Consider the following 165,102-nt stretch of genomic DNA (forward strand, 5'->3'; position numbering starts at 1 on the left):
TGCCATTCTCTGCCCAGACAATGGGCATGCAGCATGAATTTGTGCAGTGCACACATAAGAAACGGACAGGAAGGCGCGATCGGCAAACCGGCTCGGACACACCCAATCCGAACCCAGTGTCGCGCCGGCGGAGGAACAGGGGCATGACATCACACGCCGATGCCGCTGTTGCATCGCCCATGCCGGACGTCGTCGACCCGGCGGGCGGCGCGAACCTGACGCGCGTCCGCGCCCACAATGAGCGACTGGTCATGTCGCTGGTGCGCCGCCATGGCAGCCTGTCGAAAGCCGACATCGCCCGGCGTTCCGGCCTGTCGGCGCAAACGGTGACCGTGATCATGCGGGTCCTCGAAAAGGACGATCTCCTGACGCGCGGCGAGCCGGTGCGCGGCAAGGTCGGCCAGCCGTCAATCCCGATGCGGCTCAATCCGGATGCGGTTTATTCCTACGGCGTCAAGATCGGCCGGCGCAGCTGCGACCTGGTGCTGATGGATTTCGTCGGCACCATCCGGCTGCAGCTGCACCGGATCCATGCCTATCCGATGCCGGATGAAATCCTGACCTTCATCACCGAGGGCATGCCGAAGCTTGAACGGATGCTGACCGAAGAGCAGAGAGGGCGGATTGCCGGCGTCGGCATCGCCACGCCCTTCCAGCTGTGGAGCTGGGCTGGCGAAACCGGCGCACCTGTCGAAAAGATGGAGCGCTGGCGCGATTTCGATCTGCGCGAAGCGGTCGCCGCCCGCACCCATCATCCCGTCTTGATGCAGAACGATGCGACCAGCGCCTGCGGCGCGGAGCTGATCTTCGGCGTCGGCGCCAACTATCCGGACTTCATCTATTTCTACATCGGCTCCTTCATCGGCGGCGGTATCGTCCTGAATTCCTCGCTGTTTTCCGGACGGACAGGCACGGCCGGCGCCGTTGGCCCGCTGCAGGTCTCCGACAGGAACGGCAAGCCGCAGCAACTCCTGAAGATCGCCTCGATCTTCGTTCTGGAAAATCTTCTGCGCGACAAGGGCATCGATCCGAAACCGCTCTGGTATTCGGCCGACGAATGGATCGATTTCGGCGAACCGCTGGACAGCTGGATCCAGCTGACCGCCGAAGCCCTAGCCCAGGCCGTCGTCTCCTCCGCCTCGATCATCGATTTCAATGCGGCGGTCATCGATGGTGGCTTTCCCGCCTGGGTCCGCGAGCGCGTCGTCACGGCAACGCGCGAGGCGGTCGGCAGGCTGGATCTCGAAGGCGTGGTCATGCCCGACATCATCGAAGGCACGGTCGGCGCGCAGGCCCGTGCCATCGGCGCGGCCAGCCTGCCCTTGTTTGCCCGTTATCTCATCAACACGAACGTTCTCTTCAAGGAAACTGCCTGATGCTGAAAGGTTTGAACCCGCTCCTGAGCCCGGAACTGCTGGCGACGCTGCGGGCCATGGGCCATGGTGACGAGATCGCCCTGGTGGATGGCAACTATCCCGGTCTCGAGCATGGCCGGCGGCTGATCCGGATGGATGGCCATGCCCTGATCCCGGTGCTCGACGCCATTCTCAGCGTCATGCCGATCGATGATTTCGTGCCGGAGGCGATTTTTCGCGCGACCGTGAAACAGGACCGGGAGGCGCTGGATCCCGTGCACCGAGAGATCATCGCCTGCTGCGCCCGCCACGAACCCGACCGCGCCGTCGTGCCGCTTCTTGGTCCGGATTTTTATCCGCGTGTGCGGGCCGCCCATACGGTCGTTCAGACCAGCGAGCCGCGGCTCTACGGCAATGTCATCCTGCGCAAGGGCGTGATCTACCCCTGAACCGGCTATGCTCGAAAACACAAAAGCCCACCGGCTTGCACCGGTGGGCTTTTGTGCTCAAGGCGAAACGGATCAGGCGCGGCGGGCGTCGACCGAAAGCGCGCCAGGGCCGAAAGCGGCGAGCACGAGAAGGCCGCCGGCAATGGCCAGGTTCTTCATGAAGTGGATGTCATTGCCAGCAACCGAGAAGTCGCCATGGCCGATGACTGCCGAGCCGAGGCAGAAGGCGGCGACGACGTAGGCCGCCGGACGCGTGAAGAAGCCGGCGAGGATTGCCAGACCGCCGAGCAGTTCGATGGCGATGACAAGGGCGGTGGTCAGCGTCGGAACCGGCAGGCCGAGGCTGGTGAAATAACCCACCGTGCCGGCAAAGCCGGTCAGCTTGCCGTAGCCGGCAACGATGAAGATGATGGAGAGAAGGATGCGTCCGATGAGGACGACGAGGTTCTGCGGCATGGAGGATGGCTCCTGTTTGGGTTCACTCTGGAAAGAGCTTTATCAGCAATCTCAAAATCAACTAGCCAGCGCCGGGAAGACAGATTGTTCACAAATATCGAACGTGTCGCCACCGTCGTCAATCATGCCCACGCCTGTCGCCCTTGGCTTTTCTCCGCGGCTGTTCGCCGGCAGACGGCCGGCGGACGTTCTGATTTGCCGCCGTGAGCCGCATGCAAACGTCTTTTTTGTTGCAACGCCTTGAAGACTGCGAGAAGAATTTGCAGCGGCACGCGGGAAAACCTGCGGACCTCGACCGGGGCGGGCGAAAATCTCATGAGCGAAATCAACAAGAGTCCGGCCTTCTGGCGCTCCTTTCCGATTTTCGAGGATTTCGACAAGGAGACGATTGGCGCGCTGGCAGCGCTTGCGATCTATCGGAAATGGACGCCGGGCACCGTGATCTTCCAGCGCGGCGACGAAGGCAATTACATGATTGCCGTCGTGTCCGGCCGCATCAAGCTGTCGCTGATCACGCCGCAGGGCCGCGAACTGCTGTTGCGCCACATCGAGGCCGGCGCGCTGTTCGGCGAAATGGCCATCCTCGACGACCAGCCGCGATCGGCCGATGCAACGGCGATCACGGTGACCGAAGGTTATGTGATCAGCAAGAAGGCTTTCCTCGACTTCATCACCCATACGCCGGACGCTGCTGGATCGATCATCCGCTATCTCTGCACGCAGTTGCGCGACACCACCGACAAGCTGGAAACCATCGCGCTTTACGACCTGAATGCCCGCGTTGCGCGCTTTTTCCTGACGACACTGAAACAGATCCACGGCACCGACCTGCCGGAAAGCGCCAATCTGCGGCTGACGCTCAGCCAGTCGGACATTGCCGGCATCCTCGGTGCCAGCCGGCCGAAGGTCAACCGCGCCATTCTCGCGCTCGAGGAAGCCTCTGCGATCAAGCGGGCCGACGGTGTGATCAGCTGCCATATCGGCCGGCTGCAGAAACTGGCGGATCCGGAAGAGGACTAGCGGTGTGAAAACCCTCCGGCTGCCCCGCGTCCGGCCCCTCCCCGCAGGCATCCTGGCAAGCCTCGCCTGTGCCATGCTGCTCTATGCCTATGCGGAGGCCATTTTCGAGACCCAGAGGGAACAGTTTTTCGACGCCCTGACCCAATGGGTGCCGGCGCCGCAATCGCCTGAGATCATCGTCGTTGATATCGACCGCAAATCCTTTCTCGCGGCGCCGGACCGGAGCTGGGACCGCGCCCGGACCGGCGACCTGGTTTCGCGGCTGACAGATGCCGGTGCCAGGGTGATTGCCGTCGACTTCATCTTCAGTACGGCCTGCGATGCGGCGGAAGCCTCGAACGCGGCCCTGGAAAAAGCCATCAGCGGCGCGCCCGTGGTGCTCGGTTTCCTGATTGCCGATACTGCGGCGGAGCGTCCTGTGCCGGTGCCTCCGCTGGCCCTGCGCAAGCCGGTCGCCATCCCGGACCTCTGGTTCATCGACGGCGCCGAGACATCCTGCGCCTTTCTGATGAAGGCATCCCGTTCGGCGGCGGCCGCCTTCCTCGTCGGCGACGAGGACAGCCGGATCCGCCGGGTGCAGGCCTTTTCAATCATCGGCAACGACGCCTATCCCGCGCTCGGGGTCGAGGCTGCCCGGCTTGCCGACGCCGTGCGGACACCGATCCTTGGCGGTGAGCCGGCCTGGCTGCGGCTCGACGGGCAGATCATCGAACTGGACGAGGATGGCAGCCTGCGCTTTGCAGCAAGCCCCGCCGATGCCATCGAAAAACGCACGCTTTCGGCCGGCGATGTGTTGAGTGGCGCCGTCGATGCGGCGCGTTTTGCCGACAAGCTCGTCTTCATCGGCAGCAGCCTGCCCAATCTCGGGGGGCTGCGGGCAACCGCGTCGATGCCGCTCGAACCGTCTGTGCAGATCCATGCCGATATCGCCAATGCCATCCTGACCGATTTCATCCCGCGCCGGGACGCGCGGCTGCCCTTGTTCGAAGCCATGTTCATGCTGCTTGGCGGCGTCCTGACCGCACTCGTCGCAACCCGGCTGCGGCCGGTGACGTCAGCGGCGCTCGGCGTGCTGGCGATCGGGTTGACCACGGCCACGGCAGCGGGCGTCTATGCCACCACCGCCTGGCTGCTCGATGCCGTCAGCATCAGCGTCATGCTGCTGGTCGTGCTGGTCGCCACCAGCACGCTGCAGTTTGCCCGGGTGAAACGGGCCGAAACGGCGGCGCGCAGCAAGTTTTCTCAATATCTGCCGCAATCGGTGGTGGCGCGCTATATCGACGACCCTGACGCCGACCACGCAACCGGCGAAGAGCGGCCGGTGACGGCATTGTTTACCGACATCGAGAGCTTCTCAACCCTGTCGCAACGGCTGTCGCCGCGAGAGCTCGTGACCCTGCTCGACATCTACTACGAGGAGGTCAACGGCCTCGTTGCCAGCCATGGCGGCATGGTGGACAAGGTGGTGGGCGATGCCGTGCACGCCTTCTTCAACGCGCCGGAAGACCTCCACGACCATGTCAACAAGGCGATCGACTGCGCCCGGGCAATGCGCAGCCTGACGGAGGAAATGCGAACACGGCCGCTGTTTGCAAAGAACGATTTCGGCCGCACGCGGATCGGCATCGAGACCGGCATGGCTGTGCTCGGCGAGGTCGGAGCCGGCGGCAAGCTCGACTATACCGCCCATGGCGACGCCATCAATCTGGCCGCCCGGCTCCAGGAGGCCAACAAGTTTCTGGGAACGTCGATCTGCATCGGCCCGGAAGCAGCCATCCAGAGCGGCCGGTCGCTGCGCTCGCTGGATATGCAGGAGATCCGCGGCTTCGGCACGATGGAACTGTTCACCGTCGATAGCTAGCTTGGCATGCCCCTCGTTTGCCCTGTCTTCGTCTCAAAATGACAAACGCCTTCCCCGCAAACGGGAAAAGGGACAAGCGGCAAATTCGGTAATCCCCGTTCCCCGCTCGCGGGGAGAGGGTGAGAGCCGGACGGGTTTGATCGACTAGGGCCGGATACCGACGCTAGCATAGGCTTCGGCGATGCGGGCGGCCCCCCAGACGACCGGATCCTTTGGCGCATCGCCCGGATTGGCAATGTCGACACCCTGCCCGGCTGCGACCATTTTGGTCACCCCGCCGCCATCGACCGAGACCAGGCCGTGCTCGACGAACACGGCGAAGACGCCGCGATTGTGACCGCAGAAGAATTTCGTGCCGCGCACGCCGATCATGCCGAAGGTGGTTCTGAGCGCCAGATCGATCTTCGGCAGTCCTTCCGGCCGATCGAAGACCATCTGCCCCATGCCGAGTTCCAGCGTTCCGCCCTGTCCGGCAATGAAGCTGTCGACCAGAAGTTCGGTTTCGCTGCCGAGAAGGATGCGGGTATCGCCGCCGAGTTGCAGGTCTGCGAAGCTCTCGGCCCCGGTCAGGACCGTGTCGTTGTCCAGGATCGAACCGCCGGCCGCCAGGCCCTCCTGCAATTCGGCCTGCTTGCGATCGACCTTGCCACGAATGTCGTTGGCCTTGCCGATCACCGTATTGGCCCGCGTCGAGACGCCCGCAAGGGCGACCGCCGCAAAGCTGCATCCCGCCATGAACAGTCGGCGGCCGATCAGTCCGCGCCGTGCCGGCATCGTTTCGAGAACCATGTCCTTACTCCTTTTGAACACCCGGCGACCGGCCAGAAAGGCCACCCGTCTGCGCAATCCCGTTTTGCCTTGAAACACTCTCTATCACTGTTTCCGACGGAACAGGCGGTTGCGAAGACGAAACGTATGGTCGGGACAAATTAAAGGAGAGCATCATGAGAAACGCAAGAAGCAAACGCATGCCCCTCATCAATGTGTCGATGATCAACGTGGCGCTGCTTGCCGCCATCAGCGCCCTGTCCGTCGCCGCCATCGCCCTGCCGTCCGCCAGCCACGCATCCGACCTGATGCCATCGGATCTCTGCGACCGGGAAGCCGGGAGCGAACACGACCTGCAGCGCAATATGGGTTTCAAGCCGGTCGCCACTGACGACATCAAGATCGGCATTGCCCTTTCGGCCTGCCGCGAGGCCTACAATCAGGGTGCCGGTCCGCGCCAGACCTTCCAGCTCGCCCGCGTGCTGCACAAGGCCGGCCAGAAGCTGCAGGCCATGACGCTGCTCGCCGAGGCCGCAGAGGCCGGCCATGCGCTGGCCATGGTCAATTATGCTGTCATGCTCGGCGAAAAAGGCGATACGACCAAGGAATTCGGCCTCTACCAGAAGGCCGCCGCGACCGGCAACATTCTTGCCGCCTACAATCTCGGCGTTGCGTATCGCGACGGCGTCGGAACCGCCGTCAACGGTGCGCTTGCAGCCCAATGGTTCGGCCGCGCCGCGGCGGCCCGCGACGCTGTCGCAAGCTTCAATCTCGCCGTTTTGTTCGACGAGGGAACACTGCTGCCGGAAGACAATGACAAGGCGGCCTGGCTTTACCAGATCGCTGCGGAGCGCGGCAATATCGATGCCATGATCAATCTCGGCCTGATGCTGGAAACCGGCGAAGGTGTGACCCGTGATCTCGCGGCGGCCCAGGATCTCTATGCCGCAGCCGCCCGCCGGGGCGATGCCTTCGGCCGCCAGAAACTTCAGGACCTGGCGCGGACAGAGAACGACACCACGCGGGCGCCGCCAACCGAAGAGGCGCTGCTCATCCTTCCCAAAGGTGGCCGCGTCAGATGAGACGCGGACCCCTTGTCGCTTGTATCAGCGGATCTCGCCCGCCTGCGGACCCCAGGTATCGGTCAGCGCAAACCCGTCGGCCAGCGGATCGAAGGGATCGAGCGAGACCTGATGCAGGCCAAACGTCCAGCCCCGGCCGGAAATCGTCGGGATGATCGCCGGGCGGCCTGCGACCGTGGTCACGCTTTCGAGGCAGGCCTCGAATTCCGAGCCGATGATCGAACGCGACGTGAAGACATCGCCGACCTTGGCGAGACCGCGCGCATGCAGGGTCGCCAGATTGGCCGAGCTTCCCGTGCCGCAGGGCGAACGGTCGACGCGGCCGGGCCACATGGTGGTGCAGGTGCGCACCGCGCCATCGGCCTCGGTGTCGCGGAACATGACATAGGCGACGCCGCGGATTTCGGGAATTTCCGGATGCACGACCGGGATCGTCTTGTTGACCAGGTCCTTCAGGAACATGCCGGCCTCGACGAGGCGCCGGGCATTGGCCTTTTCGATCGTCGTGCCCATCTGGGCGACGTCGACGAGTGCGTAGAACACCCCGCCATAGCAGATGTCGAGCTTGATGCGGCCCCAGTCCGGCGTGTCGATCTCGACGTCGAGGTCCTGCACGAAGGACGGCACCATGGTCAGCTTGACGCGCTCGCAACGGCCGTCGCGGCAGGTGGCAGTCGCCTTGACGAGACCGGCCGCGGTGTCGAGCATGACGATTGTTTCCGGCTCCTTCATCTCGACCATGCCGCTTTCGAGCAGGGCCGTCGTGACGCAGATCGAATTGGATCCGGACATCGCATGGGCCTGGTCGGCCTGCAGGATGATGAAGCCGAAATCGGCTTCCGGGCGCTTGGCCGGGACGAGCAGGTTGACCGAGCCGATCGAGGCCGCGCGCGGCTCCAGGCACAGAAAGCGGCGCAGGCTGTCATCCACCGTATTGATGTGGTTCAACTGCTCGGCAATCGTGTTTCCGGGGATTTTCGGCACGCCGCCGATGGCGACCTTGCCGATCTCGCCTTCGCAATGCACATCCAGCAATTGCATCGTCCGCTTCCATCTCATCCCGTCACTCCAGATCGAAACTGTTCACGGCATCCGCGCCTTTCCGTCATCTGATATACCAGAGGCCCGCCCTTGCCTAGGGTGCCGGCGGTTGCTGCGCCGCTTTGCGCTCCTGCCGTCATTGGCCCAGATATGTTGCTTGACGCAAGGTCATCCTGGCGACAGCGTGGTGCCTTTCCGAAGCAGCGTTTGCCGACGCATCCTTTCCCGCACCATCTTGCCCAACGGACCCTCATGACCAAGCTGATTATTTTCACCGACCTGCACATGGTGCCCGAGGGCACGACAATTATCGGGCTCGACCCCTACGAGCGGCTGGCGGCCGGCATCGCCCATGTCAATACGCACCATGCCGACGCGACCTGCGTGATCTTCACCGGCGACCTGACCCACCGGGGTGACCGGCCATCCTATGAGCGGCTGAAGGGCCTGCTCGACACGCTGACCCCGCCCAGGGCCATCACCATCGGCAATCATGACCGCCGCGAGGTCTTTCGCGACGTCTTCGCCGATTGTCCGACCGATGAAAACGGCTTTGTCCAGCAGGTGATCGATCTTGCGGATTGCCGGCTGCTCGTTCTCGACACGCTGCTTGCGCCGCCCTACGACTATCCCACCAGCCATGCCGGCCTGCTCTGCGAAGCGCGCATGGACTGGCTCGACCGGCAACTGGCCAGCGCCGGCGACAGGCCGGTGATGCTGTTCATGCACCATCCGCCGCATGCGACCGGCTTTACCGGCATGGACATGATCCGTCTGGTCAACGAGGCGGCATTCTACGATCTGGTCAAGCGCCACGGCAATGTGCTGCATATCTTTGCCGGCCATGTGCACCGGACGATCTCCGGCTCGAGCCGCGGCATTCCCTTCTCGGTGTTCAAGAGCCCCGTGCACCAGCAGCCCATGCCCTTCGACGCCCCCGACCCCTCGCTGTCCGTCGACGAGCCCGCCGCCTACGGCATTGCCGTGATGACGGATACGGGCGTGCTGGTGCATACGGAGGATTACGAGATTGCGGTGAGAGAGGCAGCGGTGGCTTAACCTTCCTCTTCTCCCCAGCGGGAGAAGAGCCGAGCGCAGGCGAGGCGATGAGGGGATTTTACCGCAAACCTCAGAGCCCGCCCCCTCATCCGGCGCTTTGCGCCACCTTCTCCCGCTTCGGAGAAGAGGGAGCCAAGGCATTTCACCCTCCCCTGTCTCATGCTACCCTTCCCCCATGACCCTTGCCGTTCCCACCGAAGACTTCGATTGCCAGACCTGCGGCGCCTGCTGCAGCTATTCTGAGGACTGGCCGCGTTTTTCGCTGGAAACGGACGAGGAACTGGACCAGATCCCGGCGGAATACGTTTCTGCCGATCTCGGCGGCATGCGTTGTCCGGACAATCGTTGCTCGGCATTGTCAGGCACGCTCGGCGTCCATGTCGGCTGCAAGATTTACGCGGTCCGACCGATCGTCTGCCGCACCTGCATGCCCGGCGACGACGAGTGCCTGATGGCGCGGCAGAAACTGTCACAGACTGTTCTGCTCTGACTTTTCATCGTCCGGACATATTTCTGATGTGCCGGATATTTGACTATCAATGCCATCATAAACCGTGAATACGCCTGTCATCGGATCAAAATACCGGATGGAGATTCGGAGACGTCAAGGCTAATTTCTGCCCATTCCTGTCCGGGCCATTTCGGGTGCGCCGGCACGCTTATAAAGGGACGAATGCGATGAGCCAGCCACATCAGAAACAGACTGCCGAATCGACGTCCCTCCCTGCGCCCTTTGCCGATTTTGCGCCGCCGATAGCCGCACCGACCGCGCTTCGTCGCGCGATCACCGATGCCTATCGCCGGCCGGAGACGGACTGCCTGCCGCCGCTGCTCGAAGCTGCCACCCTGCCGGAAACGACCCGCACAAAAGCCAAGGCGACCGCCCGCAAGCTCATCCTTGCGCTGCGCGCCAAGCATAAGGGATCCGGCGTCGAGGGCCTCGTGCATGAATATTCGCTGTCAAGCCAGGAAGGCGTGGCGCTGATGTGCCTGGCCGAAGCACTGCTGCGCATTCCTGATACCGCCACCCGCGATGCGCTGATCCGCGACAAGATCGCCGATGGCGACTGGCGCTCGCATATCGGCGGTGGCCGCTCGCTGTTCGTCAATGCCGCGACCTGGGGCCTCGTCGTCACCGGCAAGCTGACGGCGACCGTCAATGATCGCAGCCTGTCGGCAGCCCTCACCCGGCTGATCGCGCGGGCCGGCGAGCCTGTCATCCGCCGCGGTGTCGACATGGCCATGCGCATGATGGGCGAGCAGTTCGTCACCGGCGAAACCATCGACGAGGCGCTGAAGCGCTCCCGCGCCTTGGAGGCCAGGGGCTTTCGCTATTCCTACGACATGCTCGGCGAGGCCGCGACCACGGCTTCCGACGCGACGCGCTATTTTGCCGATTATGAAAACGCCATCCATGCGATCGGCAAGGCCTCGGCCGGCCGTGGCATCTATGACGGGCCGGGCATCTCGATCAAGCTCTCGGCGCTGCACCCGCGTTATGTCCGGGCCCAGGCGGCCCGGGTGATGACCGAATTGCTGCCGAGAGTGAAGGCGCTGGCGCTGATTGCCAAGGGCTATGACATCGGCCTCAACATCGATGCCGAGGAGGCCGACCGGCTGGAGCTGTCGCTCGATCTCTTGGAAGCGCTGCGCCTCGATCCGGATCTGTCCGGCTGGAACGGCATGGGCTTCGTCGTCCAGGCCTATGGCAAGCGCTGCCCCTTCGTGCTCGATTTCATCATCGATCTCGCCCGCCGCTCCGGTCACCGCATCATGGTGCGCCTCGTCAAGGGCGCCTATTGGGACGCCGAGATCAAGCGCGCCCAGATCGACGGCATGACCGGTTTTCCGGTCTACACCCGTAAGATCTACACCGACATTTCCTACATCGCCTGCGCTGCCAAGCTGCTCAAAGCCGCCGACGTGGTCTTTCCGCAATTTGCGACCCACAATGCACAATCGCTGGCGACCATTTATGAAATGGCAGGATCCGATTTCAAGGTCGGCGATTACGAGTTCCAGTGCCTGCACGGCATGGGCGAGCCGCTCTATGACGAGGTGGTCGGCAAGACCAATCTTGATCGCCCCTGCCGCATCTACGCGCCTGTCGGCACCCATGAGACGCTGCTTGCCTATCTCGTCCGCCGCCTGCTCGAAAACGGTGCGAACTCCTCCTTCGTCAACCGCATCGCCGATCCGGCGGTTTCCGTCGACGAACTGATCGCCGATCCCGTCGATGTTGTCAGCGCCATGCCTGTGCCGGGCGCCCAGCACGACCAGATCAAGCTGCCCGCCCATCTCTATGGCGGACGCAGCAATTCCGCGGGTCTCGACCTCTCCAACGAGGAGACGCTGTCGTCGCTGTCGGATGCGCTGAAGGAAAGCGCTGCGGCCGAATGGACGGCAGCGCCGCTTCTCGGCCTGTCGCCGGCTGAGGGCGAGACACGGACGGTGCTCAATCCCGGTGACCATCGCGACGTCGTTGGCTCGGTAACGGAAACCATGCCCGAGGATGCCAGCCGCGCCGTAAACGTCGCTGTGTCGGCCGGCGCCGCCTGGAGCGCCGTTTCGCCGGTCGAGCGGGCCGCCTGCCTGATGCGTGCCGCCGATATCATGCAGGACCGTATGCCGACACTGCTCGGCCTGATCGTCCGCGAAGCGGGAAAATCGCTGCCGAATGCGATTGCCGAAGTCCGCGAGGCGATCGACTTCCTGCGCTATTATGCCGAACAGGCAGCCCGCACGCTGGGTCCGGCCCATCAGGCACTGGGGCCGATCGTCTGCATCAGCCCGTGGAATTTTCCGCTCGCCATCTTCTCCGGCCAGATCGCCGCAGCTCTCGTTGCCGGCAATCCCGTGCTGGCAAAGCCTGCCGAGGAAACGCCGCTGATCGCGGCGGAAGGCGTGCGCATCCTGCATGCAGCGGGCATCCCGAAAGAAGCGCTGCAGCTGCTTCCCGGCGATGGTCGCATTGGTGCGGCTTTGGTTGCCTCGCCGGGCATTGCCGGCGTTATGTTTACCGGCTCGACCGAGGTGGCGCGGCTGATCCAGGCGCAACTGGCAGACCGGCTGTCTGCCGATGGCCGGCCGATCCCGCTGATCGCCGAAACCGGTGGCCAGAACGCGATGATCGTCGACTCGTCCGCGCTTGCCGAACAGGTCGTCGGCGACGTCATCGCATCCGCCTTCGACAGCGCCGGCCAGCGTTGCTCGGCGCTGCGCGTGCTCTGCCTGCAGGCGGATGTCGCCGATCGCGTGCTGTCGATGCTGAAGGGCGCGCTGGACGAACTCGATATCGGCCCGACCGACCGGCTCGCCGTCGATGTCGGCCCGGTCATATCCGCCGAAGCCAAGGGCATCATCGAGAAACACATTGCAACGATGCGTGGCATCGGCGCCAGGGTCGAGCAGATCGCCACCGGCAACGCCACATCGAACGGCACCTTCGTGCCACCGACGATCATTGAACTGAAACACCTGTCGGACCTGAAGCGCGAGGTTTTTGGCCCGGTGCTGCATGTGCTGCGCTATGAGCGCGACGATCTCGACCGGCTGATCGACGACATCAACGATACCGGCTATGGCCTGACCTTCGGCCTGCACACGCGGCTGGACGAAACCATCGCCCATGTCACCTCGCGGGTGAAGGCCGGCAATCTCTACGTCAACCGCAACATCATCGGCGCCGTCGTTGGCGTCCAGCCATTTGGCGGGCGCGGTCTCTCGGGAACAGGCCCAAAGGCCGGCGGGCCGCTCTATCTTGGTCGGCTGGTGACAACGCCGCCGATCCCGCCGCAGCACAGCTCCGTGCACACCGATCCGGTGCTGCTCGATTTCGCCAAATGGCTTGACGGCAAGGGCCTGAAGGCACAGGCGCAGGCCACGCGCGAGACCGGCAGCCAGTCGGCGCTGGGGCTGACCACGGAACTGGCCGGCCCGGTCGGCGAGCGCAATCTCTACGCGCTTCATCCGCGCGGCCGCATCCTGCTCGTCGCCGAGACAGAGGACGGGCTCTACCGGCAGCTTGCCGCTGTTCTCGCCACCGGCAACAGTGCCGTGATCGACACGACATCCGGCCTGACAGGCGCCCTCTCGACGCTTCCGGCGACCGTTGCCGCCCGCACCGCCTTTACGACCACGTGGAAGGCGGACGCCCCCTTTGCCGGCGCCCTGATCGAAGGCGGGCCGGAGCGGATCCGGGCGGCCAACCTAGAGATCGCCGACCTGCCCGGGCCGCTCGTCCTCGTTCAGGCGGCCTCGACGGAAGAACTGTCGCGCAATCCGGATGCCTACAGCCTGCAATGGCTTCTCGAGGAAGTCTCGACCAGCGTCAACACGGCGGCGGCCGGCGGCAATGCCAGCCTGATGTCGATCGGATAGCCAGGGAAACATGCGGCGTGCTCCCTTTTCTCCCCAGTAGGGAGAAGTGCCGAGCGTCGCGAGGCGATGAGGGGGTGGCAGATGTCGGATTTGCCGCCCCCCTCATCCGTCCCCTCGGGCCACCTTGTCCCGGCTGGGGAGAAGAGGAAAGAAAACGGATAGCCGCACAGTGCTTTCCTGTTCCCCGCTTCCCTGCGATAACGCAGCCATGTTCTTCCTCAAGACCACGGAAACCCTCACGCAGGATATCAAGAAGAGCCGCTTCCTGGCGATCTGCGGACCCGTGGCCAGTGAACAGGCGGCAAAGGACTTCATCGCTGCGCACTCCGACCCCTCCGCCACCCACAATTGCTGGGCCTGGCGGATCGGCCAAGCCTATCGTTTCAATGATGACGGCGAGCCGAGCGGCACGGCGGGCAAACCGATCCTGCAGGCGATCGACGGCCAGTCTCTGGACGGCACGGTGGCGCTGGTCATCCGCTGGTTCGGCGGCATCCTTCTTGGCAGCGGCGGGCTGATGCGCGCCTATGGCGGCACGGCGGCCGGCTGCCTGCGCGCCATGGACAAGACCGAGCTGATCGAAACCCTGCGCCTCACCATCACCTGCGACTTTGCCGATCTGGCTCTGGTGAAGGCACGCATCACCGGGCTGGGCGCCAGGATCGACAGCGAGACCTTCATCGACACCGGCGCCGTGCTGAGCGTCGATGTGCCCGCCGACATCAGCGAGACGACCGTGAAAACCGCGACCGACATCACGCGCGGCCGCGCCGTGATCGTGGCCGAAGACGACTAGGCGCTTTCTTCGCTGCACTTTTCAGGAGGGGCATGACGCGCGTCCGACGGGAATAACTGCGGCCGATTGCGCACTGTCATGCGCACTTTGTCCTTGGGAAGGGAGGTCCCATGGGCCGGAAGATTCGCGGATGGATCCTCGGGTCAAGGCCGAGCGTGACGGGAGTGGGGGGCTGGACAAAACCAACGACCCGACAGAGCCCGTCGTTCTACTGCAGCCTTGCCCCACGGCCTATTCCCCGCGCGCCTCCGGCATCCTCAGGCCCCACGCCGCCACCCTCGCGGCCGCCCTCGGCCGTCCTTTTCCCACTCGACCATCTCGGCCAGTCGGTCGTCCGCATCCCCACTCGGTCATCCTCCCCACGTGGTCATCCCCCCCACTTGGTCATCCTCGGGCCTGACCCGAGGATCCACGATCGCGCCTCCAGACGTCGCCAGCATCCGCTGTGCCTAGAATGGCCTCGTCCCGCCACCGGATGAGCGTTGCCGGCGAGGCGGGACCGGGTGGCCCGGGGGAATGGCGGAACGCCCGCCTGAAGCCGGGGGCTGGGTGAAAGGTGGTTCTCCTCCGGACATTGGGATGGTCCGGGCGTTCCGGACTTGCCCCACCTCATTGAAAGGCCGGGCGGGTAAGAGCTCGGGCCGAGGCATTGGAGGCTTTTGTTCCAAAGGCCAAAAGCGCAGAAGAACCTGAGAAGCGCGGCAAAAGACACCGAGCGGGGCACAGCGCGTGTCAATTTACCTACAAATCCCTGAGGCACGTGTCGTGCCCCGGCCGAACGCAGCCTTGATGCCCGGCCGAACCGAACTCGGAGCCCACGGCGAAATCCCGCGCGTGGACAGAAGGCGCTCAGACAATTGACTTTACCCCTTGCCCCTGTCGATAAAAGGCACAGATGAACGATGCATTGCGACGGTCCGATGGGGAGATGTCGCACGGGAGAGATCCATCATGAAAAACAGAACACTGGGACGCACCGGCGCCTCCATTTCAGAAATCGGCTTCGGCGCCTGGCAGATCGGCGGCTCCTGGGGCGATGTCAGCGAAGAGGACGGCAAGAAGGCATTAAATGCAGCACTGGATTCGGGCGTCACGTTCATCGACACGGCCGATGTCTATGGCGACGGCCGTTCGGAAAAGATCATCGCCGCGGTTCTCCGCGAGCGCGGCGGCGACAAGCCGTTCGTTGCCACCAAGGCCGGACGACGGCTGAACCCGCATGTGGCGGAGGGTTACACCGCTGAAAACATCGAAGGCTTCATCGACCGGAGCCTCACAAACCTCGGCGTCGAGACGCTCGATCTCGTGCAGTTGCATTGCCCGCCGACTGATGTCTTCTACCGGCCTGAGATGTTCGGAGCGCTCGACGCGCTCACGGTCAAAGGCAAGATCCGCAATTACGGCGTCTCGGTCTCGACGGTCGAGGAAGGCCTGAAGGCGATCGAATATCCCGGCGTCGCGACCATCCAGATCATCTACAACATCTTCCGCCAGCGTCCACACGACCTGTTCTTTGCCCAGGCGCAGAAGAAGAATGTCGGCGTCATCGTCCGCGTGCCGCTGGCGTCCGGCCTGCTGTCGGGCAAGATCACCACGCAGACCGCCTTTGCCGCCGACGATCACCGCCTGTTCAACCGCAATGGCGAATTCTTCGACGTCGGCGAGACCTTTGCCGGCGTGCCGTTCGAGGTTGCGCTTGAAGCCGTCGAGCAGTTGCGTCCGCTGGTGCCCAAGGGCGTCGCCATGGCGCCGTTTGCCTTGCGCTGGATTCTCGAGAGTCAGGCCGTCTCCGTCGTCATCCCCGGCGCCCGCAACGAGGCGCAGGCGCAATCCAACGCATCCGCCAGCAGCCTGCCGGCGATCCCTGCCGAAACCATGGCGGCCATCGCCGAGATCTACGACCGCCTGATCAAGGTCCACGTCCACCAGAAATGGTAGGATCTCGGATCCACGCTCTGAAGCCTGCAAGCCACGCCAGCCCCTGCCTTTAAGGAAGCCGCATGAAACCGCCGATCTTCCGCAATGAGTTAATCGCAGGAAACACATTCCTCAATGAAGGGGCGGCAGCGCTCAAGGGGCGGGTTTTTGGCAAGACGGGAACCGGCAATGTGCTGTCGATCGGCAAGGGCACGAAATTCAGCGGGACGGTCGAGTTCCAGGGCAACAACAACAAGGTTCTGATCGGCGACACCTGCCACTTCCGCGGCGAGATTATCGTCAAGGGTGAAGGCCAGACTGTGACCTTCGGTGATCAGTCGACGACGGTCGATGTCTACCTGCTGTGCCAGGAGAACTGTGACGTGCATATCGGTAAATGGTGCATGTTTTCGCGCGAAATAGAAATCCGCACGACGGATGCCCATTCCGTCATCGACCGCGTGACGCGCAAGCGGATCAACCCGGCGCAATCCATCCGGATCGGCGACCATGTCTGGGTCGGGGTGGGCGCGATCATCAACAAGGGGGCGGTGGTGCCATCCGATTGCATCGTCGGGGCAATGGCCTTCGTCAATGGTCAGTTCGACGAGGAAGGAACCATCCTTGCCGGCACACCCGCGAGGGTCGTCAAACGCGGCATCACCTGGAACAGGTCACGCCGCGATCAGTTTTCAAGGGCACAGATGAACCAGTGGAAAGACTGAAGCCGATGCTTCAGGTCCCGGGTCGTTCAGCCGCCCGAAGCTTTCAAGGGCCACCGCTTTGCCTTGGGAGGCGCTTTTGGCTTCAACGGTAGTTTCGGTTTGCGCGGCGGATCGAGGACGTCGAGAAGCTGGCGTATCGTATCGATCTTCTCCTTCGAGGCACCGGCAAGCAGCGGCCTCAGCAACGCGCGGCTTGATCCCGCAGGAACGGCCGGCGTCACGCCGCTCGCCTTGCCCGCGACCGCTCTGTTTTCCTTCATCCATTGCAGAAGTGCCAGCGCCTCCTCGAACGAAATCTCCTTGCGCAGGATGGGATCGAAATATTTCGGATAAAGCAGGTAGGCAGCTGCGAAAATCTCCTCGACCGACCGACGGGCGGTCCGTCGTTCACAAAGCTGCCGGTCGTCGGTCGCTCCCCACCCTGCATAAAAGGGCATGCCCAGGCAGGTAACCTTGATGCCCCTGATCAGCGCCTCGAAACCGGATAGCGAGGTGATTGTGTAGACATGGTCCACGGTCTTGAAGGCGTCTGCCAGCGTGATATCCTGATCGAGCACAAGCGCAAAGCTGCGGACGAGGTCGGGATTGGACTGCGGCGGATCCTTGCGTGTGCCGTGCAGGACTTCCGGGTGCGGCTTGTAGATGATCTGCGCATCGGGATTTTCGCGTGCGGCGATCCTGACCAGATCATTGTTGTCGATCTTGAGATTGCACCCCTTGATAATCGACATATCGCCTTCGACCTGCCCGACCACCAGCACCCTGCGCCGGGTTTTCGGGCCATAGATCGTTTCGACATCCACATCCTCGGATGTGTTGTATTTGCTGAGGCGCGTGCTGAGCAGAAGGTCGATCCCGCGCCGCGCACGGTTCACAAGCTCCGGATCGCCGGCGAAATCACGGGTGTCGATGATTTCTTCCAGGTCGCTCCGGCCCGTCGGGTCGAAATAGAGGACCGACGAATCAAAACACAAAGAGAGCGGCGGTGCCTTGGTCGCGCCGAGCGCAACAGAGCGAATGAAGCCGTCCTCGATGCGGATCAAAGGGACGTTGAAGCGCTTGCAGAAGGTCTCGACGTAATCCGGATGTTTGTATCCCCAGACATACATCTTGCTCTGCCTGTCCGCCAGCACCCAGGGCACGATCGACAGGTAGAATTCAAATCGGGTGAAAGACTTGTCGCGCCGGTGAATGGCTTCGTTGGGCAGCCAATCCTGGATGAAGTCCTTCCAGGGGCTGAGACCGAGCACAAACGCCGTCGGCTTGCCTGTGCTGCTCCAACGCCGAAACGGAATGCGACCGTATCGATACATCGCCTTGAATATCTGCAACGGACTGTTTGGCTTCATGTCATTTCCCTGTCTGCAGCAATTTCATTCGCTTAAGCTCGAGCACAGTCCCCGAGAGGTTGCCGACCCGATCCGGACGGTTTCGCTGAGCGACGGCGGCCATCTCGGAAGTTGGCCTGGCGGCGACGCAGCCACCCTCACCGAGCGGGCCGCATCGGCAAACCCGACAATGCCCGATCAGCATATCGCAGGATCAGCTAGTATTAAGGTCATGTGACAGGTTCATGACAGTGCGGCGCGCGCAGATCGCCGCGTCCGTGGAAAACCATTGTCAAGCGACGGGAAGTCCCGTTGCGTCAAAGCATGGACACGGCCGTCAAAAGACAGGACGGACCGATGAAGCCGCTATGCGTCGATGTAGGAAATGAGAAATGGTGCACCCGGAACGATTCGAACGTCCGACCCTCAGATTCGTAGTCTGATGCTCTATCCAGCTGAGCTACGGGTGCTTTTCGCTGCGGCCTGAACCGCTTGCGTGGCGATCCTCTAAAACGTCCGCGGGGGGATTGCAAGCGAATTTCCGCGAAAAAATCATTTTTAGAAAGGAAGCCTGTCCTGCCCTGTGGAGGAAGCCCGGATATGCCGGCTTTCCGCGACGCGGAGACGGGTTGGCAGCGATCTCAATGCCTTGCCTTCGTGCGGAAGGCGTCGAGAGGCACCGGGCGATCCGGCAATTCGATCCGGAACAGGGTGCCGGGTGTCGCCTTCTCGACCAGGGCGATCGTTCCGCCATGGGCCAGCACCAGCTCCCGGGCGATCGCGAGCCCAAGTCCGGTACCACCGGAACGCACCGACCCTCGAAACGCCGAAAACAGGTTTTCCCGCGCCCTGGGCGGCATGCCGGGGCCGTTGTCGTCGATGGATATGCTGACCACGCTGCCGGTGCGCAGGGCGGTGACGCTGACCAGCCGCCGGCCGGCCGCGCCCGACGCATCGTTCATCAGCGCCTGCACCGCGTTGCGGCAGATATTGTGGACGACGCGGAACAGCTGTTCGCTATCAGCATCGACCTGAAGGTCATCGGCGATCTGGATGCTGAACTCGATATCGGATTTCGGATCGATGGCCAGCATTTCAGACACGTCGGTGACCAGGGGGCGCAGCGCAACGAAACGGCGGTGGGGCTCCGGCTCCGTCGTTCGCCCATAGGACAGGACCTCGGTCGTATAGCCCACGGCCCTGTCGATGCTGCGCAGCAAAGTGGGTGCGAAGCGCTTGACGATCGGATCGTCGACGCTGGCAAGGCGATCGGAAATCAGCTGTGCCGAGGACAGGATGTTGCGCATGTCATGATTGATCTTGGAAACGGCGAGGCCGAGATCGGCAAGGTTCTTCTGCTGCTTCAGCGTTTTCTGCAGATGCCGCTGCATGCTGGCAAGATGCTGGCCGGCGACCGAGAGTTCGTCCGTGCCCTGCGAGGCCGCAAGCACACGGGCCGGATCGGACGGATCGGCGGAAAAGGCGCGCATGCTTGTCGTCATGCGGCGGATCGGGCGAATCATCAGCCGGTTGATCGACAGGAAGATCAGCGCGGCGGTGATCAGCGATATGACCAGCGAGAGAAAAAAGACGTTGCGGGCATAGGCGAGCATCGCCTTGCGCAGGCTCGAATCCTCGATGACCAGTTCGATGGTCGCGTCGCTGTCGCCGACCGGCCCGAACACCCGCAGGATCCGGTCGCCGCCAAAAATAAGGGTGTCGAAAGCATCGCGTATGGCCGTCAGCGGCGTCATTGCGGCGAGATCATACTGGTCATCGACCTCGGGCGGCATGTTGACGGCGGCGACCAGCCGCGATTCCGTGCTGCGGCGCAGCACGATGGCCTTGGTCCCTGTCGCCATCAGCGTGTCTTCCTGAACCGTGCGGGACAGTTCGACATTGTCCATGCCATCCACCACGACAGCAGCGGCGGCGGCCGTGTTCAGCCTGTCCTCCAGCCAGCGAAGCCGCATATTGGCAACGGACGGCACGAAGATCAGGACTTCGGCGAGCATGACGAAAATAATGGTGAGCAGCAGAAGCCGTCCGGAAAGGCCGCGGAGGAACCATGCCCGAACCGGTGGTTCTTCAGGCGCCGCGTCCCGCTCGGTGTCGTCCATCATCATGCGCTCTTCCCGAGGCTTCCGCCAAGGCACGCCGCAGGAAGGGGGATTGCGCGGACGGCGGCTGGAATGCCGGAGACCCATGATAGGCGATCGCCGCGCGTTTTCCAATCTCCGTCATCACCGGTCACCCGCGCTATCTTGGCGCGGTATCCTGGCCGTCTGGGCAACGTCTCCAAACAAAGAGTCTGAGCGCGGTCTCCGGGCACGCAACCTTAAACAGGACGCTGCCGTAAAACGGAAGCGTCCGCGCCAGCTTTTCGGCTGACGCGGACGCTTGATTTCGATGGTCTGGTTTCAGAACTCTTCCCACGTATCCTTGGAGACCGCGGCATTTGTCGACCCGCCACCAAAGGCACGGGCAACAGTGCCCATCATCCGACGGGCGGGAGAGGCGACCGGACGGGCCGTCTCATGGACGGGAGCGGGAGCTGCACTGCGCCCATTGCTCTGTGCGTGTCCCTGTCCCTGATCCACCTTGAACTGGGAGACAAGACGGGCCAGGCTGCCGGCTTCGGCAGACAGCTTGTGCGTGGCGGCATTGGCCTCCTCGACCATGGCAGCGTTCTGCTGGGTGACCTGATCCATCTGGTTGATGGCGGTGCTGACTTCGCTCAGCCCCGTCGACTGCTCGCGCGCGGCAACGGCGATCGAATGGATGTGATCGTTGATCTGGAGAACACGATTCTCGATCTGGCCGAGGACGACGCCGGTTTCCTGAACAAGCTTGACGCCGGTCGCGACTTCCGAGCCCGATTTCGAAATCAGGCCCTTGATGTCCTTGGCAGCACTCGCAGCCCGCTGGGCCAGTTCACGGACTTCCTGGGCGACGACCGCGAAGCCCTTGCCCGCATCGCCGGCACGGGCCGCTTCGACGCCGGCATTCAGCGCCAGCAGGTTGGTCTGGAAGGCGATCTCGTCGATCACATTGGTAATCTGGCCGATCTCATTGGCGGCCTGCTCGATGCGACCCATCGCGCTGACGGTGTTGCGCACGACTTCGCCCGACTGGGCTGCACTCTGCTTGGCCTCGTTGACCATGACGGTCGCTTCCTGGGCGCGCTCCGTGGAATTGCGCACGGCAACCGTGATCTCATCGAGCGCTGCGGAGGTTTCTTCGAGGGCTGCGGCCTGCTGTTCGGTGCGGCGCGACAGATCGTCGGTGGCGGAGCGCAGTTCCGAGGAATTGCCATTGATCGAATCCGTGGTGGTGCGGACTTCGCGCATCGTCTTCTGCAGCGTGAACAGCGTGTCGTTGACGTTCGTCTGCAGTTCGGCAAAGGCGCCCTGGAACTGGCCATCCATATTCTGCGTCAGGTCGCCGTTTGCCAGGCTGGCGATCACGCGGCGCGTCTCGTTGATGCCCGTGTCGACGCTGCTGACGAGTTCGTTGACGCTGCCGGAAAACCGGTTGAGGTCCTCGTTCTGATAGTCCTTCTCGATACGCTTGCGGAAATCGCCGGCCGCGGCAGCGGCCACGACGACGGCGATGCTGGACTGCAGATCCGCGCTCTTTTCACGCAGCGCCGCTTCCTGGCTGTTCAGTTCGCGAACGGCAAGGCCATTGCGCTTGAAGACTTCGACAGCCTCGGCCATTTCGCCGATTTCGTCCTTGCGGCCGGCAAAGGGCACGATGACATCCAGATTGCCACCGGCAAGCTGCTTCATTTTTTCGGTCAGATCCAGAATCGGGCGGCTGAGCTGATTGGTAGCGATATACGCCGCCGTGCCGATACCGGCGGAGAGACCGAGCCCTGCCATGGCGAGGATGAGCGTGATCATCGAGCTTTCGAACGAACTGATGTCCGCCTTGATCGCGTCAAGCGCGGTCTTGTCGGTTTCGACAACCGCGTCAATTTCCGCCTGGAAAGCCTTGCGGTTGGCGCGGTTCAGCTCGTTGTTGCCCTGCTCGTTGGCCGCCTTGGGATCAACCTCCTGGCTGAGGCGGGCCGTCTCGGTGCGGAACGTCCGGAATTCGGCTGCACGGGTGACCACCGCTTCGAACGCCGGAAGCTGTTCGGCCGGGACCTGCGGGCGCCATTCCGTCAGCAGCGCATCCATCTTGTCGAGATTCTTCGTCAGCCCGTCGGCAAAGTTCTTCGCCTTTTCGGCTGTTGGCGCTGCGTAAATTCCGCGCGCTTCCATGACGACAGCCGTGACGATGCGGTTGAGGTGCTCACCGTTGAAGGCGCGATCGGATGCGTTGTCGAACCGGGCGAGTTTGGAATTGTATTCGGTCGCGACGATCAACGCCACTCCGGTAATCGCCAGCGCCACAAAGCTCATGACCCCGACCATCAAATAGATCTTGCCGCGAATTTTCATTTCCTACGTCTCCTTCAAGCCAAAACGCCGGAAATGCAGGATTGGCTTCACTGAATGTGCGAACACTCTAAATCACGAATGATTAACGATTCGCATCAGAAGCCCTCTAGAATTTAGGGGGCTTGTATTAATAATCCGGTAAGTCAAATAGGTTAGCGTTTACTGACGCTTCAACCTCCGGATGCACATCGACCGACAACTCCCTGCTCGCGGAGCGCCAACTCATGGCATACGGCGCTTCAACGATCCGACGGGACATCCGGGACGGGAATTGACTCCGCAAGGCGTTTCCCCTTATAAGCCGCGCACGTCCGGTCAACCTGCGTTGCCCTGTGGCCGTGCCATGTCCGGAACGTAACGCTCCTTGCTACGAAGCAAACCCAAGAAGGGCCGCACACCGCGGTATTAAAATAAATGACGAAGCGTACCTACCAACCGTCCAAGCTTGTCCGCAAGCGCCGGCACGGTTTTCGTTCCCGTATCGCCACCAAGGGCGGCCGTAAGGTCATCACCGCTCGCCGCGCCCGTGGCCGCAAGCGTCTGTCGGCGTAAAGCCGGCATTGCCCGATGACAGATCGCGGGCGATTGACGTCAAGCACTGAAGAAATAACTGCCGGGCGGCTGAAAAGTCGCCCGCAGTTTCTTGCTGTTCGCGCTGGTGAACAGAGGAAGGGGCCTCTCTTCCTTCTCGAGGTCCTCGACCGGAACATGCCGGAGGAACCCGCTCGCGCCGGTTTCACTGTGACCAAGAAACACGGCAACGCCGTGGAACGCAACCGGATGAGACGACGCCTCAAGGAGGCCGTGCGGCTCACTGCCGGATTTGCAATGAGGCCGGGACACGACTATGTGATTGTCGCCCGGCGCGACCTTCTGACTGCCCCCTTCGAGCGGATCACCAGGAGCCTGCGCGAACGCATCGAAAACAAGCCGAAACATAAGCGGCCCGAACAGGCCGGCTCCAGGAAAGAATGATGGAAAAAAACCGCAATTACTTCGTGGCAATTGCCCTGTCCGTGCTCATCCTGATTGCCTGGCAGTTCCTCTACGTCAATCCGAAGATCGAGAAGGATCGCCTGGCCGCCGAAGCCCAGCAGGCGCAGACGCAAGCGGCCGGTTCTGGCACCGCGGCCTCGCAGGCAACACCGGGCCAGGCGCTGCCGGCCAATGGCGCTGTTCCCGGCGCCAGCGAAAATCGCGACCAGGCGATCGCCAAATCCGCCCGTGTCGCGATCGATACGCCGGCACTGAGCGGCTCGATCAACCTGACCGGCGCCCGCTTTGACGACCTGAAGCTCAAGGAATACCACGAGACGGTCGACGACAAGAGCCCGTTGATCACGCTCTTCAGCCCGGCCGATACGGCACAGGGCTATTTCACCGAACTTGGCTATATCGGCAATGACGCGAGCGGAACCGTTCCAGGACCATCAACGGTCTGGACCCTTGCCGGTGGCGACAAGCTGACAGCGTCAACACCGGTGACGCTGTCCTTCACCAATGAAAAAGGCGTGGTCTTCACCCGCACGATCTCGATCGACGATCATTTCATGTTCCAGGTGACGGATGCCATCAACAATGGCAGCACCGCGCCGATTTCCGTATCGTCCTACGGCCGCGTGACCCGCTTCAACAAGCCGATCGAGCCGAGCGTCTATGTTCTGCATGAAGGCTTTATCGGGGTGATCGGCGAACACGGCCTGACCGAAGTCGCCTATGGCAAGGTCGAGGACGACGCGCCGATCCAGCCCGGCAAGACGACGACCGGCTGGCTCGGCATTACCGACAAATACTGGGCTGCAACGATCGTTCCACCGCAGGCGACACCCTATGAGGCCAAGTTCGCGCATTTCCCGGACGGTCGCCCGCGCTACCAGGCGGACTACAAGCAGGACGCAATCACGATTGCGCCCGGCCAGTCCAGCGAACTGAAGAACCTCGTCTTTGCCGGAGCCAAGCAGGTACCGCTCGTCGATGGGTATGAACAGAGCTACGCGATCCCGCAGTTCGACCTGCTGATCGACTGGGGCTGGTTCTACTTCATCACCAAGCCGATGTTCAAAATGATGGACTTCTTCTTCCGCTATTTCGGAAACTTCGGCGTCGCCATCCTGATGACCACCGTTGTCGTCAAGCTTCTCTTCTTCCCGCTGGCCAGCAAGCAGTATGCTTCCATGGCCAATATGAAGAAGGTTCAGCCGAAGATGGAGGAACTGAAGAAGAAACACGGCGACGACCGCATGGCCCTGCAGCAGGGCATGATGGCGCTCTACAAGGAAGAGAAGATCAACCCGATCGCCGGCTGCTGGCCGATCCTGTTGCAGATCCCGGTGTTCTTCGCGCTTTACAAGGTGATCTACGTCACCATCGAAATGCGCCACGCGCCGTTCTTCGGCTGGATCCAGGATCTTTCAGCACCGGATCCGACCTCGCTGTTCAACCTGTTCGGCCTGCTGCCCTTCGAGGTTCCTGCAATGCTGATGATCGGCGTCTGGCCGCTGATCATGGGTATCACCATGTTCCTGCAGATGCGCATGAACCCGACGCCGCCGGATCCGACCCAGGCGATGCTGTTCACCTGGATGCCCGTCGTCTTCACCTTCATGCTGGCCACCTTCCCGGCCGGTCTGGTGATCTACTGGGCCTGGAACAACACGCTCTCGATCACCCAGCAGGCCTTCATCATGAAACGCCAAGGCGTCAAGGTCGAACTGTTCGACAATCTCAAGGGATTGTTCAGCAAGAAACCAAAGCCGGCCGAATAGCCGGTCCAAACCTGCCGCTTGAAAAACCCCGGATCGATATCCGGGGTTTTTTCTTGCCGGACACCGACGCATCAAGCTTGCGACAGGCCTGTGTCGCGATTGTCGGCGTGTATCTGGTGATTTGGCCATAGATTGCCTTCACTGCCAACGGATTGAAGCCCATGTCCCAGCCGACCGCGTTTCAGAAGCCTGCCACGGTTGCGCAGCCGGGCCATGCGAACGGCATGGCTCTGGTTCTCGGTTCGGCTGTCGTCTGGAGCTTTGGCGGCACGCTGGCGCGCTTCCTTGACATCGATGACAGCTGGACGGTGGTGTTCTGGCGCTCGGTTTTTGCAGCGCTGTTCCTGGTCGGCTTCATGCTGATGCGTGACGGCCCGCGCATGACCGTAACGCTGTTTCGGACGATGGGCCTGCCCGGCATCGCCGTTGGGCTGTGTTTCGCCATCGCTTCGACCTCCTTCATCCTGGCGCTGGCCTATACGACTGTGGCGAATGTCGTGCTGATCCAGGCCGGCGTGCCGCTGATTGCGGCGCTGATCGCCTGGGTGCTGTTTCGCGAACGCATCTCGCTGCTCACCTGGCTGGCAATCGCCGCCGTCATCTTCGGCGTTTCGATCATGGTTTCGGATTCGATCGGCGGCACGGCTTCGCCGATCGGCGATGCGCTGGCCGTTCTGATCGCCCTGGTATTTGCCACGGCAACCGTCATCACGCGCCGCTACGCCCATGTCCGCATGACGCCGGCCGCCTGCCTCGGAACCATCATTGCGGGCAGCGTCGCGGCGACCCAGGCGAGCGGTTTTGCCGTGACCCTGCCGGAACTCGGTGTGCTTGTTTGCTTCGGCGCGCTGAATTTCGGCCTTGGGCTGGCGCTGTTCGTCACCGGTGCGCGCCTTGTCCCTTCCGCGCTTGCCGCTCTGCTCGGTACGACCGAGACTGTGCTGGGGCCGCTCTGGGTGGCGCTGATCCATGGCGAGATCCCGACCGTCAACACGATCTTTGGCGGCGCCATCGTTCTTGCAGCCCTCCTGTCCTATCTGAGCGTCGAAATGTGGCGTCAGCGGCGGCTTGATCGCCGCGTTTCGACCAAAGACCGCCATCTGCCTTGACAAGGACGGCCAAAACCTTGAAGCCCTGCAGTGTATCAAGGATGAGCCAGACATGACCGAAACAAAGCCGCAGCAGGACCTTCCCGTCTTCGGACGCCCGTGGATCTTCATTCGCGGTGTCCCGTCGATGGAGTTCCTGCCACCCGAGGGCCCGATGGAAATCGCCTTTGCCGGCCGCTCCAATGTCGGCAAGTCCTCGCTGATCAATGCGCTGGTCGGGCATCATGGCCTTGCCCGCACGTCGAACACGCCGGGTCGAACCCAGGAACTCAACTATTTCGTGCCGGCCGGCTATACCGGCGAAGGCAAGGACCTGCCGCCGATGGCGCTGGTCGACATGCCGGGCTACGGCTATGCGAAGGCACCGAAGGAAAACGTCGATGCCTGGACGAAGCTGGTTTTCGACTATCTGCGCGGCCGCTCGACGCTGAAACGCGTCTATGTGCTGATCGACAGTCGGCACGGCGTCAAGCCGAACGACGAGGAAGCGCTCGCTCTCCTCGACAAGGCCGCCGTATCCTACCAGATCGTCCTGACGAAGACCGACAAGATCAAGGACCCGGCCGTGCCGAGGGTGATTGCCGAAACGCAGGAAAAGATCAAAAAAAGACCCGCCGCCTTCCCCGTGGTCCTGTCGACCTCATCGGAAAAGGGAACGGGCCTCGACGACCTGCGCAGCGCGATCTATACCGCAATCGGCCGCTGATCCTCAGGATAACACCCGGTCGCTGGCGCTAGGGTTGGAAAACGGTCGCTGGCGCTCAGGCTAGCAATAGATCGCTGGCGCTCAGGCTGCCGTTGCCGGAACGAATGTCAGGGCCATGCCATTGATGCAATGCCGCATTCCGGTCGGCTGCGGACCATCATCGAAGATATGACCGAAATGACCACCGCATCGGCGGCAGTGGCACTCGACGCGGGTCATGAAAAACGACGTGTCTTCGCGCCGACCGATGCCGCCCTCGATCGCATCCCAGAAGCTGGGCCAGCCCGTGCCGCTGTCGAATTTCGTTTCGGAGGAATAGACCGGAAGGTCGCAGCCGGCACATTGGAAGATGCCCTTGCGCTTTTCGGTGTCGAGCGCGCTGGTAAATGGTCGCTCGGTGTCTTCCTGTCGCAGGATGCGGAACTGGTCCTCTGTCAGGATTGCCTTCCACTCGGCTTCCGTCCGAGTGATCTCGAACGTCTCCGTTGAGGCCGCAACGCTGTCACGTGCGAAACGCCCGAGGGCTGCGGTCGCAAGCAGGGCTGTACCGGAAAAGAGAAAGAAGCGGCGCGTCGTCATCATGGTTTCCTGCCTGCTGGAAGCGTTTTCAGGGCTGAGCCCTGCTTTTAAGGTACCTTATGCGCGGTTTGCGGCCTCGGCAAAACAAATGGGATCAAACCCCCGTGAATACCGTGATGGTCAGCCGTCTTTACCCCCTGCGTTGACGTAAAAAGGCCGCTGGCGAGTGAAAACCAGCGGCCCTGCAGCCGGGAGCGGGATTGATACCCCCGGCCTGGAGCCGAAATGCGATCAGGGACCGCATGCGGCTCTAAAACATCAGGCCTTCGGCAGAAGAACCTTGTCGATCACGTGGATGACGCCATTCGACTGCTTGACGTCGGCGATCGTTACCGTGGCAACGCCGCCAGTTTCGTCGGTCAGCGTGACCTTGCCGCCTTCAGCCTTGGCCTGCAGCACGCAGCCGCCAACGGTCGTCACGGCGTGTGTGCCGCCATCATCGGCGATCATCTTAGCGAGTGCTTCCGACATGACATCGGCCGCAACCACATGGCAGGTCAGGACCTTGGTCAGCGCGTCCTTGCTTTCAGGCTTCAGAAGTGTGTCGACAGTGCCAGCCGGAAGGGCTGCAAAGGCTTCGTTGGTTGGAGCAAAAACGGTGAAAGGACCGGCGCCCGAGAGGGTCTCGACAAGACCGGCTGCCTTAACGGCTGCAACCAATGTGGTGTGGTCCTTCGAATTGACGGCGTTCTCGACGATATTCTTGTCTTCGTACATTGCGGCACCGCCGACCATCGGATTTTCGGCATGGGCGGCAAGCGTGCCGGCGCCGAGAACGGTAGCAATCGTCAGCGTACGGATCATGGACTTGAACATAAATCTTCTCCTGTTTATCTCGCAAACCCGGGACCCGGGCCTCTCCCGACATCCCCTGGGGATGCCTGCGATCCCTCTCTGCGGGGAACAGGATGACTAACGGGAGGGCTGCAAAAAGAGTTTCAGGAAAATTCATCTTTTCGCAATTTATTGATTTTTAATGATTTTTTGAATCTTCGCCGAATTCATTAAAAAACGGCACTCCTGAAGTGGCCCGCCATGAAATCCGGATCAGTAACCATTGACTTACATTTTTTTGCGATTGCGGGCCTCGCCTTAGCGATTGCGCGCCTTGCCCGCGGCAATGACCGGACCGGTGGCCGAGCCTGTCGGTGATCCGCCGAACGGTTCGACGCTGACGGCCAACGTCGTGCCCTCGCCGATCTTCGCGCGCAACTCGGGCGCGATGACGATTTCGCCATTTCCGGTCTGCGGTAGCACACCCAGGGATTGCGGCGGCGTATCGCCAACGATCAGCCAGAGTTCCAGCGACTTCTCCTCGGTCTGGCGTGCGGCAACCGGGGTGACGCGCAGCGTGCCGTTTTCACCATCATACTGGGCGAACAGGTTCATCGAGGCGCTGCCATCGCCTGAAAGTTCGGCCACCAGCGGCGATGCGATCTTGGGATCGGACAGGAGTGCGCTGTTGATCGTGCCGAGCCCAGCCATGCCGATCACGGCGGCGAGCGTCAACCCGCGCCAGAGCGCCAGGGAATTCCAGAACCCGCCAGAGGCTGCGCCAGCGGGGGTGCCCTGCACGGCTTCGGCAAACAACCTGCGTTCTATCGTCGACAGAACCCGCGTCGGCGGCGCAATCGGTTCGACTTCGTCCTCGAAGGAGGAGAGATTGTCCTGCCAGCGGCCAACCATGGCGGCAAAGGAGCGGTCAAGCACCATGCGCGCCTCGACCCGGCGACGGTCATCGACCGACAGAACGCCGAGCACGTATTCTCCCGCGATCACTTCATCGCGCCGGAAATCTCCGCTTTCGGGTTTCTGTGGGGTCATTGATCCATGCACTCTCTCAGTTTCAGCAGGCTGCGCCGCAGCCAGGTCCGCATCGTGTTCAGCGGCACGTTGAAAAGCTCTGCCAGTTCCTGATAGCTCAATCCCTCGACATAGGCCTTGCGCACGGCGTCGGCGCGGTCGCTGTCGAGTTGTTGCATGCAGGTGTCGATCCGTCGTCCTTCCGCGCTGTTCAGCGCCGATTTTTCGGGATCGGGCGAAGAATCGGCCAGATCATAAGCCTCGTCAATCGTGTTTGCCACCGGCTTTCGAGCCCGGATCATGTCGATCGCATGGTTTCTGGCAATCGCCGACAGCCAGGCCATCGGGCTCGTCTCGCCGGTCGCATAGCGATCGGACCTCTGCCAGACCTTGATGTAGATTTCCTGCAAAGCCTCTTCCGCCTCGTTCCTGTCCCGCAAGATACGAATGCAGATGGCGAAAAGTTTCGGAGAGGTGTTTTTATAGAGTTCTGAAAAAGCGGCGCGATCCCTCAGCGAAACGCGGCCAATGAGCGTGGAAATATCGTCAATGGTCATTGAGAATTCCGGTCTCCATCCCGTTACGGCAAATATAGGGCACAATCTGCTGGATAGAAGGGCAGGCGGACCCGATAGCGTGCGCCATATCGCGACCAGACGTCATTACGGTTTTATCTCTTGCGTGGATCATCTCAATCGGTACTGACCTGCATTGGGAACTTGCATTGAAGCGTGATGCCGTTAAAGGAAACGTGCAGATTTCACGAGGCCGCAACGCCGCTTCCGACACGCCACCTGTTATTCGAGGGTTCATCATGTCCTTATCCGAAAGCGAAACCCAGGCGCGCCTCCTCGCGCAGGCCCTGCCCTACATGCAGCGCTACGAGAACAAGACGATCGTCGTCAAATATGGTGGCCATGCCATGGGCGATCCGGAACTGGGCAAGGCATTCGCCGCTGACGTGGCGCTTCTGAAGCAATCCGGCGTCAACCCGATCGTCGTGCATGGCGGCGGTCCGCAGATCGGCGCCATGCTGACCAAGATGGGCATCGAATCAAAATTCGAGGGCGGCCTGCGCGTCACCGATCAAAAAACCGTCGAGATCGTCGAAATGGTCCTTGCCGGTTCGATCAACAAGGAAATCGTTGCGCTGATCAACCAGACCGGCGAATGGGCAATTGGCCTTTGCGGCAAGGACGGCAACATGGTTTTTGCCGAAAAGGCGCGCAAGACCGTCATCGACCCGGACAGCAACATCGAGCGGGTGCTTGATCTCGGTTTTGTCGGCGAGGTGGTCGAGGTCGACCGCACGCTGCTCGACCTTCTGGCGAAGTCCGAAATGATCCCGGTGATTGCGCCTGTGGCCCCCGGCCGCGACGGACACACCTACAACATCAATGCCGATACGTTTGCCGGCGCCATTGCCGGCGCGCTGAACGCCACGCGCCTTCTGTTCCTCACCGACGTGCCCGGCGTGCTCGACAAGAACAAGGAACTGATCAAGGAGCTTTCGGTCGCCGAGGCACGTGCACTGATCAAGGACGGCACGATCTCCGGCGGCATGATCCCCAAGGTCGAGACCTGCATCGAGGCGATCAATGCCGGCGTCCAGGGCGTCGTCATCCTCAACGGCAAGACCGCGCATTCGGTGCTGCTCGAAATTTTCACGGAGCATGGTGCGGGAACACTGATCGTTCCCTGATCCAAGTGCTACTCTTGGCAGGTCTAAGACTTGTAGATGCCCTGCGCCTGTTCCTTCAGCCACGCGATCATAGCGCGGTAGGGGAACGGGCCATGGCTGATGCGGGCGACGCCCAGGGCAGCGAGTGTTGCGACATCGGGGCTACCGGGCTTCATCATGACGTTGACCGGCAGAGATACCGCCTTGCAGATACGGGCGATCAAGGCGGGATCTGACAGGCCGGGCACAAAGAAGCCTCTGGCGCCGGCCTTTTCGTAGGCATAGCCACGCTGGATGGCTTCATCCAGCAGATCGGCGTGTTTTGCGCCATCCGGCTCCTTCAGGAACACATCGGTGCGGGCGTTGACGAAGAACGGCAGGTCGCGGGCATCGGCCATGGCGCGGATCGCGGCAAGGCGCTCCGCCTGCGCCTCGATGCCGTGCAGCCCCTCGCCGCCGACGACCTGGTCTTCGATGTTGACGCCGACGGCACCGGCATTGACAATATGCGCGACATTGATCGCGATTTCACCCGGTGTTTCCGCATAACCACCCTCAAAATCGATCGACACCGGCAGGTCGGTGGCGCCGACGATGCCGCGGGCGATGTCGCACAGAAGCAAAAGCGGAATTTTCTGCCCGTCACCAAAACCGCCGGTGGCCGCCACCGACCAGCTGCCGGTGGCCAGCGCCCTGGCACCGGATTCGGCGACGGCAACGGCGCTGCCGACATCCCAGATGTTATAGAGCACCACCGGCTCGCCCTTGCGGTGCAAGGCTGCAAAGGCTCTGGCCTTTTCGATCTGGTTCATAACGTCCTCCCGACAGCGATCGGGGACTGTTCTATCAAAATACCAGAAGCATGACGACACCCAGTACGATCAGCAGGCAACCGATCACCTCGAGCCGGTTGATCCATTCGCGGAAAATGAATACGGCGGAGGCAAAGGTGAAGAGCATCTCGACCTGCGCCACGACCTTGACGATCGCGGCCTGCTGCAGCGTCATCGCCATGAACCAGCCGAAAGAGGCGGAAGCACCGGCAAAGCCGACCAGCAGCCCCGGTTTCCAGGCCGCCGCAACACGCTTCAGTTCGTCGGGCTCGCGGGCGAGGATCCAGCCGAGCATGATGAGCGTCTGCAGCAGGATGACGAAGCCGAGCGTAAAGCTCGCCTGCATGACAAAATCCGGCTGCGGCAGGCTGGGCGCCAGTGCCAGGGAGGCCGACCGGTAGGAAACGGCGGACAGGCCGAAGAAGGTACCCGACAAAAGCCCGATGCCGGCCGTCCGCGTGAAAACCGAGGTGACCAGGGATTTGACGCTGAGCGGCGTGCGGGCCACCGAGATGATCATCACGCCGACGACGGAAATGGCGATCGCGATCACCGTGCCCTGACTTGCCGCCTCGCCCAGAAACAGCAGCGCAAACAGCGCGGCCTGCGCGGGTTCCGTGCGTGAATAGGCTGTTCCGACCGCAAAATTGCGGAAGGAGAAGAGGTGCACGAGCAGGAAGGTCGCCGCGATCTGGCCAAGGCCGCCGATGACGGCCCAGAGGAAGAAGATCCCATCCGGCACCGGCAGCGGATGACCAAACCCGCGCCACAGGACCAGGAGGTAGAACAGCGCGAACGGCACCCCGAAGCCGAAGCGCACGAAGGTGGCGCCTGTCGTCCCCATCACGCCCTTCAGATGCTTCTGCATCGCCGAGCGAATGTTCTGGAGAAAGGCGGCTGCGAAGGTGATGATGACCCAGGTTTCCATGCAGCCCGCTAGCATGCGCGCCCACCGGAATCCATCACCATGGCCGCACAGAAATGCAAACCGTCGCCTTTCGGACACAGACCCTGGCGTTTCGGCGCGATACAAAGGACGGACGGAACGCGGCTTGTGCCTTGCGGTCCGTGATCCAACGTCGCACTTGATTTGCACCGGAGCGGCCGCATGCCCGATCTGCACTACGAAGAGCCCCTGCTGGCAGACCTCTACGACCTCGACAGCGGCTGGTCGATCGATCGCGATTTCTATCTGTCGCTGGCGGGCAAGCCACCCCAGCGTATACTTGACCTCGGCTGCGGCACGGGGCTGCTGTGCCATGCCTATGCTGGTCTGGGACATGCGGTGACCGGGGTCGATCCGGCCAAGGCGATGCTCGACGTGGCGCGCAGGAAGCCCAACGGCGAGCGGATCGAATGGATCCGGTCGGACGCCCAGAGTTTCCGCTCAGCCGAACGGTTCGACCTGATTATCATGACCGGCAATGCCTTTCAGGTGTTTCTCGAAGACCGGGATATATTGGCGACCTTTGCAACCATGCGCGACCATCTTGCCGAAAACGGCAGGATCGCCTTCGAAAGCCGCAACCCCGCCCTCGACTGGCCATCGCGCTGGAACAGGGATGCCGATCTTGACGCCGGCGGATGCATCATTCGCCAATCCCGTCGGGTTCTGGCGATGACGGACAAGCGCATTGCGTTCGACACCATCTATGCGCTGGGCGATCGGACGCTCGTCTCAAGCAGCGCACTGCTTTTTCTGTCGCGAGACGAGATCGAGGCGCGGCTGACCGCATCCGGTCTTCAGGTGGAGGCCGTCTATGGCGACTGGGCATGCCAGCCGTTCGATGCCGCAACGGCGGAGGAAATGGTCTTTATCGCAAGGGCTGCCTGAGCATGATTTTTCTTTTGCGTCTGTCGCGCCGCATGGCATAAGTCGGGCATGAAAAACCGCGAACTCCTGCCGACCAAAGCCGATTTCACCCATGTCACCGACTGGGTCTTCGATCTCGACAACACGCTGTATCCGCACCACGTCAATCTGTTCTCGCAGATCGACCGCAACATGACGGCCTATGTGTCGGCGCTGCTGACGCTTGATCCTGTCGCGGCCAGGACGCTGCAGAAACAGTATTACCGCGACCACGGCACCACGCTCCAGGGGCTGATGCTGCACCACGGCGTTGATCCCAACGATTTTCTCGAAAAGGCCCATGCGATCGACTACGAGGTCGTTCCGGCCGACCCGGAACTCGGTGACGCGATCAAGGCGCTGCCCGGCCGCAAGTTCATCTTTACCAATGGCAGCGTCCGCCATGCCGAGATGACCGCACGGCGCCTGGGTATCCTCGATCATTTCGACGACATCTTCGACATCGTGGCTGCGGATTTCGTGCCGAAGCCGGCCGGCGATACCTATGACAAGTTCATGAGCCTGCACCGCGTGGATACCAAACGCGCCGCGATGTTTGAGGACCTGCCGCGCAACCTTGTCGTACCGAAGGCGCTGGGCATGAAGACGGTGCTGCTGGTGCCGCGCAATTTCGAATATGAATTTGCCGAAGCCTGGGAAAAAAGCGCGGATACCGACGAGCAGGCAGACTTCGTCACGGAAGACCTGGCCGGCTTCCTGAACCGCCTGCTTTCGGACATGTAGCGCAATGTCCGGACATGCCCGGCACAGTTTCGCCATCAAAAAATCGCTTTAAGGTCAAAGGGTTAAATTACCAAAGTTTAACTGGTCGATGGGGCCGGTTCGCGTATGCTTTCGGTCAGGGACAAGGATCACTGAAAGGAAACACCATGCAGAAACAGGCTCTCCTCCTCGGCTTCATCGCCGCCAGCATTGCCGTTACAGGTTTCGCCGCCTCCTCCTATGCCGCACGCGAAAAGCGGGCGCCGGAACAGCGCGCCGAAATGATGATCAAGCGAATGGACACCAACAAGGACAACAAAGTTTCGCTCGACGAGATGCAGGCGCGCGTCTCGACCGTCTTCACAACCTTCGACGCAGACAAGAATGGCCAAGTGTCGCGCGATGAAATCAAGGTTCGCCGCGAGGCCTTCCGCGATGCCCGCAAGGCTTGGCGCGAAGCCAAGAACGAAGCGGGCGCCGACAAGGACAAGGCGATGGAAAATTTGCACGAGGCACGACCGGGCATGTTCCCCGGACTGCGCGGTAAAGGCTTCGCGCGTGCGGATGCCGACAAGAACGGTTCGCTCAGCCTTCAAGAGGTCTCCACCGTGACCGAGACGATGTTCAAGCGCCGCGACAAGAATGGCGACGGCTTCATCGACGCGTCCGATTTCACCAAAAAGATCTGACCCGCAACAGTCCCCGTCCTGCCCCGCAGCGGGGACTGTTTGCCGATTTCAGCCGCGCGTTCAAAACATATTCACTCGCCAAAATTTCGGGACTTGCAAAACAGTCGCTCTTGATAGATCGAATGCTTTGACGTTCAAAAACGAAGGCGATATTTTGACGACCGACCCGACAGCAGCCGTCCAGATCATTTCCGAGATCAGCGTCGTGCCGACGATTCTCGACGTCATCTGCCGCACGACCGGAATGGGCTTTGCGGCGGTGGCGCGGGTCACGGAAGATCGGTGGATCGCCTGCTGCGTCAAGGACGATATCGCGTTCGGCCTTCTCCCCGGCGGAGAACTCAAGATCGAAACGACGATCTGCAACGAGATCCGGCAACATCATCAGGTCGTGGTCATCGATCACGCCGATGAAGATCCGGTCTATGCCAAACATCACACGCCGACAATGTATGGCCTGCAGAGCTACATATCGATGCCGATCCTGCTCAAGGACGGCTCCTTCTTCGGGACGCTGTGTGCGATCGATACCAAGCCGAACAAATTGAACACGCCGGAAACCCTTGGCATGTTCAAGCTGTTTGCCGATCTGATCGCCTTTCATATCGACGCATTACAGCGCCTGGACCAGGAGCGGCAGGGCAGCGAGCTTCGGGAGCAGTTCATCGCCGTGCTCGGCCACGACCTGCGCAATCCGCTGGCCTCGCTCGATGCCGGCACGCGCATGCTGCAGCGTTCGTTTGAGGACGACAAGACACAGTCGGTGCTGCGCCTGATGCGCAACAGCATTTCGCGCATGTCCGGACTGATCGACAATGTGCTGGACTTCGCCCGGGGCCGCATGGGTGGTGGCTTTGCTGTCCAGCATGCCGACCGCGTGCCGCTGCGGCCGGTGATGGAGCATGTGATCGCGGAACTGCGCATGGCGAACCCGGAGCGGCGGATCAACGCTAATCTCAGCGATGCCATGGTGCGCTGCGACGAGGGGCGCATCGGCCAGCTCCTCTCCAACCTGCTCTCCAACGCCATTGCACATGGCGCAGAAGACGGCGAGATCCGGGTTGATTCAGAGGCGGTCGATGATGCGTATGTGCTTTCGGTCTGCAATTCCGGCGAACCGATCCCGCAGGCAAAAATCAGCGAGCTTTTCAAACCCTTTTTCCGAGGAGAGCCGAATTCCGGCCAGCAGGGCCTTGGCCTTGGCCTCTATATCGTCGCGGAGATCGTCAAGGCGCACAACGGCACCCTATCCGTGACCTCGACGCCGGACGAAACCTGCTTCACGGTGCGCATCCCGCTTCAGTAGGCAAAATCGCTCTTTCCGCGATCGTCAGCCGGCAGTGCCGCCGGGCGGACTGCCGAATGCGTTGCGCTCGGCCATTCCGGGCCACAGGCACAGCGCGAGAAACATGACCGGGCTGATGACCGGGATGAACAAGCACAGCACGAATTTTCCGGGATAGCCGACGTCATGAAGGCGTTTGACGGTCAGAAGTACAGTGGACACCGTCGATGCCAGCACACAGACAAGCAGCGCCAGCGTCCAGGATGCCAGCGCCAGTTCGGCGCCCTGGTTGGCAACCAGTCGGCTGATGACGAAACCTGTCAGACACGCCCAGTACAGCCAGGACAGGAGGTAGAGCCTGCGGCCAATGCGGCCGGAGGGGCTGAAGAACAACCAGATCATGGTTGATTGCGACCCCTCCTGTGCCATGCCTGTCAATCCCGCAGCAGTTCGTTGATGCCGGTCTTGGAGCGCGTCTTTTCATCGACGCGCTTGACGATGACGGCGCAATAGAGGTTTGGCGCGACAACGCCGTTCGGCATGACGGCACCGGAGCCCATGGAGCCAGCGACGACGACCGAATAGGGCGGCACTTCGCCATAGGTGACTTCGCCCGTGGCGCGGTCGACGATCTTGGTCGACTTGCCGATGAAGACCCCCATGCCGAGCACCGAGCCTTCACGCACGATGCAGCCCTCGACGACTTCTGAGCGGGCGCCGATGAAGCAATTGTCCTCGATGATCGTCGGGCCGGCCTGCATCGGCTCCAGCACGCCGCCAATGCCGACGCCGCCCGACAGGTGAACATGCTTGCCGATCTGGGCACAGGATCCGACCGTGGCCCAGGTATCGACCATGGTGCCTTCGCCGACATAGGCGCCGAGATTGACGAAGGACGGCATCAGGATGGCGTTCGGGGCGATATAGGCCGAGCGGCGCACGATGGCATTGGGCACGGCGCGGAAGCCGGCCTCGCGGAACTGGTTTTCGCCCCAGCCTTCGAACTTCGAGGGAACCTTGTCCCACCAGGTCGACTGGCCCGAACCGCCCTTGACGACTTCCATGTCGTTCAGGCGGAAGGACAGGAGAACGGCTTTTTTCAGCCACTGATTGACGGTCCAGTTGCCGTCCGCCCCCTTTTCGGCGACGCGGACCTTGCCGCCATCCAAGAGCGTCAGCGCTGTTTCCACCGCGTCGCGAATTTCGCCCTTGGTGTTGATGGTCACGGTGTCGCGATTGTCGAAAGCTGCGTCGATGGTCTGCGAAAGAGAGGCTAGATCGTGGGTCGTCATCGGAATTCCTTAAACTTCGGCGTTTATCGTCAAATGCTCTAGAGCATGATCCCGAAAAATTGAAGAGATTTTCGGTTCCGGTCAGCCGCTCGGGCACGGTCGTGGACAGGCTGCCGGAAGATGATGGCCTCTGTTGCGTCCTGGGATGAGGAAAACAGCATTCGGCAGCGATGAACAGCCGCCGGCTTGCGTCAGGGAAATGAAATATGACACGAATGAAGAAGCGGAATCTGCGGCGCAAGGACGGGGTCTGGGATCCGCTGGTCGACAGCGGACAGGCCCGGAACCGGGCAGCCGGCGTGCCGCAAACCCCACAATCCATGGCGCCGGCCTATCGGCTCGCCTATGCCGACGACGACTTCCTGACCCGCGAAGAACTGCGCCCGGTGCGGCTGCAGCTCGAGCTGCTCAAGACCGAGATGATCCTCGCGGAGCGTGGTATCAAATCCACCGTTGTCCTGTTCGGCGGTGCGCGCATTCCCGAACCAGGCGGCGATGCCTGGGCGGCCATGAACGAGACGCAAAGCCGCAACCTGACGGCCGCTTCCGTCTATTACGAGGAAGCCCGCAAATTCGCGCAACTCTGCTCCCTGCATTCGGCCCAGTCCGACTACAAGGAATATGTGGTGACGACGGGCGGCGGGCCAGGCGTGATGGAGGCCGGCAATCGCGGCGCCTTCGAGGTTGATGCGCCGTCGATCGGGCTCAACATCGTGCTTCCGCACGAGCAGGCGCCGAACCGCTACGTGACACCCGAGCTTTCGTTCAACTTCCACTATTTCGCGATCCGCAAGATGCACTTCCTGCTGCGCGCCAAGGCGGTGGTGGTTTTTCCGGGCGGCTTCGGAACGCTGGACGAGCTGTTTGAAACCATGACCCTGATGCAGACCGGGCGTATGGCGCTGGTGCCGCTGATCCTGTTTGGCGAAAAATTCTGGCGCTCGATCGTCAATTTCGAGGCGCTGGCCGATTTCGGCACGATCGCACCTGAGGACGTCAATCTCGTCCGGTTCGTCGAAACCGCAGACCAGGCCTGGGACATCATCTCGACATTCTACGAGACCGTCGATCCCGCCGGCATGCCGGTGGCGTCGGGCGAACGCTAGACCATTTTGCGACCTGGCAGGCAAGATCCGCCTGCCCGGTCGTTTCGCCGGCCGCCCCGGTGACAGCCCCGTGCGGATCGGCTAAACCATGCGCCGAAGACAAACATGGCATCCGCTTTCATGACCCCCACCGATCCGATCGCCACGCTCGCCACGCTGATCCGCTGCCCCTCAGTCACCCCTGCCGAAGGCGGCGCGCTTTCGGCACTGGACGCCCTGCTGACGCCACTCGGCTTTGCCTGCACGCATGTCACATCAACGGAAGCCGGCACGCCCGACATCGAAAACCTCTATGCCCGGCTTGGCACAGAAGGGCCGCACCTGATGTTTGCCGGCCATACCGACGTGGTGCCCGTCGGTGACGCGGCCGCATGGACGCATGGCCCCTTTTCGGCCGATATTGCCGATGGCCAGATGTATGGTCGCGGCGCCGTCGACATGAAGGGGGGGATCGCCTGCTTTGCGGCGGCCGTTGCCCGCCATATCGAAAAGCATGGTCCGCCGAAGGGCTCGATTTCGTTTCTCATCACCGGCGACGAGGAAGGCCCGGCGATCAACGGCACCGTCAAGCTGCTCGAGTGGGCGGCGGCCAAGGGCGAGCGCTGGGACGCCTGCCTGGTCGGCGAACCGACCAATCCGGAGCACCTCGGCGACATGATCAAGATCGGTCGGCGCGGCTCGCTGTCGGGCACGATCACGGTCCATGGCACACAGGGCCACGCCGCCTATCCGCATCTGGCCGACAGCCCGGTGCGCGGCATCCTGCAACTGACGCAGGCGCTGATGGATCCGCCCTTCGATGCCGGTACTGCCGATTTCCAGCCGTCCAATCTCGAAGTGACGACGATCGACGTCGGCAACCCGGCAGTCAACGTCATCCCGGCACGGGCGACCGCCAGCTTCAACATCCGCTTCAACGACAACTGGACCGCTGACAACCTGAAGGCCGAGATCATTACCCGCCTGGAGCGTGCCGCAGAAGACGGCGTCTTGCGGCGCGGGCGCCCGCCTGTGGCATACGACGTTGTCTGGAACGAGCGGCCGAGCCATGTTTTCCTGACCCGCAACAACGGGTTGATCGCCTCGCTTTCAGGGGCGATTTCTGTCGTCACCGGCCGCGAGCCGAAACTGTCGACGACGGGCGGGACTTCGGATGCGCGGTTCATCAAGGATCATTGCCCTGTTGTCGAATTCGGACTGGTCGGGCAGACCATGCACATGGTCGACGAGCGCGTTGCTGTCGCCGATCTGGAGACGCTGACCGCGATCTACGAAACCTTCCTCGAACGCTGGTTCGACAATGCCGCAGCTTGAGGAAATCAGCATCTACCTGAAGGGGCTATGGCTGCTCGTTTCGGGAAAGCCGGAAGGCTTGCAATGGCTCGATGTCAGCGCCACAGGCGTCTGGCGATCCTTCGCCGCGATCCTCTGGTGCCTGCCGGCCATGGCTGTCAGCTGGGGCGCATGGCGTCTCTTCTATCTGGCCAACATGCCGCCGGGAACCGAGACCGGCATGCTGTTCATCGTCAAGTTGTTCATCATCGACCTTGTCGCCTGGATCTTTCCGCTGATGCTGATGGCGATCCTGGCAAAGCCGCTGAACTATGACGGTGAACTGGCCGCCATCATCGTTTCGAGCAACTGGCTGTCCGTACCAATCTTCTACGCCATGGCCGTGCCGGCAGCGATCCGGCTCGTCGTGCCTGAAAGCGATGGACTGATCGGGCTTTTGTCGCTGATCCTGCTGATCGTCGTCTTCGCGGTGATCTTCCGGCTGATGAAGACGGTCACCGGCAACCAGACGCTGCTGGCTTCGGCCCTGACGCTGCTGTTCGTCCTGCCATCCTTCATGATCGGCGACAGGCTGCAGACCTATTTCGGCCTTATACCAGGCTGAACCGGATCTCTCAGTAGTCGACCTGCATGAAATAGAGCCCTTCGGGCGGCGCCACCGGACCGCAAGCCTTTCGGTCCCGGGCCTCCAGTGCGGCAGTGACGTCGTCCGGCGACCACCGGCCATCGCCCACCATTTTCAGCGTGCCGGCAAAAGAGCGGATCTGGTTGTGCAGGAAACTCTGCGCCGTGGCGCGGATCTCGATCAGGTCGTCTGTCCGGGTCACATCCAGCCTGTCGAGCGTGCGCACCGGGCTGTTGGCCTGACAATGGACCGAGCGGAAGGTGGTGAAATCATGCTTGCCGAGCAGCCTCTGGGCGGCGTCATGCATGGCCGCGTGATCCAGCGGCTTGGACACCCACCAGGCCTGCTTCGCCTCGATGGCGAGCGGCGCCGGACGGGAGATGATGCGGTAGAGATAATGCCGCCGCAGGGCGGAGAACCGCGCATCAAACGCATCGGAGACCGCGCTGACATCCAGCACCGAAATCCGCTCGCGCGCCTGCCCGAGATAGGCGTTCAGCGCATTGCGCAAGGTGTGCGGCGGCCACGCCCGTGTCAGATCGACATGGGCGACCTGACCGCGCGCATGCACGCCCGAATCGGTTCGCCCTGCCCCGCGGATAAGGGCCGCTTCGCGGGTGAGCTTGAGGATCGCCTGCTCGACAGCACCCTGGACGGAGTGGCCATTGGTTTGACGCTGCCAGCCGACATAATTGGAACCGTCATATTCGATCGACATGCGAAAGCGTGGCATCAGGCGAGCCTCGTACCGGCGGCAACAGGCGTGCCGCGCAGAAACTCGACGGCCGGCAGGGGCTTTCCGCCCGCCTTCTGCAGCCGGGTCAGTTGCACCGCCCCTTCCCCGCAGGCAACCGTCAGATCATCCGAGAGCACGGTGCCGGCCGGGCCAGATCTCTCGGCAAGCGCGCTCTGCAGCACTTTGACGCGTTCGAGCTTGCCACCGATCTCGACTTCGAGCCACGCGCCGGGAAAGGGCGAAAGGCCGCGAACATGGTTGTGCACATCGACCGCCGGCTTGGTAAAATCGATGCGGGTTTCCGCCTTGCTGATCTTGGCGGCATAGAGCACGCCATTTTCCGACTGCGGGACAAGCGGCAGATTGCCGCCATCGAGCTTTTCCATCGCCTCGGTCATCAGGCCAGCGCCCGCCAGCATCAAGCGGTCATGCAGGTCGCCGGCGGTCATGTCGGGTGCAATCGCGACGATTTTCGTCAAGGCAACAGGGCCGGTGTCGAGCCCCTTGTCCATGCGCATCACCATCATGCCCGTCTCGCGATCGCCGGCCATGATGGCGCGCTGGATGGGGGCTGCACCCCGCCAGCGCGGCAGAAGCGAGGCATGGCCGTTGTAGCAACCCTGCCGTGTTCCATTCAGGATTGCCTCCGGCAACAGCAGGCCATAGGCGACGACAACGGCGACATCCGCATCAAAATCCTTGAAAGCCTGACGGTCTGCGGCATCCTTGAAATTCGGCGGGGTCAGGACCGGAAAACCGAGAAGCTCAGCGGCCTGGTGGACCGGCGACTTCTGCAGTTCCAGGCCACGCCTGCCGCCGGGACGCGGCGGCTGCGAATAGACGGCGACAATCTTGTGGCCCGTCTGCGCCAGCGCCGAAAGCGTCGGCACGGAGAACTCCGGCGTTCCCATGAAGATGATGCGCAGCGACACGGCGGCCTCCGGTTTTTTTCAGTCAGGCGTCTTCAAACGGGTTTACGAGCGCCAAATCAAGCCCCTCGAGGTCTTTTGTGTTGCGCGTCGCCAATGTCGCACCATGAAAAAGGCATATGGCGGCGATCATGGCATCCGCGACGGAAATTGGTCGACCGGGGCTTTCGCGCTTGGCGCGAAGGCGACCGGTCCGGGCGGAGGCCTCTATTGTAAAGCCGAGTATTCGCCCGGCGAAGCGCCGATCGAATGTGTCCTCCATCATCGCAATGAAGACTTTTTCACCACCGTAGGCAAGCTCCCTCCGGGTTGCCACTGAAACGAAAAGTTCCGACATGCTTCTGTGTCTGAGCCATGTTCCGACGGTCGGATGAATTGTGACTTTTGCGCTTGCAGACACGACATTGGTGTCATGAACGATCATCCGAACTCAAAGCCCGGTCGCTCGAAAATTCTCTTCCGGCTTTCTTCTATAACAGTCGTGAACTCATCGTTGTCTTCGTCGGTCATCAGACAATCACCGAAGGCAGCGCGAAGCGCGTCGTAGGCAGACAGTTCTGCCGCTGCCTTGACATCGCTCTCCATCATCAAAGCTTTGCGCAAAAGCTCTTTTGCCTGATCAGACAGGCTTCGGCCATGAAGATCCGCAGCGGCCGCAATGTCGTGTTTCAAAGCCTCGGAAATGGTCCTGATCAACAGGTCGCCCATGCGCACCCCACTATGATATCGCTGATATCATGCGCGCAACGGCCGGACTTTTCAGCGGAGGCTCAAATGGCCTTGCTGCCGCGCATCTTCGCGGTCTTGGTGAATTTACGGATCACCATTTCGCGCTTCAGCTTGGAGATATGGTCGATGAACAGCGTGCCGTTGAGATGGTCGATCTCGTGCTGCAGGCAGGTTGCCAGCAGTCCGTCGGCTTCGGTCGTCTGCTGTTTGCCATCGCGGTCAATGTAGCGGATGGTGACGGCTGCGGGGCGTTCGACCTCGGCATAATAATCGGGGATCGACAGGCAGCCTTCCTCATAGACGGAAAGTTCGCTGCCCGAGGCCAGGATTTCGGGGTTGATGAAGACCAGCGGCTGCTTTTCCTCGCCTTCCTTGGCAACGTCGATCACCAGCACGCGGCGTGCGACGCCGATCTGGATGGCGGCAAGCCCGATGCCCGGCGCGTCATACATCGTGTCGAGCATGTCGTCGGCAAGGCGAAGGACGTCCGCATCAACAGTTTCCACCGGTCGGGAAATCTGGCGCAGCACGGAATCGGGCAGGATGATGAGCGGCTTTATGGTCATTTCGACCCCATAACCGATCTTTCAGCCGGATGGAATTCTCGCATCGCATTTTTTTGCACCAGTGGGGGATCATCGCAGGCAGATCCATCATCCGAATGCGCGCGGCGCCCCTCTTGTTCCTGTTTTGATCTGGTTTTCCGACAAAAACCTGCTAGGCTTGCGCCATGCAGCCCATCGACCTTTCACTCGACCGCACACTTTTCATTTTCGGCAACCAGACGCTGTCGCTCGGGCATGTCCTGCTTGCCGCTGGCCTGTTTTTCGGGATCGTGTTGCTTGTGTTCATCTCAGGCCTACGCAGGGCGGGCCGCCGCGCGGAAGAAGCGGACGCGCGGATGATGGCGCTGATTGCAGCTCAGACCGAAATGAAGGGGCGTATTGCCACGCTCGCCGATGTCTTCGGCACACGGCAGTCGGAACTCAACCAGTCGATCAACCAGCGCATCGACGGCATGACACACCGGATCGGCACCTCGATCACCGAACAAACCAAGGCGACCCACGAGAACCTGCGCCGGCTCCAGGAGCGGCTGGCGGTGATCGATACGGCCCAGAGCAATATTCAATCGCTTGCCAAGGACATGGCCGGCCTGCAGAGCATTCTCTCCAACAAGCAGACCCGCGGTGCCTTTGGCCAGTCGCGTATGGAAACGATCATTGCCGACGGCCTGCCGATGGGCGCCTATGCCTTCCAGACGACGCTCTCCAACGGGTCGCGCCCGGACTGCACCATCCGCATGCCCAATGACCAGCCGGTGCTGGTGATCGATGCCAAGTTTCCGCTCGAGGGCTGGAATGCCATTCGCGCCGCCGCCGATCCGGAGAAAGCCAAGCTCGCCTCGCAGCAATTCCGGCGCGATATGGAGGTGCATATCCGCGATATCGCCGGAAAATATCTGATCCCCGGCGAAACGCAGGAAACCGCCTTTCTCTTCGTTCCCTCCGAATCGATCTTTGCGGAAATCCACGAGCATTTCGAAGCGATCGTGCAGCGCGCCCATCGTGCCCGCATCGTCATCGTCTCGCCGTCACTGCTGATGCTGTCGATCCAGGTGATCCAGGCGATCCTGCGCGATGCACGGATGCGCGAGCAGGCGCATCTGATCCAGGGCGAGGTCGTGCGGCTGATGGAGGACCTGACGCGGCTGGACGAACGCGTCCGCAAGCTGCATGGGCATTTCCTGACGACGCAGAAGGATGTCGACGACATCCTGATTTCCTCGGATAAACTCAAGCGGCGCGGCAGCCGTATCGAGGCGCTCGACCTTGCTGCGGCCGGACCAGAACCTGCCAAGGAAACAAAGCCTTTCGACAACCGCCTGGGGCAATTGAAACTGCGGGTGGTTGACGAGGACTGAGGGTCTCGGGCACTGTCCCGAAAAATCGACATTCGGGCGGGACATCTCACATGATCACAGTTTTCGGCTCCATCAACATGGACCTGATTGCCACCACGGAACGCCTGCCCAAGCCTGGCGAAACGCTGGCGGGTACGGGGTTCAGCACCGCCGCCGGCGGCAAGGGCGCCAACCAGGCGCTGGCTGCCCGCCGGGCCGGCGCAACCGTCAGGATGGCCGGTGCCGTCGGTTCCGACAGCTTTGCCGATGGTGCACTGGAATTGCTGAGATCTGCGGGCGCCGACCTGTCTCTCGTCAAGACGGCGGCTCTGCCGACCGGAACGGCGCACATCACTGTTGCTGGCGACGGCGAAAACGTCATCATCGTCGTTGCCAGCGCGAACGGCACGGTCAGCACAAGCGATGCAGAGACTGCCATCGGTTCGATGGCTGCCGGCGACATGCTGATGCTGCAGCTGGAAATTCCGGCCGAAGCGGTCGAGGCAGCGCTTGATGCCGCCAAGCGGAAGGGCGTGACCTCGATCATCAACATTGCGCCGCTCACCCCGGAGGCGGCAAGGCTCGGTCGCAAGGCCGACATCGTGGTTGCCAACGAAACCGAATTCGAACTGCTCGCCGGCGCGCAGGATCTGACGGACGCACAGCGCGAGGATGCCGTCCGCCGCCTGCATCAGGAAACCGGCCAGACGATCATCGTGACGCTGGGCGCCGACGGCGTGATGGCTATCCGCGCTGGTACCGTCTACCGCGCCAAGGGGCTGAAGATCGAACCCGTCGACACGGTAGGCGCGGGCGATACGTTTTGCGGCTACCTCGCGGCCAGTCTCGATGCAGGCCTTGCCTTCCCCGACGCCCTGCGGCGCGCGGCGGTTGCCGGCTCGCTTGCCTGCCTGAAGGCCGGCGCTCAACCCGCCATACCGGTGGCGGCGGACGTCGACGCCAAGACCCAGCCCTGATTGAACAAAGGCTTGCTGTCGCCAGGACAGGAGGCAGCAGGCGTGTCTGCAAGAACGAGCGGGAGAGCTCGACCACCCCTGCATGCGGCAACACGCCACACCCTGCAGCAATCCGTGCGGACGGTGTCTTTCGCAATCGGAACACCGGACGTCGTTGTCGCGGCAGGCCAGAGTGATCCTGCCCGCTGGTCATCAGATTTGCCATTCGCTCATTGGCCGTATTTTAATAAATCTTCACTAATATTGACGCTGAACGGCCTGCGGCTCGCTTTCCGAACGCGGCTTTCCGATGTCGGTCGACATCTGGCGCTCCATGATGGGGCAAATCCCACACTCAGACAGCGACACTCCGCGACAGCGGAGACCACATCAATTCGGGGACCATCATGTTCAAGTTACAGGCCAGATCGCTTGCGACCAAACTCATCACCGTCACGGGCGGCACCATCGCGCTCGTCCTCCTGGCCTCAAACTTCGTGCTGATTTCGCAAACGCAGGAACGGGTTTCGGAGCTGGTTTATGCCGACGCAAACTCGCAGGCCAAGGCCATCGCTTCGGACATTGCCGGCAGTGTCGGCGAACTCGCAGGTGCGGCCCGCTCGATGGCCGGGGTCATCGGCCTTGCCCATGAAAACAACCGTCTCGACCGCAAGGGCGTGATCGACATTCTGAGATCCAACGTCGAGCACAATGCCTTCGCATTCGGCAGCTGGTTTGGCGAGGAGCCAAACGCATTTGACGGCAAGTCCGCCGAGATGAAGGGACAGGCCGAATTTGGCGCCTCGAAGGACGGCAGCTTCAATCCCTACTGGACAAAGAGCAAGACGGATGGCGGCATCAGCTTCTCCGCCTTTGATTCCGACTACGTGGCCGAATGGTACTCTCTTGCGGCCAAGAGCGGCAAGGGAGCCATGACCCAGCCCTATTCGGAAACCACGACGGGCACGGCGACATCGATGGCGTCGATTGCCTATCCGGTTCTTTCCAAGGGCAAGATGATCGGCGTCAGCGGTGTCGATATTTCCCTGAAGACCCTGTCGGACAAACTTGCGCAGTTGCATCCATTCGGTTCGGGCCGCGTGACCCTGCTTTCACAGGCGCGAAAATGGCTGGTTGCCCCGGCGCCGGATCTGTTGATGAAGGAATATGAAGGCGCCGGTGCCGACGTCGTCAAGGATGCGCTGGCATCCGGCAAGCTTGGCCGCATCGAAAATCTCTCATTCGACGAAATGGGCTCGTTCGATCGCGTGGTCTATCCCTTCGCGCTGCCGGATATCAACACGTCCTGGATCGTGCTTGTCGACGTGCCCCGCTCCGCCATCCAGGCACCGGTGCTCGACCAGACCTACATGATGATCATCGGCGGGCTGATTGTTCTCGGCGCTGTTCTGCTCGGCCTCTACTTCGCCGTGCGCGGCTTCGTCCAGCGGCCGCTTGCCGGCCTCGTCAAGGATGTCGAAAATCTCAGCAACGGCCTCTATGCCTCGCCGGTCTCGGGCCAGCAGCGCACCGATGAAACCGGTTCGGTTGCCAAGGCACTCGAAGGGTTCCGCCATCAGTTGGCGGATGCAAAACGCCTCGAAGTCGAGACGAAAAGCGAGCGCGAGCAATCGGAACGGCAGCGTAGCCAGTCGGAAACCGAGCGCGCCGAAAGCAATGCCCTGCAGCGCGATATCGTCGCACGCCTCGGCATGGGTCTCTCGCACCTGTCCTCGGGCGATCTCAGCTTCCGCATCACGGATGAATTTCCCGGAGACTATGCGCAGTTGAAGAGCGACTTCAATTCGGCAATGGACAGCCTGGAAGAGACGATCCAGACCGTCAATACATCTGTCGTCAATATCGGCAACGGCACCAGCGAAATCAGCAATGCGGCCAACGACCTGTCGCACCGCACCGAACAGCAGGCCGCAAGCCTTGAGGAAACGGCAGCGGCACTGGACGAACTGACCTCACAGGTCAACGCCAGCGCCGACAATGCCAAGATTGCCGCCAAGTCGGTCGAAACCGCCAGCAACGATGCCGAGCAGTCCGGCGAAGTCGTCCAGAAGGCGATTTCCGCGATGAAGGGCATCGAGCAATCATCCGGTGAAGTCAGCCGCATCATCGGCGTCATCGACGAGATCGCCTTCCAGACCAACCTGCTGGCGCTGAATGCCGGCGTGGAAGCGGCCCGGGCCGGCGATGCCGGCAAGGGTTTTGCGGTCGTCGCACAGGAAGTGCGCGAACTGGCGCAACGCTCGGCCAATGCCGCCAAGGAGATCAAGACGCTGATCAACACCTCGGCCGGTCAGGTCCGCGACGGCGTGGATCTTGTCGGCCAGGCAGGTGGCGCCTTGCACAAGATCGCCGACCAGGTCGTCCAGATCAATGGCCTCATCCGGCAGATTGCCGGCTCGGCCTCCGAACAGGCCGTTGGCCTCAAGGAGATCAACACCGCCGTCAACCAGATGGACCAGGTGACACAGCAGAACGCGGCCATGGTCGAGGAGACGACCGCCGCCAGCATGACGCTGAACGAAGAGGCGCGGGCCTTGAGCACGCTTGTCTCCCGTTTCAAGGTCGCCCGGCAGGGTCATTCATCGGCAGACATGCTGCGCAGCACCGCTGCCAGCATGCGCGCGCCTGCAAAGGCACCGAGCTACAGCGCGCCGGCCCATGCCGCACCGGCAAAGCCGGGGACGGCGCGGTCTGTCGCTGCGCCCGTCAGGGCTGCGCCGAAGGTTTCCGGCAACACGGCCCTGGCCCAGGACAGCTGGGAAGAATTCTGACGCATAAAGGCCTTGGAACCAGAGAGGAAGACGGCGCTTACGGGCGCCGTTTTCACGTTGGCAGCCTTGTCGGTCAGAGACGTGCAAGGCGCTCCGTCAAGAGATCAAAAAAGCCCTGGTCGTCGATGAAACGCATGACCTTTGCATTGTGTTTGCGGCCGGTCACCTGCCACCAGTCGACCACCGTCATGCCGAGGGTCAACTCGGACTTCGTCTCGATTTCGACGTTGCAATCGCGACCGGTGAAGAGTTCGGGCCGAATCAGATAGGCGATCACAGTCGGATCGTGCAGGGGGCCGCCATCGGTGCCGTATTTCTCGATGTCGAAGCGCTCGAAGAATTCCAGCATCTGCGCCATCGCAATCGCCGCAGGGGTGCCGATATCGGAGATCCTGCGGACCCGCGCCTTGTGGGTGAGAACGCGGTGCGTCACGTCGAGTGGCATCATGACCACCGGAATGCCGGACTTCAGCACAATGTCGGCCGCTTCCGGATCGACATAGATGTTGAACTCGGCGGCCGGGGTGATGTTGCCACCTTCGAAGAAGCCGCCACCCATCATCACCAGTTCGCGGACCCTAGGCGCAATCTCCGGCGCCTTCTGCAGCGCGAGCGCGATATTGGTCAGCGCCCCGAGCGTGCAGAGCGTCACGGTGCCTGACGGCTCCGACAGAAGCGTCTCGATGATGAAGTCGACGGCATGCTGCGACTGCAGCGGCATCGTCGGCTCATCCAGTTGCGGACCGTCGAGCCCGGTCTTGCCGTGCACATGTTCGGCCGTTACCAGCGGACGGGCGATCGGCTTTTCGGCACCGGCAAAGACTTTGACATCACGGCGATTGCAGAGTTCGCAAACGAGCCTGGCATTGCGCGAGGTCAGCGCCAGGGGCACGTTTCCGGCAACGGCGGTGATGCCGAGCACCTCGATTTCTGCCGGACTGCCCAAGGCCAGCATGATCGCTGCGGCATCGTCCTGACCGGGATCGGTGTCGATAATTATCTTTCTCGGCTCAGTCATCGCGCAGTCTCTCCCTGCCCTTACGCATTCAAATCAGAGGTGCGGACTATGATTTGACTGCCTGCCCGGTGCAAGCGGCTTGCGCTCATTGCACACAGCTACCATATTGCACTCAACGGATGCTGCCGCGCAGGTCCGATACCTAGTCGCTTGAGCCTGCAAGGACTTCGCCGATGAGCCGGATTACGCCCTTTACAAGCCCGCTTTTGCTGGGCTTCGACGCCATGGAAAAAACCCTCGAGCGCATCGCCAAGGGCAATGATGGTTACCCGCCCTACAATATCGAGCGCATTCGCAGCGATGATGCCCTTGGCGAGCCGGAGCGGCTGCGCATCACGCTCGCGGTTGCGGGCTTTTCCGAAGACGAGCTTGATGTGACGACGGAGGAAAACCAGCTGGTCATTCGCGGCCGGCAAAGCGAGAACGGCGAACGCGACTATCTGCACCGTGGAATCGCCGCGCGCCAGTTCCAGCGCGTTTTCGTGCTGGCAGAAGGCATGCATGTTTCCGGCGCCGAGCTGCGCAACGGTCTGCTGTCCGTGGATCTTATCCGTCCCGAACCTGTGCGCATGGTAAAGAAAATTAATATTTCGGTCCCAGAGTAGGAAGACCGGCAGATTCCATATCCTGCCCGAAGCCACGGAGCGAGACCCATGGGATACAGACACCTCAACGCAGAACTCACGAAGAACGACCTTGCACATCTCGGTGCCGGTGAGGTCGGCTACATTCGCAAGATGCGGTCGGATGAGGTCTCCCGCTGCTTCCCGGAAGCCCCCGACATGGATCCGGGCCTGGACCTGTGGGCGCTGTTCGGCGCGGATGGCACACCGATCCTGTTGACCGACAACCGCTCCAGCACCTTCTTCAAGGCCGCTGAAGACGATCTGCGCACCGTCAGCCTGCACTGATTTTCGGCTGCCCTGCCTGATTCGCGCGCTTGACCAATCGCGACCAGGCCCGATTGCTAAAGCCTTCGGAACGTCAGATAGGCGGATTTGCGGCCCTCGCGCTTTGCCTTCGCCTCATATCGTGTGCTCGGCCAGCCGGCATAGGGCGTCAGCCAATCCGCCGCATTATCGGCCATCCATTCGAAAGCTGCGTGATCGCGGCAATGCTGCAGCGTCCAGTTGACATAGGTATCGATGTCGGAGGCAAAGCAGAACAATCCCCCCGGTTTCAGAACACGTGCAAACCGGTCCAGATTGACCGGCGAAACGAAGCGGCGTTTCCAATGCTTGCGCTTTGGCCAGGGATCCGGATAGAGCAGGTCGATCTGGTCGAGGCAGGCATCGGGCAGCCAATCCAGAACCTGCGTGGCATCGTCATCGTGCAGGCGAATGTTTTCAGCGCCGCGGGCCTCGATCTGGCCGACCAGCTTGGCCATGGAGTTGACGAAGGGTTCGACGCCGATGAAGGCGGTCGCGGGGTTTTCGACGGCGCGGTGGATCAGGTGCTCGCCGCCGCCAAAGCCGATCTCCATGCGCAGACGGTCGACCTCATGGGCAAACAGCGTGCGGATATCGGACGGCGCCGGCGATGCCAGATCGAGCTTATAGGCCGGCAGCAATGTCTCCAGATGCGCCGCCTGCTGCGTGCGCAACGGCTTGCCCTTGCGGCGGCCGAAAAAGGCCTCGGTGGCGCGGGTGCGGTGCGGTTCGGTCATTTCTTGGTCTTTCACGTGCAAAAGCGGACATTTCCATCCGGAAACATCCGCTTTACAATTTCAGAGGCCGGTGCGTCTACAGCGCCGTGGCCATGTTTCAGCCCTTGATCGCATCCTTGAGCGGCTTGACCAGATCAAGCTTCTCCCAGGAGAACGAGCCGTCGCGACCGGCCTTGCGGCCGAAATGGCCGTATGCCGACGTCTTGGCGTAGATCGGCTTGTTGAGGTCGAGATGACGACGGATGCCGGATGGCGACAGATCCATCGTCTTGCGGATCGCATCTTCGACCTGATCTTCCGTGACCTTGCCGGTTTCATGCAGGTCGACATAGATCGACAGCGGCTGGGCAACGCCGATCGCATAGGCGATCTGGATCGTGCAGCGATCGGCAAGGCCGGCCGCCACGACGTTCTTGGCGAGATAACGCGCGGCATAGGCGGCCGAGCGGTCAACCTTGGTCGTATCCTTGCCGGAGAAGGCACCGCCGCCATGCGGGGCTGCACCGCCATAGGTATCGACGATGATCTTGCGGCCGGTCAGGCCGGCGTCGCCATCCGGGCCGCCAATGACGAACTTGCCGGTCGGGTTAATGTACCAGTTGCAATCCTCGGCGATCGCGATGTCGGACAGGGCCTCGCGGATATAGGGCTCGACGACGCTGCGAACCTTGGCCGAGTCCCAGCTCTCGTCCAGATGCTGGGTCGACAACACGATGGAGGTCACTTCGAACGGCTTGCCGTCGACATACCGAACGGTGACCTGGCTCTTGGCGTCGGGACCGAGGCGACCGGCTTCGCCGCCACCCTTCTTGCGGGCCGTGGCGAGCAGATCGAGGATGCGGTGCGAATAATAGATCGGCGCCGGCATGAGTTCGGCTGTTTCCTTGCAGGCGTAACCGAACATGATGCCCTGGTCGCCGGCACCTTCGTCACCCTGCTTGTCGGCGGCACTGTCAACGCCCTGGGCGATATCGGCCGACTGCGGATGCAGGAGAACGTCGATCCTGGCGGTCTTCCAGTGAAAGCCGGCCTGCTCGTAGCCGATCTCGCGGATCGCCTTGCGGGCGGCGGATTTGAATTTCGATGGATTGATGACCGGATGTCCGGCAGCGTCCTTGACGACCTTGCCGTCCTTGTCCTTCTTCAGCAGCGTATCGGGAACGCGGACTTCACCGGCGATAACGACCCGGTTCGTGGTTGCCAGCGTTTCGCAGGCAATACGCACGCCCCAGGGATCGACACCCGTCTTGGCAGCTTCACGATAGACAAGATCGACGATTTCGTCGGAAATCCGGTCACACACTTTGTCCGGATGGCCTTCTGCCACGGATTCACTCGTAAACAGGTAGTTGGCGCGCATGCGGGAAGTCCCCTCAATGAAAAAAGCTTTGACCGTGGTACTGAGTCTGACGCCAAAAAACAAGCACACAAGGACATAAATATATCTTTATATCAGCTTGGCGAAGACGATGGCAGTCCAACAGACAGCACGCCCCGGACATAAAAAAAGCGGCTATCAAGCCGCTTTTTTTCAATTCTGGCTTGCGCCAGCCTTATTCCGCTTCTGCTTCGGCCGCGAGCGCCTTGACCAGGTCCACCAGCTTGCGACGAACCTTGGGATCGGCAATCTTCACAAACGCCCGGTTGAGCTGCAAACCCTCGGACGAAGACAGGAAGTCCACCACGTAATTCGAGCTCGAAGCTTCCGCCATGCCGCTGGCGCCGGTGGTGTTGTCGCCCGGGGCATCTTCGAAGAAGAAGGAGACCGGAACGTTCAGGATGCTGGAAATGTTCTGGAGACGGCTTGCGCCAACGCGGTTGGTGCCCTTCTCATATTTCTGGATCTGCTGGAATGTAATGCCCAGGGCTTCACCCAGCTTTTCCTGGCTCATACCAAGCATGGTACGGCGAAGTCGAATCCGGCTGCCGACATGAATGTCGATCGGGTTCGGCTTCTTTTTATTTTCGATCATGACGTTGTCCTAACACACACTGTTTCTGTTGATCCATGAATCTCGGACGTTCGCATGAGCCAACTACACGCCACGGTGTGCAGTCGAATGAAACGGCCCCTAGCTCTGGAGAAGATCGATGGCTAATACCACTATGCAATTTTAGGGGTTTTTCGTCAATTATCCCGAAAAATAAAACCAGTGCGGGAAACCAGCGCAACCGAAAGACTGAGAAACGCGAGCAGCCAGAAAATCCGATGCCGTTCGGAAGGTGTGACCATCACAGTCGATTTTCCCGGCAAAATTGTGTCCACGAAACCTTTTTCGTTGTAGGCCAATCCGGATACCACCCCACCACGCGCGTCAACCACCGCGGAAATTCCGCTGTTGGCGGCACGAATCAGCGGAATGCCGTTTTCGACTGCGCGCAGCTGCGCCTGGTGAAAATGCTGGTATGGCCCGGGTGTGTTGCCGAACCAGGCATCATTGGTGATGTTCAGCAGGGCGGCTGTCGACAGCGCCCGGTCATCGATTTCATCGGGGAAAATCGCCTCGTAGCAGATCAGCGGATACAGTGACCGTCCACCCGGCAAGGTCAAAAGGGAGCGCGTCACAGCAGACGAGAACCCCCCGGGCATGGCGGCAGCGATCGCATTCAGGCCGACGGAAGACAGCATGCTCTCGAAGGGCAGGTATTCTCCGAAAGGAACCAAATGCACCTTATCGGTTGCGCCAACGATCTGCCCTCGATCATCAATCACGTAAATCGAGTTGTAGTAGCGCGGTGGCAGGCCGGCACCGACGTTTTCGGCGCGCACCGCGCCCGCGATCAGAATCTGTCCCTCCTGGAGCACGTCGGCGATACGCAATAGGGCATCCGGATTTTCCGTCAGGATGAAGGGAACCGAGGTTTCCGGCCAGACGATGATGTCCGGACGCTTTCCATCCGCTTCGGGGGGAGCGGCGGCAAGGGCCAAATGCTCCTCAAAAATCGCTGTTCTTTCAGTATCATCGATCTTTTTCGCCTGGTCGATGACAGGCTGAACGAGACGAATAACGGTCTGCGGATCCGACGGCTGCGGCGCCGGTTGGGCAAGCCGCCATGCGCCATAGCCGAGATGCGCACAGACCAGCAGCAAGGCCAGGCCCATCCCCGGCAGCCTGCCCTTGCGCGTCACAAGGAGTGCCGGTGCAGCAAAGACGAAGACGGCAAGCAGGTTGATTGCGGACAGGCCGAGAATACTGGCCGACTGCATCATCAACGGCACCGGCATCGCCGCATAGCCGATTGCATTCCAGGGAAAGCCGGTGAGCAGGAAGCCGCGGAGCCATTCCGCCAGTCCGAATGCCACGGCAAGCGCTGTTATGCGCCCCATGCCGTCCGACCAGATCAGGCGAGCAACAGCTGCAGCCAGTCCATAATAGACGGCAAGCACTGCCGGCAGGCCGATCACCGCCAGCGGCAGAGCCCAGGCAAATTCGTCCGCCTCGACCAGAAGGGCATTTCCGAGCCACCAGATACCGCCGAGAAAATATCCGAAGCCAAACCACCAGCCGATGGCAAAGGCGGGCAAGGAGCGCCGGACAATGCCCGCATCCGGATCGCCGGAAGCGCCATCAAGCAACCAGACAAGAAGCGTGAACGACACGAAGGGAGCCGCGAATATGCCGAGCGGAGGCAGAGCGAGGACAGCGATGGCACCAGCCAGGACTGCAACCAGTGCGCGTCTCCATCCAGACAACAGCATGATGCTGCCAGCAAGCCGTTCCATGCAGTTCCCCCAGTTTTGCGCAGTTCCCCACCGGAATGGCGGCCTGAATCAAAGGCGCAACGACGATCGACCGAATCAATCGTTTTGCACTCTTCCAAAAAAGCGGGTGTTTGTCGTGCCGGCAAAAGCGGCGCGCCTATTGATCGGTTGTCATTTCGTCCTGGACTGCGAGATCCGGCTCCTTGCCCTGGCCCGCAGGACCCTCCTCGCCCCTCGCAACCACCCTGCGGCGCGCCGCCGGCCGTTTGCGAATGATGCGAACGCGCTTGACCCGACGCGGATCGGCATCGAGAACCTGGAACTCGAACCCCGGCAGCGCCTGCACGACTTCGCCGCGGGCGGGAATACGGCCGAGCGAGGCGAACACGAGGCCGCCCAGCGTATCGACGTCTTCAAGCTGCTCGCGAATATCGAAATCAGGGCCGATTGCCGCTGCAATCTCTTCGAGCTCGACCCGGGCATCGGCGACAAAAATGTCATCCGACGTCTTGGCGAACATCACCTCTTCATCGTCATGCTCGTCCTCGATATCGCCGACAACCATCTCGACGATATCCTCGAGGGAAGCCAGGCCATCGGTGCCACCATATTCGTCGATGACCAGCGCCATCTGGATACGGGCAGCCTGCATGCGCTGCATCAGATCGGAGGCATGCATGGACGGCGGCACGAACAGCACCTGCCTTATGATCCCGGCCTCTTCAACGGTCTTGGAAAGATCGACGCGCGCCAGATCGAAACCCACCTTCGGCTGGCGTGGTGCCGGCTTTTCGGCTTTCTCGCCCGGTGTTGCAACAGTTGCCGATGCAGCCTTCGTGCTGCTGCGGCGTTTGTTGCGTGCCTGCTTTGCCACATAGGACAGGAGATCGCGGATATGCACCATGCCGCGCGGATCGTCGAGACTGTCGCTGTAGACCGGCATGCGCGAGCGGCCGGACTCTTCGAAGATGATCATCAGTTCGCCGATGGTGATATCGAGATCGACGGCCTCGATATCGGCCCGCGGAACCATGACGTCTTCGACGCGCACCTCACGAAAGCGCAGGATGTTGTTGAGCATGGCGCGTTCTGCAGGGGAAAAGGCCGCATCGCTTCCAGCATCCGTCAGCAGGGCATCTGTCAGGTCGTCTCGCAGGCTGGAGCCGTTCGGGCTGCGCCATATCCGGGCCGCACGCGACCAGAAGGAGGAATTTGACCGGCTGCCGCCATCAGGTCTCTGGGCAGCACTGCTACTACTGCCCGGCTCGCCTTCCGGGGATTCCGCCCCGTCTGTATCAGCCACCACGGGCTGCGCTCTAAAATCGCTCATTGTTCCAAACTGTCATACCGGGTCAGTGTCCCCGTAGGGGTCAGATAAACCAAGGCTCGCCAAAATGCCAGTCTCAAGTGTCTCCATTCTTTCGGCATCATCCGTTTCGATATGATCATACCCGAAAAGATGCAAAAATCCATGAACGAGAAGATGGGTGAGGTGGTCATCGAAGGGCTTGCCCAGTTCTTCGGCCTCGCGCGCAACCGTCTCATGCGCGAGAATGATATCACCGAGCATCGGCCCCGGACGCTTGCCGGGCGTGATCGGATAGGCCGGAAAGGACAAGACATTGGTGGGCTTGTCCTGACCGCGCCACTCGGCGTTGATGGCCCTGATGGAGGCATCATCGGTGAAGACCAGCGACACTTCGGTCGGCGTCTTTGGAAAAGGCTGTTTTTCCTCGCGCTTCAGAAAAGCGGCACTCTCGCCCAGCACGCGCTGGCAGACTGCGTCGAGCTGGTCTTCGGAGAGCCAGTCGCCCTCCTCCACACTGATTTGAATATCAAGCGTCGTCATCGGTATCAACGACCGCCTCAGCGGTCGCTCTGCTCGCTTTCGTCATGGACTGCCGTCTGCGCTTCATAGGCGCGCACGATGCGGGCAACCATCGGATGGCGGACCACGTCGACATCCTTGAAGCGCGTGACCGAGACGCCCTCGACCCCCTTCAGGATCTGCAGCGCCTCGACAAGGCCGGACTTGACGCCGCGCGGCAGGTCGACCTGGCTCGGATCGCCGGTGACAATCATCCGGCCGTTTTCGCCAAGACGGGTCAGGAACATCTTCATCTGCATGGAGGTCGTGTTCTGCGCCTCGTCGAGAATGACGACGGCGTTTCCAAGCGTGCGGCCACGCATGAACGCGAGCGGCGCGATTTCGATGACGCCGGCCGTGATCGCCCGCTCCACCTTGTCGCCCGGCATCATGTCGTAGAGGGCGTCATAAAGCGGCCGCAGATAGGGATCGACCTTGTCCTTCATGTCGCCAGGCAGGAAGCCGAGCCGCTCGCCGGCTTCGACGGCGGGACGCGACAGCACGATGCGATCGACCGCGCCGCGCTCCAGAAGCTGGGCCGCATGGGCAACCGCGAGATAGGTCTTGCCGGTCCCGGCCGGACCGACGCCGAAGACGAGTTCGGAGCGTTCCAGCGCACGCATATAAACGTCCTGCGTCGGCGTGCGGGCTGCGATCGTCTTCTTGCGTGTGGAAATCTGCGCGAGATTGAGCTTGGCCTTGCGCTCCATGGTCGGCAACTGGAGCTGATCGTCAGCGGCAAGCGCCATGCGGATTGCCCCTTCGACATCGGACGTCTCGACCGAGCCGCCATTCTGGATGCGGCCATAGAGATAATCGAGCGCCCGACGGGCCTGGTTGGTCGCCGGAATGTCACCCGAGATCGAAACGGAGTTGCCACGCGGCCGGGCATCGACATGCAGGCGCTCTTCGATCAGCTTCAGGTTCTGATCGAACTGTCCGAACAGTTCGCTGGCATACCGGTTATTCTCGAATGTCAGCACGAAGTGATTGGCGTCTGTCGCAGATGTCTTTGACTGGCGCGGCGAGGATGAAACCAATTCGTGTCCGTTCAAGCGGTCAGGCTCCTTTGAGTGAACGGGCCCCTAGCTGATCGCTTCGGCGAAAAGGCTATTGGGGCCAGCACCGGTGATTCGTACTTTGATAATGTCACCGATTTGCGATGCTTTTGCATCAACATTCACAGACTGCAGCCAGGGCGAGCGGCCGATCAACTGCCCCGGCATGCGGCCGGGCTTCTCAAGCAGCAGTTCGATGTCGCGGCCGATACAGGCCTGGGCAAAATCCCGCTGCTGGGAAAGCAGAAGTTCCTGCAGTCTTTCCAAGCGCTTGGCTTTCACGTCCTCCGGCACCTGATCGCCAAGATCGGCGCCCGGCGTTCCCGGACGGGTCGAATATTTGAACGAAAATGCCTGTGCATAACCGACGGTCTCGACAAGGCGCATCGTGTCCTCGAAGTCCGCATCCGTCTCGCCGGGGAAGCCGACGATGAAATCGCCGGACATGGCGATGTCAGGACGCATCGCCTTGATGCGGGCGACCAGCGCGATGTATTCGGCCGTCGTGTGGCGCCGGTTCATGGCTTTCAGGATACGGTCCGAGCCGGACTGGATCGGCAGGTGCAGGTAGGGCATCAGTTGTGGCAGGTCGCGATGCGCTGCAATCAGCGCCTCGTCCATGTCGCGCGGGTGGCTGGTGGTGTAGCGCAGGCGGGCAAGGCCATCGATCGCGGCGAGACGGTGCAGAAGTTCACCGAGCCCCCATTCGGCACCATCCGCACCGACGCCGTGCCAGGCATTGACGTTCTGGCCGAGCAGGGTGATTTCGCGCACCCCGGCCTCGACCAGCTTCGTCGCCTCGGCCAGGATCTGCGCGACAGGCCGGGAAACTTCCGAGCCGCGCGTATAGGGCACGACACAGAAGGTGCAGAACTTGTCGCAGCCTTCCTGGACCGTGAGGAATGCCGTAACGCCGCGCGCTTTCGTTCTGGCCTTGTCGGGTGTCGGCAGATGCTCGAACTTGTCCTCGACGGCATAATCGGTTTCCAGCACGCGCTCGCCGCGCCGAACCCGCTTCAGGGCCTCGGGCAGGCGGTGATAGGTCTGCGGTCCGATGACCAGATCGACAGACGGCGCGCGGCGCAGGATCTCGTCGCCTTCCGCCTGCGCAACGCAGCCGGCAACGCCGATCATCATTTCGCGGCCTTCGCCGGCTTTCTTCTTTTTCAGGTCGCGCAGCCGCCCGAGCGCCGAATAAACCTTCTCGGCCGCCTTTTCACGGATATGGCATGTGTTCAGGAGAACGAGATCGGCATCTTCCAGCACGTCCGTCGAGACATAGCCGTCCTTTGCCAGCGCGTCTGTCATCCGGTCGGAATCATAGACGTTCATCTGGCAGCCGTAGGTTTTGACGAAAACCTTGCGGATCGGCGGGATCTCCGCAGCCGTTGCCGGCTTCTCGGACATAATGGCAATTTCCTGTGTCATGGCCGGATCCATAGAGCAAAGGGGGTCAAAATTGAAGCCCTTTCCTTGCGGCGTCAGCGGCCGCGCAGCTTCAGGCCAAGCATGGCACGGATCCGTATCTCGATCTCGCGGCTGACCTGCTTGCGGTTGCTCGCTGCAGTGTATGTAATCTGCTCGCCGAAGATGACGTCCACTTCCATCGCCCCTTCCCGCAAGACGCCCATCAGATGGGGTGCCAGACCGATATCGCCGGGCCAGGCGGCAACCGGCCGATTATAGCGGCCCATCGGCATGCCGTGAATTCCGGTATAGGCAATCGCCACCGGCTGGACATGCACGGCGCCGGTAGGCGAATGCGGAACGGCGGAGGCTGCGGCGCCGAACAGCGAGGTCTTAACCTCCAGCAGCCTGTTGCCGTCCGAGGTCGTGCCTTCAGGGAAAAGCACGACGATCTCGCCGGCCGCCAGGCGCTGGCCGATCTCGTTGACCTGCACGCCGGTCGTGCGCTTGTGGTCGCGATCAATGAAGATGGTTGCCTGCAACCGGGCGAGAAGACCGAAGACCGGCCATTTCTTGACATCCGACTTGGCGACGAAAACCACGTCGGCGATCGAGCCGAGGACCAGAATGTCTTTCCAGGTCGCATGATTGGAAACGAGCAGAAGCGGCCTCTGCCGGTCTGGCGTGCCGTGCACCCGCACCCGGATGCCGATGACGGCGCAGGCGAACCGGTGCCAGTAGCGCGGCAAGGTGCGGCGGATGGGGAGGCCAAGCCAGAGAAAAACGATCTGCAGCGGGGCCAGCACCAGTGTCAGCAGCGAGAGCAGAACCATTGCGACGATGATGCGTGTCCAGTTGATCACGCAGACACCCTCCGATGACTGTTCATCCGGCAGGATCGCGACCGGGTGCGCAGAGCGGGAAGGCTTGACAGCGATCTAGACAAGATCGAGCCTCATAACCAAAGCGGCGCTGCGGGCGCCATCGACGCCCTGATAATAGGCACGGCGCTCTCCGACCTTGTGGAAACCGAGCTTGCGATAGAGGCCGAGCGCTGCTGCATTGGCTTCATCGACCTCCAGAAACATCATTTCGGCGCTCTGCGCCCGCGCCTCGCGGACGGCCGCCTGCATCAGACGCCATCCCAGACCAGCACGACCGTAGCGCTGCTCGACACCGATCGTCAGGATTTCCGCCTCGCCGGCCGCAACCCGGGACAGAACGAAGCCAGCGGTCACCGGCCGGCTTGCCGCATTGCTCTGCCGCGCGACGAAGCCGAAGACCGTGTTCTGGACCAGAAGCGCATGCAGTTCGCCATCACTCCAGGAGGGCGTAAAGCACGCCTTGTGGATGCTGGCAGCAAAAGGCAGGTCCGCCGTTTTCATGGCGAACATGTCGAATTCGGGCTTGCGCACAAAGTAGTCCGTCAGTGCCATCTCACGCTCGTGCCACGGCAAAACCGAGTTGTGGCTTTGCATCCGGGCCTCGCAGATATAGCGGCTTTGGCTTGCCGAGGGCTGGATCGGCGATGGCGCCAAGCCGGGCGACGATGCCGATATCGGCGATGTAACGCGGCGCATCGTCATCAATCTCGCCGCTCAGCAGGAGGTCGCGCGCCGAGCCGCAGATAACGCCGTCGAAGGCGGCTGCGAGACTTCGGGCCTCGTCGATCCCATAGGCGTTCGCCGCCGTGCGTGCGGCACCGGACGCATCGAACATCTGGCCGTAGATTTCCTCGCGCTTGGCATCCATGACGGCAAAGACAGCAATGCCTGGATGTTTCAGGCTAGCCGCCCGCGCCAGGACGGCGAGGGTCGACACGCCCACCGCCGGAATGGACAGCGCCAGGGCAAAGCCGCGCGCAGCAGCCACGCCGACGCGGATGCCGGTGAACGAGCCCGGGCCGATGGTCACGGCAATCCGGCCGACATCGGCAAGGGTCTTGCCGCTCTCCGCCAAAGCCGCATCGACAAAACCCATCAGCTGTTCGGCATGTCCGCGGCCGATGTCCGCGCCGGCCTGTGCCAGCCCCTGATCGCCATCGCTGTCATAAACAGCAGCGAAACAGCCGGTTCCGGCCGTATCGAGTGCGAGAACGATCATGGCAACGACACGAATTCAAGCAGCATCGGCATCCCATCGGTCATGCGCTCAGACCGCTTCGACAGCCTGAACTTCCGGGATGAAATGGTGCAGCAGATTCTGGACGCCGTGCTTCAGGGTCGCGGTCGAGGACGGGCAGCCGGAGCATGCGCCCTTCATGTTGAGGAACACCGTGCCATCGCGAAACCCCTTGAAGGTGATATCGCCACCATCCTGGGCCACGGCCGGACGCACGCGGGTTTCGAGCAGCTCCTTGATGGTCGCGACGATGCTTTCGTCACCGGGCGCAAAGAACTCGCCCTCGACATCGTCGGCATCATCGCTGGCGCCGGCCACCGCCATGATCGGCTGGCCGGACATGAAGTGCTCCATGATCGAGCCGAGAATGGCCGGCTTCAAATGCTGCCACTCCTGCGCTTCCTTGGTGACCGTCACGAAATCATAGCCGAAGAACACGCCGATAACGCCGGGAATGGCGAAAATGCGCGCGGCAAGCGGCGAACCGTCTGCTGCTTCTTCCTCGTTCAGGAACTCGGCCGTCCCATTTTCCATGACAACCTTGCCCGGAAGGAATTTCAGGGTGGCCGGGTTCGGCGTGGCTTCTGTCTGGATGAACATGTTGATCTCCGCGTCGGCCGTCATCGTCGCGCGACCGGCCTGTTTAGAATAATTCAAAAGAATATAAGCTGATCGCGCCACGCCTTCAAGACCCGACACCCAGGCTTTCGCTTCCGCAAAGAGGCATGATCGCCTCAGCTCAGCGCGTCGATTTCCTCATTGCTGAGAAGATCGGGAATGACTGTCACCGGGATCGGGAAGGCAGCCGCCTTGCCGGCGATCGATGAGACGAGCGGGCCGGGTCCATCCTTGGCAGACCCGGAGGCCAGCACCAGGATGGCGATGTCCCGGTCTTCCTCGATCAGCGCGTGGATCTGCTCGGCGGCACTGCCTTCGCGGATCACCATTTCGGGCTCGATGCCGATCGTCTCGCGTACCGTCTGGGCGATCTTGGCCAGAACGGCTTCCGCTTCCTCGCGCGCTTCGGCCCGCATGATGCCCTCGACACCCAACCATTGCTGGAAATCGCCATCGGCAATCACATAGAGCAGGACCAGGCCGCCATTCGAATTCTTGGCGCGCAGGCCGGCATAGTGAACAGCCCGGCCACATTCCGGCGTATCGTCGATCACCGCCATGAACTTGCGGCGGTGACCTTCCAGTCTTGAGAGTCGCGTTGAAACCATGGCGGAACTTTTACACCCGTTCCGGGCGGCTGCAAGAGGTCTTTTTCATCGCGACTATTGCAGGAAGCCGATGATTTCGCGCACCTGCTTCATGGTCTTTTCGGCACGGACGCGCGCTCTTTCGCCACCCTTGCGCAGGATGCCGTCGATGTGGCTGGTGTCGTCCATCAGGCGGCGCATCTCGCCGGTGATTGGCGCAAGAACCGCAACGGAGAGATCGATCAGCGCCGGCTTGAACACCGAAAACTGCTGACCGCCGAACTCCTGCAGAACCTCTTCCTTGGTCTTGTCGGCAAGCGCCGCGTAGATGCCCACGAGATTGTCGGCCTCCGGGCGCCCCTTCAATCCCTCGACTTCGCTTGGAAGCGCATCCGGGTCGGTCTTTGCCTTGCGGATCTTCTTGGCGATCATCTCGGCATCGTCCATCAGATTGATGCGCGACAGGTCGGAAGCGTCCGACTTCGACATTTTCTTGGTGCCGTCGCGCAGCGACATGACACGCGGCGCAGGGCCATCGATCAGCGGCTCGACCGCCGGGAAATAGGCATGAACATGCTCTTCGCCGACCATGGTATCAACGCCGTAATCGGTGCGGCGGATATGCTCCATGAAATCATTGTTGAACTTCTGGGCAATGTCGCGGGCAAGCTCCAGGTGCTGTTTCTGGTCGTCGCCAACGGGCACATGGGTGGCGCGGTAGACGAGAATGTCGGCGGCCATCAGGCTCGGATAGGCAAACAGGCCGAGCGACGCATTTTCGCGGTCCTTGCCGGCCTTGTCCTTGAACTGCGTCATGCGGTTCATCCAGCCGATGCGCGCCACGCAATTGAAGATCCAGGCCAGTTCGGCATGCTGCGGCACCGCCGACTGATTGAAGACGATATGCTTTTCCGGATCGATACCCGAGGCGATGAAGGCCGCGGCAATGGCACGGATCTGGCCGGGCATGTCCTCATGCACAAGTTGCGCCGTGATCGCGTGCAGGTCGACGACGCAATAGATGCAGTCGTTGTTTTCCTGCAGCGCCACGAACTTGCGGATCGCGCCGAGATAATTGCCGAGATGCAGATTGCCCGTCGGCTGGACACCGGAGAATACGAGCGGCTTGAAGTCTGACATGATGTCCTCGATCTGGCTTGTGGAGGGCCTGGGGTACCGAAACTGGTCTGTTGATGCTGGCGGCGCTTATGCAACGCCCTTGCCCGCCGATCAAGGAAAAACGCGGGCGGCGGGATCAGCCTGCAGGCTGCAGAAGGTCCCATCTGTTGCCGAACGGATCGGCAAAGACGGCCACCGTCCCATAGGGCTCATGGCGCGGCGCTTCGAGGAAGCTGACGGCCTTTTCCAGCATGGCCTGATGATCGCGTGCAAAATCGTCGGTGAACAGGAAAAAGCCGACCCGGCCGCCTGTCTGGTTGCCGATCGCCGCTTCCTGCGCTGTGCCATCGGCCTTGGCGATCAGCAGTGCTGTTTCGCTCGCGCCTCGCGGCCGAACAACGACCCAGCGCTTGCCGCCGCCCATGTCCGTATCGTCCAGCAGATCAAAGCCGAGGCTTCCGCAATAAAAGGCGATCGCCAGGTCATAATCCGGAACGACCAGAGTGATGCGGGCGATGACCTGTTTCATGGCTTCCCTTTAGAGATCGCCCGGAGGCAAGGGCTCCGCGGGGTTCGTCTTGCGCTTCATGTTGCGGCGGATCATCGACAGGTCGGCGCCGCCGATCAGGAAGGCAACGGCGAAATAGACGACCATCGCCAGGCCGATCAGCATCATCAGGGCTGCAAGCTGGATGAACAGCGAGGATTGCGGCGCGAGCCAGCCGGCGAGGTAGAGCGAGGCATAGTTCAGTGCGAGTGCCATGACGACCGTCGCCGCGATCAGCCTCAGAACACGGCTGAGAAGGGCATTTTCCCAAGTCCAGTGCCCCCTACGGACGAGTGTCACGAACAGGAGGATCGTCGTCACCCAGCCGGACACGGCCTCGGCGGTCGCGATGCCGCGCTCGGCAAACAGCGGAAACAGCGAGACGGCAAGCACGCAGTTGATGACAACGGAGATACCGATGATCTTCATCGGCGTGCGCGTGTCCTCGCGGGCAAAGAAGCCGGGATTGAGTGCCTTGATCATCACGAAGGCCGGAAGGCCGAGGCCGTAGATGGCCAGCGTCGCGGCCACGGTCGATGTCGTATCGACGGAGAAGGCGCCGCGCTCATAGAGCACACGGACGATTTCGTCGGAAATCACCCAGAGCGCGCCGGCGGCCGGCAGGGTCAGGAACAGGACAAATTCGAGCGAGCGGTTCTGCAGGTTCGCCGCTTCCTCGACATGGCCGCCCCGCAGGGCGCGCGACAGTTCCGGCAGCAGCACGACGCCGACGGCGATGCCGACCACGCCAAGCGGCAGCTGGTAGACACGATCAGCATATTGCAGGACCGAGATGGCGCCGTCCTTGGTGGAGGCGATCATCTGGCCGATGAGCTGGTTGATCTGCGTGATGCCACCGGTCACGGCCGCCGGAAACGCGAGCCAGAGCAGGCGCTTGACGTTGGGCGTGATGCGCGGGCGCCTGAGACGGAAGCTCATGCCGGCGGCACGCACGCCGATATAGAGCACCGCCATCTGCAAAAGGCCGGCGACCAGCACGCCCCAGGACAGATACCAGGCCGTTGCCAGCGGGTCGGCCCCCGTCCAGAGACCATAACCAAGGGCGCTGATCAGCACGAGATTGAGAAAGATCGGCGCGACGGCGGCGGCGAAATAATGCTGCAGCGAATTCAGCATGCCCGACAGCATGGCCGTCAGCGACATGCACATCAGATAGGGAAACATGACGATCGACAGCTTGACCGTGATGTCGAACTTCTCGGGGTCATCGACAAAACCCGGGGCAATCACCCAGGCGACGACCCACGGCATGGCCAGCTGCATGGCAATGGTGAGCAGAAGCAGCACCGAAAACAGCACGCCCAGCACTTCCTCGGAGAAGCGCTTGGCGCCATCGACGCCATTGGCCTCGATCTCCTTGGCAAACAGCGGCACGAAGGCGGCGTTGAATGCACCTTCGGCAAACAGCCGGCGAAACAGGTTCGGAAAGCGGAAGGCGGCATAGAAGGCATCGGCCATCGGGCCGGTGCCGAGCGCCGCCGCCATCATCGTTTCGCGGGCAAAACCGAGGAACCGGCTGCCGAGCGTTGCGCCGCCAACGGTTGCGAATTTCCGGACGAGGCTCATGATTCAGCCCTGGCTTTCCGGGCAGCGACAGGTGTGCGCGGCGCCTGCGGCGGCGCAATCATGCCAGAGGGCATGCGGTCGCGCACCTCGTCGGCTTCATCGGCCATGACCGCCTTCAGCCGAGCTGCGACATTGCTCTGCCGGCTTTCGCTGGTGATCTTCTGGCCGACGAGATCGGTTACATAGAAGGTATCGATGACCTTTTCGCCAAAGGTGGTGATATGCGCCGAGGCGATGTCGAGCGACAGGTCGGACAGCACAGCCGTCATTTCCGACAACAGGCCGGTGCGGTCGAGGCACTCGACCTCGATGACGGTGAACTTGTTGGACAGCGTGTTGCTGATGGTGACTGCCGGCGTGACCGTGAAGGCCTTGGTGCGCTTGCGGCTCTTCGACCGGCTGGCGATGACCTCGGGAAGGCGTTTTGCGCCGGACAGAACATCCTCGATCATCTTGCCGATATTTGCCGCCCGCCGCTTTTCGTCCTCGTCGACAGGGAACTCGCGGGTGATCAGGATCGTGTCGAGGGCGCGGCCGTCGGACGTCGTGAAGATCTGGGCATCGACAATATTGGCACCCGCTGCAGCACAGGCGCCGGCGATAACAGCCAAAAGTCGCGGATGGTCCGGCGACAGAACGGTGATTTCGGTGATGGCATGGAACTGGTGGGTGCGGACCATGGTCGCCAGCGCCCGCCCGGCCTTGTCGGCCTCGCGGATGAAATGCGCATGGCGCAGCTGGTCCTCGAGCGGCACGGACAGGAGATAGGGCTGATAATGCAGCTTGGTATAGGTCTTGCGGTCCTTCTGGCTCCAGTCGGAGAGCGCGTTGAACAGAACCTCGCCGGCGTGTTTCGCCCGCTCCTTGCGCGGCACTTCGGAGAAGCCGCCGGATATCATCAGCTCGGTTTCATAGTAGAGGGTGCGCAGCAACTGCCCCTTCCAGCCGTTCCAGACGCCCGGGCCGACGGCCCGGATATCGCAGACCGTGAGGATCATCAGCATCTTCAACCGATCGAGCGACTGCACCCGTTCGGCAAAATCGACGATCGTCTTGCGGTCGTTGAGATCGCGCGTCTGCGCAACCATCGACATGGTCAGGTGTTCCTCGATCAGCCAGGCCACCGTTTCGGTCTGCTTCGGCGTCAGGCCGAAACGCGGGCCGAGCCGGCGCGCAACCTTGGCGCCTGCGGTCGAATGATCCTCCGGCCGGCCCTTGGCGACATCGTGCAGGAGCACGGCGACGAACAAAGCGGTGCGATCCTCGATGCCCGGCATCAGCTTGACGGCCAGCGGATGGACATCATCGTCCTTGCCCTGATCGACGCGCGACAGGACGTGGACGGCGCGCAGCAGATGCTCGTCCACCGTATAGTGGTGGTACATGTTGAACTGCATCAGCGAGACGATCTTGCCGAACTCGGGAATGAAGCGACCGAGTACGCCGGCCTCGTTCATCCGCCGCAGGATCAGTTCCGGATTGCGGCGCGAGGTCAGGATCGCGATGAACAGCCGGTTGGCCTCCTCGTCGTCCCGCAGCGCCGGCGTGATCAGGCTGAGGGACCGGGTCACCAGCTTGAGAGCGGCCGGGTGGAATTCGAGCTTGTTGATATCGGCAACGTGGAAGATGCGGATCAGGTTGACGGGGTCGCGCTTGAAGACATCGGGGCTCGAAAGCGCAATGCGCCCGCCATCATCGACGAACTCCAGCGAACCGGCAATCTTGCGTGTGCGATTGGTGAAACGGTTGAAAACCGCCGTGAGGCCCGGCAATTGCTTTGCCTGCTGATCCTCCAGCGCAGCGCAGAAGATCCGCGTCAGGTCACCGACATTCTTGGCGACAAGGAAATAGTGCTTCATGAAGCGTTCGACCGCCGAGAGACCCGGATGATCGTGATAGCCGAGGCATTCGGCGATCTCGCGCTGGATGTCGAAGGACAGCCGCTCCTCGGATTTTCCGGTCAGGAAGTGCATGTGGCAGCGCACGGCCCAGAGGAAATCGTCCGATTTCTGGAAAAGCTTGTACTCCTGGCGGGAGAGCACGCCGAGCTTGATGAGATCGGCGCTGTCCTTGACGCGGTAGAAATACTTGGCAATCCAGAACAGCGTGTGCAGGTCGCGCAGACCGCCCTTGCCTTCCTTGACGTTCGGCTCGACCAGATAGCGGGTGTCGCCGGCCTTGCGGTGGCGATCGTCGCGCTCGGCAAGCTTGGCCGCAATGAAATCCGGGCCGGTGTTCTTGACGATTTCCTCGTCGAAGCGTGCCGCCAGTTCGTCGCAGAGCGGGCGCGAACCGCAGATGAACCGGGTTTCCAGAATGGCGGTGCGGATCGTCATATCGCTGCGCGACAGACGGATGCACTCGTCGATGGTGCGGGTCGCGTGGCCAACCTTGAAGCCGAGATCCCACAGGATATAGAGCATGAACTCGATCGCAGGTTCTGCCCAGACAGCCTTCTTGATCGGCAGGAGAAAGAGAAGATCGATGTCGGAGCCCGGCGCCAGCGTGCCACGGCCATAACCGCCGACGGCGGCAACGGAGATGCGCGTCTGGTCTGGCGCATGGGCCGCGTCGAAGATCTCATTGAGCACGAAAGCATGCAGGATAGAAATCAGCTGATCCTGCAGCCAGGAGATGCGCTGGGCGCATTTCAGGCCGCTGCCATCGTCCAGAAGCAGTTTGCGGGCTCTTTCGCGGCCTTCGAGATTGGCAGCACGGAATGCGGCCAGCAGCGCCTGCCGCATCGGATCGCGCGATTCCGCATGCGCCGAAGCGATGAAATCGCACCGGGCCTTCAACGCCGCGACATCGAGAATTTCGGGAAATGCCGTTTCGTGCTTGGCCATCAAATGCCGACCGTTGTCCTGTCCGGCCTCAACCGCGAGCCGCTCTGTTTTCATGCGCTATAGACCTTTTGCCTTGTCGACAAAAGGCAAACTACCGCACAATTCCTTAAATCTGAATCAATTTAAGGATAAAATTATGCAGCAGATTTAAAGTGTTACAGCGACCTTTGCGCATCATATTTGATGCGCAGCGCTGTCACGATCAAGCCTTGCCAAGTTGTTTCTTCAACGCATAAAGCGCGTCCATCGCCTCGCGCGGGGTCATATCATCCGGATTGAGGCCTCTTAAAGCCTCCTCGACCTTGGACGGGCCAGCCTTGGCGCTTTCCTCGCGGCGAATCGCCACCTGGAACAGCGGCAGATCGTCGATCAGCTGGCTCGCGGGATTCTTCCGGTCGGCGTCTTCCAGCTTTGCCAGCACATCCTTGGCGCGGGCGACGACGGAGGCCGGCAGGCCGGCCAGTCGCGCCACCTGGATACCATAGGACCGGTCGGCGGCACCCGGACCGACCTCGTGCAGGAAGATCACGTCGCCATCCCATTCCTTGACCCGCATCGTCGCATTGGACAGACGGGCGAGTTTTTCCGACAGCACGGTCAACTCGTGGAAATGAGTGGCGAAAAGGCCACGGCAACGGTTGGCTTCGTGCAGGTGCTCGACCGCCGCCCAGGCGATTGACAGACCGTCGAAGGTGGCCGTGCCCCGGCCGATTTCGTCGAGGATGACAAGCGAACGATCGGTTGCCTGGTTGAGGATCGCCGCCGTTTCCACCATCTCGACCATGAAGGTCGATCGTCCCCGGGCCAGATCATCCGAGGCGCCGACACGCGAAAACAGCCGGTCGACGATGCCGATATGCGCAGACGTCGCCGGAACGAAGGAGCCCATCTGCGCCATGATGGCGATCAGCGCATTCTGGCGCAGAAAGGTCGATTTACCGCCCATATTGGGACCGGTCAGGAGCCAGATCGCGCCGTTGCCCTCACCGTCCTGGGGGGACAGATCGCAGGTGTTGGCGACAAACGTCGCTCCGGCCTGCCGGCGCAGTGCCTGTTCGACCACCGGATGGCGGCCGCCGTCGATGGCAAACATCATCGATTGATCGACCACCGGGCGGCAATAGGCCTGCTCTTCGGCTAGGGTTGCGAGGCCGGCTGTGACGTCGATAACCGACAGCGCCGCAGCCGCCGCCTTGATGGCTTCGGCCTCAGCGACCACCTCGGCCGTCAGCGCATCGAAGGCACGCAGTTCGATCGCCAGCGCCCGGTCTGCCGCATTGGCGATCTTTGTTTCGAGCTCGGAGAGAACGGTGGTCGTAAAGCGCATGGCACCGGCCATGGTTTGGCGGTGGATGAACCGCGCCTTGGCCGCGTCGCTCTCCGTCAGGGCAGACGCATTGAGGGCGGTGACCTCGATGAAATAGCCGAGCACATTGTTGTACTTGATCTTCAGCGCCTTTACGCCGGTCTCCTCGGCATATTGCAGCTGCAGGGCAGCGATCACCCGGCGCGACTGGTCGCGCAACGCGCGCATCTCGTCCAGATCGGCATCGGCGCCGGCGCGCAGAAAGCCGCCGTCGCGCTTCAGGAGCGGCAGTTCTTCCGACAGCATGGCGCCGAGGCTCCGGGCTACCGTTTCCGGCAGTGCGCGGATTGCCGACAGCGTCTGCGAAAGTTCATCGGACAGCGTGCCGCGCTCCAGAAGGAGTGCCACCTGCCCTGCGGTCTGCAAGCCTGCGAGAATGCTGCCGAGATCGCGCGGTCCGCCGCGTCCGAGCGCCAGCCGCGACAGGGCGCGCGGCATGTCGGGCACGCGCTTCAGGACATCGCGCAGGTCGAGGCAGAAGGATGGCTGGCCGGCGAGCGCGGCGATCGAATCGAGCCGCGTGCCGATCCGCTCAGGCTCTGTAAGCGGCGACATCAGCCGTTCGGCCAGAAGCCGCGCGCCGCCCCCCGTCACAGTGCGGTCGAGGGCTTTCAGCAGCGTGCCGGCGCGATCTCCGGAGAGGGTCTTGACCAGTTCGAGATTGCCGCGTGTCGCGGGATCGATGAACAGGGTCGACGCAGCACTTTCCCGCTCGGGAATGCCAAGCGGCGGCCGTTCGGCAAACTGGGTCTTTTCGACATAGGAAATCGCGGCCGATGCCGCGGCCATTTCGGCGCGGGAAAAACTGCCGAAACCATCCAGCGTCTTGACGCCATAATAGCGGGTGATGCGGTTTTCCGCCGTCGCGCTGTCGAACAGCACCGCCGGCTGGGGCACAGCGACCCGTCCGAGCACATCGAGCACCGGGCGCATCTCGGGATCGTGGAAGAGCGTATCGGCAAGGATCAGTTCCCGCGGCTCGATGCGCAGGATGTCGGCCAGCAGCCGGTTTTCCGCCGTCTCGGCCAGCCGGAAGACGCCGGTGGAAATGTCGATCCAGGCCAGCGCGAGGGTCGGCTCTGCCCCGCCCCGGATACGGGACAGCGCCATCAGGTAGTTGGATTCGAACGGCGAAAGCAGCTTGTCCTCGGTGATCGTGCCCGGCGTCACGAGGCGCACCACATCGCGCTTGACGACAGACTTGCCGCCGCGTTTCTTGGCTTCAGCGGGATCTTCGATCTGCTCGCAGACGGCGACGCGGAAACCGAGCCCGATCAGCTTCTGCAGATAATCGTCCGCCGCATGCACCGGCACGCCGCACATCGGAATATCCTGCCCGAGATGCTGGCCGCGCCGGGTGAGCGTGATGCCGAGCGCGCGGGATGCATCGACGGCATCCTGGAAGAACAGCTCGTAGAAATCGCCCATGCGGTAGAACAACAGCGAATCGGGATTGTTCGCCTTGATCTCGATGAACTGCTCCATCATCGGCGTGGCCGTGGCCCGGCTTTCCTCCGTCGCCAGTTGCGCGGCGGACAGGACTACATTGTTTCGGGCGGCAGGCTCAGTCACGAATGTCATGGTTTTCCTAAAAAAGTGGTGCCACACTATTCACGGGTGTTTATAGAAGACAACAACAAAGAGGCACGCAGAAGCGCTGGCCCACAAGAGGGTGAGGAGACAACATGTCGGAGACGGGCAAGGATAAAGGCACGCGCAAAAGCGTCACGGATCAGGAAGCACTGGATTTTCACGCGCAGGGCCGGCCGGGCAAGCTGGAGATTTCACCGACCAAGCCGATGGCGACGCAGCGCGACCTGTCGCTTGCCTATTCGCCCGGCGTCGCCGTGCCCGTCAAGGCGATCGCCGCCGACCCTTCGACTGCCTATGATTATACGACCCGTGGCAACATGGTGGCGGTCATCTCCAACGGCACGGCGATCCTCGGCCTTGGCAATCTCGGCGCACTGGCGTCCAAGCCGGTCATGGAAGGCAAGGCCGTGCTGTTCAAGCGCTTTGCCGACGTCGATGCGATCGACCTCGAAGTCGACACCGAAAATGTCGACGAATTCATCAACTGCGTCCGCTTCCTCGGCCCGTCCTTCGGCGGCATCAACCTTGAGGACATCAAGGCGCCCGAATGCTTCATCATCGAGCAGCGGTTGCGCGAGATCATGGACATCCCGGTCTTCCATGACGACCAGCATGGCACTGCGATCATCGCAGCCGCCGGTCTCATCAATGCACTGACGCTCACCGGCCGCGACTTCAAGACGACGAAGCTCGTCTGCAACGGCGCCGGCGCTGCGGCCATTGCCTGCATCGAATTGATCAAGGCGATGGGCTTTGCCCCCGACAACGTCATCCTCTGCGACACCAAGGGCGTCATCTACCAGGGCCGCACCGAGGGTATGAACCAGTGGAAATCGGCCCATGCGGCAAAGACCGACAAGCGCACGCTGGAGGACGCCATGGACGGCGCCGACGTCGTTCTCGGCCTCTCGCAGAAGGGCGCACTTTCGGAAGGCATGATCCGCTCGATGGCCGACCGGCCGATCATCTTCGCCATGGCCAATCCCGATCCGGAAATCACACCGGAGGAAGTCGCCCGCATCCGTGACGACGCGATCATGGCGACCGGGCGCTCGGACTATCCAAACCAGGTCAACAACGTGCTCGGCTTTCCCTATATCTTCCGGGGAGCGCTGGACGTGCGCGCCTCGACGATCAACGACGCGATGAAGATCGCGGCGGCCGAAGCTCTTGCCAGCCTTGCCAAGGAGGATGTTCCGGACGATGTCGCCGCCGCCTACCAGGGCAACCGGCCGCGCTTCGGCGCCGAATACATCATCCCCGTGCCCTTCGATCCCCGCCTGATTTCGGCGATCCCGATGGCGGTTGCCAAGGCTGCGATGGAAACCGGCGTCGCGCGCAAGCCGATCCCCGATCTCGAGGCCTATGGCCGCCAGCTTTCCGCCCGCCGCGATCCGATCGCCTCCACCCTGCAGCGCATCTACGAGCGGGTGCGCCGCCAGCCCAAGCGCATCGTCTTTGCCGAGGGCGAGGAAGTGCTGATGATGCGCTCGGCGATCGCCTATGCCAATCAGGGCCTTGGGACGGCACTGTTGCTCGGCCGCGAGGATCGCATGCGCGAGACGGCGGAACGGGAGGGGATCGATCTCGACAGGCCCGGCATCCAGATCGTCAATGCCCGCATCTCCAAGCGGATCGGCGCCTATACCGACTATCTCTACGCCCGCCTGCAACGCTCCGGCTACCTCTTCCGCGATGCCCAGCGCCTGATCAACAATGACCGCAACCATTTCGCCGCCTCCATGGTGGCGCTTGGCGATGCCGACGGCATGGTCACCGGCCTGACGCGCAACTATTCGACGGCGCTGGAAGACGTGCGGCGCTGTATCGATCCGAAACCTGGCCACCGCGTCATCGGCGTGTCGCTCGCGCTGTGCCGCGGCCGCACCGTGCTGGTCGCCGATACGGCAGTCCACGACATGCCCTCGTCGGAGGAACTGGCCGACATCGCCGAGGAGGCAGCCGGCCTTGCGAAGCGGCTCGGTTATGTGCCGCGCGTTGCCATGCTGGCCTACTCCACCTTCGGCAACCCCTCCGGCGAACGCTCCGAGCGGGTGCGTGAAGCCGTCAACATGCTCGACAAGCGCCGCGTCGATTTCGAATATGACGGCGAGATGGCAGCCGACGTCGCGCTCAACAGCCGGGTGATGGAACAATACCCGTTCTGCCGCCTCTCCGGCCCCGCCAACGTGCTGGTCATGCCGGCGTTCCATTCGGCCTCGATCTCGACCAAGATGCTGCAGGAACTGGGCGGCGCGACGATCATCGGTCCCTTGCTCGTCGGTCTCGACAAGTCCGTGCAGATCGTTTCCATGACGGCCAAGGATTCCGACATCGTCAACATGGCGGCCATTGCAGCCCACAATGCGGGCGCATAGCGAAAAGCAATTTCGCACCGGCTCAAGACAATAAAAATCCCGCCTCCCTGTGAAGGGAGGCGGGCGATCTACAATATTTTTCAGTTTATGAAAAGGAGAGCAAACCATCCGGTGTTACGGCACCTTTTGGAAGCCCCCAAGCCTGCGCGTTTTATTGTCCAATATAGTTTTCGTTATAAAATTCATCCGTTCAATAGACATGCGCAACACAACGGAACGGCCACTATTCTCTTTGAAATTCGCGCACCTTAACCAATCCTGGAAACCACTCTGTTTCCTCGGTGAATTCACACAGGATCCGTGTCGATCAGGAAACCTGCGCTGCAAAGCGCCCGGCATCCGCACCGTAATAGTTGAGATAGCGGCCCGATATGCTGGTGATGGGCAGCACGATCAGGACATCCGTCGTCCGGAAGGCGTGATCGACGACAGCGCCGTTGCCGACCATGGCGCCAAGGCGCATGTAACCCTTGATCAAGGGCGGCAGGGCGGCAAGCGCCTTGCGCATGTTGATCGCTTCCGACGGCATCAGGTCCATCGTGCGGAACAGTTCCGGACGGGCCGAAACATCCCAGTCCGCGCCAACCAGCGCATTGTGATGCAGGAAGGACAGGGCAAGCGCATGTTCTTCCGGCACCGTGCCCGGGAAAGACCCACAGCCAAACATGGCGTCGACGCCGTATTTCAGCGCATAGGCCCAGTTTCCCTGCCAGAGCAGTTCCACCGTGCGCTTGGTGCGGTATTGCGGCAGCACGCAGGACCGGCCAAGCTCCATGAAGCGCTTGGCGGGATGGCGTTTCAGCAGGCTGTCCACCCTGAATTCGGATGCGGAATAAAAACCGCCGGTATTTTCGGCGACATCCTGGCGCAACAGCCGATAGGTGCCGACGATCTGGTCTTCCGGATCGCCATCGATTGCGGTGTCAAGCACCAGAAGGTGGTCGCAGACCAGGTCCCAGGCATCGGCATCGCGCTTGCGGCGATCGGCAGCCTGCGGAATCTGCGCCTTCATCTCCTCGACGAAAACCTTGTAGCGCACGGCCTGGGCCGCATCGATCTCGGAATTGTTGCGGGCAAGGCGCGTTTCAAGATTGCCAATCCGGCCAAGCACACCTGCGGCAGGCGCAGCAAGATTGCGCATGGGGGGCTGCTTTACGTCAGCAAGGATTGCCCTATCCAGAATTTCCACCGTCATCGTCATCACCCCGACCCGCTGATCCTGCTGCGGCATAAACCATGTTTCTGCGACAGGATAGTGACATTGGACGGGCAGGAAAAGGGCAAACCACGCGCTGCCGAACCTGAAGCGGCAGGGGTCGTCAGCGCTCCAGAAGTTCCTCGACCACCGCCGTCAACGTCTTCGGATCGGCTGGTTTCGGCAGGACCGAATCCGCACCGGTGTCCAGAAGCTGGCGGCAGATATCGGGTCTCGTATCCGACGTCACCACGATGATCGGCACCGGCTTGCCGCCGGACTGGCGCTCCTGATCACGGATCCTGCGGATCATCGCGAAAGCATCGCCGCCCGGCATGTTGAGATCGGTGACGATCAGTTCCGGCTTGACGAGGTTGGCAACCGGCGCGTCGTAAAGCGCGGCTCCAAGCGCGCCGAAATCGCCGACGACGCGGACAGTGTGGCCGGCTTTTTCCAGAACGGAGCGAACGAGGAAAGCATTGATCGGATCGTCCTCAGCCAGCAGGATGCCACTGGCCGCCGCCGGCTCCAGATGCGCGGGAACATCCCGCAGCATGGGCCTGTTGTCGTTGATGGCGTCGCGCACTTCCATTCCCTTCATGCGGCCCTTGAGGACCTCGACCAGCGATTTTTCGCGCAGCGGACGGATCAGCCATGCGTCATAGCCATCCATCTGGTTGATGGGACGGCCGCTTCGTTCCTCCGGATTGACCAGATAGGTCTTGCGCAACTGCATGTCTTCCAGTTGCGGCAGGGCGGACAGCAGCCGGAGGAAATGGGCGGCATGCCGGTGATCGACGATGATGTCGGTGAGCGGTGCCGCGCCGCTGATCGCACGGACCGCAAAGGCCTGCGCCTCCTCGACGCTCGTCACGCAGCAGCAGAGCCCGCCGAGTGTCGTGATCGTTGCTTCAATGGCTTTCGATGCGGGGCCAGCCGGAGCCATGACGAGAACGCGCGATTCGGCGAGAATGCCGCGTCGGATGCGCGGCGCAGCGCTGAGGTCGCCGCCGACCGCCGGGAAGCCGATCTCGAACCGGCTGCCTTCGCCGGGCTTGCTCGACAGCACGAGCTTGCCGCCAAAGGCCTCGATGATCCGCCTGGAGATGGCGAGGCCGAGCCCGGTGCCGGCGGAGCGCTGCTTTGCGGCGCCCGCCTGTTCGAACTCGTCGAACACGCGCGCCTGTTCGTCCATGCTCATACCGGGGCCGGTATCGTCGATGCGGATGACGACATTCTGCCCCTGGATGCCGGCATCGACGAACACCCCGCCGGTATGGGTGAACTTGACGGCATTGCCGATCACATTGAACAGCACCTGCCGCAGCCGTGCCGCATCGAAATCCAGAAGGCCGGGAACATCGGCGGAGATTGTCGCTCCGATCTCGATGCCCTTTTCATGGGCCCGATGCGAGAGCATCTCGACGACGCTCTCGATCAATTCGCGCAGCGGCTCCCGCGACGGGCGCAACTGGAAACGCCCGGCTTCGATGGAGGAAAAGTCGAGGAGATCGTCGACAAGCTGGACCAGCGCGTGACCGGACTGCCGCATGCCGGCCAGATAGTTCTTCTGCTCGCCGGTCAACCGCGTCTGACTGATCAGATGGCTCATGCCGAGAATGCCGGAGAGCGGCGTGCGGATCTCGTGGCTGACGGTCGCGAGAAGCCTGGATTTGGCCTGGCTTGCACTTTCGGCGCGACGACGCGCTTCTTCGCTTTCGCGGGCAATCCGGCTTTCCTCGGTGATATCACGGGCAATGCTGTGCAGCATGAACTGGCCGCTTGCCGGCTCGCGGGCAATCACATCGTGCCAGTCGAAAATCCGCAAACCGTCGCCCGTCGGAATCCGGACGCGGAAATGGCGCGGCGCGGGTTCCGGCTCGAAATTCAGGCCGATCCCCTCGCATGTCATGCCTTCCGGCTTCGCACATCCCGTCAACTGCCGGAAAACGGTGTTGGCCTGAACGATCTTGCCGCCCGGTTCGCGGACGATGGCGATATCGCCGAGCGCGTCATGGATCGTCGACAGCAATTGCGATGTTTCATTGCGCTCCCATTGCCGGTCGCCGACCTTCTCCACCGCAGCCTGCCGCGCAGCCCCGGGCTTGCGTGACGATGCGCGGTGCCAGTCGCGCAGCAAAAGGGCAGCACCGGTTACGCCGCCGACGGCAAGACAACCGGACAGGAAATAGAGGCCAGCATCCATGCCGGTGCCGAACACGGCGGCAGAACAGAGAAGGCCCGCCCCGGCCAGAGCCGGTCTCAGCGCCGGGTAGCGCTCCTCGCGAAGCACGCTATCGTCTTCGGGTTCCAGCGAATGCAGATCGTCATGATAATCCGCATCGGTTCCACGCCGCCCCAGGGTTCTGACCTGTTCGGGGGCGCTGAATTCAGCGTTGATCCGTTGCTGCAATTTTGACAATTCGCTCATTCCGGAAGGCCTAGCACGGCAAGCGTTCCGAATGTTTTCAAGCGGTCCGTCAAATTTTAGCGATCGCGCTTTTTCATATGCAAGAGCTCGTCGAGGATGATCGACATGGCCCCCAGCGTGATAAAACTGTCTGCGAGGTTGAAGACCGCGAAGGACCAGTTCCAGACCGGCAGATGAAACAGCACGTAATCGATGACGTAGCCAAACAGCAGGCCATCGATCAAATTTCCGATCGCGCCTGCGATGATCATGGCATAGCCGAGATGCGCGAAGGTCCGATCCGGCGGTGTCTTGCGCCAGAGATAGAGCACAAAGGCCACGACGACGACCCGCAGGCCGATGATCGCCCAGCGCTCGATGCCCGAGAACAGGGAAAAGGCCACGCCGTAATTATAGATCCTGTGCAGAGCCAGGAACGGCAGCAGGGCGACATCCTCGCCATAGGGCAACCAGGCCTCGACGGCGACCTTGATCGCCTGGTCGAGCAGAACGGCGATGACGATGAAAAACACGATCGGCACCGGGCGGGAGAAAAGCGCAGTTCGCTGCATCATGCCTTGCCATCCAGCGTCAGAAGATGCCGGCGTGCCTCGAACAGCATGATGCCGGTGGCAATCGCCAGGTTGAGCGAATCGGCACGGCCCTGCTGCGGAATGCGCGCAAGGGCCGTCGCTTCTTTTGCCAGTTCATCCGGCAGGCCGGCCTGCTCGTTGCCCATCAGCACAACCACGGGCTTCCTGCGATAGTCGATGGTGCGGTAATCGACGGCACCGGCGAGGTGCGTTGCAACGACCTGCACGCCGGTGGCCTTCTGCCATTTGATGAACTCCGCAACGCTGGCCCGCATGACCGGCATGGCAAAGACCGAGCCCATGGTGGCGCGCACGGTTTCCAGCGAGAACGGATCGGTGGTCTCGCCGATCAGTATCACTCCGGAGGCCCCTGCGGCATCGGCGGTGCGGATAATCGTTCCCAGATTGCCGGGATCGCGGACCCGGTCGAGCGCCACAAAGGTCTGCCCGAGCGTCGGGGTCATGTCCCGAAGGTTTGCATAGCGCTGCTCGAAGACGCCGACGACCATTTGCGGATTGTCCCGGCGGGTGATGGCCGACAGCACCTTCTCGCTGACTTCGAGCACCAGCCCCCCCGTGGCGATGGTCTTCAATGCGACCTGTTCCACATGCGGCTTGCCCTTTGCGGCCTTGGCATAGACCAGCGTCTTGATGGTCCAGCCGAGCTCAAGCGCATCGATGACCAGTTTCAGGCCCTCGGCGAGAAAGGAGCGGGTCTCGTCGCGCTCCTTCTTCTGCGACAAGGCCTTGATGTCCTTGATGATCGGATTTGTGAGGCTGGTCACCTCCTTGACCTGGCCGACGCGGCGGGGGCCGGGTTCGCTGATATCATGGTTCATTTCGGTACCCATCGGCTGAAAAGGGATGTGGAAAGCGCGCGGGCAGGCTGTTTGCCGTCCACTCCACCTTCGCGAAGGATGAGTTCGCCGGATTCCACCGCGCCGCCGCGCCCGCGCATGGTCTCGCGCATCAGTTCGTGGATCGAATAGAAACTGGCCCGGATCGAATAGGCCGTCAGCACGAGGCCGCGCGCATCGTCGGACAGGATCTCGCGGCAGATGTCGAGCATCAAAGCGAGATGTTCGAACAGCTGCCAGACCTCGCCATTGGGCCCACGTCCGAATTTCGGCGGGTCGGTGAGGATGATGTCGTAGCGGCTGCCGCGGCGCTCCTCGCGCTGGATGAACTTCATCGCGTCTTCGCAGATCCAGCGGATCGGCAGTTTTTCGCCACGACCAAGTGTCTGATTTTCTCGCGCCCATCCGATCGCCTTCTTTGAGGCATCGACATGGGTGACCTCGGCGCCAGCCCGGGCTGCAATCAGCGAGGCAACGCCGGTATAGCCAAAGAGGTTCAGCACCTTGAGCGGGCGGCCGGCGGTTTCGATCCGTTCCTTCATCCAGCTCCAGTGCGCCAGCTGTTCGGGAAACACGCCGACATGGCGGAAGGCCGTGAAGCGACCGAAAAAATCAGCGTCGAGGATCTGCATCGGCCAGGTCTCACCCAGCATGTCACGCGGGAACCGCCAGCGACCCATGCCGTCCTCGTCGGTATCGCCGGTAAAGACGGCATCAGCATTGTCCCAGACATGCGCGGGCAGCGCCTTTGGCCAGAGCGCCTGCGCTTCCGGCCTGACGATGCTGTAGGTGCCGTATTGTTCGAGTTTCAGGCCATCGCCACTGTCGATCAGGTGATAGTCGCGGGCCCCCGTGGTTTCGAGAATGACGGGGATGCGCTCTGCCGGCTTTTCACCCGTTCGGATCCGAACCGTTGCCGACGGCGCTGTGGCTTCGGCGGAGGCCGCCGGCCAGGCGTCAGTCTTGTCAGCGCGCGCCACAGGCATGGGCCGCGAACTGCTCAGCTTTTGCGGTGGACCCGATGGCCTGCTCTTCGGCGCGGACATAGGTCGCCCCTGCGCGGTGCGCGATGCCGCGGGCGGCGTGGTCTTGCCCTTCGGCCGTCGATCTTTATCTTTCACGGATCTCATCCTGGGTGCCGTCAATCAAGCCTGCAAATAGCACCGCTCTTTCTCTTGGCAAAGCTGTTTCCGATCTGCCTCTTGGCAAAGCTGTTTCCGATCTGCGATAGATCAAGGTGGAGGAACAGGAGGAGATGATCGCATGGATATGAGCGGCGAGGAACGGATCGCGGCTCCCCGCGAGGTGGTGTGGGCAGCCCTTAACGATCCGGACATGCTGAAGCAGTGCATTCCGGGCTGCCAGTCCCTGGAGATGAAATCGCCGAGCGAACTGTCAGCGACGGTCAAGATCAGGATCGGCCCGGTTTCAGCATCCTTTGCGGGCGACGTCGTGCTTTCCAACATCAATGCCCCGGAGAGCTACACCATTTCGGGCGAAGGCAAGGGTGGCATAGCGGGTTTTGCCCGGGGCGGTGCCGATGTCACGCTGGTCGAGGACGGGGCCGAGACGCTGTTGCGCTACGAGGCAAAGGCCGAGATCGGCGGAAAACTCGCTCAACTCGGATCAAGACTCGTCGATTCCACCTCGAAGAAGCTCGCCCAGCAATTCTTTGCGGACTTCAATGCAGCCGTCAGCGCCCGTGCGGCAGGCGCGAACTGAACGTTCGGACGTTCGGTCAGCCGCCGACAAGCCGTAAACTAGCGAGATGTGGCTGGCAGCAGGGTCTGGGATGCGATCGTTTCGGCGCGGGTGCGGTGCTTTTCCGCTTCCGCATGCCATTTTACCGCCTCGGTCGCTTCGTTGCGCGCCCGCTTGCGGTATTTGCCCTGGCCAAACCAGGTTGCCAGCGAGCCGACCACGAGGCCGAAGATCACGGCAAGAAACAGGAAGATGAAAAATGGTGAGGATACAGACAGGACGCTGTCTGCCGGATTGAACGGATTGAGCGCCAGGGTCACCGTCTGCCGGTTTGCGACCGAAAGCACGATCAGGACGATGCCCACGGGAATGAGCACCACGATATTCAAGAGCTTTTTCATCATCAGTCCGTCTCCGTCATGCCTTGGCGTCCAGCCAGCCAAAGTCGGCCGGACCGGTCAGGACGCCTTATTCGTCGTCTTCATCGTCGGCGCCAGGGTTGAGCCGCTCACGCAACTCCTTGCCCGTCTTGAAGAAGGGCACCCATTTTTCCTCGACGAAGACACTGTCGCCGGTGCGCGGGTTGCGCCCCGAGCGCGAGGGCCGGTTCTTCACCGAAAACGCGCCGAAACCGCGGAGTTCCACCCGGTTTCCCGCTGCGAGTGCATCGGTAATCTCGTCGAGAACCGCATTGACGATATTTTCCACATCGCGGTGGTAGAGATGCGGATTGCGAGCCGCAACGATCTGCACCAATTCTGACTTGATCACTGCCGCCCCCTCGTCATTCCTGTTTATTGTTGGTTCTTTATGCTCGACGATGTCGGTACGTCGCCACTTCGGCAAATCCTCGGCGACGCTTTCCATCCGAAAGACGGATCGCGTCAGCCCCTTGCCTCACTCAATCGCTGCCAACCTGCCAAACGGAAACAAGACCGTCAAGAAACAACTTGTCCCGGCTCCATTTTTCGAGGCTGCCAAAGATCGGAAAAACCTCATATCCCAAGGATTTGGCCCAATCCACCGCCATCGAACCGAGGCCGAAAGGCAGCGATGACCGGGCCGCTTCCCATTCCAGCACAGGAAGATCCTTCGAGACCTTGCGCGATGCGAGGAATGTGCGGATTTCCTCGTCGCCGCCCAGTTGATCGACGAGCTTGTCGCGCAGTGCCTGCCTGCCGGTATAGATACGGCCGTCGGCCAGCCGCAGGGCCTCGGGGCGCGGCAGCTTGCGTCGCTCGGCAACGATATCGACGAACCAGTTGTAGCTGTCGTCGATCATCGCCTGGATGACAGCCTTGGCATCGTCGCTTGCCGGATGAAAGGGTGAAGGCTCAGCCTTCAGCGGCGCGGATTTGATTTCTTCCAGCGAGACACCGACCTTATCCATCAGGTCTTTTACCTGGGGATACTGGAAGATGACGCCGATGGAGCCGGTGATCGAGGTTTCGCCAGCGACGATCTGATCGCCGGCCAGCGCGATCATGTAGCCTGCGGATGCGGCAAGGGTGCGCACGTCGGACACCACCGGCTTCTTTTCAGAGACCTTGCGCAGCGCCTTGTAAATGACTTCGCCGCCATAGGTAGTGCCGCCCGGCGAAGAGATCGTCACGATCAGTCCCTTGACCGCATCGTTCTTGGCGATGTCGTCCAGCCGCGTCAAAAGCTCGCGATCGTCCTGGATGATGCCGGAGATGGTGACACGGGCAATATGCGCCCGGGCGATCGACCCGGTGCTGCCGGAACTCGAAAACAGGAACGCACCGATCCCGACGAGCGCGATCAGGCCGATGGCAGCCAGACGCCAGAAGCTCAGCCTGCGGCGAAGCTGCCGCCGGTCGGCGATTGCGAGTTGATCCATGGGTGACCTCTATAGCTTTGGCGGCGCTGGACAGGAACGACATCCGCCCAACGGGCGCGAATGGGCGCAACAGGCCGGAATCAATACAAGCACAGGGCTTCGCTTGTAAGCGGTTTTTCAAAGATTTTTCCGCGTCCATTGTCTGGCCTCAAAAAAATCGCCATATTCGCATTTACCGAAACGCTCGTATGGAAGCAGGCCGAACAGAAACCGGCGGCACCTGCGGCGCGTTGTATCGTTCAAACGACAGGTCTTTTTCATGCTCAATGAAGCGCAGTTTCCCGGCGCGTTCCCGCATTCGGGGCTCGGTCCCGCGGATGCCTACGATCAGGCGACGCGGCACTCCCGGCGCGTGACGCGGATGAAGATCGTGTTGCCTTTGGTTGCTTTCGTGATCGCAGCCATTTTTGTTGTCGTCTCCGTTATCGGCGCGTATCTCCCCGATGAACTGCAAATCGAGAACGCGACCATCGAAAACGGCAAGATCGTCATGCAGAACCCCGCGATTTCCGGGCGCAACAAGCAGGGCATCAGCTATTCGATGAAAGCCGAGCGCGCCCTGCAGGACATTGCCAATCCGGACATCATCACGTTGAAGAAGATCCATGCGGAAATGCCGGTCAACGAGACCCTCGTCGCCACCGTCGATGCGGCAAGCGGCGTCTATGATCGTGGCGGCAATACGCTCAATATGGACGAGCCCTTCACCATCACGATGAACAATGGCGTCAATGCAGACTTCCGATCCGCCTATCTCGACATCAATGCCGGCGAGATGGAATCGAAACAGCCGATCGCAATCAGCATGAATGGCGGTTCCATTGTTGCACAGCGGCTGAGAATGACGGATAAGGGACGGATTGTGACTTTTGAGGGCATGGTCCGGGTCAATGTCGAACCCAGCTCCATCCGAAAAAACCAGAACTAGAACCCGGTGCATCCCATGTCAGCCAATTCAACATCCTCTTTGTTGCTTGCCAGAAAAATTGCCGTTGCTGCCGTGCTCGCTGCGGCCCTTGCCGGGCCTGCCGTGGCCCAGTCGACATCGAGCCAGATGAAAGGGCTGGAGCTTTCCAACGACCAGCCGATCCAGATCGAAAGCGACAAGCTGGACATCAAGGATGCGGAAAGTCTGGCCATGTTCACCGGCAATGTGAAGGTCGTCCAGGGCACGACGACACTGCAGGCCGGCAGCATGGTGGTCTATTACAAGAAGGGCGGCGGATCGATCCAGGGCGGCAATGCCGACATTGATCGGATCGAGGTCAACAACAAGGTGTTCCTGCAATCCGGCACCCAGCAGGCAACGGCCGACAGCGGCTCGTTCAACATGACGGAGCAGACGCTCGTGCTGAAGGGCAAGGAAGTGGTTCTGTCGGAAGGCAAGAACGTCTTTACCGGCTGTCAGCTGAACGTCCAGATGAACACCGGCGAAGCGCAACTGCAGGCGTGCGGCGGACGGGTGAAGATCCAGCTCGATCCGAAATCCCAACAGAATTGATGTAGTTTGGACGTGAACATCCCCTTTCTTACCAAGCGCAAACAGGGCGGCAAGCCCGATGCGTCGGCGCCTGCCCGCGTTGCCGACAAGGCACGCTATGAAGGCACGCTGATCGCGCGCGGTCTGACGAAAAGCTATCGTTCGCGGCGCGTCGTCAACGGCGTCTCGCTGGTCGTGCGTCGCGGCGAGGCTGTCGGCCTGCTGGGTCCGAACGGCGCCGGCAAGACGACGTGTTTCTACATGATCACCGGGCTCGTGCCCGTCGATGAAGGCACGATCGAAATCAACGGCAACGATGTCACCTCGATGCCGATGTATCGCCGCGCGCGGCTTGGCGTCGGCTATCTGCCACAGGAAGCATCGATTTTTCGCGGACTGACCGTCGAAGACAATATTCGTGCGGTTCTCGAGGTTCACGACCGCAACAGGGAGCGGCGCGAAAGCAAGCTCAACGACCTGCTCGGCGAATTCTCGATCGCGCATCTGCGCAAGTCGCCAGCAGTGGCGCTGTCGGGCGGCGAACGTCGACGTCTCGAAATCGCCCGCGCGCTGGCCACCGACCCGACCTTCATGCTGCTCGACGAACCCTTTGCCGGCGTCGATCCGATCTCGGTTGCCGACATCCAGGCGCTTGTGCGGCACCTGACCTCTCGCGGCATCGGCGTGCTGATCACCGATCACAATGTGCGCGAGACACTCGGCCTGATCGACCGCGCCTACATCATCCATGCAGGGGAAGTGCTGACGCATGGCCGCGCCAACGACATCGTCACCAATCCGGATGTCCGCAGGCTCTATCTGGGCGACAATTTCAGCCTCTGACAACCATCGCCCACAGACGCTATTTTGCCGCATCTGGAACAGGGCTCTTGACCCGGCCGGGGATTTACGCAATTTTCGGGCCAGACGTTCATGCTGCAGTGCATCAGAGACCATCGACGCACTGATTGAAGCATCTGGACCGGGATGGCGAGCAATGCCAATCCGGTGAAAAGTCTCTATTTTTGGCAGTTTCAGACCGGGATTGCCGCGAAATTCCCCATCAGCATCAAAATTCATCTTATTCTTCGGCAAGACTTGACCAAACCCGATTAATAAGCAATTTTTGGGCCACTTGGAAATTTGAGCTGCATGCCGCATCAGAACGGTGCTCATTTTCGGGAATTGAGGGGAGTTTAGCGTAAACATGGCATTGTCAGCCAGTCTCTTCCTGCGTCAAAGCCAGTCCCTGGTGATGACACCCCAGCTGATGCAGTCGATCCAGCTGCTGCAGATGACGCATTTTGAACTGAACACATTCATCGAGCAGGAGGTCGAGAAGAACCCGCTGCTCGAATTCGCCGCAAATGAAGACGCGCCCCAGGGCCAGGATCATGCAGGGCGCGACGAGGCCCATGCGAGCCAGGACGAGCGCAACGAGCGCGAGGTCATCGAGTTTCCGGCGCTTGACCCGCTTGGCGACGTCTATGACAGCGCGACGGCGTTTTCCGGCGAACAACTCAGCGAACAGCTGGATTCCAATTTCGAGAATGTCTTTCCCGACGATACCGTGCCGCAGCGCGCCGACGCACCGGAATTGCTCAGCCAGTGGAAATCCATGCCCGGCGGCGGCGACAGCGAAAGCAGCGAGGGCTACAATCTCGACGATTTCATCGCCAGCCGTCCGACGCTGCGCGACTTTCTCAACGAGCAGGTGCCTTTCACCATCCATGGCGCAGCGGACAGGCTGATTGCACAGCACCTCATCGACCAGCTGGATGAGGCCGGTTATGTGCATGCCGATCTCGAGGACATTGCCAACCGTCTCGGCGCCAGTCACCCGGATGTCGTGCGCGTGCTCCACCAGTTGCAGCAGCTCGATCCGCCAGGGGTGTTTGCCCGATCGCTCAGCGAATGTCTCGCCATCCAGCTGCGCGTTCGCGACCGGCTGGATCCCGCGATGGAAGCCCTCGTCAACAATCTCGAACTGCTCGCCCGCCGCGACTTCGCCAGCCTGAAAAGGATCTGCGGCGTCGATGAGGAAGACCTGATCGACATGCTGGCGGAAATCCGCAAGCTCGATCCAAAGCCCGGTACCGCCTTCGAAACCAGCCCTTCGGAAGCCATCGTGCCGGATATCGTCGTGCGGACGGCGCCTGACGGCACCTGGATGGTGGAACTGAACCCGGAGACCCTGCCGCGCGTTCTGGTCAACCAAGCCTATTATGCGACCGTATCGCGCCACACGCCAAAAACCGGCAGCGACCACACATTTCTGACGGAGTGCCTGCAGAACGCCAACTGGCTGACCCGCAGTCTCGACCAGCGCGCCAAGACGATCATGAAGGTGGCGACGGAAATTGTCCGGCAGCAGGACAGTTTCCTGATGAACGGCGTTGATCATCTGCGGCCGCTCAACCTGAAAACCATCGCCGATGCGATCAAGATGCACGAATCCACGGTCAGCCGCGTCACGTCCAACAAATACATGCTGACCCCGCGCGGTCTCTTCGAGCTCAAATACTTCTTCACCGTATCGATCGGCTCTGCCGAAGGCGGCGACGGCCATTCGGCGGAATCGGTCCGCCACCGGATCCGCAACATGATCGTGCTGGAAAGCCCGGATGCGGTCCTGTCCGACGACGACATCGTCGACAGCCTGAAAAAGGGTGGCGTCGAGATCGCGCGCCGCACGGTCGCCAAATACCGCGAGGCCATGAACATCCCGTCCTCGGTCCAGCGCCGGCGCGAAAAGCGCGCGATCGCCAAAATATCGGCCTGAACAACCGCGCCAACCCCTTGCCGGCCCCGCAAGATGGGCCTTGCCGCGGCTTGTCCTGCCGATTTCCGAACACCGGAATTGACTTTTGCGATGACGCGGGGTATCAGCCCGCCGCAATGGGCAAAGGACATTGGACCCGCCTTTAGAGCATATCCCCGCAGTTTCAGCTTGTTCAGGCGCAAAATTCGTTTGCGTGCGTGAAGTGCTTGGATGACGGGTCCTGTTGGCATAAACTACACGTGCAAATCATGAAAAAGAGAGGAAACTCCATGAGTGTGCGTGTATCTGGAAAACATATGGAAATTGGTGAAGCCTTCCGTCTGCGTATTGAGGAGCAGATAGAACAGGCCGTCACCAAATATTTCGACGGAGGATATTCAAGCCAGATCACTGTGGAAAAATCGGGGTCGCGCTTTAGCGCTGACTGCAAGATTCATCTCGATACGGGCGCTGCCCTGCACGCCAACGGCGAGGCGACGGAGCCGCAGGCAGCCTTCGACGCGGCATCGATCCGCATCGAGAAGCGCCTGCGCCGCTACAAGCGCAAGCTCAAGGATCACCACATCGGCAATGGCCATTCTGGCTTTTCCGAAGTGGCCTACACAGTAATGGACTCCGTGCCGGACGACGAACACGACGAGGTGCCGGAAAACTACGCACCGACGATCGTTGCTGAAAGCACGAAACAGCTGAAGACCATGTCGGTCGCAAGCGCCGTGATGGCGCTGGATATGACGGACGAACCGGTTCTGATTTTCCGCAGCAGCGGCAAGGAAGAACTGAACATCGTCTACAGACGCAATGATGGAAATATCGGCTGGATCGACGCAGCCAACATCAAAAACTGAACAGGCTGCGGGGTGCCGGGAAACCGGCACCCCGCGAGCTTGCCAGCACAGGCCCAGCGGAAAAACGAACCCGCCTGTTTGGAACGAGACGATAAGGCGACGAAACCGCGAAGACCCTTTCCGGGTGCTCGGGGCTAAATTGCCAGCAGGCATGCCACGGGCGGTCACCTACGGCGAAAAGCACGTGCGGAACAGATCGGTTGGCAAGCATTGTGCATCTCTTACCAGATGTGCCGTGTTAACCGGGCAACGAGGACAAAAGAATGGCATTGGCAGGCTTGCTGCAGCAAAATGCAATAATTCCGGCTATGAAAGCCAATTCCAAGAAGCAACTGCTTCAGGAACTGGCATCCAGAGCATCCAAGATCACCGATCTTTCCGAGCGTGAAATCTTCGACGTGATCCTGCAGCGCGAACGGCTCGGCTCGACCGGCGTCGGCAATGGCATCGCCATTCCGCACGGGAAACTCCCCACCCTGACCAGCATCATCGGCATTTTCGCCCGCCTGGAATCTCCGGTTGATTTCGAGGCGCTGGACGACCAGCCGGTCGATCTCGTCTTCCTGCTTCTGGCCCCGGAAGGCGCCGGCGCCGATCACCTGAAGGCGCTGTCGCGGATTGCCCGCGTGTTGCGCGACCAGGATATGGTCGCCAAGCTGCGCGGCTCCAATTCGGCTTCGGCGATCTATGCTTTCCTCAGCGAGGATCAGGCGTCGAACGCGGCCTGAAGACCTTCCATTTTCACCGTTTCGAAGACCCGCGTCCCTGCATGGCGCGGGTCTTTGCATTTTCGTGCGGCGCCGTCCGGTTTATGCGCACATCCTATCGACACTGCCGCAAGCCTCGACAATAATCAGGCGCATGAGGGGCCGGACGTCTCGGTCGCGGTTTCCCGGTTCGGAGGATTTTATCGATGGCTGGCAGACTGTCCGGAAAGACTGCATTGATCAGCGGCGGCGCTGGAGGCTGCGGGCTCGCGGCATCCCAGCTTTTTGCCCGCGAGGGCGCGAAGGTCGGTATTGTCGATCTGCCACGCTCGGAGGGTGAGACGGTTGCCGCGGCCATTCGCGCCGAAGGCGGACAGGCGATGTTTGCCGCAGCCGATGTTTCGGTCTCTTCGGAGGTAAAGACGGCGGTCGCGGCTGTGGAAGCGGCACTCGGGCCGATCACCGTTCTGTTCAACCATGCCGGCATTCTGGCGGTCGGCCCCTTCCTCGAAACAGAAGAAGACGAGTGGGACCGCTTGATGGCGGTCAATGTCCGCTCGATGTTCCTGATGACCAAGGCGGTTCTGCCCGGCATGCTCAAGGCCGGCGGCGGCAGCATCGTCTCGACATCCTCGATCTCAGCCGTTGCGGCCACGCCGATGGAAGTGCTCTACGACACGACCAAGGGCGCCTGCCATATGTTTGCCCGCGCCATCGCCGTGGAATTCCGCGATCGCGGCATACGCTCCAACGCCGTCTGCCCCGGCTTCATCGCCACCGACCACGGCAAGCGCGAACTGGTGGGCCTCTCCAAGTATGGCGTCGACGTTTCCGATGCGGCCATCGCCGCCCAACAAGGCCGGATGTGCGAGCCGATGGAGGTGGCGCAGGCCGCCCTCTTCCTTGCCAGCGACGAATCGAGCTTCGTCAACGGCACGCATCTGTTTGTCGATAACTGCTTTACGGCGATGTGAACGAGACACCTGGAGACAGAAGACATGATCGAATCCGGCGGACACTGGCGCAACTGGGTGGGCAACCAATCCTGTATCGTTCGGCACAGGGGCGCGCCCGACAGCGAAGCGGCGCTGGCGCAGATGGTGCGGGAAGCGACCGCGAGCGGGATCAACGTTCGTTGTGCCGGCTCCGGCCACTCCTTCACGCCGGTGGCCTTGACCAGCGGTCTCCATCTGACGCTCTCTGGCCTGCAGGGCATCACCAACATCGACACGGCGCGCAAGCGCGTCTCTGTGCATGCCGGCACGACGATCAACACGCTGGGCAAGGCGCTCAAAACAAACGGCCTGTCGATGATCAACCAGGGCGATATCGACAGCCAGGCTTTGGCCGGCGCCTTGACGACAGGCACACATGGCACTGGCAGCACGCTCGGCAACATGGCCTCGCAGATCGTCGGCATGCGGCTGGTGCAGCCGGATGGCAGTATTCTGGCGATCGACGACACGCAACCCGACATGCTCAACGCCGCCCGCGTCTCGATCGGCATGCTCGGCGTCATCTCGGAAATCACCCTGCAAGTGATGGACAGCTACAATCTGCATGAAAAACTCTGGCGCTGCAGCTTCGACGAGTGCATGGAGCAACATGACGATCTTGCCGCCCAGCACCGACATTTCGGTTTCTTCTGGTGCCCGGTGCCGGAAAGCCGGCACTGTTACTGCCTGCCGGACACAGCCTCGGTTTCGACCACGACAAGCCTGTCCGACGTCTGCGAAATGAAGACGATCGATTTTACCGATGCGCTACCGATGGAAAGCGAATTCGAAAAGATCGCCTATTCCTCGGAAATCTACCCGATCGAATATGTGCCGAATTTCCACGAACTGGAATATGCTGTGCCGGTCCAATACGGCAAGCAGGCCTGCATGGAAGTGCGCAAGCTGATGCTGGAGAAACACCCGACCTGCATCTACCCGATCGAATACCGCTTCACCGCCGGCGACGGCGGCTGGATCAGCCCGTTCTTCGAGCAGGATTCGATCACGCTCTCGGTCTCCGGCCAGCCGGGTACGGATTACTGGAATTACCTGAAAGACGTCGACGATATCCTGCGCCAGTTCGGCTCACGCCCGCACTGGGGCAAGCTGCACTTCCTGGGCGCGGAAGATGTGGACGCGCTTTATCCGCGCGCCGGGGATTTCAAGGCGCTGCGGGCTAAGCTTGATCCGGAAGGGCGGTTTTTGAACGATCACCTGAAGCAGTTGTTTGGGTAGGAACATCTTGCGGGGTACCGCACTTTGTCGGCACCCCTGCAGACCAATCACGCTGCCGGCGTTTCTTCCGTTGCAACGGCTTTCGGGCCGCCCTTGGCGACGCCGACCATGGCCGGGCGCAGGACGCGTTCGCCGATCGTGTATCCGGCCTGGACGACCTGAACGACGGTGTTGTTGGCGACTTCGGCATTCGGGACTTCGAACATGGCCTGGTGGAAGTTCGGATCGAACTTCTGGCCGACCGGCTCGAGTTTCTTGACGCCGTGGCGTTCCAGGGTCGAGAGCATCGCGCGTTCGGTCATCTCGACGCCTTCGATCAGCGCGTTGAAGCCGGCATCGCCTGCTTCGCGGGCTTCGGTGGGGATCGCGTCGAGCGCGCGGCGCAGATTGTCGGAGACAGCGAGCATGTCGCGGGCAAAACCGGCCACCGAGTAGGACTTGGCATCCTTGACTTCGCGCTCGGTGCGGCGGCGCAGATTGTCCATGTCGGCGGCAAGGCGCAGGTAACGATCGCGCATGTCTGCGGTTTCCGCCTTGGCGACTTCCAGCGGATCAGGCTCGGCGACAGCGGCCTCGTCTGCGGCCATTGCCTCGGCAGCAATCGCTGCTTCCTCGGCTTCGGTCATCTCGGGCTCATATTTGTTCGTGTCGTCGGTCATGACGGTCTCCGGAAAATTACAGTTTTGGATTTGGTCCCGATATCGAGGTTTGCGACCCAAAAATCAAGGGCACAAACGGAAACAGCCGGTAAAGCCGGGCTTTGCCAGCCTCTATCGCGAAAGCCGCGACATCAGCTGGGCGGTATAATCGACCATGGGCACGATGCGCGAATAGTTGAGCCGGGTCGGACCGATCACGCCGACCGCGCCGACGATCTTGTCGTCGCCATCCTTGTAGGGCGCAACGATCAGCGAGGAGCCGGAAAGCGAGAACAGCTTGTTTTCCGAGCCGATGAAAATCCGCACACCCGGGCCGCTTTCCGCAAGATTGAGGATCTCGATCAGGCTGTCCTTCTTTTCGAGATCGTCGAACAGCATGCGCAGGCGATCGACATCCTCGGCGCCGGCCAGTCCCTCCAGAAGATTGGCTCGGCCGCGCACGATCAGCTGCGTTGGCTTGTCATCCGTCTCGCTGCCTGACCAGATGGCAAGTCCGCGCTCGACCAGATCCTGGCTCAGCGTATCGAGTTCTCGCCGGACCGTTTCCTTGACCTTCTGCAACTGGCCGCGCACCTCGACCAGGGTCTGGCCGGCCAGATGGGCATTGAGGAAGTTCGCGGCTTCGGTCAATTGCGAGCTGGTAACACCCACCGGAAGCTCGATGATCCGGTTTTCCACCTGGTCATGCTCGCCGACGAGCACAGCAAGCGCCTTGGTCGGGGCCAGCCGCACGAATTCGACATGCTTGAGCACGGGATCATTCTTGGCGGTGATGACGAGGCCGGCCCCACGCGACATGCCCGACAGCATCTGGCTGGCTTCGGTGAGCAGCGCCTCCACCGGCTCGCCGCGCTCTGACCGGCGCACCTGGCGATCGATCGATGCGCGATCCTCGGCCGAGAGATCGCCGATCTGCATGAAAGCATCGACAAAAAAGCGCAGGCCATTCTGGGTCGGCAGGCGCCCGGCGCTGATATGCGGCGAATAGATAAGGCCGAGATCCTCGAGATCGCTCATCACATTGCGCACGGACGCCGGCGACAGCGACATGGGCAGGATGCGCGAGAGGCTGCGGGAGCCGAGCGGTTCGCCGCTTTCGAGATAGCTTTCCACGATGCGACGGAAAATTTCGCCCGAACGCTCGTCGAGCGCGCTCAGCCTTTCCCGCATTGCAGATTTGTCCACCACCATTCGAACGCGAAAACCCATCCTGTTGAGATCGATTGAAATATAGTGATCTTGAGGGCGATAGCAAAAGGGAAATGGCGGATGACCAGACCTTGCGACGGCTTATGCAGGCTCTTTCCATCTTTTCGCGACCTGTCGTCTCGCGGGGTCGCCCTGCGCCGCGCTTCTGGCGACGGGCGTTGTCGTGCCAACAGAATTGCTTCCGTTTGCAGATGAAACGCTCTAGAAGGCTGACAAACATCACAGGAGTTGATCATGCGGCCTTCGGGACGAAAGACAGACCAGATGCGCAAGGTATCCTTCGAGCGCAATTTCTCAAAGCATGCCGAAGGGTCCTGCCTGGTGAAATTCGGCGATACGCATGTGCTGGTCACCGCAAGCCTGGAAGAGAAGACACCGCCATGGCTGCGCAACAGCGGCAAGGGCTGGGTCACCGCGGAATACGGCATGTTGCCGCGCGCCACCGGCGAACGCATGCGGCGCGAGGCAGCGTCGGGCAAGCAGAGCGGCCGCACCCAGGAAATCCAGCGTCTGATCGGGCGCTCGCTGCGCGCTGTCGTTGATCTGCAGGCGCTCGGCGAACGCCAGATCTCGATCGACTGCGACGTGATCCAGGCGGATGGCGGCACCCGTACGGCGTCGATCACCGGCGCCTGGATCGCGCTGCACGATTGCCTGAAGTGGATGGAAAGCCGCAACATGCTCAAGGTCGAAAAGGTCCTGAAGGACAATATCGCGGCCATTTCCTGCGGTATCTTCGCCAACCAGCCGGTCATCGACCTCGACTACCTGGAAGACTCGGCGGCCGAGACGGACGCCAATTTCGTCATGACCGGCTCCGGCGGTATCGTCGAAATCCAGGGCACGGCGGAAGGCAAGCCATTTTCCGAAGAGGAATTTGGCACGCTGCTTGGCCTCGCCAAGAACGGCATTGCCGAACTGGTGGCGATGCAGAAGCAGGTTGTCGCGGCGTAAGGGATATCGGCATGGTGCCCGCACTCGACGGCATTCTGGAAACGGCGCTCTATGCCGACGATCTCGACCGGGCGGAGGCGTTCTACGGCTCCGTTCTCGGCCTTGAAAAGATCACCCGGGCCGGCAACAGGCATGTGTTCTTTCGCTGCGGCGCCGGTGTGCTCCTGATTTTCAACCCGGCGGAAACGGTCAAGCCGCCGCCGGCAGACGGCCTGCAGGTGCCGATCCATGGTAAGCAGGGTGCAGGGCATGTCTGTTTCCGCGTGGCGGCCCGTGATCTCGATGGCTGGGCCGCAAAGCTCGCGGCCGCCGGCATCACGATCGAAGCGGATGTTCGCTGGCCAAACGCGGCGCGGTCCATCTACTTTCGCGATCCGGCCGGCAACAGCCTCGAATGCGCGGAACCCGGCCTCTGGGCCATCGACTGACGGACCGCATCAACCGGACAAGAAAGACACGCGACATGCGCAAGCTTGAAGACAAGACCCTGATCGTTGCCAGCCACAATGCCGGCAAGATCCGCGAGATCCGCGATCTCATCGGCCCGCTCGGTTTCGAGGCAAAATCGGCGGCTGACCTCAATTTCATCGAGCCGGACGAAACCGGCACGACGTTCGAGGAGAATGCCACGATCAAGGCGCTCGCCTCGGCGAAAGCCTCCGGACTTCCGGCGCTGTCCGATGATTCCGGTCTGGTGGTCGATGCACTGAACGGTGATCCGGGCGTCTACACCGCGAACTGGGCGGAAACCGCCGACGGCACGCGCGATTTCGCCATGGCCATGGAAAAGGTCGAGACCGCGATCCAGGAGGCTGGCGCGACCGCAATCGAGCGCCGCACCGGCCGTTTCGTCTCGGTGCTCTGCCTTGCTTGGCCGGATGGCCATGTCGAACTGTTCCGCGGCGAAGTCGAGGGCCATGTCGTCTGGCCACCGCGCGGCACAAGCGGCTTTGGCTATGATCCGGTGTTCCAGCCCCTCGGTTTCGACACCACCTTCGGCGAGATGAGCGCCGAGCAGAAACACGGCTGGAAACCGGGCGATGCGCAGGCCCTGTCCCACCGTGCCCGCGCTTTCAAGATTTTCGCCGAGGCGTGTCTGGGCGCCTAGCGGCGAGCACACGCTTTGCGGATAGTGAAAGCCTTTGACGCTTCGGGTGATATTGACGAGCCCCCTCGCCTGCGTCATCCCTGTCCGCCGCACGGGGATCCATTGTCGCCGTCTGCCTGACGGCACAGGAACGGCAGTCTGGTGAATGTCCGTACCGAACAAACGACCAGCAGCCTAAAACCAATGACGCCGCGCTTCGGCGCCTGAAAGACCAGAAACAGACATGGCCAGCTTCTCTTCCATCGGCGACAACACGGACCCCGGCTTCGGGGTCTATGTCCATTGGCCCTTCTGTGCCGCCAAGTGCCCCTATTGCGATTTCAACAGCCATGTGCGCCACCAGCCGGTCGATCAGCCGCGTTTCGTTTCCGCCTTCCTGACCGAGATGGCTGAGGCCCGCCGCCTGTCCGGTCCGCGCACGGTGACCAGCGTCTTCCTGGGCGGCGGCACGCCGTCGCTGATGGATCCGACCACCGTCGAGGCGGTGCTGAACGGGATTGCGAACTTCTGGCACATGCCTGATGGCATCGAAATCACCATGGAGGCCAATCCCTCCAGCGTCGAGGCGACGCGGTTTCGCGGCTATCGTGCGGCCGGGGTCAACAGGGTTTCGCTGGGCGTGCAGGCGCTGAACGACCGGGACCTGAAATTCCTTGGCCGCCTGCACAATGTCGAGGATGCGCTGAAGGCGATCGGTCTTGCCCGCGACATCTTTCCGCGCATGTCCTTCGATCTCATCTATGCACGCCCCAACCAGACCGTCGAGGAATGGGAACGCGAGCTGAACCAGGCCGTCTCCTACGCCGTCGACCATCTGTCGCTCTACCAGCTGACGATCGAGGAAGGCACGCCCTTTTACGGCCTTCACAAGGCCGGCAAGCTGATCGTGCCGGACGGAGAGCATTCGGCCGTGCTCTACGAAGCAACGCAGGCGATCACCGAAGGTTTTGGCATGCCAGCCTATGAGGTTTCCAATCACGCCGCGCCCGGCGCCGAGAGCCGCCACAACCTCACCTACTGGCGCTATGGCGACTATGCCGGCATCGGACCCGGCGCCCATGGGCGCCTCACCATGGGCCGCGACAAGCTTGCCACCGCCACCGAACGCAAGCCGGAAGACTGGCTGCAGCTGGTCGAAACCCAGGGTCACGGCATGATCGATCAGGAAGTGCTCGGCTACGACGAACAGGCCGACGAACTGCTTCTGATGGGCCTGCGGCTCAAGGAGGGCATCGACCTCGTGCGCTGGCAGAGCCTTTCCGGCCGCGAACCGGACCCCGACCGCGAACAGTTCCTGATCGAGCACGGTTTTATCGAACGCATCGGCAATTCGCGCCTGCGCTGCACACCATCAGGCATGCTGATCCTCGATGCGGTCGTGGCGGACCTCGCCTGCTGAGTTCTACTCGAACGCAGTGAGATATTTTCTGAGGATCGCATCCAGCGCACTCTGCTCGTCGGGCTCCAGAAGAGCCGTCAACCGGTGCTGGTTTGCGACATGCGCCGTTACGGCGCGCTCGACCAGGTCCAGCCCTTCCGGCTTCAGCGCGATCAGCACGCTGCGCCGATCCTCGGGGTTGCTCAGCCGCTCGACGAGACCGGCCTTTTCCAACTGATCGATGCGGTTGGTCATCGTGCCAGAGGTGATCATCGTCGTTGCCAGCAGATCGCCGGGCGAAAGCCGGTAAGGCCTGCCGGACCGCCGCAAGGCTGCCAGCACGTCAAAACTGGCGGATGACAGGCCGAGTTCAAGAAACGTCTTTTCGATCTCCCGGCCGAGATAGGTCGATAATCGCGCCAATCGGCCCAGCACGCCCATCGGCTCGACATCGATGTCCGGCCGCTCCCTGCGCCACTGGGCTAGAATTCTATCGACATGATCTTCATCCATGGTTTCTGGTACGCAGAATTCATCTTGACGTCAAGATAATGGATGTTATCCTGATTTTATCTTGAATTAGAGATACTTTAAATGAAGATAAAGTCCTCCTCCCTTTCCGACATCGCCTTGACCGCCATTGCGCCGGCCATCTGGGGCAGCACCTATCTGGTGACCACCGAGTACCTGCCGCCCGGTTATCCGCTGACGATTGCCATGCTGCGGGCATTGCCGGCTGGTATCGTGCTGCTTCTCATTGTCCGGCAGTTGCCGAATGGCATCTGGTGGGCGCGGAGCTTTATCCTTGGCGCGCTCAATTTCTCGTTCTTCTGGGCTATGCTGTTCATCTCTGCCTACCGCCTGCCCGGTGGCGTCGCAGCGACTGTTGGCGCCATACAGCCGCTGATCGTCGTCATGCTGGCGCACCTTTTGATCGGCACACAGATCAAAACCATGGCGATCGTCGCGGGCTTTGTCGGAATAGCCGGCGTCGGACTGCTGGTGCTGACACCGGGTGCTGCACTCGATCCCATCGGCATCATCGCTGGATTGGCCGGCGCCATCTCCATGGCCTTCGGAACAGTTCTCACCCGGCATTGGGCGCCGCCGGTATCAAGCCTGACCTTCACCGCCTGGCAACTGACCGCCGGCGGTCTCATTCTGCTGCCGGTCGCCCTGTTGTTCGAGCCCAGTCTGCCGATGCCGACCACGGAAAACATCCTTGGCATGGTCTGGCTTGGGCTGATCGGCGCAGCCTTCACCTACCTTCTGTGGTTTCGTGGACTGTCCAAACTCGATCCCGCCGCCGTTGCCTCGCTCGGTTTCCTGAGCCCCCTGGTGGCGACGCTGCTTGGCTGGAGCGTGCTTGGCCAGAATCTAACATTGCTGCAGCTGGCCGGCATGCTCGCCGTGCTTGTCAGCGTCTGGCTCGGCCAGAAGGGGCAAATGGCGCCGCCGAGCGTCTTACCGGCAATCTCCGGCATGCGATCGTGAGTTCGGGATCCGCCCTGACAACCTCGCGACCTTGTCGTCCCCTACGAGTTAGGCAGTGGACGCTCTCTTTGCCGCAGCGGCCAGGCCTTTGGATATCGGAGTCTCGATATCGGCCGCCTTCATTGCGGTGAGACCAGCAGCCGTCGTACCCCCGTAATCGGTAAAGACCTTGACGGTTTCAGCCGGGCTTTCCGCCACCTTCGCCATCCATGTCGATGCGCCGAGAAACAGCTGCCGCACGGCCGCATCCGCCACGGTCGGCGCAACCCCATTGGCCACGGCATCGCGGATCATCACATCGGCAAAGGCGGCGATGAAGGCCGGCCCTGAACCCGTGAGCGCTGTAAAATAGTCGAGCTCCTTTTCACCCCTCAGTCTGGTCGTCTTCCCCGAACAGGCAAAGAACCCATCCGCGAACGCCTCATCGTTGGCTGTAACCTCTGATGTCGCGAACCAGGGGGTAAACGACAGACCGTGCTCAGCACTTGCATTGGGCATGGCGCGGATGATCCGCTCAGCATTAAACCGGGACCCAAGGGCATCGGCCGTCACGCGTGCCATAACAGAGATCACGAGTTTACCGGAGAGATCCAGATCGAGCGCTCCAAGGTCTTCCGGGCGCACGGACAGAATCACGATGTCACAGGCCGCCGCAAGCGCTGCATTTTCCGTTGTAAAGCGGACTGCCGGCCATGCATCGAAGCCGGAAGACCGGCCGCTTCGCGACGACAGGATCAGATCGGATGGCTGGACGAACCCTCTGGCCAAAGCAGGGCGCAGCAATGCCCCGCCCAGCCATCCGGATCCGCCGATAACACCGAGCGTGGTCACGCCCACTCGCCCTTTCGCATGACCGGCACCTTCGCGCCATCGGCCCGCACGCCGTCGATGTCCACCTTGTCGGAGCCGATCATCCAGTCGATGTGGATCAGGCTGGCATTGCCGCCCTGCGCCTTGATCTGGTCCTGGGTGAGCGAGGCACCATCGAGGAAGCACTTCGAATAGCACTGGCCAAGAGCGATGTGGCAGGAGGCATTTTCATCGAACAGCGTGTTGTAGAACAGGATGCCGCTGGCCGAGATCGGCGAGGAATGTGGCACCAACGCCACTTCGCCAAGCCGCCGGGCGCCTTCGTCGGTATCCAGCACCTTGTTCAGAACCGCCTCGCCCTTCGAAGCCTTGGCCTCGACGATGCGGCCGGCTTCAAAGCGGACCTGGATGTTATCGATCAGCGTGCCCTGATGCGACAGCGGCTTGGTGCTGGAGACATGGCCTTCGACGCGCAGCGCGTGCGGCGTGGTGAAGACCTCCTCGGTCGGAATGTTGGGGTTGCAGGTGATGCCGTTCTTCGCCGTCGATGCGCCGCCATGCCATTCGTGGCCATCGGCAAGGCCGACCGTCAGATCCGTGCCGGGACCGGTAAACTGCAGTGCGGCAAAGCGTTCGCCGTTCAGCCAGCCGGACCGCCGGGCGAGAGTGGCATTGTGCTCGGCCCAGGCAGCGACGGGATCGGCGACATCGACGCGGGAGGCGGCGAAGATCGCATTGGCGAGCTTTTCGACGGCATCGCTTTCGGCATCGTCCGGAAACATCTGCCGGGCCCAGGCCGGGTTCGGATAGGAGACGATGTTCCAGTTGGTGTCGAAATTGGAGATCTTCTCGAGTGCCGGCTTGTAGGCGATCGACATCGCCTTGTTGGCGCGCGCCACCTTGGCCGGATCCTGCGCCGCCAGCATCATCGGATTGTCACCGGAAATGGCGAGCCGCGCGGTGTTGTTGCCATAGGCCTTGGCCATACCTTCATAGAGCCAGTCGCTGGCCCGGTCGAAGCTTTCGTCTGGCGCATAGGCATAGCGCGCCAGCGTCGTTTCCTCATCGGAATAGAAGGTCGAGACCAGTCCGGCACCGGCGATATAGGCATGTTTGGTGATCAAGCGGACCAGCGGCATGGCAGCAATCGGCGCGGTGATGACCAGATCCTGGCCGCGCTGCAATTGCAGGCCGACCTTGATGGCGACTTCGGCCAGTTTCTCGAGCTTGACGGGGTCGATGACGGCGGCGGTGTCGAGGGAATGTGTCATGATGATCCTGATCTTGGGGAAGCGTCTTGAAGAGACTTAAGGTGCTTTGCCCCAAAAATGAAGGTTGACCTTGATCGGAATGTGAGTGCTGTTCGGCAGCCGATCCATGCGCGTCCGGCTCGGCCTTCAGGAGATGACAATGACCGTGTTTTCCCGGACTGTGCTGTTTCGCTGTTTCGTCGCCTTTGTCTTCCTGATCTCGGCCAATCTCGCAGTCGCCGAAGACGCGCCGGAGACGGTCGAGGATCTCGCCGGTCATCGGCTGGTTGTCGAAGGACCATTTTCAGAGCGGGTTCTCCGCATCGACGGTCGCAAGGTGCATGAGAATGCGTTCATCTTCATCCAGCATCGCGGATCGATCGACGGTGTCGATTTCGTGGTCGGCACCAGTTCGGCCGGCGGCAATGCCTGCGAGGGCGCGCCCTTCGTCGTGTCGGCCCCGCCGGAAGACGACGTGAAATTCGAAGGCCCGATCGACAGCTGCGCCTTCATGAACGTGACCATTGAGGAGGACCGCGTGGTTTTTGCGGCGGATCCGTTGCCGGATCGGGAGAGCGAGCGCTGGGAATGGACACCGGCGTCGGGCCTTCGCCAGATCGCCAGCGAGGCCTTCACCGCCGACAATGCAAAGGGGTGGGACGACGTGACGCCCGATGGCGTGACGCATCCGGGCGACCTGATGGGTTTTGGAGGCCTGACAGACGCGATCGAGGACCTCTTGGGCAGTGATCGCCAGTCCTTTGCCGAACTCATCGTCGGCATTGGCAGCGGCACATTCGAGAATGGCTATTTTGTCGGCAGCGCCTGCCCGAAATTCATCTGCCTCGAGGCCGGCGCTTTCATTGCTGCCAACCCCGCAGACCAGACGCTCTATCTGGCGTGGAAACCGGAAGGAGAGAAGATCATCGTGCGGCCGGCAGTGACGGAATGGCCAAAGCCGGCAAGACTGGCCTTGCGCGACTGGGCGGCGCAGTGGCCGTAGCGCGCGCTCAGGCGATCAGGGGCGCTGCGACGGCACCCAGCGCCTTGCGTGCCTCTTCCGGTGCCAGCCGGACCTGCAGGCCGCGCTGCCCGCCATTGATATAGACCTTCTCTTCGGAAAGAGCGGACAGCTCGATCGCCGTCGGCACCTGCTTTTTCTGCCCGAAGGGACTGATGCCGCCGACATGATAGCCCGTCAGCCGTTCGGCATCGGCGGGTTTCATCATAGTGGCAGACTTGCCGCCAAAGGCCGCCGCCAGTTTCTTCATGCTGACTTCGTGATCCGACGGCACCACGACGCAGACCGGCTTGCCATCGACCTCGGCCATCAGCGTCTTCAGGACGCGGCAGGGATGCTCACCCAGCGCCTCGGCTGCGGCCATGCCGATGCGGTCTGCGGAGGGGTCGTAGTCATAGAGGTGAACCGTGAAAGCGACGCCCGCCTTTGCCAGGAACTGGGTTGCGCGCGTGGTCTTCGACATCGCCGCCTCAGCCGCGCAGGCTTGTCTGATAGACATCCGGCTTGAAGCCGGCGAGCAGCGTGCCGTCTCCTTCGAGGATCGGGCGCTTGATCATCGAAGGCTGCGCCAGCATCAGCTCGATCGCCTTGCCACTATCGAGATCAACTTTGGACGCCTCCGGCAAGGCGCGAAACGTGGTGCCGGAACGGTTGAGCACGGTTTCCCAGCCCAGCTTTTCCACCCAGCGCTCCAGATCGGCCCGGTCGACGCCACGCGCCTTGTAGTCGTGGAAATCATAGGCGACGTCATGAGCCTCCAGCCAGAGGCGGGCCTTCTTCATCGTGTCGCAGGTCTTGATGCCGTAGATCGTCACGCCCATGGATGCCCCGTCTGCTGTCCGCCAAGATAGTGTCGGGCATGCATAGCGCCGGATGGGCAGGGAGAAAAGAGCAAGCCGCCGGGAATGATCAGGTCAGCCCCGCATAACGGCCGGGCCGGTGGTTGATCGCCAGGATCATGTTGACGATCACGGCGCTCAGAACCGACAGGACGAGGTTTTGCGGGGCGATGACGAAAAACGCTGCAGCGAGAATCGACAGATCGACGGCAAGCTGGAAATAACCGGCGCGGATGCCGAATTTTTCCTGCAGGAAAATCGCCAGAATATTGATGCCGCCAAGCCCGGTGCGATGCCGGAACAGGACGAGCAGCCCGCAACCCGCCAGACAGCCACCCATCACGGCTGCGAATACAGGATCGAGCGTGGCGAAACTCGCCCATCCTGTCATCAGCCGCGAAAAAAGCGAAACAAGACTGACGGCGGCAAAGGTGCGCAGCGCAAACGACCACCCCAGACGCTTCACCGCCAGCACATAGAACGGCAGGTTGACGAGCGAGAAGATGATCCAGAAATGCACTCCGGTGATGTACTGGAGCAAAAGCGCCAGCCCCGCCGTGCTGCCAGCGAGGAGCACGGCCTTGGTGTAGATCACCATGCCGAAGGAAACGAACAGCGTGCCGAGCAGAATGGCCAGCACGTCCTCGTAGAGCCTGTGGCGCTCGCCGGTTTCCGTCACGCCTTTCGCGGGGCTATCGAGGGGCTCGGCTGAGCGGGTGGTCTCTGCGGTCTGATCCTGGAGGGCCATCGTCAGAGCGCCACGAAGGTGGCGACGACGGCATCGACATCGCTGGTCTTCAGGCCGGCGATATTGATGCGCCCGGAGGTGGGCATGTAGATGCCGTGTTCGGCCCGCAGACGCAGCACCTCCGCCTCGCTCAGCGGCAGCAGGGAGAACATGCCTTCCTGGTGCGCCATTGCGGCGAGCGCCGGCCAGCGCCCTTTCAGCCCTTCTGCCAGCCCGCGGCGGATGCCCTGGATGCGGCCGCGCATGCCGTCGAGTTCAAGCGTCCAGTCGGCCTTGAGGGCCTCGTTCTCCAGAATACCCCGAACGACAGCAGCGCCATGATCCGGCGGCATCGAATAGCTGATGCGGGCAAGGGCGGCCAGATTGGAGCGGGCGGTATCGGCCAGAGCCTGCGACGGTGCGACGGCGAAGATCGCGCCGGTGCGCTCGCGGTAGAGCCCGAACGACTTGGAGGACGAGATTGCCACCAGCGCTTCCGGCACCGCAGCCAGCAGCAGCCGCAGGCCGGGCACATCCTCGTCGAGGCCGCGTCCGAAGCCCTGATAGGCAAGATCGACCAGCGGCAGCAGTCCACGTCGTTCGATGATCGTGGCAATGTCCTGCCATTGCTCGGATGTCAGCACACCGCCCGTCGGATTGTGGCAACTGGCATGCAGGAGAACGGCATCGCCGGGATTGGCCGCTTCCAGCGCCTCGGTCATCCGGTCGAACAGGACTGCCTGCGACGGCACGTCGAAGAAAGGATAAGAAATGATTTCGAGCCCGGCGGCCCGGCAGATGCTGGCATGGTTGGGCCATGTCGGCAGGCCGAGCAGGATGCGCCTGACGCCCATGCCGTGGAGGAGATCGGCGGCCAGCCGCAAGGCGCCGGACCCGCCCGGCGTCTGCACGCCGGCAACCGCACGACCCTGGCTGTTGCCGCCGGTGAGTGACCAGAGCAGCTCGAGATAGGCGGGATCGCCTTCCGGCCCGATATAGGATTTCGTCTGCTGCGTCTCCAGAAGCGCCGTCTCGGCCGCCTTCACTGCCCGGAAGATCGGCGTTGCACCGGTCTCGTCCCGATAGACGCCGACGCCGAGATCGATCTTGCCGGGTCGCCCGTCCTGCCGGAACAGGCCAATCAAAGCGAGCAAGGGATCATCGGGCTGGCGGGCGAGCAAATCGAACATGAAAGGGTTCCTGAGAGCGGGTTGAGAACAAACACTGGGAATGACAGGCAATATCCCCCGGCATCGCCCCAGGCGCAATCTACAGGACATGAATGCGCAAAATCGCTTATGAATTTGCGCTTTTCTCTGCCTTGGCTTCTATATAATTGCTAGTCTAGCAAAAAATCATGCATGTTTTTGCGTGAAGTCAATTCAAACTGGAAAGCCGCCGATGGACCCCGCAGTAAACATCGAGATCGATGCCGTCGACCGGCGGATCATCCGGCTTTTGATCGAGGATGCCTCGCGCAGCAACAACGAACTGGCCGAGAAGGTCGGGTTATCGCCGGCGCCCCTGTCGCGGCGGCTGGCGCGGCTCTACGCCACCGGGATTATCCGTCAGACCGTGCTGGTCGATCCGAAGGCGGCGGGGCTGGGTTTCCAGGCCTTTCTGGAGGTGACGCTGGAGCGCACGGTGACCAAGGTCGCCCAGCGCTTCATCGAACAGGTCAGCCGCATGCCGGAGGTCGTCGAATGCCATACGGTGGCTGGCGATTTCGACTTCCTGCTGAAGATCGCTGTGCGTGATGTCGGCGACTACAAGCGGTTGCTCTGGGTCGAGTTCGACAAGATCGCCGAGATCAAGACGCTGCGCTCGACGATCCTGCTCGACAGCCCGAAATTCGAGGCCGGCGCCCTGCCCTGACCAAAGGCTGGCCCGGCAAGTTCAGTCTTCCAGCGCTCCGGGCTTGCGGCCGGCCCTGGTTTTTTCGTGGCAGAGGATCTTCATCAGATCGGCGCGCCGGCGGGCAAAGCGCGTCGAAACCCGGGTAACAATCAGCCCGGCCTGCGGTGCCATGACATCGATCACGCCATTTTCCATGCCGGGGTGAGTGAGGATGGTTGCCAGAAGGTCACCCTCCTCGACACGGTCGCCGAGGCTTTTGTGAAACAGGACGGCGCCCGGCTGCGGGGCGCGGATCATCTCGATATTGTCGAGCGGCAGCGCCTGGCCCTTGAAATCGCCGACGGGCGTAGCCTCGCCTGTGACGGCGCCACGGGCTGCGAGAAAATTCCAGAGCCCCTCCGCATCGGCCTTGGCCATCTCAGGCGTGACGTCGCGCATCCCGCGCAACTCGAGCGTCACCGCAAGCCGACCCGGCAACTGCGTCCTGCGCTCACCCGCGATTTCATGCTTCCACGCATGACCGACGGCTTCCTCGAAGGCCGAACTTTCACCGTCCGAAAGGAAGACGGCCGCCATGTCGAGTGCTGCGGCCAGATCGGATGCCTCCGGCCAGAAGGCATCGTCGATATAGGCATATTGCAGGGATTCGTCATCGCAATGCAGGTCGAGCACGAGATCCGCACCAAGCGCCATGTGCAGCAATTGCCGCTTCAATTGCTCGGTCGCCGTATAACGATCGAGATCGTCAAGCAACGTGTCGCGTTCACCAAGAGCGATCAACGGGAAATCGCGGTTGAAATTGGTGCGCGAACCCAGATCAAAACGGCCCTGCATCTCGCCAAAATGCGATTGCGCGGCCCCGATCGGATTGGCGTGCGGCACGATGGTGATATCGCTGCAAACCGCGCCAGCGGCCTCGGCCCGGCGCAGCCGATCGCAAAGGAAATGCAGGAGCGCCGTGCCGGGCAATTCACCGGAGTGCAGCGCTGCCTGCATATAGATTTTAGGAGCCTTCGGATCGCGGCCCTTGAACCGGAGAACCGGCAGCCGCCATTCGATACCGGGCGTATCGCCCGGGAGGATGATTTCGGAGATGTCCATGTGACCCGCCTTTGCTTCTGTCCCGCGCTTATGCGGGTTGGCTGGAGACGATGCAAGATCTTCGGAACGCCCCGCTCCGTCGATCCCGTCACCCCAGCAAGGGCCAGCGCCCGAGATATTCATGGTCATTGCACCCGACAAGACTGTGGACCAGCACGAACTCACGCACGGTCCAGGAAACGGGTTCGATCAGTTCCCGCTCCGCAATCGTCGCGCCGTCATGAAGCAACGTCATATGCGGCTTGAAACGCGGATTGTAGGAGAAGATCAGACCAGCACTCCACATTTCCTTTGCCAGTTGCACATGAAGATCCATCATTTCCTCGCTGCGCACCGCACTGGTCAGCACCAGAGGCTGGGCATAGCCTGTCTGGAAACTCATGATCCGGTCGAAGCTGATCTCGAAGGGCATGGCCCGGACCGCCGACATGGCCTGGCTCACTGTCGAGACCACATCGTCCGGCAGCTGGGTGTAGGCGCCGATGGCATTCAGCGCGACATGCATCTTGCGATGCGGGCGCACCTCGCGCGAGAGGTCGTACTCGACAGCCGCATGCCGGCCGATCTCGACCGCCTGACAGGCCGTATCCCGTTCGGGCACGACGGCCAGGAACAGGTTGCTCCTGACGCTTTCGTCGAATTTTCGCGAGCGCAATCCGGCGGCATCGCCAAAGGCAAACGATGGCTGGTGAACGCGCACGACTTCATTCCCGGCTTTTCCAAGCATGGCAGACCTCATCTCTTTCTGGATGTCCTAGGTATAGCCGAGTCGGCGTTTTGATCAAGAACAAAAACAGAACATTGTGAATTTATTCCCAGGAAGAATACGCATTATCGGTCCTGGAAAACCTCATCACGCACTGGAAGGCGTCCCCGAAATGGCGCAAGGACCGGTGCGACGACAGCCCCGAAAATACAATCGGATGTTAACAGGCCGGTAACGGACACCACCTACATTAGAGGCACAGCAACTAGAACGTCACAGCGTGATATTGCGCAGGAAGCGGGAGTGGTTCGGTGTCCGACGGCAGCAGCATGGAGGGCGGGTTGATCCCACAGGACGATGCTCACGCCCTGTTGCAGGCAACGGTCGACAATTTTCCGGGTGGCATCTGCGTTCTCGACGCCAATCTGGTGATGCTCCTGACCAATCGCCGCTTCTATGAACTTCTGGATCTCTCGCAAACCATGTTTCCGGCTGGTTCGAATATCGAGGATGTATTTCGCTACAACGCCCGCAGAGGCGAATATGGCCCCGGAGAACCCGAGGAGAAGGTCCGGGCGCGCGTCAGCCATGTCCGCAGCTTTCAGGAGCATTGCTTCGACCGCGAGGTCGGCACCGGTCTCGTTCTGGAAATGCGATCGGCGCCGAAGCCGGGTGGTGGCAGTATCCTGACCTATCTCGACGTGACGCTGAAACGGCGGGCGGAGCAGGATATCATCAAACACAAGGAAACGCTTGAAAACCTGGTCTCCGAGCGCACGGGCGAAATCGGTCGTCAGGCGGAGGAACTGCAGCGCCTGCTGGACCAGGAACGGCACATCAACGAACTCCAGCGTCAGTTCGTGACCATGACGTCGCACGAGTTCAGGACGCCGCTGGCGATCATCGACGGGGCTGCACAGAGGCTGCAACGGCGCAAGGATCAAATGACAAGCGATTTCGCGGCCGAAAAGGCCGGCCTGATCCGTGGTGCCGTTTCGCGGATGGTCGATCTGATGGAGAGCTTTCTGTCGGCAGGTCGGATCGAGCATGGCCGCATGTTCTACGACTTCCGGCCGTGCTCGTTGCGGGCGATCGTCGAACATTGCGTGCTGCGGCAGAAATCGATCGGCAGCTTTCATCACTTCAAGGTGGATCTGAGCGAACTCCCGCCGATTGTCGTTGCCGACACCGCCGCCATAGAGCAGGTTTTCACGAACCTGATTTCCAATGCCGTCAAATATGCGCCGACATCGCCGGAAATTCACATCTGTGGATCCATGGAAAACAGTTCCGCCTGTGTCTCGATCCGGGACCACGGCGTTGGCATCGATCCCGAGGATCTGCCGAAGATGTTCCAGCGCTATTTCAGGGCGCGAAGTTCGACGGGCATCGCCGGAACGGGGATTGGCCTCAATCTGGTGAAGCAGATTGTCGAGGCGCATGCCGGACAGATCAGGCTCGAGAGCCGGAAAAACGAGGGCAGCACGTTCACTGTCGTCCTTCCGATCAACACCATAATGCCCAAGGTCGACGGGTTCGACCAGGCGACAACAGGCTAGACATGATCACCATTCTTTGCGTTGAAGACGAAGACGACATCCGGGGCCTGTTGATCGAGGAAATCAGGGATAGCGGATTCAATACGCTGGAAGCCGCCAATGGCCGGCAGGCTCTGGATATCATCATCAGCAAATGGCCTGACATCGTCGTTTGCGATATCACCATGCCCGAACTCGACGGCCATCAGTTGTTCGCGGAAATCCAGATGCACCACGAAGAGCTGTCGAATATCCGGTTCATCTTCCTGACGGCGCTGAGCGACAAGGAAAACATGATCACAGCCCTGAAAGCCGGCGCTGCCGACTATCTGACCAAACCCGTCGACTTCGACCTGCTGATGGCGAAGATCCAGGGCTGCGTTTCGCGGCTGGAAAGCGACAGGCGAACGGGGCGGGGATTCTGACAGGAACCGCCGCTCATTCCCACTCGATCGTGCCGGGCGGCTTGCTCGTCACATCATAAACCACGCGGTTGATGCCGCGGACTTCGTTGATGATGCGGGTGGCGGCGCGCCCGAGGAATTCCATGTCGTAGTGATAGAAATCCGCCGTCATGCCATCGACGGAGGTCACGGCGCGCAGCGCGCAGACGAATTCATAAGTGCGGCCATCGCCCATGACGCCGACCGTCTGCACCGGCAAAAGAACCGCGAAGGCCTGCCAGATCGCGTCGTAGAGGCCGGCCTTGCGGATCTCATCGAGATAGACGGCATCGGCTTCGCGCAGGATTTCGAGTTTTTCGCGGGTGATGCCGCCCGGGCAGCGGATGGCAAGGCCCGGTCCCGGGAAGGGATGGCGACCGATGAAACTGTCGGGCAGGCCGAGTTCCTTGCCGAGCACACGGACTTCATCCTTGAACAGTTCGCGCAAAGGCTCGACCAGCTGCATGTTCATGCGGGCCGGCAGGCCGCCGACATTGTGATGCGACTTGATGGTGACCGACGGGCCGCCGGTAAAGGAGACACTTTCGATCACGTCGGGATAGAGCGTGCCCTGGGCGAGGAAGTCGGCACCGCCGATCTTCTTGGCTTCGGCCTCGAAGACGTCGATAAACAGCCGACCAATGGTCTTGCGCTTGGTTTCCGGATCGCTCTCGCCTTCAAGCGCGTTGATGAACATGTCGGACGCATCGACATGCACGAGCTTGATATCGTAATGCTCGTTGAACATCTTGACGACATCGGCCGCCTCGTTCTTGCGCATCAGGCCATGGTCGACGAGAATGCAGGTCAGCTGATCGCCGATCGCTTCATGAATGAGAAGGGCGGCCACCGAGGAATCGACGCCTCCCGACAGGCCGCAGATGACGCGCTTGTCGCCGACCTGCTTGCGGATGGCGGAAACTGCGTGTTCGCGATAGGCGGCCATCGTCCAATCGCCCTTCAGCCCGGCGATCTTCTGCACGAAATTGGCCAGCAGCTTGGCGCCGTCAGGCGTATGGACAACCTCGGGGTGGAACTGCACGGCATAGTACTTCTTCGCCTCATTGGCGATGCAGGCAAACGGCGCATTGGCGGACGTGGCGACCACTTCAAAACCGTCCGGGATCGCGGTGACGCGGTCGCCATGGCTCATCCAGACCTGGTGACGCGACCCGACCGGCCAGACGCCGTCATAGAGCGCGCATTCCTTGGCGATCTCAATGAAGGCGCGGCCGAATTCGCGGTGATGCCCGGCCTCGACCGTGCCCCCCAACTGCTCGCAGATCGTCTGCTGGCCATAGCAGATGCCGAGGACCGGAAGACCGCTGTCGAAAACGATCTGCGGCGCGCGCGGCGAGCCGATGTCGAGCGTCGATGCGGGGCTGCCGGAGAGGATGATCGCCTTCGGCTTCAGGCGGTGGAAGCCCTCTTCCGAAGACTGGAACGGTACGATCTCGCAATAAATGCCGGTTTCGCGGACGCGCCGGGCGATCAGCTGCGTGACCTGGCTGCCGAAATCGATGATGAGAACGGTATCGGGATGGACTGTCTCGGTCATGAAACGCTTCCGCTGGCTGGGATAATAAATCGGGGGATCATGGCGAGCCTTTAATCAAAGCAGGCGCCAAGAGCAACAATTCAATTGCACCCGGACAATGTTTGCCGCTCAGAGCCTGAGATCGCCCGTTTCCAGGGCCTTTTCCAGCGCATCGACGACGTCTGCCAGCTTCTCGTCGATGACGTGCAGATATTCGGTCCAGTCGTTGACATGCTTCAATTCCTGACGGCCATCGGAAATGCCGCGCAGGCCGATGAGCGGCCGCTTGAAGGACTGGCATGCCCGCAGCAGGGCAAAGGTTTCCATCTCCACCATGTCGGCAGCGATCGTGTCGTAGGTCGCACCGGAAACGATATTGGCGCCCGTCGAGAGGCTGGCGGTCTTCACGCCGGGAATGCGCAGCGGCAGGTCGACGGTGACCGGCAGATCGAGAAACGGCGTCGCGCCCTTCTCAAAACCGAGCGGCGAGGCGTCCATGTCGCGATAGGCAACGGATATGGCCTGGTAGACTTCGGTCTGTTCGAGTTTTGCCGAACCGGCGGAACCGAGCGAGACCACCAGGTCCGGCATGCTGTCGCGGGCCTTGAGGTCGGCCAGCGCCCGCGTCAGCGTCACGGCGGCCTCGACAGGACCGACACCGGTCATCAGCGGCGTGATGCGCGCGCGCAGATGCACGCCGTATTCGGCATCGACGGCCATCACATAGAGCAGCTTCCGGCCGGCAACAGGCTTCAGTTCAAAGCTCATCCCTCGATCCCCTCGCGTCCACGGATCACCATCATCGTCCCGGTCATCGAGGCGATCAGCTTGGCCGGGCCATCGGACGAAATGGCATAGCCGCGCCCGTCGGAGACGATGATCGTCGTGCCCGGCTTCGTCACCTCGCCGCGAAACAGGAAGCGTTCGCCGCGCCCGGGGGACATGAGATTGACCTTGAACTCGATGGTCAGGATCGAGGCATCGGGATCGATGACGGAATAGGCGGCATAAGTGCCGGCCGCATCCAGCGCGGCCGATATGATGCCCGCATGCAGGAAGCCGTGCTGCTGGGTCAGTTTCTCGTCGAACGGAAGCTCGATTTCGACGGTCCCCTGCTCGACACGGGTCAGCTCGGCGCCGATCGTGCGCATGGCCGCCTGCCGCTTAAAGCTCCTCGCGATACGGTCGCGGAAATCCACAGGATGCCGGTCTTCCATCTGTCTCGACGATTGCCTTTTGAAATCCCGCACGACGGTGCGGCGCAGGTGGCAAGATTGCCATGCGCGCGAACCGCGAACAAGCTCAATTCATGAGGAAAATCGACGCGTTGAGCAGGGTGGCAAAGGCAACCCAGGCCGCATAGGGCAGAAACATCAGGCTGGAGACATGGTCCTGCCGACGGCTCACCACGATAAAGCCTGTGACGGCGACCAGAAGGGCGACAATCACGACCAGCGCCAGGCCGATCTGCTGCATGCCGAAGAACAGCGGCGACCAGAGGAAATTGAAGACCATCTGCCCGATCCAGAACCGCCAGGCCACGCTCTGTCGGTGATCCAGAAACATGCGGGCGCCGACAAGGCCGATCATCACATAGAGAGCAGACCAGACCGGACCGAAGATCCAGTTCGGCGGATTGAAGGAGGGTTTCGCCAGCGATTGATACCATTCGCCGGGAATGTTGTTGATGCCGATCAGCAGACCGGTTCCAAGCACGGCGACGATGAAGATGATGTGGACGACGATGCGGTTCATGGAACACCTATCTAGAGCAAGAATTGCCGTTTTCCAGAGCGGGTCAAGCAAGGCGGACGATATGCTGGTCCCAGGCGACGGCGCTCTGCGTCTCGCCAAGCTGTCCGCCATAGGACGAGGTGACGAAACCATGACTTGCCGCGGCGATGCCGGCGGCGTCGGCAAGGCGCTGCGTGCTGATAACGTTACCCGTGCGGCCCTCCACGGTGATGCAGGCGCCTCCCTTCGGCGATGTCAGCCCGACCAGCCCGTCCTGCCGGTTGACGGCGATGGCGCCGACATAATTGGCGAGCGCCACTGTAGCCTCTTCCGGAAGCGACAGGAAACGCACGTCCTCCCCGCGCGAAAACGAGCCGGCCAGCGGCGGCAGGTCATTGCGCGGACCTTCATACTGGCAGGCGAACCAGATTTTTCCATCAGCGTCGATATCCACATGCCGGGTGGACAACTGCCGCAGGTTTTCAGGCATGACATGCTGCTCGATCAGCCCGCCGGTTGCGGTATCGACCAGAACCAGCGACGGCTGCATGTGATCGAGATTGAGCTTGGTGCGTCCGAAATCGGGATGGGTCTCGATGCCGCCATTGGCAATTACCAGTGTCCCACCATCGGCCGACAGCGTCATGTCATGCGGGCCGACGCCATAGGTCGGGAACTCGCCGATCCGGGCGAAGCCGTCGGTTGCGTCATAGACCCCGACCATGCCGCGTTGCCCGACGAAGTCGTTTTCCGTGGCATAGAGCAGACGCCCGTCGGCTGAAAAGCAGCCATGGCCGTAGAAGTGACGCTCCGGGCGCGCGGTGATGACGATTGGTGAAACGGCGCGGCGCGGCGAGAAGATCAGCGCATAGGTGCCCGGGCGCCGGGCAAAGGCGACACCAAGCCCGGAGGCTGGGGAAAAGGTCATGCCATGGGCGCGGGCCGGCAGAGGCACACGCTCGATGATGCCGCCACGATCATCGAGCGTGGCAATGCCATAGGACCCGTCGGGCGCCATGAAGGCCGAGGCAAAGACGGCATCGGCCTGTGACAGCGCAAAGGCGGCCCGGGGGGCCAGTGTCGCCGCCCAGCCGGCACCCGCCATTTTCAGGAAGGCCCGCCGGTCGACCATTACGGGCTTGTTCACAGTGCCTTGCACACGCGTCATGAGGATCTCTCAATCGCCATCGGAAAAGGAGAAGCCGGAGCCAAGACCGATCGCGCCGCCGAAGTCCCTGTCGAGGCGATCCAGCAGATCCTGCGTGTTCAGCGCGATGAAATCGAGCTTGCGGCGCTGTTCGTCATCCGCCAGTGCCGCTGCGATCGGCAGGTCGACCGCCTTGCTGGCGCTGATCACGGAATTGAACACGAAATTCACCGATCCGGCGACCGACCGGCTGTCTGCGGGCAGGAGGTCCTGCATTCCGGATACGGAAAACAGGGATTGCAGCGCCTGAAAATCGGCAGTGATGGACGGCATGGTATTGCCCGATCGCCAGTAGATGGCAAGCTTCGGATGGCCGGGATCGATCTTGCCCGCGACGGCGCCGGCATAGAATGGCCGCAGCCGCTGGTCTTTGACCGTTTCGACGCCATGCACGAGAATGCCGAGCAGGGCCGTGGCCGCTTCCTTGTTGTCGCGGAACACCGGATTGCCCGGCCCCGGGTTCTTCCACGCCGCCTGAATGCCGTCGGGCTTTTCCCATTCGTCGCTGAGTTCGGAGGCGACCGCACGAAGATTGTCCGCAATCGCTGCGCCGTAGCGGCAGCGAAACCCGCTCTTCTGGCCGGACAGACTTTTAGCACCCGTCCCGTAGAGAACATATTCGAGCGCGCCCAGACCCTGGACAGCGACGCTTTTGCCCCTGATTGTCATGACCGACGTTGCGGTCTCGTCTTCCTTCACGAGAATGGCCTGCACCTGCTTCAGGCCCGTGCTCTTTCGGTCGGGATAAAACAGGAAACGCTCGAACCTGTTGCCCTCGATCACCGGACCGACACGGACGATCTCGATGGTCGACCAGTGCCGGACAACGCCATCAAAGGCGAGTTGAACCTCGCCCAACGCGGCCTCCGATGGTTTTTCGCACAAAACATGCGTGGCCTCCGACAGCGCCTGCGTCGCCTTTGCAAGCCTGCCATAGCCGGGCCGGATGAAGGCATCGACTGCTTTTTCCATGACGGCCGGAAGCGCCTGCTCGTTGAGGGCGCGCGGCGAGAGTGCAGCCCCTTCCTGGGCAGGGGCCGGGCCGGCGGCGCCAAGGGCAATGGCAAGGCTCAGAAGCGAGACGACAACAGGGCGCATCAAAGGGACTCCAGGAATGTGATCAGGGCTTGCCGGTCGTCTTTCGACAGGCCGGCAAAACCGGCGCGGGCCTTTTCCGCCTCGCCGCCGTGCCAGAGAATGGCCTCCGTCAGGTTGCGGGCGCGGCCATCATGCAGGAAGAATGTGTGCCCACTGACGGTCTTCGTCAATCCGATACCCCAAAGCGGCGGCGTACGCCACTCGCGCCCCGAGGCTTCGCCGACGGGCTGCCCGTCAGCAAGGCCCTCGCCCATGTCGTGCAGGAGAAAGTCCGAATAGGGCCAGATCAGCTGGAAGGCATGGGCCTTGTTGGCAGCATCGCGGCGGGTGACGAATTTCGGCGTATGGCAGGTGATGCAGCCGGTTTCGTAAAACTGCTTCTTGCCGGCCAGGGTTTCTCGAAAGCTAGCCTTGCGCCGCGCCGGCACGGCCAGATTTTCCGAATAGAAGGTGACGAGATCAAGCACAGGCGCCGGCGCCTCGCTGTTGCCGAAGCGTGGCTGCACGCCATCCGGAAGCGACAGACAGGCGGTCTGGGCTGCGGTACAATCGCCGTGGCTGCGGGGAACATCAGGCGTCGAGATGCCGATATCGCCGGAAAAGGCTTCGGCGCTCTGCTGGCGGACGCTGGCGCTCTGCGCCTTCCAGCCAAACCGGCCAAGCATCATTGCACCGGCTTGCGGATCAAGCACCTGCGCCGCCTTGCCGCTGATGCCGTCACCATCGGCATCGTCCGGATCGGCAAGCCCCAGAATATCATCGGGATGGATGGCTTCGATCAGGCCAAGGCCGGACATGGCCTGGGTGACACGCGGCGAAAGCGTCGTTGTCGCATCAAGCGGACCATAACCGAGGTCTGTCACAAAATAGCGCGGCCGGCGCAAAGAGACGCGCTCGCCACCGGCAAGAACGACCGTCTCTTCGGTGTACTCGATCCGCATATGGCCTTCGGCCGGCAATCCCGGAACGGCACTGTCCTGCAGCTGTGCGCCATAGACCGGATCGGGAAAGTTCGGGACCATGTGCGCTGCCAATGCCTGCCGTTCGGCCTCGGTCTGCGGCGCGCGGGCAAGGCGCAGGAACATCGACGTCGTATCCGACGCGCCCTCGGGCGGATGGCCGCGCCCGTCCTTCAGGTGACAGGTCTGGCAGGCGCGCGCATTGTAGAGCGGGCCGAGACCGTCAGACGCCTGTGTCGACGAGGGCGACGACACCCAGAGTTTGCGGAACAGCGCATTGCCGAGCTTGAAGGTCTCCTCCTCGGCAAAGCTGATATTGGCGGAAAACTGCGAGAAACTGTCGGCATTGACGGAGGCGATCGACGTACCGGCGCCGCCGGACATGGCCTCGAATTTTTCCGGCCTGGTAAAATCCGTCGTCGGCCGCGTCACCGCCGCGACACGCTGGCGATCCGTTTGCGAAAGGTCAGGTCTCTCGACAGTGATGGCGCCAGCGATGGCGCCATCACTGGCGATCGTGAAAACCGAAACGCCGCCCGCCGCCAGACACAGTGCTGCTGCAAGCGGCAATATCCGGCGCGGGACGGCGCGTGGTTTCATTCAGACGTACCGGGCCACCGTTTCAGGGGCAGCCCGCCTTTGCTTTTTCATGGCCCGACTTCGACTTCCTACTGGAAGACAGCGTTAGGATTATCCAGGCTGTCGGAACCTTCAAGCGCGATCGTCCCGAGATCCAGCGACGCAATGACGCGCTCGACGGTTTTGGCCTGGGCGATCAGGCCATCGATGGCCGCCTGAACCGCAGCATTGCCCTCGGCATTGCCTTCGGCGATCATCTGGTCGTATTTCTCGACGGTCTCGCCACGCTTGGCCATGGCTTCCATCGCCGCGACCGTAGCTGCGAGCTTTTCCTTCATTTCCTTATCAAGCGCCGGATCCTTGGCGGCAACGAGTTCAGACAGCGAAGCGCCGGCGAGCTTGCTGCCGTCGACCTTGGTGTAATCCCCGGTATAGGCGGACTGGATGCCGATCGCATCGTGAAGATGCGAGTTATAGGTGTTGTCCGAAAAGCAATCATGCTCTTCTTCCGGATCGTGCAGCAAAAGGCCGAGCTTCATCCGCTCGCCGGCGAGTTCGCCATAGGACAGCGAGCCCATGCCGGTCAGGATGGCGACGAGGCCTGCCTTCGGATCGGCTACGATGTTCTTGGTCGCAGCGCCATCCGCCGTCCAGTTGGCAACCATCTCGCTCAGGTCCGAGACGAGCAGGGTCGTGGCCGACTTCAGATAGGCAGCGCGGCGATCGCAATTGCCGTTGGTGCAGGCCTTCGTATCAAAATCCGTGAAGGGACGGTTGCCGGCGCCCGGGCCGTTGCCGTTCAGGTCCTGGCCCCAGAGCAGAAATTCGATGGCATGATAGCCGGTAGCGACGTTGGCTTCGATGCCGCCGGCCTCCTGCAGCGTAGCGGACAGGAATTCCGGGGTGATGTTGGTCGCATCGACATCCTTGCCATCGATCTTGATGGCCTTGTTGGCGATGACGTTGGCTGTGAACAGGGCGTTCTCGTCGCTTTCCGCGCCATAGCTCGGGTCGACATAATCGATCAGGCCTTCATCGAGCGGCCAGGCATTGACCTTGCCTTCCCATTCATCGACGATCGGGTTTCCGAAACGATAGACTTCGGTTTCCTGATAGGGGTTGCGGGCTGCAAGCCACGCCTCGCGGGCCTCCTTGAGGGTCGCCTCGCTTGGCGTTGCAATGAGCGCATCGACGGCTTTTTCGAGCGCTTGGGCCGTCGTGAGGGCATCCTCGAACTTGGCATGCGCCACGGTTGCGTAATGGTTGACGACGGCGCCGGCATCAGTCGCCGCGAAGGCCGGCTGCAGGGCCAGGGTCGACGTGCCTGTAATCAGCGCCATGACGGCGACACGAATGATTGATGTTTTCATGATCTCTCCTGATTTTTCCCGCCGAAACATTCGGCTCCCCGCTGCCCTGGTCGCGCGATGGGTCAAGCGCAAGACGGCGCGCGTGTTGCGACCGGCGCCTCCACAGAGCCCGGTTTTCATGAACCAAAACCAAACTTGTGTCAAAGAGGATAGTTTAGAACGTTTTCAATAAAGGGAGGGGTGGGTTGGCACGCCTGACGCACAGGCTATCGGACCGGCGCGGCGCAGCGATTGTCACGCCAGCCTATTTATAAGGCATTTACTGATCAAAAATTAAGCTATATGACGACGAAATCATCAAAGTTTGGATTTTGCATGCGGCACCATCTCAAACACTACCTCCGGCGGCACGAACCGCAGGGCGAAGTCCATCATCATCTGAAATCCGGCATTGGCGCCATAACAGCGATGATCGCCGTTGGCCTGCTCGCCGTCTATACCGGCCTGCCGCTGCTGATCGCCCCTTTCGGCGCCAGTGCGGTACTTTTGTTCGGCCAGCCGAAAAGCCCGCTATCACAGCCGGCAAACGTCGTCGGCGGTTATCTGCTGGCTGCCCTGATCGGCAGTCTTGCCGCCTATTTCTTTCCGGGTCTCTGGCTTGCCGGCGCCATCGGCGTCGGCCTGAGCATCGGCATGATGCTGTTTCTGCGCCTTACGCATCCGCCGGCCGGCGCCGTTCCTATCGTCGCGGTCGCCTCGCATTTCGATGCGCCGGTCCTGTTCGAGGTCGTGGCACTCGGCAGCGTGCTTCTGGTGGCGATCGCCGTGCTGCACCACCTGATCCCGCCGCGCCAGCAATATCCACTGCGCGTCGACTGATCAGGCGAAATGCGCGCGGCTGATCACCCCTTGCGATCCATCTGACAGAAGAAGAAGCCGTCCGTATCGGTCGAAGCCGGCGTCAGCGTCAGCGTCTGGCCGTCGGACGAATGCGGCTTCCTGCCGCTTGCACCGAACAGCGTCTGCCAGGACGGAAGCGCTGAAACGACCGAAAACTCGGGATTGGCTGCGCAGAAGGCGCTGACCTGCATCTCGTTTTCCTCCGGCAGAACCGAACAGGTGACGTAGACGAGCCTGCCGCCCGGCCGCACATAACGCGATGCCTCGGTGAGGGCCTCCTGCTGCTGCGACTGCCGTTCCTCGATGTTCTTCTGGTTCAGGCGCCATTTGGTGTCCGGGCGGCGACGCCAGGTGCCGGTGCCCGTGCACGGCGCATCGACCAGCACCCGGTCGAACCGGCCCAACAGCACTTCCAGCGCCGGCTTGTTGTCATGAACCTGAACGTTTCGCGTGCCTGCCCGCTTCAGGCGCTCGATGATCGGCGCCAACCGCTTGCGGTCGGTGTCATAGGCATGCACCTGCCCCTTGTTGTGCATGGCCGCCGAGATGGCCAGCGTCTTGCCGCCACCACCGGCACAATAATCGAGGATCTGTTCGCCATCCTTCGGCAGAACCAGATCGGCGACTATCTGCGAGCCTTCATCCTGGACTTCGAACCAGCCCTTCTGGAAGGACAGCTCGGCCGTCACGTTCGGCAGCCGCGAAGCCCCCTCGCCGGCCGGCACACGAATACCCTGGCGGGCAAGCGCGGTCGGCTCGACACCGCTGCGCTCCAGCGCCTTTAAAACTTTCTCGCGGGTGGATTTCAGCGTGTTGGCCCGCAGGTCGAGCGCCGGGCGCCCGGCAAGCGCCTGTGCCTCGACAAGCCAGTCTTCGCCATAGCTTTGCTCGAACGAGGCCTGCACCCATTCCGGAATGTCGCCCTGCACGTAGAGCGGCGCATCCTCGATCTTGCGGCTTGCAAAGGCGGCGACCATGGCATCGGCAAGGGGCTCTGGCGCAAACTTGTCGCCATCCAGCTCCGCAGCAAGTGCGTCCGGCGTCACGCCCCACTGGCGGAAAACGACGGCATGTCCCAAGGCGCTGGCGCTGTCGCTGTCCATCAGCCAGGCATGCGACAGTTTCATGCGCAGCGCATCGTAGACGATGTTGCCGATCGCGGCGCGATCGCCCGATCCTGCGAAGCGATGCGCCAGTCCCCAATCCTTGAGGGCATCCGCGACCGGACGCTTGCGCGTCTCTATATCAGCCAGAACCTCTATGGCTCCAGCGAGCCTGCCACCCAAACGCATCTTGAACTTACTCCATTTCCCGTCGTGGTAACGGTCATGGCCGTCAAGAGCAAGCCGGCAGGGCTCATTCATTGCAATCCTGATGCTTGGCAACAGGCCGTGCAAGAGGCCATCAGCTGACGACGCGGTAGCAAACGCTGGCGGTTCCCGAGCGGATCATGCCGATATGAGAGGCGGCTGCCTTGGACAGATCGATGACCCGGCCGCGAATGAAAGGGCCGCGATCGTTGATGCGCACGACGACACTCTTGCCGTTGCGCTTGTTGGTCACCTGCACCTTGGTGCCGAATTTGAGATTGCGATGGGCCGCCGTCAGGTAGGACGCATTCATGCGCTCGCCGGATGCCGTGCGCGACGAAAGAGCATACCAGGATGCACCACCGCAGCCATTGCCGGCGGCATGACCCTCGGCCGTCGATGTCAGAATTGCCCCGAATGCGAGAAATGCTGCGATAGCAGCGGTCGATAATACCTTCGTCAAACAGTAAACCCCTGTAGTGGAAATTTGGCGCGCTCTTGCGGAGCGCTGCCTTTCCGGGGCAAAAATGGCGAAAAAGTGCTTCAACCTTTAACGCCTCATTAGGACTTGTTGAGAAAGACCTTAAATTTAAAATTACCGTTTTTTTGAATTGTGGTTTTAATTCCTGGAATGTCCTTTGGATTCAACCATAAATCACTAAATGGCACCTGCTGGATGCCCCAGCTCGACGCTCATGATGCGAATTTGATTCAATTTTTGAATTTTGCCATTTTCGGCTAAATACAAAGGCAGAAAATCACCTCGATACCGCTTAGGTTGTATTCAATTCACAAAGTAAATGCCGATCAACTGATCATCCGAGAGATCCTCGGACCTGCGCCGGGCCATTTTCATCCGGATTACTAACGCAGAATGTCGATCTTTGTTCCTATTCTATTTCCAGATCGACCCTTTGCTGTTCTCAACCCCTCCAGATATCGTCCTGCCACAATTGGCCTAGCGAAATACGATAGTCCGGAAAGCGGAAGGCAAAGCCCAGATCACGGATTTTCCGGTTCGAGACCCGCTTGTTTTCCCCGTAGAACGACCGCGCCATCGGCGAAAGCTCTGCCGTCTCGAAAGCGATTTCCGGCGGCGGGGCAAGACCCATGAGCCGCGCCGCTTCCGCGACCACATCCTGCGGCGGTGCCGGTTCATGGTCGGTGATGTTGAAGATGCCGCCAAGATTGCGATCGGAAAGAAATGCCGTCGCGGCGGCGATATCCTCGACGCGGATACGGTTGAAGACCTGGCTCGGCTTGACCAGCCTCCGCGCCGTTCCGTCCGCCACATTGCACAAGCCGTTGCGGCCCGGACCATAAATGCCGGACAGCCGCAGGATCGAAACCGGCAGGCTGTTGTCGCGGCCGTAAGCAAGCCAGGCCTGCTCTGCCTCGACCCGCTCGATCGAGCGCGCGGATACCGGCTTGCAGGGCGTGTCCTCGTCGACCCAGGCACCGGCATGATCGCCGTAGACCCCGACCGTCGAAAGATAGGCCGCCCATTGCAGGTTTGGCATAAGCGTAGCCAGGGGCGTGGAATGCGGCCGCATCAGGGGATCGCCGTCCTGACCCGGTGCGATTGACTGGACCAGATGCGTGGTCTGCGCCATCACGGCCGCAAGCGACGGCGAAATCACGTTTCCGTCAAAGAGTTCGGCACTCAGGCCGCTTTCGCGCAACCGGTCCGCCTTTCCGGCAGAGCGGGTCGTGCCAGTGACGGTCTCAGCCACCGGCAGCAACTGCAGGGCAATTGCCTTTCCGGAATAGCCCGCACCCAAAACCAATAGTTTCATCAGAACGCTCCTGCCATTTCCCATTCGGCGCGCACGTCGCCATCCGTCTCATCGTGTCGTCTTGCCGCAAATGCAGCGAAATCTCCAGCCGGCATCAGCCGCGACAGGGCCCAGACGGCCATGCCGCGCACGACAGGCGACAGGTCCTCACAAAGCCCGATACACGGCGCGACAAGCGACGTGTCACCGGAATTGCCGGCGGCGATCAGCACATTGCGCACAAAGCGATCCCGGCCGATGCGCTTGACCGGAGAGCCGGAGAACAGCGCCCTGAAAGCCGCATCGTCGAGCGACAGCAGGAAGAGCAGCGAGGGCGCTTTCAAGTCGTCGCGCGCCCTGAGTTTCATTTCGGACGCCGCCTGCGCGAACTTGTTCCACGGACACGCGGCGAGGCAATCGTCGCAGCCATAGATCCGGTTGCCGATCAGCGGCCGCAGGTCGGCAGCGATCGGTCCCTTGTGCTCTATGGTGAGATAGGAAATGCAGCGCCGCGCATCAATCTTGTAAGGTTCCGGAAAGGCATTCGTCGGACAGGCATCGAGACAGGCGCGACACGAACCGCAATGGTCTATTTCAGCATCATCGACCGATAGAGCCGCCGTGGTGAACAGGCTGCCGAGAAACAGCCACGAGCCGAAGGTCCGACTGACGAGATTGGTGTGTTTTCCCTGCCAGCCAAGCCCGGCTTGCTCGGCCAGCGGCTTTTCCATGACCGGCGCCGTGTCGACGAAGACTTTCACGTCTTCGCCGGCGCGCGCGGCGAAACGCGTCGCCACCTCTTTCAATTTGCCCTTGATCACATCGTGATAGTCGCGGTTCTGCGCATAGACCGAGATCGCGCCGCGATCGGCCTGCTGCAGAATACCGCGCGGGTCCTCGTCCGGCGCATAATTCATTCCAAACATGACAACGGAACGGACCTCGTTCCAGAGGACACGCGGATCGGCGCGGCGCGCGGCCGTCTCGGCCAGCCAGTCCATGGTTCCGTGATACTCGTGATGCAGGAAATCGGCGAGCCGTGCGGGAGCCTGCGGTATCGCGTCGGGAAGCGTCACCCTGCAGATATCGAAACCCTTGTCGGAAGCTTCGGCCTTCAGGAATTGCGTCAGCGTCCGGCGCCGTCTCTCTTGGCTGTCCCCGACGGGTGCATCGCCAGACACGGCGTCCTCCTAAAACGCGAGCATGATGTCGGCCGAAAACCGCGCGACATTTTTCGGCATCATGCTCTAAAAATCCAGGTCGGCATAGTGCGAGACCGGGGTCACACCGCGGACACGCTCGGCCAGTAGCGGACGGAAGGACGGCCGCGATTTCAGCCGCTGGTACCAATCCTTGGCGGCGGGCGCCTCCTGCCAGTCGATTTCTCCGAGATAATCGAGGACGGAGATGGCAGCCGCTGCAGCCAGATCGGCATAGGACAATCGGTCGCCTGCAAGATAGGTGCGTGATCCCGCAAGCCAGGACAGATACTTCATATGCTGGCGGATATTGGCGCGCGACATGCGCAACGCCTTGGAGTCCGGCGCACCGCCGCCCTGATCCGGCGTCATCTGCAGCTTGAAAATCCGCTCGCGCACCAGAGGCCGCGTCACATCCGCTTCCAGCTTCTGCAGGAACCATTCCGAAAGCCGCCGGATCTCGGCACGCTGGAAAGGATCCTCGGCCAAAAGGCGGCGATCCCGCTTCATGATGCCGCTGGTTTCGTCGAGATACTCCGAAATGACCGTTGCGCCGCAAAGCGCCCGCATGCTGTCGTCGACATAAACCGGCAGCGTTCCCGCCGGATTGAGTGCCAGAAAATCACGCCGCTTTTCCCAGGGCTGTTCTTCGGCCAGTTCCGTCTGATAGCCATATTCTGACAGGATAAGCCGGATGAACCGGGACGCGGTAGACATGGGATGATGATAGAGTGTCGGCATTGATGCTGGCTTTGACTATTTGATTTTCAAAGGAATCGCGGTGTCGCGGCGGATTGGTCTGGCCACGGCTCATCCGGGGAAGCTATAGGAATTTGGTGCCTTAAACACAAGCGAATCAACTCTTATACCCTTCCCGAAGGTCCTCACGCTAACCCTCAAAACTTCAGGGATATTTAATTCATGGCCGATCAATCGATCATCAGTGCACTTATTCTCGGGCTAATTGAAGGCCTGACCGAGTTCATTCCGGTCTCGTCGACCGCCCACGTTCTGCTTGCCGGACATTTCCTCGGCTTCGAATCTCCGGGCAATACATTTGCCGTTCTCATTCAGCTCGGCGCGATCCTGGCCATCCTGCTGGTCTATTTCCAGCGCCTGCTTTCGATCGTGCTGGCGCTGCCGTCGAGCCCCAAGGCGCGCGGTTTCGTGCTCGCGGTTGTCCTTGCCTTTCTGCCGGCAGCGATTATCGGCGCCATCGCCCATGACTTCATCAAGGCCGTCCTGTTTGAAACGCCGGCGCTCATCTGCATCGTTTTGATCGTTGGCGGCGTCATCCTCTACGCCATAGACCGCATGCCGCTTCAGCCGAAATACAAGGACATCATGGACTATCCGCCATCGCTCGCCTTCAAGATCGGCCTGTTTCAATGCCTGGCGATGATTCCGGGAACGTCGCGCTCCGGCGCCACCATTGCCGGCGCACTGCTGATGGGCACAGACAAGCGCTCGGCGGCGGAATTCTCGTTCTTCCTCGCCATGCCGACCATGCTTGGCGCCTTCACGCTCGATCTCTACAAGAACCGCAATGCCCTGAGTTACGACGACGTGACGGTGATTGCGATCGGCTTCATCGCCGCCTTCGTCTCTGCGCTGGTCGTTGTCCGGTCGCTGCTGACCTTCGTCTCCAACCGCGGCTTTGCGCCATTTGCAATCTGGCGCATCTTCATTGGCACCGCCGGCCTTATCGGCCTCTGGCTGGTCGGCTAACGGGCCGATTGGCAAAATAAAACCGCATGCACATCTTTAAAAGTGCATGCGGCCCCTGGCCCCCGCCATAAACTTGTCCCAACCCGCGAAGGGTTGGCGCTTCTTAATTCCCGGCAGTCGGGATAGACGCAGTGGTGCATGGGTCGACGCCATAGGCCGGCGCGCAGCCATCACGTCCGCCCGCGACCGTCTTCGGTGCGATGAACGAACCCGCGATTACGACCAGCGCAGCACACGCAAAAAACATTGCGATCGACTTGCCCATAGAACTCTGCCTCTTCGAAAAAAACTTGCCCGCACAGCCTTTGAAACAAGGACGTGGCACGGCTGCTGTGTATTCGGTGGTTCGGTGCTTATCAATAAGCACACATGTTGAATCGACGGTAAAGAAAGAACCCGTTTTCAAGTGAGGCAGAAGTGCAACGCTTTGTTTTGGGACGCGCAAAACGAAGCCGCCGCGGTCACCGGCGGCGGCTCATGAGAGGAGACCCGTTTCCTCAGGCAGCCTTGCCGGAGCGCGTATACTGACCCTGCGGCCGGTAGCGGACGAGGTAGGATGGCAGCACGGCCTCGACCAATGTCGGCGCAATGCCCATGCCCTGCAAGGTGCGTCCTTCAGCGATCGCAGCATCGGACACGATATTGTCGCTCTTCAGGAGTGTCACCTGATCCGACGTCAAGGGCGGCGTGATGAACGGCACCAGGGACGCGACGGAGCCGATCATGGATGCCACGCCGAACGGCAAAGGCAGCAGGGTCCGCTTGCGGTCGATGGTCTTCAGCATGATTTCGAGACAGTTGCGGAAGGTCAGAACTTCCGGGCCGCCAATCTCGTAGACCTTGCCGGCGGCAAGCTTGCCATCGACGGACTGGACCACCGCATCGGCGAGGTCCGTGACATAAACCGGCTGGAATTTCGTATTGCCGCCGCCGACCAGCGGCAGGAACGGCGAGAAGCGCGCCATCTCGGCAAACTTGTTGAAGAAGCCGTCTTCAGGCCCGAAAACGATCGAGGGGCGAAGGATCACGGCATCCGGCACCGTATCGAGAACGGCTTTCTCGGCGCGCCCCTTGGTGCGGGCATAGACCGATTCGGAATCGGCATCGGCACCGATCGCCGAGACATGCGTCATTTTTGCACCGACGGCGCGGGCGGCTTCAGCCACGGCGCGGGCACCGAATGCCTGGACAGAATCAAACGTGTTGCGGCCGGATTCGAACAGGATACCGACGCAGTTGATCACGTGGTCCGCACCTTGCACCGCGCTGTCGACGGATTTGCGATAGCGCAGATTGGCCTGCACGAAGGAGATCTGCCCGACATTGCCGAGTGGCTGCAGAAAGCCTGCGAGATCCGGTCGACGGACGGCGACGCGTATCCGGTAGCCGCGCTTGGCAAGCGCCCGCACGACATGACGGCCGACAAATCCGGACCCGCCGAAGACAGTGACGAGCGGGGGAAGATTGGACAAGGTCATGGGATGCGGACTCCTGATCGCTGCAAGGCTTTGCATGGTTCATAACGCAATCGGCCGGCAAGGTGAAGGCCCCTTGCCCTCGCCGCGCCGCCGCTTATCGCCGCAGGGCAGACCCCGCATCAGACGCCTTCGACGACGACCATTTCCGCGTCCGCCACTTCCTGGCGAATGGCCGCTGCAATCTGGTATTCCGGCGAGTTGTAGCAATCGACTGCGGCCTTGAGCGACGGAAACTCGATGACCACGTTGCGGGACCGGACCTTGCCTTCCAGTCGCTGGAATTCGCCGCCACGCGCGAGAAACTGCGCGCCGTATTTTTCGAAAGCCGGCTTTGCCGCCGACACATAGTCCTTGTAGCGCTCGGCATCGCGAATATCGACCCGCGCAATCCAGTAGGCTTTCGCCATGACGCTCTCCTGTTGTCCTGTTATAGGCTGGCTCTGTCATCCGGCGATTCTGGAGATCGGTCAAGACACCAATGATCCGGTTATTTTCATCAGGGACCGGAAGGGTTGCAACAGGTTTCAGGAGACGGCGTGAGCGAAACACATCCATCGAGACTGGTTTTCCCCGCGGCCATCCTTTCCTTCGCAGGGATGCTTCTTGTCCTCGCCTGGCCGGCAACCGCGGATGCAAAAGCCTGCAGCGTGAAAGTGTTATCGGCGCTGCGCGAACCCGCAACAAAACAGGACTCCAGCCTGGAACTCCGCTGCGATCTGGCGCTGAAACCGGATGATGTCATCACCAAGCGCCTCCTCGTCTCCGGAGAGAAGGCCTCGGGCATCACGCTCGACTGCAACGGGGCAATGCTTGACGGCTCCCGCGGGACGGTGAATTTCGGAAAGCCGAGCCTTCTGATCCGCTCGATGCGCGACAAAAAAGGCGGCTGGAGCGTGCCGGGAAATGTGACGATCCGCAATTGCGTCATCAAGGGTGCGATCCGACTTCAGGGGCTGGGCACCAACGGACAGGCGAAAGCCGTCAAACAATCCTCCCTGAGCGAGGGACACACGGCCCGTGCACAGGCGGCGGCACCATCCGGCATAGCGCTTTCGGGCCTGAGCTTTATCGCTGACGGGCGTATCCCGCTCTATCTTGGCCCTGGGACAACAGGGTTGACGCTCAGCGGATCCAAGTTCACCGGCAAGAGCGACGGCACGGCGATCTATCTGGATGCCGAGTCGGCCGGTAACACGATTTCCGGAAATACCTTCGCTGCCACAACGCGGTCGCGCGAACAGATTGCCATCGATGGGTCGGCGCGCAATGTGATTAGTGGCAACACCTTTGAGAATCCGGTCAATGGCGGGATTTTTCTGTATCGCAACTGCGGCGAAGGCGGCACGATCCGCCACCAGACGCCGCAGGAGAACACGATCTCCGGCAATCGTTTCGTTTATCAGGTGTCCAGTACAGCCAAGCCGGCTGTCTGGCTGAATTCGCGCAACGGCTGGTCGTGGCACTGCTTCCATGATCCGGCCTATCCGTTCGGAAGCAGCCTCAGTCCGCTCGATTTTGCGCAGCACAACACGGTGACCGACAACAGGATCGAGGGCGGCGACGTCTCGCTCATCCGCAATTCCGACAAAACCAACAGGGTCGAAGGCAACGGATCCTAGTCGCCAGCCATCAGGCCGTCAGGCCGTCAGGCCGAAAGCGCGCCGTTCATCTCGGACAGGATCAAGCGGGTGGCTGCCAGCGGGTCGGGTGCCTGGACGATCGGCCGTGCAACAACGAGGTGGCTCGATCCGGCCCGGAGCGCATCGGCCGGCGTCATGACACGCTTCTGGTCACCCCGATCGCTGCCGGCCGGGCGAATGCCGGGGGTCACGACCGCCATGTCGGGGCCGATGATCTTGCGCACGGCAGAGGCTTCTTCGGCCGAGCAGACGATGCCGCCCATGCCGGCGGCGCGCGCCTGTTCGGCACGGCGCAGGACCAGCGTGTGCGGGTCGTATTCATAGCCCGCATCGATCACGTCCTGTTCGTCCATCGAGGTCAGCACGGTGACGCCGAGCAGGCAGAGATCCGATCCCCGGGCCGCTTCGACGGCGGCACGCATCGCCTTGGGATAGGCGTGCAGCGTCAGCATCGACATTCCCATCTTGACGATGTTCTCGACGCCCTTGGCAACCGTGTTGTCGATATCGAGCAGTTTCATGTCGAGAAAAACCTTCTTGCCGTCGCTAGCAAGATCGCGGGCAAGCTCCAATCCGCCGGCAAAGACCAGCTGGTAGCCGATCTTGTAGAACAGCACGTCCTCGCCGAGCGTCTTGACGATCGTCTCCGCTTCGGCAATCGTGGGAATATCCAGACCGACGATCAGCCGGTCGCGCGCGTTTGCTGTCATTGCTGCCATCCTTGCCAGAGTTCCCATCCTTGCCAGTCTTCCATGGGCGTCCAGTCGCATGCAAGGGCACGATCTGCAAGACCGAAAGCAAAGAGATTGCCGCCGCCTGCCGGCTGATCCTGCGTCCGTGAAATGGGCTTTCCCATGAGATGGCACTTCAACAGCGTGCCAACACCGCCATGGCCGATGAAGGCAATCGGCAGCGCAGGGTCGTGAATTTCAAGGACGCCCGTAACGGCGGCGACAATCCGCGCCTGCGCATCGACAGCGCGTTCCCATCCCATGAAGCTCTGTTCCGGATCGGCAAAAAACCGGTCGGCCGCCGCTTCGAAGGCTTCCGGCAGCAAAAAACCGGTCGCCGACCGGTCGTTCTCCCCGGAACCTTGAAGTGTCTGGAGGGAAACACCGGAAGCACCGGCAAGGATCTCGGCCGTCTCCAACGCCTTGGTTTCATCGCTCGATACAATGCGACGCAGGCTGGACGCCCATGGCAGAGCCGCTGCCTTAACGGCACGCGAACGCCCCAATGCAGACACGCTCCATTTCGGAACCGGTTTGTCCGGCTCCATCCGGATTTGCGGATGCGTCAGATAGATCGCGTACATGGGCGGGCCAATTCAATGGGGCTTGCGATAGACCCAGAGCTGTGCCGGCGGAATGTTGCGAACGACAAAGTCGAAATGCGCGATCTGGTAGCGATGCGGCATGGCGATGACCGGTGACAGAGGCCCGTAGGAAATCTGGATGACAGGCCGGCCCGGCGCCATGCGGGAGAGAAGATCCTCGATCAGCGCGACGCGCCTGTCCATCGGGAAATTCAGCAGCGGCACGGCAGAAATCACGCAATCGAATGTCGCATCACGCATCGCACCCAGCGTCTTGTCGAGATCGAAGGCGTCACCGTTGATGAAATTGACGGCGGGAAAGCGCAAGGACAGATGATTGAAAAAATCGGTCGAAAATTCGACCGACACCAATTGCTCCGGCTTGATGCCCCGTTCGAGGATCGCCTTGGTGATCACGCCCGTGCCTGGTCCGAGTTCGAGAACCGGCAGACCGGAATGCGGATCAACGACACTGGCCATCCGCCGCGCCGTAACGCCTGATGTCGGCACGATCGAACCGACCGCGCGCATGTTGCTTTTCCAGCCCTTGAAGAAACGGATTTCTTCGTCGAATTTCCTTCCGAAACGTTCCTTCAGGCGAAAGTTCATGCGTATCCCCGACATTCTTATGCACCAAAATGGCCAAGTTGCAGGTTTCGCGCGGCTCATGCCGCAACCCTACACGCAAAAAGGGCAGGACCATCGGGTGAAGGCGATACTCCTGTCGTTTCTATCTTGCCGTCGTCTGCGGCAAAAACAAGTCTGAATGCGGCATAAACATGTGCGCACGTATCGAGCGCTTCTGCCTAGACACGCATCGGCATCAGAACGTACAGCGCATCGTCACCCGCCATGTCGCGCACCAGCGTCGGCGAACCGGCGTCGGCCAGCATGAAGACCGCATCGGAGCCGGAAAGCTGCGCCGTGATGTCGAGCAGATATTTGGCGTTGAAGCCGATTTCCAGCGGGTCGCTGTCGTAACCGACGGACAGTTCTTCCGTCGCGCTGCCGGAATCCGGATTGTTGACGGTGAGCGTCAACTGCCCGTCGCCGAGCGCCAGCTTGACGGCACGGCCACGTTCCGAGGAAATCGTCGAGACGCGGTCAACGGCCTGCGCGAACGATTGGCAGTCGATCTTCAGTTCCTTGTCGTTGTTGGCGGGAATGACACGCTGATAGTCCGGGAAGGTCCCGTCGATCAGCTTCGAGGTCATGATGATCGAGCCGATCGTCAGGCGGATCTTGGCGTCGGAAACTTCGACGGTGACGACCACATCCGGATTGTCGACCAGCTTCTGCAGTTCGCTGACGGTCTTGCGCGGAATGATGATGCCCGGCATGCCTTCCGAGCCCGAGGGCGCCTCGATATCGGCGCGGGCAAGGCGGTGGCCGTCGGTCGCCACGGCGCGCAGCTTCAGCTGGCCGTTGCTTTCGATCGTGTGGATATAGATGCCGTTCAGATAATAGCGGGTCTCTTCGGTGGAGATCGCAAACTGGGTGCGATCGATCAGCATCTTCAGGTCCGTCGCCTTCATCCGGAACGTATGGCTGAAGGCGCCCGCCGTCAGGTCAGGGAAATCCGATTGCGGCAGGCATTGCAGCGAGAACTTGGAGCGGCCGGACTGCACCGTCATCGCCGTGCCCTCGGCATTGGTGGCGAGCGCCACTTCAGAGCCATCGGAAAGCTTGCGCACGATGTCGTAGAGCAGATGGGCGGGCACCGTCGTGGCGCCGGGCGTTTCGACCTGCGCCGGCGTCGCCTCGGTGATCTCGAGATCGAGGTCGGTCGCCTTCATTTCGAGGCTTGCGCCATCGGAGCGCAGAAGCACGTTCGAGAGGATCGGGATGGTGTTGCGACGCTCGACCACGCGGTGCACGTGGTTCAGCGACTTCAGGAGATTGGACCGCTCGATCGTAATGCGCATGAGATGCTACCGCTTTCAACCATCGCCGGGAACGATGCCCCGGCTTCTACTTTTTTGACTGCCCCAGGACTGACCTTGGGCTGAACAGATGTGGAGCGGCAAAATGGCAGAAAGAGGTCGCGCATTGCAAGGGCAAATGGTTTGGCATCCCCTTTAATATCGGCTTCCGAACGATCTCTTGCTCTTGCTCCTGCCGGGAGGCTCACCCATAAAGACGGCACGTGCCCGACCGGCGCGCATGGAAGGACTTGGCATTTTGGAAAAGCAGGTATCGGGCGAGACACAGACCAGCGAGCGGCAGCGGAGTTTTCGGCTGCACAACGCCACCATTCCGGCGCGGCCCTTGGAGCCGGCGCTCTATCTGGTTGCGACCCCGATCGGCAATCTCTCGGATATTACCCTGCGGGCGCTGGAAACGCTGGCGGGGGCCGATGTTCTGGCCTGCGAGGATACCCGCGTGACCCGCGTGCTGCTGGATCGCTACGGCATCGTCAACCGGCCCTATGCCTATCACGAGCACAATGCCAACGAGGCCGGGCCGAAGCTACTGGCTGCGCTCGATGCCGGCAAGTCGGTTGCGCTGGTGTCCGATGCCGGGACGCCGCTGGTCTCTGACCCCGGCTTTCGGCTTGGGCAGAGCGCCATCGAGGCCGGGCACCGCGTCGTGCCGATCCCCGGTGCATCTGCGCCGCTCGCAGCGCTTGTCGGCTCCGGCCTGTCGAACGAGGCGTTTTTCTTTGCGGGCTTTCTTCCATCCAAGGACAAGGCCCGGCGCGACCGGCTGCGCGAACTGTCGCTGGTGCCGGCCACGCTGATCTTCTTTGAATCGCCGCACCGGATCGCCGCGACGATCACGGCCGCCACTGACGAGCTTGGCGACGTCCGCCGGGCATCCGTCTGCCGGGAACTGACCAAGACGTTTGAGGAGTTTCGCCGCGGAACGCTGGGCGAACTGAAAGCCTTTTACGACGAGGGCGCGACGGTAAAGGGCGAGATCGTGCTCGTCATCGCCCCGCCCGACGCGCCGGCCGCCCCGGAGGCCGAGGATGTCGATGCGATCCTGATCAAGCTCGTCAAGGATATGTCGACCGGCAAGGCGGCGACACAAGCCGCAAAACAGACAGGGCTCAACCGCAAGGATCTGTACGATCGGCTTCTGGAACTGAAGGGGCGCGATGACGCGTAGGCCGCCCAGCGCCGAACGGCTGAAGGCGCTGCGGCGCGGGTCGCTGGCCGAATACCGGGCGGCCGTCGCCCTTCTCCTCAAAGGCTACCGGATCGTCGCCTTCCGCTACCGAACGAAGGTCGGCGAAATCGACATCATCGCCCGCAAGGGCGACCTCGTCGCCTGTGTCGAGGTCAAGGCTCGCCGATCGCTCGACGAGGCCGTCTTTGCAGTCTCGTATTCCGCCCAAAAGCGCATTCGGGCGGCAAGCGATTTCTGGCTTTCCAGGCAACCGGACGCCGCCCGCCTGTCGATCCGCTACGATATCGTGTCCGTCATGCCCTGGCGCTGGCCGGTTCATCTTCCGGATGCTTTTTAAGAGCGTTCCTGCTTCAAGATTTGCGCCCGCAAGGCTGCCGATGGCGGCGATCTGCCGGATCCGGCGTTCGCAGGGGGCTGCCCATCTTGTTTAAGCGCAGCGCGCCATTTACATGTGGCAGGGCTTTTCAACAGGGAATGAAACATGGCGAAGATCACCAATGTCGCGGTCCAGATGGACCACGTCTCCAGCATCAACATTGCCGGCGACAGCACTTTTGCCATGAGCCTCGAGGCGCAGGCGCGCGGCTACAGACTGTTTCACTATACGCCGGACAAGCTGAGCATGCGCGACGGCAAGATCATCGCCGCCGTCGAAACGATGGAACTGCGCGACATCAAGGGCGACCACTATACGTTGGGCGAGGCTGAACGCATCGACCTTTCGACCATGGACGTGGTGCTCCTGCGCCAGGATCCGCCCTTCGACATGTCCTATATCACGTCGACGCATCTTCTGGAGCGCATCCATCCGAAGACGCTGGTCGTCAACGATCCGGCCTGGGTGCGCAATTCACCGGAAAAGATCTTCGTCACTGAATTTCCCGACCTGATGCCGAAGACGCTGATCACCCGCGATCCGGCCGAGATCGCCCGCTTCCGCGCCGAAATGGGCGACATCATCCTGAAGCCGCTCTATGGCAATGGCGGCGCCGGTGTCTTCCATTCGACCCGCGACGACCGCAACATGTCCTCTCTCCTGGAAATGTTCGGCCAGATGTTCCGCGAGCCCTTCATTGCCCAGGAATACCTGCCGGCGGTGCGCAAGGGTGACAAGCGCATCATCCTCGTCGACGGCGAGCCGGTGGGCGCCATCAACCGCGTGCCGGCCGAGCACGATGCCCGTTCCAACATGCATGCCGGCGGCACGCCGATGCCGACCGAACTGACGACGCGCGAAAAGGAAATCTGCGCCCGCATTGGCCCTGCCCTGCGTGAACGCGGCTTCCTGCTCGTCGGCATCGACGTGATCGGCGATGTCATGACCGAGATCAACGTCACCTCGCCCACGGGCATTCGCGAAGTGAAGGCATTCGGCGGGGCCGACATCGCAGCCTTGCTCTGGGACGCCATCGAAAAGAAGCGCGGCTGAGACGGTTTCGCCTGATGCGTGTTCACGGTTGTTCACCTCTGTTCGCAGATTACAACCTCATGCAACTTTAGCGATTCATGATCAGCACGTATGTTCGATAATTGTTCTTGTTTTATTCCGTTAATCGTGCAAGATTTCGCGATACAACCCAAAAATGGTTGCAGTTGGCGAGATCAACAGGCCGGCGGAAAACAGGGGCAATCATGGTCGCGCGCGTCAGCACGGTTGCATTTCAGGGCATAGAGGGCGTTCCCGTCGACGTTCAGGTCATGGTGGCACCCGGCAAAGTGGGCATGCAGATCGTCGGTCTGCCAGACAAGGCTGTGGCGGAAAGCCGGGAGCGGGTCCAGGCCGCCCTGCACGCCTCCGGCCTATCGCTTCCCGCCAAGAAGGTGACCGTCAACCTGGCGCCGGCCGATTTGCCGAAGGAGGGATCGCATTTCGACCTTCCCATCGCGCTCGGCCTGATGGCCGCGCTCGGTGCCATTCCCGCCGATGCGCTGGGCGGCTATGTCGTCATCGGCGAGTTGAACCTGGATGGCACGATCGCCGCAGTGGCCGGCGCACTGCCGGCCGCGATCGGCGCCAACGCGCTCGGCAAGGGGCTGATCTGCCCGGCCGACAGCGGTGCCGAAGCCGCCTGGGCGGGCAGCAATATCGATATCCTTGCGCCGCGCAGCCTGATTGCGCTGTCCAACCATTTCCGGGGCACGCAGGTGCTATCGCGCCCGGAGCCAGCCATCCGCTCCAACGCTGCCAACATGCCTGACCTCGCCGACATCAAGGGACAGGAAAGCGCGAAACGCGCGCTCGAGGTCGCGGCGGCCGGCAATCATAACCTGCTTATGGTTGGACCGCCCGGTTCGGGCAAATCGATGCTGGCGGCGCGTCTGCCCTCGATCCTGCCGCCGCTTTTGCCGTCCGAACTGCTCGAAGTCTCGATGATCCACTCGATCGCCGGCCAGCTTGCCGGTGGCAAGCTCTCCGATCGCCGGCCGTTTCGCACCCCGCATCATTCTGCCACCATGGCCGCGATGATCGGCGGCGGATTGCGGGCGCGGCCCGGTGAAGCCTCGCTTGCCCATCATGGCGTTCTGTTTCTCGACGAATTTCCCGAATTCACGCCGCAGGTTCTCGATGCCCTGCGCCAGCCGCTGGAGACAGCGGAGTGCATCATCGCCAGGGCGAACCACCGCGTCACCTATCCGGCGGCGATCCAGCTTGTTGCGGCGATGAACCCATGCCGTTGCGGCATGGCGGGCGAACCGGGGCACAGCTGCGCCCGCGGGCCGCGGTGCGTGACGGACTACCAGGGCCGGATCTCCGGACCGCTGATGGACCGGATCGACATCCGCATCGACGTGCCGGCCGTCACGGCTTCCGACCTGATCCGGCCGATGCAGGCAGAGACGAGCGCCGTGGTGGCAACACGGGTGGCACGCGCCCGCGAAATCCAGCGGGATCGTTTCATCGCCTTCGGGACGCCCGGTATCTCGTCGAATGCGCGATGCACGACGGCGATGATCGAGACCATGGCGGAGCCGGATGCGGGCGGGCTGCAATTGCTGCGCGACGCAGCGGAGAAGCTGAAGTTTTCGGCACGGGGCTATCACCGTGTCCTCAAAGTCGCCCGTACGCTTGCGGATCTCGACGGGACCCTGACCGTCGGGCGCATCCATCTGGCGGAAGCGATTTCCTATCGGGTTGCCGGCGCGCGGCTGACGGCAGCCGCTTGACTGCAGAAGGGGCGCAGATGCGCCCCTGGCCGGAAATCGGGTGTCGCCGCGGCTGCGATTTTCAGCCGCCCAGCCCTTCAAACAGCGCCGTCGAGAGATAGCGCTCGGCAAAAGAGGGAATGATCACGACGATCGTCTTGCCTTCGTTTTCCGGACGCTGGCCCACCTTGATCGCTGCGGCCAGTGCGGCACCGGACGAGATACCGACGGGCACGCCTTCAAGGCGCGCCACGTGACGCGCCGTTTCGATGGCTGTCGCGCTTTTGATGGTGACCACCTCGTCATAGATCTTGGTGTCGAGGATCGCTGGCGCAAAGCCGGCGCCGATGCCCTGGATCTTGTGCGGACCGGGTGCGCCGCCCGACAGAACAGGGGATTCTTCCGGCTCCACGGCGATGACCTGGATCGACGGCTTCTTGCCCTTCAGAACCTGGCCGGTGCCGGTGATCGTGCCGCCGGTGCCGATGCCGGAGACGAGAATGTCGATCCCACCCTCGGTGTCGTTCCAGATTTCCTCGGCCGTCGTCTTGCGGTGAATATCCGGATTGGCCGGATTTTCGAACTGCTGCGGAATGATGGCATCCGGCATCGTCGAGGCCAGTTCCTCGGCCTTGGCGATCGCGCCCTTCATGCCCTTGGGTCCCTCCGTCAGGACCAGTTCTGCACCGAGCAGCGCCAGCATCTTGCGGCGCTCGACCGACATGGTCTCGGGCATGGTGAGGATCAGCTTGTACCCCTTTGCGGCTGCGGCGAAGGCCAAAGCGATGCCGGTATTGCCGGAGGTCGGCTCGATCAGCGTCGTCTTGCCGGGCGTGATCTTGCCTTCTGCCTCGAGGCTTTCGATCATGGCAACACCGATGCGGTCCTTGACGGAGGCGATCGGATTGAAGAATTCGAGCTTGGCGAGCAGGTGCGCCTTGACGCCATTTTCCTTGGCCAGCTTGTCGAGGCGCACGATCGGCGTATCGCCGATGGTCTCGGTGATCGACGAATAGACGCGGCCGCGGCCGGGCTTGCGTGGTTCGGACATGGTTTTCTCCCTTTTGCCATTCTTGGCGATGACAATAGGGTCAAAGCCGCAGCCTTGCCAGAGCATCAATCCCGCAGCCATCGCAGCAGAGAGAAAAATCTGTTGCGGAACCGATGCTTGCGAAACGAATATTTCAGGCGGCGCGGGTGGCGATATAGGCGGCCGTTCCGGCAAGGATGCTTGCGGCAATGCGGTTGAGGGCCTTTAGCGCGCGCGGCTGTTTCAGAAGCATACGCGCCCGGGTCGCCAGCAGAATATAGGGGATCAGCACCGCCAGCAGAACGAGAAAGGTCGCCATGACCAGAAGACCGTAATCTGCAGGCCCGATGCTGTGCAGGTCGATCAGCGTCGGCACGAGCGCCACGTAGAAGAGCATGGTTTTCGGATTCCCCAGCGTCACCAGCAGGCCCGAGAGAAACGACATGGCCATGTTGCCGGAGGCCTTCGCCTTGATGTCCTGTGCGAAGATACCGGCACTCCAGAGCTTCCAGGCGATGTAGACCAGATAAAGCGCACCGGCGACCTTGATGACGGTAAAGGCTGCGGTGAAGGTCTGCGCCAGAAAGGCAAGACCGAGAATGACTGCGGTCAGGTAGATCAGGTCACCGAGGATCAGGCCGAGCCCCATGAAGAAGGTCTCGCGAAAGCCGGACCCCAGCGCCCGCGCGACGATCGCGGTCATGCCGGGCCCGGGAATGGCGGCCGCGATGAAAAGCGCGGCGCAATAGGCAAGCAGCACGGGAATGCTCATTGATGTCTCCTCCGGTCGATGGACGAGCCATACGCGCGCCTTACAGATTTTTCAATGTTTCCGATAAAGGCCGCGGAGCGAAATAAGTGCTTTTGCGCCTCGCGAAATCGGGTAAAAGCGCTGCGAATACAAAGGAAAAGACCATGACCACAGCCCTTCTGCTCATCGACGTCCAGAACGCCATTGTTGCAGGCCTCGGCACGCCCGAACGCCAGCCAGCCATCGATGTCGCGCTCAACCAGATGATCGGCCGGTTGCAGGTCGTCCAGGCCCGCGCACGCACCGCCCATACCCCTGTTTTCCTCATCCAGCATGATGGCGGCCCGGGAGATCCGCTGGCACGCAGCAGCATGGGCTGGGGCCTGCGCTACGAGATCGCCCCGGTTTCGGGCGAGGTGGTGATCCATAAGAAGAGCTGCGATTCGTTCTTCGGCACCGATCTCGATGCGCAGTTGCGGCAGCGATCGATCAACCACCTGGTGATTGGCGGCTGCATGACGCAGTTCTGCATCGATACCACCGTGCGCCGCGCCGTAACGCTCGGCTATGACGTCACGCTTCTCTCCGACGGCCATGCGACTGCCGATATGGGCACGCTGACGTTCGAGCAGATAATCGCCCATCACAATGCCGTGCTCGACGGCTTCGATGCCGGCGCGCATGCGATCACCCTGCGTCCAGCCCTGGAAGTAGCGTTCTGATCGCAAGCACCGCTATCGACCGTTGAAAAGCCTCGACGGTCGATGGGGCTCGATCACCGGGCACCCTGCCCGGATCAGACGCCCGTCGAACCGAAGCCGCCTGTGCCGCGTTGCGTTTGCCCGGCAAGGCTTGCCTCCGTCAGCGTCACCTGCGTTACCGGCGCCACGACCATCTGGGCGATGCGCATGCCACGTTCGATGCGGAAATCTTCGTCGCCCAGATTGACGAGCAGGACCTTAACCTCGCCGCGATAATCGCTGTCGATCGTGCCGGGCGTGTTCAGGCAGGTGATGCCGTGTTTGAACGCAAGCCCCGAGCGCGGGCGGATCTGCGCCTCGTATCCTGAAGGTATCTCGAAGATGAAGCCTGTCGGCACCAGGGCACGCCTGCCGGGAGACAAAACCATGGTCTCGTCTGCAGCCACGGCAGCGCGCAGGTCCATGCCGGCGGCGCCCGCTGTCTCATAGGATGGCAGATCGATATCCGCGCCATGCGGCAGGCGAACAAGGCTCAGGGTCGGGCGGGTCTGTGCGGCAAGGGTCATGTCGGCATTACTTTGCGCAGGCGAACGGTGGGTCAATTGCAAAGTCGGGCCAAAATCGCTAGACAGCCCGCAACTCACAGGAATTTTGACATATGGCCGAAAGTCTCGCCGAGGCGGTTTCCCGCCGCCGCACCTTTGCTATTATCGCGCACCCGGACGCCGGCAAGACGACGCTGACCGAAAAACTGCTGCTGTTCGGCGGTGCCATCCAGCTCGCCGGCGAGGTCAAGGCAAAGAAGGACCGCATCCAGACGCGATCCGACTGGATGAAGATCGAGCGCGAACGCGGCATCTCGGTCGTGACATCGGTGATGACCTTCGAATATGGCGGCAATGTCTTCAACATTCTAGATACGCCGGGACACGAGGACTTCGCCGACGACACCTATCGCACGCTGACGGCCGTCGATGCCGCAGTCATGGTCATCGATGCCGCCAAGGGCATCGAGCCGCGGACGCTGAAACTGTTCGAAGTCTGCCGCATGCGCGATATCCCGATCATCACCTTCATCAACAAGATGGACCGCGAGAGCCGCGATCCCTTCGAGATCCTGGATGAGGTCGAGGAAAAGCTGGCGCTGGACTGCGCCCCGATCACCTGGCCGATCGGCCGGTCGAAAACCTTCTGCGGGTCCTATTATCTTGCCGAGAATTCGGTGCGCGGAAACGACACGCAGGTCGAGGCGCTGAAGGTCAACGGACCGCGGGCCGTCGCCGACCGGCTGCCGGAAAACGAACGCCAAACCTTCATCGATGAAACCGAACTGGCCATCGAGGCCTGCCGGCCCTTCGATCGCAAGGCCTTTCTCGAGGGGCACATGACGCCGGTCTTCTTCGGATCGGCACTGCGCAATTACGGCGTGCGCGACCTGATCGATGCGCTCGGCGATTTCGCGCCGCCGCCGCGCGACCAGGTGGCCGATACCCGCATCGTGCATGCGACGGACGACAAGATGACGGCCTTCGTCTTCAAAATCCAGGCCAATATGGACCCCAACCACCGCGACCGCATCGCCTTTGCCCGCATCTGCTCGGGCAAGCTGGAGCGCGGCATGAAGGCGCGGCTGGCGCGGACCGGCAAGCAGCTCGGCCTCACCGCCCCACAATTCTTCTTCGCCTCGCAGCGCCAGCTGGCCGATACGGCCTATGCCGGCGATGTGGTCGGCATTCCCAACCACGGCACGCTGCGCATCGGCGACACTTTGACCGAGGGCGAACAGCTGGTGTTCCAGGGCGTGCCGAATTTCTCGCCGGAAATCCTGCGCCGCGTGCGGCTGGAAGATGCGATGAAGGCGAAAAAGCTCAAGGAAGCCCTGCAGCAGATGGCCGAGGAAGGCGTCGTGCAGCTGTTTTCACCCGAGGACGGCTCGCCCGCGATCGTCGGTGTCGTTGGCGCACTGCAGCTCGACGTGCTGAAGGAGCGGTTGCAAGGGGAATACGGCCTGCCGGTGTCGTTCGACATGGCGCGCTTCTCGGTGTGCCGCTGGATCTCTGCCGACCAGCCTGCGGACCTTGATAAATTCATCACCGTCAAACGCGGCGACATTGCCCGCGATCTCGACGGCGATCCCGTCTTCCTGGCACAGGACGCCTTCTCGCTGCGCTACGAGGCCGAGCGTCATCCGGCCATCAAGATGGTCGCCATCAAGGAATATCACGTCGCCAAGGCGGCGTGATATTCGCGGTCAACGGTTAGGCTGCCCGAATAACGGCGCCTTGTTCGCGACCTGAACGTTCGAAGCCCTGTGCCCTCCGCCGCCGGTCCGCACCTGCCTGCTCTCCCTGACGAGCAAAACAGACAGGACAGCGAATGCCAGGAGCAGTCCGGTTGGGTAGATCAGCAAGGCCCTGAGATAGGAGAATATCCGCATTACCAGGATGCGGATATTCATGCCGGTCGCGCCGAAGAACCACAGGGAAAGCATCTGCAGAATGCCGACAAGCCCCAATCCTACCACGATGAAAAGCAGGATTTTCCAGACTCCATAGAGTCTTTCCAGCCGTCCGGTCATCGGCTCGTGGTTTTCTGGCAGGAGGCTCAATGTCGTGGCCAGGATCACGGCTGCAATCAGGGACGCCGGGAAAGGCGTCGACAGGATACCCAAGGAGAAACCAACGGCCCAGAAGGAACCGAACGTTGTTCCAAACGGAAGATCCGCCAGAACCAGGATGGGCACAGAGAGCCCGATCATCGGAGATATTCCGATGGTGCGCGCTCGTCCCAGCGAAATTCGCCCTGTCGAATAGGTGAAAGCCAAGTAAATGAGTGGCTTCAAATACAGGCCGAGAACCAGCGTGAGCGCACCCGAAGCGCCTCCGACACTTTGTGCACCCGAGAGCTTGACCAAACCATAGACGAAAAACGGGAAAGCGAGCGTGATGGCCACCAGGATACCAAAGCGCATCCCGAGACGCCGTGCATATTGCCCACCGCTGATCCAACGCACCAAGACGCTTCCCCTCTGATCGAAACAATGGAAAATGCGTAGTGTAAAACCTTTAAGGCGAGCAAAAGCAGGTTCTTAAAGTTGTATCCTTCGGTCGATCGAAACCCCTGACGTCTTGCCTCTAACGGCGGTCCGTCAAAGTGAGATCGCCGTTTTCATCGACCGAGACCGCGATGCCGACATAGCCGGGGATGGTCTGGTGCCTGGTCTCGAAGGGATGGGTGTGGGTCGCGGTGATCACCATGACGTCCGCGCCGGCCGCCTCACCGGCAATCACGCCGGCCGCGACATCCTCGAACACCAGGCAATCCTTGGCGTCGAAACCAACGCGCTTGGCGCCGAGCAGATAGCATTCCGGGCTCGGCTTGCCGCGCGAGACATCCTCGGCGATGACGATGAACCTTGGTTCCGGCAGGCCGGCGGCAGCGATCCGCACCTTGGCGAGTTCGCGGGGCGAGGACGTGACGATCGCCCAGCGTTCCGGCGGCAGGCTTTTCAGGAATTCGATGGCGCCGGGCAGCGGGCGAACACCCTCGACATCGTCCATCTCGCGCTGCGTGATGATGGCCGCCTCCGCTTCGGGGTCGACGCCCGGCAGGCCGAGCTGGCGGATCGTATCGACGCCGCGCTTGCCGTGCATGGTCGGCAGGAAGGTCGCAACATCGAGGCCATGGCTTTCCGCCCAGCTTCCCCAGACCCGTTCGGCCGCCTCGATGGAACTCAGCAACGTGCCATCCATGTCGAACAGGAAAGCGGAATATGTCTTACCGAAAACCGGCGTGGAAGCAGGGGACAAGAGAGGAACTCCTTCGGATAGAGGCAATCGTCGGTCTGTGACGGTTCAAGCCCCCTCCGCATAAGGGGATTTTCTGCGGAGATCAAACAGGATCGGTCACCGGGCCGTGTCGAGCGTGTTTTTGTTCGAGATGTCTATTGCGCCGAAAAGGCAAGGCGCAGGCCCATCAGCCCGAAGGCCGCTGCAAATCCGCGCCGCATCCAGGCGACGACGCCGGGCCGGGCCATCACACGCGCCCGGGCTGCCGCTGCAAAGACGCCGTAGACGACGAAAACCAGGAATGTCAGGAGCATGAACACCGCGGCCAGGCCAATCATGAAAGCGGTCGGCTGGGATGTGGACGCCGGAACGAACTGCGGCAGGAAGGCGAGAAAGAACAAGGAGAGCTTCGGATTGAGACTGTTGATCAGGATCGCCGTTGCGACGATTTTGGTGGACGGTACCGGCGGTGCATCATCGGCGATGCGCAGGGCATCCCGGTCGCGGAGCACACTCCACGCCATATAGAGCAGGTAGACGACGCCGAGATATTTGATGACCTCGAAGGCAAGCGCACTGGTGTGCAGCAGGGCGGACAGGCCGGCAATGCTGGCGAAGATGTGGGGCAGGATGCCCAGCGTGCAGCCGAAGGCCGCGACGATGCTGGCACGTGCGCCATTGTTGAGCCCGATCGCCAGCGTGTAGAGCACGCCGGTGCCCGGCAGGAGAATGATGATCAGCGAAGTCAGCAGGTAATCAAGGCTCATGATCCGGTTCCGTCCTTTGTTTACAGGGACGATATGCCGGCAATGCGCCCATGACGTCTTGAACGGAATTGCAGATCCGAAGGACCGGTGTTCTTCAGCGGATGCCCTGCCGGTAGACCCCGGGCGTCAGGCCATAGGCGCGCACGAAGCTGCGGGTCATGTGGCTCTGGTCGGCAAAGCCGCCGGCGAATGCCGCATCGCTCAGTGCCAGCCCCTGCGCGATCAGCCGGCGGGAAAGGGCGAGCCGGCGCTGGACGAGATAGGCATGCGGGGTCATGCCCAGGGCGCGGCTGAACCCGCGTAGCACCTGGAAGCGGTTCAGGCCGCTGACCCGCGCCAGATCATCCAGCGTTACGGTCGCAGCCGGATCGTCGTCGATGAGGCTGCGCGCCCTCGCTATCGGCGGAGCGGGGCTTTTGCGCAGCGGCGCTTCAACACGGTGCGCGGCCACCAGCAACAGCAGGCTGCTTTCGGCAGCCATCTGATCGGCGGTATCGGTTGTTGTCATCTCCCAGTAGAGGGAGAGGAAATCCTTGGCCCCGACCCGATCCGTGACCACCGGATGTGAAAACACGAAATCACCCGAGCGACCGTCGCTGATATCGAAATGCGCCCGCTCTACCAGCTGTGGATCGAGATAGAGCATGCACCAGGCGCGCCCGTCATCGGTGATCGGCGTGCCATCATGCACTTCGCCCGGATTGACAGTGATCATGTCGCCGGGCCCCGCCTCGACCGGGCCACGGCCGCTGGCCGATTTCTGCGCCCCGCGCAGAATGACGCCGATGCCGAACTGGTCATGGGTGTGACGACCAAAGCTGTGGACGCTGTCGGCCTCGACGGCCTCCACGCCAGCGATGACACACCGTCGCATCCGAAACCGGTTCGATGTCGTCATCGCATCAATCCCGCTCCCGGCCCGGCAGTTGCCCTGTCTCGCCAAACCAGTCGGCGGCCGAGGTGCACCAGATCTGGTGGTTCGGCTTCAGCGCCTTGCGCTGGCGGATATTGCCCCAGCGGATGCCGATCACGTCTGCATCCTCATCGGTCCCGGTGGTATAAAGCGGCGAGCCGCAATCGCCGCAGAACATCTGGTAGCGGATCCGGCCATTGGCGCCGGTCTTAACGTAAGTCTTCGGCACTCCCGACGTGATGCGGAAATCCTCGCGCCGGGCCGCGGCCGTCACCCGGTAAGGGCTGCCGGTCAGGTGCTGGCAGTCGGTGCAGTGGCAGATCCCGACAGCGCCGGGGTCGATCACCGCCTCATATTTCACCGCGCCGCAATGGCATTGGCCGTCGATCTGCATGTGCTTTCCTCTTGAAGGAGGACTGTAGGGCATCAGACGCCGGTGAACAGCCAGGCGTGCTCCTTGGCATTGTTGAATTTCCAGACCCGCGACGGCCCGGCCATGACGTTGAGATAATAGAGGTCGTAGCCATGGATGGCTGCGACCGGGTGATAACCCTTCGGCACCAGCGTCACGTCGCCATCCTCGACGGCCATCGTCTCGTCCAGCGAACGATCGTCGGTATAGACGCGCTGCATGGCGAAGCCCTGCGATGGATTGAGCCGGTGATAGTAGGTCTCCTCGAGGAAACTCTCGGCCGGCAGATTGTCCTCATCGTGCTTGTGCGGCGGATAGGACGATGTGTGCCCACCGGGTGTGATGACCTCGACAACCAGCAGCGAATGCGCCGCATTGTCGTCTTCCGGCATGATGTTGGTAACGTAGCGCGTGTTGGTGGTCTTGCCGCGCGTCATCTGCGGATGCCGGCCGGGCGCGATAACCTGTGCCTTGTAGCCTTCCGCGCCCGGCGCCGAGCAGACGGCCAGATCAAGCGCCGTCGTCGCAACGGCTTCCCAGCGGCTGCCCTTCGGCACATAGACGGCAAAAGGCAGGCCCTCGAATGGCGTCATGCGTTCGCCAAGTTCGCCGAAATCCTCGCCATCGACTGTTACCGTCGCCTTCCCGGAGACGAGCACGAGGCAGGTCTCGCGATCCGCACTTTCGCCAGACGTTTTTTCGCCAGCCAGCAGCCGGTGAAGACCGAAGCCGACATAGGTCCAGCCGGCCGATTGCGGCGTGATATCGTGGACGAGGCCCAATGTGCCGGCCGGTTTGACGAGAAGGTTCGGCATGGTGCTGTGTCTCCTGTTTCGTTCGAAGGAATTCCCCCTCACCAAGTGCGCCCAGCGTTCGACTGCGTCTCACGGGGCTTACTATCCGCTTCCACAAGGGGAGAGGAGGGAGTGCCGCAAGCGCCTGTCTGTGCTTGGGGCGTCGAGGATTACGCGGTCCTACCTCTCCCCTTGTGGGAGAGTATACGAAGGCCGCGAGAGCGGTTTAGCCGATCGCTTGGCCGAAATTGGTGAGGGGTTTTTAGCCCCATCCGTTGACATCACCCCTTGGGGAAGCCTTCGGTTTCAACCGTATAGCCGGCAGCGGTCATGACGCGCATCAGTTCGGCATGGCCGATCTCTGCCATCTTTTGCGGCGGCGATTTGCGCGGGTCCTGTTCGGCCTCGACCACGAACCAGCCTTCGTAACCGTAATCGGCGAAACGCTGGACGATGGATGCAAAATCGAGCGAGCCGTCACCCGGCACGGTGAAAGCACCGAGCGCGACGGCATCGAGGAAGGATTGCTTGCTGCGATCAAGTCCGTTGACGACGGACTGGCGGATGTCCTTCACATGCACATGGTTGATGCGGCCATGGTGGTTGTCGATCGCCCGCAGCACGTCACCGCCGGCAAACGCCAGATGACCGGCGTCGAGCAGCAGCGGAATGCCTTCGCCCGAATTCTTCATGAATGCGTCGAGTTCGGCCTCGGTTTCGACGACGGCCGCCATGTGGTGATGGTAGGACAGCGGCATGCCCTGATCGGCGCACCATTCGCCAAATTCGGTGACACGCCGGCCATAGGCTTTCATCTCGTCATCGCCGAGCCGCGGCTTGGTGGCGAGTGGTCTGGAACGGTCACCCTGGATCGAACGGCCGACCTCGCCATAAACGATGCAGGGCGCGTTGACGGCCTTGAACAGCTCGATCATCGGCGCGATGCGGTCCTTGTTGACTGACAGATCCTCATCGACCAGCGTGCCGGAAAACCAGCCGCCGCAGAGCGTCACGTCGGCGGCGCGCAGGATCGGCAGCATTTCACCGGGGTTGTTGGGGAAGCGGCGCCCCTGCTCCATGCCGGTGAAACCCGCGCCGCGCGATTGGCGCAGGCATTCTTCAAGCGACACGTCGTCGCTCAATTCGGGAAGATCGTCGTTCCACCAGGCGATGGGCGACATGCCGAGTTTGGCTTTCATGGGAAGTCTCCTTGGAAAAGTCTTAGCCGATGCGCTGGGACGCGAGCGCTTTTTCATAGCCCTTGCGGGCTTCGTTGACAGACGGGCGCACCGACACTTCCGGCACCGCGACATCCCACCAGTTACCGCCTTCGTCGGTGGTGACAAGCGGATCGGTATCGATGACGACGACGGTCGTTCGGGTCTCGTTCGCCATCTCCGCAAGGGCTGTCTCAAGCTCGCTGATCGACGACACCTTGCGCGAGACGGCCCCCATGGCCGCGGCATGCGCGGCAAAATCAATGCCGGGCAGCGTCACGTGGTGCGTGTCCTTCAAGAGATTGTTGAAGTTCGCGCCCCCGGTCGCCATCTGCAGCCGGTTGATGCAGCCGTATCCGGCATTGTCGAGCAAGACGATCGTCAGCTTGACGCCGAGCATGATCGAGGAGACCAGCTCGGAATTCAGCATCATGTAGCTGCCGTCGCCGACCATGACGATGACATCGCTGTCGGGCTTTGCAAGCTTGACGCCGAGACCGCCGGCCACTTCGTAGCCCATGGTCGAGAAGCCGTATTCCATGTGATAGCTGCCGGGCTCTTGCGGCTGCCAGAGCTTGTGCAACTCACCGGGAAGCCCACCGGCAGCGCAGACCAGCGTCGTGTTGTCCGGCCGGGCACGCTGCACCGCGCCGATGACCTGCGCGTCGGAGGGCAAAGGGGCATTGGTCGTTGCCAGAGCCCGCTCTGCAGCCTTCAGCCACGCGGCCTTGCCGTCTGCCGCGATCGTCGCCCAGTCGCTATCGGTTTTGTGGATGCCAAGACCGGCACTCAGCGCCTCCAGCCCGACACGGGCATCGGCAACGAGCGGAAGGCTCTCATGCTTGGCGGCATCGAAGGGCTGGACGTTAAGCCCGATGATCTTCACATCGGCGTTGCGAAACAGAGACCAGGAGCCGGTGGTGAAATCCTGCAGGCGCGTGCCGACCGCCAGAACGACATCGGCCTGGCCCGTCACCAGATTGGACGCCGAGGTGCCGGTGACGCCGACCGAGCCCATGTTGAGCGGATGACCATGCGGCAGCGCCGACTTGCCCGACTGGGTCTCGACGACGGGAACACCATGCTTTTCGGCAAAGGCCGCCAAAGCCTTGCTCGCCTGCGAATAGAGAACGCCGCCGCCGGCAATGATCACCGGTTTTTTTGCGGCCTTCAGGGCGGCGATTGCGGTGGACAATTCGTCTGCATCCGGTTGCGGGCGGCGCGCCGTCCAGACCTTTTCGTCAAAGAAACTTTCCGGGTAGTCATAGGCCTCCGCCTGCACATCCTGGCAGAGCGAGAGCGTTACCGGGCCGCAATCGGCCGGATCGGTCAGCACCTGCATAGCGCGGCGCAGTGCCGGAATGATCTGCTCCGGACGGGTGATGCGGTCGAAATAGCGCGAGACGGGACGGAAGCAGTCATTGGCGGTCATCGCGCCGTCGCCGAAATCCTCGATCTGCTGCAGGACCGGGTCCGGACGGCGATTGGCGAAGACATCGCCGGGCAGCAGCAGCACCGGCAGGCGATTGACATGGGCAAGCGCTGCGGATGTCACCATGTTGAGCGCGCCGGGGCCGATCGATGTGGTGCAGGCCATGAACCGCTGGCGAAAGCTCGCCTTGGCAAAGGCGATCGCAGCATTGGCCATGCCCTGTTCGTTCTGGGCGCGGTAGGTCGGCAGCGTATCCTTGATGCCGTGCAGCGCCTCGCCGATGCCAGCGACATTGCCATGGCCGAAGATTGCGAAAACGCCGCCGAAGATCGGCAGTTTCTCACCATCGACGACTGTCATCTGCTGCGTCAGAAACCGGGCGAGCGCTTGCGCCATGGTCAGGCGAACGGTCTTCTGGGTCATTGTTTCCTCCTCGGGTCGAGGACATTGCCTCGCCTTCCACTTTGAATATGAGGAGGCGTGCCCCCTCTGTCGCTTCGTGACCTCTCCCCCACAGGGGAGATCAGCCGCCAATGCCGCAGGGTCCAGTCAGGCCGCCTGCACGTCACCCAGTTGCAGCCAGAGATCGACCAGCGCGCCGAACCTGCCGGCCATGTCGGCAACGGCCTGTTCGTCGCTCATTTCACCGTCAAGCCACGCCTTGGCGGCCTCGGCGAAAATCGTTCGTCCGACGGCAAAGCCCTTGACGGTGCGCGAGGTCCGGGCAGCGGTGAAACCCTGCTTCAGGGCCTCGTATGGCGCCTCCAGACCGAGCAGGACAACACCGCGGCAGAGCGGATCGCGTGTTTCGATCACCGTGTCGATCGCGGCCCAGGCAGCGTTGCTTGCCTGAGGCTCAAGCTTCCACCAGTCCGGCTTGAGGCCGGCATCGTACATTTCATTCAGCGCGCGCGGAATGGTCTGGTCGTCGAGCGTGCCGTGTTTGCCGGCAATGATCTCGATCAGGATCTCGCGTCCGATCTTGCGGGCGGCCTCGAAGGCCGCGCGCAGCTTGGCAATCTGCGTGGCCTTCAACTCGGCCGGATCGTCCGGGTGATAGAAGCTCAGCACCTTGATGCAGTGATCGACCGGCCAGTCGACCAGCCGGGAACCGAGATCCTGACTGAATTCGAACTGCAGCGGACGCGAGCCGGGAAGCTCGATGGGCTTGCCGATCCAGAAATTCTTGTTCACGGCAAACAGCGCGTCGCGGCCATACTTGTCGTCGATGAGCATGCCGAAGCCGGGGCGGCCATCGGCGATGCGCTCGGCGGCCTTGACGGCCAGAACCTTGAAGGCCGGAATGCGGGCCAGACGCCCTACATCGCCCCCGGCCAGATCTTCGAGCTGGCTGCGGTGGTCTATGGCAAGCGCCATCAACTGCGGAAACTGACGACGGCGCGTGGTGGCCCAGTGGATATGGTTGATCACTTCATCCTTGCGCAGCGCCTTTTCCTTGCTGCCATTGGCGAGGAAAAACTGCAGCTCGGTCCAGGTCGGGATTTCCGGGGCGCAGAGCAGGCGCGACACCGCAAAGGCGCCGCAGGCATTGGCCCAGGTGGCCGAGGTCGCATGCGGCTCGCCCTTCAGCCAGCCGCGCAGGAAGCCGGACATGAAGGCATCACCGGCACCAAGCACGTTGTAGACCTCGATCGGGAACCCCTTGCCGACGATGCCATCCTCCAGATCATCCGAGATCGCACCATCATAGACGATGCAGCCCATGGGACCGCGTTTCAGCACGATAGTCGCTTTCGAATTGGCGCGGATCGTCTTCAAAGCGGCCAGAAGATCGCTGTCGCCGGACGCGATCAGCACTTCTTCTTCTGTTCCGACAATCAGGTCGCAATCGGCAAGAACCGTCCGGAGATGGGCGGACACCTTGTCCGAAGCGATATAGCGATTGTCGCCGGCATCATGGCCGGCCAGGCCCCAGAGGTTGGGACGATAGTCTATGTCGAAGATGACCCTGGCGCCGCTTTCCTTGGCGATGCGGATCGCCTTGCGTTGGGCTGCATCCGTGTGCGGCTTGGCAAAATGCGTGCCGGTGACGAGGATGGCGCGCGCCGAGCGGATGAAATCCTCGGACACGTCGTCTTCGCACAGCGCGCTGTCGGCACAATTGTCGCGATAGAAGAGCAGCGGGAAGGAATGTTCGCTCTCGACAGAGAGAATGGCAAGTGCCGTCAGCCGTTCGGGATCGGTGACGATGCCCTTCGTCTCGACACCCTCGCGCTCCAGCTGCTCGCGGATGAAGCGTCCCATCTGCTCCTTGCCGACGCGGGTCAGAAGCGCAGACTTCAGGCCGAGACGGGCGGTACCGACCGAAATATTGGTCGGGCAGCCGCCGACGGATTTGGCGAAACTGGCCACATCCTCAAGGCGCGTGCCGATCTGCTGGCCGTAGAGATCAACCGAGGCACGGCCGATCGTGATCAGATCCAGCGGCTTGTCTGCTGTTGTCGTCTGGCTCAAAACGTCCTCCCGGCGGGCAGTGGAATGCCCAGCTTTGTCTTTTGTTTTTTGGCGATGTCGGCATGAAACATAAATTCCGCTATCTAGTCAATATGGAATTTTCGTTCCAAATAGAATTACCCGCCCTCGCCGAGCCGCCGACGACGCTCCGCGATTGCAACCGTTAAAGCCATGGCAAAGGCCATGCTGGCTGACAGCGAACGGAAGCCCGCATGATCGGCCTCGACCAGTTCGAACCAGACTTTTGAAGACTCGGCCAGGGGCGAGAACGCCGAATCGGTCAGCGAGACGACCGGTATCTTGCGACTGGCCAGCATGCGCGCCTGATTGGCGCTTTCCGACGCATAAGGCGAGAAGCTGACGGCAAAGGCGGCGTCATTCTTGCCGGCCATCGCCAGCATGTCGTCATCGATCCCTGCGGACGTGCCGACCAGCTGGTGGCGCACTTTCAGCTTGCCGAAGGCATAGGCCATGTAGCTGGAGATCGGATAGGAACGACGCTTGGCAATCAGATAGATCGTCTCGGCACCGGCGAGAATATTGACGGCACGCTCGAATTGGTCAGGATCGACGGATGTTGCGACATTATCGAGCGACCGGTGCGCGGCCGTCATGAATCCGTTGAAGATCGAACCGCTTTCGAGCTTGCTGTGATCATTGTCGCCAAGCGCCCGCAAGCGGTCTTCATAACCCGGCGTACGCTCGCGCAGGCGCGCCCGGAAAATCAGCTGCAGGCTGGAGAACCCTTCAAAGCCGAAATGCTGGGCAAAGCGCACCAGCGTCGAGGGCTGGACATCAGCAGAGGTGGCAATGCTGGCGGCCGTTCCGAAGGCAATTTCATCGGGATTATCGAGCGCATAGGCGGCGACCTGACGCAGGCGCTTTGGCAAAAGGGTCTTCCTTTCGAGGATTACCGTCTTGAGCGCGTCGAAATCCTGCGGGACGCCGGCTGGGGGCTCTTCAATGGCCATAGACTGCTATTTCTCCATCGGCGTTTGCCTTGTCGATATCTCGTTCTAAGCGATTTACAAAACAACGGATAGAACGTTCATTCCATTTTTCCGAAATCCGCCGGTCCTTCCACAGACGCGACCAGCCGATTGCGAGCGACGCATTGGGTGTCGTGGATTGGGTGTCGAGGACGGACAGGTCGCGAAGGAACCCTTTTGCACCTCACACCGTGCCCAAGGGAACAGCGGCGTATTGGCGGGAAAGGCTATGACGATCCCGCAAACCTGTCGCAATGATGCGGATCGTTAACGCATTTTTACCCTTTTCCGTTGAAAGATCAGCGGACGTTATGGTTAACAGTCAATGATCAACGCGGCCGATGCGCCGCTGGAGTGAGATTGCCATGTGCCGCTGGGCAGCCTATCGCGGAGAACCGCTGTATCTGGAAGACCTGGTGTCGTCGCCGGCGCATTCGCTGATCGAGCAATCGCACTGCGCCACGCGCGCCAAGACCGCGACCAATGGCGACGGCTTCGGCATCGCCTGGTATGGCGACCATCCGGAACCCGGCCGCTACCGCGACATCCTGCCGGCATGGGCGGACTGCAACCTGAAGAGCATCGCCCGCCAGATCCGCTCGCCGCTGTTTCTCGCCCATGTCAGGGCCGCCACCGGCGGCGGCACGCGTCGCGACAATTGCCATCCCTTCGTGCACGGCCGCTGGTCCTTCATGCACAATGGCCAGATCGGCGACTTCGACTATCTGCGCCGGCCGATGGAGAGCATGCTCGACAACGACCTCTATGCGGCGCGCACCGGATCAACCGACAGCGAACTCCTGTTCCTGCTGGCGTTGCAATTCGGGCTGGAGCAGGATCCGCTCGGCGCGATCGGCGAAACGCTGGCCTTCGTCGAACGCCTCGCCGAGCATCTCGAGCGCAAGGTTCTCGTTCGCTTCACGGCCGCTTTTTCGGACGGACACGATCTCTACGCGGTGCGCTACGCGTCCGACTGGAAAGCGCCGACCCTCTATGCGGCACCGATGGGCCCGAGCGGCGGCTATTGCCTCGTGTCGGAACCGCTGAACGACGATGACAATGCCTGGGTGGAAATCCCGGACGGAACCGCCGTCGTGATCGGTGAAAACGGTGTCGACGTCCGCCTATTTGGAACGCAGGGCCTGGCGCCGAAGGTCACGCAGGCAGCGCAGTGGACGTCGGGACATCTGGGGCGATCGAACAATTCGTCGCGCTCAGGCAAAATGTGAGGCAATCAGCGCTGCAAGTTGCGTGGCGACATCCTGCTTGCTGGCTTCAGGCCATTCCGCAACGCCGGATTTCCCGATGACCTTCACAGCATTTCGATCGCCGCCCATGATGCCTGTTTCAGGGGAGACATCGTTTGCGACGATGTAGTCGGCCCCCTTGCGCTCAAGCTTCGCGCGGCCGTTTTCAAGGACATTCTGGGTTTCCGCCGCAAAGCCGACGACCAGTGCCGGACGCTGCGGATGATGGCCGATCGTTTTGAGGATATCGGGATTTTCCGTCAGCAACAGCAGCGGTGGCGCCTCGCCCGGCTGTTTCTTGATCTTGTTTCCGGCAGCATCCGCCACCCGCCAGTCGGCGACGGCAGCGACCATGACAGCGATATCCGCAGGCAGCGCCGCCAGAACGGCGTCCAGCATCTCCTGCGCCCGCTCGACATGAATGACCTGAAGGCCGGACGGATCGGGGATCGTGACAGGACCCGACACCAGCGTCACATCCGCGCCGAGTTTTGCAAGTGCCGCCGCGATGGCATGGCCCTGCTTGCCGGACGAGCGGTTGGCGATGAAGCGCACCGGGTCGATCGGTTCATGCGTCGGCCCTGAGGTAACGATCGCCCTGCGGCCGGAAAGCGGCTTTGGCCCGTCATCCAGCAGCGCCTCGATTGCGGCAACGATCTGCAGCGGTTCGGCCATGCGGCCTTCGCCCTTTTCACCGCTTTCTGCCATTTCCCCGCAGGTCGGGCCGACGAACCGGATGCCATCGCCGACAAGCATCGCATGGTTGCGCTGCGTGGCCGGATGGGACCACATTTTCGGATTCATGGCTGGTGCCACCAGAACCGGGCGATCCGTGGCGAGAAGGATGGTCGAGGCCAGATCATCGGCCAGGCCATGCGCCATCTTTGCCATCAGGTCGGCGGTTGCAGGGGCGATAACGACGAGGTCACAGCCACGCGCCAACCGGATATGGCCGACGTCCTGCTCGTCCTCGCGGGAGAACAGATCGGTAAAAACGCGGTCTGCGGCAAGCGCGCCAACCGCAAGCGGCGTGACGAAGGCCTGCGCCCCTGATGTCATCACGGGCCTGACGGAGGCGCCGCGTTCACGCAGGCGGCGGATGAGATCAAGGCTCTTATAGGCGGCAATGCCGCCGGAAATGATCAGAAGAATACGCTTGCCTGCCAGTGTCATATCGATGCCCAGTGCCGGCGGGGCCAATCCCGCTCCTGTCTGGCCGCGACCCTACGCGACCACCCTGCCCTATGCAATCGGCCGGCCGGCCGTTGGCGTCAGCCCGATTGTCCGGGTTCAATGCTGCGGTCGTTCAGCAATTGCTGGATCGCACTTACCAGCGTCGTGCTCTCATAGGGCTTCCTGATCACGGGCACGCCTGCGAAGTCGGCCGAGAGAATCGAACTGTCGCCATAACCGGTGGCAAACAGAAAGGGTACCTTCAGGCGCGTCAACTCCAGCGCAACCGGCAGAGACGTGCCGATGCCGAGATTGACATCGAGGACGGCGACATCGGGCCTCCGGCTGGACAGCCTGTTGAGCGCATCGGCGGCGGAGGATGCAATAACGATATCGTCGATGCCGTTATCGCCCAGCATGCTCTCGACATCCATGGCAATCAGCAACTGGTCCTCGACCAAGAGCACCTTGATATCCCCGGGAAGCGGCTTCTCTATCGCTCCGCCGCCAATGCCTGGCATGTCGACCGCAGACTCGGCTCGATCTTGCGAAAAAGAGACATGCTTTGCCGGAAGGACGAACCGCGCGCAGAGCCCCGCCGGGGCATAGGTGATCTCACTTGTGCCATTCAGATCATAGGGCAAGCTGCGACTGATCAGTGCGCTGCCGAAGCCGGCCCGCGATGGCGTCGTAACCACGGGGCCACCGGCTTCCTGCCAGACGACCGCACAGTTGCCTTCACGCGACAGTTGCCAGGACACGGAAAGCTGGCCGCTGGGGCGCGACAGAGCCCCATACTTCGCGGCATTGGTGGAAAGCTCATGCAGGACGAGGGCCATCACCGAAAAGGCCCGGCCGTCCAGTTGCACCGGCGGGCCGGCCAGGTCGATCGAGGCGTGGCGGTAGGGCGTCAGTTCGGCTTCGAGCAGGTCGGACAGCAGTCCGCCGCCGCTGCCACGGACGATCTGGTCATGGGCGAAGGACAGAGCCTGGATACGACCCTTCAGCGAAGCCACGTATTCAGTCAGCGTCTTTGCCTCGTGCAGCGGCTGCCCGACAAGCGACTTGATCAGCGCCAGGATGTTCTTGACCCGGTGGTTGAGTTCCTCATTGAGCATGCGCTGGCGCACATCGGCGCGGCTGCGCTCCTCGGCCATGATTTCGCTGTGGCGCAGGCCGATCTCGACCAGGGCGACACGCGTCACATCCGCGATCTCCCGATCGGCATCGGTCCAGGGCTGCGCCTGCATCTGGACCGTTTGTTTCCAGATCGCAAAGCTCTTGCGCGGTGTCAGGCGATCGCCGAGCGGTCCCGTTTCATAGGATTTGTCGGGATTGCCGGCCCAGTTCAACGTCTGGACGAGCTCCTTGCGAAAGAAGAAGAGATAGTCGCGCGGCATCTGCGTCAACGGCACGGCCAGTATGCCGGCCGCCTGTGCGCAGAAGGCTTCCGCCTCCGGCAGGCGCTCCGAGAGGGCATGGCTTGCCCAGACACGGCCCTCCGCCACGGAGGAAACGAGATGGGCGATGGCCGGTATGGCAGAGGCTGGCGGGGTCGACCCGAAGGCGTGCCAGGTGCCGTTCATCCACAAGCCGATGCCATCGCAGGGCATCAGTGTGACGAAATCGGGGAGATGCTCCTCCAGCAAGAGGCCGATATTGTCGTGATGCGTTGCTAGTCTGAGGAAATGATCGAGTGATGTCCGCGCACGGCCAGCGGTTTCAAGCGTGCGGTGTTGCTTCAGCGCATGCAGGTGGAGCGAGAAGAAGTCGCCGAACATCTCCGCCGCAACCCGTTCGTTCAATGGCAGGACCTTCGGTGAATAATGGTGGCAGGCGATCAGGCCCCAGAGCTTGCCATCAATGATGATCGAGACCGACATCGAGGCGGCGACGCCCATATTGCGCAGATACTCGCAATGGATCGGTGAGACGGAGCGCAGATGGGCGAGCGACAGGTCCACCGGTTCGCCTGAAACATCGAGCGCAGGCACGATCGGCACCCTGTCTCCGGAGGCGTCGCCGATGATGCGGATGGTGTTCTTGAGATAGAGCACGCGGGCCTGCTGGGGAATATCGGTGGCCGGGAAATACTGGCCGAGAAAGCTCTCCAGATCGCCACGCCTCGCCTCTGCAACAACCTTTCCCGCCCCGTCATGCTCGAAACGATAGATCATCACCCGGTCATAGCCGAGAGCACCGCGCAACAGGCGGGCGGAGGTGGCGATCAACCGGTCGACATCGCCTATGTCGCGGATGCGCTGCAGCAGCGTGCGGGCAAGCTGCAGCGGCTGTTCCCTGTCGGCCCGCTCGAACTCGATGATCGCCATCGATCGGAAAAGATGGATGGAAACGTCGAAGACGCCTTGCGCGACGCGAAGTCCGGGAAGAAGCGCCGGACGATGCCCTTCGCCATTCGCAGCCAAGGCGTTGCGCAAGGCATGGGCAGCATCGGCGCCGACCAGTGCCTCCAGCGGCATGCCGTTGATCTCGCCAGCCAGGCCCAGCAGGTCGAAGCTATTGGCGGAGTGGCGAAGCACGCGCCCAGCCCTAGAGTCACACACCAGCAGGCAGCCATGCGGCTGAATGCTGCCGGGAATATGGATCGGCTCACGATCGCAATTGATGAGGTCAACCTGTTCAGGCTCGTTCATGCAGGGTTCTTTCAAATGCCATCTCGGCAATCTCGAAGGTGCGCGCAGAGACTTTCGCGACGTGGTCGATATCAATGCCAACGGCATCTTCAAGGAGCTTCAGATAGGCACTCCAACGACCATTCTGCCGGCACTGGACGGCAAGATGCCGGGCCCCGAAGGTCGCGCTGTATCCAAGCGCCTGCGCACGTTTGTACAAGAGTCGGGCGCCCAGTGCCGATCCCTCCAGCACATAAAGCATGCCGAGAATATCCTCCGCTTCCAGACTGGAGGACGGCGCGGACGGTATGGATGGCCGCTGAGCGGCGGCGCCGATATCGGCGAGATCCTGCCCAATCAGGTCGGCTAGGCGTTCATTCTGCCAGGCAGAGAACGCCATGGGCCAATGCACCAGCGACAGCATGTCTTCGACAACGGAACGGAATACGGCCATGCCCTGAAGGTAGCGACTGTAGGATTGCGCGGAATCAAACGGGCCGATCAGCCTGTCGAGTGCTTCATGGGCCATGGATGTGCGTGCCCTCAAGGTCGCACGGCGGGACTGGTCTTGCATGAAATCTTTCTGGCTAGAAGCGGCAGCATCTGCCGGTGCCAGGGCAGGATGGTCGAAGTGCGAAAACAGACAATAAAATGCCCGAACCACGACAAGGTTCCCCCCAGCTCTTAAAACAGGGCCTAATATAACCGCGATTTCGATGATCCGCGCTCATGCGTCCGGTGTTTGCCGACGCTGCCGAGCCGACCAGATTTCATAGATATCCTCGCCGTCGGGACGAACAGGTTGATAGACGAACTGCATGGCCTGCTCGGCCAACGGTTTGCGCAGGTCTGCATAAAGCGCGGCGCTGGTCAGGCCATGCGGCGCGCCGTCTTCGTTGGAGTAGGCATAGGCAATGTCGGTGATGCCGGCGAGACGCATGGCAGCCAGACACATGGGACAGGGATGGCCGCTGGCATAAACCGTGGCACCGGCAAGTGTTGCGCGCCCAAGCTTCATGGCCGCAGCCCGCACAGCCACCAGTTCGGCATGGGCCGTCGGGTCCTTGGTGGCCATGACCTGGTTGACGCCCGTCGATACAATTTCGCCATCCATGACCAGAACGGCGCCAAACGGCCGCCCGCCACCCAGAACATTGTCACGGGCAAGCGCGATCGCCTTCGTCATGAACCGCTCCGCATCGGACTTTGCATCGGGCATGGCGCACTCCTCATACACAACCGGTTTTCATGGTAGACGATGGCCGTGGCACGTCAACATGCGATAGCGGCCATTCTCGATCAGTCGTGATCGAAAGCAGCCAGGATCGGGCATGGGCCGCTGGACGCCGATGCACAATCCTGCGCCAGGCGCCGCAGCGATTTGCGCACCGCCTCCAGTTCAGCGATTTTTGCATCCAGCGCCGCGATGCGTTCGCCCGCCAGTTCGCGGGCGCGAACACGGTCCTCGCCCGCATCGAGCTCGATCAGTTCCCCGATCTGCTCGAGGCTGAACCCTGCGGTCTGGGCCGAGCGGATGAAATGCAGGCGGCGGGCGTCTTCCTCGCCATACCGCCGGATGCCACCGCCGAGGCCAACCCCACCACTGCGCGACGGCGTGCCGAGCAGGCCGCGTCGCTGATAGTAGCGGACGGTTTCGACGCCGACGCCACCCGAACGGGCAAGGCCTGCGATCGTCATCTCTTTCATTGCTTGACTCCGTACCGTGGTACGGAGGGTATACTGCGTTTCAAAGCTTAAACCAAGCGACAGGAAAGGGTGCGACATGCTCGATACCACATCCAGAAAAGCCACCCTCTACCGGATGGTCATGGAAAAACACACCTGCCCCTATGGCCTGAAGGCCAAGGATCTTTTGCAGCGCGAAGGCTACACGGTCGATGACCGCTGGCTGACGACGCGCGCTGAGACCGATGCCTTCAAGGTGGAACATGACGTCAAGACGACCCCGCAGACCTTCATCAACGGTCAGCGGATCGGCGGCTATGATGATCTGCGCCGGCATCTCTGCAAAACCGTTCGCGACCCGAATTCTGTCACCTACCGCCCGGTGCTCGCCGTTTTTGGCATGACGGCGCTGATGGCGCTGGCCGTGAGTTACGCTACCTTCGGGAACGCCTTCACGTTGCAGACCGCCGAATGGTTCATCGCCTTCAGCATGGCCGTACTTGCCATCCTGAAACTGCAGAACATCGAGAGTTTCTCGACAATGTTCCTCAACTACGATTTGCTGGCCAAACGCTGGGTCCGCTATGGCTATATCTATCCGTTTGCCGAGGGGGGCGCAGCCATCCTGATGATTGCGGGCGCGCTAGACTGGATCTCCATCCCGGTTGCGCTGTTCATCGGCACGATCGGCGCGGTCTCCGTGTTCAAGGCGGTCTATATCGACAAGCGCGAACTGAAATGCGCCTGCGTCGGTGGTGACAGCAACGTCCCGCTCGGTTTCGTGTCCTTGACCGAAAACGTCATGATGGTGGCGATGGCGCTGTGGATGCTGGCCGCGCAATTGACCGGCACAACCGCCCTTCACGCGATGTAGCCGCTCTTACGAGGCGAGCGCGACGGCCGGCTGCAGGCGAGACGCATTGTAGGCCGGCAGGTAGCCGAAGATGAGGCCGGTCAGGAACGCGCTGCCGAAGGCAAGGACGACGGGACCGGGCGCAAAACTGACCGGCACCGAAAAGGCCTGCGCCACAAAACCGATCCCAAGCCCCAGCGCGACGCCGATGATGCCGCCCAGCGCGGAGACGACCAGCGCCTCGACGATGAACTGGGTGAGGATATCGCGCGAGCGCGCGCCGGTCGCCATGCGGATGCCGATTTCACGGGTGCGCTCGGTGACCGATACCAGCATGATGTTCATGACGCCGATACCGCCAACGAGCAGCGAGATCGCGGCGATCGATCCCAGGAAGACCTTCAGGATGTTGGAGGTCTCCGTAAAGGTTTCGCGGATGGCGGCGAGATTGGTGATCTGCGTATCCTGCCGATTGTGGCGGCTGTCGAGCAAGGCCTGGATCTGATCCTGCGTGACGTTGATGGCGCTGTCATCCTTCACCTGCACCGTAATGGATCGCACGTTGCGCGCCCCGAAAAGCCGCAGGTTGCCTGTGGACAGCGGTACCAGCACCGTGTCGTCCTGGTCGTTACCGCCGGCGGTTGCACCCTTTTCAGCCATGATGCCGATCACCTGGAAAGGAATGTTCTTGATCAGGATATATTGTCCGAGCGGATCGCCACCATCGGGAAACAGGGTCTTGGCAACGGTCTTGCCGAGGACGGCGACGCTGGCATAACTGTCCATGTCGGCCCGGCTGAGGAATTCGCCGCTGGCGACATCCCAGGTTTTCGCGGCGGGAAACTGCGGCACGGTGCCGTTGACCGAGGTCTGGTAGTCGCGGTTTCCGGTCCGCACGGTCATGGTGCTCTGCATCTCCGGAACGGCGAAACTGATATTCGGCAATTCGAGAATGGCATCGGCGTCGGACGGGATCAGCGATACGATGCTGCCGCCTTCGCCGCCGCGGAAATTGGCCATGCTGGGCCGTACGACCAAAAGATCAGACCCCATGGCGGCAATGCGGCTGAGCACGGAATCCTGTGCGCCGGTGCCGATCGCCAGCATGGCGACCACTGAGGAAACACCGATGACGATGCCGAGAAGCGTCAGGATGGTGCGGAACAGGTTGGCGCGCAGCGCCCGGAACGACATGCGCACGGCCTCGGAAACATCGGCAAAGACGGCTGCCTTGCCCGCCGGGCGGACAGAGGCCGGCGGTGTCGCACGTCCGATGCGGCTGCGCTTGCGTGGCAGTCGGTCGGCCGTGATCACGCCGTCGCTGATCTCGATGATGCGATCGGCGCTTTCGGCAAGTTCCGGTGCGTGGGTGATGATGATCACGGTGTGGCCGTCATCGTTCATCTGCCGCAGCGTCGCCATCACATCCTTGCCGCTCTGCGTATCGAGCGCACCGGTGGGTTCGTCGGCCAGGATGATCTGGCCGCCGTTCATCAGGGCGCGCGCGATCGAGACGCGTTGCTGCTGGCCGCCCGAAAGCTGGTTGGGGAGATGATCCAGCCGTTCGCCCAGATTGAGCGCCCGCAACAGGCTTTCGGCGCGCTCCCGCCGGTCACGGGCGGGAACGCCAGCATAGACCGCCGGTATTTCGACATTTTCGCGGGCCGTGGCCGTCGAAACCAGATTGTAGCTCTGGAAGACAAAACCGAACATCTGCCGGCGGCGCTCTGCGAGCTGGTCGGCATCGAATTCCGAAACGTCCTCGCCTTCGAGCCGGTATTGCCCGCCTGTCGGGCGATCGAGGCAGCCGAGAATATTCATCAGCGTTGATTTTCCGGAGCCGGACGCGCCGACGATGGCGACGAATTCACCGGGTTCGATATCGAGCGAGACACCACGCAGCACCTCGACGGCCACGTCGCCGTTGACGAAGGTCTTGCGCAGGTCTTTCAGGGAGATCAGCGGGGGCATGGGGGTCCGATCAGAACATCGGCGGCGGCATGCCGCGCCGATTGCCGGACCGTGTATTTCCGGCAGTTCCCGTCGAAGAGCCGTTGCCGACGACAACGCTCTCACCCTCGGAGAGCCCGGATTTCACCTCGACGCGGACACGGTTGCGAATGCCCGTCTCGACGGTCCGCGCCTCACGCGCGCCGCCGGACCCGACCACGGTCACCTCGGCGCTGCCCTTTCCGTCATCGGTGAGCAAGGCGGCAACCGGAACCATCAGCACATCGCGTGCCGCAGCCTGGACGAAAAACACCTGCGCCGTCATGTTCATCATCAGCGTGCCCTCTGCATTGGGCACGTCGAACAGCGCGTAATACAGAACAACATTGTTTTCGGTCTGCGGGGTCGGCTGGATCTGCCGCAAGGTGCCGGTATAGCGCTTGCCGGGCTGGCCGAGCAGCGTGAAATAGGCCTCCATGCCGACACGCAGCCTGCCCACATCGGCCTCGGAGACCTCCGCCTCGACGGTCATGGTCGACAGGTCGGCCATTGTCACGATCGTCGGCGCCGACTGGTTGGCATTCAGCGTCTGGCCTTCCTTGGCCGCAATGTTGACGATCGTGCCGCTCATTGGTGCGTAGATCTTGGTGTAGCCGAGACTGATGCGGCTGTCCTTGAGCTGGGCTTCCTGCTTGCGGATCTGCGCCTCGAAGGATTCGACCGCGGCTTGCGCCGTCGCAAGGGCCGCCACGGCCTCGTCGAGCGCCGACTGGGCTGCGCTGTTGCCGGCCACCAGCGCCCGCTGGCGCGTGAGGTTGGCTTCGCGCAGGACGACCTGCGCCGACTTGTCGATCATCTGCGCCTTGAGATTGGCAAGTTCCGCCTCGTTGATCTCGATCTGGGTTTCGATCGAGGCGCTGTCAATCTCGGCGATCAGATCGCCTTCCTTGACAACGTCACCGATCTCGACCTTGACGCTCTTCAACTGGCCGGAGACCTGCGCCCCGACATCGACATCCTGGATCGGGCTGAGAAGTCCGGCGGCGGTGACGCTGTTTTCAAGATCGCCCCGCTCGACCGCCTCGGTGACGACTGCTTCGACCGGTGCATCCGCATACCAGTTTTTCCAGCCATACCAGCTCCCGGCGACAAGCACGACGAACAGGGGCACGAGCACCCAGCGGCGCGAACGACGGCGACGCTTTGGCGGGGCGGCAGCAGCAAGAGGCACGGCCACGGCAGGCGGCGGGTCGGAGGCTAGCTTGCGGGAGGCGTCGGCCATGGGCACTTTCCACTCGATCGGAGTCTGTCGCGGACACATGCCCGGATTGTCCCCTTCAAGTAGTAGGCAACTGTGCCTTATTGAAGTTCGCGAGGATGAAATCTTTGTAATCTTTTGTTTTTATGTTTCTGCACCGGACGTGCAAAACCCGGCAGGCAAAGCCAACCGGGCTGAAGAATGGGTCGACGGCCACGCACCTTACTTACAGACCTTGATGGTCTTGTAATAAAGGTTTCCGTACGAATCGTAACGCTTGATTTTCTTGAAGACACAGTGCGGCTTGTAGTAAGTCTTCTTGTAATAATGCTTCTTGTAGTGCTTCTTCTTGTGACCGTAATAGTGATCGACGAACTGCACGTCACCGCCACTGTAACCTCCGAAGCTGAGCGTCAGGCTGCCAGCGTTCGACGGTGCCGCGAAGGAAATCGCTGCGCCAATAGCGACAACCGAGGCTATAATCAGTTTACGCATGGGTCTCTCCTTTAAACGAACAGATGAGACGACCTCATCCTGAAGAGACGTTCCCACAGGTTCACCCTTTACCGCAGTTCCAAACGTAACATGAAGACAAAAGCCCGGAAGATGCCTTCAGGCAATCTTCCAGGCGATGTAAATCAGCGCTGCAGCAATGACCCAGAGCGCGATCCGTCCGGACCGGCTGTGACGCGCTTCGGAGCGACCGATGGCTTCCGACGTGGCTGCATCGAACCGCAGGCCATGCTCGGCCATGGCCGTGACTTCGCGGGAAAACTGCTCGGTCTTGACCGCAATTTCGGGCACCGCTTCCGCCAGCCGGAGCGCGGCATGAAGCCCATCGCGCAGGTCCGTAACGATCCGCTTCGGGCCGAGGTTGTCGCGGATCCAGGCGCCGACCACAGGCTCGGACGCCTTCCACATGTTGAAGCGCGGATTGAGGGTGCGCGACACGCCCTCGACGACGACCATCGTCTTTTGCAGCATCACAAGTTCGGGACGCGTTTCCATCTCGAACAGTTGCGTCACCTCGAACAGCAGGGTCAGGAGCTTGGCCATCGAGATCGTCTCGGCCGGCTGGCCGTGGATCGGCTCGCCGATGGCGCGGATCGCCTGGGCAAAACTTGCCGCATCATGATGGCCGGGTACGTAACCCGCTTCGAAATGCACGTCGGCAACACGCTTGTAGTCGCGGGTGATGAAGCCAAAGAGGATTTCGGCGAGGAAGCGACGCTCCTTCTTGCCGAGCCGCCCGACAATGCCCATGTCGACGGCGACGATCATGCCCTTGGGATCGACGAAGATATTGCCTTGGTGCATGTCGGCATGAAAGAAGCCGTCGCGCAGCGTATGGCGCAGGAAAGACTGGATCAGCGTGTCGGCCAGCGCATCGAGATCGTGCCCGGCGGCCCGCAGGCCAGCCACGTCCGACATCTTGGTGCCGTCGATCCACTCCATGGTGATGACATCGCGTCCCGTGCGCTCCCAGTCGACAGTCGGCACCCGGAAACCGGGGTCGTCCCTGGTATTCTCGCCCAGTTCCGAAAGCGCCGCCGCCTCCAGCCGCAGATCCATTTCGATCTTGGTGGTCTGCTCCAGTGTCTTCGTCACCTCGACAGGACGCAGGCGTCGCGTGTGCGGCAGGAAGCGCTCCTGCAGATGCGAAACGAGATACATGGCCTCCAGATCATGGGCGAAACGCTGGCGCACGCCTGGGCGGATGACCTTGATCGCTACCTTTTCCTCAACACCGTTCCGCAGCACGATGCCGGGATGGACCTGGGCGATGGAGGCCGCCGCGATCGGCTCGTCGAAGCGCGCATACAGATCGGCAACGGGGCGGCCGAGCGCGCCCTCAATGGTGGCGCGCGCGGCTTCCGACGGAAATGTCGCCATGCGATCCTGAAGAAAGGCGAGATCGGTGGCAAAGTCTGCGCCCACGACATCGGGCCGCGTGGCGAGGAACTGACCGATCTTGACATAGGACGGGCCGAGCCGCTCGATGGCCCGCGCCAGCCTGTCGCTGCGGTCTCCGGCGCGGCTGCGGGCGAAGATCCCGCTGATCGTCTGGGCGGCACGGGCGATCGGCGGAAGGTTTTCCGACGGCAGGGCCGCAACGACGCCCTCACGCACCAGAACCCAACCGATCCGCACCAGGCGGGCATAGGCGCCGATGGTGCTCATGCCCGCACGCCGACGGCGGCGGCGCAATCGACGCTCCTGGAGGAACGGTTCATCCATACAGCCATCATGCTTTAGATCTTCCAGCCGGAATGAAGCGCGGCGATGCCGCCGGTGTAGCTGGTATAGGTCACCCGCGAGAAACCGGCCGTCGAGATCATCGTCGCAAAATCACGTTGGTTGGGGAACTTGCGGATCGATTCCACCAGATACTGGTAAGGCTCGGCATCGCCGGTGATCATCTTGCCGAATTGCGGAATGGCATTGAACGACCACGCTTCATAGACCTTGTCGAGCAAGGGCATGTCGACTTCGGAAAACTCCAGCACGAGCAGCCGCCCGCCGCGCTTCAACACACGATAGGCCTCCTTGAGAGCGACATCGATGCGCGGCACGTTGCGAATGCCGAAGGCAATTGTATAGGCATCGAAGATATTGCCTTCGAACGGCAGGTCCTCGGCATTGGCCTCGACGAAGGTGAGGTTCTCCGCCAGGCCCTTTTTCTCGGCGCGCTCGGCGCCAACCGAAAGCATCGAGCCGTTGATGTCGAGAACGGTCGAATGCGCCTTGCGATCCGATGCCTCGATGATGCGGAAGGCGATATCGCCGGTGCCGCCGGCCACGTCGAGCGTCCGGTAGCCGGCGCGCTTCTGGGGGTTGAGTGCGGCGATCATCGCATCCTTCCAGGCGCGATGCAGCCCCATCGACATGACATCGTTCATGATGTCGTAGCGTTTTGCGACCTTGTGGAAGACGTCGTTGACCAGTGCCTGCTTCTCGCCCTGCCCGACCTGACGGAAACCATAGGAGGTCTCCATGCCGCCGTCGGTCGATATACGCTCACCTGTCATCAATAATCTCCGGATCCATCACTGTGGCGCGAACCATAGCGAATTCGTGCTGGCCACGCTATCTCTGCAGCAACCGCATCCCTGCAAAGTTGCAGCCTGCGGCTTTCGGTTTTCTATAGGATATACGGACCGCGAATGGAATTGCCCAATCGGCCGCAGGGCGCCATCGCTCGACCATCAAGGAGACGACATGCCCGAATTGCCTGAAGTGGAAACGGTAAAACGCGGTCTGTCGCCGACGATGGAGGGCGCGCTGCTGGTTCGGGCGGAACTGAGGCGCCCGGATCTGCGCTTCCCCTTCCCGATCGGTTTCGAAAGCCTTGTTTCCGGCCGGCGCATCCTGTCGCTGTCGCGCCGGGCAAAATATCTGCTGGTCGATCTCGAAGGTGGCGACGTGATCATCGCGCATCTGGGCATGTCCGGTTCGTTTCGCATCGAGGCGGGCGCAGCGCATGACACGCCGGACAGCTTTCACCACCCGCGCGGCAAGGACGAGAAACACGACCATGTGATCTTTCACCTGGACGGAGAGGCAGGCCCCGCCCGCGTCATCTACAACGATCCCCGGAGGTTCGGCTTCATGGATCTTGCCCGGCGCGATACGATCGCCGAGCACGCCTTCTTTCGCGGCATGGGCGAAGAGCCGACCGGCAATGTTCTGGACGCACAGGTCCTGGCGGACCGCTTTGCCGGCAAGGCGCAACCGCTCAAGGCCGCCCTGCTCGACCAGCGCAATATCGCCGGGCTCGGCAACATCTATGTCTGCGAAGCGCTCTGGCGCTCAGGCCTCTCGCCTCTGAAACCGGCAGGCGCACTCGTCGATGTCCGTGGGCGACCAAAGAAGGCGCTCGTCGCGCTGATGGAAGCCATTCGCACGGTTATTTTCGAAGCGATCGCCGCCGGTGGGTCGTCGCTGCGCGACCATATCCAGACCGATGGTTCGCTTGGCTATTTCCAGCATGCCTTCTCCGTCTACGACCAGGAAGGCGAGCCCTGCCGGACGGCTGCCTGCAACGGCACGGTCACCCGGATCGTCCAGGCCGGTCGCTCGACCTTCTATTGCCCGCGATGCCAGAAATGATGCGCTTGCCGTGGGGCTGTTTTAGAAAATAGCGCGTTGACGCGAGGGATGTTTCCAGCTATATGCCGCCCACAGTTTGGAAAGCCGCTCCAAGGTTTTCCGATATTGCTCCCTACTTGCTTGGACGACAGGTCGCAGTGACCCGGCACGGCGGTAGAGAGTTTTTGTCAGATTTCGAAGAGAGACACCAAATGGCCAATACAACTTCGGCGAAAAAAGCGACCCGCAAGATCGCACGCCGCACGGAAGTGAACAAGTCCCGCCGTTCGCGCGTTCGCGGCTTCATCCGCAAGGTCGAAGAAGCCATCGCTTCCGGCGACCAGGCGCTGGCCCAGGCAGCCCTGAAGGCAGCCCAGCCGGAGCTGATGCGCGCAGCCACCAAGGGCGTCGTGCACGTCAACACTGCATCGCGCAAGGTGTCGCGCCTTGCAAGCCGCGTTAAGGCACTGTCGGCTTAATCCGGCTCATAAAATTCAAGTTACAGACAGCCCGGTCGCGAGACCGGGCTTTTTGGATTCAGGCCTGCCGCAAATCCTGAGCGAAAAGGAAATACTAAAATATATG

The 165,102-nt window shown here is 61.6% G+C and carries 160 protein-coding genes and 1 tRNA gene; 61 read left to right on the forward strand and 100 right to left on the reverse strand.

The features are described 5' to 3' along the window. Nucleotides 1-143 precede the first annotated feature (143 nt). Nucleotides 144-1,376 (forward strand): ROK family transcriptional regulator, encoded by a 1,233-nt coding sequence (locus tag AX760_RS23880; protein ID WP_071835514.1) that lies wholly within the window; start codon nucleotides 144-146, stop codon nucleotides 1,374-1,376. Next, nucleotides 1,376-1,804, forward strand: coding sequence for an RbsD/FucU family protein (locus AX760_RS23885; protein ID WP_071835515.1), 429 nt, complete (start codon nucleotides 1,376-1,378; stop codon nucleotides 1,802-1,804). The genes AX760_RS23880 and AX760_RS23885 overlap by 1 nt, the downstream gene beginning before the upstream one ends. A gap of 72 nt (nucleotides 1,805-1,876) precedes the next feature. Here the strand turns inward: AX760_RS23885 and AX760_RS23890 are convergent, their stop codons facing one another. Then, the gene (locus AX760_RS23890) at nucleotides 1,877-2,260 is read right to left on the reverse strand and encodes a DoxX family protein (protein ID WP_071835516.1); all 384 of its coding nucleotides are present in this window, start codon (nucleotides 2,258-2,260) and stop codon (nucleotides 1,877-1,879) included. Between the two features lie 315 nt (nucleotides 2,261-2,575). Here AX760_RS23890 and AX760_RS23895 point away from each other — a divergent pair, with 315 nt between their 5' ends. Both AX760_RS23895 and AX760_RS23900 read left to right on the forward strand, forming a co-directional pair. Continuing rightward, entirely contained in the window at nucleotides 2,576-3,280 is a 705-nt protein-coding gene (locus tag AX760_RS23895; RefSeq protein ID WP_071835517.1) for a Crp/Fnr family transcriptional regulator, read from the forward strand. A gap of 73 nt (nucleotides 3,281-3,353) precedes the next feature. After that, nucleotides 3,354-5,141, forward strand: a complete 1,788-nt coding sequence (locus AX760_RS23900; protein ID WP_071835651.1) for a CHASE2 domain-containing protein — start codon at nucleotides 3,354-3,356, stop codon at nucleotides 5,139-5,141. A gap of 144 nt (nucleotides 5,142-5,285) precedes the next feature. Here the strand turns inward: AX760_RS23900 and AX760_RS23905 are convergent, their stop codons facing one another. Beyond that, nucleotides 5,286-5,930, reverse strand: coding sequence for a FecR domain-containing protein (locus AX760_RS23905; RefSeq protein ID WP_083531324.1), 645 nt, complete (start codon nucleotides 5,928-5,930; stop codon nucleotides 5,286-5,288). Nucleotides 5,931-6,085: 155 nt separating this feature from the next. Here AX760_RS23905 and AX760_RS28250 point away from each other — a divergent pair, with 155 nt between their 5' ends. Continuing rightward, complete coding sequence (locus AX760_RS28250; protein WP_139276028.1) at nucleotides 6,086-6,991, forward strand: tetratricopeptide repeat protein; 906 nt, start codon at nucleotides 6,086-6,088, stop codon at nucleotides 6,989-6,991. 24 nt (nucleotides 6,992-7,015) lie between these two features. Here the strand turns inward: AX760_RS28250 and AX760_RS23915 are convergent, their stop codons facing one another. Next, complete coding sequence (locus AX760_RS23915; RefSeq protein WP_071835519.1) at nucleotides 7,016-8,050, reverse strand: proline racemase family protein; 1,035 nt, start codon at nucleotides 8,048-8,050, stop codon at nucleotides 7,016-7,018. A gap of 234 nt (nucleotides 8,051-8,284) precedes the next feature. Between AX760_RS23915 and spdA the strand changes: the two genes are divergently transcribed. From spdA to AX760_RS23945, 6 genes are all read left to right on the forward strand, one after another. Next, nucleotides 8,285-9,091 carry a 2', 3'cyclic nucleotide phosphodiesterase SpdA gene (gene spdA, locus AX760_RS23920; protein ID WP_071835653.1) on the forward strand — a complete coding sequence of 269 codons (807 nt, stop codon included), beginning with the start codon at nucleotides 8,285-8,287 and terminating at the stop codon, nucleotides 9,089-9,091. Nucleotides 9,092-9,266: 175 nt separating this feature from the next. Then, on the forward strand, nucleotides 9,267-9,581 hold the full coding sequence (locus AX760_RS23925) for a YkgJ family cysteine cluster protein (protein ID WP_071835520.1): 315 nt from the start codon (nucleotides 9,267-9,269) through the stop codon (nucleotides 9,579-9,581). A 188-nt stretch (nucleotides 9,582-9,769) separates the two neighbouring features. Next, nucleotides 9,770-13,471, forward strand: a complete 3,702-nt coding sequence (putA, locus tag AX760_RS23930; protein WP_071835521.1) for a trifunctional transcriptional regulator/proline dehydrogenase/L-glutamate gamma-semialdehyde dehydrogenase — start codon at nucleotides 9,770-9,772, stop codon at nucleotides 13,469-13,471. A 208-nt stretch (nucleotides 13,472-13,679) separates the two neighbouring features. Further along, the gene (locus tag AX760_RS23935) at nucleotides 13,680-14,267 is read left to right on the forward strand and encodes an IMPACT family protein (RefSeq protein WP_071835522.1); all 588 of its coding nucleotides are present in this window, start codon (nucleotides 13,680-13,682) and stop codon (nucleotides 14,265-14,267) included. 951 nt (nucleotides 14,268-15,218) lie between these two features. Next, the gene (locus AX760_RS23940) at nucleotides 15,219-16,205 is read left to right on the forward strand and encodes an aldo/keto reductase (protein WP_071835523.1); all 987 of its coding nucleotides are present in this window, start codon (nucleotides 15,219-15,221) and stop codon (nucleotides 16,203-16,205) included. A 62-nt stretch (nucleotides 16,206-16,267) separates the two neighbouring features. After that, nucleotides 16,268-16,909: an acyltransferase gene (locus tag AX760_RS23945; protein ID WP_071835524.1), complete on the forward strand. Its 642-nt coding sequence runs from the start codon at nucleotides 16,268-16,270 to the stop codon at nucleotides 16,907-16,909. Nucleotides 16,910-16,935: 26 nt separating this feature from the next. Here the strand turns inward: AX760_RS23945 and AX760_RS23950 are convergent, their stop codons facing one another. From AX760_RS23950 to AX760_RS23965, 4 genes are all read right to left on the reverse strand, one after another. After that, the gene (locus AX760_RS23950) at nucleotides 16,936-18,258 is read right to left on the reverse strand and encodes a capsular polysaccharide export protein, LipB/KpsS family (protein WP_071835525.1); all 1,323 of its coding nucleotides are present in this window, start codon (nucleotides 18,256-18,258) and stop codon (nucleotides 16,936-16,938) included. 372 nt (nucleotides 18,259-18,630) lie between these two features. After that, a tRNA-Arg gene (locus AX760_RS23955) sits at nucleotides 18,631-18,707 on the reverse strand. A 171-nt stretch (nucleotides 18,708-18,878) separates the two neighbouring features. Beyond that, nucleotides 18,879-20,357, reverse strand: coding sequence for an ATP-binding protein (locus tag AX760_RS23960; protein WP_425348893.1), 1,479 nt, complete (start codon nucleotides 20,355-20,357; stop codon nucleotides 18,879-18,881). A 300-nt stretch (nucleotides 20,358-20,657) separates the two neighbouring features. After that, nucleotides 20,658-22,685, reverse strand: a complete 2,028-nt coding sequence (locus AX760_RS23965; RefSeq protein WP_071835526.1) for a methyl-accepting chemotaxis protein — start codon at nucleotides 22,683-22,685, stop codon at nucleotides 20,658-20,660. 414 nt (nucleotides 22,686-23,099) lie between these two features. On the opposite strand from AX760_RS23965, the gene rpmH reads away from it, so the two are divergent. From rpmH to yihA, 5 genes are all read left to right on the forward strand, one after another. Then, the gene (rpmH, locus tag AX760_RS23970; protein ID WP_071835527.1) at nucleotides 23,100-23,237 is read left to right on the forward strand and encodes a 50S ribosomal protein L34; all 138 of its coding nucleotides are present in this window, start codon (nucleotides 23,100-23,102) and stop codon (nucleotides 23,235-23,237) included. Between the two features lie 15 nt (nucleotides 23,238-23,252). Next, entirely contained in the window at nucleotides 23,253-23,660 is a 408-nt protein-coding gene (gene rnpA / locus AX760_RS23975) for a ribonuclease P protein component (RefSeq protein WP_071835528.1), read from the forward strand. Beyond that, nucleotides 23,660-25,450, forward strand: coding sequence for a membrane protein insertase YidC (gene yidC, locus AX760_RS23980; RefSeq protein WP_083531325.1), 1,791 nt, complete (start codon nucleotides 23,660-23,662; stop codon nucleotides 25,448-25,450). The genes rnpA and yidC overlap by 1 nt, the downstream gene beginning before the upstream one ends. A gap of 161 nt (nucleotides 25,451-25,611) precedes the next feature. Next, the gene (locus tag AX760_RS23985; RefSeq protein WP_071835530.1) at nucleotides 25,612-26,559 is read left to right on the forward strand and encodes a DMT family transporter; all 948 of its coding nucleotides are present in this window, start codon (nucleotides 25,612-25,614) and stop codon (nucleotides 26,557-26,559) included. A 52-nt stretch (nucleotides 26,560-26,611) separates the two neighbouring features. Then, the gene (gene yihA / locus AX760_RS23990; RefSeq protein WP_071835655.1) at nucleotides 26,612-27,265 is read left to right on the forward strand and encodes a ribosome biogenesis GTP-binding protein YihA/YsxC; all 654 of its coding nucleotides are present in this window, start codon (nucleotides 26,612-26,614) and stop codon (nucleotides 27,263-27,265) included. An 81-nt stretch (nucleotides 27,266-27,346) separates the two neighbouring features. On the opposite strand, the gene msrB is transcribed toward yihA, so the two are convergent. The 4 genes from msrB to AX760_RS24010 form a co-directional block, all read right to left on the reverse strand. Beyond that, on the reverse strand, nucleotides 27,347-27,844 hold the full coding sequence (gene msrB / locus AX760_RS23995) for a peptide-methionine (R)-S-oxide reductase MsrB (protein ID WP_071835656.1): 498 nt from the start codon (nucleotides 27,842-27,844) through the stop codon (nucleotides 27,347-27,349). Nucleotides 27,845-28,102: 258 nt separating this feature from the next. Continuing rightward, nucleotides 28,103-28,660, reverse strand: a complete 558-nt coding sequence (locus AX760_RS24000) for a fasciclin domain-containing protein (protein ID WP_071835531.1) — start codon at nucleotides 28,658-28,660, stop codon at nucleotides 28,103-28,105. 276 nt (nucleotides 28,661-28,936) lie between these two features. After that, nucleotides 28,937-29,668: an anti-sigma factor gene (locus tag AX760_RS24005; protein WP_071835532.1), complete on the reverse strand. Its 732-nt coding sequence runs from the start codon at nucleotides 29,666-29,668 to the stop codon at nucleotides 28,937-28,939. After that, on the reverse strand, nucleotides 29,665-30,204 hold the full coding sequence (locus tag AX760_RS24010; RefSeq protein ID WP_071835533.1) for a sigma-70 family RNA polymerase sigma factor: 540 nt from the start codon (nucleotides 30,202-30,204) through the stop codon (nucleotides 29,665-29,667). Before AX760_RS24010 ends, AX760_RS24005 begins: the two co-directional genes overlap by 4 nt. A gap of 257 nt (nucleotides 30,205-30,461) precedes the next feature. Between AX760_RS24010 and argB the strand changes: the two genes are divergently transcribed. After that, nucleotides 30,462-31,349 (forward strand): acetylglutamate kinase, encoded by an 888-nt coding sequence (gene argB, locus AX760_RS24015; protein ID WP_071835534.1) that lies wholly within the window; start codon nucleotides 30,462-30,464, stop codon nucleotides 31,347-31,349. 23 nt (nucleotides 31,350-31,372) lie between these two features. Here argB and AX760_RS24020 read toward each other — a convergent pair whose 3' ends face one another. Together AX760_RS24020 and AX760_RS24025 are read right to left on the reverse strand one after the other, a co-directional pair. Then, nucleotides 31,373-32,140 (reverse strand): isocitrate lyase/PEP mutase family protein, encoded by a 768-nt coding sequence (locus AX760_RS24020; protein WP_071835535.1) that lies wholly within the window; start codon nucleotides 32,138-32,140, stop codon nucleotides 31,373-31,375. 34 nt (nucleotides 32,141-32,174) lie between these two features. Continuing rightward, the gene (locus AX760_RS24025) at nucleotides 32,175-33,089 is read right to left on the reverse strand and encodes a DMT family transporter (protein WP_071835536.1); all 915 of its coding nucleotides are present in this window, start codon (nucleotides 33,087-33,089) and stop codon (nucleotides 32,175-32,177) included. Between the two features lie 180 nt (nucleotides 33,090-33,269). On the opposite strand from AX760_RS24025, the gene AX760_RS24030 reads away from it, so the two are divergent. The 4 genes from AX760_RS24030 to AX760_RS24045 all read left to right on the forward strand — a co-directional run bounded on the left by AX760_RS24030 (nucleotide 33,270) and on the right by AX760_RS24045 (nucleotide 36,731). After that, nucleotides 33,270-33,995, forward strand: a complete 726-nt coding sequence (locus AX760_RS24030) for a class I SAM-dependent methyltransferase (RefSeq protein ID WP_071835537.1) — start codon at nucleotides 33,270-33,272, stop codon at nucleotides 33,993-33,995. A 48-nt stretch (nucleotides 33,996-34,043) separates the two neighbouring features. Further along, on the forward strand, nucleotides 34,044-34,757 hold the full coding sequence (locus tag AX760_RS24035) for a pyrimidine 5'-nucleotidase (RefSeq protein ID WP_071835538.1): 714 nt from the start codon (nucleotides 34,044-34,046) through the stop codon (nucleotides 34,755-34,757). A 146-nt stretch (nucleotides 34,758-34,903) separates the two neighbouring features. Next, complete coding sequence (locus AX760_RS24040) at nucleotides 34,904-35,425, forward strand: EF-hand domain-containing protein (protein WP_071835539.1); 522 nt, start codon at nucleotides 34,904-34,906, stop codon at nucleotides 35,423-35,425. A gap of 127 nt (nucleotides 35,426-35,552) precedes the next feature. Next, on the forward strand, nucleotides 35,553-36,731 hold the full coding sequence (locus AX760_RS24045; RefSeq protein ID WP_245295095.1) for a GAF domain-containing sensor histidine kinase: 1,179 nt from the start codon (nucleotides 35,553-35,555) through the stop codon (nucleotides 36,729-36,731). Between the two features lie 24 nt (nucleotides 36,732-36,755). Here the strand turns inward: AX760_RS24045 and AX760_RS24050 are convergent, their stop codons facing one another. Beyond that, nucleotides 36,756-37,139 carry a DUF805 domain-containing protein gene (locus tag AX760_RS24050; protein ID WP_071835540.1) on the reverse strand — a complete coding sequence of 128 codons (384 nt, stop codon included), beginning with the start codon at nucleotides 37,137-37,139 and terminating at the stop codon, nucleotides 36,756-36,758. Between the two features lie 5 nt (nucleotides 37,140-37,144). Beyond that, the gene (gene dapD / locus AX760_RS24055; RefSeq protein ID WP_071835541.1) at nucleotides 37,145-38,002 is read right to left on the reverse strand and encodes a 2,3,4,5-tetrahydropyridine-2,6-dicarboxylate N-succinyltransferase; all 858 of its coding nucleotides are present in this window, start codon (nucleotides 38,000-38,002) and stop codon (nucleotides 37,145-37,147) included. 206 nt (nucleotides 38,003-38,208) lie between these two features. On the opposite strand from dapD, the gene AX760_RS24060 reads away from it, so the two are divergent. From AX760_RS24060 to AX760_RS24070, 3 genes are all read left to right on the forward strand, one after another. Beyond that, nucleotides 38,209-39,108: an LOG family protein gene (locus AX760_RS24060; RefSeq protein WP_071835542.1), complete on the forward strand. Its 900-nt coding sequence runs from the start codon at nucleotides 38,209-38,211 to the stop codon at nucleotides 39,106-39,108. 120 nt (nucleotides 39,109-39,228) lie between these two features. Next, nucleotides 39,229-40,422: a succinyl-diaminopimelate desuccinylase gene (gene dapE / locus AX760_RS24065; RefSeq protein ID WP_071835658.1), complete on the forward strand. Its 1,194-nt coding sequence runs from the start codon at nucleotides 39,229-39,231 to the stop codon at nucleotides 40,420-40,422. Beyond that, nucleotides 40,409-41,005, forward strand: a complete 597-nt coding sequence (locus tag AX760_RS24070) for a hypothetical protein (protein WP_071835543.1) — start codon at nucleotides 40,409-40,411, stop codon at nucleotides 41,003-41,005. Before dapE ends, AX760_RS24070 begins: the two co-directional genes overlap by 14 nt. Nucleotides 41,006-41,015: 10 nt before the next feature. On the opposite strand, the gene truA is transcribed toward AX760_RS24070, so the two are convergent. The 5 genes from truA to def all read right to left on the reverse strand — a co-directional run bounded on the left by truA (nucleotide 41,016) and on the right by def (nucleotide 43,986). Then, complete coding sequence (gene truA, locus AX760_RS24075; RefSeq protein ID WP_071835544.1) at nucleotides 41,016-41,759, reverse strand: tRNA pseudouridine(38-40) synthase TruA; 744 nt, start codon at nucleotides 41,757-41,759, stop codon at nucleotides 41,016-41,018. Then, a complete protein-coding gene (gene fmt, locus AX760_RS24080; protein WP_071835545.1) occupies nucleotides 41,759-42,694 on the reverse strand; it encodes a methionyl-tRNA formyltransferase in 936 nt (311 codons plus the stop codon). Before fmt ends, truA begins: the two co-directional genes overlap by 1 nt. 22 nt (nucleotides 42,695-42,716) lie before the next feature. Then, entirely contained in the window at nucleotides 42,717-43,115 is a 399-nt protein-coding gene (locus AX760_RS24085) for a PIN domain-containing protein (RefSeq protein ID WP_071835546.1), read from the reverse strand. Continuing rightward, on the reverse strand, nucleotides 43,112-43,399 hold the full coding sequence (locus AX760_RS24090) for a plasmid stabilization protein (protein WP_071835547.1): 288 nt from the start codon (nucleotides 43,397-43,399) through the stop codon (nucleotides 43,112-43,114). Before AX760_RS24090 ends, AX760_RS24085 begins: the two co-directional genes overlap by 4 nt. 62 nt (nucleotides 43,400-43,461) lie before the next feature. After that, the gene (def, locus tag AX760_RS24095) at nucleotides 43,462-43,986 is read right to left on the reverse strand and encodes a peptide deformylase (RefSeq protein WP_071835548.1); all 525 of its coding nucleotides are present in this window, start codon (nucleotides 43,984-43,986) and stop codon (nucleotides 43,462-43,464) included. 164 nt (nucleotides 43,987-44,150) lie between these two features. Between def and AX760_RS24100 the strand changes: the two genes are divergently transcribed. The 3 genes from AX760_RS24100 (at nucleotide 44,151) to AX760_RS24110 (ending at nucleotide 49,071) form a co-directional block, all read left to right on the forward strand. Beyond that, nucleotides 44,151-45,344, forward strand: a complete 1,194-nt coding sequence (locus AX760_RS24100) for a DNA recombination protein RmuC (RefSeq protein WP_071835549.1) — start codon at nucleotides 44,151-44,153, stop codon at nucleotides 45,342-45,344. A gap of 50 nt (nucleotides 45,345-45,394) precedes the next feature. Beyond that, complete coding sequence (locus tag AX760_RS24105; RefSeq protein ID WP_071835550.1) at nucleotides 45,395-46,300, forward strand: ribokinase; 906 nt, start codon at nucleotides 45,395-45,397, stop codon at nucleotides 46,298-46,300. Between the two features lie 386 nt (nucleotides 46,301-46,686). Next, nucleotides 46,687-49,071 carry a methyl-accepting chemotaxis protein gene (locus tag AX760_RS24110; protein WP_071835551.1) on the forward strand — a complete coding sequence of 795 codons (2,385 nt, stop codon included), beginning with the start codon at nucleotides 46,687-46,689 and terminating at the stop codon, nucleotides 49,069-49,071. A 73-nt stretch (nucleotides 49,072-49,144) separates the two neighbouring features. Here the strand turns inward: AX760_RS24110 and AX760_RS24115 are convergent, their stop codons facing one another. Beyond that, nucleotides 49,145-50,089 (reverse strand): nucleoside hydrolase, encoded by a 945-nt coding sequence (locus tag AX760_RS24115; protein WP_071835552.1) that lies wholly within the window; start codon nucleotides 50,087-50,089, stop codon nucleotides 49,145-49,147. A 173-nt stretch (nucleotides 50,090-50,262) separates the two neighbouring features. Between AX760_RS24115 and AX760_RS24120 the strand changes: the two genes are divergently transcribed. Together AX760_RS24120 and AX760_RS24125 are read left to right on the forward strand one after the other, a co-directional pair. After that, entirely contained in the window at nucleotides 50,263-50,694 is a 432-nt protein-coding gene (locus AX760_RS24120; protein ID WP_071835553.1) for an Hsp20 family protein, read from the forward strand. A gap of 48 nt (nucleotides 50,695-50,742) precedes the next feature. After that, nucleotides 50,743-51,000: a BQ00720 family protein gene (locus AX760_RS24125; RefSeq protein ID WP_071835554.1), complete on the forward strand. Its 258-nt coding sequence runs from the start codon at nucleotides 50,743-50,745 to the stop codon at nucleotides 50,998-51,000. Between the two features lie 56 nt (nucleotides 51,001-51,056). Here AX760_RS24125 and trmB read toward each other — a convergent pair whose 3' ends face one another. The 18 genes from trmB to mutS all read right to left on the reverse strand — a co-directional run bounded on the left by trmB (nucleotide 51,057) and on the right by mutS (nucleotide 72,162). Beyond that, entirely contained in the window at nucleotides 51,057-51,755 is a 699-nt protein-coding gene (gene trmB / locus AX760_RS24130) for a tRNA (guanosine(46)-N7)-methyltransferase TrmB (protein ID WP_071835555.1), read from the reverse strand. A 97-nt stretch (nucleotides 51,756-51,852) separates the two neighbouring features. Then, nucleotides 51,853-53,115 (reverse strand): methionine adenosyltransferase, encoded by a 1,263-nt coding sequence (metK, locus tag AX760_RS24135; protein WP_071835556.1) that lies wholly within the window; start codon nucleotides 53,113-53,115, stop codon nucleotides 51,853-51,855. Nucleotides 53,116-53,308: 193 nt separating this feature from the next. Beyond that, complete coding sequence (locus AX760_RS24140; RefSeq protein ID WP_071835557.1) at nucleotides 53,309-53,728, reverse strand: helix-turn-helix domain-containing protein; 420 nt, start codon at nucleotides 53,726-53,728, stop codon at nucleotides 53,309-53,311. Nucleotides 53,729-53,883: 155 nt separating this feature from the next. Further along, nucleotides 53,884-55,479 carry an apolipoprotein N-acyltransferase gene (lnt, locus tag AX760_RS24145; RefSeq protein WP_071835558.1) on the reverse strand — a complete coding sequence of 532 codons (1,596 nt, stop codon included), beginning with the start codon at nucleotides 55,477-55,479 and terminating at the stop codon, nucleotides 53,884-53,886. 136 nt (nucleotides 55,480-55,615) lie between these two features. Then, entirely contained in the window at nucleotides 55,616-56,788 is a 1,173-nt protein-coding gene (locus tag AX760_RS24150) for a transporter associated domain-containing protein (protein WP_071835559.1), read from the reverse strand. Nucleotides 56,789-56,800: 12 nt separating this feature from the next. Further along, nucleotides 56,801-57,307: an rRNA maturation RNase YbeY gene (gene ybeY, locus AX760_RS24155; protein WP_071835560.1), complete on the reverse strand. Its 507-nt coding sequence runs from the start codon at nucleotides 57,305-57,307 to the stop codon at nucleotides 56,801-56,803. A 17-nt stretch (nucleotides 57,308-57,324) separates the two neighbouring features. Then, nucleotides 57,325-58,380 carry a PhoH family protein gene (locus tag AX760_RS24160; protein ID WP_071835561.1) on the reverse strand — a complete coding sequence of 352 codons (1,056 nt, stop codon included), beginning with the start codon at nucleotides 58,378-58,380 and terminating at the stop codon, nucleotides 57,325-57,327. Between the two features lie 30 nt (nucleotides 58,381-58,410). Beyond that, nucleotides 58,411-59,811 carry a tRNA (N6-isopentenyl adenosine(37)-C2)-methylthiotransferase MiaB gene (miaB, locus tag AX760_RS24165; RefSeq protein ID WP_071835659.1) on the reverse strand — a complete coding sequence of 467 codons (1,401 nt, stop codon included), beginning with the start codon at nucleotides 59,809-59,811 and terminating at the stop codon, nucleotides 58,411-58,413. A 53-nt stretch (nucleotides 59,812-59,864) separates the two neighbouring features. Next, nucleotides 59,865-60,653, reverse strand: coding sequence for a lyso-ornithine lipid O-acyltransferase (gene olsA / locus AX760_RS24170; protein WP_071835562.1), 789 nt, complete (start codon nucleotides 60,651-60,653; stop codon nucleotides 59,865-59,867). 75 nt (nucleotides 60,654-60,728) lie between these two features. After that, a complete protein-coding gene (locus tag AX760_RS24175) occupies nucleotides 60,729-61,226 on the reverse strand; it encodes a GNAT family N-acetyltransferase (protein ID WP_071835563.1) in 498 nt (165 codons plus the stop codon). Nucleotide 61,227: 1 nt separating this feature from the next. Next, nucleotides 61,228-61,893: a tRNA (adenosine(37)-N6)-threonylcarbamoyltransferase complex dimerization subunit type 1 TsaB gene (tsaB, locus tag AX760_RS24180; RefSeq protein ID WP_071835564.1), complete on the reverse strand. Its 666-nt coding sequence runs from the start codon at nucleotides 61,891-61,893 to the stop codon at nucleotides 61,228-61,230. 48 nt (nucleotides 61,894-61,941) lie between these two features. Then, on the reverse strand, nucleotides 61,942-62,511 hold the full coding sequence (locus tag AX760_RS24185) for a NifU family protein (protein ID WP_071835660.1): 570 nt from the start codon (nucleotides 62,509-62,511) through the stop codon (nucleotides 61,942-61,944). Between the two features lie 134 nt (nucleotides 62,512-62,645). Further along, on the reverse strand, nucleotides 62,646-63,137 hold the full coding sequence (locus tag AX760_RS24190) for a universal stress protein (RefSeq protein WP_071835565.1): 492 nt from the start codon (nucleotides 63,135-63,137) through the stop codon (nucleotides 62,646-62,648). A 54-nt stretch (nucleotides 63,138-63,191) separates the two neighbouring features. Next, nucleotides 63,192-64,256, reverse strand: coding sequence for a tryptophan--tRNA ligase (trpS, locus tag AX760_RS24195; RefSeq protein ID WP_071835566.1), 1,065 nt, complete (start codon nucleotides 64,254-64,256; stop codon nucleotides 63,192-63,194). 115 nt (nucleotides 64,257-64,371) lie between these two features. Continuing rightward, nucleotides 64,372-64,764, reverse strand: coding sequence for a VOC family protein (locus AX760_RS24200; RefSeq protein ID WP_071835567.1), 393 nt, complete (start codon nucleotides 64,762-64,764; stop codon nucleotides 64,372-64,374). A gap of 9 nt (nucleotides 64,765-64,773) precedes the next feature. Beyond that, nucleotides 64,774-66,369 (reverse strand): murein biosynthesis integral membrane protein MurJ, encoded by a 1,596-nt coding sequence (gene murJ, locus AX760_RS24205; RefSeq protein ID WP_071835568.1) that lies wholly within the window; start codon nucleotides 66,367-66,369, stop codon nucleotides 64,774-64,776. Further along, complete coding sequence (locus tag AX760_RS24210; RefSeq protein ID WP_071835661.1) at nucleotides 66,366-69,215, reverse strand: [protein-PII] uridylyltransferase; 2,850 nt, start codon at nucleotides 69,213-69,215, stop codon at nucleotides 66,366-66,368. The genes murJ and AX760_RS24210 overlap by 4 nt, the downstream gene beginning before the upstream one ends. A 202-nt stretch (nucleotides 69,216-69,417) precedes the next feature. Then, on the reverse strand, nucleotides 69,418-72,162 hold the full coding sequence (gene mutS, locus AX760_RS24215; protein ID WP_071835569.1) for a DNA mismatch repair protein MutS: 2,745 nt from the start codon (nucleotides 72,160-72,162) through the stop codon (nucleotides 69,418-69,420). Between the two features lie 104 nt (nucleotides 72,163-72,266). Here mutS and AX760_RS24220 point away from each other — a divergent pair, with 104 nt between their 5' ends. Continuing rightward, on the forward strand, nucleotides 72,267-74,552 hold the full coding sequence (locus AX760_RS24220) for an NADP-dependent malic enzyme (protein ID WP_071835570.1): 2,286 nt from the start codon (nucleotides 72,267-72,269) through the stop codon (nucleotides 74,550-74,552). Nucleotides 74,553-74,859: 307 nt separating this feature from the next. On the opposite strand, the gene olsB is transcribed toward AX760_RS24220, so the two are convergent. From olsB to AX760_RS24245, 5 genes are all read right to left on the reverse strand, one after another. After that, nucleotides 74,860-75,747, reverse strand: a complete 888-nt coding sequence (olsB, locus tag AX760_RS24225; protein WP_071835662.1) for a l-ornithine N(alpha)-acyltransferase — start codon at nucleotides 75,745-75,747, stop codon at nucleotides 74,860-74,862. A gap of 124 nt (nucleotides 75,748-75,871) precedes the next feature. Then, complete coding sequence (locus AX760_RS24230) at nucleotides 75,872-78,178, reverse strand: PAS domain-containing hybrid sensor histidine kinase/response regulator (RefSeq protein ID WP_071835571.1); 2,307 nt, start codon at nucleotides 78,176-78,178, stop codon at nucleotides 75,872-75,874. Nucleotides 78,179-78,234: 56 nt separating this feature from the next. Beyond that, nucleotides 78,235-78,732, reverse strand: coding sequence for a signal peptidase II (gene lspA / locus AX760_RS24235; RefSeq protein WP_071835572.1), 498 nt, complete (start codon nucleotides 78,730-78,732; stop codon nucleotides 78,235-78,237). Continuing rightward, nucleotides 78,729-79,589: a TrmH family RNA methyltransferase gene (locus AX760_RS24240; RefSeq protein ID WP_071835573.1), complete on the reverse strand. Its 861-nt coding sequence runs from the start codon at nucleotides 79,587-79,589 to the stop codon at nucleotides 78,729-78,731. Before AX760_RS24240 ends, lspA begins: the two co-directional genes overlap by 4 nt. Then, on the reverse strand, nucleotides 79,586-80,728 hold the full coding sequence (locus AX760_RS24245) for an RsmD family RNA methyltransferase (protein ID WP_071835574.1): 1,143 nt from the start codon (nucleotides 80,726-80,728) through the stop codon (nucleotides 79,586-79,588). Before AX760_RS24245 ends, AX760_RS24240 begins: the two co-directional genes overlap by 4 nt. Nucleotides 80,729-80,870: 142 nt before the next feature. On the opposite strand from AX760_RS24245, the gene AX760_RS24250 reads away from it, so the two are divergent. Continuing rightward, nucleotides 80,871-81,329, forward strand: coding sequence for an SRPBCC family protein (locus AX760_RS24250; RefSeq protein WP_071835575.1), 459 nt, complete (start codon nucleotides 80,871-80,873; stop codon nucleotides 81,327-81,329). Between the two features lie 38 nt (nucleotides 81,330-81,367). Here the strand turns inward: AX760_RS24250 and AX760_RS24255 are convergent, their stop codons facing one another. The 3 genes from AX760_RS24255 to sppA all read right to left on the reverse strand — a co-directional run bounded on the left by AX760_RS24255 (nucleotide 81,368) and on the right by sppA (nucleotide 83,169). Continuing rightward, a complete protein-coding gene (locus AX760_RS24255) occupies nucleotides 81,368-81,712 on the reverse strand; it encodes a DUF1049 domain-containing protein (protein WP_071835576.1) in 345 nt (114 codons plus the stop codon). A gap of 64 nt (nucleotides 81,713-81,776) precedes the next feature. Next, a complete protein-coding gene (locus AX760_RS24260; RefSeq protein WP_280950798.1) occupies nucleotides 81,777-82,175 on the reverse strand; it encodes an integration host factor subunit beta in 399 nt (132 codons plus the stop codon). A gap of 34 nt (nucleotides 82,176-82,209) precedes the next feature. Continuing rightward, a complete protein-coding gene (sppA, locus tag AX760_RS24265) occupies nucleotides 82,210-83,169 on the reverse strand; it encodes a signal peptide peptidase SppA (RefSeq protein ID WP_071835577.1) in 960 nt (319 codons plus the stop codon). Between the two features lie 259 nt (nucleotides 83,170-83,428). Between sppA and lptC the strand changes: the two genes are divergently transcribed. The 8 genes from lptC to AX760_RS24305 all read left to right on the forward strand — a co-directional run bounded on the left by lptC (nucleotide 83,429) and on the right by AX760_RS24305 (nucleotide 91,220). Beyond that, the gene (lptC, locus tag AX760_RS24270; protein WP_071835578.1) at nucleotides 83,429-84,097 is read left to right on the forward strand and encodes an LPS export ABC transporter periplasmic protein LptC; all 669 of its coding nucleotides are present in this window, start codon (nucleotides 83,429-83,431) and stop codon (nucleotides 84,095-84,097) included. A gap of 15 nt (nucleotides 84,098-84,112) precedes the next feature. Continuing rightward, entirely contained in the window at nucleotides 84,113-84,670 is a 558-nt protein-coding gene (locus AX760_RS24275) for an LptA/OstA family protein (RefSeq protein WP_071835579.1), read from the forward strand. Between the two features lie 12 nt (nucleotides 84,671-84,682). Continuing rightward, complete coding sequence (gene lptB, locus AX760_RS24280) at nucleotides 84,683-85,492, forward strand: LPS export ABC transporter ATP-binding protein (RefSeq protein ID WP_071835663.1); 810 nt, start codon at nucleotides 84,683-84,685, stop codon at nucleotides 85,490-85,492. Nucleotides 85,493-85,904: 412 nt separating this feature from the next. After that, nucleotides 85,905-87,431 (forward strand): RNA polymerase factor sigma-54, encoded by a 1,527-nt coding sequence (gene rpoN / locus AX760_RS24285; protein WP_483428568.1) that lies wholly within the window; start codon nucleotides 85,905-85,907, stop codon nucleotides 87,429-87,431. Between the two features lie 269 nt (nucleotides 87,432-87,700). Next, nucleotides 87,701-88,279 (forward strand): ribosome hibernation-promoting factor, HPF/YfiA family, encoded by a 579-nt coding sequence (gene hpf / locus AX760_RS24290; protein ID WP_071835581.1) that lies wholly within the window; start codon nucleotides 87,701-87,703, stop codon nucleotides 88,277-88,279. Nucleotides 88,280-88,542: 263 nt separating this feature from the next. Then, a complete protein-coding gene (ptsN, locus tag AX760_RS24295; RefSeq protein ID WP_071835582.1) occupies nucleotides 88,543-89,007 on the forward strand; it encodes a PTS IIA-like nitrogen regulatory protein PtsN in 465 nt (154 codons plus the stop codon). 185 nt (nucleotides 89,008-89,192) lie between these two features. Next, the gene (locus AX760_RS24300) at nucleotides 89,193-89,960 is read left to right on the forward strand and encodes an SDR family NAD(P)-dependent oxidoreductase (protein WP_071835583.1); all 768 of its coding nucleotides are present in this window, start codon (nucleotides 89,193-89,195) and stop codon (nucleotides 89,958-89,960) included. A gap of 24 nt (nucleotides 89,961-89,984) precedes the next feature. Further along, the gene (locus AX760_RS24305) at nucleotides 89,985-91,220 is read left to right on the forward strand and encodes a D-arabinono-1,4-lactone oxidase (RefSeq protein ID WP_071835584.1); all 1,236 of its coding nucleotides are present in this window, start codon (nucleotides 89,985-89,987) and stop codon (nucleotides 91,218-91,220) included. A 47-nt stretch (nucleotides 91,221-91,267) separates the two neighbouring features. Here AX760_RS24305 and grpE read toward each other — a convergent pair whose 3' ends face one another. Together grpE and hrcA are read right to left on the reverse strand one after the other, a co-directional pair. Then, nucleotides 91,268-91,879, reverse strand: a complete 612-nt coding sequence (gene grpE, locus AX760_RS24310) for a nucleotide exchange factor GrpE (RefSeq protein WP_071835585.1) — start codon at nucleotides 91,877-91,879, stop codon at nucleotides 91,268-91,270. 111 nt (nucleotides 91,880-91,990) lie between these two features. Further along, the gene (gene hrcA, locus AX760_RS24315; protein ID WP_071835586.1) at nucleotides 91,991-93,070 is read right to left on the reverse strand and encodes a heat-inducible transcriptional repressor HrcA; all 1,080 of its coding nucleotides are present in this window, start codon (nucleotides 93,068-93,070) and stop codon (nucleotides 91,991-91,993) included. A gap of 252 nt (nucleotides 93,071-93,322) precedes the next feature. On the opposite strand from hrcA, the gene rph reads away from it, so the two are divergent. The 4 genes from rph to hemW all read left to right on the forward strand — a co-directional run bounded on the left by rph (nucleotide 93,323) and on the right by hemW (nucleotide 96,549). Continuing rightward, nucleotides 93,323-94,042, forward strand: coding sequence for a ribonuclease PH (gene rph, locus AX760_RS24320; protein ID WP_071835664.1), 720 nt, complete (start codon nucleotides 93,323-93,325; stop codon nucleotides 94,040-94,042). Between the two features lie 11 nt (nucleotides 94,043-94,053). Then, nucleotides 94,054-94,470 carry a glyoxalase/bleomycin resistance/extradiol dioxygenase family protein gene (locus tag AX760_RS24325; protein ID WP_071835587.1) on the forward strand — a complete coding sequence of 139 codons (417 nt, stop codon included), beginning with the start codon at nucleotides 94,054-94,056 and terminating at the stop codon, nucleotides 94,468-94,470. 35 nt (nucleotides 94,471-94,505) lie between these two features. Beyond that, a complete protein-coding gene (gene rdgB, locus AX760_RS24330) occupies nucleotides 94,506-95,150 on the forward strand; it encodes an RdgB/HAM1 family non-canonical purine NTP pyrophosphatase (RefSeq protein ID WP_071835665.1) in 645 nt (214 codons plus the stop codon). A 223-nt stretch (nucleotides 95,151-95,373) separates the two neighbouring features. Next, nucleotides 95,374-96,549 (forward strand): radical SAM family heme chaperone HemW, encoded by a 1,176-nt coding sequence (gene hemW, locus AX760_RS24335; protein ID WP_071835588.1) that lies wholly within the window; start codon nucleotides 95,374-95,376, stop codon nucleotides 96,547-96,549. Nucleotides 96,550-96,552: 3 nt separating this feature from the next. Here hemW and AX760_RS24340 read toward each other — a convergent pair whose 3' ends face one another. Beyond that, the gene (locus AX760_RS24340) at nucleotides 96,553-97,041 is read right to left on the reverse strand and encodes a MarR family winged helix-turn-helix transcriptional regulator (RefSeq protein WP_071835589.1); all 489 of its coding nucleotides are present in this window, start codon (nucleotides 97,039-97,041) and stop codon (nucleotides 96,553-96,555) included. Between the two features lie 81 nt (nucleotides 97,042-97,122). On the opposite strand from AX760_RS24340, the gene AX760_RS24345 reads away from it, so the two are divergent. Continuing rightward, the gene (locus tag AX760_RS24345) at nucleotides 97,123-98,022 is read left to right on the forward strand and encodes an EamA family transporter (RefSeq protein WP_071835590.1); all 900 of its coding nucleotides are present in this window, start codon (nucleotides 97,123-97,125) and stop codon (nucleotides 98,020-98,022) included. A gap of 48 nt (nucleotides 98,023-98,070) precedes the next feature. On the opposite strand, the gene AX760_RS24350 is transcribed toward AX760_RS24345, so the two are convergent. Beyond that, nucleotides 98,071-98,853: a pyrroline-5-carboxylate reductase family protein gene (locus AX760_RS24350; RefSeq protein WP_175552129.1), complete on the reverse strand. Its 783-nt coding sequence runs from the start codon at nucleotides 98,851-98,853 to the stop codon at nucleotides 98,071-98,073. Beyond that, nucleotides 98,850-100,103, reverse strand: a complete 1,254-nt coding sequence (locus AX760_RS24355) for an aminopeptidase (protein WP_071835592.1) — start codon at nucleotides 100,101-100,103, stop codon at nucleotides 98,850-98,852. Before AX760_RS24355 ends, AX760_RS24350 begins: the two co-directional genes overlap by 4 nt. A 139-nt stretch (nucleotides 100,104-100,242) precedes the next feature. Here AX760_RS24355 and AX760_RS24360 point away from each other — a divergent pair, with 139 nt between their 5' ends. Next, nucleotides 100,243-101,085 (forward strand): hypothetical protein, encoded by an 843-nt coding sequence (locus tag AX760_RS24360; protein WP_139276032.1) that lies wholly within the window; start codon nucleotides 100,243-100,245, stop codon nucleotides 101,083-101,085. A 7-nt stretch (nucleotides 101,086-101,092) separates the two neighbouring features. Here the strand turns inward: AX760_RS24360 and ybaK are convergent, their stop codons facing one another. The 4 genes from ybaK to AX760_RS24380 form a co-directional block, all read right to left on the reverse strand. After that, the gene (gene ybaK, locus AX760_RS24365) at nucleotides 101,093-101,566 is read right to left on the reverse strand and encodes a Cys-tRNA(Pro) deacylase (RefSeq protein ID WP_071835594.1); all 474 of its coding nucleotides are present in this window, start codon (nucleotides 101,564-101,566) and stop codon (nucleotides 101,093-101,095) included. 7 nt (nucleotides 101,567-101,573) lie between these two features. Then, a complete protein-coding gene (locus AX760_RS24370) occupies nucleotides 101,574-101,924 on the reverse strand; it encodes an ArsC family reductase (protein WP_071835595.1) in 351 nt (116 codons plus the stop codon). Nucleotides 101,925-102,012: 88 nt separating this feature from the next. After that, nucleotides 102,013-102,690, reverse strand: a complete 678-nt coding sequence (locus tag AX760_RS24375) for a YitT family protein (RefSeq protein WP_083531329.1) — start codon at nucleotides 102,688-102,690, stop codon at nucleotides 102,013-102,015. A gap of 2 nt (nucleotides 102,691-102,692) precedes the next feature. Then, nucleotides 102,693-103,859 carry an amino acid aminotransferase gene (locus tag AX760_RS24380; RefSeq protein WP_071835596.1) on the reverse strand — a complete coding sequence of 389 codons (1,167 nt, stop codon included), beginning with the start codon at nucleotides 103,857-103,859 and terminating at the stop codon, nucleotides 102,693-102,695. Nucleotides 103,860-104,070: 211 nt separating this feature from the next. On the opposite strand from AX760_RS24380, the gene AX760_RS24385 reads away from it, so the two are divergent. After that, nucleotides 104,071-104,544 carry an Lrp/AsnC family transcriptional regulator gene (locus AX760_RS24385; RefSeq protein WP_071835597.1) on the forward strand — a complete coding sequence of 158 codons (474 nt, stop codon included), beginning with the start codon at nucleotides 104,071-104,073 and terminating at the stop codon, nucleotides 104,542-104,544. A gap of 21 nt (nucleotides 104,545-104,565) precedes the next feature. Here AX760_RS24385 and AX760_RS24390 read toward each other — a convergent pair whose 3' ends face one another. Next, nucleotides 104,566-105,627, reverse strand: a complete 1,062-nt coding sequence (locus tag AX760_RS24390) for a succinylglutamate desuccinylase/aspartoacylase domain-containing protein (RefSeq protein ID WP_071835598.1) — start codon at nucleotides 105,625-105,627, stop codon at nucleotides 104,566-104,568. Between the two features lie 88 nt (nucleotides 105,628-105,715). Next, nucleotides 105,716-106,354 carry a 2'-5' RNA ligase family protein gene (locus AX760_RS24395; protein WP_071835599.1) on the reverse strand — a complete coding sequence of 213 codons (639 nt, stop codon included), beginning with the start codon at nucleotides 106,352-106,354 and terminating at the stop codon, nucleotides 105,716-105,718. A gap of 290 nt (nucleotides 106,355-106,644) precedes the next feature. Here AX760_RS24395 and AX760_RS24400 point away from each other — a divergent pair, with 290 nt between their 5' ends. Beyond that, nucleotides 106,645-107,892 (forward strand): sensor histidine kinase, encoded by a 1,248-nt coding sequence (locus tag AX760_RS24400; protein ID WP_139276034.1) that lies wholly within the window; start codon nucleotides 106,645-106,647, stop codon nucleotides 107,890-107,892. A 2-nt stretch (nucleotides 107,893-107,894) separates the two neighbouring features. Next, the gene (locus AX760_RS24405; protein WP_071835601.1) at nucleotides 107,895-108,296 is read left to right on the forward strand and encodes a response regulator; all 402 of its coding nucleotides are present in this window, start codon (nucleotides 107,895-107,897) and stop codon (nucleotides 108,294-108,296) included. 13 nt (nucleotides 108,297-108,309) lie between these two features. Here the strand turns inward: AX760_RS24405 and guaA are convergent, their stop codons facing one another. From guaA to AX760_RS24445, 8 genes are all read right to left on the reverse strand, one after another. Beyond that, nucleotides 108,310-109,872: a glutamine-hydrolyzing GMP synthase gene (gene guaA, locus AX760_RS24410; RefSeq protein WP_071835602.1), complete on the reverse strand. Its 1,563-nt coding sequence runs from the start codon at nucleotides 109,870-109,872 to the stop codon at nucleotides 108,310-108,312. Between the two features lie 108 nt (nucleotides 109,873-109,980). Next, a complete protein-coding gene (locus tag AX760_RS24415; RefSeq protein WP_071835603.1) occupies nucleotides 109,981-110,619 on the reverse strand; it encodes a 5'-methylthioadenosine/S-adenosylhomocysteine nucleosidase in 639 nt (212 codons plus the stop codon). Further along, entirely contained in the window at nucleotides 110,616-111,068 is a 453-nt protein-coding gene (locus AX760_RS24420; protein WP_071835604.1) for a PaaI family thioesterase, read from the reverse strand. The genes AX760_RS24415 and AX760_RS24420 overlap by 4 nt, the downstream gene beginning before the upstream one ends. 85 nt (nucleotides 111,069-111,153) lie before the next feature. After that, nucleotides 111,154-111,606 carry a TspO/MBR family protein gene (locus AX760_RS24425; protein WP_071835605.1) on the reverse strand — a complete coding sequence of 151 codons (453 nt, stop codon included), beginning with the start codon at nucleotides 111,604-111,606 and terminating at the stop codon, nucleotides 111,154-111,156. Nucleotides 111,607-111,649: 43 nt separating this feature from the next. Next, nucleotides 111,650-112,732, reverse strand: a complete 1,083-nt coding sequence (locus tag AX760_RS24430; RefSeq protein ID WP_425348894.1) for a DUF1513 domain-containing protein — start codon at nucleotides 112,730-112,732, stop codon at nucleotides 111,650-111,652. 30 nt (nucleotides 112,733-112,762) lie between these two features. After that, nucleotides 112,763-113,890, reverse strand: coding sequence for an imelysin family protein (locus tag AX760_RS24435; protein WP_071835607.1), 1,128 nt, complete (start codon nucleotides 113,888-113,890; stop codon nucleotides 112,763-112,765). Next, nucleotides 113,890-115,449 (reverse strand): di-heme oxidoreductase family protein, encoded by a 1,560-nt coding sequence (locus AX760_RS24440; RefSeq protein ID WP_071835608.1) that lies wholly within the window; start codon nucleotides 115,447-115,449, stop codon nucleotides 113,890-113,892. Before AX760_RS24440 ends, AX760_RS24435 begins: the two co-directional genes overlap by 1 nt. Before the next feature lie 68 nt (nucleotides 115,450-115,517). Then, nucleotides 115,518-116,798 (reverse strand): imelysin family protein, encoded by a 1,281-nt coding sequence (locus AX760_RS24445; RefSeq protein ID WP_071835609.1) that lies wholly within the window; start codon nucleotides 116,796-116,798, stop codon nucleotides 115,518-115,520. Between the two features lie 315 nt (nucleotides 116,799-117,113). Between AX760_RS24445 and AX760_RS24450 the strand changes: the two genes are divergently transcribed. Continuing rightward, nucleotides 117,114-117,617, forward strand: coding sequence for an HPP family protein (locus AX760_RS24450; RefSeq protein WP_071835667.1), 504 nt, complete (start codon nucleotides 117,114-117,116; stop codon nucleotides 117,615-117,617). 23 nt (nucleotides 117,618-117,640) lie between these two features. Here the strand turns inward: AX760_RS24450 and AX760_RS24455 are convergent, their stop codons facing one another. The 5 genes from AX760_RS24455 to AX760_RS24475 form a co-directional block, all read right to left on the reverse strand. Then, complete coding sequence (locus AX760_RS24455; protein ID WP_071835610.1) at nucleotides 117,641-118,930, reverse strand: RsmB/NOP family class I SAM-dependent RNA methyltransferase; 1,290 nt, start codon at nucleotides 118,928-118,930, stop codon at nucleotides 117,641-117,643. A 112-nt stretch (nucleotides 118,931-119,042) separates the two neighbouring features. Beyond that, nucleotides 119,043-119,384 carry a septal ring lytic transglycosylase RlpA family protein gene (locus tag AX760_RS24460; RefSeq protein ID WP_425348895.1) on the reverse strand — a complete coding sequence of 114 codons (342 nt, stop codon included), beginning with the start codon at nucleotides 119,382-119,384 and terminating at the stop codon, nucleotides 119,043-119,045. Between the two features lie 487 nt (nucleotides 119,385-119,871). Then, complete coding sequence (locus AX760_RS24465) at nucleotides 119,872-120,744, reverse strand: SDR family oxidoreductase (protein WP_071835612.1); 873 nt, start codon at nucleotides 120,742-120,744, stop codon at nucleotides 119,872-119,874. Continuing rightward, nucleotides 120,744-121,904: a tRNA epoxyqueuosine(34) reductase QueG gene (gene queG, locus AX760_RS24470; RefSeq protein WP_071835613.1), complete on the reverse strand. Its 1,161-nt coding sequence runs from the start codon at nucleotides 121,902-121,904 to the stop codon at nucleotides 120,744-120,746. The genes AX760_RS24465 and queG overlap by 1 nt, the downstream gene beginning before the upstream one ends. 66 nt (nucleotides 121,905-121,970) lie before the next feature. Next, on the reverse strand, nucleotides 121,971-122,663 hold the full coding sequence (locus AX760_RS24475; RefSeq protein WP_071835614.1) for a glutathione S-transferase family protein: 693 nt from the start codon (nucleotides 122,661-122,663) through the stop codon (nucleotides 121,971-121,973). A gap of 180 nt (nucleotides 122,664-122,843) precedes the next feature. Between AX760_RS24475 and AX760_RS24480 the strand changes: the two genes are divergently transcribed. Further along, entirely contained in the window at nucleotides 122,844-123,650 is an 807-nt protein-coding gene (locus AX760_RS24480) for an undecaprenyl-diphosphate phosphatase (protein ID WP_071835615.1), read from the forward strand. A 497-nt stretch (nucleotides 123,651-124,147) separates the two neighbouring features. Here the strand turns inward: AX760_RS24480 and AX760_RS24485 are convergent, their stop codons facing one another. Further along, nucleotides 124,148-125,128, reverse strand: a complete 981-nt coding sequence (locus AX760_RS24485) for a complex I NDUFA9 subunit family protein (protein ID WP_071835616.1) — start codon at nucleotides 125,126-125,128, stop codon at nucleotides 124,148-124,150. Nucleotides 125,129-125,247: 119 nt separating this feature from the next. Beyond that, on the reverse strand, nucleotides 125,248-125,535 hold the full coding sequence (locus tag AX760_RS24490; protein WP_071835617.1) for a DUF1330 domain-containing protein: 288 nt from the start codon (nucleotides 125,533-125,535) through the stop codon (nucleotides 125,248-125,250). Nucleotides 125,536-125,664: 129 nt separating this feature from the next. Between AX760_RS24490 and AX760_RS24495 the strand changes: the two genes are divergently transcribed. Continuing rightward, nucleotides 125,665-126,747, forward strand: a complete 1,083-nt coding sequence (locus AX760_RS24495; RefSeq protein WP_245295097.1) for a right-handed parallel beta-helix repeat-containing protein — start codon at nucleotides 125,665-125,667, stop codon at nucleotides 126,745-126,747. 26 nt (nucleotides 126,748-126,773) lie between these two features. Here the strand turns inward: AX760_RS24495 and pyrF are convergent, their stop codons facing one another. The 4 genes from pyrF to dnaN form a co-directional block, all read right to left on the reverse strand. Continuing rightward, nucleotides 126,774-127,478 carry an orotidine-5'-phosphate decarboxylase gene (gene pyrF, locus AX760_RS24500; protein WP_071835669.1) on the reverse strand — a complete coding sequence of 235 codons (705 nt, stop codon included), beginning with the start codon at nucleotides 127,476-127,478 and terminating at the stop codon, nucleotides 126,774-126,776. Further along, complete coding sequence (locus AX760_RS24505; protein ID WP_071835618.1) at nucleotides 127,475-128,083, reverse strand: histidine phosphatase family protein; 609 nt, start codon at nucleotides 128,081-128,083, stop codon at nucleotides 127,475-127,477. The genes pyrF and AX760_RS24505 overlap by 4 nt, the downstream gene beginning before the upstream one ends. Before the next feature lie 12 nt (nucleotides 128,084-128,095). Beyond that, on the reverse strand, nucleotides 128,096-128,692 hold the full coding sequence (pmtA, locus tag AX760_RS24510) for a phospholipid N-methyltransferase PmtA (protein WP_071835619.1): 597 nt from the start codon (nucleotides 128,690-128,692) through the stop codon (nucleotides 128,096-128,098). A 197-nt stretch (nucleotides 128,693-128,889) separates the two neighbouring features. Continuing rightward, the gene (gene dnaN, locus AX760_RS24515; RefSeq protein ID WP_071835620.1) at nucleotides 128,890-130,008 is read right to left on the reverse strand and encodes a DNA polymerase III subunit beta; all 1,119 of its coding nucleotides are present in this window, start codon (nucleotides 130,006-130,008) and stop codon (nucleotides 128,890-128,892) included. A 238-nt stretch (nucleotides 130,009-130,246) separates the two neighbouring features. On the opposite strand from dnaN, the gene rsmI reads away from it, so the two are divergent. From rsmI to AX760_RS24535, 4 genes are all read left to right on the forward strand, one after another. Then, nucleotides 130,247-131,194 (forward strand): 16S rRNA (cytidine(1402)-2'-O)-methyltransferase, encoded by a 948-nt coding sequence (gene rsmI, locus AX760_RS24520; RefSeq protein WP_071835621.1) that lies wholly within the window; start codon nucleotides 130,247-130,249, stop codon nucleotides 131,192-131,194. Beyond that, complete coding sequence (locus AX760_RS24525; RefSeq protein ID WP_071835622.1) at nucleotides 131,184-131,552, forward strand: YraN family protein; 369 nt, start codon at nucleotides 131,184-131,186, stop codon at nucleotides 131,550-131,552. Before rsmI ends, AX760_RS24525 begins: the two co-directional genes overlap by 11 nt. A gap of 144 nt (nucleotides 131,553-131,696) precedes the next feature. Continuing rightward, the gene (gshB, locus tag AX760_RS24530) at nucleotides 131,697-132,644 is read left to right on the forward strand and encodes a glutathione synthase (RefSeq protein ID WP_071835623.1); all 948 of its coding nucleotides are present in this window, start codon (nucleotides 131,697-131,699) and stop codon (nucleotides 132,642-132,644) included. A gap of 203 nt (nucleotides 132,645-132,847) precedes the next feature. Further along, the gene (locus AX760_RS24535) at nucleotides 132,848-134,380 is read left to right on the forward strand and encodes a YifB family Mg chelatase-like AAA ATPase (RefSeq protein ID WP_071835624.1); all 1,533 of its coding nucleotides are present in this window, start codon (nucleotides 132,848-132,850) and stop codon (nucleotides 134,378-134,380) included. A gap of 61 nt (nucleotides 134,381-134,441) precedes the next feature. On the opposite strand, the gene cysK is transcribed toward AX760_RS24535, so the two are convergent. Together cysK and AX760_RS24545 are read right to left on the reverse strand one after the other, a co-directional pair. Beyond that, on the reverse strand, nucleotides 134,442-135,410 hold the full coding sequence (gene cysK, locus AX760_RS24540) for a cysteine synthase A (protein ID WP_071835670.1): 969 nt from the start codon (nucleotides 135,408-135,410) through the stop codon (nucleotides 134,442-134,444). A gap of 133 nt (nucleotides 135,411-135,543) precedes the next feature. Further along, nucleotides 135,544-136,161 carry a LysE family translocator gene (locus AX760_RS24545; RefSeq protein ID WP_071835625.1) on the reverse strand — a complete coding sequence of 206 codons (618 nt, stop codon included), beginning with the start codon at nucleotides 136,159-136,161 and terminating at the stop codon, nucleotides 135,544-135,546. A 143-nt stretch (nucleotides 136,162-136,304) separates the two neighbouring features. Here AX760_RS24545 and AX760_RS24550 point away from each other — a divergent pair, with 143 nt between their 5' ends. Next, entirely contained in the window at nucleotides 136,305-136,862 is a 558-nt protein-coding gene (locus AX760_RS24550) for a cysteine hydrolase family protein (protein WP_071835626.1), read from the forward strand. A gap of 74 nt (nucleotides 136,863-136,936) precedes the next feature. Here the strand turns inward: AX760_RS24550 and dut are convergent, their stop codons facing one another. Beyond that, nucleotides 136,937-137,407, reverse strand: coding sequence for a dUTP diphosphatase (gene dut / locus AX760_RS24555; RefSeq protein WP_071835627.1), 471 nt, complete (start codon nucleotides 137,405-137,407; stop codon nucleotides 136,937-136,939). Between the two features lie 92 nt (nucleotides 137,408-137,499). Between dut and AX760_RS24560 the strand changes: the two genes are divergently transcribed. Next, a complete protein-coding gene (locus AX760_RS24560; RefSeq protein WP_071835628.1) occupies nucleotides 137,500-139,083 on the forward strand; it encodes a peptide chain release factor 3 in 1,584 nt (527 codons plus the stop codon). Nucleotides 139,084-139,092: 9 nt separating this feature from the next. Here the strand turns inward: AX760_RS24560 and AX760_RS24565 are convergent, their stop codons facing one another. The 10 genes from AX760_RS24565 to AX760_RS24610 form a co-directional block, all read right to left on the reverse strand. Then, nucleotides 139,093-139,857 carry a hypothetical protein gene (locus tag AX760_RS24565; protein ID WP_139276036.1) on the reverse strand — a complete coding sequence of 255 codons (765 nt, stop codon included), beginning with the start codon at nucleotides 139,855-139,857 and terminating at the stop codon, nucleotides 139,093-139,095. Between the two features lie 118 nt (nucleotides 139,858-139,975). Beyond that, entirely contained in the window at nucleotides 139,976-140,650 is a 675-nt protein-coding gene (locus tag AX760_RS24570) for an HAD family hydrolase (protein ID WP_071835631.1), read from the reverse strand. Between the two features lie 134 nt (nucleotides 140,651-140,784). Beyond that, nucleotides 140,785-141,396, reverse strand: coding sequence for a LysE family translocator (locus AX760_RS24575; protein ID WP_071835632.1), 612 nt, complete (start codon nucleotides 141,394-141,396; stop codon nucleotides 140,785-140,787). A gap of 94 nt (nucleotides 141,397-141,490) precedes the next feature. Continuing rightward, nucleotides 141,491-142,294 (reverse strand): AraC family transcriptional regulator, encoded by an 804-nt coding sequence (locus AX760_RS24580; RefSeq protein WP_071835633.1) that lies wholly within the window; start codon nucleotides 142,292-142,294, stop codon nucleotides 141,491-141,493. Nucleotides 142,295-142,298: 4 nt separating this feature from the next. Next, nucleotides 142,299-142,703 (reverse strand): GFA family protein, encoded by a 405-nt coding sequence (locus tag AX760_RS24585; RefSeq protein WP_071835634.1) that lies wholly within the window; start codon nucleotides 142,701-142,703, stop codon nucleotides 142,299-142,301. A 32-nt stretch (nucleotides 142,704-142,735) separates the two neighbouring features. Continuing rightward, on the reverse strand, nucleotides 142,736-143,536 hold the full coding sequence (iolB, locus tag AX760_RS24590) for a 5-deoxy-glucuronate isomerase (RefSeq protein WP_071835635.1): 801 nt from the start codon (nucleotides 143,534-143,536) through the stop codon (nucleotides 142,736-142,738). Nucleotides 143,537-143,796: 260 nt separating this feature from the next. Next, a complete protein-coding gene (gene iolE, locus AX760_RS24595) occupies nucleotides 143,797-144,714 on the reverse strand; it encodes a myo-inosose-2 dehydratase (protein WP_071835636.1) in 918 nt (305 codons plus the stop codon). Between the two features lie 22 nt (nucleotides 144,715-144,736). Then, nucleotides 144,737-146,587, reverse strand: a complete 1,851-nt coding sequence (gene iolD / locus AX760_RS24600; protein ID WP_071835637.1) for a 3D-(3,5/4)-trihydroxycyclohexane-1,2-dione acylhydrolase (decyclizing) — start codon at nucleotides 146,585-146,587, stop codon at nucleotides 144,737-144,739. A gap of 126 nt (nucleotides 146,588-146,713) precedes the next feature. Further along, complete coding sequence (locus AX760_RS24605) at nucleotides 146,714-148,639, reverse strand: bifunctional 5-dehydro-2-deoxygluconokinase/5-dehydro-2-deoxyphosphogluconate aldolase (protein WP_071835638.1); 1,926 nt, start codon at nucleotides 148,637-148,639, stop codon at nucleotides 146,714-146,716. 116 nt (nucleotides 148,640-148,755) lie between these two features. Beyond that, nucleotides 148,756-149,610, reverse strand: a complete 855-nt coding sequence (locus tag AX760_RS24610) for a MurR/RpiR family transcriptional regulator (RefSeq protein WP_071835639.1) — start codon at nucleotides 149,608-149,610, stop codon at nucleotides 148,756-148,758. A 383-nt stretch (nucleotides 149,611-149,993) separates the two neighbouring features. On the opposite strand from AX760_RS24610, the gene AX760_RS24615 reads away from it, so the two are divergent. Beyond that, nucleotides 149,994-150,857 carry a class II glutamine amidotransferase gene (locus AX760_RS24615; RefSeq protein ID WP_071835640.1) on the forward strand — a complete coding sequence of 288 codons (864 nt, stop codon included), beginning with the start codon at nucleotides 149,994-149,996 and terminating at the stop codon, nucleotides 150,855-150,857. On the opposite strand, the gene coaBC is transcribed toward AX760_RS24615, so the two are convergent. From coaBC to AX760_RS24640, 5 genes are all read right to left on the reverse strand, one after another. Further along, a complete protein-coding gene (gene coaBC, locus AX760_RS24620) occupies nucleotides 150,843-152,048 on the reverse strand; it encodes a bifunctional phosphopantothenoylcysteine decarboxylase/phosphopantothenate--cysteine ligase CoaBC (RefSeq protein ID WP_071835672.1) in 1,206 nt (401 codons plus the stop codon). The two genes, AX760_RS24615 and coaBC, sit on opposite strands and share 15 nt — an antisense overlap. Nucleotides 152,049-152,146: 98 nt before the next feature. Next, nucleotides 152,147-154,702, reverse strand: a complete 2,556-nt coding sequence (locus AX760_RS24625) for an HWE histidine kinase domain-containing protein (protein ID WP_071835641.1) — start codon at nucleotides 154,700-154,702, stop codon at nucleotides 152,147-152,149. Then, nucleotides 154,689-155,255, reverse strand: coding sequence for a biliverdin-producing heme oxygenase (locus AX760_RS24630; protein WP_071835673.1), 567 nt, complete (start codon nucleotides 155,253-155,255; stop codon nucleotides 154,689-154,691). Before AX760_RS24630 ends, AX760_RS24625 begins: the two co-directional genes overlap by 14 nt. Nucleotides 155,256-155,408: 153 nt before the next feature. Further along, the gene (locus AX760_RS24635; protein ID WP_071835642.1) at nucleotides 155,409-155,900 is read right to left on the reverse strand and encodes a nucleoside deaminase; all 492 of its coding nucleotides are present in this window, start codon (nucleotides 155,898-155,900) and stop codon (nucleotides 155,409-155,411) included. A gap of 80 nt (nucleotides 155,901-155,980) precedes the next feature. Next, nucleotides 155,981-156,388, reverse strand: coding sequence for a MerR family DNA-binding protein (locus AX760_RS24640; protein ID WP_071835643.1), 408 nt, complete (start codon nucleotides 156,386-156,388; stop codon nucleotides 155,981-155,983). A 76-nt stretch (nucleotides 156,389-156,464) separates the two neighbouring features. Here AX760_RS24640 and AX760_RS24645 point away from each other — a divergent pair, with 76 nt between their 5' ends. Further along, nucleotides 156,465-157,241, forward strand: a complete 777-nt coding sequence (locus AX760_RS24645; protein ID WP_071835644.1) for a MauE/DoxX family redox-associated membrane protein — start codon at nucleotides 156,465-156,467, stop codon at nucleotides 157,239-157,241. A 6-nt stretch (nucleotides 157,242-157,247) separates the two neighbouring features. On the opposite strand, the gene AX760_RS24650 is transcribed toward AX760_RS24645, so the two are convergent. The 5 genes from AX760_RS24650 to ubiE form a co-directional block, all read right to left on the reverse strand. Beyond that, nucleotides 157,248-159,191 (reverse strand): MacB family efflux pump subunit, encoded by a 1,944-nt coding sequence (locus AX760_RS24650; protein WP_071835645.1) that lies wholly within the window; start codon nucleotides 159,189-159,191, stop codon nucleotides 157,248-157,250. A gap of 10 nt (nucleotides 159,192-159,201) precedes the next feature. Beyond that, nucleotides 159,202-160,452: a macrolide transporter subunit MacA gene (gene macA, locus AX760_RS24655; RefSeq protein ID WP_071835646.1), complete on the reverse strand. Its 1,251-nt coding sequence runs from the start codon at nucleotides 160,450-160,452 to the stop codon at nucleotides 159,202-159,204. A 198-nt stretch (nucleotides 160,453-160,650) separates the two neighbouring features. Then, entirely contained in the window at nucleotides 160,651-160,923 is a 273-nt protein-coding gene (locus AX760_RS24660; RefSeq protein WP_071835647.1) for a hypothetical protein, read from the reverse strand. 117 nt (nucleotides 160,924-161,040) lie between these two features. Continuing rightward, nucleotides 161,041-162,609: a 2-polyprenylphenol 6-hydroxylase gene (gene ubiB / locus AX760_RS24665; RefSeq protein WP_071835674.1), complete on the reverse strand. Its 1,569-nt coding sequence runs from the start codon at nucleotides 162,607-162,609 to the stop codon at nucleotides 161,041-161,043. A gap of 71 nt (nucleotides 162,610-162,680) precedes the next feature. Further along, nucleotides 162,681-163,457 (reverse strand): bifunctional demethylmenaquinone methyltransferase/2-methoxy-6-polyprenyl-1,4-benzoquinol methylase UbiE, encoded by a 777-nt coding sequence (gene ubiE, locus AX760_RS24670; protein WP_071835648.1) that lies wholly within the window; start codon nucleotides 163,455-163,457, stop codon nucleotides 162,681-162,683. Between the two features lie 190 nt (nucleotides 163,458-163,647). Between ubiE and mutM the strand changes: the two genes are divergently transcribed. Then, nucleotides 163,648-164,538 carry a bifunctional DNA-formamidopyrimidine glycosylase/DNA-(apurinic or apyrimidinic site) lyase gene (mutM, locus tag AX760_RS24675; protein WP_071835649.1) on the forward strand — a complete coding sequence of 297 codons (891 nt, stop codon included), beginning with the start codon at nucleotides 163,648-163,650 and terminating at the stop codon, nucleotides 164,536-164,538. A 191-nt stretch (nucleotides 164,539-164,729) separates the two neighbouring features. After that, nucleotides 164,730-164,996, forward strand: coding sequence for a 30S ribosomal protein S20 (gene rpsT / locus AX760_RS24680; protein WP_071835650.1), 267 nt, complete (start codon nucleotides 164,730-164,732; stop codon nucleotides 164,994-164,996). Nucleotides 164,997-165,102 lie beyond the last annotated feature (106 nt).

This window comes from Pararhizobium antarcticum, assembly GCF_001885585.1.
Classification (GTDB): domain Bacteria; phylum Pseudomonadota; class Alphaproteobacteria; order Rhizobiales; family Rhizobiaceae; genus Pararhizobium; species Pararhizobium antarcticum.

What these genes read in the sequence shown, in the direction of transcription:
- AX760_RS24025 (WP_071835536.1), bottom strand. Translation starts at nt 33,089, where the DNA reads ATGGAAACCTGGGTCATCATCACCTTCGCAGCCGCCTTTCTCCAGAAC.
- hrcA (WP_071835586.1), bottom strand. Translation starts at nt 93,070, where the DNA reads ATGGTGGTGGACAAATCTGCAATGCGGGAAAGGCTGAGCGCGCTCGAC.
- AX760_RS24085 (WP_071835546.1), bottom strand. Translation starts at nt 43,115, where the DNA reads ATGATCGTTCATGACACCAATGTCGTGTCTGCAAGCGCAAAAGTCACA.
- AX760_RS24210 (WP_071835661.1), bottom strand. Translation starts at nt 69,215, where the DNA reads ATGGCCAAGCACGAAACGGCATTTCCCGAAATTCTCGATGTCGCGGCG.
- spdA (WP_071835653.1), top strand. Translation starts at nt 8,285, where the DNA reads ATGACCAAGCTGATTATTTTCACCGACCTGCACATGGTGCCCGAGGGC.
- AX760_RS24325 (WP_071835587.1), top strand. Translation starts at nt 94,054, where the DNA reads ATGGTGCCCGCACTCGACGGCATTCTGGAAACGGCGCTCTATGCCGAC.
- ubiE (WP_071835648.1), bottom strand. Translation starts at nt 163,457, where the DNA reads ATGACAGGTGAGCGTATATCGACCGACGGCGGCATGGAGACCTCCTAT.
- AX760_RS24105 (WP_071835550.1), top strand. Translation starts at nt 45,395, where the DNA reads ATGATCACAGTTTTCGGCTCCATCAACATGGACCTGATTGCCACCACG.
- AX760_RS24090 (WP_071835547.1), bottom strand. Translation starts at nt 43,399, where the DNA reads ATGGGCGACCTGTTGATCAGGACCATTTCCGAGGCTTTGAAACACGAC.
- AX760_RS24660 (WP_071835647.1), bottom strand. Translation starts at nt 160,923, where the DNA reads ATGCGTAAACTGATTATAGCCTCGGTTGTCGCTATTGGCGCAGCGATT.
- AX760_RS24140 (WP_071835557.1), bottom strand. Translation starts at nt 53,728, where the DNA reads ATGATCGAAAATAAAAAGAAGCCGAACCCGATCGACATTCATGTCGGC.
- AX760_RS24505 (WP_071835618.1), bottom strand. Translation starts at nt 128,083, where the DNA reads ATGTACGCGATCTATCTGACGCATCCGCAAATCCGGATGGAGCCGGAC.
- AX760_RS24340 (WP_071835589.1), bottom strand. Translation starts at nt 97,041, where the DNA reads ATGGATGAAGATCATGTCGATAGAATTCTAGCCCAGTGGCGCAGGGAG.
- cysK (WP_071835670.1), bottom strand. Translation starts at nt 135,410, where the DNA reads ATGTCCGAACCACGCAAGCCCGGCCGCGGCCGCGTCTATTCGTCGATC.
- hemW (WP_071835588.1), top strand. Translation starts at nt 95,374, where the DNA reads ATGGCCAGCTTCTCTTCCATCGGCGACAACACGGACCCCGGCTTCGGG.
- rpmH (WP_071835527.1), top strand. Translation starts at nt 23,100, where the DNA reads ATGACGAAGCGTACCTACCAACCGTCCAAGCTTGTCCGCAAGCGCCGG.
- AX760_RS24200 (WP_071835567.1), bottom strand. Translation starts at nt 64,764, where the DNA reads ATGAAACAGGTCATCGCCCGCATCACTCTGGTCGTTCCGGATTATGAC.
- AX760_RS23940 (WP_071835523.1), top strand. Translation starts at nt 15,219, where the DNA reads ATGAAAAACAGAACACTGGGACGCACCGGCGCCTCCATTTCAGAAATC.
- AX760_RS24110 (WP_071835551.1), top strand. Translation starts at nt 46,687, where the DNA reads ATGTTCAAGTTACAGGCCAGATCGCTTGCGACCAAACTCATCACCGTC.
- dut (WP_071835627.1), bottom strand. Translation starts at nt 137,407, where the DNA reads ATGACCCTTGCCGCACAGACCCGCCCGACCCTGAGCCTTGTTCGCCTG.
- lptC (WP_071835578.1), top strand. Translation starts at nt 83,429, where the DNA reads ATGCTCAATGAAGCGCAGTTTCCCGGCGCGTTCCCGCATTCGGGGCTC.
- rnpA (WP_071835528.1), top strand. Translation starts at nt 23,253, where the DNA reads ATGACAGATCGCGGGCGATTGACGTCAAGCACTGAAGAAATAACTGCC.
- msrB (WP_071835656.1), bottom strand. Translation starts at nt 27,844, where the DNA reads ATGACGACGCGCCGCTTCTTTCTCTTTTCCGGTACAGCCCTGCTTGCG.
- AX760_RS24525 (WP_071835622.1), top strand. Translation starts at nt 131,184, where the DNA reads ATGACGCGTAGGCCGCCCAGCGCCGAACGGCTGAAGGCGCTGCGGCGC.
- trpS (WP_071835566.1), bottom strand. Translation starts at nt 64,256, where the DNA reads ATGTCAGACTTCAAGCCGCTCGTATTCTCCGGTGTCCAGCCGACGGGC.
- AX760_RS24455 (WP_071835610.1), bottom strand. Translation starts at nt 118,930, where the DNA reads ATGCGTTTGGGTGGCAGGCTCGCTGGAGCCATAGAGGTTCTGGCTGAT.
- AX760_RS24345 (WP_071835590.1), top strand. Translation starts at nt 97,123, where the DNA reads ATGAAGATAAAGTCCTCCTCCCTTTCCGACATCGCCTTGACCGCCATT.
- rdgB (WP_071835665.1), top strand. Translation starts at nt 94,506, where the DNA reads ATGCGCAAGCTTGAAGACAAGACCCTGATCGTTGCCAGCCACAATGCC.
- iolB (WP_071835635.1), bottom strand. Translation starts at nt 143,536, where the DNA reads ATGCCGAACCTTCTCGTCAAACCGGCCGGCACATTGGGCCTCGTCCAC.
- AX760_RS23985 (WP_071835530.1), top strand. Translation starts at nt 25,612, where the DNA reads ATGTCCCAGCCGACCGCGTTTCAGAAGCCTGCCACGGTTGCGCAGCCG.
- AX760_RS24465 (WP_071835612.1), bottom strand. Translation starts at nt 120,744, where the DNA reads ATGAAACTATTGGTTTTGGGTGCGGGCTATTCCGGAAAGGCAATTGCC.
- lspA (WP_071835572.1), bottom strand. Translation starts at nt 78,732, where the DNA reads ATGATGCAGCGAACTGCGCTTTTCTCCCGCCCGGTGCCGATCGTGTTT.
- AX760_RS24005 (WP_071835532.1), bottom strand. Translation starts at nt 29,668, where the DNA reads ATGACCCCACAGAAACCCGAAAGCGGAGATTTCCGGCGCGATGAAGTG.
- AX760_RS24370 (WP_071835595.1), bottom strand. Translation starts at nt 101,924, where the DNA reads ATGGGCGTGACGATCTACGGCATCAAGACCTGCGACACGATGAAGAAG.
- AX760_RS24635 (WP_071835642.1), bottom strand. Translation starts at nt 155,900, where the DNA reads ATGCCCGATGCAAAGTCCGATGCGGAGCGGTTCATGACGAAGGCGATC.
- rpsT (WP_071835650.1), top strand. Translation starts at nt 164,730, where the DNA reads ATGGCCAATACAACTTCGGCGAAAAAAGCGACCCGCAAGATCGCACGC.
- AX760_RS28250 (WP_139276028.1), top strand. Translation starts at nt 6,086, where the DNA reads ATGAGAAACGCAAGAAGCAAACGCATGCCCCTCATCAATGTGTCGATG.
- AX760_RS24010 (WP_071835533.1), bottom strand. Translation starts at nt 30,204, where the DNA reads ATGACCATTGACGATATTTCCACGCTCATTGGCCGCGTTTCGCTGAGG.
- AX760_RS24435 (WP_071835607.1), bottom strand. Translation starts at nt 113,890, where the DNA reads ATGCGCCCTGTTGTCGTCTCGCTTCTGAGCCTTGCCATTGCCCTTGGC.
- AX760_RS23960 (WP_425348893.1), bottom strand. Translation starts at nt 20,357, where the DNA reads ATGGACGACACCGAGCGGGACGCGGCGCCTGAAGAACCACCGGTTCGG.
- AX760_RS24275 (WP_071835579.1), top strand. Translation starts at nt 84,113, where the DNA reads ATGTCAGCCAATTCAACATCCTCTTTGTTGCTTGCCAGAAAAATTGCC.
- rsmI (WP_071835621.1), top strand. Translation starts at nt 130,247, where the DNA reads ATGGAAGGACTTGGCATTTTGGAAAAGCAGGTATCGGGCGAGACACAG.
- AX760_RS24185 (WP_071835660.1), bottom strand. Translation starts at nt 62,511, where the DNA reads ATGTTCATCCAGACAGAAGCCACGCCGAACCCGGCCACCCTGAAATTC.
- AX760_RS24190 (WP_071835565.1), bottom strand. Translation starts at nt 63,137, where the DNA reads ATGGTTTCAACGCGACTCTCAAGACTGGAAGGTCACCGCCGCAAGTTC.
- iolD (WP_071835637.1), bottom strand. Translation starts at nt 146,587, where the DNA reads ATGACCCAGAAGACCGTTCGCCTGACCATGGCGCAAGCGCTCGCCCGG.
- AX760_RS24260 (WP_280950798.1), bottom strand. Translation starts at nt 82,175, where the DNA reads ATGGAAAGCGTCGCCGAGGATTTGCCGAAGTGGCGACGTACCGACATC.
- trmB (WP_071835555.1), bottom strand. Translation starts at nt 51,755, where the DNA reads ATGACCGAACCGCACCGCACCCGCGCCACCGAGGCCTTTTTCGGCCGC.
- AX760_RS23915 (WP_071835519.1), bottom strand. Translation starts at nt 8,050, where the DNA reads ATGAGATGGAAGCGGACGATGCAATTGCTGGATGTGCATTGCGAAGGC.
- iolE (WP_071835636.1), bottom strand. Translation starts at nt 144,714, where the DNA reads ATGAAAGCCAAACTCGGCATGTCGCCCATCGCCTGGTGGAACGACGAT.
- yihA (WP_071835655.1), top strand. Translation starts at nt 26,612, where the DNA reads ATGACCGAAACAAAGCCGCAGCAGGACCTTCCCGTCTTCGGACGCCCG.
- AX760_RS23895 (WP_071835517.1), top strand. Translation starts at nt 2,576, where the DNA reads ATGAGCGAAATCAACAAGAGTCCGGCCTTCTGGCGCTCCTTTCCGATT.
- AX760_RS24255 (WP_071835576.1), bottom strand. Translation starts at nt 81,712, where the DNA reads ATGATGAAAAAGCTCTTGAATATCGTGGTGCTCATTCCCGTGGGCATC.
- AX760_RS24060 (WP_071835542.1), top strand. Translation starts at nt 38,209, where the DNA reads ATGACACGAATGAAGAAGCGGAATCTGCGGCGCAAGGACGGGGTCTGG.
- AX760_RS24050 (WP_071835540.1), bottom strand. Translation starts at nt 37,139, where the DNA reads ATGGCACAGGAGGGGTCGCAATCAACCATGATCTGGTTGTTCTTCAGC.
- AX760_RS24150 (WP_071835559.1), bottom strand. Translation starts at nt 56,788, where the DNA reads ATGAGCGATTTTAGAGCGCAGCCCGTGGTGGCTGATACAGACGGGGCG.
- AX760_RS24070 (WP_071835543.1), top strand. Translation starts at nt 40,409, where the DNA reads ATGCCGCAGCTTGAGGAAATCAGCATCTACCTGAAGGGGCTATGGCTG.
- AX760_RS23890 (WP_071835516.1), bottom strand. Translation starts at nt 2,260, where the DNA reads ATGCCGCAGAACCTCGTCGTCCTCATCGGACGCATCCTTCTCTCCATC.
- AX760_RS23945 (WP_071835524.1), top strand. Translation starts at nt 16,268, where the DNA reads ATGAAACCGCCGATCTTCCGCAATGAGTTAATCGCAGGAAACACATTC.
- coaBC (WP_071835672.1), bottom strand. Translation starts at nt 152,048, where the DNA reads ATGACACTGGCAGGCAAGCGTATTCTTCTGATCATTTCCGGCGGCATT.
- AX760_RS24390 (WP_071835598.1), bottom strand. Translation starts at nt 105,627, where the DNA reads ATGGACATCTCCGAAATCATCCTCCCGGGCGATACGCCCGGTATCGAA.
- AX760_RS24415 (WP_071835603.1), bottom strand. Translation starts at nt 110,619, where the DNA reads ATGAGCTTTGAACTGAAGCCTGTTGCCGGCCGGAAGCTGCTCTATGTG.
- AX760_RS24305 (WP_071835584.1), top strand. Translation starts at nt 89,985, where the DNA reads ATGATCGAATCCGGCGGACACTGGCGCAACTGGGTGGGCAACCAATCC.
- AX760_RS24575 (WP_071835632.1), bottom strand. Translation starts at nt 141,396, where the DNA reads ATGAGCCTTGATTACCTGCTGACTTCGCTGATCATCATTCTCCTGCCG.
- olsB (WP_071835662.1), bottom strand. Translation starts at nt 75,747, where the DNA reads ATGACGGTGGAAATTCTGGATAGGGCAATCCTTGCTGACGTAAAGCAG.
- miaB (WP_071835659.1), bottom strand. Translation starts at nt 59,811, where the DNA reads ATGACACAGGAAATTGCCATTATGTCCGAGAAGCCGGCAACGGCTGCG.
- AX760_RS24115 (WP_071835552.1), bottom strand. Translation starts at nt 50,089, where the DNA reads ATGACTGAGCCGAGAAAGATAATTATCGACACCGATCCCGGTCAGGAC.
- dapD (WP_071835541.1), bottom strand. Translation starts at nt 38,002, where the DNA reads ATGACGACCCACGATCTAGCCTCTCTTTCGCAGACCATCGACGCAGCT.
- AX760_RS24240 (WP_071835573.1), bottom strand. Translation starts at nt 79,589, where the DNA reads ATGAACCATGATATCAGCGAACCCGGCCCCCGCCGCGTCGGCCAGGTC.
- AX760_RS24640 (WP_071835643.1), bottom strand. Translation starts at nt 156,388, where the DNA reads ATGAAAGAGATGACGATCGCAGGCCTTGCCCGTTCGGGTGGCGTCGGC.
- AX760_RS24420 (WP_071835604.1), bottom strand. Translation starts at nt 111,068, where the DNA reads ATGGAAGACCGGCATCCTGTGGATTTCCGCGACCGTATCGCGAGGAGC.
- AX760_RS24375 (WP_083531329.1), bottom strand. Translation starts at nt 102,690, where the DNA reads ATGGCCCTCCAGGATCAGACCGCAGAGACCACCCGCTCAGCCGAGCCC.
- grpE (WP_071835585.1), bottom strand. Translation starts at nt 91,879, where the DNA reads ATGACCGACGACACGAACAAATATGAGCCCGAGATGACCGAAGCCGAG.
- AX760_RS23905 (WP_083531324.1), bottom strand. Translation starts at nt 5,930, where the DNA reads ATGGTTCTCGAAACGATGCCGGCACGGCGCGGACTGATCGGCCGCCGA.
- AX760_RS23950 (WP_071835525.1), bottom strand. Translation starts at nt 18,258, where the DNA reads ATGAAGCCAAACAGTCCGTTGCAGATATTCAAGGCGATGTATCGATAC.
- AX760_RS24440 (WP_071835608.1), bottom strand. Translation starts at nt 115,449, where the DNA reads ATGAAACCACGCGCCGTCCCGCGCCGGATATTGCCGCTTGCAGCAGCA.
- AX760_RS24250 (WP_071835575.1), top strand. Translation starts at nt 80,871, where the DNA reads ATGGATATGAGCGGCGAGGAACGGATCGCGGCTCCCCGCGAGGTGGTG.
- guaA (WP_071835602.1), bottom strand. Translation starts at nt 109,872, where the DNA reads ATGACCGAGACAGTCCATCCCGATACCGTTCTCATCATCGATTTCGGC.
- def (WP_071835548.1), bottom strand. Translation starts at nt 43,986, where the DNA reads ATGACCATAAAGCCGCTCATCATCCTGCCCGATTCCGTGCTGCGCCAG.
- pyrF (WP_071835669.1), bottom strand. Translation starts at nt 127,478, where the DNA reads ATGACAGCAAACGCGCGCGACCGGCTGATCGTCGGTCTGGATATTCCC.
- AX760_RS24585 (WP_071835634.1), bottom strand. Translation starts at nt 142,703, where the DNA reads ATGCAGATCGACGGCCAATGCCATTGCGGCGCGGTGAAATATGAGGCG.
- AX760_RS23925 (WP_071835520.1), top strand. Translation starts at nt 9,267, where the DNA reads ATGACCCTTGCCGTTCCCACCGAAGACTTCGATTGCCAGACCTGCGGC.
- AX760_RS24030 (WP_071835537.1), top strand. Translation starts at nt 33,270, where the DNA reads ATGCCCGATCTGCACTACGAAGAGCCCCTGCTGGCAGACCTCTACGAC.
- AX760_RS24125 (WP_071835554.1), top strand. Translation starts at nt 50,743, where the DNA reads ATGGGATACAGACACCTCAACGCAGAACTCACGAAGAACGACCTTGCA.
- AX760_RS24100 (WP_071835549.1), top strand. Translation starts at nt 44,151, where the DNA reads ATGCAGCCCATCGACCTTTCACTCGACCGCACACTTTTCATTTTCGGC.
- AX760_RS24580 (WP_071835633.1), bottom strand. Translation starts at nt 142,294, where the DNA reads ATGACGACATCGAACCGGTTTCGGATGCGACGGTGTGTCATCGCTGGC.
- ybaK (WP_071835594.1), bottom strand. Translation starts at nt 101,566, where the DNA reads ATGTCGAAGACCACGCGCGCAACCCAGTTCCTGGCAAAGGCGGGCGTC.
- AX760_RS24450 (WP_071835667.1), top strand. Translation starts at nt 117,114, where the DNA reads ATGCGGCACCATCTCAAACACTACCTCCGGCGGCACGAACCGCAGGGC.
- AX760_RS24490 (WP_071835617.1), bottom strand. Translation starts at nt 125,535, where the DNA reads ATGGCGAAAGCCTACTGGATTGCGCGGGTCGATATTCGCGATGCCGAG.
- AX760_RS24475 (WP_071835614.1), bottom strand. Translation starts at nt 122,663, where the DNA reads ATGCCGACACTCTATCATCATCCCATGTCTACCGCGTCCCGGTTCATC.
- ybeY (WP_071835560.1), bottom strand. Translation starts at nt 57,307, where the DNA reads ATGACGACGCTTGATATTCAAATCAGTGTGGAGGAGGGCGACTGGCTC.
- AX760_RS24020 (WP_071835535.1), bottom strand. Translation starts at nt 32,140, where the DNA reads ATGAACCAGATCGAAAAGGCCAGAGCCTTTGCAGCCTTGCACCGCAAG.
- murJ (WP_071835568.1), bottom strand. Translation starts at nt 66,369, where the DNA reads ATGAGCCTCGTCCGGAAATTCGCAACCGTTGGCGGCGCAACGCTCGGC.
- AX760_RS24300 (WP_071835583.1), top strand. Translation starts at nt 89,193, where the DNA reads ATGGCTGGCAGACTGTCCGGAAAGACTGCATTGATCAGCGGCGGCGCT.
- AX760_RS24355 (WP_071835592.1), bottom strand. Translation starts at nt 100,103, where the DNA reads ATGACACATTCCCTCGACACCGCCGCCGTCATCGACCCCGTCAAGCTC.
- rph (WP_071835664.1), top strand. Translation starts at nt 93,323, where the DNA reads ATGCGGCCTTCGGGACGAAAGACAGACCAGATGCGCAAGGTATCCTTC.
- AX760_RS24560 (WP_071835628.1), top strand. Translation starts at nt 137,500, where the DNA reads ATGGCCGAAAGTCTCGCCGAGGCGGTTTCCCGCCGCCGCACCTTTGCT.
- tsaB (WP_071835564.1), bottom strand. Translation starts at nt 61,893, where the DNA reads ATGATCGTTCTCGCACTCGATACGGCCGGAACCGGCTGTTTCGCTGCT.
- AX760_RS23880 (WP_071835514.1), top strand. Translation starts at nt 144, where the DNA reads ATGACATCACACGCCGATGCCGCTGTTGCATCGCCCATGCCGGACGTC.
- AX760_RS24615 (WP_071835640.1), top strand. Translation starts at nt 149,994, where the DNA reads ATGTGCCGCTGGGCAGCCTATCGCGGAGAACCGCTGTATCTGGAAGAC.
- AX760_RS24630 (WP_071835673.1), bottom strand. Translation starts at nt 155,255, where the DNA reads ATGCAAGACCAGTCCCGCCGTGCGACCTTGAGGGCACGCACATCCATG.
- AX760_RS23900 (WP_071835651.1), top strand. Translation starts at nt 3,354, where the DNA reads ATGCTGCTCTATGCCTATGCGGAGGCCATTTTCGAGACCCAGAGGGAA.
- rpoN (WP_483428568.1), top strand. Translation starts at nt 85,905, where the DNA reads ATGACACCCCAGCTGATGCAGTCGATCCAGCTGCTGCAGATGACGCAT.
- AX760_RS24395 (WP_071835599.1), bottom strand. Translation starts at nt 106,354, where the DNA reads ATGCTTGGAAAAGCCGGGAATGAAGTCGTGCGCGTTCACCAGCCATCG.
- mutS (WP_071835569.1), bottom strand. Translation starts at nt 72,162, where the DNA reads ATGACATTCGTGACTGAGCCTGCCGCCCGAAACAATGTAGTCCTGTCC.
- AX760_RS24385 (WP_071835597.1), top strand. Translation starts at nt 104,071, where the DNA reads ATGGACCCCGCAGTAAACATCGAGATCGATGCCGTCGACCGGCGGATC.
- AX760_RS24535 (WP_071835624.1), top strand. Translation starts at nt 132,848, where the DNA reads ATGGTCGCGCGCGTCAGCACGGTTGCATTTCAGGGCATAGAGGGCGTT.
- ptsN (WP_071835582.1), top strand. Translation starts at nt 88,543, where the DNA reads ATGGCATTGGCAGGCTTGCTGCAGCAAAATGCAATAATTCCGGCTATG.
- sppA (WP_071835577.1), bottom strand. Translation starts at nt 83,169, where the DNA reads ATGGATCAACTCGCAATCGCCGACCGGCGGCAGCTTCGCCGCAGGCTG.
- metK (WP_071835556.1), bottom strand. Translation starts at nt 53,115, where the DNA reads ATGCGCGCCAACTACCTGTTTACGAGTGAATCCGTGGCAGAAGGCCAT.
- putA (WP_071835521.1), top strand. Translation starts at nt 9,770, where the DNA reads ATGAGCCAGCCACATCAGAAACAGACTGCCGAATCGACGTCCCTCCCT.
- AX760_RS24645 (WP_071835644.1), top strand. Translation starts at nt 156,465, where the DNA reads ATGCTCGATACCACATCCAGAAAAGCCACCCTCTACCGGATGGTCATG.
- gshB (WP_071835623.1), top strand. Translation starts at nt 131,697, where the DNA reads ATGGCGAAGATCACCAATGTCGCGGTCCAGATGGACCACGTCTCCAGC.
- AX760_RS24545 (WP_071835625.1), bottom strand. Translation starts at nt 136,161, where the DNA reads ATGAGCATTCCCGTGCTGCTTGCCTATTGCGCCGCGCTTTTCATCGCG.
- AX760_RS23965 (WP_071835526.1), bottom strand. Translation starts at nt 22,685, where the DNA reads ATGAAAATTCGCGGCAAGATCTATTTGATGGTCGGGGTCATGAGCTTT.
- AX760_RS24445 (WP_071835609.1), bottom strand. Translation starts at nt 116,798, where the DNA reads ATGAAAACATCAATCATTCGTGTCGCCGTCATGGCGCTGATTACAGGC.
- dapE (WP_071835658.1), top strand. Translation starts at nt 39,229, where the DNA reads ATGACCCCCACCGATCCGATCGCCACGCTCGCCACGCTGATCCGCTGC.
- AX760_RS24610 (WP_071835639.1), bottom strand. Translation starts at nt 149,610, where the DNA reads ATGGCCATTGAAGAGCCCCCAGCCGGCGTCCCGCAGGATTTCGACGCG.
- dnaN (WP_071835620.1), bottom strand. Translation starts at nt 130,008, where the DNA reads ATGCGCATTACGATCGAGCGGTCCAATCTCCTGAAGTCGCTGAACCAC.
- ubiB (WP_071835674.1), bottom strand. Translation starts at nt 162,609, where the DNA reads ATGAGCACCATCGGCGCCTATGCCCGCCTGGTGCGGATCGGTTGGGTT.
- AX760_RS24485 (WP_071835616.1), bottom strand. Translation starts at nt 125,128, where the DNA reads ATGACCTTGTCCAATCTTCCCCCGCTCGTCACTGTCTTCGGCGGGTCC.
- AX760_RS24220 (WP_071835570.1), top strand. Translation starts at nt 72,267, where the DNA reads ATGTCGGAGACGGGCAAGGATAAAGGCACGCGCAAAAGCGTCACGGAT.
- AX760_RS24360 (WP_139276032.1), top strand. Translation starts at nt 100,243, where the DNA reads ATGACCGTGTTTTCCCGGACTGTGCTGTTTCGCTGTTTCGTCGCCTTT.
- lnt (WP_071835558.1), bottom strand. Translation starts at nt 55,479, where the DNA reads ATGGAACGGCTTGCTGGCAGCATCATGCTGTTGTCTGGATGGAGACGC.
- AX760_RS24040 (WP_071835539.1), top strand. Translation starts at nt 34,904, where the DNA reads ATGCAGAAACAGGCTCTCCTCCTCGGCTTCATCGCCGCCAGCATTGCC.
- AX760_RS24120 (WP_071835553.1), top strand. Translation starts at nt 50,263, where the DNA reads ATGAGCCGGATTACGCCCTTTACAAGCCCGCTTTTGCTGGGCTTCGAC.
- AX760_RS24425 (WP_071835605.1), bottom strand. Translation starts at nt 111,606, where the DNA reads ATGAACCGCATCGTCGTCCACATCATCTTCATCGTCGCCGTGCTTGGA.
- AX760_RS23885 (WP_071835515.1), top strand. Translation starts at nt 1,376, where the DNA reads ATGCTGAAAGGTTTGAACCCGCTCCTGAGCCCGGAACTGCTGGCGACG.
- argB (WP_071835534.1), top strand. Translation starts at nt 30,462, where the DNA reads ATGTCCTTATCCGAAAGCGAAACCCAGGCGCGCCTCCTCGCGCAGGCC.
- AX760_RS24550 (WP_071835626.1), top strand. Translation starts at nt 136,305, where the DNA reads ATGACCACAGCCCTTCTGCTCATCGACGTCCAGAACGCCATTGTTGCA.
- truA (WP_071835544.1), bottom strand. Translation starts at nt 41,759, where the DNA reads ATGCCACGCTTTCGCATGTCGATCGAATATGACGGTTCCAATTATGTC.
- AX760_RS24175 (WP_071835563.1), bottom strand. Translation starts at nt 61,226, where the DNA reads ATGGCACTGACGGACTACTTTGTGCGCAAGCCCGAATTCGACATGTTC.
- AX760_RS24405 (WP_071835601.1), top strand. Translation starts at nt 107,895, where the DNA reads ATGATCACCATTCTTTGCGTTGAAGACGAAGACGACATCCGGGGCCTG.
- AX760_RS24650 (WP_071835645.1), bottom strand. Translation starts at nt 159,191, where the DNA reads ATGCCCCCGCTGATCTCCCTGAAAGACCTGCGCAAGACCTTCGTCAAC.
- AX760_RS24035 (WP_071835538.1), top strand. Translation starts at nt 34,044, where the DNA reads ATGAAAAACCGCGAACTCCTGCCGACCAAAGCCGATTTCACCCATGTC.
- pmtA (WP_071835619.1), bottom strand. Translation starts at nt 128,692, where the DNA reads ATGAACTTTCGCCTGAAGGAACGTTTCGGAAGGAAATTCGACGAAGAA.
- macA (WP_071835646.1), bottom strand. Translation starts at nt 160,452, where the DNA reads ATGGCCGACGCCTCCCGCAAGCTAGCCTCCGACCCGCCGCCTGCCGTG.
- AX760_RS24000 (WP_071835531.1), bottom strand. Translation starts at nt 28,660, where the DNA reads ATGTTCAAGTCCATGATCCGTACGCTGACGATTGCTACCGTTCTCGGC.
- AX760_RS24625 (WP_071835641.1), bottom strand. Translation starts at nt 154,702, where the DNA reads ATGAACGAGCCTGAACAGGTTGACCTCATCAATTGCGATCGTGAGCCG.
- mutM (WP_071835649.1), top strand. Translation starts at nt 163,648, where the DNA reads ATGCCCGAATTGCCTGAAGTGGAAACGGTAAAACGCGGTCTGTCGCCG.
- hpf (WP_071835581.1), top strand. Translation starts at nt 87,701, where the DNA reads ATGAGTGTGCGTGTATCTGGAAAACATATGGAAATTGGTGAAGCCTTC.
- AX760_RS23935 (WP_071835522.1), top strand. Translation starts at nt 13,680, where the DNA reads ATGTTCTTCCTCAAGACCACGGAAACCCTCACGCAGGATATCAAGAAG.
- AX760_RS24230 (WP_071835571.1), bottom strand. Translation starts at nt 78,178, where the DNA reads ATGAGCGAATTGTCAAAATTGCAGCAACGGATCAACGCTGAATTCAGC.
- yidC (WP_083531325.1), top strand. Translation starts at nt 23,660, where the DNA reads ATGGAAAAAAACCGCAATTACTTCGTGGCAATTGCCCTGTCCGTGCTC.
- AX760_RS24380 (WP_071835596.1), bottom strand. Translation starts at nt 103,859, where the DNA reads ATGTTCGATTTGCTCGCCCGCCAGCCCGATGATCCCTTGCTCGCTTTG.
- AX760_RS24480 (WP_071835615.1), top strand. Translation starts at nt 122,844, where the DNA reads ATGGCCGATCAATCGATCATCAGTGCACTTATTCTCGGGCTAATTGAA.